The organism is Crateriforma conspicua (assembly GCF_007752935.1).
In the GTDB taxonomy this organism is placed as follows: Bacteria; Planctomycetota; Planctomycetia; order Pirellulales; family Pirellulaceae; genus Crateriforma; species Crateriforma conspicua.
In genome coordinates this window covers 6,973,510-7,182,433 of the sequence record NZ_CP036319.1, presented here as the reverse complement: position 1 = coordinate 7,182,433, position 208,924 = coordinate 6,973,510, and the positions used below count along the sequence as shown (strand labels likewise).

The 208,924-nt window shown below is 57.8% G+C and carries 177 protein-coding genes and 2 tRNA genes; 65 read left to right on the top strand and 114 right to left on the bottom strand.

Translation table 11 applies throughout. From position 1 onward, the window contains the following. Window positions 1-101: 101 nt before the first annotated feature. Entirely contained in the window at window positions 102-1,247 is a 1,146-nt protein-coding gene (locus tag Mal65_RS26260; protein WP_145304497.1) for a cysteine desulfurase family protein, read from the bottom strand. A 46-nt stretch (window positions 1,248-1,293) separates the two neighbouring features. Beyond that, window positions 1,294-1,965 carry a hypothetical protein gene (locus Mal65_RS26255; protein ID WP_196784456.1) on the bottom strand — a complete coding sequence of 224 codons (672 nt, stop codon included), beginning with the start codon at window positions 1,963-1,965 and terminating at the stop codon, window positions 1,294-1,296. A gap of 129 nt (window positions 1,966-2,094) precedes the next feature. Here Mal65_RS26255 and scpB point away from each other — a divergent pair, with 129 nt between their 5' ends. Further along, the gene (gene scpB / locus Mal65_RS26250; protein WP_196784455.1) at window positions 2,095-3,339 is read left to right on the top strand and encodes an SMC-Scp complex subunit ScpB; all 1,245 of its coding nucleotides are present in this window, start codon (window positions 2,095-2,097) and stop codon (window positions 3,337-3,339) included. Between the two features lie 61 nt (window positions 3,340-3,400). On the opposite strand, the gene hemA is transcribed toward scpB, so the two are convergent. The 3 genes from hemA to Mal65_RS26235 all read right to left on the bottom strand — a co-directional run bounded on the left by hemA (window position 3,401) and on the right by Mal65_RS26235 (window position 8,563). Further along, window positions 3,401-4,786, bottom strand: a complete 1,386-nt coding sequence (gene hemA / locus Mal65_RS26245; RefSeq protein ID WP_196784454.1) for a glutamyl-tRNA reductase — start codon at window positions 4,784-4,786, stop codon at window positions 3,401-3,403. Next, the gene (gene ccsA, locus Mal65_RS26240; protein ID WP_145304493.1) at window positions 4,783-5,718 is read right to left on the bottom strand and encodes a cytochrome c biogenesis protein CcsA; all 936 of its coding nucleotides are present in this window, start codon (window positions 5,716-5,718) and stop codon (window positions 4,783-4,785) included. Before ccsA ends, hemA begins: the two co-directional genes overlap by 4 nt. Before the next feature lie 202 nt (window positions 5,719-5,920). Further along, window positions 5,921-8,563 (bottom strand): ComEC/Rec2 family competence protein, encoded by a 2,643-nt coding sequence (locus Mal65_RS26235; RefSeq protein WP_165701555.1) that lies wholly within the window; start codon window positions 8,561-8,563, stop codon window positions 5,921-5,923. A gap of 136 nt (window positions 8,564-8,699) precedes the next feature. Here Mal65_RS26235 and Mal65_RS26230 point away from each other — a divergent pair, with 136 nt between their 5' ends. From Mal65_RS26230 to Mal65_RS26220, 3 genes are all read left to right on the top strand, one after another. Next, window positions 8,700-10,922, top strand: a complete 2,223-nt coding sequence (locus Mal65_RS26230; protein WP_145304489.1) for a prolyl oligopeptidase family serine peptidase — start codon at window positions 8,700-8,702, stop codon at window positions 10,920-10,922. Between the two features lie 58 nt (window positions 10,923-10,980). Next, the gene (locus Mal65_RS26225; RefSeq protein WP_196784453.1) at window positions 10,981-11,859 is read left to right on the top strand and encodes a site-2 protease family protein; all 879 of its coding nucleotides are present in this window, start codon (window positions 10,981-10,983) and stop codon (window positions 11,857-11,859) included. Between the two features lie 480 nt (window positions 11,860-12,339). After that, window positions 12,340-12,555 carry a hypothetical protein gene (locus Mal65_RS26220; RefSeq protein WP_196784452.1) on the top strand — a complete coding sequence of 72 codons (216 nt, stop codon included), beginning with the start codon at window positions 12,340-12,342 and terminating at the stop codon, window positions 12,553-12,555. A gap of 193 nt (window positions 12,556-12,748) precedes the next feature. On the opposite strand, the gene Mal65_RS26215 is transcribed toward Mal65_RS26220, so the two are convergent. The 4 genes from Mal65_RS26215 to Mal65_RS26200 form a co-directional block, all read right to left on the bottom strand. Continuing rightward, window positions 12,749-13,828 (bottom strand): Mrp/NBP35 family ATP-binding protein, encoded by a 1,080-nt coding sequence (locus tag Mal65_RS26215; RefSeq protein WP_145304485.1) that lies wholly within the window; start codon window positions 13,826-13,828, stop codon window positions 12,749-12,751. Between the two features lie 117 nt (window positions 13,829-13,945). After that, window positions 13,946-14,491, bottom strand: coding sequence for a hypothetical protein (locus Mal65_RS26210; RefSeq protein WP_165701554.1), 546 nt, complete (start codon window positions 14,489-14,491; stop codon window positions 13,946-13,948). Further along, window positions 14,491-15,912, bottom strand: coding sequence for a helix-turn-helix domain-containing protein (locus tag Mal65_RS26205; protein WP_145304481.1), 1,422 nt, complete (start codon window positions 15,910-15,912; stop codon window positions 14,491-14,493). Before Mal65_RS26205 ends, Mal65_RS26210 begins: the two co-directional genes overlap by 1 nt. A gap of 138 nt (window positions 15,913-16,050) precedes the next feature. Then, on the bottom strand, window positions 16,051-16,374 hold the full coding sequence (locus Mal65_RS26200) for a calmodulin-binding protein (RefSeq protein WP_145304480.1): 324 nt from the start codon (window positions 16,372-16,374) through the stop codon (window positions 16,051-16,053). A 253-nt stretch (window positions 16,375-16,627) separates the two neighbouring features. Between Mal65_RS26200 and Mal65_RS26195 the strand changes: the two genes are divergently transcribed. The 3 genes from Mal65_RS26195 (at window position 16,628) to Mal65_RS26185 (ending at window position 19,466) form a co-directional block, all read left to right on the top strand. Beyond that, window positions 16,628-17,998 (top strand): hypothetical protein, encoded by a 1,371-nt coding sequence (locus tag Mal65_RS26195; RefSeq protein ID WP_145304477.1) that lies wholly within the window; start codon window positions 16,628-16,630, stop codon window positions 17,996-17,998. A gap of 122 nt (window positions 17,999-18,120) precedes the next feature. Further along, complete coding sequence (locus Mal65_RS26190; RefSeq protein WP_145304476.1) at window positions 18,121-18,795, top strand: DUF3299 domain-containing protein; 675 nt, start codon at window positions 18,121-18,123, stop codon at window positions 18,793-18,795. A 38-nt stretch (window positions 18,796-18,833) separates the two neighbouring features. After that, complete coding sequence (locus Mal65_RS26185; RefSeq protein WP_145304474.1) at window positions 18,834-19,466, top strand: DUF3299 domain-containing protein; 633 nt, start codon at window positions 18,834-18,836, stop codon at window positions 19,464-19,466. A 145-nt stretch (window positions 19,467-19,611) separates the two neighbouring features. Here Mal65_RS26185 and Mal65_RS26180 read toward each other — a convergent pair whose 3' ends face one another. Then, window positions 19,612-20,784, bottom strand: coding sequence for an aldose 1-epimerase family protein (locus tag Mal65_RS26180; protein WP_145304472.1), 1,173 nt, complete (start codon window positions 20,782-20,784; stop codon window positions 19,612-19,614). A gap of 181 nt (window positions 20,785-20,965) precedes the next feature. Here Mal65_RS26180 and Mal65_RS26175 point away from each other — a divergent pair, with 181 nt between their 5' ends. From Mal65_RS26175 to Mal65_RS26165, 3 genes are all read left to right on the top strand, one after another. Continuing rightward, on the top strand, window positions 20,966-22,216 hold the full coding sequence (locus tag Mal65_RS26175) for a hypothetical protein (RefSeq protein WP_145304470.1): 1,251 nt from the start codon (window positions 20,966-20,968) through the stop codon (window positions 22,214-22,216). A gap of 30 nt (window positions 22,217-22,246) precedes the next feature. Further along, on the top strand, window positions 22,247-23,302 hold the full coding sequence (locus tag Mal65_RS26170; RefSeq protein WP_145304469.1) for a sugar phosphate isomerase/epimerase family protein: 1,056 nt from the start codon (window positions 22,247-22,249) through the stop codon (window positions 23,300-23,302). A 158-nt stretch (window positions 23,303-23,460) separates the two neighbouring features. Then, window positions 23,461-24,591: a Gfo/Idh/MocA family protein gene (locus tag Mal65_RS26165; RefSeq protein ID WP_145304467.1), complete on the top strand. Its 1,131-nt coding sequence runs from the start codon at window positions 23,461-23,463 to the stop codon at window positions 24,589-24,591. A gap of 50 nt (window positions 24,592-24,641) precedes the next feature. Here Mal65_RS26165 and Mal65_RS26160 read toward each other — a convergent pair whose 3' ends face one another. Then, window positions 24,642-25,124, bottom strand: a complete 483-nt coding sequence (locus tag Mal65_RS26160; RefSeq protein WP_145304465.1) for a hypothetical protein — start codon at window positions 25,122-25,124, stop codon at window positions 24,642-24,644. Window positions 25,125-25,406: 282 nt separating this feature from the next. On the opposite strand from Mal65_RS26160, the gene Mal65_RS26155 reads away from it, so the two are divergent. Genes Mal65_RS26155 through Mal65_RS26145 form a run of 3 tightly spaced genes read left to right on the top strand, consistent with a single transcriptional unit; the run spans window position 25,407 to window position 29,940 of the window. After that, complete coding sequence (locus tag Mal65_RS26155) at window positions 25,407-26,903, top strand: sulfatase family protein (protein WP_145304463.1); 1,497 nt, start codon at window positions 25,407-25,409, stop codon at window positions 26,901-26,903. Next, window positions 26,900-28,555 carry a sulfatase family protein gene (locus tag Mal65_RS26150; protein ID WP_196784451.1) on the top strand — a complete coding sequence of 552 codons (1,656 nt, stop codon included), beginning with the start codon at window positions 26,900-26,902 and terminating at the stop codon, window positions 28,553-28,555. The genes Mal65_RS26155 and Mal65_RS26150 overlap by 4 nt, the downstream gene beginning before the upstream one ends. Before the next feature lie 8 nt (window positions 28,556-28,563). Continuing rightward, window positions 28,564-29,940: a sulfatase gene (locus Mal65_RS26145; RefSeq protein ID WP_145304459.1), complete on the top strand. Its 1,377-nt coding sequence runs from the start codon at window positions 28,564-28,566 to the stop codon at window positions 29,938-29,940. A 47-nt stretch (window positions 29,941-29,987) separates the two neighbouring features. On the opposite strand, the gene Mal65_RS26140 is transcribed toward Mal65_RS26145, so the two are convergent. Continuing rightward, window positions 29,988-31,430, bottom strand: a complete 1,443-nt coding sequence (locus tag Mal65_RS26140) for a serine hydrolase (protein WP_165701553.1) — start codon at window positions 31,428-31,430, stop codon at window positions 29,988-29,990. Between the two features lie 261 nt (window positions 31,431-31,691). Next, window positions 31,692-32,153 (bottom strand): hypothetical protein, encoded by a 462-nt coding sequence (locus Mal65_RS26135; RefSeq protein ID WP_165701552.1) that lies wholly within the window; start codon window positions 32,151-32,153, stop codon window positions 31,692-31,694. Window positions 32,154-32,417: 264 nt separating this feature from the next. Here Mal65_RS26135 and Mal65_RS26130 point away from each other — a divergent pair, with 264 nt between their 5' ends. Beyond that, window positions 32,418-33,017, top strand: a complete 600-nt coding sequence (locus tag Mal65_RS26130) for a class I SAM-dependent methyltransferase (RefSeq protein ID WP_145304453.1) — start codon at window positions 32,418-32,420, stop codon at window positions 33,015-33,017. A 39-nt stretch (window positions 33,018-33,056) separates the two neighbouring features. Here Mal65_RS26130 and Mal65_RS26125 read toward each other — a convergent pair whose 3' ends face one another. After that, a complete protein-coding gene (locus Mal65_RS26125; protein ID WP_145304452.1) occupies window positions 33,057-33,764 on the bottom strand; it encodes a hypothetical protein in 708 nt (235 codons plus the stop codon). An 814-nt stretch (window positions 33,765-34,578) separates the two neighbouring features. Between Mal65_RS26125 and Mal65_RS26120 the strand changes: the two genes are divergently transcribed. The 5 genes from Mal65_RS26120 (at window position 34,579) to Mal65_RS26100 (ending at window position 37,640) form a co-directional block, all read left to right on the top strand. Then, entirely contained in the window at window positions 34,579-35,043 is a 465-nt protein-coding gene (locus Mal65_RS26120) for a nuclear transport factor 2 family protein (protein WP_145304450.1), read from the top strand. Window positions 35,044-35,242: 199 nt separating this feature from the next. Next, window positions 35,243-35,626: a zinc ribbon domain-containing protein gene (locus Mal65_RS26115; RefSeq protein WP_145304448.1), complete on the top strand. Its 384-nt coding sequence runs from the start codon at window positions 35,243-35,245 to the stop codon at window positions 35,624-35,626. Between the two features lie 90 nt (window positions 35,627-35,716). Further along, window positions 35,717-36,091, top strand: a complete 375-nt coding sequence (locus Mal65_RS26110; protein WP_145304446.1) for a hypothetical protein — start codon at window positions 35,717-35,719, stop codon at window positions 36,089-36,091. A 554-nt stretch (window positions 36,092-36,645) separates the two neighbouring features. Further along, a complete protein-coding gene (locus tag Mal65_RS26105) occupies window positions 36,646-37,026 on the top strand; it encodes a hypothetical protein (RefSeq protein ID WP_145304444.1) in 381 nt (126 codons plus the stop codon). A 152-nt stretch (window positions 37,027-37,178) separates the two neighbouring features. Then, on the top strand, window positions 37,179-37,640 hold the full coding sequence (locus tag Mal65_RS26100; protein ID WP_145304442.1) for an anthrone oxygenase family protein: 462 nt from the start codon (window positions 37,179-37,181) through the stop codon (window positions 37,638-37,640). 106 nt (window positions 37,641-37,746) lie between these two features. Here Mal65_RS26100 and Mal65_RS26095 read toward each other — a convergent pair whose 3' ends face one another. Then, complete coding sequence (locus Mal65_RS26095; RefSeq protein ID WP_145304440.1) at window positions 37,747-37,968, bottom strand: hypothetical protein; 222 nt, start codon at window positions 37,966-37,968, stop codon at window positions 37,747-37,749. A gap of 345 nt (window positions 37,969-38,313) precedes the next feature. Here Mal65_RS26095 and Mal65_RS26090 point away from each other — a divergent pair, with 345 nt between their 5' ends. The 3 genes from Mal65_RS26090 (at window position 38,314) to Mal65_RS26080 (ending at window position 40,252) form a co-directional block, all read left to right on the top strand. Beyond that, window positions 38,314-38,931: a hypothetical protein gene (locus tag Mal65_RS26090; protein ID WP_145304438.1), complete on the top strand. Its 618-nt coding sequence runs from the start codon at window positions 38,314-38,316 to the stop codon at window positions 38,929-38,931. An 87-nt stretch (window positions 38,932-39,018) separates the two neighbouring features. After that, window positions 39,019-39,774, top strand: coding sequence for an endonuclease NucS domain-containing protein (locus Mal65_RS26085; RefSeq protein WP_145304436.1), 756 nt, complete (start codon window positions 39,019-39,021; stop codon window positions 39,772-39,774). Window positions 39,775-39,868: 94 nt separating this feature from the next. Further along, on the top strand, window positions 39,869-40,252 hold the full coding sequence (locus Mal65_RS26080; protein ID WP_145304434.1) for a hypothetical protein: 384 nt from the start codon (window positions 39,869-39,871) through the stop codon (window positions 40,250-40,252). 133 nt (window positions 40,253-40,385) lie between these two features. On the opposite strand, the gene Mal65_RS26075 is transcribed toward Mal65_RS26080, so the two are convergent. Then, window positions 40,386-40,769, bottom strand: a complete 384-nt coding sequence (locus tag Mal65_RS26075) for a hypothetical protein (RefSeq protein ID WP_145304432.1) — start codon at window positions 40,767-40,769, stop codon at window positions 40,386-40,388. Window positions 40,770-41,331: 562 nt separating this feature from the next. Between Mal65_RS26075 and Mal65_RS26070 the strand changes: the two genes are divergently transcribed. The 4 genes from Mal65_RS26070 (at window position 41,332) to Mal65_RS26055 (ending at window position 45,052) form a co-directional block, all read left to right on the top strand. Further along, a complete protein-coding gene (locus Mal65_RS26070; RefSeq protein WP_196784450.1) occupies window positions 41,332-42,408 on the top strand; it encodes an L-dopachrome tautomerase-related protein in 1,077 nt (358 codons plus the stop codon). 342 nt (window positions 42,409-42,750) lie between these two features. Next, complete coding sequence (locus tag Mal65_RS26065; RefSeq protein WP_145304428.1) at window positions 42,751-43,527, top strand: glycine betaine ABC transporter substrate-binding protein; 777 nt, start codon at window positions 42,751-42,753, stop codon at window positions 43,525-43,527. A 372-nt stretch (window positions 43,528-43,899) separates the two neighbouring features. Then, window positions 43,900-44,373, top strand: coding sequence for an Rrf2 family transcriptional regulator (locus Mal65_RS26060; protein ID WP_145304426.1), 474 nt, complete (start codon window positions 43,900-43,902; stop codon window positions 44,371-44,373). Next, window positions 44,357-45,052 carry a class I SAM-dependent methyltransferase gene (locus tag Mal65_RS26055; RefSeq protein WP_145304424.1) on the top strand — a complete coding sequence of 232 codons (696 nt, stop codon included), beginning with the start codon at window positions 44,357-44,359 and terminating at the stop codon, window positions 45,050-45,052. The genes Mal65_RS26060 and Mal65_RS26055 overlap by 17 nt, the downstream gene beginning before the upstream one ends. Before the next feature lie 922 nt (window positions 45,053-45,974). On the opposite strand, the gene Mal65_RS26050 is transcribed toward Mal65_RS26055, so the two are convergent. The 3 genes from Mal65_RS26050 to Mal65_RS26040 all read right to left on the bottom strand — a co-directional run bounded on the left by Mal65_RS26050 (window position 45,975) and on the right by Mal65_RS26040 (window position 49,292). Continuing rightward, complete coding sequence (locus tag Mal65_RS26050) at window positions 45,975-48,494, bottom strand: DEAD/DEAH box helicase (protein ID WP_145304422.1); 2,520 nt, start codon at window positions 48,492-48,494, stop codon at window positions 45,975-45,977. 304 nt (window positions 48,495-48,798) lie between these two features. Then, window positions 48,799-49,071, bottom strand: coding sequence for a WYL domain-containing protein (locus Mal65_RS26045; RefSeq protein ID WP_145304421.1), 273 nt, complete (start codon window positions 49,069-49,071; stop codon window positions 48,799-48,801). Then, window positions 49,071-49,292 carry a hypothetical protein gene (locus tag Mal65_RS26040; RefSeq protein WP_145304419.1) on the bottom strand — a complete coding sequence of 74 codons (222 nt, stop codon included), beginning with the start codon at window positions 49,290-49,292 and terminating at the stop codon, window positions 49,071-49,073. The genes Mal65_RS26045 and Mal65_RS26040 overlap by 1 nt, the downstream gene beginning before the upstream one ends. A gap of 787 nt (window positions 49,293-50,079) precedes the next feature. Between Mal65_RS26040 and Mal65_RS26035 the strand changes: the two genes are divergently transcribed. Both Mal65_RS26035 and Mal65_RS26030 read left to right on the top strand, forming a co-directional pair. Then, window positions 50,080-50,730: a CHRD domain-containing protein gene (locus Mal65_RS26035; RefSeq protein ID WP_145304417.1), complete on the top strand. Its 651-nt coding sequence runs from the start codon at window positions 50,080-50,082 to the stop codon at window positions 50,728-50,730. A 328-nt stretch (window positions 50,731-51,058) separates the two neighbouring features. Then, on the top strand, window positions 51,059-51,919 hold the full coding sequence (locus Mal65_RS26030; protein ID WP_145304415.1) for a hypothetical protein: 861 nt from the start codon (window positions 51,059-51,061) through the stop codon (window positions 51,917-51,919). 502 nt (window positions 51,920-52,421) lie between these two features. Here Mal65_RS26030 and Mal65_RS26025 read toward each other — a convergent pair. The 15 genes from Mal65_RS26025 to Mal65_RS25955 all read right to left on the bottom strand — a co-directional run bounded on the left by Mal65_RS26025 (window position 52,422) and on the right by Mal65_RS25955 (window position 63,992). After that, window positions 52,422-52,883 (bottom strand): hypothetical protein, encoded by a 462-nt coding sequence (locus Mal65_RS26025; protein WP_165701550.1) that lies wholly within the window; start codon window positions 52,881-52,883, stop codon window positions 52,422-52,424. A 4-nt stretch (window positions 52,884-52,887) separates the two neighbouring features. Continuing rightward, a complete protein-coding gene (locus Mal65_RS26020) occupies window positions 52,888-53,652 on the bottom strand; it encodes a hypothetical protein (RefSeq protein WP_145304412.1) in 765 nt (254 codons plus the stop codon). 13 nt (window positions 53,653-53,665) lie between these two features. Next, entirely contained in the window at window positions 53,666-54,445 is a 780-nt protein-coding gene (locus tag Mal65_RS26015; protein WP_145304410.1) for a hypothetical protein, read from the bottom strand. Then, window positions 54,442-56,616 (bottom strand): phage tail tape measure protein, encoded by a 2,175-nt coding sequence (locus Mal65_RS26010; RefSeq protein ID WP_145304408.1) that lies wholly within the window; start codon window positions 56,614-56,616, stop codon window positions 54,442-54,444. The genes Mal65_RS26015 and Mal65_RS26010 overlap by 4 nt, the downstream gene beginning before the upstream one ends. Window positions 56,617-56,620: 4 nt before the next feature. Continuing rightward, window positions 56,621-57,178: a hypothetical protein gene (locus tag Mal65_RS26005; RefSeq protein ID WP_145304407.1), complete on the bottom strand. Its 558-nt coding sequence runs from the start codon at window positions 57,176-57,178 to the stop codon at window positions 56,621-56,623. 11 nt (window positions 57,179-57,189) lie between these two features. Beyond that, window positions 57,190-57,453: a hypothetical protein gene (locus Mal65_RS26000; RefSeq protein ID WP_145304405.1), complete on the bottom strand. Its 264-nt coding sequence runs from the start codon at window positions 57,451-57,453 to the stop codon at window positions 57,190-57,192. Beyond that, the gene (locus Mal65_RS25995) at window positions 57,450-57,971 is read right to left on the bottom strand and encodes a hypothetical protein (protein ID WP_145304404.1); all 522 of its coding nucleotides are present in this window, start codon (window positions 57,969-57,971) and stop codon (window positions 57,450-57,452) included. The genes Mal65_RS26000 and Mal65_RS25995 overlap by 4 nt, the downstream gene beginning before the upstream one ends. Further along, window positions 57,968-58,276, bottom strand: a complete 309-nt coding sequence (locus Mal65_RS25990; RefSeq protein ID WP_145304402.1) for a hypothetical protein — start codon at window positions 58,274-58,276, stop codon at window positions 57,968-57,970. Before Mal65_RS25990 ends, Mal65_RS25995 begins: the two co-directional genes overlap by 4 nt. 20 nt (window positions 58,277-58,296) lie before the next feature. Beyond that, on the bottom strand, window positions 58,297-58,773 hold the full coding sequence (locus tag Mal65_RS25985) for a hypothetical protein (RefSeq protein WP_145304400.1): 477 nt from the start codon (window positions 58,771-58,773) through the stop codon (window positions 58,297-58,299). An 18-nt stretch (window positions 58,774-58,791) separates the two neighbouring features. After that, window positions 58,792-59,235 carry a hypothetical protein gene (locus Mal65_RS25980; RefSeq protein WP_145304398.1) on the bottom strand — a complete coding sequence of 148 codons (444 nt, stop codon included), beginning with the start codon at window positions 59,233-59,235 and terminating at the stop codon, window positions 58,792-58,794. Continuing rightward, window positions 59,228-59,617, bottom strand: a complete 390-nt coding sequence (locus Mal65_RS25975; RefSeq protein ID WP_145304396.1) for a hypothetical protein — start codon at window positions 59,615-59,617, stop codon at window positions 59,228-59,230. Before Mal65_RS25975 ends, Mal65_RS25980 begins: the two co-directional genes overlap by 8 nt. A gap of 6 nt (window positions 59,618-59,623) precedes the next feature. Further along, the gene (locus Mal65_RS25970; RefSeq protein WP_165701549.1) at window positions 59,624-59,956 is read right to left on the bottom strand and encodes a DUF2190 family protein; all 333 of its coding nucleotides are present in this window, start codon (window positions 59,954-59,956) and stop codon (window positions 59,624-59,626) included. A 120-nt stretch (window positions 59,957-60,076) separates the two neighbouring features. Further along, window positions 60,077-62,299, bottom strand: coding sequence for a phage major capsid protein (locus Mal65_RS25965; protein ID WP_145304393.1), 2,223 nt, complete (start codon window positions 62,297-62,299; stop codon window positions 60,077-60,079). Beyond that, on the bottom strand, window positions 62,296-63,774 hold the full coding sequence (locus Mal65_RS25960; RefSeq protein WP_145304391.1) for a phage portal protein: 1,479 nt from the start codon (window positions 63,772-63,774) through the stop codon (window positions 62,296-62,298). Before Mal65_RS25960 ends, Mal65_RS25965 begins: the two co-directional genes overlap by 4 nt. Next, the gene (locus tag Mal65_RS25955; protein ID WP_145304390.1) at window positions 63,771-63,992 is read right to left on the bottom strand and encodes a hypothetical protein; all 222 of its coding nucleotides are present in this window, start codon (window positions 63,990-63,992) and stop codon (window positions 63,771-63,773) included. The genes Mal65_RS25960 and Mal65_RS25955 overlap by 4 nt, the downstream gene beginning before the upstream one ends. A 350-nt stretch (window positions 63,993-64,342) precedes the next feature. On the opposite strand from Mal65_RS25955, the gene Mal65_RS25950 reads away from it, so the two are divergent. The 9 genes from Mal65_RS25950 (at window position 64,343) to Mal65_RS25910 (ending at window position 73,428) form a co-directional block, all read left to right on the top strand. Beyond that, window positions 64,343-64,756 (top strand): hypothetical protein, encoded by a 414-nt coding sequence (locus tag Mal65_RS25950; RefSeq protein ID WP_145304388.1) that lies wholly within the window; start codon window positions 64,343-64,345, stop codon window positions 64,754-64,756. 738 nt (window positions 64,757-65,494) lie between these two features. Continuing rightward, entirely contained in the window at window positions 65,495-65,971 is a 477-nt protein-coding gene (locus Mal65_RS25945; protein WP_145292908.1) for a hypothetical protein, read from the top strand. A gap of 119 nt (window positions 65,972-66,090) precedes the next feature. Then, window positions 66,091-66,708, top strand: coding sequence for an ankyrin repeat domain-containing protein (locus Mal65_RS25940; protein WP_145292906.1), 618 nt, complete (start codon window positions 66,091-66,093; stop codon window positions 66,706-66,708). An 896-nt stretch (window positions 66,709-67,604) separates the two neighbouring features. Next, window positions 67,605-68,096, top strand: coding sequence for a metallopeptidase family protein (locus Mal65_RS25935; protein WP_145304386.1), 492 nt, complete (start codon window positions 67,605-67,607; stop codon window positions 68,094-68,096). Window positions 68,097-68,700: 604 nt separating this feature from the next. After that, the gene (locus Mal65_RS25930; protein WP_145304384.1) at window positions 68,701-69,135 is read left to right on the top strand and encodes a hypothetical protein; all 435 of its coding nucleotides are present in this window, start codon (window positions 68,701-68,703) and stop codon (window positions 69,133-69,135) included. 687 nt (window positions 69,136-69,822) lie between these two features. Further along, on the top strand, window positions 69,823-70,560 hold the full coding sequence (locus Mal65_RS25925; protein ID WP_145304383.1) for a hypothetical protein: 738 nt from the start codon (window positions 69,823-69,825) through the stop codon (window positions 70,558-70,560). A gap of 797 nt (window positions 70,561-71,357) precedes the next feature. Further along, complete coding sequence (locus Mal65_RS25920) at window positions 71,358-71,747, top strand: hypothetical protein (protein WP_145304381.1); 390 nt, start codon at window positions 71,358-71,360, stop codon at window positions 71,745-71,747. A gap of 238 nt (window positions 71,748-71,985) precedes the next feature. Beyond that, complete coding sequence (locus Mal65_RS25915) at window positions 71,986-72,963, top strand: DUF1559 domain-containing protein (protein ID WP_145304379.1); 978 nt, start codon at window positions 71,986-71,988, stop codon at window positions 72,961-72,963. A gap of 123 nt (window positions 72,964-73,086) precedes the next feature. Beyond that, the gene (locus Mal65_RS25910) at window positions 73,087-73,428 is read left to right on the top strand and encodes a hypothetical protein (protein WP_145304377.1); all 342 of its coding nucleotides are present in this window, start codon (window positions 73,087-73,089) and stop codon (window positions 73,426-73,428) included. 133 nt (window positions 73,429-73,561) lie between these two features. Here the strand turns inward: Mal65_RS25910 and Mal65_RS25905 are convergent, their stop codons facing one another. The 8 genes from Mal65_RS25905 to Mal65_RS25870 all read right to left on the bottom strand — a co-directional run bounded on the left by Mal65_RS25905 (window position 73,562) and on the right by Mal65_RS25870 (window position 80,108). Further along, the gene (locus Mal65_RS25905) at window positions 73,562-73,978 is read right to left on the bottom strand and encodes a hypothetical protein (RefSeq protein ID WP_145304375.1); all 417 of its coding nucleotides are present in this window, start codon (window positions 73,976-73,978) and stop codon (window positions 73,562-73,564) included. Between the two features lie 6 nt (window positions 73,979-73,984). Continuing rightward, window positions 73,985-74,215, bottom strand: a complete 231-nt coding sequence (locus tag Mal65_RS25900; RefSeq protein ID WP_145304374.1) for a hypothetical protein — start codon at window positions 74,213-74,215, stop codon at window positions 73,985-73,987. Next, the gene (locus tag Mal65_RS25895) at window positions 74,212-76,320 is read right to left on the bottom strand and encodes a terminase gpA endonuclease subunit (RefSeq protein WP_145304372.1); all 2,109 of its coding nucleotides are present in this window, start codon (window positions 76,318-76,320) and stop codon (window positions 74,212-74,214) included. The genes Mal65_RS25900 and Mal65_RS25895 overlap by 4 nt, the downstream gene beginning before the upstream one ends. Window positions 76,321-76,323: 3 nt before the next feature. Beyond that, window positions 76,324-77,805: a hypothetical protein gene (locus Mal65_RS25890; RefSeq protein ID WP_145304370.1), complete on the bottom strand. Its 1,482-nt coding sequence runs from the start codon at window positions 77,803-77,805 to the stop codon at window positions 76,324-76,326. A gap of 52 nt (window positions 77,806-77,857) precedes the next feature. Beyond that, window positions 77,858-78,121, bottom strand: a complete 264-nt coding sequence (locus Mal65_RS25885; protein ID WP_145304368.1) for a hypothetical protein — start codon at window positions 78,119-78,121, stop codon at window positions 77,858-77,860. A 112-nt stretch (window positions 78,122-78,233) separates the two neighbouring features. Further along, window positions 78,234-79,151, bottom strand: a complete 918-nt coding sequence (locus Mal65_RS25880) for a trypsin-like serine peptidase (RefSeq protein ID WP_145304366.1) — start codon at window positions 79,149-79,151, stop codon at window positions 78,234-78,236. A gap of 61 nt (window positions 79,152-79,212) precedes the next feature. Continuing rightward, on the bottom strand, window positions 79,213-79,809 hold the full coding sequence (locus tag Mal65_RS25875) for a hypothetical protein (RefSeq protein WP_145304364.1): 597 nt from the start codon (window positions 79,807-79,809) through the stop codon (window positions 79,213-79,215). A gap of 62 nt (window positions 79,810-79,871) precedes the next feature. Next, window positions 79,872-80,108 carry a helix-turn-helix domain-containing protein gene (locus Mal65_RS25870; RefSeq protein ID WP_145304362.1) on the bottom strand — a complete coding sequence of 79 codons (237 nt, stop codon included), beginning with the start codon at window positions 80,106-80,108 and terminating at the stop codon, window positions 79,872-79,874. Between the two features lie 153 nt (window positions 80,109-80,261). Between Mal65_RS25870 and Mal65_RS25865 the strand changes: the two genes are divergently transcribed. Further along, a complete protein-coding gene (locus Mal65_RS25865) occupies window positions 80,262-80,858 on the top strand; it encodes a hypothetical protein (protein WP_145304360.1) in 597 nt (198 codons plus the stop codon). On the opposite strand, the gene Mal65_RS25860 is transcribed toward Mal65_RS25865, so the two are convergent. The 4 genes from Mal65_RS25860 to Mal65_RS25845 form a co-directional block, all read right to left on the bottom strand. Beyond that, window positions 80,852-81,250 (bottom strand): hypothetical protein, encoded by a 399-nt coding sequence (locus Mal65_RS25860; protein ID WP_145304358.1) that lies wholly within the window; start codon window positions 81,248-81,250, stop codon window positions 80,852-80,854. The genes Mal65_RS25865 and Mal65_RS25860 overlap by 7 nt on opposite strands. A gap of 508 nt (window positions 81,251-81,758) precedes the next feature. Next, the gene (locus tag Mal65_RS25855) at window positions 81,759-82,877 is read right to left on the bottom strand and encodes an MBL fold metallo-hydrolase (RefSeq protein ID WP_145304356.1); all 1,119 of its coding nucleotides are present in this window, start codon (window positions 82,875-82,877) and stop codon (window positions 81,759-81,761) included. Beyond that, complete coding sequence (locus Mal65_RS25850; protein ID WP_145304354.1) at window positions 82,855-83,436, bottom strand: hypothetical protein; 582 nt, start codon at window positions 83,434-83,436, stop codon at window positions 82,855-82,857. The genes Mal65_RS25855 and Mal65_RS25850 overlap by 23 nt, the downstream gene beginning before the upstream one ends. Continuing rightward, the gene (locus Mal65_RS25845; protein ID WP_145304352.1) at window positions 83,433-84,128 is read right to left on the bottom strand and encodes a hypothetical protein; all 696 of its coding nucleotides are present in this window, start codon (window positions 84,126-84,128) and stop codon (window positions 83,433-83,435) included. Before Mal65_RS25845 ends, Mal65_RS25850 begins: the two co-directional genes overlap by 4 nt. Window positions 84,129-84,905: 777 nt before the next feature. Here Mal65_RS25845 and Mal65_RS25840 point away from each other — a divergent pair. Further along, the gene (locus tag Mal65_RS25840) at window positions 84,906-85,367 is read left to right on the top strand and encodes a hypothetical protein (RefSeq protein ID WP_145304351.1); all 462 of its coding nucleotides are present in this window, start codon (window positions 84,906-84,908) and stop codon (window positions 85,365-85,367) included. Between the two features lie 361 nt (window positions 85,368-85,728). On the opposite strand, the gene Mal65_RS26770 is transcribed toward Mal65_RS25840, so the two are convergent. From Mal65_RS26770 to Mal65_RS26765, 3 genes are all read right to left on the bottom strand, one after another. Further along, entirely contained in the window at window positions 85,729-86,958 is a 1,230-nt protein-coding gene (locus Mal65_RS26770) for a hypothetical protein (protein WP_165701547.1), read from the bottom strand. Window positions 86,959-87,471: 513 nt separating this feature from the next. After that, complete coding sequence (locus tag Mal65_RS25830) at window positions 87,472-88,587, bottom strand: hypothetical protein (RefSeq protein WP_145304347.1); 1,116 nt, start codon at window positions 88,585-88,587, stop codon at window positions 87,472-87,474. Beyond that, window positions 88,584-88,985, bottom strand: a complete 402-nt coding sequence (locus Mal65_RS26765; RefSeq protein ID WP_165701546.1) for a hypothetical protein — start codon at window positions 88,983-88,985, stop codon at window positions 88,584-88,586. Before Mal65_RS26765 ends, Mal65_RS25830 begins: the two co-directional genes overlap by 4 nt. A gap of 6 nt (window positions 88,986-88,991) precedes the next feature. Between Mal65_RS26765 and Mal65_RS26760 the strand changes: the two genes are divergently transcribed. Together Mal65_RS26760 and Mal65_RS25820 are read left to right on the top strand one after the other, a co-directional pair. Then, window positions 88,992-89,375 (top strand): tyrosine-type recombinase/integrase, encoded by a 384-nt coding sequence (locus Mal65_RS26760; protein ID WP_165701545.1) that lies wholly within the window; start codon window positions 88,992-88,994, stop codon window positions 89,373-89,375. A 128-nt stretch (window positions 89,376-89,503) separates the two neighbouring features. After that, window positions 89,504-89,589, top strand: a tRNA-Leu gene (locus Mal65_RS25820). Window positions 89,590-89,659: 70 nt separating this feature from the next. Here Mal65_RS25820 and Mal65_RS25815 read toward each other — a convergent pair. The 15 genes from Mal65_RS25815 to Mal65_RS25750 all read right to left on the bottom strand — a co-directional run bounded on the left by Mal65_RS25815 (window position 89,660) and on the right by Mal65_RS25750 (window position 101,322). Then, window positions 89,660-90,748 carry a tyrosine-type recombinase/integrase gene (locus Mal65_RS25815; RefSeq protein ID WP_165701544.1) on the bottom strand — a complete coding sequence of 363 codons (1,089 nt, stop codon included), beginning with the start codon at window positions 90,746-90,748 and terminating at the stop codon, window positions 89,660-89,662. Between the two features lie 117 nt (window positions 90,749-90,865). Beyond that, a complete protein-coding gene (locus Mal65_RS25810) occupies window positions 90,866-91,168 on the bottom strand; it encodes a hypothetical protein (protein WP_145304342.1) in 303 nt (100 codons plus the stop codon). A gap of 4 nt (window positions 91,169-91,172) precedes the next feature. Further along, window positions 91,173-91,343 carry a hypothetical protein gene (locus Mal65_RS26755; RefSeq protein ID WP_165701543.1) on the bottom strand — a complete coding sequence of 57 codons (171 nt, stop codon included), beginning with the start codon at window positions 91,341-91,343 and terminating at the stop codon, window positions 91,173-91,175. Between the two features lie 916 nt (window positions 91,344-92,259). Beyond that, the gene (locus Mal65_RS25805; RefSeq protein WP_145304340.1) at window positions 92,260-93,012 is read right to left on the bottom strand and encodes a hypothetical protein; all 753 of its coding nucleotides are present in this window, start codon (window positions 93,010-93,012) and stop codon (window positions 92,260-92,262) included. Then, on the bottom strand, window positions 93,009-93,383 hold the full coding sequence (locus tag Mal65_RS25800) for a hypothetical protein (RefSeq protein WP_145304338.1): 375 nt from the start codon (window positions 93,381-93,383) through the stop codon (window positions 93,009-93,011). The genes Mal65_RS25805 and Mal65_RS25800 overlap by 4 nt, the downstream gene beginning before the upstream one ends. Beyond that, the gene (locus Mal65_RS25795; RefSeq protein WP_145304336.1) at window positions 93,343-93,819 is read right to left on the bottom strand and encodes a hypothetical protein; all 477 of its coding nucleotides are present in this window, start codon (window positions 93,817-93,819) and stop codon (window positions 93,343-93,345) included. Before Mal65_RS25795 ends, Mal65_RS25800 begins: the two co-directional genes overlap by 41 nt. A gap of 252 nt (window positions 93,820-94,071) precedes the next feature. Next, a complete protein-coding gene (locus tag Mal65_RS25790) occupies window positions 94,072-94,284 on the bottom strand; it encodes a hypothetical protein (protein WP_145304334.1) in 213 nt (70 codons plus the stop codon). Beyond that, the gene (locus Mal65_RS25785) at window positions 94,281-94,544 is read right to left on the bottom strand and encodes a hypothetical protein (RefSeq protein ID WP_145304333.1); all 264 of its coding nucleotides are present in this window, start codon (window positions 94,542-94,544) and stop codon (window positions 94,281-94,283) included. The genes Mal65_RS25790 and Mal65_RS25785 overlap by 4 nt, the downstream gene beginning before the upstream one ends. Before the next feature lie 189 nt (window positions 94,545-94,733). Then, window positions 94,734-96,203, bottom strand: a complete 1,470-nt coding sequence (locus Mal65_RS25780; RefSeq protein ID WP_145304331.1) for a YfjI family protein — start codon at window positions 96,201-96,203, stop codon at window positions 94,734-94,736. Then, window positions 96,200-97,198, bottom strand: a complete 999-nt coding sequence (locus tag Mal65_RS25775; protein WP_165701542.1) for a bifunctional DNA primase/polymerase — start codon at window positions 97,196-97,198, stop codon at window positions 96,200-96,202. The genes Mal65_RS25780 and Mal65_RS25775 overlap by 4 nt, the downstream gene beginning before the upstream one ends. Before the next feature lie 126 nt (window positions 97,199-97,324). Next, window positions 97,325-97,561: a helix-turn-helix domain-containing protein gene (locus Mal65_RS25770; RefSeq protein WP_145304327.1), complete on the bottom strand. Its 237-nt coding sequence runs from the start codon at window positions 97,559-97,561 to the stop codon at window positions 97,325-97,327. A gap of 678 nt (window positions 97,562-98,239) precedes the next feature. After that, the gene (locus Mal65_RS25765) at window positions 98,240-98,461 is read right to left on the bottom strand and encodes a hypothetical protein (protein ID WP_145304325.1); all 222 of its coding nucleotides are present in this window, start codon (window positions 98,459-98,461) and stop codon (window positions 98,240-98,242) included. Window positions 98,462-98,522: 61 nt separating this feature from the next. Beyond that, complete coding sequence (locus Mal65_RS25760) at window positions 98,523-98,942, bottom strand: hypothetical protein (RefSeq protein ID WP_145304323.1); 420 nt, start codon at window positions 98,940-98,942, stop codon at window positions 98,523-98,525. A 161-nt stretch (window positions 98,943-99,103) separates the two neighbouring features. Beyond that, window positions 99,104-99,784 carry a GNAT family N-acetyltransferase gene (locus tag Mal65_RS25755; RefSeq protein ID WP_145304321.1) on the bottom strand — a complete coding sequence of 227 codons (681 nt, stop codon included), beginning with the start codon at window positions 99,782-99,784 and terminating at the stop codon, window positions 99,104-99,106. A 122-nt stretch (window positions 99,785-99,906) separates the two neighbouring features. Continuing rightward, complete coding sequence (locus tag Mal65_RS25750; RefSeq protein WP_145304319.1) at window positions 99,907-101,322, bottom strand: sulfatase-like hydrolase/transferase; 1,416 nt, start codon at window positions 101,320-101,322, stop codon at window positions 99,907-99,909. Window positions 101,323-101,354: 32 nt separating this feature from the next. Here Mal65_RS25750 and Mal65_RS25745 point away from each other — a divergent pair, with 32 nt between their 5' ends. Further along, a complete protein-coding gene (locus tag Mal65_RS25745) occupies window positions 101,355-102,683 on the top strand; it encodes a hypothetical protein (protein ID WP_145304317.1) in 1,329 nt (442 codons plus the stop codon). Here the strand turns inward: Mal65_RS25745 and Mal65_RS25740 are convergent, their stop codons facing one another. Continuing rightward, window positions 102,684-104,942 (bottom strand): RNA polymerase sigma factor, encoded by a 2,259-nt coding sequence (locus tag Mal65_RS25740; RefSeq protein ID WP_145304315.1) that lies wholly within the window; start codon window positions 104,940-104,942, stop codon window positions 102,684-102,686. It lies immediately after the preceding gene. Window positions 104,943-105,285: 343 nt separating this feature from the next. Between Mal65_RS25740 and Mal65_RS25735 the strand changes: the two genes are divergently transcribed. Together Mal65_RS25735 and Mal65_RS25730 are read left to right on the top strand one after the other, a co-directional pair. After that, complete coding sequence (locus Mal65_RS25735) at window positions 105,286-106,203, top strand: alpha/beta hydrolase (protein WP_145304313.1); 918 nt, start codon at window positions 105,286-105,288, stop codon at window positions 106,201-106,203. A gap of 125 nt (window positions 106,204-106,328) precedes the next feature. After that, window positions 106,329-106,706, top strand: coding sequence for a DUF3127 domain-containing protein (locus Mal65_RS25730; RefSeq protein ID WP_145304311.1), 378 nt, complete (start codon window positions 106,329-106,331; stop codon window positions 106,704-106,706). 7 nt (window positions 106,707-106,713) lie between these two features. Here the strand turns inward: Mal65_RS25730 and Mal65_RS25725 are convergent, their stop codons facing one another. The 3 genes from Mal65_RS25725 to Mal65_RS25715 form a co-directional block, all read right to left on the bottom strand. Next, window positions 106,714-109,440 (bottom strand): hypothetical protein, encoded by a 2,727-nt coding sequence (locus tag Mal65_RS25725; RefSeq protein ID WP_145304310.1) that lies wholly within the window; start codon window positions 109,438-109,440, stop codon window positions 106,714-106,716. 85 nt (window positions 109,441-109,525) lie between these two features. Next, a complete protein-coding gene (locus tag Mal65_RS25720; protein WP_145304308.1) occupies window positions 109,526-110,317 on the bottom strand; it encodes a single-strand selective monofunctional uracil-DNA glycosylase in 792 nt (263 codons plus the stop codon). A 63-nt stretch (window positions 110,318-110,380) separates the two neighbouring features. Beyond that, the gene (locus Mal65_RS25715; RefSeq protein WP_145304306.1) at window positions 110,381-111,262 is read right to left on the bottom strand and encodes a hypothetical protein; all 882 of its coding nucleotides are present in this window, start codon (window positions 111,260-111,262) and stop codon (window positions 110,381-110,383) included. A 129-nt stretch (window positions 111,263-111,391) separates the two neighbouring features. On the opposite strand from Mal65_RS25715, the gene Mal65_RS25710 reads away from it, so the two are divergent. After that, a complete protein-coding gene (locus Mal65_RS25710; RefSeq protein WP_145304304.1) occupies window positions 111,392-112,288 on the top strand; it encodes a hypothetical protein in 897 nt (298 codons plus the stop codon). Continuing rightward, window positions 112,269-112,994: a lecithin retinol acyltransferase family protein gene (locus tag Mal65_RS25705; RefSeq protein WP_145304302.1), complete on the top strand. Its 726-nt coding sequence runs from the start codon at window positions 112,269-112,271 to the stop codon at window positions 112,992-112,994. Before Mal65_RS25710 ends, Mal65_RS25705 begins: the two co-directional genes overlap by 20 nt. A gap of 177 nt (window positions 112,995-113,171) precedes the next feature. On the opposite strand, the gene Mal65_RS25700 is transcribed toward Mal65_RS25705, so the two are convergent. Continuing rightward, a complete protein-coding gene (locus Mal65_RS25700; protein WP_145304300.1) occupies window positions 113,172-115,553 on the bottom strand; it encodes a hypothetical protein in 2,382 nt (793 codons plus the stop codon). A gap of 1,185 nt (window positions 115,554-116,738) precedes the next feature. Between Mal65_RS25700 and Mal65_RS25695 the strand changes: the two genes are divergently transcribed. After that, complete coding sequence (locus Mal65_RS25695) at window positions 116,739-118,559, top strand: response regulator (protein ID WP_145304299.1); 1,821 nt, start codon at window positions 116,739-116,741, stop codon at window positions 118,557-118,559. Window positions 118,560-118,627: 68 nt separating this feature from the next. Here Mal65_RS25695 and Mal65_RS25690 read toward each other — a convergent pair whose 3' ends face one another. From Mal65_RS25690 to Mal65_RS25670, 5 genes are all read right to left on the bottom strand, one after another. Beyond that, entirely contained in the window at window positions 118,628-119,053 is a 426-nt protein-coding gene (locus Mal65_RS25690) for a response regulator (RefSeq protein ID WP_174820196.1), read from the bottom strand. Window positions 119,054-119,078: 25 nt separating this feature from the next. Further along, on the bottom strand, window positions 119,079-120,344 hold the full coding sequence (gene glyA / locus Mal65_RS25685; RefSeq protein ID WP_145304297.1) for a serine hydroxymethyltransferase: 1,266 nt from the start codon (window positions 120,342-120,344) through the stop codon (window positions 119,079-119,081). A 100-nt stretch (window positions 120,345-120,444) separates the two neighbouring features. Then, window positions 120,445-121,089, bottom strand: a complete 645-nt coding sequence (locus Mal65_RS25680) for a hypothetical protein (RefSeq protein ID WP_145304295.1) — start codon at window positions 121,087-121,089, stop codon at window positions 120,445-120,447. Between the two features lie 10 nt (window positions 121,090-121,099). Beyond that, complete coding sequence (locus Mal65_RS25675) at window positions 121,100-122,614, bottom strand: NfeD family protein (protein ID WP_196784449.1); 1,515 nt, start codon at window positions 122,612-122,614, stop codon at window positions 121,100-121,102. Between the two features lie 176 nt (window positions 122,615-122,790). After that, window positions 122,791-124,515 (bottom strand): TrkH family potassium uptake protein, encoded by a 1,725-nt coding sequence (locus Mal65_RS25670; RefSeq protein WP_145305204.1) that lies wholly within the window; start codon window positions 124,513-124,515, stop codon window positions 122,791-122,793. 339 nt (window positions 124,516-124,854) lie between these two features. Here Mal65_RS25670 and Mal65_RS25665 point away from each other — a divergent pair, with 339 nt between their 5' ends. Then, window positions 124,855-125,598 carry an SOS response-associated peptidase gene (locus tag Mal65_RS25665; RefSeq protein ID WP_145304294.1) on the top strand — a complete coding sequence of 248 codons (744 nt, stop codon included), beginning with the start codon at window positions 124,855-124,857 and terminating at the stop codon, window positions 125,596-125,598. A gap of 180 nt (window positions 125,599-125,778) precedes the next feature. Then, a complete protein-coding gene (locus tag Mal65_RS25660) occupies window positions 125,779-126,888 on the top strand; it encodes an NHL repeat-containing protein (RefSeq protein WP_145304292.1) in 1,110 nt (369 codons plus the stop codon). Between the two features lie 137 nt (window positions 126,889-127,025). On the opposite strand, the gene Mal65_RS25655 is transcribed toward Mal65_RS25660, so the two are convergent. The 6 genes from Mal65_RS25655 to thiE form a co-directional block, all read right to left on the bottom strand. Next, window positions 127,026-127,475, bottom strand: a complete 450-nt coding sequence (locus tag Mal65_RS25655) for a hypothetical protein (RefSeq protein ID WP_145304290.1) — start codon at window positions 127,473-127,475, stop codon at window positions 127,026-127,028. A 96-nt stretch (window positions 127,476-127,571) separates the two neighbouring features. Then, window positions 127,572-128,162, bottom strand: coding sequence for a class IV adenylate cyclase (cyaB, locus tag Mal65_RS25650; protein ID WP_165701539.1), 591 nt, complete (start codon window positions 128,160-128,162; stop codon window positions 127,572-127,574). Between the two features lie 12 nt (window positions 128,163-128,174). Beyond that, window positions 128,175-129,092 carry a YjiK family protein gene (locus Mal65_RS25645; RefSeq protein ID WP_165701538.1) on the bottom strand — a complete coding sequence of 306 codons (918 nt, stop codon included), beginning with the start codon at window positions 129,090-129,092 and terminating at the stop codon, window positions 128,175-128,177. Between the two features lie 36 nt (window positions 129,093-129,128). Next, window positions 129,129-130,208: a DMT family transporter gene (locus tag Mal65_RS25640; protein ID WP_145304285.1), complete on the bottom strand. Its 1,080-nt coding sequence runs from the start codon at window positions 130,206-130,208 to the stop codon at window positions 129,129-129,131. A gap of 28 nt (window positions 130,209-130,236) precedes the next feature. Beyond that, a complete protein-coding gene (locus Mal65_RS25635; RefSeq protein WP_145304283.1) occupies window positions 130,237-131,367 on the bottom strand; it encodes a PP2C family protein-serine/threonine phosphatase in 1,131 nt (376 codons plus the stop codon). Between the two features lie 524 nt (window positions 131,368-131,891). Further along, complete coding sequence (gene thiE / locus Mal65_RS25630; RefSeq protein ID WP_145304280.1) at window positions 131,892-132,959, bottom strand: thiamine phosphate synthase; 1,068 nt, start codon at window positions 132,957-132,959, stop codon at window positions 131,892-131,894. A 92-nt stretch (window positions 132,960-133,051) separates the two neighbouring features. Between thiE and Mal65_RS27055 the strand changes: the two genes are divergently transcribed. After that, entirely contained in the window at window positions 133,052-133,402 is a 351-nt protein-coding gene (locus Mal65_RS27055; protein ID WP_196784447.1) for an SGNH/GDSL hydrolase family protein, read from the top strand. Here the strand turns inward: Mal65_RS27055 and Mal65_RS25620 are convergent. The 10 genes from Mal65_RS25620 to Mal65_RS25580 form a co-directional block, all read right to left on the bottom strand. Then, entirely contained in the window at window positions 133,362-134,993 is a 1,632-nt protein-coding gene (locus Mal65_RS25620) for a recombinase family protein (protein ID WP_145304278.1), read from the bottom strand. The two genes, Mal65_RS27055 and Mal65_RS25620, sit on opposite strands and share 41 nt — an antisense overlap. Before the next feature lie 3 nt (window positions 134,994-134,996). Next, window positions 134,997-135,299 (bottom strand): hypothetical protein, encoded by a 303-nt coding sequence (locus tag Mal65_RS25615; protein WP_145304276.1) that lies wholly within the window; start codon window positions 135,297-135,299, stop codon window positions 134,997-134,999. 5 nt (window positions 135,300-135,304) lie between these two features. Next, on the bottom strand, window positions 135,305-135,475 hold the full coding sequence (locus Mal65_RS26750) for a hypothetical protein (protein WP_165701536.1): 171 nt from the start codon (window positions 135,473-135,475) through the stop codon (window positions 135,305-135,307). A gap of 1,429 nt (window positions 135,476-136,904) precedes the next feature. Beyond that, window positions 136,905-138,224 carry a phage major capsid protein gene (locus Mal65_RS25610; RefSeq protein ID WP_145304274.1) on the bottom strand — a complete coding sequence of 440 codons (1,320 nt, stop codon included), beginning with the start codon at window positions 138,222-138,224 and terminating at the stop codon, window positions 136,905-136,907. A 17-nt stretch (window positions 138,225-138,241) separates the two neighbouring features. Next, window positions 138,242-138,466: a helix-turn-helix transcriptional regulator gene (locus Mal65_RS25605; RefSeq protein ID WP_145304272.1), complete on the bottom strand. Its 225-nt coding sequence runs from the start codon at window positions 138,464-138,466 to the stop codon at window positions 138,242-138,244. Further along, the gene (locus tag Mal65_RS25600; protein ID WP_165701535.1) at window positions 138,447-138,824 is read right to left on the bottom strand and encodes a hypothetical protein; all 378 of its coding nucleotides are present in this window, start codon (window positions 138,822-138,824) and stop codon (window positions 138,447-138,449) included. Before Mal65_RS25600 ends, Mal65_RS25605 begins: the two co-directional genes overlap by 20 nt. 428 nt (window positions 138,825-139,252) lie before the next feature. Continuing rightward, window positions 139,253-139,513, bottom strand: a complete 261-nt coding sequence (locus tag Mal65_RS25595) for a hypothetical protein (RefSeq protein WP_145304269.1) — start codon at window positions 139,511-139,513, stop codon at window positions 139,253-139,255. A gap of 286 nt (window positions 139,514-139,799) precedes the next feature. Continuing rightward, the gene (locus tag Mal65_RS25590; RefSeq protein WP_145304267.1) at window positions 139,800-140,591 is read right to left on the bottom strand and encodes a hypothetical protein; all 792 of its coding nucleotides are present in this window, start codon (window positions 140,589-140,591) and stop codon (window positions 139,800-139,802) included. Further along, a complete protein-coding gene (locus tag Mal65_RS25585; RefSeq protein WP_145304265.1) occupies window positions 140,588-141,391 on the bottom strand; it encodes a ParB/RepB/Spo0J family partition protein in 804 nt (267 codons plus the stop codon). The genes Mal65_RS25590 and Mal65_RS25585 overlap by 4 nt, the downstream gene beginning before the upstream one ends. A 372-nt stretch (window positions 141,392-141,763) precedes the next feature. Continuing rightward, on the bottom strand, window positions 141,764-141,985 hold the full coding sequence (locus Mal65_RS25580; RefSeq protein ID WP_145304263.1) for a helix-turn-helix domain-containing protein: 222 nt from the start codon (window positions 141,983-141,985) through the stop codon (window positions 141,764-141,766). A 385-nt stretch (window positions 141,986-142,370) separates the two neighbouring features. Between Mal65_RS25580 and Mal65_RS25575 the strand changes: the two genes are divergently transcribed. Then, window positions 142,371-142,748 carry an SGNH/GDSL hydrolase family protein gene (locus Mal65_RS25575; RefSeq protein WP_145304261.1) on the top strand — a complete coding sequence of 126 codons (378 nt, stop codon included), beginning with the start codon at window positions 142,371-142,373 and terminating at the stop codon, window positions 142,746-142,748. 544 nt (window positions 142,749-143,292) lie between these two features. Here the strand turns inward: Mal65_RS25575 and Mal65_RS25570 are convergent. Continuing rightward, the gene (locus Mal65_RS25570; protein WP_165701534.1) at window positions 143,293-145,320 is read right to left on the bottom strand and encodes a tetratricopeptide repeat-containing sulfotransferase family protein; all 2,028 of its coding nucleotides are present in this window, start codon (window positions 145,318-145,320) and stop codon (window positions 143,293-143,295) included. A gap of 1,008 nt (window positions 145,321-146,328) precedes the next feature. On the opposite strand from Mal65_RS25570, the gene Mal65_RS25565 reads away from it, so the two are divergent. The 3 genes from Mal65_RS25565 (at window position 146,329) to Mal65_RS25555 (ending at window position 164,778) form a co-directional block, all read left to right on the top strand. Further along, window positions 146,329-162,969 (top strand): SpaA isopeptide-forming pilin-related protein, encoded by a 16,641-nt coding sequence (locus tag Mal65_RS25565; protein ID WP_231131251.1) that lies wholly within the window; start codon window positions 146,329-146,331, stop codon window positions 162,967-162,969. Window positions 162,970-163,086: 117 nt separating this feature from the next. Further along, window positions 163,087-163,701 carry a PEP-CTERM sorting domain-containing protein gene (locus Mal65_RS25560; protein WP_145304256.1) on the top strand — a complete coding sequence of 205 codons (615 nt, stop codon included), beginning with the start codon at window positions 163,087-163,089 and terminating at the stop codon, window positions 163,699-163,701. Between the two features lie 261 nt (window positions 163,702-163,962). Continuing rightward, on the top strand, window positions 163,963-164,778 hold the full coding sequence (locus Mal65_RS25555) for a zinc metalloprotease (RefSeq protein WP_165701533.1): 816 nt from the start codon (window positions 163,963-163,965) through the stop codon (window positions 164,776-164,778). Between the two features lie 409 nt (window positions 164,779-165,187). Here the strand turns inward: Mal65_RS25555 and Mal65_RS25550 are convergent, their stop codons facing one another. The 3 genes from Mal65_RS25550 to Mal65_RS25540 all read right to left on the bottom strand — a co-directional run bounded on the left by Mal65_RS25550 (window position 165,188) and on the right by Mal65_RS25540 (window position 169,903). Then, a complete protein-coding gene (locus Mal65_RS25550; RefSeq protein WP_145304252.1) occupies window positions 165,188-165,670 on the bottom strand; it encodes a transposase in 483 nt (160 codons plus the stop codon). Between the two features lie 324 nt (window positions 165,671-165,994). Next, a complete protein-coding gene (locus tag Mal65_RS25545; protein ID WP_145304250.1) occupies window positions 165,995-168,367 on the bottom strand; it encodes a DUF7309 domain-containing protein in 2,373 nt (790 codons plus the stop codon). Between the two features lie 165 nt (window positions 168,368-168,532). Beyond that, entirely contained in the window at window positions 168,533-169,903 is a 1,371-nt protein-coding gene (locus tag Mal65_RS25540; protein WP_145304248.1) for a vanadium-dependent haloperoxidase, read from the bottom strand. Between the two features lie 269 nt (window positions 169,904-170,172). Between Mal65_RS25540 and Mal65_RS25535 the strand changes: the two genes are divergently transcribed. Further along, window positions 170,173-170,245 (top strand) — tRNA-Arg (locus tag Mal65_RS25535). A gap of 26 nt (window positions 170,246-170,271) precedes the next feature. On the opposite strand, the gene Mal65_RS25530 is transcribed toward Mal65_RS25535, so the two are convergent. After that, the gene (locus Mal65_RS25530) at window positions 170,272-171,321 is read right to left on the bottom strand and encodes a sialate O-acetylesterase (RefSeq protein ID WP_196784446.1); all 1,050 of its coding nucleotides are present in this window, start codon (window positions 171,319-171,321) and stop codon (window positions 170,272-170,274) included. A 439-nt stretch (window positions 171,322-171,760) separates the two neighbouring features. On the opposite strand from Mal65_RS25530, the gene Mal65_RS25525 reads away from it, so the two are divergent. Together Mal65_RS25525 and Mal65_RS25520 are read left to right on the top strand one after the other, a co-directional pair. Then, window positions 171,761-173,491, top strand: a complete 1,731-nt coding sequence (locus Mal65_RS25525) for an arylsulfatase (RefSeq protein WP_390621990.1) — start codon at window positions 171,761-171,763, stop codon at window positions 173,489-173,491. Window positions 173,492-173,597: 106 nt separating this feature from the next. Beyond that, entirely contained in the window at window positions 173,598-176,054 is a 2,457-nt protein-coding gene (locus Mal65_RS25520; protein WP_145304244.1) for a glycoside hydrolase family 95 protein, read from the top strand. A 212-nt stretch (window positions 176,055-176,266) separates the two neighbouring features. Here the strand turns inward: Mal65_RS25520 and Mal65_RS25515 are convergent, their stop codons facing one another. The 14 genes from Mal65_RS25515 to Mal65_RS25450 form a co-directional block, all read right to left on the bottom strand. Then, complete coding sequence (locus Mal65_RS25515; RefSeq protein WP_196784445.1) at window positions 176,267-177,415, bottom strand: glycoside hydrolase family 117 protein; 1,149 nt, start codon at window positions 177,413-177,415, stop codon at window positions 176,267-176,269. Window positions 177,416-177,673: 258 nt separating this feature from the next. Beyond that, on the bottom strand, window positions 177,674-178,753 hold the full coding sequence (locus Mal65_RS25510; RefSeq protein WP_145304242.1) for a zinc-dependent alcohol dehydrogenase family protein: 1,080 nt from the start codon (window positions 178,751-178,753) through the stop codon (window positions 177,674-177,676). 56 nt (window positions 178,754-178,809) lie between these two features. Continuing rightward, the gene (locus tag Mal65_RS25505; protein ID WP_145304240.1) at window positions 178,810-179,856 is read right to left on the bottom strand and encodes an aldo/keto reductase; all 1,047 of its coding nucleotides are present in this window, start codon (window positions 179,854-179,856) and stop codon (window positions 178,810-178,812) included. 102 nt (window positions 179,857-179,958) lie between these two features. Further along, the gene (locus Mal65_RS25500) at window positions 179,959-180,447 is read right to left on the bottom strand and encodes a hypothetical protein (protein ID WP_145304238.1); all 489 of its coding nucleotides are present in this window, start codon (window positions 180,445-180,447) and stop codon (window positions 179,959-179,961) included. 122 nt (window positions 180,448-180,569) lie between these two features. After that, complete coding sequence (locus Mal65_RS25495) at window positions 180,570-181,580, bottom strand: aldose epimerase family protein (protein ID WP_145304236.1); 1,011 nt, start codon at window positions 181,578-181,580, stop codon at window positions 180,570-180,572. A gap of 56 nt (window positions 181,581-181,636) precedes the next feature. After that, window positions 181,637-182,746, bottom strand: a complete 1,110-nt coding sequence (locus tag Mal65_RS25490) for a mandelate racemase/muconate lactonizing enzyme family protein (protein ID WP_145304234.1) — start codon at window positions 182,744-182,746, stop codon at window positions 181,637-181,639. A gap of 19 nt (window positions 182,747-182,765) precedes the next feature. Next, window positions 182,766-184,244: an aldehyde dehydrogenase gene (gene aldA / locus Mal65_RS25485; protein ID WP_231131250.1), complete on the bottom strand. Its 1,479-nt coding sequence runs from the start codon at window positions 184,242-184,244 to the stop codon at window positions 182,766-182,768. 126 nt (window positions 184,245-184,370) lie between these two features. After that, window positions 184,371-185,135, bottom strand: a complete 765-nt coding sequence (locus Mal65_RS25480; RefSeq protein ID WP_174820233.1) for an SDR family NAD(P)-dependent oxidoreductase — start codon at window positions 185,133-185,135, stop codon at window positions 184,371-184,373. Window positions 185,136-185,153: 18 nt separating this feature from the next. Further along, a complete protein-coding gene (locus Mal65_RS25475) occupies window positions 185,154-186,170 on the bottom strand; it encodes a zinc-dependent alcohol dehydrogenase (protein WP_145304230.1) in 1,017 nt (338 codons plus the stop codon). 92 nt (window positions 186,171-186,262) lie between these two features. After that, window positions 186,263-187,324, bottom strand: a complete 1,062-nt coding sequence (locus Mal65_RS25470) for an aldose epimerase family protein (RefSeq protein ID WP_145304228.1) — start codon at window positions 187,322-187,324, stop codon at window positions 186,263-186,265. Between the two features lie 197 nt (window positions 187,325-187,521). Next, window positions 187,522-188,631 (bottom strand): L-rhamnose/proton symporter RhaT, encoded by a 1,110-nt coding sequence (locus tag Mal65_RS25465; RefSeq protein ID WP_145304227.1) that lies wholly within the window; start codon window positions 188,629-188,631, stop codon window positions 187,522-187,524. A gap of 69 nt (window positions 188,632-188,700) precedes the next feature. After that, window positions 188,701-189,303 (bottom strand): GntR family transcriptional regulator, encoded by a 603-nt coding sequence (locus Mal65_RS25460; RefSeq protein ID WP_145304225.1) that lies wholly within the window; start codon window positions 189,301-189,303, stop codon window positions 188,701-188,703. A 687-nt stretch (window positions 189,304-189,990) separates the two neighbouring features. Then, window positions 189,991-190,437, bottom strand: a complete 447-nt coding sequence (locus Mal65_RS25455) for a universal stress protein (RefSeq protein ID WP_165701532.1) — start codon at window positions 190,435-190,437, stop codon at window positions 189,991-189,993. Between the two features lie 84 nt (window positions 190,438-190,521). Further along, on the bottom strand, window positions 190,522-191,844 hold the full coding sequence (locus Mal65_RS25450; RefSeq protein ID WP_145304221.1) for a BBP7 family outer membrane beta-barrel protein: 1,323 nt from the start codon (window positions 191,842-191,844) through the stop codon (window positions 190,522-190,524). A gap of 273 nt (window positions 191,845-192,117) precedes the next feature. On the opposite strand from Mal65_RS25450, the gene Mal65_RS25445 reads away from it, so the two are divergent. Both Mal65_RS25445 and Mal65_RS25440 read left to right on the top strand, forming a co-directional pair. Then, entirely contained in the window at window positions 192,118-192,486 is a 369-nt protein-coding gene (locus Mal65_RS25445; protein WP_145304219.1) for a heavy-metal-associated domain-containing protein, read from the top strand. Between the two features lie 19 nt (window positions 192,487-192,505). Further along, window positions 192,506-193,360, top strand: coding sequence for a sirohydrochlorin chelatase (locus Mal65_RS25440; RefSeq protein WP_196784444.1), 855 nt, complete (start codon window positions 192,506-192,508; stop codon window positions 193,358-193,360). 83 nt (window positions 193,361-193,443) lie between these two features. Here the strand turns inward: Mal65_RS25440 and Mal65_RS25435 are convergent, their stop codons facing one another. Beyond that, on the bottom strand, window positions 193,444-196,200 hold the full coding sequence (locus Mal65_RS25435) for a hypothetical protein (RefSeq protein ID WP_145304217.1): 2,757 nt from the start codon (window positions 196,198-196,200) through the stop codon (window positions 193,444-193,446). A gap of 36 nt (window positions 196,201-196,236) precedes the next feature. Here Mal65_RS25435 and argH point away from each other — a divergent pair, with 36 nt between their 5' ends. Beyond that, entirely contained in the window at window positions 196,237-197,628 is a 1,392-nt protein-coding gene (gene argH, locus Mal65_RS25430) for an argininosuccinate lyase (protein WP_145304216.1), read from the top strand. A gap of 54 nt (window positions 197,629-197,682) precedes the next feature. Here the strand turns inward: argH and Mal65_RS25425 are convergent, their stop codons facing one another. Further along, window positions 197,683-199,080: a PQQ-binding-like beta-propeller repeat protein gene (locus Mal65_RS25425; RefSeq protein ID WP_165701531.1), complete on the bottom strand. Its 1,398-nt coding sequence runs from the start codon at window positions 199,078-199,080 to the stop codon at window positions 197,683-197,685. A gap of 156 nt (window positions 199,081-199,236) precedes the next feature. On the opposite strand from Mal65_RS25425, the gene Mal65_RS25420 reads away from it, so the two are divergent. Then, on the top strand, window positions 199,237-199,731 hold the full coding sequence (locus tag Mal65_RS25420) for a SixA phosphatase family protein (RefSeq protein ID WP_165701530.1): 495 nt from the start codon (window positions 199,237-199,239) through the stop codon (window positions 199,729-199,731). A gap of 7 nt (window positions 199,732-199,738) precedes the next feature. Continuing rightward, a complete protein-coding gene (locus tag Mal65_RS25415) occupies window positions 199,739-200,950 on the top strand; it encodes a metallophosphoesterase (protein ID WP_145304212.1) in 1,212 nt (403 codons plus the stop codon). A gap of 25 nt (window positions 200,951-200,975) precedes the next feature. Here Mal65_RS25415 and Mal65_RS25410 read toward each other — a convergent pair whose 3' ends face one another. Both Mal65_RS25410 and Mal65_RS25405 read right to left on the bottom strand, forming a co-directional pair. Continuing rightward, the gene (locus tag Mal65_RS25410) at window positions 200,976-202,631 is read right to left on the bottom strand and encodes a serine/threonine-protein kinase (protein ID WP_145305198.1); all 1,656 of its coding nucleotides are present in this window, start codon (window positions 202,629-202,631) and stop codon (window positions 200,976-200,978) included. A 107-nt stretch (window positions 202,632-202,738) separates the two neighbouring features. Then, window positions 202,739-203,404 (bottom strand): sigma-70 family RNA polymerase sigma factor, encoded by a 666-nt coding sequence (locus Mal65_RS25405; RefSeq protein ID WP_145304210.1) that lies wholly within the window; start codon window positions 203,402-203,404, stop codon window positions 202,739-202,741. A gap of 281 nt (window positions 203,405-203,685) precedes the next feature. Here Mal65_RS25405 and Mal65_RS25400 point away from each other — a divergent pair, with 281 nt between their 5' ends. From Mal65_RS25400 to Mal65_RS25390, 3 genes are all read left to right on the top strand, one after another. Further along, window positions 203,686-203,988, top strand: a complete 303-nt coding sequence (locus tag Mal65_RS25400) for a hypothetical protein (protein ID WP_145304208.1) — start codon at window positions 203,686-203,688, stop codon at window positions 203,986-203,988. Between the two features lie 46 nt (window positions 203,989-204,034). Further along, on the top strand, window positions 204,035-205,627 hold the full coding sequence (locus Mal65_RS25395) for a DUF4332 domain-containing protein (protein WP_145304206.1): 1,593 nt from the start codon (window positions 204,035-204,037) through the stop codon (window positions 205,625-205,627). A gap of 235 nt (window positions 205,628-205,862) precedes the next feature. After that, the gene (locus Mal65_RS25390) at window positions 205,863-207,104 is read left to right on the top strand and encodes a Glu/Leu/Phe/Val family dehydrogenase (protein WP_145304204.1); all 1,242 of its coding nucleotides are present in this window, start codon (window positions 205,863-205,865) and stop codon (window positions 207,102-207,104) included. Window positions 207,105-207,141: 37 nt separating this feature from the next. Here the strand turns inward: Mal65_RS25390 and Mal65_RS25385 are convergent, their stop codons facing one another. Further along, window positions 207,142-208,707, bottom strand: coding sequence for a cryptochrome/photolyase family protein (locus Mal65_RS25385; protein WP_145304202.1), 1,566 nt, complete (start codon window positions 208,705-208,707; stop codon window positions 207,142-207,144). Window positions 208,708-208,924 lie beyond the last annotated feature (217 nt).

Sequence of the window (208,924 nt, the reverse complement as noted above, 5' to 3'; positions counted from 1 at the left end):
AGCGGGAAAGACCGAAAGAGGCGAAAGTCACCGTCTTGACTGCAGTGTTCTATGTGCAAAGGTCGAGAAAATCGAGCCCAAAAATCAAAGTTTTCCACACCCTAAATGCTGCGTAAACGCTGATAGGCACTAGAGATAAGTTCGGCGGCAAGAACCGCATCTTTTTCTGTGGAAAACCTGGACACCCCGAAACGCAACGCGGAATCCACCAGCGATCGGTCCAATCCCATGGCCATCAGCACGTAACTGGGTTGGCTGCTGCCGCTGCTGCACGCGGACCCCGAACTGCACGCGACCCCCATCATGTCCAGCGCCATCAACAGTGATTGGCGATCAACGCCCGGAAAGGCGATGCACGTCGTGGTGGGCAGCCGGGGGGAATCGCCGCCGATGACCGTCGCACCGGTACGACGGCAAATTTCCGATTCCAAACGGTCGCGGATCGCCGCTACGTTGCCGGACATCTTGTCCAGCGATGCCAAACTGTTTTCCAGTGCTTTGGCCATCCCGGCCACCAGGGCGACCGGCTCGGTTCCCGGTCGGCTGGCCAATTGTTGTTCGCCGCCCTGCATCAATGCATCGACGCGGACGCCCGCGTCCAGCCACAAGCCGCCGATTCCCGGAGGCCCGTGAAATTTGTGGGCCGAAAGGGTGACGGCCGCTGCACCGCTGGAATGGACGGTGAAGGGGACTTTGCCAATCGATTGGGTCGCATCGACGTGCAGCGGGACGTTCTTCCAACGACAAATCTTCGCGACTTCATCGATCGGCTGCTGAACCCCGGTTTCGTTATTCGCCGACATCACGCTGACCAGACCCGCCAAGTCCTCGCCCTCACCGATCAGGTCCGCCAGCCGATCGGTACGGACGACGCCATCGGAATCGACGGGCAAGTACCGGACGATTCGACCGGCCTTTTGCATCTTTTGGGCCGCCGACAAAACGCTGGGGTGTTCGATACAGCTGACCACCAGCGGTCGATCCGCATCACCGATGCCCCGCAGCGCGGTATTGTTCGATTCGGTGCCGCCACTGGTGACCACCAATCGGGGACCGCCGGGTCGGGTCAGATCACTGCCCAGCAGGCGACCGACGTGTTCGATCGCATCGTCCAACACGCCGCGGGCACGCTGGCCCGCAGAGTGTTGGCTTGATGCGTTGGCCGGCCCCTGCATCAAAACGTCATGAACCACTTTGGCGGCGTCCGGATCGGTCACCGTCGTTGCATTGTTATCCAGATAAATCACGTCGCATCACTTTGGCCGCGGAGGTGCCAAACACATTGATCGGTGGTCACGGGTTTACTACGGATCGCAGACGGAATTCGGGATCATCTGCTAATGCTTCCTGTAACAATTCATCGGCCAGTGCCGGGTTGTTCGCCGCTTTGGCGTCTTGAATCAGACCATCGTACTGATCCGCGACATAGCGTCGAATCTTTTGATTCAAAGCATCGCCCTGTGCTGATGCCGTGTCCGTATGACGCTGAGCGATCTCGAAAACCCCGGGCATCAGGATATACAGCTCCCGGCGGGCCAACCGTTGAATTTCGGGCCATAGTTGCTTGGCGGCTTCGGGGTGATCGGTCGACCAAGTCTTCCAGTAGGGTTTCCCGTTCCGATCAAGATCCATTTGATCGACCAGCAAGGCGGCATCGGCGCTGGAGGAACCACGGACGAAACGATTCAACCGGATCAAATGCCAAGCGGAAACGTCTTGAACGCCATCGACGGGTGGTTGCGATGCGGGTGACACCTGGATCAATCCGTTTTGTCGCAGGTACGACGCCAATGCGTCCGAACGCACCTTGCGACGGATCGGCGTGATCTGCCATTGCAGGAACGGAATTTCATAAAACTGAAAGCTGCGCTGACGAAAGGTGTCGGGTGAAAGTTCTTCGCCTTCGACGTACCCCAGCAACCGGATTCCGAAAAACAGGCCGGCCGCCGTCAGAATGATCGTCAAAGCAATGATCCAGCCTCGGGTACGGGCCGCCGACCAACGACGCCGTGGACGGCGATTGGTCGGGCGTTCGCTTCCGCTCGGCGTTTCGCTCGTGTGGCTTACCGTGCTCATTTTTCATAAGTTGCAGGGATGAAACGCCGCTTCCCACCCACGATTCGCACCGCTGCGGTGCCACCGTTTTCCGAGACGGTTGGGACAAATCGACCCGGCGGCAATCCGTGGGGCATCCATCATGGTTGGGGATCACGGCCACTGCGTCGACCCTATGACGTGTATCACCGCGGCGAATCGGCCGCCGCCATGGGCATGGGGCACACCACCGCAGCCGCGGACGACGCCGATGACGAAGACCCGCAGCAGCGTCGGATGCGATGTGAAGCCGTTTTGTTGCTGGCCAAGAGCCCGCTTTCGACAAGAAAACTGGCCCAGCTGGCCCAATTGGCCGATGGAACCGAGGCCAGGACACGAATTCGTGAATTGAACGAGATTTACAGCACACATCATCGTGCGATGAGGATCGAAAAACTGGCCGGCGGTTACCGGATGGTGACCCGTGCGGCATTGGCACCTTGGTTGCGACGGCTTAGCCACGTGCCAGGGCCGATCCGGTTATCATCCCCGATGATGGAAACCTTGGCGGTCGTCGCGTATCGCCAACCGGTTTCGCGTGCCGATGCCGAAGCAGTGCGAGGCGTCGCGTGTGGCGAAATCCTACGACAACTGATGGAACGCGATTTGATACGGATCGCCGGACGTAGCGAACAGCTCGGCCGCCCCTATCTTTACGGAACCACCAAACGTTTTTTACAACTCTTTGGCCTGACAGGCGCCGACGACTTGCCAAAAATTCAGTGGCAGGCCGTTCGCGACGATCCGCCCTCGGATCCCAACGATCCAACACCGAACGAATCCCCTTCGCACGAATCAAACTTCGACGAATCATCGACATCAACGAAGGAATCAGTCGTGAGTACCGCCATGGCATCCCCAATCGAATTCACCACCAGCCAGCCGGATCAAGCTGCGGCCGATTCCGATTCGTTCGCCCATGATGATGTGGCCGACGTCACCGCTTCACCCGTCGCCGTCATCGAAGATGAAGAAGACGAGTTGTACGAAGGTGGTTTCGACGACGACGACGATGAAGAAATCGACGACGATGATTTCAGCGATGATTGGGCGGATGAAGAAGACGACGATGACGACGAGGATGAAGATTCATCCGATGACGACGACGAAGAAGATGATCTAGACGACGACTGGGAAGAAGTCGGCGACGATGACGACGAAGACTGGGACGAGGAAGACGAATCAGACGACTGGGAGGATGACGAAGATGAGTCCGCAGAAGATGATGAGGACTGGTCCGAATAAGTACCGTCGCTCCGGCATGAACGACCGCGACACGCAGCCGAATCAACGGCGCGTCGCCGCGTCAATCGTCGCCAAGATTGAACAGGTGCCGCAGCGCTTCTAACAACCCGCGACTGTGGCCTTCGGCGGCATCGTCCCGAAGCGATGCCAGGGGCGGGTGCAACAGTTTGTTGACCACACGATCAAAGGACTTGTCGATCTCCTTGATCGCAGCTTCTTCGATTCCCATTTCCCGAAGCTTGTTGTTCAGACGTACCAATTCATCGTCTTTAATCTCCAACGCTTGATTTCGTAACCGCCGGATCACCGGACCGGTCGCACGATGGTTCAAGTCGTGAAAGAAACGTTCGGTTTCTTCCGCGATGATCTTCTTTGCTTTGGGCCATTCCTTTTCGCGTTCACGTCGGTTTCGCGTGCAGGCCGCTTCCAAGTCATCGATCTGATACAGATACACCCCGGAGTAATCGTCGATCCCCGGATCGAAATCGCGGGGCACCGCCAGGTCCAAAATCAATAAGACTTTGCCTCGGCGCCGCGGATGGATCTGGGCAAAGGTCGCCGCACTGACGATCGGTTCAGCGGCCGATGTGGTGCCGATCAACAAATCGGCGCCGACCAAACGTTGATTCAACTGTTCCCAGTCGTCACTTTCGCATTGAAATTGATCTGCCAATTCGATCGCACGTGGACGGCTGCGGTTCAGCACGCAAATGTCACGGGCACCGGCGTCTTTGAGATAACGCAACGTTTCCCCCGCCATCTCGCCGGCACCGCACAGCACCACACGCTTGTCGGCCAGAGAATCAAAGACCTCGGGAACAACCTCACCCACCGCGACACTGGGCACGCTGACACGTCGTCGGTGGATCGTGGTTTCTTGCTGGACACGTTTGGCCGCGCGATTGGCGGCTTGAAAGACGGCATGTGTCAGCGGTCCGGTTGAACCGAACACGTTGGCTTGTTGATAAGCCTGCTTCACCTGGGACAAAATTTGCGCTTCGCCCAGCACCATACTGTCCAGGCTGGCCGCGACCGTGAACAGGTGCTCGACCGCTTCGGGACCACTGCGATGAATCATCTGATGCAGCACATCGTCGGAATTCAAACGCTGTTGGTTGGCGACAAAATCGGCGAAGGCTCGTCGGTCCAACGTCGACGGGTCGGGGGATGCGGCATACAGCTCCACACGATTACAGGTGCTTAGCAGTACCAATTCACCCCTGGGGAATCGATTCCGAAACGCACCCAAAAACGCATCGATTTGGTCGGCGGGTACGCTGACCTTTTCACGAAATTCCACCGATGCATCGTGGTGGCTGCAGCCGATCATTTGCAGTGCCCCGGCCGAACCATTGGCCTGCTGTGCGACTGGTACGTCCGTTGTCGAATTCGCAGATGTCGAATTCGCAGATGTCGGGGCGGATTTTGGTGTGTCGGATTTTGTCACCGCAGGAAGACCTCCGGCTGATCCAGGATTTCGCCCAAGACGATCGAACCGCTTGGCATCGTCGTGTGGATTCCCACAGCGGGCGGCCCGGGTTTGGACGCCGGTTCGCCGTGGGGTGATCCCAACACGCCGAACATCGCCAAAACCAAAAAGCCGAAACTGGCCAACGTTAGATAGGCCACCTTATGGCCGCGTCGTGCCGGGGCATACAACATTTCCACGATGCTGGCGATCAACAGCCACAGAAACAACGCACCGCTGAACAGAACGCCGCCGTCGGTCCAGCCGACTTGGCCCCATCGATTCAGGTTCATCACAACGCCGGCAAGCACGCCCACGCCGACGGACAGCAAACTGGTCAGCAAACAACCGCGACTCAGACGCTGAAGCGTTTCCAAATCAGGCAAGCGGATCGTCGAACCGGCACGCTTCTGTTTCAAGCGTCGTGACTGGAACAGGTACATCAAACCGCTCAGAAACCCAACGGTCACCGCCGCCGATCCGGCAGCCATCCCGATCGCATGGACCGTCCGCCAGATTTCAAACGCTTCGCTGCGGGTGAACGGAGGCTGGTTTCGCAGCATTGCCGCCAACCCGATCAACAACAAAATTGCCGGCAAGAAGAAAAAGCTGATCACCGTATCGGGACGACGCAGATACATCACAAGAAAACAGACCGCCAATCCGAACGAGGTCAGCAACGACCAGTCCATCCAAGTCGCCAAGCGTGACAATTCATCGCCGCCGTCCGATCCGGTTGCCCGCAGCGTCAGATATGCCAGCTGGGTCAACAGCCCGATGACGGTCACCGCCAAAACGGCAATGCCGCGACCGGGATACCGACCGATCAAACGCGATAATTCCAGCAGCAAAGCCAGCAGATAACAGCTGGCAAAGCAAATCACGGAAATCTCGCTGAGAAAGTCCAACATGGAAACTGAGCAGCAACTTGGGGATGCCGAGGGGTGTTACCGCCAAGTCTAATCGATCCACTTCGATTCGCCTGCCTCACTAGGGTGGCCCGTCCCGATTCGATACGTCCCGATTGGATCCTTTCCGGAAACATTCGCTTGGCCCCCGAACGTTCGCGGCAGACGATTCACAGAACGATTCGCGGGCATTGATCGTTCGTGATCACCACGGGTTCTGGTTCCAACGCCGAATCTGAATCTGGTCGGGCCCCTGGGAAAATAAACGGACGCGGACGGCGGCGTCGCGGCGGGTGATCGCCACATCCGAACCGGTCAATTGCATCGCGTTTTCCACGTCCGGATGCAATGCGCGTCGGCCACCACTGACGACGACCTTCGAAGGTCTGGCCCAGCGAAGCACCATGTCTGAATCGGCTGCCAGGCTGCCGTGGTGGGGGGCCATCATCACGCCTCCGGGCGACGGGCGTGGGCCGTTGACCAAAGTCATCGTTCCCGGAGGTTCCAAATCACCGGGCAACATCATCCACGTCGATCCGGCATTGATCTGCAACACCAAACTGTTCGCGTTGTCCGACCCGGCCAGACGTGTTTTCGGCGGATGCAACGTGACCAGATCGGCACGATCGCGTTGGTGATGATCACCCACCGACCAAGTTTTCACCGGAACACGGTGCCGCCGGATGGCGGCGCGGATCGGAAGCAGCGCGGGTTCGTCCGGTTCGTCCATCATGCCGGGCGGAGTGATGATTTGATCCACGTCGAACCGATTCAACAGCGACGGTAACGCGTTGAAGTGATCCGAGTCCGCGTGCGATAACACGATGCCCGACAGGTGTGTGGTGCCCAGTGACCACAACACGCCATCGATGTCATGGCTTTCGCCAAGGTCGTTTCCCAAGTGCCCACAGTCATACAACCAGACGTCATCTTGGTCGAAACGCATCACCACCGCCGTTCCATGGCCCACGTCGACAAAGATCGATTCCGTCGTGGCGTTATTCATGGGAACCGGCGTCGTGGACAACCACCATGCCATCACAACCCATAATCCCCATGCCGATAGTGCCACCACGAGACTACGCCGCCGCAGTGGATTTGCGGGGGTCGGTTGAATCGGATTGGTCGATCGACCGATGCCGCGTGACAGTAAGGCCACGATCAAGGCGACGTAGAACCCAACGACGCACCAGGTCGGCGGCGAAGGCAACCAGAAATGGCCACCGGGTATTTCCGCCGCCCGCTGGACGATCCAACGCATGACCAAAATGGTTTGGTGACAAATCCATCCGCTCGGAAGACCCAGAGGCATCCACAACTGTTCCAACGCAATCGTGACCAGACCCGATGCAAGGGCAATGAACATCCACGGACCCAACAACACATTGGCCAAGACGCTGATGGGTGAAATGACATGAAACTGGTGCCACACCAATGGCGCGCTGACCAAGGTCACCGCGGCACTGTAGGCAAATGCGTTGCGAAGGCCTGTCCAAATTCGTCTCGCGTGATAGGCGATCGGCGGGCTGGATTTTTCGATCAATCGATCCAGCTGTTCTTCTCGCGATAGTTCTTGGCGAACCGCTTCGCTTTGCAACGGATCGGTGGACCCGCAGATGATCAATGTGGAAACCGCAATGAACGAAAGTTGAACGCCGATGCTTTCGATCAACGTGGGATTCCACAACAACAACAATAGGGCGGCCAACCCCAATGAATTGATCGATACGGCGGGTCGCTGGACCCACAGTGACAGGGCGTAAACCGCCACCAAGATCGATGCCCGAACCACCGGCGGCCGACCACCGGTCACCGCGGTGTAGACCAGACACGTCAACAGAATCAGCACAACGCGACCACGGACGCGGGCGCCGACGAACGTCGCCAACCATCCGGCCATCACCACGACAATCGCCAGGTGCAAACCGCTGACCGACAACAAATGCACGGTACCGGTCACCAGCAACTGATCACGAGTCAGTGGATCCACATTGTCGCGTTGTCCCAAGATCAGCGCCATCGCCAGCGGACCGCTGCTGGCGTCAGTGTGACGCAAAAGTGATTGACGACCCAATCGCGATAGTTCGCCTGCAAAGCGTCCGATCCAATTCCTGGACGCCGCCCACCAAGCCGGTTTGTCATCGGCCGCGGATGTGATGACACCGGCAGCGTCATCCACGTGAATTCGACCATGCAGTCGTCGTTGCCGATAAACGCGTTGCAAGTCGGGCTGTCCAGGATTGCTTGCCGGCTGAAAACGGCTCAATTCACCCAGCAGTGTGACCGCATCGCCGCACCGCAAATCGGACAACGGCTGGTCGACGGTGACCATCGCGCGGCCCCTTGTGCTTCGAAATGCTTTGCCGATGCGAATGGCCGACACGGTCACTTCGAATCGCGTTTGCATCGTCGGTTGATTGCGAAGCCGTCGTTGGTCGGCCAGCGGGTGACGACGAAACGTGGGCGGTCGGTCCACGACGGCTTGAACAATGGCGGGCCGCGAAAAATCACCGATGTGTTGTCGTAATTCCGCCGCGTCATAGCGCGTCGTTTCCAGGTGGTGTCGCATCGCAAAACAGGGGACCACCACCAGCATCGCGGCAAACGTCCGCCCTCGCACCGGACCCCAAAGCGTCCAGACCGCCGATCCGATCACCCACAGGCTCATCACGCCCCAACGGATGCCGACGAACCGATCCAGCAGAATTCCCACGCATGCCAGTACCGCCAATATCACCATCGGTTGGCGGTGCAGCCAGCGTGAACCCCGCTGGGTCAAAGATCGCTCGATCGTCCGCACCCTCGGCAATGTCGTCGTCCGCACCGACCCGTCGACGCCGGAATCCATGACGAGATCATTTGAACTGTGATGTGTTTGGCGACGTCTATCCATTCCCACCCCGATCGGCCAAAACATAGTCTATCGTGGTGGAACATCGGCCGCTTTGCCCCATGCACCATTCTCCTTCAAGCACAGTCGCATCATGAAATTTACTTTCCTGCGGATCGTCGGCGTGGCCTTGATCCCGTCGGCCATTTTGAGCGCGCAGCCTGCTTCGAAACATCTTCCACAATCGTCTGCTTCTGCACAAAGCAACATGACCTTGGAATACCCGGAAACCAAAACGGTCGACGTCGTCGATGATTATCACGGTCGCCAAGTGGCCGATCCTTACCGATGGCTCGAAGATGTCGAAAGTGATGAAACCGCCGCGTGGGTCCAGGCGCAAAACCAGTTAACCCAAAGTTACCTTTCCGAATTGCCGTCCCGGTCCAAGTTTCGTGATTCGTTGGAACGTCTGTGGAATTACGAGCGTTTCGGGTTGCCCCATCCAGTTGCCAACAACAGCGAATCTGATGCGGCAAAACCGCAACAGTATTTCTTTAGCCACAACGACGGCCTCCAGGATCAAAGCATTCTGTACGTTGCCCGGGGACCGGATTCGCCACGTCGTGTGCTGATCGATCCCAATCAACTTTCAAATGATGGGACCGTGGCGCTGTCGTCTTGGGTTCCCAGCAAAGACGGCCGGTTGGTCGCGTATACATTGGCCGATGGCGGCAGTGATTGGCGAACGGTTAAGGTTCGCACGGTGGCCACCGGCGAAGACACCGACGACGTTGTTCGGTGGGTCAAGTTCAGTGGCATTGCGTGGTTGCCCGATGCCAGCGGATTCTTTTACGCCCGCTACGACGAACCCGGCGATGGCGAAGAACTGACGGGCACCAACGAGAATCAACAACTGTTTTTTCATCGACTGGGCACCGACCAAGCAGACGACCAGCTGGTCTATGCACGCCCGGATCATCCGCAATGGGGCTTTTCGCCCGAGGTCACCGACGACGGACGTTTTCTGGTCGTGCAAAACTGGAAAGGGACCGAGCCGAAAACCCAAATCTTCATTCGTCGGTTGAACGGGGATGACCCGCTTCGCGGTGAAGGCGACGATCTGGAATTGCTGATTGGTGGTTTCGAAGCGGATTTTGAATTCGTCGCGTCGGTCGACGATACGCTTTACTTCTTGACCGACGATCAGGCCCCACGACGACGTCTGATCGCCGTTGATGCCAACGACCCGCAACGCGAACAGTGGCGTGAAGTCATCGCCCAACATCCGCGTGACGTGCTTCAAGGCGTCCAACTGTTCGGCGAAACGTTCTATGCGGACTATCTGCAAGACGCTCGATCGCGCGTGGCACGTTACGCCATCGATGGAACGGTCATGGACGATCTGGAATTGCCCGGCGTGGGCAGCGTTGGCGGACTGTCGGGGCAACAGGATGCGACCGAAACGTTCTTCAGCTTCACCAATTACGTGACGCCCAGCTCAATCTATCGGTTGGATCTGACCACCGGACAAACCGAACTTTGGCGATCGCCCGATGTCGATTTTGCGGTGCAGGACTACCTGACCGAACAAGTTTTTGTGACCAGTCGCGATGGCACCCGAGTGCCGATGATCATCACCCGGCATCGCAACAGTCAGCTTGATGGTGAAAACCAAACGTTGTTGTACGGCTATGGCGGCTTCAACATTTCACTGACGCCGTCCTATTCGCCGGCCATCGCCGCGTGGCTGGATGCGGGCGGCATTTACGCCGTGGCCAACTTGCGTGGTGGTGGGGAATATGGACGCCAATGGCACGAAGACGGCATGCGACTGAAGAAGCAGAACGTGTTCGATGATTTCATCGCGTCAGCCGAGTACTTGATCGATCAGGGTTACACCCGCTCGTCCAAGCTGGGGATCCGAGGTGGCAGCAACGGCGGGTTGCTGGTCGGTGCGGTCATGACCCAACGTTCCGATCTGTTCGCGGCTTGTTTGCCGGCGGTCGGTGTGATGGACATGCTGAGGTACCACAAATTCACCATCGGATGGGCGTGGGCGACCGAGTACGGCAGCAGTGATGAAGAAGACCAGATCGACAACCTGTTGTCGTATTCTCCCCTGCACAACTTGAAACCCGGCGTTTGTTATCCGGCGACGCTGATCACGACGGCTGATCGTGATGATCGCGTTGTTCCGGGGCACAGTTTCAAGTTTGCCGCGGCACTGCAAGCGGCCCAGGGTTGCGACCATCCGACACTGATCCGTATCGAAACGCGTGCCGGTCACGGTGCGGGGACGCCGGTCAGCAAGCGAATCGAAGAATACGCCGACCTGTGGTCGTTCTTGGACGCCGCGACCGGTGGAAACGATCGCTAACGGTCGGAAACAGCGATGACCGTCGCGCCGGAGGACGCGCGACCCCACGAATCCGCTGATGCACTACAACAATCAGCGAAAAAGTCTTCTGCCGGCGATGACGCCGACGTCTTTGGGAATCACACCGACAATGCTGCTGCAACAACCTGCCGAATCCCCCTACGACTTGCGATTCCAGCTGTTCGGATTTCCGATCCGCGTGGCGTGGACGTTTTGGATCGGAGCGGTCGTGTTTGGATACGGTTTGGCCGACATGGTCGACCAGTTGTTCCAAGATTCCAGCCCGGGCCGGTTTCCGCTGTTGTTGTTGTGGGCGGTGTGTTTGTTGGTTTCGATCATCATCCACGAACTGGGGCACGCGTTGGCGTTTCGGACGCTGGGCATTGAGTCATCGATCGTTCTGTATCACTTCGGCGGTTTAGCGATCCCACGCAGTGGCCCAGCCACCGGTGGCGGTTTTGAATTCGCTCCGGTGACTCGACTTTCGCCGTCCCAGGACCTGTTCATCGCCGCATCAGGGCCTTTGCTGCAGATCGCGTCGGCGATGGTTTTGGCGGTCGGTTTAAAGGCGGCCGGCTATGGCGTTGCGGCGTTTGGAATCATCCCCGGTTTCAACCGAATCGAATGGCTTCAAGAGGGCCAACCGCTGGCCACGGTGGGGATGTTTTCGATCGCGTTGTTCTACATTTTGCCCAGTGTTTTGTGGGCTCTATTCAACCTTTTGCCCGTCTATCCGTTGGACGGTGGACGCGTCGCGCGTGCGATCATTCAATTGGCCGGCGGTCAGATCGAACAGTCGCTGTGGTTAAGTCTGGTGGTGGCCGTTTTGATGGCAGTTTGGGGTCTGCAAAGCGGCGAGATTTTCATCACGCTGTTGTTCGCTTCGCTGGCCATGGGCAACTACCAGATGTTGCAGCAGTACGGCGGTCGTTTTTAGCGTTGTCCGGCGTGGACGCGACTTGGCGATGCGTCCGTTGGTACCTTCGATTGATGAAACGTTGCGACGATGCGCGACAAGTTGATCGATCAAGGTCAACGTTGACGCATGCGTGGCAAACGAACCATTGATTCGTGTGCAAAACACATCGCATGTCGCGTGTCAATTCATCGACCAACGCCATGCTTGAAACAGAGCATGTTGCGGCATCAAACACGCTGTTTGAACGTCTTCGCGTAGCAAAAAAAGTTTTCTTCGCAACCACTTTTTTGTTGAAAAGATGTTGCGAAATCTGCTGAACTGCGTACAGTTACGCGCAGTTTTTTACGGTTGAGTCGATGGATCGGTACGACGTGGATGTCGTGATGCGTTGGATCAACCACGATTCATGTTCAGTGAGCCGTGGCCGGTGACTTCTGAAACGTACGTTTTGCAAGTCACAATGACTCACTGGCAGTTCCTTTCTCGCGGAGGAAGAACGTGGCCAAAAAGAAAGCAGCGAAGAAACGTGCCGTTAAGAAACGTGCAACGAAGAAGGCAGCCGTCAAGAAGAAGGTAGCCAAGAAACGCGCAACGAAGAAAAAGGTAGCCAAGAAGAAGGCCGCTAAGAAGCGCGCAACGAAGAAGAAGGTAGCCAAGAAGAAGACCGCTAAGAAGCGCGCGACCAAGAAGAAGGCCGCCAAGAAGCGCCGCTAGTGCCTTTTTGATTCGATCGTTTGCTGGTTTTCAGCTCGATCGGCAAGACAGAATCCACATCGCCGCGTCGGCATTTCCGATGCGGCTTTTTTCTTGCGCCTCGCGTGTCTGGATGCTGCGAATGTGCCTGGACGCTGCAAACGCAGTCCAGCGGCGGCCCCAATGCCGCCGCGAATCGTCCCCGTGGTGTCTTCTACAAGGTCGGAAGGCTGGTCGATACGCCCTCGGACGCTGCCTTGGACGCCAAATGCCGCACCAACGCACGTGCCGCCTGTTCGATCGGTGCCGCCGCATCAGGTTGATCGGCAATCACTTCATGCAAACGGCCTTCGTCGCCGGCTTCACGCAAGCGAATGTCGATCGGCAACCCGCCCAAGAACGGCACGTCCATCTGAGCAGCTTTGTCACGTGCACCACCACGGCCGAAAATGTCGTAGGTCTTGCCGTTATCCGGGCACAGAAAGCCGCTCATGTTTTCGACCATGCCGGCAACCGGGATGTTGACCTTGCGAAACATGTTGATGGCTTTGACCGCATCCAACAAAGCGACTTCTTGCGGCGTGCAAACGACGACCGCGCCGCTGATCGGGACCGACTGTGACAACGTCAGCGCGATATCACCGGTACCCGGTGGCATGTCGATGATCAGGTAATCCAGTTCGCCCCATTGGGTGTCACGCAAGAACTGTTGAATGCTGCCGTGCAACATCGGGCCACGCCAGATCACCGCTTGGTCGGGTTCCACCAAGAAGCCCATCGACATGACGGGGAATCCGTCCCGCAATTCGATCGGTCGAATCTTTTTGTCCGCGTCGACCTCCGGACGTCCTTTTAGTCCCAGCAAGTGAGGCACGCTGGGGCCATAGACATCCGCATCCATCAACCCGACACGACTGCCCATTTGGTTCAGCATGACCGCCAAAGATGCGGCGACGGTGCTTTTCCCCACACCGCCCTTGCCGCTGCCGACCAACACGACTTTCTTAACACGCAGACCCAATTGACCAATTCGCGCCGGTGGACGTTCATGGGGAACGATCGTTGCATTGATTGCGGCGCCGGGAAACGCGGCCGTCAATCGGTCGTTGATGCCGTCACGCACCTCGTCACCGATCGCCCACATGCACGACGTGATGCCCAGGCTGTAGCTGATCTTGTTGTCGTCCACCTGAACGTCTTGGATCTGACCCAACGGTCCCATCGCGCGACCGGTTTCGGGGTCAAGCGTTTGATCCAAGATGGCTTGGACGGACGGAAGCGTGATTTCGGACATGGGGTTGTGACCGTGGCAGAAGGGACCGGGACAGTCGAAAGGGCATACGCAAGTATCCGTCGCGCCGCCGAAACATTGACCAGCGGTGGTTCGTCAAAACCACCGACGTGAACAATGTCAGTCTAAGCATCCGTCGACGATCGCCAATCCCGCGGTCAATCGATGTCGCATTCGCCACAGTTCCGCCGCGGTCGCCGCGGTGCCTTCGGCGCCTTGGCTATGCATCAGCAACCGGTCGCGATCGGACAACCCTTCGCCCACCACCCACTGTCGTCGCGCGACGTCACGGGCCGCTCGCAGAAACGCGGCAACAGCCAGCGGCGTGGCGATCCTGTCGTGCCAGATCAAAAGGTCGGGACGATCCACGACAAGGTCATCCAGCCATCGTCGAAAGTCGTCGCCCGGGGACCCGGCGACGTTTGATCCCAGTGCATTGCCACGGATCAACGGTGCCGACAACCGGTCGACGCGGATCGGCTGGGTGGGGCTCGTATTTGCGGACGTCGATGTTGACGCGGATGTGTCCCGAACGGACGTCATGCGATCGATGACAAAGCGGACATTCAGCAGCCATGATTCTTCGTCGGTCACCACGACGATTCGATCCGGTCGTCGGCGACGCCATGGTCGCATCCAATCATCCGTTGAACGTTGCGAAGGCATCATTCACTCGGGGTGGAAAGGTCGTCGTCGCTTTTGGGTGCACCGGTATCACCGTCCGACTGACTTTCCAAACGACGCAGCAAACGTGCACGGCTGATTCCCAGACGCCTGGCGGCTTCACTGCGGTTTCCGTCGGCCGCCGCAACCGCTTCTTCGATCAACCGCCGTTCGATTTGATGAAGGGTCGCGTCCAAGTCGATGTCACCCATCGCATCGGCTTCGGCCGAAGGTGGACGATAGGAACGCACCGCCAATGGCAAGTGTTCGCGGGTCAGCACGGTCTGTGAACCGATGCCCGCAGCAAAACGCACCGCATCGTCCAGTTCACCGATGTCGCCTGGCCAGGGATAGCGGACCAATGCATCTTGACCATCACGGTTGAAGCGTTCGGCAATGATGTTGCCGCCACTTCGTCGGCTTTCCAGCAAAGCTGTTGCAACCATCGGGACGTCGTCGGGTCGATCGGCCAAAGAGGGAACGTCGATCACCAATCCACACAAACGCTGCATCAAAGGCTCAATGACGTCGGCGGATGCCTTGTGCCTTCGATCCAAAATCGCGATCAATCGCAAACGTTGCCCGAACAAATCTTTCCATTGATCCACCCGCTGTTGCACGTCGGGCGGTGTTTCTTCCAAACCTCGAAGCACGACGGTGGCGATCGGTCGGCCCTCTCCGGTCAGGTGACTGATCAACGGGGCCGCAACCGCCTCCAACAACTCCAAATCCATCAGGCCGCCGTCGATGGTTTCCATCGGTTCGATCGCCGGTTGGTTCGCGTCATCGGAACCGGCGGGTGTTGAAAGCTGATGCAATCGCTGCGCCAGGCGTTCGCTTGGAAAACCCGCCGGCGCGGTGATTAGCGTGTCATCGCGAATGCGTCCGGCGATTTCCAATTGGCGTCGCATGCGTCGAATCGCATCACTGTCGCCGGCGATGATCGGGTCGTGGATCCGCCGATCTTCATCCATCCAGATCCGCAGATGGCGTTGCAGTTCAATCGACGCTTGCCACGACGGATGGTGCGTCTGGGACGGGTACTGTGGAAAACGATCCGACGGCCCGATCCAACCAATCGTCAGCGATCGCCCCGGTTCGGTCGGCCAAGAAAGAAAGGCCGCACATTCGACCAGACCGTGTGCCGCGTTCGGACATTCGGGGCCGGACCACGGCACGATCAACAACCCGGTATCGCCACGACCCGGCGGCGGTGTCAGATGAGCCGCACAGCGCGACAGGGGATCGTCGTTGCCGACGGATGTCACGCGCACGCCGATCAATTCGTCGCTGTCACACCGCAAACGATCGCCGACGGCGTCGGTCGCCAGGGCGATCCGGTCATCTTCATCCAGGACCCACATCGCCAAGCCGTGCTGGGTCAACAGCTTGGCGAACGAACGCAGTTGCGTAACGTTTGGCAACGGCTAAGCCCCCGAAAGCGGGATCGACGGACGAAAGGTACGGACTTTTCCCTGCGATGGGATGCATCCCCGCCGGACCGTTCGCCTCGTCTGGCTGCGGGACCAGCGTTTTACACGCCGCAACCCGCTGCCGTCGGCCTAGAACGTGTCCAGGATGAAGTGGTGTCCGCTGTGGAACCGGCGGTTGCTGGGATAAAAGTTGTGCCAGCGTTTGTTGTACACCGGGATCCGCATTTCAGACGGATAACGATGGTACAAGCTGTCGCTGCTTTTGTAGTAGTCTTGCCCGTAAAAGTTTTGCGGGTAATAGACGTACGGATAGTGATAAAAGCGGTTCCAGTCATGCGGTCTGGCGCCGCCACCCCAAGCCTGACCATAGGCACGAGGTTCGGCCGAGGCCGGTTGAATGGTGGCAAAAGCCGCGGCCGCTAAAGCGGCGGCAATGAAAATCTGACGGATCATCCTGTGATTTCCCCCTACGAACGACATGGCGCAGCCGGCAAATGGGATATCCCCTGCAATCCGACGCACCCGTTCTATCGGCACGTCCGTCATGGCGGGTTGAGTCGATTCGGGGAACGCTTTTGCCTTCTCAGCGCGGGGCCGCCCTACGTATGATGGACCACAGCACGCCAGCGATCCCGTCGGAGACGCCGGATTCCGCTACAGCGATGTCCCCATGCTTTTGAATGACGTTTCACCGAAAAAGGCTGTCATGTTCCGCCGAACCCCGCTTGCCATCGTCGCTTCGCTGTTGGCCTGTATCGCGACCCTGACCCCCTGGGGCGGGACATCGGTGGCACTGGGCTGCCCTTTTTGCAACGCGATATCGCAAACGCTTCGCCAAGAAATGCAGGCCATGGACGTCGTGGCCATCGCGACCGTGGTCGACACCGAAACGACGCGTGACACCGAAACCGGCGGTGTCCGGATGCGAATCGAAACGATCCTGAAGGGCGACCAGCATGCGGAAGTCGGCGATGTGATCACCGCGATTTACTTTGGCGAGATTCAAAAGTCCCGGCGGTTCCTGGTCCAGGGAGCCCAGCCACCGGATCTGCAGTGGTCCAGTCTGCCGGTAAACGAACGCGTCGAAAAATATGTCGTCCGCGTCAGCGAATTGGACGCCGAGGATGCCGCATCACGGCTCCGGTTCTTCATCGATTATTTGCAGGATGAAGATTCGATGCTTTCACGCGACGCCTACGACGAATTCGCGATCACCCCCTATGAAGCGGTCCGCGAAATCAAGGACGACATGGACCACGCCCAGTTGATCCAGTGGATCGAAGATCCGGAATTGTCGGCGGATCGAAAACGCTTGTACTTGACCATGCTGGGCGTCTGCGGCAGCGAAGAAGACCTGCCGATGCTGGAACGCATGCTGCGCAGCGAACAAAAAAGCGTCCGAAACGGCCTGGACGCCTTGATCGCCTGTTACCTGACGCTGGCCGGCGAAAAAGGATTGCCGCTGATCAACGAAAAATTCTTGGCCAACAAGCAATGCGGCTACGGCGACACCTATGCGGCGATCATGGCCATCCGATTCCACGGGACCGAAGGCGATGTGATCGCCCGCAGTGCGCTGATCGAATCTTTGCACCTGATTCTGCGGCGTCCGGACTTGGCCGATTTGGTCATTCCCGACTTGGCACGATGGGAAGATTGGTCGCAAATCGATCGCATGAAGCAGTTGTTCTTGGAAGCCGACGAGGAAACCAGCTTCGTCCGTGTCCCGGTCGTCAATTACCTGAAAGCCTGTCCTAAGCCCGAAGCCCGCGAAGCACTGGACGAACTGTCCAAGGTCGACCCCGAAGCGGTTCGCCGGGCCAACATGTTCTTTTCGATTCCCAAGCCTCAGCCCGAGGATTCCGGTGATCAGGATTCGGAATCCCAAAATGCGGAACCTGCCGCCACGTCATCCTGGCGATTTGAACCCACCGACCGGCCGACGCTGAAGGTCCAGACGGCCGAGGTAGCCGCCGACCCATGGGCGAACCTTTGTCGCATCGCCGGCGTAATGGCGGTGAATCTGGGTTCGATCGTGATCGGCCAGTACCTGCTTTTGACCGGCGGAGCCCGCTGAATCGCCCATTGGCGTCCGCACGACGCCGGTCGTGGGAACGGCCATAAAGATCGCGGTCGAAATCCGGTTGTTTGTTTTGTGTTCGATCGTGACGGTTCCAATTTTCGATCATGACTGCTGCCATGTCTGTTGACGCTGGACAACTGTCCGCGACCGATGATTCGGTTGAATTTCCCTATCGCGCGATCAGTCCTTGGGCCATCATGTCGATCGTGTTTGCCTTTTTGGCACTGGTCGGCATCTTGTGGTGGCCCGTTCTGGGAATGGCGGCGCTGGGGCTGGCCGCATCAGTGCTGGCGCTGCGGATGATCGGCCGTTATCCCGATGAATACAGCGGCAAATTGCTGGCGATGATCGGCTTGGCGGTCAATGGATTGATGCTCGCAGGCGTGGGATCGCTGCACGCGTATTGGTACATGACCGAGGTGCCCGACGGTTACACGCGAGTCCATTTTTATGAGCTGCAGCAACCCGAAAGCGAATCGGACATGCCGGCCGATAAGGCTTTTGAGATTGACGGGGAGAAGGTTTTTTTGAAGGGTTACATCCACCCGTCCTCTGGCAGCGGCATGCTTCGTCAATTCATCCTGGTTCCCGACTTGGGCACTTGCTGTTTCGGCGGACAGCCGGTCAGCAGCGACATGATTGAAGTGACCCTGAAGGGCGGACAGACCGTTCGTGCCGGTTTCCTGAAACAGAAACTGGCCGGCGAGTTCCAATTGAACCGAACGCCGCGTGAAATCGCCGACTTTGACAACCAAGTGTTGTATCGAATGAAGGTCGACCAAATCCGCTGAACCTCGTCATCCGTACACCGCGATCCCAGGTTTTTGTTGTGCAGCCGAACATTGTCCCGACCTCGATCGCGTCCCCGGCACGCCACGCTGCGGGCAGTCGTTGGAATTTGCTGGCCGCTTGTTTGACCCTGACGGCCGGATCTTGGATCGCCGCTACGGTGACCGCCGAGGACCAATCCCGCCCCTCACGCGCGGCCATTCGCGGTGCCCAGGTCGACAATGAGGGGCGCGAGCTGGCGGAGGATCGCAAGAGCAGTCAGGCGCGGCTGGCGAAAGGAGATATCAACTTCGACGACTTGAAGTTTGACATCGAAAAGGGTGAAACCTTTGACGAAAAACAATTGACCGACCGTGTCAAATTTTTGAACGGACGAACCGTCGAACTGCGCGGCTATATCTTGCCCAGTACGCTGTTCCGGATGACCAACATCGATCAGTTCGTCTTGGTGCGTGACAACCAAGAATGTTGCTTCGGACCGGGCGCGGCACTTTTTGATTGTGTCATGGTCAAGATGACCGATGGCAACACCACCGACTTTGTCACTCGCCCGGTGACCGTGCGGGGTAAATTCAAGATCGACGCCAAATCCTATCGCTATCCCGGCGGCCGCGGACCCGACGGCGCCAGCCACTTGGCCGTGTTTGAAATCGAAGGCGTCGAAGTCCGCTAGCGGCTCGATGTTCTCTCATCGTTGCCTTCCGCTCGTTGAAAGCATCGTCGCAACATTCAACTTTCGCAAAGCGAATGGCAACGATCAAAACCATCAGCCAGATGGACCGCCCCCAGGCGTCCGTGCTCTCGCTGATTGATTGAAATCAGGCGGACCAGCCCGGTTTTGGTTCTTGGTGCACCGTGGTGTCGATGCCTTCGCGCAAGCGTTCGATCGCGTCGCTGACCTTTTCGATCTTTGCGGCATCGGTCATTGGGATCAGCGAAAGACGGAACGAGACGCATTCACCCGGTTCCAACGTGACGACGCGACCGTGTCCGGTTTCGAACTCGCGGGTGTTGGGCAGGTTGGTTGCTGGTTCCAAACCGGTCACGTAACCATCGTTTTCCGACGCCGTGTTTTTCCAGGTCACGAAGTACGGCAGGGTCTTGGTCGCAAAGTCAACGGCAAGCGCTTTGTCGCGATCGGCCGAACACAGCATCGCGGTGGTGTGCCCGTTGTCGTCGGCTTGCAGCTGGCTGAAATACACCCGTTCGCCGTAACCGGCCGTGGGTGGACCGAATTGGTTCCAATGCTCGATCTCGCCAGCTGATAGATCATCTTTGCCGGCCAATTCGACGATCGGAGCATCCAGCGTCGCGCCTTCGCCCAACACGGGTGGTCCGACATTGATGTGATAAAGCATCTGTGCGGTGGCGGCTTTGTCCAGTTCGTTGGTCACGTCATCCAACAGATCCACTCGTGTCGATCCGGCGTGCATGCGAATGCGGGTTCGCAAGCGAAATCGCTTGAAGAACAGACGGCTTTCCAACATTTCGCCGATCAGGTCCAGACGTCCGGACGCTTCGTCAAACTCGATCGACAATGAATCGGCTGGCAAGTTGGCGATCCGGCCGTGCAGCGGATAAACCAAATGACCCGCATCGTTGTGTTGGGGTGCGCCGTTGCTTTCCAACCCACAACGCGCGACCAGTTCGTCGAAACCTTCCAGCCAACCCAATCCGCTGGGATCGAACACGGGAACGTGTTCGGGATGAACCGGGCCTTCGACCGGGGATCGCCAACCGAAACGAGTCCCACCGACTTCGATTTCCCAAATGCCCATTCCGCGACTGGGCAAGACGCGCACAATTGCCGCACCGGTGTCGATTTCAACGATTTCAACCCCGTCGCTGCGGCCACCGACGAACCGACCCAGGCGTGTCACGATGTCGCCCTGACGCGTGTTGACCGTCATCGACAGCGGCGAATCCGGGTCCCATCGGATGGAATCCGATCGGTTTTCTAGCGAACGCAATGGCTGGGATTCTGTTGTCATCTTGGTCTTTCGGGAATGTGCTGCACCGGTGTGCGTTCTTGTACCCAGAACAGGCAGTGAATAAAACGGTCGTTTCGGGTTGCGCCAAACGCCCCTTCCGCCGAACGCGAACCCTGCATGGCGCCCCCTTGGATCCTGCCCAAAGCGATCGGCAACCGACATTCAATACCAGACCGGAACCATGAGCCAGATCAAGTTAGACGAAGGTTTGATTTCAAGCGACAACGTGGCCGCCATCTTGGACCGTGCCATGGACGCCGGCGATGGATTGCTGCGGCTGACCCCGACCTGGGTGCCACGTTCGTTCCTGCATCCCGGACGACGGATCAGACTGCACCCCAACGACTACTATCGCTTCGGCGCCCAACGCGGTGGGATCGATGAACGATGGTTCGGCAGCACGACCGAAGCGGCAAACGATGGTCGCGTCTGGCACGAAGGGCTCAGCATGTGCCTGTTCGAAGGCCAACAATTCTTGCTGCGGGATGCCGTCGCCGAACAAGGCGATCAACTGATCGGCAAAGACATGTTTGCGGAGTATGACCGTTGGCCCGTGTATTCGAAGTTCTTCGACAACATGGGGCCGATCCCGCACCACATGCACCAAAGCTTCGAAGACGCCAAATTGGTGGGCCAAGAAGGCAAACCCGAAAGCTATTACTTTCCGCCCCAATTGAACAACGTCGACAACAACTTCGCGTACACGTTCATGGGGTTGGAACCCGGCACCCAACCCGAAGACGTCCGTCGCTGTTTGGAACGTTGGGACGACGGTGATAATGGCATCTTGGATCTCAGCCGCGCTTATCGATTGCAACGTGGTACCGGTTGGCTGATCCCGCCGGGTGTTTTGCATGCACCGGGTTCACTGTGCACCTATGAACCGCAGTGGGGCAGCGACGTGTTCGGCATGTACCAATCAATCGTCGAAGGCCGCTACGTCCCCTGGGAATTGTTGGTCAAAGACATGCCGGAGGAAAAACATCGCGACTTGGATTTCATCGTCGGTCAGTTGGATTGGGACAAGAACGTCGACACCCATTTCAAGCAAAGCAACTTCTTAGAACCCGTCCGCGACGAATCACGCAGCGGCGATGGATACGAAGATCTGTGGATCGTCTATGGCACTGTCGACGGACGTCAATTGTTCAGCGCAAAAGAATTGACCATCCAGCCGGGTGCGAAGTGCAAACTGCAAGACCCCGGTGCAAGCAGTTGGATCACCGTCCAAGGACGCGGACGGATGGGCAAATTGGATCTGCAGACCCCCGCGATGATTCGCTTCGGTGAACACACGACCGACGAAGTCTTCATCTCTCACACCGCGGCGACCGCCGGGGTGGAAATCGAAAACACCGGCAGCGAACCGTTGGTCGGTCTGCGATACTTTGGTCCCGACACCCACGAAAACCTTCCCTCCGCCGGCAGCTGAAACGCGAATCGATAGAAAGCGAGCACAACGATGACTGATCATCCCAATCAATTTCCCAAACTGCACAACGCGGCATGGCCGGGGGTCGTGGGCAAAGGCGACGATGACGCCAACCCGGTGATCGAACTGGACGAAATGCTGGATCTGACCGCGGCCGCCCAAGTCGATGGACGTAAATTCGATGGCGTCGACATCTTTTTGTACGATCCACACATCTCGATCGATTCCACTGACGAACAGTTGGAAGACGTCGCCCGCCGCGTCAAAGAACGCGGCCTGGTGATCGGCAGCGTCGTCGCACCGGTTTGGGAACCGACCGGCGGTGGCCCTGCCGGTGGTACCAAGGACGACATCGAAGCCTTTCTGACGCAAGTCCGCAAAGGCTGTAGCGTTGCCAAACGTTTGACCGAGATCGGAATTCGACCCTACGGCGTGGTGCGTTTGGATTCGGCCATGCCCGTGGCCGATTGGATCAAAGATCCGCACGCCAACCAGTCGCGCATCGCCGACACGTTCAAAGCGGCCGCGGACATCGCCGAGGAATACGACCAACGTTTGGCCGCCGAAGGCGAAATCTGTTGGGGCGGCATGCACAGCTGGCGAAAGATGGCCGACCTTTTGGAACGTGTCGGTCACCCCGAACGGTTCGGTTTCCAAGCCGACATGGCACACACGTTGTTGTACCTGTTGGGCTACAACGCACCGGAAGACGCCATCCTGCCGCAAGACTTTGACTGGAACGACAAAGATCGTTTGGATCATGCGTTCAGGGAACTGACCCACATCTTGCGTCCATGGACCATCGACTTTCATGTCGCCCAGAACGACGCGTCGGTCCACGGGACGGGCAGCCATGACAAGACCGGACGTCACTGTTTGCCCGATGACCCCAACGGCAAATTGGACATCGCTCACGACGCCGGATACTGGTTGCGTGACGAACACGGTGATGTGCTGACGACGTGTCGACACATCTGTTGGGACGGATGCATGTTCCCCAATGACGTCATGCACAGTGCCGACACGTGGAATCACATCTTGGCCGCGATGATTAGCGTTCAAGACGCTCACGGCTGGAACGAATAGGTCTCCGACGTCCATGCCGACGGATATCGGATCGATCGATCCGTTTCGTCCCGCCTTCGATCATCACCGGTCGGCACCAACGACCGATCGGTGCATGGTAAAACCTTGCCCAGAAGCTCCCACCCATTTCTCCCCGCTCAGCGAACGCACCTGCACCAATGAAAACCTTGAACATCGGCATGATCGGCTACGGCTTCATGGGCCGAACCCACACCAACGGTTATTGCCAGGCGAATCATTTTTTTGATTTGCAGTACAAGCCGGTCCTGAAAGCCGTTTGTGCACGCAACGAGGAAAAGGCGAAGGCGTTTGCCCAGCAATGGGGATATGAATCGGTGGAAACCGATTGGCGAAAGCTGATCGAGCGTGACGACATCGATGCGATCGACGTTTGCACGCCGAACAATTTGCACAAGGAAATTTCCATCGCCGCCGCCAAAGCGGGCAAGATGATCCTGTGCGAAAAGCCGTTGGCAATGAACACGGCCGAAGGCGAAGAAATGTGCAAGGCCGTCGAAGATGCCGGCGTTCGGAACATGGTCTGGTACAACTATCGGCGTGTTCCCGCCGTGACGTTGGCCAAGCAACTGATCGACCAAGGTCGCTTGGGCAAAATCTTTCATTACCGCGCAAACTTTCTGCAAGACTGGACGATCAACGCGGACGTGCCCCAAGGCGGCGCGGCGACCTGGCGTTTGGATGCCGAAGCGGCCGGCAGCGGCGTGACGGGCGACCTGCTGGCGCACTGTATCGACACCGCCATCTGGCTTAACGGCGGCATCACCGATGTCTCCGCCGTCACGGAAACCTTCGTCAAGGAACGCACCCACGCGGAAACGGGTGAAAAGAAACCCGTCAAGATCGATGACGCATGCAGCTTCTTCTGCCACTTCGACAACGGGTCACTGGGTTTGTTCGAATCGACCCGCTATGCCCGCGGACACAAGGCGCTTTACACGCTGGAAATCAACGGCGAAAAAGCATCGATCCGTTGGGACCTTCACGATCTGCACCGCCTGGAATATTTCGATCACAGCGATGATTCAGTCGTTCGCGGTTGGCGCAGCGTGCACGTGACCGACGGTGATCAGCCCTACATGGGCAATTGGTGGGTTCCGGGTCTACAGATCGGCTACGAACACACCTTCATTCACCAAGTCGCCGACTTCCTGAAGTCGTTGGAGACCGGTGAAGCGATCGGTCCGACCTTCCGCGACGCCCTGGAAACCCAGAAGGTCTGCGACGCAGTCTTGTCCAGCGCCGCCGAACGTGCTTGGAAGAACGTCTAGACGCATTGCCCGTGGCAATCCGGTCGGATCACCGTTCAGACTCGTTCTATCTATTCTTCGGCGTCGACCGTGATTTCTTGCGGGACGTCGACGGGGACGCCACGCACCTTTGCATAGCCGCCGATGGCGACCACGACGGCCGCCAACGTCAGCATGATGGTCAATGTGCGACCACGCTGTTGGCGCAGCTTCTGCAATGCCGCGCTTCGTCCGACCAAAGCCGCGGCCAGAAACATGATCACGAACGCCAGCAACATTTTCGTTCCGATCAGGGCGTGGTAGATCCCGTCGCCCCGATGGTCTTCGATCGCACGAACGTAGTTGTAAAAGCCGCTGATCAAAAACAGCAAAATGCCGGCGTGAACAATGCGTTTCCAACGTTCGGCGACCGCCGCACGCAACGTCTGATGCGACTCATCGGGGATCTGTGACGCGGCGGGCATCAGCACCAACGCGGTGAATGCGCTGCCGCCGATCAAGACGATCGCCGTGCCGACGTGGGTGATGCGCGAGATGACATCCAGGATTTCCACAGCAACTCCGCCGGGTATCGGGTTCGAAAAAGATGGCCATATCGGCCAATGCAAAGATCCAGTGTTGCCTCATCGTAGTGGCTTGCCGAGTGCCGCTGCAGGGGCGATCGACCACACCGATGCCCGGCCCGATCTGGATTACAATCAAGCATCGATCGCACTGTTAACATTAACAATGGCGGTGCCAAAAACCGAGGTGCCGCCGCGACTTGGTGTTCATCCCGCCCTTGGCGACCCCTACCCGTGATAGGGACAGGTACCTTGACCTCCATCCGCTCATCCATGGTCACACGCTTAAACCCGACAACATTACTGCCCGGCATCCTGGGTGGGTTTTCTCTATGGATCAGCTTGGCCGGCAGTTTGGTCGACCCACTGGGCGTTTCGCGCACCGCATCCGCCGAAGATCGAATCAACGTCGTGTGGATCATCGCCGATGACTTGGGACCCGAACTGGGCTGCTACGGGTATCCATCGGTCCAGACGCCGAACATCGATCGGCTTGCCCACGAAGGCCGGCGATACACTCATGCGTTTGCCACCGCACCGGTTTGTTCCTCCTCACGCACCGCCTTTCAAACCGGCCACTACCAAACCACCGTTGGCGGTCATCACCACATCACTCGTGACAAGCAACCGCTGCCCGACGGCATCACGACGGTGACGCAGCAGATGCAAAAGGCCGGTTACTTTGTTTGCAACGGTAGCGGGAAGGCGGACGACAAAAAGTTCGCCAAGTCACACCTGAACTTTCAGTACAAACCTCAAACGTTCTTCGACGGTGTCGATTGGTCGCAACGGACTTCCGGCCAACCGTTCTTTGCACAGGTACAAATCAAGGAACCTCATCGCACATTCGTCCATCGCGATCACGAGTATGCGAATGTACCGATACCGCCTTACTATCCCGATCATCCGATCACCCGCGCCGATTGGGGAAACTACTTGGCCAGCATCGAGGTGCTGGACCGAAAAGTCGGTGCCGTGCTGAAGCGTCTAGATGACGAAGGACTGACGGACAACACGCTGGTGATTTTCACCGGCGACCACGGTCGACCTCACGTGCGCGCCAAACAGTGGTTGTATGAAGGCGGATTGCACGTGCCACTGATTCTGCGATGGCCCGGTCGCATTGCGGCGAAGGAAGTCAGCGACGATTTGGTGTCGTTGCTGGACCTGATGCCGACGACCCTGACCGCCGCGGGCGCTGATGTTCCCGAGCTTCCAGGAATCAATCTTTTGGATCCGGACACCTCGGGCCATGACGTCTTGTTCGCCGCCCGTGACCGATGTGGCGATGCCATCGACCGAATCCGATCGGCGCGAACCAAGAATTTCAAATACATCCGCAATTTCCACCCAGAATTGCCCTACATGCAACACAGCGGATACAAGCGGTTGCAATATCCCGTGGACACTCTGATGCGTGTCTTGCACCAGCGTGGTGAATTTGATTCGCCGTTCATGGCGGATCGTCGACCGGCCGAAGAACTGTACGATTTGCGGACCGACCCGCATGAGCAACACAACCTGGCCGACGATCCACGGTATGCGACCCAGTTGATTCGACTTCGCCAGTCAGTCGACCAATGGATCGTTCGCACCGACGACCAGGGACGATTCGACGAATCCGTCAATGTGGATATGGATGCGTTGATGAAGGAAAAACGCCGGTGGTATGAACAGTCCCTTCGCAAACGCGGTTTAGATCCGGGCCTGTCGGACGAAGAATTTCTGCAATGGTGGGATGAGTACCTGCACGCCGAGCCGTCGAAATGATGCGATCGTCTTTGGTGAATCACTTCGGAATGGTTGGCATCAAGATGCGTTTATCGTCTGGCCAAGTTCGACCGCTCGTGGACATGTTTGTTGCGTTCGTCATCGCGATCGGCGGCTTATTATTGGTCGGCGTCGATCGCGACTGCGCGGCCGGGGATGCAAGGGAATTGCCCAACATCGTCGTTATCTATGGTGACGACATCGGGTACGGCGACTTCGGATGTTATGGCGGAACCGGTGTCGATACGGCAAACATCGACGCCTTGGCCGATGGCGGCATGCGATTCACGTCCGCGTACTGCACGGCGGCGACTTGCACCCCGTCACGGTATTCTTTGTTGACCGGACAGTACGCGTTTCGAAACCAGGCTGCAAAGATCCTTCCGGGCAATGCACCCCTGATCATCGATACCGACCGACCCAATCTTGTCGGCTTCCTGCGATCGGCCGGATACCGCACCGGATTGGTCGGCAAGTGGCACTTGGGGCTGGGACACGCCGACCAGCCGCTGGACTGGAACGGCAAGATTGCACCCGGTCCCGCCGAGGTCGGATTCGACGAATCGTTCAATATGGCCGCCACTGCTGACCGAGTCCCGTCGGTCTACATCCGCGACGGGCGTGTCGTCGATCTCGATCCCAGTGATCCCATTGGTGTGAACTATCAATCCAAGATCGGCAATGAACCGACCGGACGATCGCACCCTGAATTGTTGAAGGTCCAAGCCGATGATCAGCATTCCTGCACGATCGTTAACGGCGTCAGCCGAATCGGGTACATGACCGGTGGAAAAGCGGCCCGCTTTAAAGACGAAGACATGGCCGATACGTACTTGAACGAGGCAATCGGCTTTGTCCGCAGGAACAAAGACCAACCGTTCTTTTTGTACTATGCGCCCAACGAAAACCATGTTCCCCGCGTCATTCACCCACGATTCGCCGGATCATCCGGCCTGGGACCGCGTGGTGACGCTCTGATGGTGTTCGATTGGTGCGTCGGCCGGTTCGTCGAAACACTACGCAGCGAAGGTTTGGAACAAAACACTTTGATCATTCTTTCATCCGACAACGGCCCCGTGTTGTTCGACGGGTATTGGGACGGCGCGATCAACCGATCAGGGGACCACCAGGCCGCCGGTCCCTGGCGTGGCGGAAAGTACAGTCGATGGGAAGGCGGCACGCGGATGCCCTTGATCACCTATTGGCCCGGTACGATATCGCCCGGCGTTTCTGATGCCTTGATCAGCCAAGTCGATTTGTTCCGGTCCATCGCTGCACTGATCAAGATGCCATTTCCCGATGACGCTGCAATGGATGGTCAAGACGTCTCCGCGGCCCTGTTAGGTCATACCGATCAAGGTCGCGACTTCGTCATCCAAGAAGCTTTAACCCAGTTGGCCGTGCGACAAGGTGATTGGAAATACTTGCCGCCGGGAAGCATTACCGAGCGTGGTGGCATCGACCAATGGAAATCAATCACCGTCGATGAACCGGGCTGGTTGTTCAACCTTGCCGATGACCCAGGCGAATTGAAGAATGTTGCCGCGGATCACCCCGATAAGGTTGCACAGTTACGCCGTATCATCGCCGACGTGGCGCCGGAAAAAGTGATCGGTGCCGAAGGGTTGAATAAAAAGCAGCTCGGTTTCTAGCGAGATTCATGATGCATCGACTGTGGTTACTTCTGGGCGTTTTCGCACTTGTTTCAGCCGAGACGTTGGCGGCAGACCGTCCCAACATCGTTCTGTTCTTTGTCGATGATCTTGGCTGGAGCAATCTGGGATATCGCCAGCCGGATCAATTCGACACGCCGAATATCGATTTGCTTGCCCGACAGGGAATCGACTTACAACAAGCCTACGTTGCCAGCCCGACCTGCAGCCCCAGCCGTGCCACGCTGTTGACCGGACAACACCCGGCACGCTTGCAAATGGTTCGCCACATTCCTGGTGGTCCAAAGCATCCGGATTTCGACAAGTTCGGCCGCACCGATGTTGAATTCAACCTGTGGCCCGGTGACCCCGCGCAATTTCCTTGTCGCAATTGGTTGCCGCTGGAACATGTCACTTATGCAGAAGCTTTGCGTGATCTGGGATATTACAACCTGTTTGTCGGCAAATGGCATTTGGGCCACGAACCCTATCATCCCATCCACCAAGGCTTTGATCGTCAGATCGGTACCAGCAACTTTGGTCACCCCAAAGGATACTATCCGCCATACGCGCCCAACGGCGAAGTCTTTCCCGATGCCAAAACACAGTACCTGACCGATCGTATCACCGACGAAACGGTCCAGTTCATTTCGGACTATTCGATCGATCAACCGCTGATGATCTCGCTGTGGTACTACAACGTTCACACGCCCAGTCAGGGGCCGAGCGACTTGGTGCCCAAGTACCAGGGACGCGAAGGTTTGGACGGCAAACGCGCCGAATACGCCGCTCAAATTGCCGCCGTTGATCGTTCGGTCGGACGCGTGCGAAAGGCGTTGGCCGACAAAGGAATCGACGACAATACCCTGATCATCTTCACGTCAGATCAAGGCAGTTTTTTCGAATGGGAACCGTATCGCGGTGGCAAACGCGTCGACACCTTATGCGAAGGCGGTGCTCGGGTTCCGATGATCTTCCACTGGCCCGGCGTTACCGCCCAAGACGCGGTGAATGAAAGCGTCGTTCAAACCACTGATCTGTTTCCGACGCTGGTTGAATTGGCCGGAGGCGACGCGTCGTCGTATGACCACTTGGATGGAGTCTCTTTAATGCCGATTCTGCGAGACAACGTCACGATCCATCGGAACGAACCAATCTTCGGCTATCGCGCGTACGAAGACTTGTATGCATCGGTGCGTGACGGTGACTGGAAACTGCTGGCCTATCGCAGCGGTCAGGTCGCTTTGTACAACGTTGTCAAAGACCGAGGCGAACAACATGACCTTTCCAAAAAGCGTCCTGAGATCACCGAAGAACTGAAACGCGAACTCTGGCGATGGGAAAACAAGGTGGGTGTGGCCCAGTTTTCCGGAATCAGTCCGTGATCGAAAACCACACGAAAACCGACTGCATTCAAGGCTATCGCAGATAGCTAATTGCCGATCCGTTTGGCGTTCTGCGCTGCACCGTTTTGGTGCAAGGTCAATGCATGCGCCGGACCATTTCCGGGACGCAGGTGAAACTCCAACGTCGCCTTGACCGAACGATAGGACCAACGCGTCGGTGAATCCGCAAAGACCTCCTGTGTTGGTTGGTTGGTGATCCCCACCATCATCCGCCCATTGCGATATCGAACGTCAAAGACAAAGTTCGGATTCAGTTGATAACGACCCACCAATCGTTCCGGTTTGACCTTCCCGAGATCCGGCGAATGAGATTCAAACAGATGTCCGGTCATCGCATCACAAGCGGCAAACGCTTGAGATTGTCCTGAATTGGTGCAGACGATCGTCGCAATGTCCGATTCAGGAACCACCCAGATCAACGCAAAGAAATTCGTATTGCTTCCCGCATGATTCCAACCGGGACCCAGCGGCGTCGGAGCACAGATCCAACCACACGCGTATTTCGTTCCCGGTCCTGATTCAACCAACGGTTCGTGCAGATGATCGAATGCTTCCTGCGTTTCCAATACGGGTTCGGGATCGCCCGCCAGATGCCATCGTGCATACTTGGCGTAATCATCAAGAGTGATGTGCAGCGTTCCACATGATGCGTAGACCGTTGGATTCTCTGCACCCCGTATTCTCGGATCAATCGGCGAACCGTCGACCTTGTGCCCCCAAAGCATCGGCGGTTTCATTCGCTTGGCTGTCGCAAGTGATCGAAACTCAGCCGTTTTCATTTCTAACGGGTCGAACACATGCTTCTTCATCAATGCTTCGAACGGTTCTCCTGCACGCGTTTCCAACATCGCAGCGACGACCGCATAACCCAAATTCGAATACACGTATTGTTCGCGATCGCCCGCCGGTGGCTTGGATAAGACGATTCCCAACATTCGGCGTCGCTCCAACGCGGGAGTTCGAGATTCGGCAAAGAAATCGGCCCAGGCTTCCGGTGACAAATCGCTGATGTTGGCCGGCAGTCCGCTTTGGTGCGACAGTAAATCGTCAATGGTGACGGCTTTCAATTTGGGATGAATATGTTGATCAGTCGCCTTGGGCCAAACCTGTCCAATGGTCGTGTTCCATCGGATCTTTTTGGCCTCCACCAAGACCGCGGCCAACGTCGCCGTCATCGACTTGGTGTTCGAACCGATCGCGAATCGATCCGTCGTCTGAACCTGGTCGGTGGTTCCTCGTTTGCGCACTCCCCAGCGTGCGGTTTGCAGCGTCCCTTTTGAATTGACAACGGCCACCGTCATCGCAGGAAGGTCGTGCTTTCGACAGATCTCGCCGATTTTCGATTCTAATTCGGTCTGCGAAGGTTGGGCATCAGCGGTTGGTAATGCCAGCAGCATCATTCCAAGCAGATGGGTTGCAGCAAACGTAAATCGACCGGGGACGACAACGCTGACTTCGATTCTTGGCATGGTAGGGTCTTTCCTGATGGAATGAATAGTTCGGAACGCACTCCCTCGCGTACGCGTTTTGAAGTTGCGTATTTCTGGTAACCCGACACGTGAGTGAGGAAAGAATGAAGTTGACATCGCCTCGCTCGCGCTTCGGTTTACCATAAAACAATGCCTCGGGTATAAGCGCAACTTCAAGACTTACGCGTCGGTTTGCCATTTTTCGTCAAACTCCTGTCCGCCTGCTTAGCGCCCAGGAATCCAAGAGCAACGGATGTTGATTCACCCGTCTTGAAGTTGCAGTCGCCGCAGTGCGACCTCCGCTTTCAGTCGATCTGCTTTTGTAGACAAGACGTCGGTCTGTTGGGTCGTACCGTTTGCAAACCGTGCTTCCAACAGCTTTTCATAAGCCTGCAGATTGTCGACCAACTGTTGGTGAATTTTCAGTCGCTCGGACCGCGTCGTGGCTAGGTCCAATTCGGCTTGCAGCAAATCGTTCTGAACCTGGATCAGTTGGCGATGCTCGGCCCGTCCTACCAGATAGGATTGGTTCACGATTTCGACCAGCGATTTGTATGTATCCCGTCGCTCGGTCAAGAGTTTACGAATGACGGGATCCATGTCATCCATGTTATTCGAATTGGCCTCGTGGTCGCTTGGTTGGTTGTCAGCGTCTGAATGCTGAATCACTAACAGGCCGGCGGTGATGGCAACCAAGATGGACAGGATCATCCGCAAATGCATGGAGGGTTCCTCTGAAAAGATTCGTGTCGGCCTCGTCGATAACGCTAATCTAGCGTATCGTTCGACTCGCCAGCGCTAATCTTGGCATGCGGATACGGTGCATTCCGCCTGGTGGTGCTTCCGCGATCGGGCGTCTGTACTCGCGTTCAGTTTGTCCGGGAGGGCGATGATTCGGGGCCCCCAATTTATCAGAGAACGTAAACCGTTGAAGCCATTGCAGTCGAAAACAACCGATCTTCCTTCTTGCAACTCGTGAGTGCTCCCATGCCATCGCCCGACTGGAATGATCGATTTTCGGATAGCGAGTATGCGTACGGAACGGAACCGAATGGGTTTCTGGTTCGACAGGCGTCCCGCGTGTCGGACCCCGTTCTGTCAATCGCCGAGGGCGAGGGACGCAACGCCGTGTATCTGGCCGGCAAGGGTCACAGTGTTCATGCAGTTGATGGTTCCAAAGTCGGGCTTGCAAAAGCCGTCAAACTGGCCAATCAAAATGGCGTGCAAATTTCAACCGAAGTTGCCGATTTGAGCGACTACGAACCAGCCGAAAGCGCTTTCGGATCCATCATTTCCATCTATGCACACTTGGACGGATCGATACGTCGGCGACTGTATCCGCTGCTGGTCCAAGCCCTCAAGCCCGGAGGCATTTTGATCCTGGAGGCCTATTCGGAGAATCAGATTGGTCGTGGGACGGGAGGGCCGGCCAATGTCGACTTGCTGATGTCCTGCAGCAAGATCGAACAAGAATTTGGAATTCTTGAAACCGTTCTACTGCACGAAACCGAACGTGAAGTCCACGAAGGAAAATTCCACACTGGCACGGCATCGGTCATCCAGTACGTGGGGCGACGTGGGTCTTGAAACCGCTCCAAGAATGGATCTGAACGGACCAATCGAATGTCAGTCGGTCAATCGAAACTTATGAGTCTTGAGCCGTGAATTCAGACGTGGCTTTAGAATTCCAACAAACAACGTCGCCAAAATGCAAAAGGAACTCGGTTCAGGTACAGAAGTAACATTGATCGATGTGATCGAGGCAGTCACTGAATACAATACTTGTTGCGAGAACCCATTTTCACCTGAAAGTACAAGCTCAGCTTTCTCAAAAGAACTCAAATCAAAAGTAGTTGGTAGCGAATCATCTGCGAAAACCGTTCCTTGTTCGTCTTCAAGCGTGATCACCAAATCGACATAATCGATTCCGTCGACAATTAGAGTAGACGGAGTTGTATCTCCAGATGCCCAAAGCACGACGGTGTCATGTCCATTGAAATTGTTTTCTACTCTAATGTCGAAGAAGTCAGTGGTCTCGAAGAAGCCACTTGCGTTATTCGTTCCCTGCAAGAAGTTTTTGCTAATGTCAACTCCATCGTATGATCCTATCGAAGCATCATTATCTGAGTCGACCAATTGAGTGTCGTATTGGCCAATTCCGGAAAGCGTGTCGCCGACGCTGACCTGACCGCCGAGAATGTTTTGGTTATCGACCACCTCGACAACCATCGCGGACACCTCCAGTCTCACAAAGGGAGCAGCATTAGCGGAACTGCAGCCCACCAGTACGGCGAAAACGGCGGTGAAACGAAACCATCGGTGATAGGTGTTCATGTGGGTTCTTGTTGCGTGTCTGGGTCTGAAAATCAGATCTGGTTGCACTTCTTGGGCAGGCTGATGGTGGGCTCTGTATCCTGGCGATCTCGCATTGTACTCGCTCTGGGGGGGGCGCGTACAGCACCAGACGAGTCCGCGTCTCACTTCTGCCCTCGATTTGTTCGATTTGACGACAGCACCTGGTCGACTCGATTCGGCGTTTGGACAGACTCTAGTTGTCATCGTATCTGCTAGCGGTTCAGATCCCTGACTGGCGGCATGAGAGTTGGCTGACCGCATGAATGCTCCCGACCGCGTTTTTGCCATGCGTCGCCGGCGGAACGGCCCTCTCGACGATCAACGCAAAGGGTGCGTGAGCGATCGCGTCGCGAAAGACATCAATGGACTCACCCCCACCAACTTGAAAGTTCGGTTGCATGATGAATCGGTTGGGTGTTGAGGCTGCGATCAATGCATCGGTATTCGTGACCACATGACAAAGGGACGCGAATGCAAAGCCTTGCAAACGCTGTGGACATGCCAGCATCAGGTGAGGGCAGTTCGCTATCAATGTCCCCGGTTATTTGTCCGACAATGGCTTCATCGTGAGATCGAGTTGACGCGAAAACGCTTGCCCGTTCTTCCGTGAGCTTGTGGGGGGGGGAGGTGGCGATCACCATACTGTGGGCGTATTCCAACGCACTGATTCAAATCCTTGCCGTCAACGACCGCGCGTCATCGGACTTCCCATCCAAAATCCAGCAAGTCTGAACGAGAGCATCTGGCCGATGTCAGCCTTTCGCTGTCCCAACGCTCGTCAATCTTCAAGCCAATGAATTTCAAAGAAGAAGCTCCCGAAATTGATCCCCCTTGGACTCAACGGGAAGAGCTGAATGCGGCGTTGCTACGGCGTTGGCTGAAGGCGGGCTGGGAAGCCAACGACAGCTCGTTGGTCGACGAACATTTTCATCCGGAATGTATCATCAGCGGTCTGGCACCGGAGGTGATCGAAGGTCTGGATGAAATGCGGGTCACTCACCGTGCAATGTGCGCCCGACTGCACCACCGCACCGCCACGATTCAATTTCTGTTGATGCGGGGCGACCAGTTTTCGGCCGCCATGGAGTTCGAGGGGCGTCAGCGTGACGCGAATTTGGACGTCGCGATGGAAGTCTGCTGCTTCGGAACGATGCGGAACGGGCTGATTTACAGGGCCCACAACATCATCGACTACACGGGACTGTATGCGAAACTGGGACTGCTAGATCTCGGAAAACTTGCCGAACACTTTGGCTGAATCTCGCGGCATCCGACAGGTCGCATCCTGTGGATGCAATCCCATGTGGTGGAATCGTTTACCATGATTGCGATGGTTGCTGCGATCATGGTCCACTCCCGATAAAGGCCCGGGAAGCTTGATGGAATTCAACGCCGGATCGGGCGACCAACGCTGACAAACACGCAATCACGAATGACCACGCCCAGGATTTGACCCAATGGAGCTGACCGCAACACCCGTGCCCGAAAGCCGCAGGGTCACCAGTACGGCGATTGAATCGCTGCTTGATCTTGCCGCCATTGTCATCCTCTGTTTGGGCGTTGCGGCATCGATCACGGTGTTGGCATGGGTCGGGATCGTGGGTCTCGGCATGGCTTGCTGGTTGATCCTGGGATCATTTTTGAACTGGTTGGTGTTCCGGGCATTGGCCGAAGTCATCCGCCTGTTGAAGCGATCGGTGGATCTGGACTATGCCGGTCGTATTTCCGGGTCGTACGTCGACACAGTGATGACCTGCAGCAACTGCGGCGCGATTCTACGGTCTGATGTTTGTTGTGATTCCTGCGGCGCACGACTGACAAAGGTCGACCCCAAGGATTGATCCGTCATTCACCAAGGAGCGGTCGAAGTGGATATCTTCGTTTCACTGTACAAGCTCTGTGGCTATCCCATGGAATGAGGGTTGCCGGCGATGGATTCGAACCCAACCAACTCGCGATTTCTGGGAATGGTGACCGTCGCCATGGTCGCCGCGTTTCCCTTCCTATGCCAATTTTCAGAAGTGATGTTTGCAGTCGGTAACTCGATCGCCGTGCAAGTGATTCGAACCGGAATCTGCTGGCTTTGTGCATTGATGATTTGGCGTGGTTCGAAGTGGTTCCGGATCGGTACATCGGTGATCGCCCTCTCGTTCGCCCTGGTCATCATGCTGACGCTATTGCTGACGTTTCCCTTCAACACCGATCCCACATCGCAACGAATCATCACGCTAGGCTTCGTGGTCTATCTCGTGACCTGCGGGGTGTTGCTGCTATTGCCATCCACGGCAAAGCCGAAGCAAAGATGACGGAGGAATGTGCATCCATGCCGTAATGGTGGCGGAGCAGTGTCCCGCACCGTGGAGTCGGATCAGCCGATGGGAAGGCGGCGACGCGCGAGTTGACCGGGCCGTTCACCCGGTGAAACGGTCCGAGACCTCCGGAACGATTCGGGATGCCGAATAGAGCACGGCCCGGTGGGGCGACCGCAGTGTGCTGGTGCCATTTGCCGGTTTTAGTGATTAGTGCAGCCCGGTTGGTGGCGAAACACGTGGGCGGCGATGCAATGCGGGTATCAAAACGATGACAGGGTTTGGTTCTGACATAGGGTTACTTCGAGCGGCGTCGTCATGGTCTCCGGTGATTTGGCCATGGCTTCGTCGCTCCGTTTTGGCTTCCGGTCGATCAGTCGTCTGCATGGGCGTGCAGCTGAGTCACCGTGTGGCAGTGTGGTTCCACTGTTCGACCGGAAGCCTTTCATTGCGCTGATGCTCTCGATCCAGCGTTCGTCCCCACGCTAAAAGGGGACGGGGGTCTTTTCTCGTCTCGATCCTATCCGTGGCTTGCGTGCTGCCCGAAGATCATGGCCAAACTTCGATACTCTGTTCGCGATTTGTTGCTCGCATTAACGCTGATCGCGATCTGCCTTGCTGCAGCGACATGGTTTGCGCGAACTTTCGGAACCGTTGCTATTACCGATGCAACTGCGGAGACCGCCAATCGAGCGCTCAAGGGCTTTACGACAATTCCTTCAGACGCAACCAACGTCAATGTTCGATACACGCCCGGCGCATCTGCGACAATCAAGTTCAATTTGCCGCGGACGGAGTTCCTAGGGTGGTGTGAAAGCAACAAATGGAACGTTGTTCCGGACAAAGGTGGCAGTCGTTTCGAGTTTGTGTCTCCTCGCGGTAGCGGGTCGTGGTGTCACGGCAAGGTTTGGTTCGTCCTTTTTTCGGACTGATCATTCAATGTAGCGAATCGGCTTCACGCGAAGGACGACGCAGTGCAGCCGAGCGGCGAAGTCGAGCACTTTTGAATGGACAACCTCGGTTCGCCAGTCGGATAGATTGGTGATTTTACCTTTCGCTTGAAATCAGACTTCGCAGGCATTTCATGGAAATCCTAATTGTTGGTGCAATTACCGGTGCTGGGGTCGTAACCGGTCTTTTGTTTGCATTCTCGAATTTCGTTATGCAAGCTCTGGCAACGATGCCAAACGAACAGGGCATGCGTGCGATGCAGAGAATCAACGAGAAGATTATCAACCCGATCTTCGTCGCGTTCTTTTTGGGGACGCCACTGCTTTGTGCGGTGGTCGGCGTGGATGCACTGATGAACCTTGAGAGCGAAAGATCGGGATTGTTGCTTGGCGGGGCTATTCTTTATTTGGTTGGCCCATTCGCAATCACGGTGCTTTTCAATGTCCCACTGAACAACCGATTGGCAGAGGCTAGCCTTTCGGAGGCTGATGTCGTTTGGCCAGACTACCAGTGGCGTTGGCAACGTTGGAATCATACGCGAACGTACGTCGGCATCGTTTCCATCGTACTGTTAGCTGTCGGGCTCATCGGGTGATATCGAGTTCGTCGCCGACGTTTCAGTGGGGGAGGGCGAGTAGTTTGAGGAAAACCAAATTCTTCTTTGGGGGAGTCAAAACTGTCGACTCCAATCCGTTGTCCGTTCATCCGCAGGCCCCCGGAGCAGCGAAGCGGCCCAGGCCGATCTTTTGCTTCAGGCTCTTACGACCTTCGGCGGCTTTGACGCTGCGGAGATACTTGTCCGCTTCGATCTGTTCCCGCAGCGAGTGCTGCGCGGCGGAGTGACCGTCACCCGAGGCGCTCGCCGGCTGGGCCGCGTTGGATGCGATTTGGTCGGTGATCGTTTCGACGGATGGATCTGCCATGCCGTCAACGATTGGCGTTCCACCCCTCCCGTTCAACGGGAAAAACCGGGCTTCAGAATCGAATCACCGAACTCCGTTATACCGGTGTAATTCCAGTCATTTTGGAGGCGGAAAGAGCGGCCAAAATATGTAGGAGGTTTTCTGGTTCTGAGCCAAGGTGATTGATGTACAAACAATCCCTGCCAGAACCGTTGCCTTACCGTTTCACCAACTGGGGGAGAACGGTTATAATGCCGCTCATCTGAGGGGAAGTCGGCCCGGGGCAAATCTGTTGAAGCCGATCCGAACGGGCATTCTCTCCGAAACCACTGAAGGGTATAGAGTCACCTGAATTGGTCGCCTCCTATGATACGCACTAGTACGTTGCAAATAGCGTTGATTGCTCTTGCTTTCTGTTGCGGCAGCGATAGTTTTTGTCAAGAAATGCAGATTTGGAAGACAAAGAACGGTCACTCAACAAGTGCGCTATTCTGGGAGCTGGACGAAGCCGCAGGCACCGTCACGCTTCTAGTTCCGCGTAGAATCGATCTCGACATTCTTGACCTACAATCAGTATTGCAAGCGCGACGGATGGACTCTGCCTCGAAGGCTGAAAAAGCGAACCGCGCAACCGACCAGACGAACGCGAAAATTGCCACACGCAGGGTCGGCAAGGTAGAGTCGTTCGTCGGAGAAAAACGGTACATTCTAGGAATTGTGGTTTGGGGAGTCGGTGATTTTGCCTTCTTCGACCCAAGCGTTGTATTACCGGATGATCCCGACCGACAAGCTGCGACTAAGCGTAAATATAGAGTGGAAAAGTTGCCCATAAAATCAGAGGTCACCCTTCTCGACCGTGCAAAACACCCAGTAAGTGGATCCTGGGTATACCAAGTTCAACACGCCAAGGGAAAATTTTGGGTTCTTGAAGCTGAGCTCTCAACTACGCCTAAAAGTTTCGCCGAATTCATACGCGGCGAATAACCCCTTAGTGCATCCGAGCAGCGAAGTTGGACAATTTCTCGTCGTCGGTCGATTGGTGACGTTTTTTCATATGAGGCAATGCAATCCGTGGCTATCTACGACAAACCAGTTCGATTGCTTATGCACGATATGGCCAGCGAGTTTGCGCTGCAGCCTGGTGAAGCTTTCACACGCCAACGAGCTCTTGACTGGTTCGCTGAGCACTACCCGAAGATAAAGCAGGGAACGATCACAGCACACCTAATTCGTCTTTCCACAAACGCGCAAAGCCGACTGCACTATAGCGCAAAGCCCGGCGACGACGACCTATTCTTCCAAATCGATAGCGGCCATTACCGCCTTTATTCCACAGAATCCGATCCCGCCCCAATTTGCACTGTCAACGGACGCAAACCAACGCTGCCAACCGGCGAAGACGAATCGGAAATTCAACCGTCCAACGAATTCGCCTACGAAAGAGATTTGCGGAATTATCTGTCAAAAAATCTCTCAATCATTGAGGCGGGCCTCACACTGTACGAAGAAGAAGGAATAAATGGAATCGAATTCCCGGTGGGCGGGCGATATATCGATATTCTCGCAGTAGATCACACGAATAGCTATGTTGTCATCGAACTGAAAGTCTCGCGCGGGTATGACCGCGTTGTGGGGCAATTGATGCGTTACATGGCCTGGATCAAGAAGAACCAGGCCGATAGCGGGCAACGGGTACGCGGCATCATCATTGCGCGGGATATCAGCGAAGACTTGTTGCTTGCTTGCTCATTGCTTGATGACATCCAATTATTCGAATATGAATTGTCTTTGGTATTGTCGGAAGTCGGCAAGGAGCATGGGGAATAGACCAACGGAAATCCTGCATCATTGGTCAAATCTAAGGGACGGGGGGCTTTTCGCGTCTCAACGCCATTCTCGGCCAGCGTGGTACACAAAGATCATGGGCAAGATTCGATATTCACTACGCGATTTGTTTCTCGCGTTGACGCTGATCGCGATCTGCCTTGCTGCCGCGACATGGTTTGCACGAACTTTTGGCACAGTTGCGGTTAGCAATGCGACTGCGGAGACCGCCAACAGGGCGCTCAAGGGGTTTGCGACGATTCCTGAGGACGCAGCAAACGTCTATGTTCGATACACGCCTGGCGCATCTGCGACAATCAAGTTCAATTTGCCGCGGAGCGAGTTCCATTCGTGGTGTGAAAGCAACGAATGGGAGATCGTTCCCGACCAGGATGGCAGGCGGTTTGAATTTGTGACTCCCCGTGGTAGCGGATCTTGGTATCACGACAAGGTTTGGTTTGTCCTGTTTTCTGACCGATGATCGATTGTCGCGATCTTTGTCTGCGAGAAGGACAAGGACAAACGCGGGAAGGAGGTTCTTTTCCTTCCAAATAGCAAAGACATCCGACCGAGCTTTTCGAGTAATCGCTTGCGGTCGCCGTTGACCGGCAGCTCTAGATCCCTGGTGATGGGAACGCGTGGATGCGTAGGGTGCCTTCCCAGATGGTTTGGAAGGTCGTCGCGTTGTGCTTGATGCGTAGCAGGCCCAGGTAGTAATTCGGTGGCCAGGTGGCCGTGGTCGCGGTGTCGGGATCCAGCAGGATGTAATGCGATCCCGGTGTCCCAAGGATGTCGACTTCGTGACTGATCTGGACCAGGTCGTTCAGCCAGCCTTGCAACTGAACCTTCTTGCCGGCCAGGTCCGCACCGGTGCCGGTGATGTTGATCCGCCGGGCTCGGTTGCCGCTGTAGTCGTCGCCGCTGCGGAAGTCCATCGCGAAGCCTTGCAGCGTGGTCCCCGGCGGATGGTTCTCCACAAACTCCAACTCGGCCAGCATTCGTGCGACTGATTCCCTGGCCGATCCTGGAATGATTGGGGTGGCGTTGTGAGGTGCTCTCGTTTACGCGGGCGTCTTCGGAATCCCATCGTGTCGCTGAAGATGACCGGCACAGATTGCCAGGGACGCAGACGCGTTCGTTTTCGCTTCGTTTCGAGACTGGTCGAGAGAGTGGAAACGCATCACAACAACCATTCCGAGCCAGAAAAGGCCTGCAATATTGTCCGGAGTGGTTTTGCACAGCCAGGACGATTCCACTCCACTGGCCTCCGATCAACTCCGGTGTTGCCCCCACCTGGCAAGCTGGCTTTTCATCGTCTTTGTGTTGCGGCTTGAAGGGGGGACCAAATTGATACTAGGTACCCAAAATGTTCGTTCTTGATGTTTTCTGTAGTACCGATAGTATCGGTTTTTCGATTCAAAAAGGCAATTTCTCTTCAAGAACGGACCGCAAAAAGCAATGAGTCGTCGCCTTCCAAAAATCGGAATCCGAACTTACCAGCGGGCCTTTTCGAATTGTTTCGTTGCCGCGCTGCTTTGCTGCGGCTTCGTAACTCCGGCCGTGTCGCAAGAGTCGTCGACCGCCAAGACCGAACTCGAGTTGTACGCGTCTCTCGATCAAGCGGTTGGCAACATCGCTTTCAAGCCGAATGGTCAGCTGGTCTTTAGCCACCATCCGTTCTTCAAACCGGAAATTCGTGTCGCAACGTATGACGCAGACAAGAAGATCGTCTCGCCATTTCCCAACAAGCAATGGAACACACCACGCGAGGAGAACGACTGGTATCTCGATGATGTACTGGGCATTCGCAACGATGATCAGGGAGTTGTTTGGATGCTGGACATGGGGACGCGAAACAACATCACCCCGAAACTGGTCGGTTGGAACACGACGTCGAATGAGCTTCACCGAATCTACTACATCCCCGCACCAGCAAGTCGGCCGACTTCGCAACTGAATGACTTCGTGATCGACCCCAAGCGCGAGCTTGCGGTGATCGCCGACGAAGGGATCGGCCGCGGTGGTGATGGATCGAAAGCCGCTCTCGTTGTCGTCGACTTGAAAACCGGATCCACTCGCCGGTTGCTCGAAGGCCGCTCGATGACGCAGCCCGATAAAGATTCACCGATCATGATCGACGGCGAACCGATGACGGTCGAAAGCGACGGCGAAAAAGTTCCTGTCCTGGTTGGCTGTGACGGGATCACTTTGGATGCGAACAGCGAGTGGCTTTACTTCGCTCCCTTGTGCGGCAAGAAGCTTTATCGGGTGCCGATGAAAGCGATCGCCGACGAGACCTTGTCGCAAGACGAATTGGCGACGGCGGTGGAAACGTACAGTCCCAAGGTCAACAACGGTGGGCTCTCGATCGACACCGCTGGCAATGTCTACTCGACCAATGTGGAAAGCTGCAGCATCGGCGTGGTCTCGGCCAGCGATCGACGATACACGCAGCTCGCATTCGACGATCGCATGCAATGGCCGGACGGCATCAGCTTCAATCACGACGGCTTGATGTACGTGTCTGCCGCTCAGGTGCATCTTGGCGCACCGTTCAATGGTGGCACAGACAAGACATCGAAACCGTTCTTCATCTTCCGATTCAAACCACTGGCGTCCGGTCTGATCGGCCGCTAATTGCAGTTTTTTTGCAGGCGGACAGGAGTTCTACGACAAATGGCAATCCGACGCGTAAGCGATAGACCGCGTTCTTTGCCAATTCGTTCCTCGCTCGCGAGTCGGGTTACCAGAAAGCGCAACTTTAAAACTAGCGCGTCGGGTTGCTGAACTTAATACGATTTGCCCGTCTGCCTAATCAAGAGGTCATGTCTGCCTGTTCAATGTTCGAACCAGGATGAGGTGCATGGAGTTGCATGGCCGCGACGGAAGGAGCCGTCGAAGAGTTCACATTGCACGAGATGACAAAGATTGGTTGATCCAAGACCGGCTATTCAAACAGCAACGAAAAGGGTTAAGAAAATGACGCGGCTTATCACGCTTGGCATCACCGATCTTTCGTTTCATCGAGTCGCGGGATCGTTGACGGCGCATGTTCTGAATGGCATGGGAATCGAGGTCGAACGGATTTACTCGCCACACGAAGCCAACTTTCAAAAGTTGAAAGCAGGTGAGACGCAGATGCTGGCGTCGGCTTGGCTACCGTCGAGCCATGGCGGCTACAAAGCGGAGGTCGAAGAAACCGTTCCGCTTCGAGTTCTCGGCCTGCACTACGAACCGTATGCACTCTGGGGAGTCCCCGACTACGTTCCCGAATCCGCGGTTGCCGAAGTCGCTGACCTGCTCAAGCCCGACGTGTCCGACAAAATGAAGCGTGATATTCAGGGCATCAATCCGGGGGCGGGTATCACTCGGTTCTCCATCGCGATGATGAGCGAATACGGATTGAACGATGCGGGATACCGGTTTCACACGGGCAGTGAAGAAGACTGCTTCACCACGTTTGAGCATGCGGTCGAGAACGGTGAATGGGTCGTCGTCCCGCTATGGAAGCCGCAGTTCCTGCACTTCAAACACAAGATTCGAGAGCTGAGAGAGCCGAAGGGTTTGCTGGGCGTTGTCGACAAAGCGGTTCTGCTTTTGCGCGATGACCAGTCGACTCTTTTCACGGAAGACGAATTGAAAACGCTCGACAGCCTGCGTTGGTCCAACGAAATCATCGCCGAGTTGGACTACCAAATTTGCCGAGAGAATCAACCGCTTGATGAAGTCACGAAGAATTGGCTTGATGCACGGTAGGGATTGCGGATACGCGGGGCCGAAGCGTGGATCACCTATGAAGTCCCCAATCGAACCGTGTTGTTGGCGTGTTTGAAGCCAGTCCATCGTTCAGAGTGGTGGCCGCAGAGCACCAGCGGCAGGACCTTGGAGGCCAGATACACGGCGTTGCGGCCCTGGCCGTCGGGAATCGAAAGCACCGGTCCAACAAGAGGGCGACCTGCTGTTTGAGAATTGCATTCGGTTCGGTGCCGTATGCAAATTTGGATTCGCAATAGCGAGCGTTCTAATCTGGTAGCCACAACGTGTGGCTGTTCGCGTCAACGGCAGAAGCCTCCATGGCTTTCCAAGCCGAACTTGACGACGCCACCTTCATGTAATAACGTAAGTTACATGAAGCGAGATAGCAGGCTATCCGGCGTCCTGCACATTTTGTTGCACATGGCGGAGCTGGACGAACCGGTGACTTCGGACGATTTGTCGAAAATCATCGACACGAATCCTGTCGTGGTGCGTCGTCTGATGGCGGGGCTTCGCGAGCGGCAGTATGTGCAAAGCGCCAAGGGACACGGAGGTGGTTGGACTTTGGCGTGCGAGCTGGCCGAGGTCACTTTGCTGGACATCTACGAGGCGGTGGGCAGCCCGGGGTTGTTGGCAATGGGCAATCGCACGGAAGCACCGGGTTGTTTGGTGGAGCAATCCGTGAACGCCGCACTGGGCAGGACGTTTGACGAAGCCGAACAACTGCTGCTTCGGCGGTTGGGGGAAGTCACGCTCGCCTCGCTGAGCGCCGATTGCCACCAACGCCTCGAAGCGAAAGGCATTTCCCTGAAAGCCAAACGGAACCGACATGGACTCCAAAGCTGAATTTTTGGAAGCGGCTTTTCACGCCCCGGAAGCGGTTGCGAAATATGTGGATTCGCCACCGATTGCCGTTCCGGGGTTCGCGGACATGCAGCGGATGGCGGCATTGTTGTTGACCGAGCGGGTGCAGAGCCACGGCCGTATCCTGGTCGTCGGAGCCGGCGGCGGACTGGAGATGAAGGTGTTCGCCGAAGCGGAACCGAGCTGGGAGTTTGATGGCGTGGATCCTTCCCCGGCAATGTTGCAACTTGCCGAGCAAACGCTGGGGCCGCTTGCCTCGCGAGTCAGACTGCACGAGGGCAAGGTCGATGCTGCGCCGGAGGGGCCGTTTGATGCGGCCACGTGCATTTTGACGATGCATTTTGCAGACTTCGAAGAGCGACGAAAGATGTTGACCGCCATTCGTCAGCGACTCGGGCCACAAGCACCGTTCATCGTGGTGCACCTGAGTTTCCCTCAAGCCGATGGTGCGCGCGAGCGGTGGCTTTCACGGTACGCAGCTTACATGGTTCGTCCCGCCGTGGATGCGGAAAAGGCATCGCAGTTTCGAAAGGCGGTCGATGCTTATCTGACCATTCTCGAACCCCAACAAGACGAAGCGTTGTTGCAAGAGGCGGGCTTCACGAACGTCGAGCTGTTTTACGCCGGGTTCGCTTTCCGAGGCTGGGTGTCATACGCCTAAAGACAGACACGGCCGTTGATGGTTTATCTTTCGTTGCGTGAGCCGACGAAATGCAAAGCCGCAGAGAGCGTAGAGCTGATCCTCGGTAGCAATCAGTGTCTCTGTGTTTCGATTCCCGCGGCATCGATCACCAGGCGGGTTTAAGCCGGGGTCGCGCGTGTCTCGTTCAGCATCTCGACAGTCTGCTGATACGCGCGCGTGTTGCGATCCATGATCTCGCTCTGGTCCGCATGCAAGTACGCCAGGAAATGGGTACCCGCCGGTGTAGTGTTCGCCTTCGGGGACTTCGTTGCGCGGTTTTGTATGCGGAAGCGGGGCGATCTCTTCTGTCGGCAGGTCTGGGTTCACCAAAACTTTTGGGGGACCCTCAGGCAGACAAGCTTCACGAAAACGGTTGCTTTCGAATCGAGCCTGGAGACTTGCGATCCGGGCTCTCTTTGTTTGGTCACTGTCCACCGCAATCGTCGTTGACGATGCTGATGTCGTAGCTCCCTTTCGAAACGTTGCCACGGATCGAATTATTCAGAGTGGCTATCTCGTCGCGAAGACGAAAATTGGTCCGAGTTAGGTGATCACGATAGAGACGCCCTGCAAACAGAACGATCGCGAAGCCGGTACACCCCAACAGCACGGTGCGAAGTGAGACTTGTTTCTTCATTGATCGTTTGCCCGCTGATTTGCAGAAGGAACTTGGCCCGAAGGCGATTGCCGTTGCCGGCCGTCCGCGCAGCGGTGGTCGGTATCGGCGATCGCCGGAGGTCGGACAAGTCTCCGGCGCGAAACAAACACTCTCTCCCCTCCCGGTATCTTCGTGTCGGGTAAGAACAAACCCCCGGTCCGGAAGAACCTAGGGCTTGCGCATCATCGTCGGCCTATGCCAATCCGGCGTCGGCCGGCGGCTGCCTCAATGAACGCTGCCGACCTACTCAGATTTTCTCTTGATTTGCTCAAACGGAACAAAGTAGGTGGAGGCAATTGTTTTTGCGGATAGGTTCGATCGCTCGATCAGTCTGCCACATGCGTTGACAAGGTCTGCTCCCGTATTTTGCAACTCACAAATCTCTGTAAGCAGAATTCGGGTTTCGGTCACCATTTTCGCCAGATTTTCATACGTCAATGCATGAGATGCTTCCGCCGAAGCATTTTTCAGTGCTTCATTTTTGGGGTGCATACTGACTCGGACGCATTCATAATCGGGATAATTTGCCTTGAACCATTCAGCAGCGACAAGCAGTTGGCCGTGCTGCGTTTTCGTCAATTCGTTCTTAGGCTTCTTTCGACTCTTTGCTTCGATGACGAAACCGCATTTGATCGGCAAGAGCCAGAGCACGTCTGGACCTTCACCGTTTGTGTCATGCTGTTCTGCGAAAAGACCGATGAATCTCCCTAGTTCCGCCAGCGCAGCTTCAAACAATGTAGCTGAGGCCTCATCATGCAAATGAGAAACAGTGTCTTCAAAGCTTCTCAGAATCCCTTGGCGAAGTCGATATTCTTCTATGCGTTTAGCGATTGCTACAGCTTGTTCATCTGGTGCTGGAAGACTTTCGTATGGCGGCTTGACTCGCGGTCGAAGCAGGTTCCGGTTGAAGCTAAATGCGTGTTTTTGAAACTCCTCGGCTCTCTGTTTGACACCCCAGTGCGACGCAATCCGTGCCGCAAGCTGTGCCATCCATCCCAAAGATTGCCTGTCGATATCGCCACTCGCATTATCAATTACCTTTTCGATCTTTGAAATGGCTTTTTCGTGGTAACCGTCTTGCCAGAGGTTTACCGCCTTTCTCTCAATTGAAACGAGTGAGAAACGATCCTCATTAATTTCGTTTCCACTTTCAAGTTCAGCCAAGGTCTCCGCGTGGAATTCAGTCCAATCGGGGTCTCGTGCAAAGCTTCGAGCGATTGTCTCGGATAATTCCTCGACCGATTCGACTGCTTCGCTTATCTGAACACCCATCTCAATTTGTGCTCTTGTAGCACTAGTAAGCATCATAAAATTTGCGTTTTTAGCGAGCCAGCCAGCAAGATCAGGGCCGGACATAATAACCACGCAGTGGTCACCCGAACCTCGTGCTCCCCGACCGATACCTTGCTCGATTCGTTGAGCGAGCATTTGAACCAATGAGGCACCTCCTGCCAAAGCCGCAGCACGAAATAGTTCGTAGTTAGAGGTCCCTTTTGGAAGGTTTTGCAAGACGAGTAGCCTGCACGAATCGCCGGGAAGGTCGATTCCGTCGTATCGATTTGCAAAGACAGCGGGGCCGAAGTGGCTTCCGTTCTGTAATTCATCAACGAGTTTTCCGACTTCGGCAGATCCGGTTGCCACAGTGCTATCATCGCTCCAATTTTCGGCGGCTTTATCGGATGAAACGAGAATTACCGAGCCTTTTCTTTGCTTTGAAGTCCATTTCGCCAGTTCTGCGATCGACTCTCGATCACTCTTAAACTTCATGAGGTCTGGAATAAGAATCATTCGTTCACTGACCCCGGCAAGGGATCGCGACGTCAACGGCGACTTTATTTCGTTGGGATCAGCGTCAAAGGTCCGAACGATATCCCCATCGTTGGCGATCGTAGCGGACATGAAAATTCGTCTTGGAGCGTCGCTGAATGTTGGGAATGTCCGTATCAACGGAACAATTGGTGTTACCGTAAACGCGTCACGACTTATCAACCCGTGACAAAGATGAAGTTCGTTCCGAAGCAGGGGCCAGTGAAAAGGGTGCTCTTCGGCGTCTGTCTTTAACTGCTCACGAACACTGCCGATCTGTTCGTCCCAGGCCCAGTAGGGAATTTCCAGAACTGCATACTCTCGACCACCGACAACATCGTCAAAGATGCCAAGGCGATCACAGTCAGAGAAAGACTTGCGAAACAATCCTGTAAGTGATTGATAACGGTCCTTGTCGTTCTTTTTCTTTACCTCCAACGTGAACGCATCTCGGATAACGGAAAATGCAACATGAGCGTCATCAAGAATCACAGCACCTACCTGCTGATAATGACCTCTTTCCCTTAGACGAAACTTACTCTGTCCGTTGAATAATGCGTTGTAAGTCGCAACCATGATCGAATTGGCGTTGACGAAGTTTTCGTCGAGGTCTTGTCCGTTTCGATACGGAACGGCAGCGATCCCCATCAGCTTGGCTTTGTCCAACGTCTGATTGACGAGTTGCACTGTCGGTGCCAAGTAGAGTACGGGTTCACCCAACTCGTCGAGTGACGACTGCGCCATTAGAAGACCGACAAGTGTTTTCCCGCCACCCGTGTGAAGCTTGAGCACCGTGTCTTTTCGGTTTCGATTAGTGAACCACGATTTTAAAACCTCCGCTTGGCTGTTATAGAGATCGTTGATTCCCGGTGGTTTTGGCAGTCTTCTAAATATCTCTAGTGGGTCGGGGGATTTTTCTTTCTTTGAAGCCTTTCTCAGTTTGCCAAAATCGACCATTTGTTGTGCTCCCGTTGCAAGCGATTTGGAACACAAGTGAATTCTCGAATTCTGACCTACTGTGCCCCGGTAGAAGAGTGTATCAGTTTCAGTAGGTGGGCGAAGCCGTCACCCAAATGGACATTGGTTCGTATTGCAGGTTTCGCTCAATTCTTAAATCTAGTGGTGGCTTCGCTGGGGTCGGGTCTTGTGTTGGGGGTTTTGTCGTCCGAGTCGATCGACGCAGGTTACTTTTGCGTTCCAGCACTCCGGTGGCCGACAGCGGCGACATGAATTGGGATCTCAATCGCAGATTGGCGGTCGACTACAGATGTCCAGAGGGCTTTGCACCAGCCAACACCTCATGAGCCGGGACCAGTTCAATCGTCCGGATCGATGCCAAGCGGAATTGGCGGACCTCCTCCCTTTGGAGGCAAAGGGCACGGACGGTTGTGGGTGTGGTCATGCGTATGGGACTGATGATGCGATCCGTCACTTTGCCGTCGGCGTTGATGTATTGGATTCGCGCAGCATAGCGATTAGGATCGCCGGCTTTCATCAGTAACGATCGCATCCGTTTCAATTCTCGCTCGGTCATCACCCCAGCTCCGCCGCCAACTGTGTGGCAAGTTCCCGTTTCCGGTCGTGAACCGGCACGCGTCGGTCTTCGCCGGCCGATCGCATCGTCGGCCGAGGATGTTCGGGACGCTGGGGCGGTGACGTCGGAAAGCCGCCCGTCATCCGGACCCGGCGAAGCAACTGTGCCAGGCCCGCCAAGTCCGTCTCACAGCGTTCGGCTCGGAGAGAGCGGGTCGCCATCGCGGCTTTCGTTGCCTGTCTTGCACAACCGGGCTTTGGGCTCAACACTGGTCGTGCTGCATCGGTCGTTTGAATGGACCGATATTGGGAAAACACCGACGATTGGGATCAGCCACCACCGCGTGGCCCCCGATCGTTCCAGCCCAGCCCGGGTGGTGGAATTGGCAGACACAGGGGATTTAAAATCTCAAATCAGGTGTCTAAAACGCGTGTCTGAGGCGAATTTCTGGTTTTTGTGTGCGCTTACGTGAGCGCCTAAAAACCACCGCTCTGGACCCGGAGCCGGCGTCACAGGTCGCCGTTTCAACTCCGGATTCTTCCAACGTGGTGAATTGAAGTCGGCATGCTAATGGATTGTCGATTGCAAGGATGAGTGTCGCCCAGTCAATGATGTAACTCATTGCAAGTGATATGGTGAGAGTGTCAAAATGACGACACTGTGTCACTATGAAATCGGAACGCTGAGAGCGAAGTGGTCTGGTACTCCGGCAATTGGAACATGGCAACGTCGCTCCGATCTCTTGTCGCTGGTCCGTAGCCGCAAGCTTTGCCAACACACGTGGCGGTATCGATGTTGGATGCACGTGGTGGCCCGATCCGGACACGTGCACGCCGGTGCACTTCTATATCGGCAACCGGTTGCATTCCGAATTTTGTAGGGCGTCTCCCGGTGACTCTGTACGAATCTTTCGCACCCTACGTCTGACGAGGGCCATGTCGGCTGTGCGGGGCGCTACATTGCGGGACCGTTCTATGTTCCCCATTTTTCCTAGACGTGAGACATGACATGGGTATTTCTCTGGTCCGAATCCGCGCCGGCCTGATCGCCATGGGATGCGTCGTCCTTTTGGGCGTATCCGCCGGCAGCAGCTCCGCCGCATTGATTGACTTTCAGTTGGAAGGCAACGCCGGCATCGGTTTGTTGCCTGGAAACGAAGTCGGTGCGAACACGCCGATCATCCCGGGATCGGTGTCGAATGCATCGGGCGGCGAATCGGGTGGCGGTTTCTTTTACGATACCGACACCAACGTTCTGAACTTCGAGTTCACTTTCCAGAACCTCAGTGGAGGCTTGGCGAACGTTGCGTCCGGTATTCACTTGCATGTCGTTTCGGCCGGTAGCGACATCTTCAACTCGACCGGCGGTATCGCGTTCAACCTGAACTCGGGCGCCGATGCAAACGTGACCCTTTCGACGCCGACTATCGCGTTCGGAGCCACCGGCGGAACGCTGGCCGGTACGGTCACCATGCCCGATCAAGCCGCCGAAGACGCACTGCTTGATGGTCGCTACTACGTCAACATCCACAGTGGTTCGTTCGGTGGCGGTGAGCTTCGCGGAAGCGTGACCGCGGTCCCCGAGCCGGCGTCGATGGCATTCTTGGGGGCGATCGCGGTGGGCGGTGTGGCCCGGCGTGTGCGTCGAAACCGGAAGTAGGCTCTGGCACCGACGTGGCAACATTGAACGAATCGAGAAAGCGTCCGTCGTATGGCGGACGCTTTCTTCTTGCGCCGGTGGGTCGAATTTCGTCGGTGGGTCGCCTTTGTGCGGAGCCAGGTCTATTGAATAGGCTGGCGGCTCTGTGCAGTCACAATAGTGGGGTGCTTTTCCCCAATCTTGGGCAGCTGGTTGATGGATCCTCGAACGAGCGAAGAAAACTCGATGAAATCCGTTGGGTGGGACAAGCTTACTCCTTCACAGTGAGCGGTGTTCCGTTAGGGTTGGTCGCTTAAACATTAGCTGACCCCTCTGCAGATGACTTCCGATGTTCAGGCCCAACCGCGTTTTCGTTCTTGTTGCCGCACTGATCGGCATCGTTGCACCGAAGGCCAATGGTGACTCCATCCTGACGATTGGTAATTCGCTGACGTGGGACTCTCTTCCACCCTATCTATCCGGTGACGTCGACTGGCACATTTACTGCGGCAAGTCGCTTTCGTTCATCAACGAGAACCCAGAGGGTCACTGTGTGACGTCCTCGACGCCTTGGCCGGTGGCGTTGGCATCGAAGGACTATGACTTCGTCACCGTTCAGCCCTATCTCGGTTCTACCTTCGATGAGGATCTTGAGATCATTTCAAACTGGATGAGGAAGCAGCCGAACGCGACCTTCGTTGTGCATACCGGGTGGAACACTCACGAGACCCATTTTGAAGCGTACGTCGACGAAACAGAAACGACCGAAACGAGGATCTCGAGAGATTACTTTGACCGACTCATGGATGCACTTCATGAGGCTTTCCCTGACCGCAAGCTTGTTCGCACTCAGTCAGCCGAGGTGCTTTATGAGATTGCACTAGATATTGAGAATGGCAACGCGCCGATCGACAAGCTATCGGATCTGTACCGAGACACGCATCACATGTCGACATCTGGTGGCGGCCACTATTTGATGCACAACCTCCTTCGGAAGGCACTGGGTCAGCCGGCCAAGTTGGGGACGACCATCTTGCCGAGCGACACGCAGCTTTCGCCCGAGTTGACCACGTATCTGAACTCTAAGTTTCTATCTGTTTCCGCAGTGCCAGAGCCAAATATGTTTGTTGGATTCATTGCTGCTGCCGGGGCGGGATGTGGATTCTTTCGACGACGATTCGCCGCAAAGACGTCAACGGCATCACGCTAGTCTTCGATCCGTTGATCGGAAGCTCGATGCGTCTTCCGAGTTTGGTTCGCAGTCCTTTCGTCTCGCGATCGTTCAATCGCAAGGCGCACCCAGTGTTGGGCGATGGGGCGATGCAGGGTGGTGGCGTGGCCGAGGATGAGAAGTGATTCGGCTTGGCGGCAGAGATGATCGACGATGCGATCGAAGCGACGTTCGCAGCCGGCGACACCCCAGCGGTCCATCTTCGCCGCGTAGTCGTCGCAGTCACAGTCGCAGCGATGGAATAGGTCCGGGATGATCTTCAACAGTTCCGTCCCGGGACCCTGGCGATCGGCTGGGGCGAAGCGTGGCGGGTGCGCCGGGCATCCGCGTCCGAGTTGGATCCTTCGAAATACCTTCTGGGGACAGGCCAACAAATCACAGCCGGTCACCGGCCGGTTTCTGCCATCCGTTGATAACCGAAAGTGAACGCATCCTGCCCGGCAGTGGTCGGAGAAGGTTCGTTCGGCTTCTGCCTTGGTGATCACGGCAACAGTTCCACCGTGAAGTCGTACGAAACTTCCGTCGTGTAGGGCGGCGACGTGTGGTTCCACGTGACGGTGTCCGCATGGTTGCCCAGGCCGATGTCGGTTAGTTCAATCAGGTCGCCGGTGTAGGCTTCGCCGATGAACTCCAAGGAGATGACAAACACGCCGGTCGCGGACCAGGTGATATAGACGTTTAGTTCGCAGCTTATCACCCCATCGGATTCATCGATGATTCCGTCGCCGTTGTAGTCGACGTTGGCGATTGTTTTCGCCGGGAACGCGGCGACGATTTCGCAGCGGGTGTCGGAAGCGTCGAATGTCTGCTCGCCGCTGGTGCTGGTCATCGGCGGCGGGTAAACCGTCCGCGTGTACGTCAGACCGTGTAGCGTCACTTTGAAGTGTTGGCCGCGAACGCATCCGCAACAGCCACACGAACCGGAAGGACCGAACCAGTTCACGTCATCAACTCCGGGCCGGGCAGTTGGCGTTCACGGCGTAATACTTGCCGCCGGATTTGATGCAGTAGCCTCCGTCACCGCTGAGGAGGACGTCGAAGAAGATCGAGCGCGGATCGTAAACCGTCGCCGAACCGATAGCGTTGCCGGCGCCGTCGGTGATGTCCGCGGTCCCTTCGGTTGCACTGGGGTCGGAGGTCAATTCGAATTGATAAAACCATTCCGATTCACCGGCACCGGGGACCGATCCCAAGTGCACGATTGCCGGGGGTCGTGGGTCGGCTGCCAGCTCGGGCGACCAGATCACTTGCATGGGTCCGGAGTCGGAAGCATCCGCGGACTCTTGGCCGTCGACCGGGATCAAGAACTCGGCCGATGGTCCGACGTCTTCGCACAATACCGGCGTGATGCCGCTGATCGTGGCTTCGCCGATCTGGTCATCTTGGAGAGGTTCCCACAGCACCACCGGAACGCCTTGGGTGTTGGATGAACTTTGCAGTTCCACCTCCAGCACCGGTTGCCGAGCGGCAGAGTCTTCGTCCTGCGATGGATCGATCGCCATCCCGGTCACTCGCATCACCGACCAGCGTGAGCGCGTGGCACCCGACCGGTTGATGACGCGGACGGGCGTGCGGTTTCGATGCAGCCCCGGCATCATCGGTGGCGACGTGGTGAACCGTCCGGCATCGGCGGCTTCGTTGGTCGCGTGTGTCCGATCCAGGTAACGCCGGCTGATGGTCCGAACGCGATCGCCCTTGTGATACTTTGCCATCGCAGGTCGATCCTCAGTACGGGAACATGTCCGACCAGTCGGCGATCTCGGCCACGTCGTTCACATAGACCCCTTTGACGACCTTGCGGATCCGATGGGTCCCCGTGTCGACTTCTTCACGCCAGTCGGGCCAGATGAATTGATGGGCCTTTTTGTTGATGCCCGTGATGTCGCCGATTTGAAGGTTTTGAATGTGGCGGCCGGCCAGGTAGTGATAGGTGATCTCCGGATCGCCGGCGGATTCTTGGCCACCGCTGGCCCCCAAGAACAACAGGCTTTCGGCGGCACGTCCCAGGAACGGATCTCGGTTGATCGTCCCGGTCAGGTTTTCCAGTTCCCACAGATAGGCATCGGTCACGAACGCCTTGTTCCAGTTCTGCGTGACGCTGAACTTCATTCCCGGGATGACTTTGTCGAAGCCTTCGACCCGTCCGTCCTGGACGTTCAACGCCGCGTCCATTGGTGGAACGCTGCCGTATCGAGTTTCGCTGAAGCCGTGCGTGATCCTGGCCGAATTGCCCGACGTGTCGAAGCTGTATCGCATCGACTGAGTGATGCGGGTGCCGTAGTTGATAAAGACGTCCCAAATTTGATCGCCCGTTTGCTTGGGTTCGATCGTTTGGATTTCCAGTCCGTCATAGCTGGCCGACGCTTCCAGCTTCACCGCGGCGACCACGTCGGACCGCAAATTGGTTCCGGTGACCGTGTAACCCAGCCGCCGCGTGTCGCCATCGCCTTTGGCTGTGTCGACGCCGTCTTCGAAATAGAAGTGTTCGTAAACCTTGATGCTCATGCGATCGTCACCCCGGCACCCAGGTCGGAGACTTGCAGGTTCTCGTCGATGCGTTCGAGTGCGTCAGCCGATTTCTCGGTGGCTTTGGCGATCCGGTTGGTGGCGTTGTCACCGCTGAATCCGATCAACGCCGCGGCGGCCGATGACGTGGTCCCGCCGATCGACGATCCGGATCCGCCGGCGGCCTGGTCGATCGCGTCGGCGGCACCGGCCGAGACGGCGGGCGCGGTGATGTCGGCCGGTTTGGCGGCGGCCGGGTCGAACTTCTTGACCGCATCCTCGAGCGCCTTGCGGTCGGCATCGGCCATTTCGCCGGTCAGTTCATCGGACACATTGCCTTCGCCCTGCGTTTTGGACTGATACTTGGCCGTCAGTCGATCGAGATCCGCTTGGGCTTCCTTGCCAAGTTCGGCGAAGGACTTGTCGGTGCCGATTCCCAGTTGCGCACTGATGCCACTGAGCATCTGAGAGGCCGAAGCCATCGCACCGGTGAAGTCTAAGTTCTTGGCCTTCTCCACCGCACTGGCCAGCTTGATGAACACGCCGACGAAGGTGTTGGCGACCCAGATCGCCACTTTCTTCATCGCCTGGTGCATCTTCACGGCCATGTTGGTCACGGCAATCGTGGCGTGATGGGCACCTTTGAAGAAGACGACGCGGACACCGGCCCAAAGGATCTTGGCGGCGTCTTTGATGTTGCCCGACATCAGCGCGGACGTGATGCCGCCCAGGGTTTGTTTGCCGACCGATAGCAAGCCGCGGAAACCGTCTTTGAGAAGCTGCACGGCATCGCTGCCGACGCCGCTGTAGTAGAGGAAGGCGGAGCCCATTGCCACCACGCCGGCGGTCACCGCGGCAAGCACCCCGGCGATGATCAACAGTGGTGCACCGACGGTGCCCAGGATTCCTGCCACCAGTGAGATCGCCATCGAGACGCCACCGATCGCCATTCCCGCCATCGTTGCCATTCCGCCCAAAGTCACCAACGCCACGCCCAACAGAGTCACGGCGGCGACGGTACCGCCGACGATCATGGCGACCGACTTGTTGCGGTTGATGAAGTCGGTGGCCCAGCGTAGCAAGCTTGTCCCGGTATCCAGCACGCTGACCAAGACCGGTTTCAAGCCTTCGCCCATCGCGATCATGAGTCCTTCGGCCGCACTGCCGGCGGAAGTCAGGGACCCGTGAACGCCGTCCTGCATCGTTTCGGCCATCCGCTGTGCGGCGCCGGCCGAATCGTTCATCACGCCACGCAGTCGATCGACTTCGCCGGACGAATCGGCCAGGATCAGAGCCGACTTGGCGCTGATCTTTCCGAACAGGGCGGTCGCTTTGCTGAGTCGTTCCGGCCCGGTCATGTTGGCGGTCGCCGCGCCGTAGTCTCGCATGACGTCCAACATCGGCCGCATTTCGCCATCGGCATCCTTGATCTGAACGCCCAGTTCTTCGAACGCGTCTGCGTTGGCCGAATTGCTGAGCGACACCAACACGTTTTTCAAGTCCGTGCCGGCCTGTGAGGCTTTGATCCCGCTGTTGCCCAGGATGCCGGCGGCCGCGGAGGTTTCTTCGATCGATTGGCCGGCGGCTTTGGCGATCGGCGCTACGAACTTGAACGTTTCACCCATCATGCCGACCGACGTGTTGGCGGCCGTGGCCGTGGCGGCGATCACGTCACTGACGCGGCCCAGTTCATCGGCCGTCAAACCGAACGCACTGCCGACGTCCGAGGCGATGTCGGCCGCTTCGCCCAGTTCCAATCCTCCAGCGGCGGCCAGTGACAGGACTTGCGGGATCCCGGCCAGGATCTGGTCGGCGTCATAACCGGCTTGGGCCAAGAACCCCATGCCTTCGGCCGCCTGCGAAGCACTGAATGCGGTTGTCGCGCCGAGTTCCTTCGCTTTGCTGCGAAGGGCTTCCAGTGTTTCGCCGGTCGCTCCGGTCTTGGCGGCGACGTTGGCCATCTGGCGATCGAAGCCGGCGAAGACGGTGGTGATGCCGCCCAGCGCGACGGCCCCGGCCGCACCGGCCGCGGTGACTTTGGCCCCCATCGCGGTCACCGAGGAGCCGAAGTTTTTCAACCGGCGTTCGGTCGCTTTGAGGACCTTTTGAGTTTTGTCGCGAGCCCCGATTTCCACATAGGCTTTGCCGGCCCGCACCGATGCACTGCTCATGGAATCAGCCTTTCACCTGGTCCCGCCACAACTCGGGAAGCTTCGGTTGAATCGCATCGAGCATCGGCCCCATGTTGGGACGCTTGCGGACGCGGACCGTCATCGTGCTGACCGAAACGTCGGACTGATACCGGCTGTAGTAACGCTTGATCTTGCGTCGTTGGGAATCGCTGAGCGTGCCGGAACGCTTGGACCGACGGTTGCGATCCTTGCGGACTTGCCGAACCCTGATCTTCGCCGTCCCGCCATACTCCAGCGTCGACGGAACATCGCGTCCCGCCACACCGCCCAGTTTCGCGTAACCGATCAACATCGATTCGCTGGGGCGATGATAGCCGTACAGGATCGTCTTGATCCCTTTGCCGCGGCGGTGTGCTCGCGGTGGCTTGCCGGGCTGGCTGGTCTTGCCGCGGTTCTTCGTGAACTTGATCTGACGCCTGGCGTGCGTCCGGCCGAGTGCCCCGGCGGATCGCAGGGCTTTGAAATTCGCCACGCCGACGGCTTTCGCGACGGCGCCGTGGTCGATGAAGAAGTCTTTGGCGGAAAGGGTGAAGGCGACCACGGGTCATGTCGTCAGCTTGGTTTGCGTTGGGCTTGCCGCCGTTTCATGTGGTTTTGAATGACGGTACGAAGCAGGTCCTTGTTCTTTTGACAGATCTTCAGGCCGCCCGACTCGGTCCGCTTTCGCAACGGATGAAAGTCGAACGGGTGATAAGGCCGGCTGCGTTTCTTGCGGTCACGATGGATGTTGGCTTGCATCGCCAAGTGATGAGACGTGTGGTCCCACCAGTGCATGTCCAAGCCTTCGGTCATCCAGGCCAGTTTGCGGAGGGTCAAAGGCCCGGGGTCGACTCCAAGCTTTCCGGCGATCTGGTACAGGTCTCGCCAATGATCCGTTGCATCTCCTGGTCGGCTTGCCGGTTGGCCCGAGCGATCACCTGGTCCACCATCGCGTCGGTCTGTGGGTCGTTCAGTTTCTCGATCGCGTTGTCGGCGGCCTTGCGTTCGGCGGCCAGGTACTTGCCGATCATCGCCATGACGATCGGCTGACGGTGCAAAGGGAAGAATTGCGGCACCTCCTTCATCGCCGCTTCCATCGCGTATTGCATCGTCGGCCCGTACAGCAGTTCGGCGAAGGCTTCGGGTGTCACGCCGCGTTGGTTCAACTGGGGCATCAGCCAAGCGTGAAGGACCGCAACGAACGTCGGTGGATGATTGGTGATTCGTTCCAACACGGCGCGGTCATCGATCAGCGACAACATGTCGATGTCGGCTTCGTCGCGGATCCGTTCGAACGCCGTCACGGTCGCCTTCAGGTGCCACTCTTGATTCTGTTCGTCTTTGAACACGCTCATGCGGTTTCGGCATCCGTGTGGGAAGGTTCGTTGTCGGGTTGGTCGTTGTTGCAAGAGTCAAGCAGTTCGATCGCTCGGCCCAGTTGGGCGCGACGGATCGAAACGTAGTAGCCGCCCGACTCGGACAGGCCGGTGATCGCGTCGAGCGTTTTCGCTTCGGCTTCGCCGGTGACCGGATCGGACTGTCCGATCAGTTCGACCAGTCGAGCCAACTGCGATCGCCGAATCGTCACGTCGCCGGGGCCGGAGGCGGCACCGCGGCGGAGACTGGCGATCAGCTTGGTATCTTCGGGATTGCGTTTCATGGATCAGTGATCAGGTTCGATCAGGGAGTAGCCGGCACGGTCAGCCATTCCAGGTCGACCAGGCTGCCGTCGGACTTATTGAACTCGGTCAGCCCGATTTCCACTTCGATCGTCGCGCCATCTTCCAGCGGTCGATCAAAGGGGAACTCGAACACTTCGATCGGGAACCGGATGTACTCGGTGCCCTCTTCGGCGATCGGGTCGAACGCGAACGCCATGTCGATCGGCGTGTTGTTCAGGAACGAATCCATCAGCTTGTCGATGAAGGTGTCGCCCTTGCGATACTCGACCGTGAAGCTGCCGGTCGCTTCGATGAGTGCGCCCTTTTGACGTTTGAACTTGGATCCCCGCGACATGAATTCGGCTCGACTCTTGGAGAGTCCCAGCGATTCGTCGCGGATGATGTCGGTCAACGCCCAGACCGGATTCTCATAATCCGCACCGGTGCTGTAGTACGTGTAACAGTCCAGGCCGTGGCGAAGCAGTTGGTCGCTCATGAAGATTGTCCCCGCGGGTTACAAAGCCATCCGAGCCTGAAACTCGGCCGATCGAATGGTCAGGAATTGGGATTCGGTTCGCAGTCGTTCGACGTCGACCAGACGCCGTGTCCGCACGATCATCGGGGTCGCGTCGGCGACCAGGCGAAGCTTCAAGATCTCGCGACCGATCTGGTACGCCAGGCCGTGAAGGTCGCGGTACCGCGGCAAGTCACTCGGCCGGCACCTGGCACGGACCGCGAAGTCGATCGTCGGTCGTTCGACCGTGCTGCCACGAGACCCGGTGTCGCGTCGGCTTTCGTTCGATTCGCTGGCGATCAACACGTGAACGCGATTGTCCAGCTGTTCGACGTCCAGTTCGGGCACCGTCACCTGACGCCAAACGAGATCGTCGCGGCCGAAGTCGATCTTCGGCAGCGTGACGATCAGGTCGTCGGCAATCTCGATGACGGGGTCAAACATGGGCGACTTGAACGGTGTGGATTCGGATGCGGTATCGGTGGTGATCGCTGTACCGCCAAGCCCGCCGGCCGTCCGGCGATCGCAGCTGGTACAGGTACGTTTGGTCGCCGACCACTTCTTCGATCTGGTGATCGTCGGCCGGCGTGAACGGCTCGCCCGACTCGTCGACCAGTTCACTGACTGGCACGATGAAGTCGCGGGTTTGCATCGTGGTGATTTGGCCGTCGCTGTCTTCGGCCTCGTAATCGGTTTGTCCGATCGTCGGATGGATGGGAAAGCGACGGGTGCCGTATCGGTAGAAGAACTGCCGAGTCGTGTCGGATGACGAATCGGCCGTCATCGTTCGGCTGAGCCAATCGGCACCGCGTTGCAAAAGTCCCATGGCCAATCAGACGATGTGCTGCAACAGGCCCTTGGCCGACGGGTTGGCCGCTGCGGCGGCTGCCTTGCCCGCCAGGGTGTTGTCGGTGGAAACGGTCGTGAACAGCTCGGCCGAGTCGTCCCAGTAAATCGACTCGCCATCGGCCCAGGCTTGGGCACTGACTTTGTCGACCTCGTAAACTCCGCCGCCCGATGCCAGGGCACCAAGCTGGCCGCTGGGAATGTCGCTGTGGGCGATCCGGACACAGGAATCCAGTTCGACGACGTCGCCGGCGGTGACATCCGATCCCGGCGTGTGGTCGATCATCAAAGGTCGACCGTGTTTGAAAGTGGCGGACATGGTTGAAAGGTTCCAGGTGAAAGGTTTGCGGGTGACGGGTTGGTGTTCGGTGGTCATCAGGGGCACGGGTGCGGATCCCAGTGACCCGTCACCCTTGCCCAGTTGCCTGCGGCTTCGCCGCTAAGCCTTGCCCTTGCTCATCGCGGCGCCACGGTGGTCGGCATAGCCGGCACCGAAGTCGTTGTAGGCTCGGTAGCCCATGCCCAGGTGCGTGAAGTCCAGGTCGCCCGCTTCGACGATCGGAGCCCGACGGCCGTCCAAGAACACGACCTCGATCGCCGGGATGTCGTTCGGGTCGGCGAACAGGTACCACGCGTCGGTGTTGGCGGTCAGGAACGGCGAAGACAGCGGTTCGAACATGCCCGCATGCGGGTTGCTGGCCAGGACCTTGCCGGTGTTGCCCGACTGGATCTTGGTCTCGTCGTACAGCTGGCGTCCCAGGACCTTGTTCTGCGGCGCGGTCAACAGAATCGACGGCGTCACGCCGATCGGATCGCCGGCCGGATCGGTCTGTGTTTCAAACAGCGTCGACAAGCTGGTCAGCGAATCGATCCCCAGGGCCGACGATGCACCGTCGAGGTAGTTCTTGTTGTCTGCTTTGAAGAACGTTCCGGCACCGGCTTCGATCAGGTTCATGCCGACCTTCTGCAGCACCGTCGCCCCCTTGCGGGCCAACATCCGCGGGATCCGCAAGAACGCACCCAGATCGTCGTTTCGCATGTGGATCCGAGTCAGCATGATGACCTGACCGCGGGTCTTGGCCTGGTTGCTGTACTCGCTTTCGATCAGTCCGCCTTGCTTCAGTTCGCCATCGATGCCGACTTCGGCGAACTCACCCGACGCGGTCAACTGGAACGTCTTGTGTTCCTTGAAGTCGTTGGTCGATCCGTAATAGGCCACCCGCGACAACACATCAGGCACCGCACGATACGCCGCCTGCATCGCCTTGTTGGCGACGTTCGACAGGATGCCGGGCAAACTGTACGTGCTGCTTCCGGTACCGCCGGCCGCTTCCAAGTTCCGTTGGACTTGGAACGCCGTTCGGATCGTGTCGTCGTTGAACCGGCCCGGCGTGACATGGCCGCCGTTGGCCAGGATGAAACGACAGATCAGTTCCTGGAGGCCGATGTCGCGATTGGACCGTTCCTTCGCCGCGTTCATCGTGCGGTCGTCGTAGTCTTCGGCCAGCGATTCATCATCGACACCCGCCGACGCGGCCAAGCTGCACTCCAAGACCTGCGGCGTGGCGTGATTCTGGGGCGAGTGGATCGTCACACCGCTGGGTCGACTCTGACGCATCGCTTCCAACTCCGTTCGGTTGGCGTCCCAGCCTTCGCGGATCGCATGAGCCTGCAGGCTGACTTCGGTTTCCCCGACGGTGATCCGCGGGGTGTCGTATCGGGCACAGATGGTGCGAATCGAATCGACCCGTTCCACTTCGTCGGCTTCACGTCGGCGGCTGGCCTGCAGGTCGGGCAGTGTGGCAACAGCGGCACCGCCATCACCACCAATGGATTGCGTTCCCTGGCCGCCGGCCACGATACCGGTACCGCCCGACGCGGCGACGCTGTCCAGACGCTCGGTGACTTCCGAAGCGTTGCCGTCATCACCACTGCCATCGCCGGCGACCTCGCGATCGTAGGCGGCCCGCAGCTCACTGAGCTTCGTGGCGGTCAATTCGTTGATGTCGTGGCCACGTGCAGCCAACCAAGTTTGAAAATTCATCGCGTTCGATTCCTCGATGGTTGCGGTGACGGTGGCCGACGTACGATCGTCGCCTGCCAGAGAAACAAAAGAGAGTTCGTAAATGGTGCAGGCCCGGACCACATAGCACGGGCCTTTGGCGTTGATGCCGTTGACCTTGGCGACCTTGCCGTCCTCGACCCACTCGATCCGCTCGATCGATGCGCCGATGGACATCCGCCAAGGGAATCCGTTCTTTCCGTTGCCGCGGACTTCGTCGGCGGCCGCGCCGGTGCCACTGATCTTGCCGGCGACTTTGATCTTGCGTTTACCGACCTCGATCCCGCCGGCATCGACATGCCCGACGATCTTCGACGTGTCGTGGTCACGATGGATCGGTCGTGAACCCGCCGCGACTTGGCATCCGGACAGGTCCACGTAAACGTCGCGGTAGAAACCGACCGGACGCATCACACCGCCGGTGTAAGCGGTCCCCTGAAACGTCGGCAGTGATTCACCGTCGCCGTCGCCCGCGGCGGTCAACTCGACCGGTTCACCGACCGCGTGGAAGGTTTTCGGTGGTTGGTTGACTCCCGACGGCACACCGCTGGCCAGCAAAGTGCCGAGCTTGGATCGCTTCCACCAAGTGGATCGTTTCATGCCGCGACTCCTTCCTTCTCTTCGGCCGCCGTCTGTTCTTCGTCGTCGATGTCTTCGTCTTCGATCATCTCGGACGTCGCGCCGCTTTGGCCTGGCAACGGCAGACCCAACGCTTCACGTCGTTCTCGTTGACGCTGCAGCTCTTGATAGTGCGTGTCGGGGTCCTTGCCGGTCTGACGCAAGTACTCTTCGTCGGTCATCAGTCCCATTTCCCACAGGACCTTGGCCGCGTTGGCCGCCTTCAGTTCGTCGGCCGGTTTGGGTTGATCCCAGATCCAACTGTGCGGAACGCCGTCGGGGAACGTGGGCAGCGTCGGCAGATAACCGGGGATCAGCAGGGCTTCGTCCAACCACCACTGAAAGATTCGGTCGGCGACTTCGATCTCCAGGTCGTCGCGTTCGACCCGCAACATGTCGCTGTAACCGGTGAAGTCCAGCTTGCCGCTGGCCAGGTTGTATCCGCCGCTATCGCCCAGAGCCTTGTTCTTGGGCATCAACACGCAACGGGCGATCTCCAGCACGATCGCGTTGCGGAACATCTCAAAGACTTGGACGGGCTGTTCGGCCTTCAACTGGCCCATCTTCCAGCCTTCGGGCAGCGTCATGAACATGCCCATTTCGACCTCGATCTCGTCCAGCGGATCGACCTGTTCGGGTGAATCCAGGTTGGGATGATCGGTGTAGAAGATGCCGGAGAAGTGGGCGGCGTGCTCGGCACATCGCACAACGGCCAGCGTGTAGCGTCGCATCAGGCCGAACAGCGGCAAGGCCGGCGTGATCACGGGAATCCCGCGGCGGACGCCGGGGCGGTCGTGACGGAATAGATGGATCATCTGCTCGGCCGGGACCGGTTCGAAGTCGTCCAGGCTGTAACCGTACGCGTCGCCGGGATGATGTTTCAGCCGTTCATAGCGGACGGGATTGTCGAAGTCGTCGAAGTGGATCCCGTCGTCATGCTTGGGATCGTTCACCGCCAAACTGGGATTGGTGATCTGGTCGGCTTCGGTGACCCGGCAAGCCAGTTGGCAGCGATCGGCGATTCGCGGGTTGGTGGCCGCGTGGATGAACGTCTCGCCGTCGACGAATTGTGACATCTTGGCGGTCCGCAGTTGGCGGGTCATCCGAGCGCGACGCCACCAGTTCCGGAATCGCTGTTCGATTTGCTGCTTGGCTTTGCCGTCTTCGATGTCGATCTGCAATCGCGGGCCGCGGCCGACGATGTCGTTGACCAAGCTACGGATGATGCCGCTGGCAAAGCTGTTGTTGCCGACTTCATAGCGGGATCGACTCCGCAGCGTCTGACGCACCGCGGGGTTGTTGGCTTCGCGTGGCGACAGCAGGTCCGCCATTTCCCAGTGCCGGCGGTTGCCCGGTGTGGTTTGGGCGGCGTCGTACTTGGCCAGCAGGGACCGCCGCGTCTTTTCGTGTCGGCTGGTCAATGGTTTGCCGTCGACTCCGATCAGTTGTCCGTTCATCCGCAGGCCCCCGGCGGAACGAAGCGGCCCAGACCGATCTTTTGCTTCAGGCTCTTACGACCTTCGGCGGCTTTGACGCTGCGGAGATACTTGTCGGCTTCGATCTGTTCCCGCAGCGAATGCTGCGCGGCGGAGTGACCGTCACCCGAGGCGCTCGCCGGTTCGGCCGCGTTGGATGCGATTTGGTCGGTGATCGTTTCGACGGATGGATCTGCCATGCCGTCAACGATTGGCGGCAAGCGTCTCCCATTCAACGGGCAAAACCGGTCTTCCGAGACGATTCGCTGAACTCTGTTACACCGGTGTAATTCCAGTCAATTTGGAGGCGGGAACACACTCCAAAATATGTATGACCTTTGCTCGTTCATGCCGGAAGAAGCAAAGGGGGCAACGCGTATCCAGCTTTTTTGCATTGCGTGGATTGGTCGTTCACCCGGCTCGGGGAGAACGGCTAAAATACCGCTCACCGGAGGAGAGTTCGGCCTGAGGCGAATCCGGAGAAGCCGACGCGGACGGGCATTCTCCCCGAATCCGCAGAAGAATTCAAAGTTCCCCGACTGAAAGATTCATGCACACCCGCTGGTACAAACTCGAATCCGACATGAACCGGCTTCTCCTATCACACTCTTGCGTCACTTGCGCGATTCGATCTGCCCCGGTTCTTTTGCTGTTTTCACTCGCGGGATGCTCACAAACATCGGAAAGCACCTACACTGTTAAGCAGACGGCCGTCAACCTGGGCAACATCATGTACAACGACGGCGAGGATGGGATGTACGACGTTTGGTATGACGGAATCGAATTGACAAACGGCCGTTCAACGATTCTCATCGCAATGGATGGCTCGGAGCCCAATTACGACAAGTTGTCTTCGATGTCGGTTGGCGATCGCGTACAGATCAAGACCGACCTCTCGTTGCTTCGCCCCAACTTGCTTGATGCATACTGGGCAAGCGATGTTGATATCGCAACATTAGATTGATGGAACGAGCTTTTCCACCTTTTGACGGCGCGTGGCAAACGCGGGGAACCATGCCGTGCACCGGAGCGGCGACGGCGCGTTTTCTGATGGTTAGTTTCACTCTCGCCGCCCGGTGACGGCGGACGTTACACGGGGTTGGCTCTGATCGGCATCAGGCTTTGACTTTCGGGTGCGCGGTCGGCCGACTTTGATGGTGAATGAAGATCGAATGGGGTGTCATGATTGGCTTTGTCGCGAAACACATTGGTCGTGCTCAGTCTTTCGCCGCTTCGCAATGTTGACTGAACGCAGAGACGATCACCACGTACCGACGCTTTGGCTCAGCCAATACTTCCATCCGCCAAAGTGTTTGCGTCGGAACGTCGCGATCTTCAAGCCGGTTCGAGCGTTAGTTGCGCGGTCGATTTGGTGAGCGCGTTACGTTTCCTGACCTGTCCTGCATTCAACCGCGGTCTCGGGGCACCCTGCGCCGCCGACCGCTGGATGTCTTCTTTCCGTGTCTGGCCGTCGGCTTCGGCACCCCCGATCCCGCCACGCTTTGTTCGACATCACAATGAAGAAACTCGATGCTTCAAGCCTTGCGACGTTGCCGGCTTGATTCGATGTGTAACAATGCGTTCAACCGAAGCGGGGTTGAGCCGTCTTGGACGCTTCGCTGACCACGTTCCCACGCCCCCGCTCGGTTAACGCGACCGTTCGCCGATGGAACATCATGACTGACATCGACTTTGCACTCTGATGCGACGCCGGACAAAACGAACGCTCTGGATCGTCGTACCCGTTTGCGTGGTTGTCGCACTCACTTGGCTCGCTTTCGCTTTTCGCCGCGGGATTGTTGCGGCATACTGCGAATGGGGCGTCACTTGCATCATTGCTTCCTACGCCGAGGAGCACGGAGGACGACCACCGTCCAAATGGAATGACTTGATTGGATACGAATACCACACGCAATATCTTCCAACGCCGCGCACAATTGATTACGCCTCATCACACGTCTCGGTGGACTTCCAGGCTTTAGCAGACTTTCACTCGGGGCGGACCAACCAACTTCCTGGCGATGTCATACATCCAACTCGTGGATTGACCGCGCACTGGATCAATCCGAAGGATACGCTTGAGCGATATTTCCGTGACGGCGAGGTGCCTCACGGATCGTTTAACCGTGAATATGCCGATACACTGAAACACTACGCCGAAACGTATCCGGTCGACTAGACTGGGGTTGCGGCGAACCATGAATTGCACGGGAGGACGGGAGCTGCGGTTTTCGGTCTGCTTGCGCGTCGTTCGCCCGTCCCCCGTGAATTCCGCCGTTATGCCACTAAAGGTGATCCATGCCTGCCAATTCAACTGAGCTGAAATGGGCTGCCTTCGAGGGCGACCTCAAAAAGACTCGCTCGCTAATTGAAGCTGGGGCTGATCCGAACTCAGCTGGAGAGTGTGGTTCTGGCTCTTTGTTGACATTTCATCCGTCTGTCATCGCTTATTTGCTCAAAAACGGTGCTAAGCCGGACACTCAGACTAACGAAAACGGTGCGTCGGTACTTGCGGGCCTTTGCTACGTCAATCAAATCGAATGCGTCAAACTGCTACTCGAACATGGTGCAAATCCAAATCTCGGTCGCACAAATACGTTAGAGACGCCACTCCACCACGCAATTTCCAACGACGCCAGCACGGAGTTGATTGCCTTGTTGATTCGGCACGGTGCAGATGTAAACGCGAAAACAAAACCCGGGCAATACAGCTACAATTTCTATGGCGATACCCCGACACGCGGCGAAACACCGCTCCATCGTGCCGCTGCCTATGCTCCGGCTGATGTTGTCGCAATGCTGATTGACGCTGGGGCCGATCGCTCGATTGCTGACACAAACGGTAATACGCCGTATCATTGGGCTGGCTGGCACAGACGATCCAAGGAACTCGTCGAACTGCTGGCCCCAAACTAATCGTGGCATAACAATGGGTTGCACACGGAGCCGCGGGTCGCGCGGTTTTTGAAATCAATGCTGTTCGCCGCGGCCCGGTGAACCCGGTCGTTACACGGGGTCGGCTCTGATCGGCATCAGGCTTTGATTTTCGTGTGCGCGGTCGGCCGGCTTCGATGGTGATTGAAGTTAGAATGCGGTGTCATGTTTGACCGTGTCGCTAAACACATTGGTCGTGCTCGGACAATAGCCGCTTTGCAATGTTGACTGAACGCAGAGACGATCACCACGTACCGACGCTTTGAATCGATTGATGCTTCAAGCTTTGACTTTGTTTGCGTCGGAACGTCGCGATCTTCAAGCCGGTTCGAGCGGTGTTTGCGCGGTCGATTCGGTGAATGTGCTACGTTGCCTGATTCGTCATGGATTCAACCGCGGTCTCGGGGCTCCCTACGCCGCCGGCCGCTGGGTGTCTTCTTTACGTGTCTGGCCGCCGGCTCCGGCAACCCCGATCCCGCCACGCTTTGGCCGACTTCGACAGGAAGAAACTCGATGCTTCAAACCGTGCGACGTTGCCGGCTTGATTCGATGTGTAACAATGCGTTCAACCGAAGCGGGGTTGAGCCGTCTTGGACGCTTCGCTGACCACGTTTCCACGCCCCCGCTCGGTTAACGCGACCGTTCTGCCATAGGTTGATACAGTGAATCGACACGCGAAACCGAGTGCCGGTCGATCCAACATGTACTCATCGTCAAAGTACACGAATTGGTCTCGATACGACCCGCAGCAATCCGAGCTTAATTCACTTAGCCGCGTGAGACCCGCATCAACCTACAGGCTAGAAGACGGTAGCGAAATCGCGTTGTTTGTCGTTCCAATTCACAGCAGATTCGTTCGCCCGTATGGCATTGATGACGTGAAACGTATTCTTGCGATCATTCCGCAGGAAATGTTGCTCGGTCTTAATCGAATCGCACTTCTTGGCGGTACGACACGTCAAGAAAAGTCTGCGTGGAACGCGAATTGGTGCTACGGCTGTTACGGATACGGTTCCGTTTCACTATTTGCGTTTCCTGAGCGTCGTCGAGTTTGGGAATCTCCGGATCTCCACAAACCTTCTGAGATTCACGCTTATCAACGGGCCGGTGTCGAGATGGCCCATGAGGGCGGAAAGTGGATCTACAGATTCACGGATGATTCGATACGCCGATTCTACCTCTGGGATGTTCTCGTCCATGAAATCGGTCATCATGTAGATCGATCTCATCCTGATCGTTCGACGAAACGGTCTGAGCGATATGCTGAATGGTTCGCTCGCACGTACGGATTTGAGGCAGAACAAAGCGATGCACGCCGAGTCGCCGACGGCGCGTTTTCAGATGGAGAGTCATCCGCGGCGACCGGGTGATCGCAACCGTTACACGGGGTCCGCTCTGATCGGCATCAGGCTTTGACTTTCGGGTGCGCGGTCGGCCGGCGTTGATGGTGAATTGAGATCGAATGCGGTGTCATGTTTGCCTGTGTCGCTGAACACATTGGCCGTGCTCGGTCTTTCGCCGATTCGCAATGTTGACTGAACGCAGAGACGATCACCACGTACCGACGCTTTGAATCGATTGATGCTTCAAGCTTTGACTTTGTTTGCGTCGGAACGTCGCGATCTTCAAGCCGGTTCAAGCGTTGTTGGCGCGGTCGATTTGGTGAATGTGCTACGTTGCTTGACTCGTCTGGAATTCCGCCGCGGTCTCGGGGCACCCTTCGCCGTCGGCCGCTGGGTGTCTTCTTTACGTGTCTGGCCGCCGGCTCCGGCAACCCCGATCCCGCCACGCTTTGGCCGACTTCGACAGGAAGAAACTCGATGCTTCAAACCGTGCGACGTTGCCGGCTTGATTCGATGTGTAACAATGCGTTCAACCGAAGCGGGGTTGAGCCGCTTTTGGACGCTTCGCTGACCACGTTTCCGCGCCCCCGCTCGGTTAACGCCGCCGTTATGTGAATGGAGAAGATTGAACGTGAATCGAGTCTTTAATTTTGCTGCATGCCTGGTCGCGATTATCTACCTAGGTGTAACAGGTTGCGATACGACATCAACATCGGTTCCGACGGTCGATTCTCCCTGGCAAGATGTTGACGATAGCGACGTGTCGTCATCCCACGTTGCCCTTGACGACGCCGGGTTCGTCTTTAATTGCTCCAATGACCACTTTGGTCACTTTCTTCGTGTCGTATGCGATACCTGCAAGTGTCGAGTATTACTTAAGCCGGACGGTTTGGCTGAGCGTGGCCTTAACATTGAAATCACTACGAGCGACGAGAACGAACTGTTTCCCAGGTTGGCCTCGTCGCTTGGCCTGCAGGCGACCAAGAACGCAGAAGATGTCTGGGTCCTCGTCGATCCGAACGATCAATCCAATTCGGAGCTTCCCATCGGTCCTGGGGAACTCTAGAGATCACATAACCATGCCGTCCACCGGAGCCGGCGAGCTGGCATTTCGGATACGATTGACTTTACTCCGCCGGCCCGGTGACGGCGGCCGTTACACGGGGGCGGCTCTGATCGGCATCAGGCTTTGGTTTTCGTGTGCGCGGTCGGCCGGCTTTGATGGTGAATCAAGATCCGATGCGGTGTCGTGTTTGACAGTGTCGCTGAACACATTGGTCGTGCTCGGACAATAGCCGCTTCGCAATGTTGACTGAATGCATAGACGATCACCACGTACCGACGCTTTGAATCGATTGACGCCTCAAGCAGCCAAAGTGTTTGCGTCGGAACGTCGCGATCTTCAAGCTGGTTCGTGCTTTTGTTGCGCGGTCGATTTGGTGAATGTTTTACGTTGCCTGACTCGTTCTGGATTCCACCGCGGTCTCGGGGCTCCCTTCGCCGCCGGCCGCTGGATGTCTTCTTTTCGTGTCTGGCCGCCGGCTTCGGAAACCCCGATCCCGCCACGCTTTGGTCGACATCACAAAGAAGAAACTCGATGCTTCAAGCCGTGCGACGTTGCCGGCTTGATTCGATGTGTAACAATGCGTTCAACCGAAGCGGGGTTGAGCCGTCTTGGACGCTTCGCTGACCACGTTCCCACGCCCCCGCTCGGTTAACGCCGCCGTTACCCGACTAAAGTTTTTGATCGCAAATGCCGCTTCAGCTATTTAATCACGCTCCTCCCTCGTACGCTCAAGATGAGATCGGCAAACGCGGCGGCTTCAACCACCGGTTCGGAGGCGACGCAATTCAATCCGGGTATCGTTTTCACGATTGCAAACCACTTCATCTCATCTATGAACTCGATCAATCAGACCCGCTTTGCCCTTCGTACCTGACTGGCCAATCGCGTTTGCCTCTATTCTATCCATTCCGCTACGAGCAAGGCTGCAGCTACGAGGTGCGAGGCCAGGATATTCGCATCGTCGGACCATCCTGGCTAACTGACAACTTTCCGCCTTGGGACGCTCCAGAAGCATTTTGCGAGTTGCCGACTCGCCTGTCTTCGATGCCTTACGATCCAAGCGATCCACAAGACGTTATGGCATTTAAGGGCGTGTTCGGTTGGGACTCGCTCGACGAAGCTGGCATCAAAGATGCACTCGCGATTGCGCGCGAAACAACCAGTATTCATCCTTCGACACACGCGCCGGAAGACTCATGGACATACGAGCAAACGATTGAGTCATGCTACGGCGCACCATTTGTTCAGGGGCCACCTGTCGCACAGTGCCAAAACCCAAACTGTACTAAGGAATGGCTGACTACTATTGCTCTGCAAACAGAGCCCGTCAAAACTGAAATGGTCTGGCCAGATCAGTTCGTGATGACGTACTGGCAAATTTGCCCCAAGTGCAAATGCATCGCTGCTGAGAACACATGCACGTGACTGAATCGGGTAACCATGGGTTGCACCGGAGGCCGCGAGCAGACGTATTTGAAATGGAGAGTCGTTCGCGCGGCCCCGCTGAACCCTACCGTTATCCGACCAAGCCACCATCACTACAAATTGAGGAGATTAGTAATGCAACCAAGAAAATCCATTGCACTCTTGATCGGGATCTCACTTGTCTTTGCCGCATTGATCGTCGCTTGCGACAGACTGACAGAGGGCACAGCATTTAACAATAACATCACGTACCTGTTGGTTGCCGCATGGCTTGTCCCGTTTTGCTTCATTCTCGCTAAGTCCCGGCCTGCTAATAATGCACCAGAATCCTGATTGCGATCCCACGCCGATTGTGCCTTGAGTCGCGGGCACGGCTTTTCAACGTTCGGTGTATGACCGCCTATTACGCCGGCTTTCTGCTTCTTACATCACCGATCATCGAAATGGTATTTTGAACGAAGGGCCATTTTGCCATGGACAATTCTCCGTCGCCGCTGAAATCTGGGTTCACAACGTCGGATAACAATCCGTTGCACCAGAGCCGCGGGCCGCGCGGGTTCTGAAATCAACGTCGTTCGCCGCGGCCCGGTGAACGTTGTCGTTCGCCGACACCAGTGGCTCGCCGATTGCAATCTCGTACTATGGACAAATCTAAGGGGACGGAGGTCTTTTCCGGCACGATTTGAAGTCAACGCGTATCTCACCGGCCCGCTGACGCGCGACGTTACCCCCTCTCGGCGGTCGGGGCATCGCGGACGTCAACCGACTGACCCCTTTTCGAACCAGGTAAACTAAAAATGAAGAAGCTAGCCGCATTCACCAGCCTGCTCACGCTACTTGCGGTGTCTGGTGTTGGATTTGTGTATGCCAACCGCAAACCACCTCAGGTGTCTGCCGCGAGTTTAATCGCTGGTGGATCTTTTGGTCGGACGTACGATGTTTCTGCTTCTTCCACGATGATCGACTCTGATGGCGACGCAACAATCATTCACAGCGGGACCAATCGACTACGTTTTGAGGAAACGCGTTTACTGATTGATGGTTACGTCGCTGCTACCTTGACACCTGAAATGCGCAAATTTTCTATTTCGTTCACCGAGGAGACGATCGCCATCGATGTGGATGGTGAGCGACTGGCCGAACGATCGCGTGCCAATCCGCGTCTTGCGGCAATGCAACACGACTAATCAGCAACACCTGCCGGGCCACGATCCCCTGCACACAATTGCACCAACCGAGCGGTTTTGAATCGGATCATCTATTGCGCGTTCTGGGTGACGCGTGCCGACCTGCCATTCACGAGTTTCTATCGAATTAAATAGACAAATCTGGCTTCGATTCGCATCTTTGCAAGAGACACTGCTTGCAAAGAACTCAAACACGGCAACACGGTTATCACCACCGTTCGTTGACGAAGGCGATCGCATGACACGTTCTCGTACCGGGCTGACGCTAACCGAGACACTTGTTTCTCTGGCGGTCGTTGTTGTTCTTGTGTCGGTTCTGGTGCCAGCTGTCCAGAGTGTTCGTGAGTCCGCACGCCGGACTACCTGCCAAAACAACCTTCGGCAAATTGCGTTGGCAGTCCAGAATCATGAGTCCGTGTACGGTGGATTACCGGACCTCTATTTCGGTAAGTTCTTAAGGAAGCCGCGAGCTGCGCGTGACGAGTTTCACTTTCATTCCTGGCGGACAGCAATTCTTCCGCAACTTGAACAGACGGCCCTCTACGAGCAGATTGACATCAGGTTGCCAGCCACGGCCGCAGCTAACCAGCCCAATCTCAACACGGCTGTATCCGATTTCGTCTGTCCGTCCACCAGCACGCCAAACGCCGTCGTCCCAGACATCATGGAATACAACAACGGTGCGATACCAATCAAGACTATTGGCACAGCTGCAAGAAGTGATTACGAGGCAATCGCGGGTGTTAACTTCAAACCTGCGATGGCGGGCAGTGGTGATTTGAGTGGCGTGAAGTTCGGACCATGGGGTGAAACAAGATACAGTTCTGATCGAACCCCCATTTCTTACAACTCTGGGCGATTCGCAGGAATGTCAGATGGCCTTTCCAACACGATTCTGATTGGCGAACGCGCGGGACGCCCGGATTGGTATCGTCGCGGGACGCCCGTCGATCTTTATCCGTATTCAGATCCGAGCACAGGAATGGACCATCATCAAGCCGCATGGGGTATCAGCACGCATTTATGGTGGCTTGTGTTTAATTGCGACCAGGCCATCAATGACGATAACTCGACTGGAATCTTCAGTTTTCACGTTTCTGGAGCAAACGTCGGAATTGCGGACGGTTCAGTTCGCTTTCTGTCGGATAAGATTGACCAGGAAATACTGAACGCACTGGTGACTAGCTCCGCGGGAGACCATGCATCGGTTCAATAAAGTCGACGGAGGCAAAACGGAGAGGACGAAGGTCGTTTCGCGTTTCAATGCCATCCTTGGCCAGCGTGGTACACAAAGAACATGGGCAAGATTCGATATTCACTACGCGACTTGTTCCTCGCGTTGACGCTGATCGCGATCTGCCTTGCTGCCGCGACATGGTTTGCACGGACTTTTGGCACAGTTGCGCTTAACAACGCGACTGCGGAGTCCGCCAACAGGGCGCTCAAGGGGTTTGCGACGATTCCCGAGGACGCAGCAAGCGTCTTTGTTCGATACACGCCTGGCGCATCGGCGACAATCAAGTTCAATCTGCCGCGGAGCGAGTTCCTTTCGTGGTGTGAAAGCAACGAATGGGCGATCGTTCCCGACCAGGATGGCAGGCGGTTTGAATTTGTGACTCCCCGTGGTAGCGGATCGTGGTATCACGACAAGGTTTGGTTTGTCCTGTTTTCTGACCGATGATCAATGGTCGCGAGTTTGTTTTGCAAGAAGGACATGAACAAACGCGGGAAGGAGGTTTTTTTCCTTCCAAACAGCAAAAACATCCGACCGAGCTTTGCCAGTAATCGCTCACGATCGCCGGTGACCGACAGCGTTAGATCCCTGGTGTTGGGAACGCGTGGATGCGTAGGGTGCCTTCCCAGATGGTTTGGAACGTCGTCGCGTCGTGCTTGATGCGTAGCAGGCCAAGGTAATAGTTCGGCGGCCAGGTGGCGGTAGTCGCGGTTTCGGGATCCAGCAGGATGTAATGCGATCCCGGTGTCCCAAGAATGTCGACTTCGTGGCTGATCTGGACCAGGTCGTTCAGCCAGCCTTGCAACTGAACCTTCTTGCCCGACAGGTCCGCACCGGTGCCGGTGATGTTGATCCGCCGGGCTCGGTCGCCGCTGTAGTCGTCGCCGGCGCGGAAGTCCATCGCGAATCCTTGCAGCGTGGTCCCCGGCGGATGGTTCTCCACAAACTCCAGCTCGGCCAGGTTGTCGCCGCCGAAAACGGTTTGAAAGGCGCCCATGATTGGTTACTCCGATGTGATGCGTTCGGTGGTCGTGACTTTGCGGCCGCAGTGACGACATTCACGGCGGCGGACGGTTCGGTTGACGTGCTGGCGGACGTACAACAACACGAAGTGATGACAGCCACAACGCGGACACGCGAACCCCTTCGGTGTCCCCGAGCGTCGCGCGTTCGACGTGCCTTCGTCGTGGTCGGTCGTTTCCGTGTCGATCGTGTCGGGTTCGTGTCGCATCATGCCGGCTTCCGCATCTCACTGAGCCGCATCCGTGACTTCCCACGCCCACGCCGACCGCCGCCGCGACCGGTCATCGAAACGCCGGGCAACTGGCACCCCAGTCGCGATGCCGCCACGCAGTTGCCCACCATGACGTCGAAGAAGTGGTTGTCGACGCCCGGAGCCGGCGGCGCCCATTCGACGCGTTCGCCATAGGGTCCCTCGGTCCGCTGTGGCGTCTCGGCTCGGCAGTGATCGGCGATCATCTGGTGACGGATCGGATCCCGGCCGGGCAGCTCCAGACATCCCGAGGATCCTCGGGCGGTCGCCAGTCGCCGGAACACGAAGACTTTCCACGTGTTGGAATCGAACACCATGTAGCGGATCTTGCGTTTGGATTTCCGCAGACTGGGCATCCGCCAATGATGTCCCACGATTTCGCCCGGCTTCTGCGGTGCGGCGTCGATCCGTTCACGGCTGGCACCGATCCCACGGCCGTGCGAGGGCAACAGGATCCGCGCGTGATCGCTGCGGGCGGCGAAGTCGTAAACCGTATCGGCTTGCTCGCCCCAGTTCGCATCGATCATGCACAGGCCGACGTGCTGGGGCGAACCGTCTTCACGCCGCCAAGCCCGCGCGATCGTGTCGTTGACCAAGTCGGTCAGCCCGCGATGGATCAACGCTTCGGTCTCGCTGGAATCGATCTCGCCGGCGTACTGCTTGGCCAGCGTTCGTTGAGCGGAGGATTTGGAAAAGTAGTCGGTGCGTTGCCGGGGCCAGGTCCCATAATCGACGACCCAACCGGTGAAGGTGGCCGTCCAGCCGACGACGCCCCAGTACAAGACGTCGCCGTGGACGTCGATCATGCCGGTCATGTGCTGGCAATCATCGGGGACCAGGCCGCGGTCATAACCGGACAGCTTGGTGATGATGACCTTGGCTTCGATGTGCCAGTCGAACGCGAAGTCGTCGCCGACCAGTTCCGGGCACCGTGGGTCTTGTTGATACTCCGCGGCGACGCGTTGTGGGCCGAGCTTGACGACCGCGTTCCAGAAGTGCTGGTTCGCACTGAGTTCCTCATCGCTCTTGCGCTGTTGCCAATAGACGACGAAGCCATCGTCCATGGCTTTGCGATGCTTGGCATAGAACTCCGTGCTGCGTTTGCTGCCACGTTCGGCGGCCAGGTCGGCGCGTAACAGTTCGCAGTACTCGTCCCACAGGTGCCGGTTCTTGGGCCACGATTTGACGTACGCGATCCGGTCGCCCTGCCACTGGGGATACAGTTCACGGTTCAGGATCTGATCGGCCATGTCGTTGGGCTCGATCACGGTGCAGGGCATCATGCCGGCGATGTTCTTGCCGGGACCGGCCAGCCCCAACACGGCACCGGTCAGGATGCCGACACGGCTTTGGTTCTGGACTTCCGACTTGGCGGATTCTTCGGTCTGCGGATCGTCGACGATGACCAGGTCGGGGCGGATCTGTTCGCCGGCGGCCGTCTTGGCTTTCAGTCCTCGGATGCGTCCGGTCAGGCCGCGACACAGGATGCGTGATCCGCTGCACTTGCTGCGTTTAACGGTCGGCAGGGTGCATCCGTAGTCGGTCCACTTCATGCGGGTGCGGACGCCGCCACAGGTTTGTCCGTTGCATCGGCTGTGGATGCCCTGAAGCGCACGGATGGGGAAGCAGACTTCGGGGAAGTCGGCCAGCAAGAGGTCGTTGGTTTCCAGTTCGGTCTTGATCGAATCGAGCATCTCTTTGGCCGCATCCTTGTCCGATCCGATCAGCACGATGAAACGTCGATAGCCGTACAGGATCGCCCAGAGACAGGCCGCCTCACAAAGCGTGGTTTTGCCGGATCCCCGCGGCATGGCCAGGGCGAACAGTTCCCCTTTCAAGACGGCCCGCTCCATCTTCTTGATGCAGCGGTGGTGGTCCGGCGACCATTCCAGGTTGAATTGGTTGACGAGGTAGGTGGTGCAGAACCGTTTCAGGCTCTTGGCACACGAGCGACGTCGGGCGGCATCGCCGCGGCGTGGCAGCCGCCCGATCTCGCGGCCTTCTTCGGATTTCTTTCGGCTTCGCTCCGCCGCGGACCTGCGATGCTCGTCATAGTCGGGAGGCACAAATTACGGGATGTCTCCTATCGAAATGTCATCGAAGTCGGCTCCGGTGCCTTGATTGGTCCAGCGGCCAGCCAGCGACCCACGCACGGCATCCTTGGCCGCGGCCGTTTTCAAGCGACGCCCGCCGGCCCCGTCGTCCTCGGTGATCGCCGCGGCTTGATCGGCGGCGGCCTGCAACGCCTGCTGAGTCGCATCGGCGTTGATCGCGGACACAAGCGTCGCGGCCGTGACGTGCTGCTCGGATGCTTGCCTTAACAGTGTGATCATCGCCAACGCATTGGCCGGAATGAAATCGTCCAGATGGTGCGTGCCGTCAGGCAGATAATCCGCCATCGCTTCATATGGCGGCAACAATCGAAACCTGTTGAGCAGCAAATGTTGAGGTTGGGCGTCGACAACTTGTGAGTAGCCTTCCACGTAGTAGGCTTCATCCACTTCGCCGCCAGCCGGGGAAAATCCTTGCACGGTGTGCTGCGGGACAAAGATGTGCCGCGTCGCTGACGGTGCCTTGGCAATCTGTGCGATCACTGCGTCGCGGAAGGTTTCCGGCGTGTTGTAGCCACCGACTGGGTTGGTACCGATCTGATGCACGAAGTGAGTGCACCCCATCGCATCCATCAAACTGTATGCATCGGCGGGAAGGTCTGACCACTGTTGAATGTTCGATCCGCCGACACCGAAGTTGACCAGGCCGACGCCGGGCAATGATGAGCGAATGCCGATGAACGACGAAAAGATAAAGGTCGTCCCTGCGTCCGACGAAAAATCGACGCTGCCACTGAGTCGGAGATTGACCGAGATTGCCGTGTCGGCAGCCAGGACGGTCGATTGCGGGATCGTGCACGTGACACGTTCCCACCCCGGCGTGGCCGCATAGCCGCTGACCGTGGTGCTCGGGGCCGTGATCGCAGTCGTCGCCCCTTGCCTCGCCTGGAAGAAAAACTCTGGCGTTTGCGGCCCGTCGGGATGTCGGTACACGTAGAAATCGACCAGCACGTCGCCGGCGGCCAATGCATCGGCAAGCCAGTCGTAGCCCAAGAGAGCTTTGATCTCGTTGGGCGTCTCGTAGGTCACCACGTTCTGATCGTTCTCTCGCGGTCGGAACGAACCGCTATAGGCGCGATTCGACAAGATGTCGACTTCGGCCGGTGTGGTTCCACCGCTGATGTCGACGTATTGCAGACACGCGACATCAAAGTCGCTCCCACCGCCGCCGCCAATCTTGGCATCAAAGCCCGCGTGATTCGGCGACGCCGGAGCCGAATCGCAGACGCCAGCGATGTCGACCGGATACTGCCAGTAGCTGCCGGGGATGTCCGCAAACAGTGAAGCGATCCCAAAGGATGACCAAGCCCGAACCTCAGTGATCCCTTGCCGGGCTTGCAAGGAATCCCCGATCATCGCGAGCACAAACGGCCCGCTGCCATTGACGATCTCGGATGCGATGCTCCGATTGCCTTCGATCAATTCGGTGGTGACTGCCATTTTCGAATGCCTCTCGCGATCGTTACGGTCTCATGTTCGAATGCCGACGCCCTCACCCCTCATCGCCGGCGGGGTGGTCGCGGCAATGCTGTTCGATCACCAGGCGGGTTTGAGCCAGTGTCTCCCGCGTTTCGTTCAGCATTTCATAGGTCTGCTGAAGCGCACGTGTGTTGCGATCCATGATCTCGCTCTGGTCCTTCACCAACCCCGCCATGAACTCCCGTTCGTCCGCTCGGGCCGATCGCAAGTAGGCCAGGAAGTGAATGACCAGGTACACCACCACTCCAAGTGATGGGACTTGGAGAAGTGCGTTCATGAAGACTTCGGAGTTCATTTCAGCCCCAGGGCAAAGCCGCAGGTGAGGCATCCCAGCAAGAATGCCAGAACAAGCACCACCAGCGGCGTCACATTGATCGAAAGCAGACGCATCACAGACCGAACAACGGGCCGGTGTCGTTCTGGTCGTCGTCGCCGCCCTCGCAGTCGTCACAGGACTGGTACTTGCGAGCGATCTCGGCCAGGTCGGCCGCTTCACGCTGCATCGTCTCGGCCTGCTTCAACACCTTCGCGGCAAACTCGGGGCAGGGTGACGGCTGGCTGTCACCGTCGCCGTCGTCATCATCGTCGTCCCCATCGTCCAGGTGATCCCAGATCGGCAACGTCGTGATGTCGGCTTCGGCGAAGAATCCTTCCTCCAGGTCGGCCGCCCGGTTCTCGTTCAGCTCGACCAAATCGGCCGGCTTGGCGAAACCGATCTCCGCACGGTTGGCGTACTGCAGCCAGATCGATCGACACGTCTGGCCGGCACCGTCGCCGCCCCAGGACCAGGTCAATAAGCCGTACAGAAGGTCGTTGGCAAAGGAATGAACACCGCTGCCGGACTGGCCGCCGATGCTGACCGGCTGCCAACGCCACACGGTGCCGTTGTGGGTGATCCGAGTCGTGCGGAGCCGTTGATAGTACGGGCCGCGGCAACGAGGGTACCCGCCGGTGTAGTGTTCGCCTTCGGGGACTTCGTTGCGCAGTTTGGTATGCGGCAGCGGAACGATCTCTTCGGCTTCCAACACCGCCCAGTCCATCATCACGCGGTTGCTGTAACCGGCCATGATGACGCGTGCGGTGATCGTCCGATCGATCTCGGGAAAGTAGCAACGCATCGTCTTGCCGATGCGGGTGCCGGCGACGTGGGCGTTGGTCAGGATCAGCGATTTGCCGTTTCGCTTTCCGACCAGGGTTCCGGATCCGCACGTGTTGCCGTTGGTCACCTTACAGATCGCTCGGCTGGACGGACCAAAGGGCTCGTCGGAAAAGCCGGTCTCTTGGGGCGCGGTGGCTGTCTGAGTCATGGTTTGAAAAAGGGGGCTGTGTGGTGATGCTTGAGCTGGGATGAAAGAACGCGGGATCGGATCAGCCGCCGAACAGAGAGATCAGCTGCAAGATGATCGGGACGATCCTTTCCAAGAACGAAGCGAAGCCGTCCCAGTCGATCGAAGCTCGCTCGATCACACCGTCGGGCGTCATGGGCAACACGCCTTCGGCCTGGCCACTGAAAGCCATCTGAGTCACACACAGGTCCTCGGCCGCATCACAGAACGCCGGAGAGAACAACGCGACGCGGATCTTCAGTGCGTCGGCAAACGTGATCTCGCCGGAGCGTGCCGCTTGCCGCGTTGCTTGGATCAACGAACGCCGAAAGCTGGACGCCGTTTCGTCGACGGTCAGATCGGGATCCGTTGACACCCGCCGGACTTCGGCGACGGGCGCATCGAAGACAACGGGCGGGGCGATGACCGGCGGGTTGGAGATCACGACCGGTGCGGACGACGTGACCACGGGCGCCGAATAGGCCGGCGTGACGGCTGTCGGGGTGGCACAGTTGGGGCCGGTGCACACCGCGGACTGTCGCGGTTGAAAGATTCGGCGAAGCAGTCCTTGAGCGGACGCGTCGACGGACGTGCAAACAGACAGGGCGACCAGCAGGCCGCAAACGAGCAGAGATCGCATGTTGGATTCCGTTGGAAGATGTTGCGAAGAACGAACAGGTTCAACGCCGGAATCCTAGGAATTCAAATCGCTCGCTGAGGGTTAAATCTCATAAGTTCCGGAGCTTCCGTTTTGTCCGCTTCTTCCAAGTTGTTCAGGAACTGAATTAACGCGGATCGTCGGATGCGACGATTGGCCGACGCGGGCATCTTCACCGCATCCAGTCCGGCATGATCGACCCATTTTCGAATCGTGGTCCGACTGACACCGGCCAGGTTGGCGGCGTCCTGAAACGTCAACAGCACGTATTGATCATCCATCGATCTTCACAAATCCCTTGGCGAAAACGGACGTTCCGGCACTTTCGGAACCTATAAGAATTCCCCTTCGATCGATTCTTACCCTCCCTACCTTTCGCGGCAAGGACCGAATGCTTCGGTTCAGATTCAAAGGAACATTGGAGAGACAAGACAATGCGAAATCTATGGATGGCGTTGGCGATCATTGCCGCATGCGCAACCTCAGTCCACGCGAACAGCAACACTGCACACGCCAAGAAATCGGAGGCGATGGATGACTCCTATTCGGCAGGCAACCGTCAACAGGAGATGATCAGCGCGGCTGATCAAAACCAAAGTCACTTGGGAGGAGTTCGGATCGGCAAAGATTATTGGGTGGATGTTCGAGGTGTGCCAGCGTCCGAGTTTTCAAGCCTGACCGATTCGGAGGGACGAAACCTTCTCAGCACGGCTAGTGCTTGGTCTTCAGACAATCATTCGTATGCCCAGAGCCTAGAGAATCTACAGTCCGATTTGGACGAGGTGGAAAACCTAATTGACCAGGGAAACAACCTGCTCAACCAGTCGCAATACTCAGCGGCGATCGTGAAATACGACAATGCCATCGCGGCTGCCGCCAGCGTCGAAGCCCAAATGGATGCAATCGGTGATGCGAATCCGAATGCACCGCCAAGCAATACGATCCTGGATCGGTTGTCATGGGTCCAAGCGGCAAACACGCAAATTGACACCGTCGCAGCCATCTATCTTGGCGAGTACTACGGCTACTGAAGTTGATTGCTGACGGGAATCGTTGGCAAGAATCGTCGCATCCGCGACAGCGATTCAATCTTTTCGTCCAGTTGCCGGACTTCTTCTTCCGCCAATCCCTTGCGGCCCATCAAAGCGAAGGCTTGTTGGGCCGCATCTTTTTGGGCGTCAATGTCTGCCTCCTTAGCAATCATCTCTAGCGCACTGCTGAATCGAGCGTCACTGAATGACGTGAAACGCTCCAACGATTTCAGCCAGTGATCCGCCTCACGTGCTTTCCGAGAAGCCAACATCCGCTGTTGCTCTAGGTCTTCAATCCGCCGATCAAGTTTGATCGCCGCGGTGTGCGATACCGCGATCAATGCAGCGACAACAAAGGCTGCAATCAGCAGCGAGCGGATCGAAAACTTCATCAGGTGGGACGCCCCTGTTTTTGCGTTCGGATGCAATGCGGTCCCATTTTATCTCCCCCGGCCGGCGACGCGAGTCGGCCAGCTTTGGGGTCGACTGGCGTCGCCGGCCGGACAGCCAACACAGCCGAAGGCGATTGCCGTTGCCGGCCGTCCGCGCAGCGGTGGTCGGTATCGGCGATCGCCGGAGGTCGGACCAAGTCCCCTGCGCGAAACAAACACTCTCTCCCCTCCCGGTATCTTCGTGTGCGGTAAGAACAAGCCCCCGGGAGGGAAGAACCTGAAACTTGGGCGTCATCCTCGGCCTAAGCCAATCCGGCGTCGGCCACCGGAGCACTGCCGAGGCAAGAAGGAAATTGAAAGACGGCCGTCCGCGTCGTAAATCGCCCCGCTCCCCATTTATTCTTCAAAGGCCCATCAAAATCAAACAGTTGCAACGTGCCGATCATATCATTGCCTCATGATTTTAATGCCTTCTGGCGATGAGGTCTGCGACACCTGCTAGCTCGAACTACAGCTGTTTTGCAGAGCCATAAAATTCGATTGTCGGCGTCGACGGTGTTTGCTTAATCGAGAACCGAACACGAACGAATCCGGGTTCACGATGACGTGCGCGACGAACCTTAGTTGCACTCCCGACATCTGAATCAACGCCGCGTCGCCGAGGCGGCCGACTCGAAGGCGGCCAAGTCGTCACGTATAGCTGGTTGGTCAATGACTTAATTCGCTGAATGTCGTACTCGCGTGGAAGAGGATCTGCCAGGCGAGAATAAGGTGTAACTACTGCTAGTGGATTGGGAGCGACCATCGAACTCCAGGCATCGTCGTTGTGGGCATTCACTGACCCATGATGCCCGACCTTTACAAGCTGACTTGTTCGTTTCGTACGGACCTTCGACGAAAGCACCGCTTGCCAGCCAAGTTGCTTACTATCCGAGTTTTCCAAATCAGCTTTTAGGAGAAGATCGAGACCTGGTGTCGAGACTTGGACCGCGACCGACAAATCGTTCGGATCGAAACGGCGAAAACACCGAGTCGTGCTATTCGTCATCAGTTTGGCAACGACATCCGTCTTGCAGCTTGTAATGGCTGCACTCGATGGGCTCAATGCTTGAACGCGGACCGACTCATCGACGCCGCCTAAGTAAAGGATCGTTCCCTCGGAAGCAAAAACACCAGGGGCAACGATTCCTCTTCCCGTCTCCGCGAAATGGTCGAGTATGTCCGCAAACTCACTAGCCGTCGAACTCGCTTCAACGAGCTTGTTGCTTTCGTTGGCTTCATAGACGAGCTGAAAAAACTGTTTTTGCTCCAACGCTGCTGACATCGCAAAAGTTGCCTGAGGACATCGACGAACAATGTCAGCCAATCCATTTACATGATCATCATGCCAATGAGTCGCCAAAATGCTTTGAATCGCTGACGACGGATTGATTTTTAGCTTTTCAAGGTAAGCAATGGCAGCAGGTGTTTTCGAGCGTGGGAAACGGCACGAGTCAATGACGAACCAGTTACCATCTCCCAGGTGCATCAAAATGCACTCACCCACGCCTGGTCCGAAAATCGCAAGCTCGAATTCATCCGCTTTAGGAGGAACAAACGAGATGCTATTGTCCGAGCAAAAGTCCACTTAGATTCTTGACCTTCCGTGTAATTTCATTTCGTTTCGCTTGGCCTAACTTGGGCATGCGGCGCAAACGAAATTCAGTGAAACGTTTAACTTGGCCCGTCTGCCGTCTCAAGTGCCCAAGGCTCCAGTAAAACACAGCCCCTTCGACCAGCAAGGGCAAGTCCCAGGTATTAAACTCACTCAGCAAGACCTCCGCGTATTCGACTGGATTCGACTCATCGGTTAAGTCGTACAAGTCGCAACACACGACATCGTGTTGACGTTCCAGTACGACGCATTCCCATTGCTGGAGCAAAACCTTACGATCGCCATCCAAGGTCACAATTCCAACGTCCTTGCTCACGGGGCGAACAGTTTTAGGAGCTGCCTCCGAATGGGGCGTGGTTGATTTTTCGGTGTCTGGCTCTGCCCCGTTTGTGGAGGCGTTCTCAGGAAGTGTTGACGACTCCAAAAACCACCAGTCACCCTTACGCAATCGCTTCGTCTCGGGCTCCGATATTGATTCACGAACATGTGAATTCGTTTCTAGTGAGCTTCTTTCAATAAGCAGGAGGTTCATGATCCTGTTCCCGCTTGCTCGATACCGTCGCATGCCAAGCTAAAGGCAGTCGACTCCGCATAGTAGCGGAATGATTTCCAATCGTCTTTGAGAGCTCTCATGACTTCGTTGTTTCGATCTGCGATAGAGATACACTGTTCCGTTTCGATATCATAATGCTGGTTGATGCTCACGACGACACCATTCTCCAATCCATTGGCAGGTGCGACACGAATCGAAATCCGATCTGCTGAGCAGTCCTTTCGCTTTCCAAGCATCGCAACACTGAGCATTCCGGGATCCTCAAGTATACTCTGCCACTGGTCCTTCGGTGCCAGACGATCCCCAACCGAATTCCAAGCATCTCGACTCGGAAGCTGGAATCGGCTCTCCAAGTTAAACCCTATTGCCGAGAGCGGCGTGTGCTCAAGAAGCGAAAACGACCCAATGGCCAAGTCTCGCAATTGAGGTACTTGAGCTGCATCTTTGGTCGTCAATCCGAAACGATGCTGTTCGATTTGGAAGTGGATTCCGTGCCAGTTGAACATCGACACTTCGGAACTACTCAAGACATCGTCAGCCTCGTCGATCTCTTGCTCGGCGATCAGTTGATTCTGCGCATACCACAGTGGATGAAAGATCTTCGGGTTGAAATTTCCGAGGATCACCACTGAAAAGACTTGTTGCTCTGGTTCTCGTTGCACCGCTGGCATTAATTATGCTTCCTTGACGTCTCATTTTGGTCTCCGCTTCCGAATCGTCAATCGGGCGAGAACTTTAGCAGATACGAGGTTTTATCGGCTTTTCGCAAGGTGAACGTCATGAATCCAGAAGTGTTTGCGTCATTTCGCACCCCGGATTCGCCAAATGGTGTCGCCGCCGTAGGCGAATGTGCCGAGGCGAATGGCACCGGTGATGGCGAATTCAACGGCTTGTTGGACGGAGGTTGTGACGCGGGCGAGACCAAAGTAGATCGGCGAAAAACAGGGAATTGGTGGTCATTTTGACGCGGATCCGGTAAAGGCGAGGTCAACCTGGAAGTGCTCCGGTGGCCGACACCGGCGAAATGAATTGGAGTCTCGATCGAAGATTGGCGAGCGACTACAGGCGGTCCGCGGGCTTTTCGCCAACCAACACCTCATGCGCCGGGACCAGTTCAATCGTCTGGATCGATGCCAAGCGGAATTGGCGGACCCCCTCCCTTTGGAGGCAGAGGGCACGGACAGTTGTGGGTGTGGCCATGCGTATGGTACTGACAATGCGATCAGTCACCTTGCCGTTGGCGTCTCGGATCCGGTTGGCGTCGCGTTCCCGACTCTGCCCACCGTTTTTGTCGTACCCTACGATGTTTATGTGGCCGCAGTCGCTGGGTAGACGTTTGAGCTCGGCAAACTTTTTCCGCCTTCGCAATTAAGATTGTCGGCGTCTGATCGTTGAACGATTAGCTACTCAGGCCGCATTTCTCCGAGGAGTTGACCCACATGAGACCGTTGACCGTGATCGGCGTGCTGCTGTGTTTGCACGTGTTTCCTGGCAGATCTGCGGATTCAGGTGAGCCGACTCTGGTGGGACTCGTTTCCCATTGGACGTTTCCTGGATCGACTTTCATATCTGCCGAACTTTCGGACGGCGAAATGCTTGGCAGCGATGGAGAGCGGACGCAACCGTCGGTCAAAGGACAGTTCAAGATGGCCACCGATGCATCCGTTAGTGAAGTCGTTGCGTACTATCGGGAGAAACTTGCGAACGACACCAGCGAACGTACGGAAGCAACTTGGCCGATTTCTAAGGGAGGTCGGTCGGTATGGATTGATCAATCTGATGAGCGATCTTTTGAGTTGGCGACTGTCTTGGTGATCACGCGCAATACCTGTACCTCATTGATTGTGACTCGGAGCAGCGACGAAAAAGAGACGAAGATCGATTGGAAACAACACCGCAGGGTCAATTGATCTTGGTCGTTGGTTCACCGTCTTCATTGTCGCGACTCATGGCAGCTCCAACGAAAGGATTGGGAAACAACACATGGTCGGCAATCCACTTTTTGCCTTCTGTCTTTTTGCATCGGTGTTGGCAATTTTGTCGGGCGCCACCAGTATCGCTCTGCAGTCCTTCGGATTCGGACCGATTGGCTATGCCAGCGCAGAATCCGGAATGATCCCCGAGGCGATATTTATCGCTGGGTGACTAATCTCGATGTCAGTCCTTACCGGCTGCTGTGATCGACATCGAGATGATGCCTAACGCAAACGAGCGGCGTTCTGCCAATCAGAACACCGCTCGTCGTGTGATGTACATCGCGACTGAAATGAACTACTTGAGCGCGCTGCCGCGGAGATCTCGGATTTCGTTTAACAAATCACGGATTCGAACCAACGTGGCTTCAAGTTCCCGGGCTTCTTCAAGATTCATGGATGCCGAGCCCGAATCCGGGCTTTCGCCACCATCCGTTGCATGGTCCGGACTTGGCGCGTAGTGGCCGTAGTCTTCCGAGTAGTCTGACGAGTCGTTCCCGAATCCAGACGCGGATGTGGACGAATCAACGGTACGCGAAATCCTAGCGACGGGCGGCGCCTCGGGCGCAGAAAAGACGACCGGGTCTCCGCCGCCCAAAGGACGATCGGTGACCATTTCCGGGAAAGGAATATCAACAGGAAGCCGGACGATGTCACCACCTTCGCCGCGTCGGCCCGCTGATCCGGTTGGTCCCGTTGAACCTGATGGGCCATCGCTTCCGGTGCGACCGCCGCCACAGTTGCGGCTTCCACGGCCCATACCTCCGGCTTCGCCACCAGGCCCACCGGTGCCACCGGTCCCGCCGTTCCCACCAGGACCTCCATCGACGTTCAACGACAACCGCTGTTCGACACGAACGGTGTTCTGAGTCAGCGAAATGATGCCGCCGGATCCACCGACACCGCCTCGGCCACCGCGTCCCCCCTGGCCCCCCGAGCCACCGTCACCTCCGTCGCCGCCACCACAAGCGCAATCAAAAAGGTTGCTTTCGGAATCACCACCACGTGCCCCTCGTCCACCACGGCCACCGGTGCCGCCCAGTCCGCCCTTTCCACCTTTTTGACCCTTCGCGTCGATGTGAAGCAAACCACGACCGGTGATTGTCCCAATATGCAAGTAGATCGCTGGACCCGACGCACCACTATTCCCTTCCGGGCCATCACCACCTTGTCCACCGGAACGACCATTTGAGCCGTTTCGACAGTGTGGACTGTCGCCGTAGTCGGCTGCGTGGGATCCGTCGGAGCCTTGCCCGTTGCTCCCGGTTGCTTCTGATTGGAAGCTCGAGATTCTTGCGTTGCCGATCACTTTAATGGTTGCCGCAACGATGTTTAGGTTGCGTCCATTCAAAAAGTACTGGCTGTTTCTGGCCTCGTCGAAAACGACCACATCGCCCGCACGCGGTTGAATGTTGACATCCTGGTCCGTCGTTCGGAAATAGTTCTCGGCTGGAACTTCCCGAGCCCCAAGTTGACACTGCCCCAAGGCGAAGAACGCCAAAAGTGTGCCCCATGCCCAACGTTTCATTGAAATGCCCTTTGAAAAGAGAAAGCTCAGCGGGTGTTACCTACACTCCGCCACAGGGGGCAAACGTACGGCCGTTGGTAGGGTGCCGCAACAAAATTCTTGGGCGCAAATTTCGCCGGGCCGACACGGGATCGGTGAACAGTCGAAACAGCGAGACGGCGGATGTTCGAATGGCGAATTCAGATGGAGAACGGCCGGCTGTATCAAAAAGGTTGAGTTTTGTGAGTCGAATGTTTAGGTCTTAAGAACAGGATGTTTTCCGACTGTGTGTCATCAACACCTCATGCGCGGGTACGAGTTCAATCGTCCGGATGGATGCCAGACAAAACTGGCGGACCTCCTGCCTGTGGAGGCAGAGGGCACGGACGGTTGTGGGTGTGGTCATGCGTATCGGACTGACAATGCGATCCGTCACTTTGCCGTCGGCGTCGATGTATTGGATTCTCGCGGCGTAGCGATCTGGGTCGCTGGCTTTCATCAGTAACGATCGCATCTGTTTCAACTCACGTTCCGTCATCGCCCCAGCTCCGCCGCCAACTGCGTGGCAAGTTCCCGTTGCCGGTCGTGAACCGGCACGCGTGGGTCTTCGCCGGCTGATCGCATCGTCGGCCGAGGATGTTCGGGACGCTTGGGCGGTGACGTCGGAAAGCCGCCCGTCATCCGGACCCGGCGGAGCAGCTGTGCCAGGCCCGCCAAGTCCGTCTCACAGCGTTCGGCCAGCGTCGTGCGGAAGTACGCCACACGATCACCGGCTCGCATCAGCACCGCCGCACGGGCCGCGTCGGCGATCGCAAACTCGCTGATCAGACCCGCGTCGAACGCCGCCGCCACCTGCCACACCGTTCGCACGTTTCCCGCCGGATGCCGCAGCGCGGCCATCAGCCGCAACGCCGTCGGCTCGGTCGCCTGACGGGTCACGGTCACTGGTGGCTCAGGCGCTGGTGAATCCGGCGGCCGGTCAGGTCCGGGTCGGATCCGCTGGCCCTGACTCCGTGAATGGTCCACGTCCAAGTCCACATCGGCTTTGGAAAGGGACTGGGGACCAGGGGAATGGGGAATAGGGTTTGGACATAAAGAGTGTTTTGGCCGATGCCGGTCAAATGTCCGCCCGATGTCCGTCAAATGTCCGCAGGACGCCGCCTTGATGTCCGGACCACGCCGGTCAAATGTCCGTAAATCGGAATCGTCGATTTCGACCGGTTCGGAAGGCCTGTTTTCGACGACATCGCCGCGCGAGATTGCTTCCGCCTGGGCCGCCTCGGCCACCGTCTGGTGCAGGAAGTCCCAACGCAGCCCCAACAGCCAAACCACCGGCGTCCGCCCACGTCGTCGCACCTTCGGCGGATCCTCGGCCGTCCGCTCGATGATCCCGAACTCCACCAGTTCATCCATCGCCCGGCGGACCTGGCGTTCGCTACAGCCGACCTGGTCATCCGCGGCGATCTCCGCGATCGTCCGCCGCAACGTTCGCAAGCCCGCGACCCGAGCGATCAGCGTCGCGATCCGTTCATGGCTGCTGTCGGCCGTGAAGCCAATCGCACGACAAGCCCGTTCGACCGTCACGCACCGCGCATGGATCTCCGCCGTCCGTTCTTCGGCCGCGGTGATCAGAGGCCGGTCGTCACTCATGCCGCCACCTTCGCCAACAAGTCCACCGCCGCGTTGAAGACACGAAACAAGCGTCCGTCACCGCCGTGGTCCGGATGGTTCCGCACGCGAGCGTCTTTGGCGATCCGCAGCAGATCCGCGTCCGACTTGCCGAACTGTTCGGTCGCCTCGGATACCACGATGCGAGCTTCACCGATCGTCGTCGGTACCGGCCAAGGTGCATCATCATCACCGCGCGGTGCCGGCAACCTGGCCCAGCCGCGATACTGTTCGGCACGACGGGTGACGCCGTAGCGATCGACGGCCCGCAACGCCTGCATTGCCAAAGCGATCGAGCGGACGTTGTGTTGCCACAGATCGCAAGAATCACAGGGGAACGACAGACCGCCGGCCGAGTCGCTTTCGAAAGACAAGATCACGCCGGGGTGACGCGGTTTCGCGTGGGCTCGCTCGGCCCCCACAGCCGAGCCGTCTTCTTCGACTTGCCGAATGAGTACGGCATGGCCGACATGGTCCGGTCCGATCTTGCCGCGGCACGGGAGGCTTGGCTATCCAGACCAGACGCATCCGAAGAAGATGCCGAGAGTGATTTCCTGAAAGACAAGAACGACGCCGACGAGATTTTCGATTTCCATTCGCTTCGGCACACGTGCGGAGCCTGGTTGGCAATGCGAGGGGCACACGTCAAAACTGTGCAGACCATCATGCGTCACAAGACGATCACGTTGACGATGGACACCTACGGCCACCTGTTCCCAGGATCCGAACCCGAAGCGGTCGGACGGCTGGATCACTGGCTTGCCGTGTGAGCGCTTTTGTGAGCGCGCAGCGTGTCAACGGACGGCAACGAGTGGCACATTCGCGACACAAACGAAAAATCAGAAAACACGTAAATTACGGGGCCAAACGGCCAAAAACACCGTGATTTACGCACCCAGCCCGGGTGGTGGAATTGGCAGACACAGGGGATTTAAAATCCCCCGGCCGGTTACGGCCTTGCGGGTTCGAGTCCCGCCCCGGGCATCTGTGGCTATTCTGGGACCATTGGTTTACGTAAAACGTCCGTATTTTAGGGTGTTTCGGGGTTTCGGTGCTAGTGCTTGCTGCTCGGTGCTGTGCCGGTTTCTGTGCCGGTTGGTTTTTCGAGTGTTGCCGTCGGTTCCTGAATCGCTCTCGCGAACACGCTGTCCCGAGCCATCAGGTAGTGCTTCATCGCGACCGGCTTACTGTTTCCGAGCCACGACGACACATCCTTGATCGGGTATCGGTCGACCAGTTCGGTCTCACGGGACGCCCGACAGTTCGTAAAAAGCTTTGGCCATGGTGCGTAGCCCGCACGCTCGATGATCTTCCGAAACGTCGTTCCGAGATTCGTTCCCGGCTGGCGATACTCCGCCCGCTGAATCACAAACTCGGCTCCGTCCGGTGCGGCTTCCCACGCTTGGTCCAGGTGCGTGAACAGTTCGGGGAAGATCGGACAGACACGCACGCCGTTGTGGCTCAGGTGCTCGGTTTTGGTGGCCCTGATCGTCAAACGGCGGTCGGGCAGATTCACATCCTCCCATCGGAGACGGACAAGTTCGCTTGGTGCACGGATCCCGGCATAGCGGACCAGTGCAAGGATGGTCCGCCAGTCCTGGTTGGGTGCGTGGTCGATGCACTGTTCGATAACGTCTTGCTCGACGAAAAACTGGCGGGCTTTGTTCTCGGTCGTGGTGCGTTTCAATCCGTCGAACGGATTTGCTTCAATCAGACCAGCACGCTTGGCCGCATCGAAAAACTGTTTCGCGCGTCCCGTCCGCCGGCGGACCGTATTCTCTGCCAGCGGCTTGGTGGCTTTCTTACTGCCGCGTTGATTGCCTTCGGTTTTCAACCAGTGCCGCCACTCCGTCGCGTGGTGGCTGCTGATGGTCCGAATCTGACGGTCCGCGCCGAAGTAATCGATAAGATTGTCCTTCGCACGTTCTAGCGACCGCTTCGTCGAATCCTTCACATCGTGGGTTTTCATATAACGATTCAGCCACGCCGACAGTGTGGTGTTCAATCGCGGTTTGATGATTCCGCACTTCGCGATCCGCTCATGCAGTTTGCCGTCGATCGACCGCAACCATTCCGCCTGCTGTGGATCCAGATCGACGCCAGCAGCAAAGTTTGCCGCAATGCCTTCGATCTTGGTCTTCACCTTCTCAGCGGTCCGTAGGTGCATCTTCCCGAGCCGGATGGTCCGCCGCTTCTTGTCGGGACAGACAAGAAGGATCGACTTAAAACCGTTTGGCTCTTTTCGTATTGTGGCCATCACTCACCCCCGCGCCGCGTCGACTATGTAGACGCGGACCAAGAGGTTGGGATCCTCTCTGGCGATTTCTGCCACGTCTGATTCATCGAAAACGAAACGTCCGTTTTCGGTCGGGTCGGTCCACTTCCACGCGATCGGCTCCGGCGCGCCGGACTCCAACTTGGTGAACTCGGACAGAATCACGGCTTCGTGGGCGTAGTCACCCCGGCCGTCAATCTCTTGGCGGATCCCGGCCATGTTGACGTGCTCGGTGCTTGCTTCGCCAGTGACTTCGCAAACAAAGATATTCACTGTTTGGTAATTCATCGCCTCACCCCCAATACTCGCGACCGCTGGCGTGATCCTGATACGCCTTGGCCAAGAACAGAACAATAGCCCGGCAATTCCGTACCAAGCTAAACAGACCCACCCACGCCAGTCCGGCCAACATCGACGCGGGCGAAAACACCAACGGATCGGTGGCGGTGAATTGCACAACCATGACGCTAACCTCCACAAGCTGCGTTTGGGATTCCACAAAATGAACGGGCCAAGCCGGTGTGGATGCCGGCGGTTCGGAAACGGGGATCAACCGTCGCCTAGGCCCTCCCGATTAGAACGTGGCCGGACGGTCCGCCGCAAGTCCAGGGGTGGCCGACTCCACAATTGCGGACTCCACCATGGTGGAGTCGCCCGGGGGGCGGCGACTGGCCAGCTTGGACAGTCCGCACCGACTCCGGAATTCCGGAGTCCCGGAAACGTGACTCCCCAATTGTGGATTCCAACAAAGTGCAAACCGCCGTCAGACCGCCGGGAAATGCCGCGTCGATGTCGGCAGGGGTGGAAGCGACCGGTGGGTCCGGTGGTCGTGGCGACTGGTCCGACTCCACCATGGTGGAGTCGACGGACGGCAGTGGAAACGACCGCCGGGATCGGTGGTCGTGGTGACATTGCTGCCAACATTTGAATCCCCAATTGGGGACTCGGAGTGGAAACGTCCGCCGTGCTTCTTCGTCGCCAGCGATTAAGTTGCCAACCTGGCAACTTAAAAATCTGATTCTGCTGGCCGTGGAAACGGAAGCGGAACACGGGCGGTCGTCACCGATGCGAACCGACTTTGAGGCCACCCCCGGCTGTGTCTGCGCGTACCGACCCCCTGATCCCCCACGGGATTGAAAGCGCCGGAATTTTTATGGCGAGCATCGCGATTTTGTTGACCGCATTTCTCACCTGTCCGCAGGAAGGACCCAAAGGCGGGTAGGGGGGTGGTGCATCGCATCGGCTCGCCATTGTCGCACGTTCGGTGAGGACACAAAAAAAGCCGGACCACTGGAAAGCGACTAACAGTGGTCCGGCCAAGCCCAGCCCCGTGGAAAAGGTTAGAAACACGGGGCGGGAGACAATCAGCGGGGGTGGGGTCAGTCGACGTAGACGTCCAGACATTCCGCCTCGGCGGCATCAATCGCATCGTTGTACGCGTCCAGGTTCTCCCCGTGGATTTCTTCGAGTTTTGGAATGCGTGCCACCTGCTCGTCGATGTAGGCCTGCCATGCCGAACGGTCGACCGTAGATCGCTGGCCAAACCCACGACGTTGAATGAACTTCTGGCCGGTGGTGTGTTCGATTGTGCCGATGAAGTCGATGCACTTCTGGCCGTCGTCGACAACCAAGTTCTGGCAAGCTTCGATGCGGTCGCATTCGGTCGCCGCACGCAATGCCGGTTCCCGGTACTTTTTGGTCGCCGCTCGTTTGCGTTGGTTGAACTCCGCGACGCGCCACTTGGGTGCCAGCGACCGCAAGTTATCGACCGCCGCTTCCATTTCTTCGGCTCGTTTCGCCGCAAGCCGGTGGTCTTGTTCAATCTTGGCCAACTCGGATTGTAGGTCGGCGATTTGCTTTTCCAGTTCGGGGGAGCGTTTCTCTCGCACCTTGAACAGTCGGCGGACTTCTTCGTCTTGTTTGTTGCGATCCTGGCGGGTGCCGGCCACCTTGCGTTGCTGGACGATGCGACCGAACCGGCGAATCTCTCTGTCCAGTTCCTTCTCGGTGCACCCGAGAGCATTGCAGCATTCGACACGTTGCTCGAACGTCAATTCGCCGCCGGACGATGCGACCATCTTTAGGATCTCCTCAGCGGCTTCAAGCTTGGACTTCGTTTCGGTTTGGGTCATTGTTTGGCCTCGTGCTTTGCGGTCAGTCGGATTAGTTCGTCGCAGTGTTCGCGAAACGTGTGCGGTGGGACATTCAGTTCCAGTCCGCTGTTAAGTAGTTGCCAATCGCTTCGGTCCAAAAACTGCATCGCACTGGCCAGTCGGACCGTTGTGGCCCTGGACGCTCGGCCACGGTGGACCCAGTAGCCTGACCACAAGTCCGCCGGCGGTCCGTCGGTGTACTGGCTCGCTTTGTTGACGACTTCAACCAAGCAAAACACCGCGACGGCCTCAGCGTGGCTCCCGGCGGCTGTGATGAACTCTCGACCGGTCGGCAGGACGACATAGAACTTATCCACGACGGCCACCGCGTCGGCTGTTGGCTTCGTCAACCGCCAGTTCCCGCAGCTCAGGATAGGCCCGGTTCGCGCGGCTCACGGCTTTGGCTCGTGTCATGCCCTGGCTTACAAGATCGTCGACCAGTGCTTTCCACCGACCGCGTAACGAATGCGTATCGACCAGATTCGGACGGGTGCCGCTGGCGAATGCGATCGGCTTGTTGCCTCGTGCTTTCGCCTTCGCCGCCGGTGCGGTCCGCTCGGCTTCGTCGGCGTCTTGCTGTTCACGCTCGGCGGTCAACGTTTCGATTCGTTTTTCAAGCTCGGCGATGGTTTCCGACAACTGGTCGTTTTCGGCGATCAGGCGTTTTTGTTCATCGGCGGCGATGGCTTTGACGGTCTTGCCGCGTTCGATGGCTTGAACCAGTCGGTCGGATGTCATGCGTGGAAACATTCGCCGAAGCGTCCGCAGGTCTTTTGCTTGACTCATTTTGCATCTACTCCGTGGGGTGTGATGCCAGAATGCTACAGCCACAGTGCGGACATTCGACGGGCGACTTACCCGTTTGGATAACTGGCCTCAAAATATCTCTGCCGCGCTCATCGACCGCGTTCGATGCCTTGCCATGATGCCCGCAGGCATCGCACCGAAAGTACCGCGTCCGCCATCGTCCGACCGTGCGCGTGCTCTGCCGTCGCATCGTGCCTTTGTGGCACTTGGGGCAGGTGTCCAAGGCTCGCATCAGTAGCGTTCCCGCAGTGTGTCCTCAGGACAGACACGGACCCAGACGCGGCCGTGTTCGTCGGTTTCCAGTTGGACAAGCGTGTCCCGCTCGATTCGTTTTCGCGTTCGGCCAAGCCGCATGGTCCCGCCGGCGGGATGCTCGATTGGCAACAGCTCGACGACGTTGGGGTCGATCTTGGTGCGTCCGGGTCGTTTGCGTTTCTTGGTCACTTGGCTTTCCTCCGTGATCGGCGTTTCGGTTTCCTCATCGCCTTGGCAACCGCGTGTGCAAGGCTGTTCGCTTCGGCTTCGTCGGCGGACAGGAACGACGCCAATTGATCGACGCTACTGGTGTCGACCGCCATCAACTTGAACGTCGTCGGCGTTGGCTTGGTCAGCACCACCACTTGGCCGCGTTCCAAGGTTTCGGTCAGGCGACCGCATAGCAGACGTTGGCCACGGTCGCCGATCAGGGACATGGGTGTGGTCATTTCTCGAACTCCGTTTTCCGTTGACGCTCGTGTCTACAGTCAACGTCTACGCTTAAAACACGGCGTTTTAGGCTTATTCGTAGACGCCTCTTTGGCTCCTTCTTCCCGTTGACGCCCGCCGTCTACGAATACCCGCTTTTCACGGCGTTCTAGCCGTAGACGTTTACGTGTAGACGGGCGTCGACAGATTCACGTCATGCGAAAGATCGTCCGCACGGGACCCTTTTGCGGCTTCACCGATTCGCGGGTCGCCAGATTCATGCGGACCAGTTCGATGCACATCTTCTCTGCCTCATCCACGGTCTTGATCCGCCGGACACCTTGGACGATTTGGCGCGGCGTACACTCGCCTCCGTGCTTCCGTTTGATCCACGCGGCCAGATCCCGCAGCTCCCGCTGCTCGTCCGTGTCGTCGATGGTGGCATACAGTCGACCGGCTTCACGCTTGAACCACTCCACAAGCCGGATCGCACGTTGCAGGGCGTCGTCGGTGACTGGCTCGGTGATCGGGTCGCCGTTGTGGATTTGGGTGACAACGTGAATCACCAGGGCCAAGCGTGGGACGTACCCCAGCAGTTTTGACCAAGCCGCCGCGATCGCACCTGACAGATCCACTTGCTCTTGCTGGTGGGCGTCGTGGTAGTCCTTCCATCGCTGCCGGGCGTCCTTGGCCAAACTCAGAAAGTGAGGGGTGTTGTCTTCGTCCTGAAATTGGATCCCGAACAGACCGTCGAACACTTCGTCGACCAACGACAAAACCGCCGCCGATAGTTCGTCATCCCACGACCAGTCGGAGACGCGCTTCGGCGGCTGTGCCAGCAAGAACCGTGCGGCCATGCCTGACTCGCGGTGTGCCTTGCCAAGTGCTCTGGCCAAGACGCCCGGTTGAATGCCGCCGGCGATCGACACCAGGGCAGACTCAACATGGATCGGACATTGCCAATCCGCCTTGCGATCGACGGTCATCGAATCGCCATCAAACATGCTCAGATAATGGGCTTCGTCAGATCCGGCGGCATTCTTGTATTGGTTCAGTCCGCCGAACCATCCCGATAGCTCATCCTTCGCCACCAACAAGCCGCGTGGATTGCAACTAAGGATCGGAGCCAGCGATTCGACCGTCGCGTCGGTGGTCATGCACCGATTCGGGATAGGTTCAATCGGCTTTTCCAGCGCCGCACCCTTAGACTTTTTGCTTGCCTCGTACTCTGCAAGCTCGGCTGTGTACACATCGCGGGCTTGTCGGTTCTCATCAATCATGCGGTTGTGGTGCCGCTTATAAGACCGATTCGCCAGTTTGAACGCTGGCGACTTCTTGGTTCCTGAATCGCCGATAATCATGCACCAGATCGCCGGCGGTGCGTGGTATCCCGACTTCATTGTCAGTCGGCATGTATTACCGATCGCCGCACCCGCACAACTCAATAGCGGTAGTGCAATATAAGATTCATCACATCCGATCGACTTGGCTCCCTCATCGACGAACACGTCGAACGGTTCGGGGAGACACCACGCTGGAAACGCTTGGTATTCGTCGGTGTGCAGGTCCGGTGAATCGGCCTTCAGTTCGTCGACCGCTGCCGCTTCGATGTCTTCTCGTTCAAATTGGGGCGGTACGTCATCAACTCGGATTTGTCCGTTCAGTGCTGGCATTTTCATTTTTGGTTCCTCCCGTAACCTTTTTGGAATAATTCCTTCGCTGCCTTGCTCCGATCGCCACCGTGCGAAAGCTCGGTGAACGCTTCAAACTTTGACAAGTTGCGGTGGCCGCCCGTGGTCGGTGCCAGTGCTCCCGCATTGGTGGAAAACACGACCAACACTTCGCCAGTGGTTTCTCTGTCACGCACAACGGCGGACGTCTTGTATTGATCCGCACCAGGACGGCACCAGTTCCGCCCGTCGTGTGATTCCCACCCGTGCGGCTCCAACACGTCATGCCACGACGCGCGGGCCTCGAAGTCGTCCCACGGGGTGTTGGACTTGGGGATATAAAGTTTTCGCGGCTTCAATTCGCGAACACGCTTGTCCACATACGCTTTCATCGCATCCCGTCGGCGGTCCAGTGATGCCGCCGCCGTCCACATCGTCTTGCGTTCCTCCGGTGTGAACGTTGGTACGTGTGGCAATGGTTCGCCCGCGACTTGGACGTATGGCTGCCCTGATGCGTGGACTTTCAGCGGTGACCCCACGCCAACGATATAGCCGCCTTCGCCTCTCGATTCGACCAACACCTTTTTGTCGGCCGTCATCGCGATCTTCTTATTCCCGCAAATGACTGTGCAGCGGTATAAGACGTGATACCCAAAGCCGCCGGTTTCGACGACACACAAACGCCCGCGAATCTCAGGCGTAAGATTCCGTTTCCATGCGTCGAACGTGTCGTCGGCTTCTTCGTCAAAGTCCAGGACTTCAAGCCCGCCGGAGACGACACCGCAGACGACCGCGATTCCTCGAGGGTGCCGGAACAGGTCGCAGACTTCATCAATCGTCGCGATGCGTTCTTTGAACGGATCCCACGTCGGTATCGCCGGGGCTTTGGATCCGTCCAGTCGAATCGGAAAAACAGAGATACCGTTGGCGATGTAGTCACACGCCAGACCGGCAACGGTTGGGTTTGATGCGGGCTTGGCCCGCTGTATAATGGTCGCAGTCATCGCCGTCGCTCCTGGCTGATGTCTTCCTTGTTGTGAAAATGCCGCTTCGCCTCCCAAGTTCAGCGGCATGAAACGATCAAACGCCCGCTCGAGGTTTTCCCCGGCGGGCGTTTTTCGTTGGCTGAATCAGGCGGTTTTGGCCGCCAAGTCCCGTAGATACTGCCGCAAGTGTTCGACCGGGTAGCTATGCACCCGTCCGATCTTGACCGACTTGATCGGGCCGCGTGGCCACGTCAGGTCTTGCAGTTTGCGTGGGCTGATGTCGAGTAGCTGGGCGGCTTTCCGGCTGTTGACCGTTAGCGGCTCCAAGTCCACGACGCGGACGTTCTCGCCAATCCTGGCGGATTCTGTGACGACAGACATTCGGGGTTCCGTTGAATGCTGCCGATGGGGGCAGATCCCGCTTTCCATCTTGCGACCAGCTTGGCCGTAGTTAAGAATGCGGGTGCTGTTTCTGTGTCCCATCGACATGGTTGCAAAACGGCGGTCACCGAAGTTGCCGCTTCGGTGGCTGCCAAAAATCCATTCCAATCCACGAAGACGCATCGGTTGCCGCCGGTGCGTTTTTCGTTTCTCGGATTGTGCAGATCGGCGGATGGCCGGTCAAACACAACTCAGCGTGCTTGGTGGTTTCACGCCGCTTGGTGCATCTTCATGCATCCATGCGAGGATGGTACCCCATGCTCGCATTGGTCAGGCATGAAACCGCAAAACCGTCCTTCGGTGTTCCGGTGCCGTTTGGTTCCGAATGCTTTTTCAGACCGTGCGTTCCGGCGGTGCGATTCAGATTTTCACGGCGTTTTTGTGCCGCTTTGCGTGCCAGCGGTTCAGAGTAACCTTGAAAAATGCCGTGATTTGCGGCGTGGATCTCGATTCGCTCGAGTCCCGCCCCGGGCATGCTGGGCTTCTTCGTTTTTTCTTTGGTCTTGGCCCGCTCACGGCGCATGGTCCGATTGCGCGGACGGCAAAAAGAAACGGGCCGCCCGATGGATCACCCGGCGGCCCGTTTGGAAATTCAGCTTCTTCGCCGATCCGCCCGGATCAGTCGTCGCAGCACGTGGTGCAGCAGGCGGCTTCGCAGGCACAAGGCCCGCCGTCGTCACAGGCACAACCGGCGGCATCACACCGACAGTTTTGACACGAGCAACTGTCGCCACAGCATTCGCAGGCCGCGTTGGCTTGCGTCGTCGATGCGTTCAGGGCGAAGGGGGCGGTGGCCAGGGCACCGGCCAGAACGGCACCAATCATGAGATTCTTGATCATCCGATAAAAACTCCAAACAGACAGAACAATTTGAAACAAAAACGAAAGTCAGTCGGAGTTCTTATTTCAACCAAACGCTGAGTTGAGATTGCCGCTGGTTGTGGCTGGGAACTGGCCGGTCGACGGTGCGTTCCCGACGGACCGAGAAAGCAGGGTCGGCGGATTCCGAAGCCGGATAAGACAGCAGGGCGACGGCAACCGAGTCGGGCCGGTCGACGTTGGCCGTGACGATGGCGCGAGAATCGACACGGCTGAGACACGCACAGGATGAAGGATCGCTCCCGTCATGGCGGTGGCCGTCCAATTCGCAAAGATCGTCCGCGGCTGATGCGGCCGACGTCGAACCACAGCAGCACGACGGCGACGCCACGGGATGGCTTACCGTGATGGTCTGGTCACAACAGCACGACGCCATCACGGCGGGCGGGAACGCCAGAGCCGCGGCGAGGACGAACGCGATGATGCTGCGAAGTGGGAGCATTACTTTACGTTAGAAGGTCAGCCCGGGCCGGTCAACGGAATTGTTCAAAGGCGGTTCGGCGGACGACGGTTCTATTCGCAAAATGGTCAAAGAGGCGGCCGATCCGACACCGATGGGTTGAAGGTAGCGGGTAGCGGGTAGCGGGGAGTGACGCAGTCCGATTAGACGGCGGTGGACAATTCGGAACGGGGCGCACGGCGTGGGGCGATCGCTTCGGGGAGGATTCGGCAGCGAAACCACGCGACGCCGGAGGGATCGATCCGGCGGCGTTCGATATGCGTGGTCTTGCGCAACACTGCGGCGATCGATGGATTGTCGGCCAGGGCGGTCGCCTGCCAACGGTTGATGCCCACACGCAAAGACGCGGCGGCTAGGGAACGCAACAACAGTGTTCCGGCGCCGCGATTTTGCCACTGATCGACAACGACGATCCCCAAGTCGGCGGTCCGCATTCGATCGGGATCGCGGATCATTCGGGCCACCGCGATGGGCACCATCTGATTCACCGAATCATCGAGGACTTCCAGCGCGAACGCGATTTGCTGAAACCCGTCGGGGTGCGTCAGCTGAAACAACTGGTCGTTGGTAAACGAACGTTTGTCGAAGAAGAATCGGCGGACGCGGCTTTGCGTCGACAGGCTTTGCAACCCCTGCACCAAAGCGTCACGATCGCTGGGCATCAACGATCGCACATGGCCGGGACGTCCGTCGGGCATCCGCACCGGTTGGGGTGACCAGTGGACGTGAATTCGGTCGGTGGTGTGCGGGCGTCCTGGGGTCGGGTTCCTTGTCTGATCCGTCATGTCCGTGCCCCGAATGAATGGCGATTGAAAACGTTCCATTCTTTGAAGATATGCGTCACAGGTTCAAGCAACTGGATGGGTGGTGCGACATTGCGTCGACGCGGCTGGGGCGGCCGCGCGAATCCACATCGGAAGAATGGTACCGCCGATCCAATGGAGTCCTACGGGGCAATCAATTCCTTGGGTGGTGGTTCGGACCGCATCGTGGATGCTTTGACGGATTCATGAAACTCTTTCAACAAGCGATGGTAGGCGCTGTAGCTGGGGAAGATCGTGGGTTGGTTTTGCGAAGACCATGCGCCGAAAGCATGATTCAGCGATTGGGCCGTCGCTGTGTCTTGTTCGAACCGATCATTGGTTTCGCCCAGATCGTCGTCCAAGTTGTACAAGTGGGCTTTGCCGTCGAAGCGTGACAGTTTGATCGCGCCGCGGCGCACCGCCATCTTGCCGGTCTTGGGATCGGTCGCCGATAACCAGAACAGTTCGCGTTGGGAATCGAAGGGGGCTTTGCCGGTCAATCGATCGATCAGGTTGACGCCATCCAGTGTGGCGTCTTGATCAGCACCGGTGACGGCCAACGCCGTGGTGCTGACGTCCAGGGAAATGACGGGCGTGTCGATTACGGTTCCCGGTTGGATCGCCGCCGGGTATCGCATCAAGAATGGGACACGGATGCCGCCTTCGTGAACGTCGCCTTTCTGTCCACGCAGGGGGCCATTGTCCGACGCGTTGGCGTTTTCAGGTCCGCCGTTATCACTGAGAAAAAACACCACCGTGTTTTCGGACAAGTCGTGCCTGTCCAGACGCCGGAGCAAACGACCGATTTGGTCGTCCATCGATGACACCATGGCGGCGTAGGTGCGGCGTTTCTTGGCGGTGATCGACGCGAATTGTTCCAGCTTTTCGTCGGGAGCCTGCAGCGGTGTGTGGGGCGCGTTGTAGGCGACATACATGAAGAACGGATGATCCGCATGATCATCGATGAACTTCAACGCATGGTCGGTCAATTCGGTGGTCAGGTATTGATCCAGACCGGTGCCGACACCGTTTTTATCCAACGGGGCTTGGTAGTTTTCGCGTAGCGGCCGTGTGGTGTCGACGACGAAGTAATCGTGACCGCCGCCCAGGAAGCCGAAGAAGTCATCAAAGCCGCGATTGCGTGGATGGAAGTTTGCGTGGGCGCCCAAGTGCCACTTGCCGACCATCCCGGTGGCGTAGCCTGCATCGTGCAAACGCCGGGCGATCGTGGTCTGGGTTGTGGGCAATCCCAGCACCGCGTTATGGGGATCATAGGCGACGTTCTTGGTATAGCCGAAACGGTGTTGATAACGCCCGGTCATCAGTCCCGCACGCATGGGGCTGCAATAGGGATGAGAAGAATACCCGTTGGTAAAGCGGACGCCTTGGTGGGCGATCGAATCGATGTTGGGCGTGGGAATGTCGGTGCATCCGTGCAGACTGATGTCACCGTAGCCCAGATCATCGGCCAGGATGATCATGATGTTGGGACGATCGTCGGCGGTGGCGGCACCGGCTAGGCAAAGCATGCACGATGCAACGAGAATGACTTTTCGCATGGGATGTCAATGATTCTTTGGGTGTTTCAACGTTGAGCGATCAAGAGGGTGATCGATGGCGGGGCGGCCCGCCGCGGTTGGCGGTGGGATTACGTGGCGTCTGGGCGATCGGGTCGATCGTGTTGCTGGTCGCCACGTGGCGGTTGTGGATTCCCTGGGGATCGCCTGATTATCCGATGGTCGGCTTTGTCCGAATTTCCTGGGCGACCGCCGCATGGATTAGTTTACTGTCCACGATCGGTGTGTTGATCACGTTGGGGTGGATCTTGGTGCGACCGACTGTCCGTGGCGTCGGCACCGACGTGCCCGCGATGGCACCGATGATGACGGCTGATCGACGATGGTGGATCGTCGCCGGTGGGTGGATCGTATTGTTTGTCATCGATCAGCATCGGTTACAGCCGTGGGCCTATCAGGCGGCCTTGTACGCGCTGGTGTTTGCCACGATGGACGTGCGGCGGTCCAAGTCTTGGCTGATTGCGCTGGCGTCCAGCGTGTATCTGTACAGCGCCGCGGGCAAGTTTGATTTCCAGTTCGCGCACACCGTCGGCGCCGACTTGGTGACGAATCTGTGGTCCACCGTGGGCGGTGATCCGGAATCTTTGCTTGAAAGCATTCGGCCTCGCTTGGCGTTGGCATTGCCGGCGGGCGAACTGCTGATCGCGATCGGGTTATGGATGCCCTGGACACGCAGGGCGGCGGGGATTGCCGCGATGGGCATGCACGGCGTGCTGTTGTTGGTGCTGGGGCCGTTGGGGCTGGCGCACAGTCGCGGGGTGGTGTTGTGGAACGTTTTGCTGATCGTTCAAGCGTGGTGTTTGTTTGTCCGTCCGGGATGGTTTGACGGCCGGACGCGCGACGAAGCAAACGATGACGTGGATGATCAGGCGGACGCATCGGGTCACCGACCGACAACGGATGGGTGGGCCGGCGTGGTGGTCCGTTTGGTCTTGGTGGCTGCGTTGTTGATGCCGTTGTCCGAGCGATCGGGATACTGGGACCACTGGCTTTCTTGGTCACTGTATTCGCCACACACCAGTCGACTGGAAGTGCAGTTCCACCAGACGGCCACGACTCGATTGCCGGCGTCGGTGAGTCGTCATTTGGAATCCGATTCCGATGGCGATCGATGGCGGACGTTGGACATGTCCGCATGGTCGCTGGATCGCCGGGGCGTTCCGGTGTATCCCCAGTCGCGGTATCAAATCGCTTTGATCGACCGGTTGTGCCGACAGCACCCGATCGATGACCAGGTGCGTGGCATTGTCAAAAGCGTTTCGGATCGCTGGACCGGCCAGCGACAGCAGACGTATCGGCTGGGGTTGGAAGAGTTGACGGCGTCTGGCCCGCGATCGCGGTGACTAGTTGCCGAACGGTTTGCTTCCGAAGGGATCGTTCTGGCCGGCCGGGCCGCCGAAGGGATCGTTGTTTGCGTGGTTGGGGCCGAACGGATCGTCCGCACCCGAGTCGTTGCCGAACGGGTCGGGTTTGGGCTGGGGACGCCGTGCTCGGGCGCCTTGAGTTGTGTCGGCTGGCGGTGCGTCAGACTGCGATGGATCGGCTTGCGGACGTGGCGTGGGCCGTGTCGCGGCGGTGTCATCGATCATCGGTGAATTGGGCAGGGCGGCTGGTTGGTCACTGCGTCGCAGGCCGGCAAGCATTTGTTCGATGCGGTGGTGGATCGAATCGGGTGCGTTGACGACCAGTCCCGGACGACCGAGTGCACCGGAGCTGGGCAAGGGGACGATCGTGCCGGTGCCGCCCATGGATTCCCAATGTTCAGGTTCGATGGTGGCTTGGATCAGTTCGATCAAGCCGGACGGATCGCCCGGGTTGATCCCCAGGCCTTCCAGGTAATAGATCCGTAGTCTTTCCGGATTTGCATCGACGGTGGTCAGGGTCAGTGTTTCATCGGCGTAGGTGTAAGTCATGTCCAGTGGCTTTAGCATGGCGGAAAGCACCGAACGGGCCGACAGGTCTTTGCCCATGAAGGTCACCGGCATGTCGGACGAGAGCCCGAGTTCCTCCATGGCGCGCAGGTCCAGCACGATCGGGAAGCCGAGTTCACGTGCCAAGTCCATGGCAACTTCTTGCACCGGAGTCTCAATGTATTGGACCGTGATCTTGGAATCCAAGATTTGGTCCAGCCGATCGGCTTGTTCACCCGAAGTATCCAGCCAGCGGTCGGTGGCGATCCCTTGGCGGGTCAGTTGATTCATGTCGGCGGTGATGACCAACCCGTCGTCTTGAATTTCGGCGCGTAGTCCCAGGGGCCGCAGGATGACTCGCAATCCCGTCCGCACGTGGTCTTGGGACGATTCGGGGCGGCGGAGGGCGTGGTCGGGTGAAACGCCGGCGATGCCTAGGCCGTTGTCGTCCAGCAAGACCGGTACGTTGATCTCTTGGCCCAAAAATCGTGGCAGATTTTTTAGGCTGTCCAAACCGTTCCAGTCGATCGATCGATCCAGAGCTTGGCGGATCTGTACGACCAGGGGCGAATCTTCACTGGACAGGTCGACCACGGTCGACGGCGGACGATAGGTCGTGGTGCCGGCAAGTGAACCGGGTTTGCGTCGCTTGATGGACGATTCGTAGCCACCCATCATGCCGCCCATCCCGCCCATGCCATCGTCTTCCTCCTGCATCGCCCCATAGCCTCCTTCCATCCCCATCCCATAGGCATCTTCCATTTCCATTCCCTGATCGGCATCGTCGCCTTGAGCCAGGGCGACGGGGATTTGGTTTGATGGCGGCAATCCTTGGATGCTGGTCGATGTTCCGTCGTGGGCGGGCTGTCCGACACTGAGCGTGGTCAGACCGAGGGCGACGGTGGCGAGAGCCGCGAGAGCGGAGGTTTTGATGAGGGTGGATGTCATGATCGATTGACCGGATTGGAGGAGCGTTTCGAGGGAAGAGAAGTCCGATTCGGACGGCGGGTGGTCCCAATCGGGCGGGTCAACTGGGGGCGAATCGAGGTCCAGTTCGGCGGTCGCCGCGGCGGCGTCGCGTGCCCACGATGTGACGGTGGCCACCGCGACGACCGGCACGACACCGCGATGTCGCAATCGTTTGGCCAACCGTTGTTTGCCACGTTGGATCCATCCGCGGACCGATCCCGTCGTCGTCTGCATTCGGTCGGCGATGGCCGCGATGCTGTGCCGGTCCATCAAATGCAGCACCAGCGCCGTGCGATACCGTGCCGGCAGATCCGACAGTTCTTCGTCCAAAACCAAGGCTTCGTGCCGACGCGTCAGCCGCTGGAACGGGTCATCGGGGCGTGACGGGACGTCGGCATCGTCCAAGGGTCGATCGGAATGAGATTTCATGGTGGCCAAACTGGACCGCTGGGCGACACGATGTAACCATCCCGGCAAGTACTCGGGTTTGCGAATGCTGCCCGCGGACTTTGCTAGATAAAAGAACGTCATCTGCATGGCGTCTTCGGCGTCACAGTGGGACCGGCAGTGACGTAGACAGACTTGATAAACGACGGCCGCGTAACGGTGAAACAACGCATCCATCGCTTGGTGATTCCGATCGCTGACCCACGCGTCCAACAGATCGGCGTCGGTCAGGTCATCGAAGCGCACCGGCGAGGTTCCGGTTTCGATTGTGCTCATCGGAGATGCCAGCGGGTTCACAGCGATGCGACGGACAAGTTGTTCACCGGGTAAGTCTGGGGTGAACGAAGAACGGCGCGCCGAAAAGTCGAAATTCTTGGAAAAGCCGATTCACGCCGAGCGTTGACGGACGGTTCGCTAGCGTGGCGTGGTGGTCCGGGTGAACCAAACGTCAACGGTCGATTGGACAGGGGACGGCGTGAATTCGCAAGTTTTTTGCGGTTCTGGCATACTGGTCATCGACACCCGCCGACATCCGTTCAGGGTGATCGATCGGCCAGACGCCGGATCCGTGCGTCGGGCCGGACGACGGCATCACGACAGGGACCCGAAGAGAAATTTGATGACTCTTGATCCACAAGCCGAAGCGTTCATCGCGTCGATGTCCGCCGTCGAACGTCCCGCCTGGCAAGACGTCGGACCCGAAGCGGCCCGCGAGGCGTTTGCCGGCATGGGCCAGATTTTCGGGATCGGACCGCCGGTGCATCGCGTGGAAAACTTGGTCATCCCCGACAACCTCCGGGTGCGTCTGTATCGGCCGTCGGACCAACCGGATTTGCCGGCGATCTTGTGGTTCCACGGCGGCGGATGGGTCATGGGTGACTTGGACACGCACGATGCGATGTGTCGTCGGTTGACCGTGGCGGCCGATGCGGTCGTGATCAGCGTGGATTACCCGCTGGCCCCGGAACACCGTTTTCCGTCGGCCGCGGAATCCTGTTTTGCCGCCCTGCAATATTTCAGCGACCATGCGTCGGATCATGGTTTGGATGTCACGCGGTTGTTCGTCGGGGGTGACAGTGCCGGTGGCCACTTGGCCGCCAGCGTTTCGGCGGTGGCCAGACGCCGCGGCGGGCCGCTGGTGTGCGGCCAGATTTTGGTCTATCCGGTGGTTTCCCCGAATTTTGACACCAAGTCGTATTTGCGGTGCGCCGAAGGATACGGGCTGACGCGGGCGGACATGCGTTGGTTCTGGGATTGCTATGTCGATGCGATCCAGAACGATGACACATGGCCGATCGATCTGTTGCAGATGGATGTTGCGGGCATGCCGCCGACGTTTTTGATCACCGCACAATACGACGTGTTGTGTGACGAGGGCACGAATTTGGCGTCGGCCATGGAATCGGCCGACGTGGACGTCACCCATTCGCACTTTATGGGAACGCTGCACGGATTCGTTCACTTCGCGGCTTGTTTCGACAATCACCAACAGGCGATTGATGAAATCGGCGAATTCGTCCGCCAGCGGTGCCCCTGATCAAAATGGTGACGGTGCAGGGTGCTTCGATGGCGGGGGATTGGCCATCGTGCGTTGGAAGTTTCGACGCTATAATCCTGCCCCTTTGCTAGAGAAAATCGCCAACGGAACCAGCGAGAGAATTGATGAGTGATTCGACGGTTCGTGGAGTCGTCCACGTGATCGAAGAGACCAAGACGTACGGTCAGAAAGGCTTCCGCAAACGTCTGGTCGTCTTGGAACAAGAAAAGGGTGGATTCACCAATTACATCCCGGTCGAATTCATCAAAGACGGCTGTGACACGGTCGATGAAATGAATTTGGGCGACGAAGTCGAAGTGTCGTATCGGCTGAGCGGTCGCAAATGGCAGCGTGACAGCAACAGTGACGTGAAGTATTTCCTAAGTCTGGAAGCGATGTCGTACAAAGTCCTGTCGGGCTACGGCGGCGTGACCGGCGATGCGGTGGAAGACGCCAATTCGGCGTTCAGCGAAGCGGCCGACGACGAAGACGCGCCATTCTGAGCCGTCGCTAGCGATTGAGTATTTGCCGCAAGCGTTCGGTGTCGATCTTTCCCGGACGCGTGAAGGCTTCAAATGACGCGCGACGGCTGGTCAACCAGCGTCGCTGCAGTCCTTCGGTCTGTGCCAGCGATGCCAACGCTGCTTCGGACGGATCAAGCTGGAACGGTCGGCCCGCAAGGCGATTTCGTTCATTAATGAAAGCGGCCAGTTGGTCGCTGAGGGCCGGATGACCGGGATCGATGTCGATTCGGAGGTCCGGTCGCGATCCGTCCACCAGCCGTTGAAGTTGTTCCTGCGTCACATCGCACCGATTGATGCGGATTCGCTTCAACACTTTCGCATCGATGGCGGCATCGATCAATTCATCGGTCAGCGTCAGTCCGGAAACGTCCAGCATCATGACGACCGCACCGTGCAGCGTGGGGATCAAATCGCCGACGTTGGCGTCGGTGTCACCGACGTGGATGTATTGGAGGTCACCCAGGTTGGACAACAGCCGGCTGGACCGTTTGTCCAGCGAAACGCCGTTGATCGACAGGCTCCGCAGATTGGGCAATCCAGTCGCCCAGCGCAGCGTTCGGTGACCGATTTCAGTGTCACTTAGATCCAAGTGCTGGATCCGTTCGATGCCATGCCAGTGATCAGCGACATCGTCATCGACGTCGGATCCGGGAACGTTCAAAACCGTCAGTTGTCGGAACAGGCCGACCTTTCGCAAGCGGTCCTTGCTGATACCCGAATAGGCCAAAGTCAATTCGTCCAGTCGTCGACAATCCAGCAGTTGATCGAACACATCGTTGGAAAGCGTGGGACCGCCGCCGGCGAACCAGCGTAGTTTCCGAAGACCTTTGAATCGACAATCTTTGGGCCAGACACCACCGACGGCAACGCCCTGCAATGACGGCGCGTTGCGAATGTCCAACTTGCGTGGCGAATCCAGCATCAGCAAGGACGATCGCAGTTTAGGGGCGTCCACGATGGTGACCTGGCGTGGTTTGTCGATGACGGAGGTCATCATCAGTTCCAGTTGGTCGTTGGACACGATGCGAATGTCGGACGAATCGTAAAGATTGACGCCAATGGATTGAGCCTTGGGGAACGTCTTCAGCATCCAAGACAAATCTTTCTTTTCCAGCGGACAGCGATCCAACAGAATCTCGTCCAAGCGTTCGCCCATGGGCGCAAGAGATTGCACCTGAGCAAACGTGATGTCCGATCGAGCAAAGTCCAGCGATCGGATGCCCTGGTTTTGGTTCAGCGGTTGTAGGTCGAGATCCGAAAGCGACATGCCTTCAAAGCACAGTCGCGACGGACCTTCACACCGACCCAAGTCATCGATCATGCGTTGACGTCGTTCTTTGGCGATCGGTTGCGGAGTCAGCATGCCGAAACCGGTGACGATCTGACCGCCAAGTTCCAGAGACTTGATCGACGTCAGGCCTTCGATTTTCAGCGACTGTAGATTCAGTGCGCTACACGAAATGTGTTCCAGTGATGGAACGTCTTTCAGCCTTAAGTTTCGCACCCAAGTCATGTCGGGAATGGAATCATGGACTTTGATGTAAATGAACAGGTCGCCGATTTCTTCACCAAACGCGGCCAGTCGCGGCAGGTTTTCAAAATCCAGGTCATACTTTTGAAAACGATCCAGATCCAATTTGCGAAGGTTGGGGCAGTTGCGAATGACCAATCGCAGCGGCGTGTGATTCCGGACGGTACGATCGCGATCGATTTTGATGCGTCGCAGCGAATCCCAACCGTCGATGACCAGGCTGTCGGTTTGACCGATCGGGGGCCGGGACAGTTCCAGGACCTCAATGCGCTGCGGCAGGGCAAGGAAATTGGAAACCGTTTCCAATCGCAATGGCGTGCGTGAAAAGTTCAGCCGCACCAATTCGTTCAAACGACGCAGGGGCAACAGGTGTTCGTGCCCGACATTGCACTTTTGAAAGTCAAGCTGTTGCAACTGGGGCAACGTTTGCAGGAAGACCATCGATTCGGGGCGCAGGTCGTTTCGTCGCAAACGGATGGCGGACAATTCGTGATGACCGGCCAACTGTCCCAGCAGGCTTTGGTCGTAAGTTTCGCCGCTGATGTCCAACGTCCGTAACGTCGGCAACCGGGTGATTTGTCGAACCAGTGGATCGTCGGGCGCGATGACGTCGACGGCAATGACGCGGCGGAACAGTGGCAAGAACCCGCTGGGAATCCGCTGGGCGATGGTTTCGGGCAAGATGCAGGATCGGTAACAGTCGCCGCCCTTGGCAAAAACCCCTTGGGCCACACGATGGTGTTGGTAACTGGTCCATCCGGTTCGTGCGGCACAGATGCCGATGAATACTAAAATTCCGGCGACCATGATCCGGTCCAAGCGTCGACGCAAGCGACGGGGATCATCCGAACGGATCATCGCGCGGTGTCGATACCAAGTGAATCCGCCCACCAATGCGGCCATTGCCAAGACGACGGCGATGTCGGTCGACAACGCGGCAAGGGACCACCAGCGCGTGCGGGACTTATCGTAGCTTTCGTGTTGGATCAGATAACGGACCGGCCACCCGGCCATGATTCTGGGCCGCGGGGATTGAAGTGGCAGCAAGTCGTTGCTGGTCCCGCGCCGCATCCACTGGGGATCTCGGTCGACGTAGCGATGGGGCAGGTTGACCACGACCAGCGCCGTCACGGTCAAAGCGACAAACAGAAGCGCATTGGCGATCGATTTGCGTTGATTCATCGCGTCTTAGGTTGCCCGTTATGAGATCAGAATTTGAAAAGTCTGACGGCGGCAACGATCGCGATTTCGGAAACGTTGCGCCGGATCAGGTCGTGTGTTCTTTGCCGTCCAGGACGGCCGCCTCGCAAAGTTGACGATGGACGGTGCCCGCCCAGTCTCGGTTGGCCGCCGGTGATGCGGGGCTGGGGTGTAAGATCCGAACCAATGACCAAGGGGTCGCGGAATCGGAACCTTTGGATACGTCTGATTTTGCGAGATCGTCGCGACACCGTTTCACGCAGGCTTCGGCGAACGTGCCGACCGCGACGACGTAACGGGGCCGCAGGATGTCCAAGACCTCGCGCAGGTGCTGGTCACAACATTGCTGCAGCGGTAACCGTTCGCCGACCGGCAGCTTGTCAGGGGTTCGATTACGGCCGCCCGATTCCATGAAGACCAGCGGGCAATAGTTGGTCACAAAGTGTTCGTCAAAGAACCGCTGGGCGGTTTGAAATTGGTCGCGGAAGTATCCCCATAGACGTCGACCGCTGACTTCGCTGCGGGGACAGTCGAAGCCTTCGACGGGACGCTTGGGGTTTTCAAGCGTCGGACGATCGACCGGTTCGTTGATCTTCAAAAAATCTTTGACCAACTGGATCTCTCCGAACGGTACGCCGGTTTGGGCCATGCCCCAGGGTCCCGGGTTCATCCCCAAAAACACCGCATTGACATCACCCTTGGGGGCCATTCGTAAATAGGCTTGGTGCGACTTCCAAGCGTAACGCAAAGGATTGTAGATGTGGGTCACCGGGGGTGCGAAATTCAACCGGTCGACTGCATCACGAAGCCGGTCGGCGGCATCGATCAGGGCGCGGCTGCGGGCGTTGGTCCGTGGCATCGTCAAATCAAAAGGTGGGTGGAAAAGGTGGCCGGGCAAGGTCGACGCTTTGGCATCCAAGGGTTAGACGCCCAGGTATTCTTCGATCGCTTCGAACATGATTTCACTGGACCCCTGGCGACCGGTCCAGATTTGCAAGCAAGCGTTCAACGATCCGACCAACGCCTCGGTCCAGCCGATCAATTCATAGCCACGTTTGCGAAGCGTGTCCGATTCGGGATGGCCTTGCCGGGAAAGGTCAAACACCACAGTGGGTTCGGTCGGTTCGGGCCAGGCATCGGCGTTCAGGCGTGAAACGATCGCGTCGCCGGTGGATGACCAATCCGGAAGGACGATCACACGGCTTTGCGGTAAACGTTGGTTCGACGCGGGGTCATCCAAGTGCCGCTGGTGATGGTGGATGACCCAGATGCTGTTGGCCGCGTCGTCACATTGCCGAAGGGCGACCGCCATGCATTCGCGAAAAAACAGACGCTTGCGATTGGCACCCACCAGTTGGTCCGGTGTGTCGTCGCACCGCCAGAGGCAATCGCATCGCGTCGCGATCGATCGAGTGGCTTGGTCGGTGATCGCACCGATGTCGATTGCATCGCTGGGCGGTTGATCCGTCCCCGCTTTGTCCTCTGGGCCGGAATTGTTGGCGTGCGAATCAGGACCAGGTGGCTGGACGTTCGCAGGTTCGCCACCGTGGTGCGGGTCGTTTTCTTGAATGGAATCCCATCGACCGGCGTGGGGACTCAGGCGGTCGTCCAGCCAGACGCCGGTGAATCCCAGGACACGCAGCCCCGACAATGCTGTGGGCAAATCGTCGGGGGTGACGTCAAATGAATGCAGCCGGCAATCCAAACCGAGTGCCGCGATGGCACGGCTGAGCGCCAACGGGGCGGGGTTGCCGGCAATCGGATGACCGAGCAGGGCGATGACGGGTTCGACGCTTTCATCCATGTCGGCTGAACAGGTGAGTCACGAAAGGCGATGCAAAGAAGTTTCAATCCTAAAACCGATCGGGCCGACCCGCCGGACGATGGTGACGACGGACCGCCACGGCCATCGGCCGGACGGTGGACGGGGTGCATGTTTGCGTTCGTCGCATTGATCGCCACCGCGTCGACGTGGTGGTTGGTTTCCGATGCGTCTTCGACGCGATGGCAATCCGACGGCGACCGCGATCGATACTTGGTCATGGTTAACGGTTTGTATTATGGGGCCTTCAGCGGATTTGTCTGGTGGTCGTCTTGTTGGCGTCGTGGTCTGGCCCGTTGGACGATGGTGGCGGCGGCGGTCGGCGGATGTGCGGGCGTGCTGGCAATGCAAAGCGGTCGGCCTTGGATGATGTACGTCGCGTCGCTGGTCGGGCTGGCCGCCGTCCAAAGTTTCGTGTTTTGGTTCACGCGGGTTCCCACTTGGCGACCACGTGAATCACGTGCGGCGGTCGACGTGCAGTATCGGATCGCCGATTTGGTCGCACTGACCGCCGCGGTTGCGATCATGATCACCACGCTGCGTGCCTTTTATGTTTTGCTGGCCGATGCCGATTTGGGGCGATCGCTGCGAATTCGAATCGGCGTCCCGGCCGACCAATATTGGACTTCGATTCGGCACGTTTTGGCCGGATGGTGCGTTGTCTGGATTTGGTTGCCAATTTTTTCGGTTTTGATCGGAAAGACAGTATTGGCCACCCGTGCGTTCACTTGGATCGGTGGCGGTGCGGCGGCGACGGCCTGGTCGGTGCTGGCGCTGTTCGTCTTGTCATGGTTGCAGGTACAAGTCGGCGGCCGTCCCCCAGAATTGTCCAGCATTTATTGGGGTGACTATGCGACCTTTGCCGTTCTGTACGCGACATCGGTGGCGGCGATCGCGTTGTCCGGGCGACTGGACAACGAAGTCGCGGGTGGAATGATGGGTGCGGCGCCGAATCATCGGCGGATGAAACAAACGGAACAGGAAAACGATGCCGATGAGCAAGGGTGACCATCTTTTTGTTTGGCGGTTCGATTGCGTGGTGCCGTACCAGCATCATGCGATCGACATGGGTGACGGCACGGTGGTGCACTACTGCGGTGATGACCACAGCACGGCTCGGCCCTGGGGCGGTCGGCTGGACCATCGCATCCGACGCACCCCGATGGATCGATTGACCGTCGGCGGCAAGAGCAAGATTCACATCGTCGAATCGGCATCGGATTCCCAGCGTGATCTAATCGTCGGCCGAGCGATGCAGCATTTGGGTGAAGCCGAATACTGTTTGGTGTTCCGCAATTGCGAACACTTTGCCCGTTGGGCATCGACCGGGCGGTGGGAAAGTCGGCAGGTCGATGCGATCGTCGAACGCGGCGGTTCGGTTGCCGCGAAGACAGCGGTGTCGATGGCGAAGCATCTGGTGCGTGGGCGTCTGACCGGACGGCTGCATCCGGCGACGTTGCTGGGGGATGCGGCACAGTGGGCAACCGAAGCGGTGGGCGGCCATCTGGGCTTGCGTGACCAACGTCTGCGGCGTGGTGTCGGCCGTGGATTGAACTTGGCGACCACGGTCGGGGTCAGCGTGGCGGCGGGCCCGGCGGCGGCGTTGGCTGCCGGTGGGATGTGGGCTGTCGGCGAGGTGGGTGCGATGGGCTGTCGACGTTTGATGGCGGATCGGCGTCGTCCGGTGGTCAAAACCGTTGCGGTGAAGCCTTAGCTGGCCCCCCACCGGGTTCGGCCCGGAATCGATCGCCGCCGATTGCCGTTTGCAGGTTGTGGTCAGGGTTCGCCGTCGGCGCAATGAGAAACCCCGCACCAAAGGGAATCTTTGATGCGGGGTTCGTGGTTTTGATCAACGCCGATGCGGGTCGGCGTTGATGATCTTCATCTGCGATCAGTTGCAGTTGGTGCAACCGGCACCGGTCGCCATCGGAGCGGCTTGGATGACAGCACCTTCGGTCATGACCGGGGCACTTTCAACAACCGGAGCGGCCGAACCGCAGCTGCTGCATCCACCCGCGGCGGCACCGGCGTCGTAGCTGCTGCCATAGCTGGCACCGCTGCTGTAGACCGGGACTTGAACCGTGGTCGGAACTTGCTTGCAGACCGAAACTTGGACTTCCTTCATCGTGGTGACGGGGACACACACGCTGTAGGTTTCCGGCACTTCTTCGGTCACATCGTCATAGACGGTGACGTTGTAGGTGCGGGTGCGGGTTTCCGGAACCATGACGGTGTAGGAAACTTCGCGGGTCTTCTGTTGGGTTTCCATCCGAGTCAGGTTAACCGTCCGCGTGCGGGTTTCGGTCGTCATCGTCGTTTGGGGAACCATACGAGTACGGGTTTCGGTACGGGTCTTGGTGACCGGAACTTCACGCGTACGAGTTTCCGTGACCATCTTGGTGACCGGAACCATCTTGGTGCGGGTTTCGGTGCGATAGTTGGTGACGGTGTAATCTTGAGTCCGCTCTTCTTGACGGCACTTTTGCACCGAAACCGTACGCGAGCGTTGCTCGGTGGTCATTTCGGTGTAAGGCACGCTGCGAGTGCGGGTTTCGGTACGGTACTTGGTCACGTTGACCGTACGCGAGCGTTGTTGCGATTCCATCACGGTGTAAGGAACTTCGCGGGTGCGAGTTTCCATACGAGTGCGTTGAACCGGAACTTCGCGGGTGCGGGTTTCGGTCTTGCACAGGGTGACGGTGTAGTCACGCGTACGAGTTTCTTGACGGGTCTTTTGGACTTGGACCGTACGAGTCTTTTGCTCGGTGCGGTACTTGGTCACGTTGACCGTGCGGCTACGGGTTTCGGTACGGCACTTTTGAACCGGAACCATACGGCTCTTGGTTTCGGTGACGTAGTTGGTGACCGTGTAGCTGTAAGGAACTTCGACGGTTTGTTGTTGGTACGTGGTGACCGGAACTTCTTCGGTGACCAAGTTCGGGACGTAGACCTGACGGTAGGTGACCGTCGGGCCGCAGGAAGCACCAGCGGCGACACCGCCACCGACGACTCCACCGCATCCGCCACCACAGCTGCTGGCTGCAGTGCCGCATCCGCCACAGCTGCTGACCGCTGCGCCACATCCGCCGCCGCAGCTGCTTGCAGCTTCGCCGCATCCGCCGCCACAGCCGCTGCCGGCTGCAACACCACCAGCGTAACCGGCACCGGCGTCAGAGACGACGGCTTGGCACTGGTAGCTGCCCATGTCCTTGGTGACGGTCTTGGTCGTTTGAACCGGAACACACTTGGTTTCGGTGCGAACGCCCGTCTTGGTTTCTTGAACCGGGACTTGGACGGTGTAGGTTTGTTCCACTTGTTCAGTGTAAGGAACCTGAACGGTGTAGCTTTGTTCGACTTGCTCGGTGTAGGGAACCGAAACCGAATAGGTTTGTTCAACCGACTCGGTGTAAGGCACGTTGACCATGTAGGTCTGTTGGCGAACTTGCTGGTAAGGGACCTGAACCGTGTAAGACTGGGTGACGGTTTCGGTGTACGGGACGCAAACTTGGTACGTCTGGGTACGCGTCTTGGTCACCGGAACGTTGACCGTGTAGGTCTGTTCCACTTGCTCGGTGTAAGGGACCTGAACCGTGTAGGTTTCTTCACGGGTCTTTTGAACCGGGACTTGGACCGTGTAAGTCTGTTCGACTTGCTCGGTGTACGGCACGTTCACGGTGTACGTACGAGTCTTGGTTTCTTGGTAGGGAACTTGAACGGTGTAGGTTTGCTCGACCTCTTCGGTCTTCGGCACCTGAACCGTGTATTCCTGCGTGGTCATTTCCGTGTAGGGCACGGTGACTTCGTAGGATTGTTCCACTTCCGTGGTGACCGGAACTTGAACCGTGTATTCCTGTTCCTCGGTGTAAGGAACAGCAACCTGAACGTCGTAAGTTTCGGTACGGGTTTGAGTTTGCGGCACGTTGACGGTGTAGTCTTGCGAGCGGGTTTCCACTCGAGCGACCTTCTTCGTAACCGTCTTCATGCGGGTTTGCGTTTGACGCTGGTACGTCGTCGTCGGGACCATACGGGTCTCGGTGACGTACTGCGAACGCATCACGGTTTGCGTTTGGTACGTAACGGTCGGGCCACAAGCGCCGGCCGAGCCGCCACCTGCAACAACAGCACCGTCGACGGCACCGGCAACGGCGACCGAGCCGGTGCAGGCGGAACCGCTGTCGCAGCCGCCACAATCACCGCATCCAGCATCGGCAGTAGCGGCGAACATCAGCGCCGCGGCCGAGCCGAGAATGCTTTTCAGCACAAAGGCTTTCATCAATAGGACCTCCAAAAAGTCTCACAGCCCATGGGGCAACAGAAGAAATACGAGGGGACTTTAACGGCTGCGTATTCTGGGTGGATTCCCCACCCGCGTCGTAACCTTATTCATTGGCATGGGGGTGTCAACGATTTGCCAAGCGAAAATGGGCGATTCAGGGAAGAAATAACGACCTGCGATTCTTCCTGTCATGCCATTCCCGAGGGGACACGCTAATCTGGGGTGCAAGGGTCGCCTGATCAGGCTAATTCTGATCGGACGCCGCCTCGGGATTCCCAAAGTCGGTGTGGCTATCGTGACTCCCGTCACACCTCGCTGCGGTCCCGATCCGGCGGTCACCCGCCGAAAGTCTCGCAACGAGATTCCGGGCGCCGCTGCATCGATACAGCCGTGCTGTCGCAAATTGACGGCACCCGAATGGAAAACAGAAGGGGCCGATTCGATGACGCTGTCGACCCGATAATCTGTCAATCTGGCAAAGCGTAATCGCGTCTAACAAACCGCGGTGAACCGCTAAAGATTTCCCAGTCTGCGGCCGAGGCCCAGTCTGCCGAGAGCCGCAAAACCAGCCTGCCGATGCGACTGGGACAACCCGCGACAGCGGGCCGAGAAAATTCTGAGAAGGCTGCCCGGAGGTGCCGCTATCCCTTAAGGATTTGATGGTTGCCGCCACGGGTCGTTAGGGCGTGGCTTTTTCACGTTGGCTCCATCGCCACGGGTCGCACAGGCAAGTCTTGAGCACCGCCGTGCAAAGACCTGGCGAAATAACTGTTTTATGTCGTGTCGCTTTGGGCTAGTTTTTGTCGAACAAAGAATGGCCGTTCTTCGACTGGAATCAGAATGGGGACGTCTCGCCTAAATCCGCGTCCTTGAAAGTGGACCGAGAATTGCGTCAGTCAATTCGCGGTTCACTGATGGGGTGACTGTTTCATCGACCCGGTTTCGGCCGGAACGGTGGGTTCGGGGTGGCGTTCGCGACGATTTCTGACGCCGATTCCGGTCCCACCGGAGAAGACGGACGACCAGGGGTGAAACGAATCCAGGGGCGCACGATTTCATCGTCAGAAGGCGGTGGATGGGGCCGTCGCGGACGGGTGATGCTGCTACGGACACGAACGTGTCCTGGTTCGCTGCTCCGATGCCTGCCATTCAATTTCCGGTTTTCACGGGTGGGGAAGATCGATGTCTCAATTCGACGGGTCGAATTCAGATCGCGGCGGTCAGCGACCAGAGTCGTCGACGCCCAGGCTGATTTGCATCGGAGATCCCTCGCTGGCTCCGGCAACGCACGACAGCCTGGATGTGGTACCGGTTCGTTCCGCTTCCGAAGCGTTTGACGAACTGGAATGCGGCGATGTGGTGGGCATTTGGATCGCTCGCGACCAGTTGCCCCAGATCGGCGAGGTGCGCGGTATCGCACAATCAGGCGCGATGTTGCGCGATATGCCCGAAGGCGTCGCCCTGTTGGACGCGGACATGCGCGTCTTGTGGGCCAACCGCCGGCTGTTGAAATGGGCCGGGCGGGACGAGCAGACCCCGATGGGGATGAACTTCTATGCCCTGTTGGGCGAACCCGAAATCATGGGACCGGATTTTTGTCCGTTCCACACGGCTCTGGCCATCGCCGATGAAAGCAACAGCACGCTGCACACGGCCGACAACCGCTATTTCCAGGTCCACGCGGCACCGATCCACTATCCGGATGCAACCAAGCAGCTGATCGTCACCGTCGGCGACATCACCGATGAAATCATGCAGCAGCAAAAGCTGGCTGCGATCCACCAGGCCGGGCGTGAATTGGCCGACATTCGGCCCGCCGAAATTTTCATGATGGAAGTCGACGAGCGGATCGAGCTGCTGAAGGACAACATTCGGCACTACTTGAGCGACTTGCTGAATTACGAGTTCATCGAAATTCGGCTGCTGGAACATGCCACCGGCAATCTGATGCCCTTGTTAAGCGTGGGCATCGACCAAGAAGCGGCCGACCGCAAATTGCTGGCTCATCCCCAGGGCAACGGCATCACGGGATACGTGGCGGCCACGGGCGTCAGTTACATCTGTGCCGATGTGGTCAACGATCCGCTGTTCATTCCCGGCGTGCAGGGATCCCGCAGTTCGCTGACGGTCCCGCTGATCTTGCACGACCAAGTGCTGGGCACGCTGAACGTGGAAAGCCCCGAACCCCATGCGTTCGGCGACACGGATCTGCAGTTCTTGGAAATCTTTGCCCGCGACATCGCACTGGCTCTGAACACGCTGGAATTGCTGGTCGCTCAAAAAGCCAACACCGCCCAGCAAAGCTGTGACGCGATTCACAGTGCCGTGGCGATGCCCGTCGACGAAATCTTGAACGACGCGGTCAACCTGATGGAGGACTACATCGGGCACGGCGGCGAAATGGCCGATCGGCTGCGTCGGATTCTGCAAAACACCCGCGACATCAAACGCACGATCCAACAGATCGGTCAAAAGATGACGCCGCTGGAAGCGGTGCCGGCCGGATCGCGTTCGCCACAGGACGAAGTGCTGCGGGGGCAACGCGTGTTGGTCGTCGACGCCGACGAAAAGGTCCGCGAAGACGCCCACCAGTTGCTGGAACGATACGGATGCATCGTCGAAACGGCGTCCAAGGGCGACGAAGCGGTGCTGATGGTTCGCGGTCTGGGATCGGGCGAATCGTACGACGTGGTGATCAGCGATATCCAGTTGCCCGATTACAGCGGTTACCAGCTGATGTTGCGGTTGGGCGAACGGATGGATCGCGTGCCGATGATTTTGATGCAGGGGTTCGGTTACGACCCGGGGCACAGCATCGTCAAGGCGCGGCAAAACGGGCTGCACCCCAAGGGTGTCCTGTACAAGCCGTTCCGACTGGACCAGCTGATCGATGTGGTCCGGACGATCCTGTTGGCCAACCAGCCGGAATTGGCCGAAGGATGCGGCGACGCGGCAACCGACGAAGCAAAGAAGCAGCAGAACGAAACCAGCGGCGCCAGCTGATCCACCCCGCGGCGGTCTTGGACGACCGCGTGGTCTCGCCCACCGATGTCGCGATCTGAGTCAGCCCCCTAGCGGGTTTCCATTTGCTGGATGTACTGGCGAAGACGTTCCAGTTCGTCGTTGACGTCCTTCAGCTTCAACATGTTTTCGACACGTTTCAGCAGTTCGACTTTATTGACCGGCTTGGTCAGAAAGTCGTCCGTCCCCGCGGCGACCGCACGTTCGATGTCGCCCAATTCGTTCAGCGCCGTGACCATCAAGATCATGATGCCGCTGGTGGCCGCATCGTCTTTGATCTTGCGGCACACTTCGAACCCGCTGAGCTTGGGCATCATCACGTCCAGCAGGACCAAATCCGGCCCAAACGCGGCGACCTTGGCCAACGTGTCTTCACCGTCGACCGCGGTTTCCAGGTCACAGTCGACGCCCACCAAGTAGGCTTCCAGCAATTCGCGGTTCGCCGCATTGTCGTCGGCGATCAGAATCCGATTCACTTTTCGTTTTCCCTTCCGGTACGGATCAGCCGACCACTTCGGCCACGGCTGCACGACCGGCGGGGACGGGGAAGCTGTCGCACAGTTCTTTGATTTCGCTGCGGATCGATTGATGGACCGACGCATCATCGCTGTTGCGAAGGGCTTTATCGATCCAGCCGCCGATGCGACGCATTTCGTCCGGTCCCATGCCGCGGGTGGTCAGGGCGGGGGTGCCGATGCGGATCCCCGACGGGTCCATCGGTTTCCGCTCGTCAAACGGGATCATGTTCATGTTGACCGTGATGCCGCATTCGTCCAGCACCGCTTCGGCCTTCTTGCCGCCCAGACCGGCGGTGGTCACGTCGACCAACATCAGGTGGTTGTCCGTTCCGCCGCTGACCAACCGCATGCCGGTGGCGGTCAGGGTTTCGGCCAAGGCCTGAGCGTTTTCGATGATGCGTTTGCCATAAACCTTGAAATCATCCGCCAAAGCTTCGGCAAAGCAGACCGCTTTGCCGGCGACGACGTGCATCAGCGGACCGCCTTGGGTGCCGGGGAACACGTTGCGGTTGACCAGTTTCAGGTGCTCTTCTTTGCACATGATCAGACCGCTGCGGGGGCCACGCAGGGTTTTGTGCGTCGTCGTGGTGACGTAATCGGCAAACGGCACGGGGCTGTTGTGAATGCCGGCGGCGACCAGACCCGCATAGTGGGCCATGTCGACCATCAACTTGGCACCGACATCGTCGGCGATTTGTTTGAATTTGTCGTGTGGGATTTCACGCGGGTACGCGCTGGCACCGGCCACGATCAGCTTGGGCTTGTGTTCCTTGGCCAGCGAGGCGATTTGGTCGAAATCCAAACGGTGGTTTTCGCGATCCACGCCGTAGCTGATGAAGTTGTACAGCCGGCCGCTGATGTTCAGCTTCATGCCGTGGGTCAGGTGCCCGCCCTGGGCCAAATCCAGTCCCAGGACGGTGTCGCCGACATCCAGGCAACTCAGGTACACCGCCGCGTTGGCTTGTGATCCGCTGTGTGGCTGGACGTTGGCCGCTTCGGCCCCGAACAATTCCTTGGCCCGATCGATGGCCAGATTTTCGACGACGTCCACATGCTGGCAACCGCCGTAGTATCGACGTCCGGGGTAGCCTTCGGCGTACTTGTTGGTCAACACGCTGCCGACCGCCTGCATGACCGCGACGCTGGTGTAGTTTTCGCTGGCAATCATTTCCAAGCCGTCCTGTTGGCGGACCGCTTCGGCTTCGATGGCTTCCCAGACTTGCGGATCTTGCTGCTGCAGCAAATTCATAAAGTTTGATCGTGGGACGGAGTTCGGGATACGGATGGAGGACCGCCACGCGGGGCGTCACTACTGGACGAACCGATTGTCGATTGCCGGCCTTAACCCGTCAATGTCGCGAAACCCGGGTTCTTAACCAGACCGTCGCCGCAACGGTGCCCGTGAATCCCGACAGATAGGCGGCCTGGTGAACACCCATCACTCCGACCATCCGGCGGACGACATCATCGTCAAAGCCGACCAACCCGCCCCTCTGATAGCCGCTGACGTCCAGCGATGCCTGCAAGTGGTACATCACCGGGGCGGCGACTACGAACATGACCAGCGGGACGCCCAGCATCCGCAGCACGCCGCCGATCCCGACCCCCGGCGCGTCCCGCCCCAGCGTGGCGGCGGCGGTCAGACAAACGCCGGCGATCAGACCGGGAACCAGTCCGGCGGCGAAGCCCAGATCGGCCGCCCCGGCCCGCAGGCCCCACATCGTCGACGCATCGATCTCCTTCATGATGCGGAAATACTCCGGCGACAGACTGACGGTGACCTGATCCATCAGCACACCGAAAAAGGCTCCGGCGATCCCGCACGCCAGGACGCCCCGGTACACCAACCGCCGGCTTTCATACCGTCCCCCGTGCTCGCCACGCCGGCGGGCACGACGCAGATCCCACCATGCCATCGCTGCGATCGTCGCCAATACGATCAACGCACGGATCGACAGCGGCGGGTCGGAAAGGTTGGCAATGGGAAAGGGCATGTCCACCGGGTCAGCCGTCGATGCTGCGGACGACCACCCGCGCGCCTTGCTTGGCGACGACTTTGACCAACACGTCGGGGTCTACAAAATCGCCCTCGGTGACGACGTCCAAAAAATCGTCGCCGACTTGGACACGTCCGCTGGGCCGTAGCGGCGACACCGATCGACCGACCGTGCCGATCGCGATGCGTTGCCAAGCCGGCGCGGATGATTCGGCCGGTGCGATTCCGCCGGCGGTTGCCGGATCGGGGACCAGTTGCGGTTTCAGCGTCAATCGGCTCAGCCCGGGGATGTCGCTGATGTAGTTGGCCATCACCACCAACGCGATCAAAAAACCAAAGAACGCCCCCAGTACGATCAACACGTCGTTGCCCAGATCGGCCATCTCCGCCGCGTTGGCGGGCCACACGAATCGACGGGACGCCATCACCAGACTGCCCAGTGTCAGCACCAGCCCGCTGATGCCTGCGACGCCGAAACCGGGAATGACGAAGACTTCCGCGGCGATGAACATCAACCCGCACGCGAACAGCGTCACTTCCAGCCAGCCGGCCGTGCCGCCCAGAAATCGACTCCAGAAAAACAGACCGAAACAAAGCAGACTGGCCAACCCGCCGACGCCCAGCCCCGGCGCACTGAGTTCGAACCCCAGCGCGATCAGCCCCAGCAGGATCAACAAGAATGCGACGAAACCGGAATTCAAAACCAGGATCACCGTGTCCATCGACGTCCGCTGCATTTCCGGCACCGGCGTTTTGACGTTCAACACGTCGTACAGCTCGGCACGGCTTTCAACGGTCTGGTCGGCGATGCCCAGTTCGACCGCTCGCGTTCCGTTGGCGACGAAGAACATGTCGGCGCCGGCTTCGCGAACGGGCTTGCCCTTTTGCCATTGCTCGATGTCGGTGCGGCTTTCCCATTCTTGGTCGCTGAAGTAATCGACGGTGCCGTCGTCGCGGTTGGTCGCGCGGTACACGACCATGTCCTTGTGCGTCATCTTTTCGGCCAACGTCGGCGGACGCCCCGTCGCCTTGGCCGTGTCGCGGGCTTTTTGTGCCAACACGCTGCGGCTTTTCGCTTCGGTGTATCGAAACGCGCCGTCGTCGCCCATGACGATTTCACCGGCGTCACCGATTCTCGCTCCCGGATGCATGATGATCTTGTCGGCCGCCAAGGCGAACAACGCCGCACCGCTGATCGCATCCTTTTCGATGTACGCGACCGTTTCCACGTCCTTGGCGTCCAACAGCGTGTCCATCATCTCCAGCGTGACCATCGTCCAGCCGCCGGGGCTTTGGATGTCCAAAATGACCACGTCGACTCCTTGGTCGATCGCGTTCTGGAACTTGCGCTGAAAGATCGCACCGGACAGCGGGTTGATGTCTTCGTGCAAAGGGATCGACACCGCGCGACGCTGGGGCGGGTCGGCTGCATCGGCCACCGCTGTCCAAAACGCACAGACCGCTGCCAGTGCCAGCACCGGCCACCCGGTCCATGGCGAAGTGTCCCGTCGGTTTTGATTCATCGTTGCCTGTCGCATCGTTCCGCCCAGCCGCCAGCAATTGCCCGGCCCGGATCGCGTGAATCCGGTCGGTTCGTTTGTTGTCATTGTACGAACCGGGCACCAAAGCCGGTCAAATCGGGCGCACCGATCGTCGTAAAGTCACCCATCGGCCGATTCCTGTCGTTGACGACCGTGCGTCAAACCCGACGCCAAAACGTCGGAAAGACCAGGACCAGCACACTGAACACTTCCACACGGCCCAGCATCATCAACCAGACGAACAACAATTTTGCACCCTGGCTGAACCCCGCATAGTTTTGCGTCGCCCCGACAACGCCCAGTCCCGGGCCGATGTTGTTCAATGTCGCGGCGACCGCGCTGGCACAGTCCAACAGCTTTTCGTCCAGCGTGCTTTGGGCCGCCAATCCGTCGCCACTGGCCGCCGCGGCGGCACCCCACGTCTCGTTGGGCTCGAACGTGATCAGCAACAACCACGAGAAAACAAAGATCGCCAAGATCAACGAAAAATAGACCACGATGCTGTGCGGCAATCCGGGGTCATCGACCGTCTGGCCGCCCACCCGCAGCGGTCGCACCACCCGCGGCCGATGCGCTTTTTCGATCTCTTGTCGCAGCACTTTGTAAAACAGCACGTGCCGGATGACCTTCATGCCGCCGCCCGTGCTGCCGGCACAACCGCCGACGAACATCAGCAACAACAAAATGCCGCGGCCAAAGTTGTTCCACTGGTCAAAGTCCGCGGTGCCGTATCCGGTCGTCGTCAACACCGACACGACTTGGAACATGCCGTTACGCAATGACGTGGCGACGTTTTCAAATCCCGGGTCGGCCGCCCGCATGCCGAAGAAGATCACCGCCAACGTGACGCCGCCGATGATCAACATGTAAGTGCGAAATTCCACGTCGTGCAACAACCGCCGTGGGCCGCCGATCATTGTCAAATACAGCAACGTAAAATTCGTCCCCGCGATGACCATGAAGACGATCGTCGTGTATTCGATCAGCGGGCTTTGGAATCCGCCCAAACTGGCGTTGTACGTGCTGAAACCGCCCGTCGCCATCGTGCCAAAGGCGTGACACAACCCGTCGAACAACGACATGCCTTCGGCCATGTAAACCACCGTCAACACGGCATTCAGACCGATGTAGATCGCGGCAAAGATCAACGCGGTGTGTTGCATCCGCGGCATGCTGCCTTCCTTGGTCGGTCCCGGCATTTCCGCCCGCATCATCGCTTTACCAGCGGACCCTTGGCCCAGGATCGCGACGAACAAAACGACGATTCCCAGACCGCCCAAGAAGTGAGTCCATGACCGCCAAAACAAAATGCAGTGGGGCACCATGTCGGGGTCTTCCAAATTCGTCAGCACCGTCGCGCCGGTCGTGCTGAACCCCGACTGGGACTCGAACATCGCTTCAATGAAGGTGATCGGATCGTCGTCGGCGATCTGGGTGCGGCTGAGATAAAAGGGCAGGGCACCCAGGACCGTCGCCATCACCCACGACAGCCCGACGATCGCCATCGCTTCCTTTTGATACAGCGGCCCGCCACGATGCTTGCGGCCGCACAACCGCAGGATCCCGCCGACCAGAAAGCAAATGCCCATGCTGCCCAGCAAGGCGTAAACCGCACGCCATTCGACCTGCGACGCGGCCGGCAAATGCGTCCGGTCGGCCAACGCGGGCAACGAGAACGGCAAACTGAAAGTCATCGAGGCGCCGATCAACAAGCTGATCGTGCCCAAGACGCGGAACAATAACTGAAAGTTCAAGGCTTCTCCGGTGGCTGCAGCGACGTCCGAACCATCCCCGCCAGCAATGGTTCTAAGCTCTGCCGCGTTCCCCGCAAACCTGTCCCGCCCGACGGCGAGCCGCCCGCCCTGGCACACCCGTTGCAACATCGGTGACCTTGCCACGGGATGGTTCGACCTGATGAACCGCCGATGTGCGGCTTTCCCCGGTTGCCTTGGTAGGAATCTGGCCGAGATTTCCGCGGCATTCCCGGCGGTGCGGGAGGCCGACGAGCGAGGCGAGTCGGCTGCCCGCATCGCCTTTGCGTTTTGCACCACTTGTTGCACGCCGACCGACGCGTTTTGCAACAATGGCCGCGCGACAGCAGCGAAGTCCACGCGTGATCATCGAAATGCTGGACGGATTGCTCGTCCCGTTGTTCGGATCAGCAATCGGGGCTGGACGCGACGACTTTGCTAACGCCCGGCCCGTTTTCCCGGATTGTTTTTATGTGCGGACGTTTCACGCTTCGGACACCTCCGGCCGCTTGGTGCCAACTGTTTCTGATCGACCCGGACGCAGTCGATCCAGACGGCGAACCCGAAGCATCCAGCCCGGAACCCACCGCGACTGCGTCTTCGGACTCGTGGAAGCCACGCTACAACATCGCCCCCACCCAGATCATCGACGCGGTGGTCCAGGACGAAGCCGGCGGACCACGACGCCATGCCCGGTACCGATGGGGATTGTTGCCGCCCTGGGCCAAAGACCTGTCGATGGCCGCGCGGATGATCAACGCCCGCAGCGAAACGGTGGACGAGAAACCGTCGTTCAAAAAAGCCTTTGCCCAGCGACGCTGTCTGATTCCCGCCGACGGTTACATCGAATGGAAAAAGCAAACCGACGGGAAGCAACCGTTCCTGGCCCACCGGCATGACGACGCGGTCTTTGCCTTTGCCGGTCTGTGTGAACGTAACCGCCAGGCGACCGGTGATCTGATCGAAAGTTGTACGATCCTGACCACGCGTCCCAACGCGGTGACCGGCCGAATTCACGATCGCATGCCTGTCGTGTTGATGCCCGAGGATTACACACGTTGGTTGGACCCGAACTTTCGCGATACCGATGCGTTGAAAGAACTGTTGGTTGCACCGGAGGAAAGCTTCTTTGAATTGACCGCGGTGTCCCGGCGGGTGAACAACGCACGCAACAACGACGCCGCTTGTCTGGAACCGGTCGACGCGGACCCTTGATCGACGGCGCGGGTGGGTGATGGCGACCGGCGGCGCGTTTTTCCACTCTTTCGGTCGACCGCGCACCAATGCGTTATAAACGATCGCACGCGGGGGACGATGGTGACAACGTTAATGCCCCCGCTCGGATCCCGCCCCAACCGACCTTTTCCCCACGCATCGACCGGAGCCCATCCCGCCATGAATCCGATCTGTTCACGACCCGCCGATCGCCGCGGCACCAGCCGTCGCAAGTTCTTGCAAACCGCCGCCGCAACCGCCGTGGCGGCACCGGCAGTTTTCACCGCCAAACGCTCGGCCGCCCAAGACGTCATCGGCGACGGTGAATTCACCTATCGCTGTGACCACCAATGCGTCCAGTTGCCCGATCAATACACCTGGCAAACGACCCACAACGTGGCCGTCGATCCGGATGACAACGTGTATGTGATCCATGAAGGCGATGTTCGCAAACAACAGCATCCGTCGATTTTTGTGTTCGATGCCGACGGAAAATTCATTCATGCATTCGGACAACAATTCCAAGGCGGCGGTCACGGTTTGGACATCCGTGTCGAATCAGGGACGCCGTTTCTGTATGTGACCGGATACCAGATGGTCAAAACGATTGCCAAGATGACGCTGGACGGCGAACTGGTGTGGCAACAATACGCTCCGATGCAAAGCGGCGCTTACCTGCCAGGCGAAGCCAGCGATACGAAGCGTGGATGGGGACGCCAAAACTTTTTGCCCACCAACTTTGCCTTCTTGCCCGACGGTGATTGCTTGCTGGCCGACGGTTACGGAAGTTATTTGATCCACCGCTACACCGCCGACGGTGTTTGGAAGTCATGCTTCGGCGGACAAGGCGAAGGGCAGGGCACTTTCAATTTGCCCCACGGCCTTTGGGTCGACACGCGGGGTGACGAAGCCGAAATTGCGGTCGCCGATCGCGCCCACAATCAAATCCAAACCTTCACGCTCGATGGCCAGTACAAAAAGACCGTGACCGGATTTGGTCTGCCCGCCAACTTGGATACTCACGAAGACTGGATGTTGGTGCCCGAATTGGTCGCCCGTGTTTCGATCATCGACAAGAACCACAACACGGTGGTGACGTTGGGCGATGACCGCGAGCGTATCTTGGCGGACAAAGAAGCCAACAAAGGATTCACGATTCGCACCGATGAATCCAAGTGGCAGCAGAACAAGTTCGTCCACCCGCACGATGCCTGCTTCGATTCGTCAGGCAACATCTATGTGGCCGAATGGGTGAAGACCGGCAGGGTCACAAAGTTGACCCGGGTGTGACGGGCCCAAGGCCCGGCAATAGTATTAGAGGCTTACAGGTTGGCGAGTTTACTGGGAGACGGGTGACGGGTCGGCGAAGCGTCTTCCACCTGCCAACCCGCAACCTGTAACCCGATCAACCTGTAACCCTCAAAAAATTACTCTTTTGTGGGTTCGGCTTTCTTGAACGCCTTTTCAAAGGCCTTGTCGCTGAACACCAACTTCATCTGTTCTTTCTTTTCTGCGTCGGCGACTTTGCCTTGGCAGTTTTCACAGCAGAAAGCCACTTTGGCGCCGGCGACTTTGATCGCCGTGTCGGGGTTGAGGTCGCCACCGGACAACGGGCAAGCCTTTTGAACGTACTGCTTGGTCGACACCAATTGCAGGTTGGCTTTCTCCGCAAACTTCTTCGGCTCCTTGGCGAACTTGCCTTGGCAGTTGCCACAACAGAAGTAGACCTTGCCTTCCTTGTACTCGGCCGACTTATCAGCCTTGGCGGCTTTCGGGGCCACCACGCACTGGACGTCTTGCAAGTCAACATCGGCCGCAATCACGGCGGCACCGGCGATCAACAGGACTGCCATGGCGGCGAACGTTTTCTTCAGCATCGATTCAATTCTCATCTACAGCGGAAAAATGGACGGCCGTACTGTTGCGACCATCGGCCCCACCTGAATGAGTCTAAAGACCAGACAAGAGCAGGGTCAATCTGATTCTGGCAACTGTTGCAGCAATAACGTCAAGTAACTGTGTTGTTCGGCATCGCCCAGCGACAGGCGTCCGGACAGGCGTTCGATCCGCTGCCGGGCCGCTTCGACGTGTGATTCGTCCTGGGCGACCCATTCCAATTCGGCAAAGTCGCCCAAGTTTTCCACACGGTCGACCGCGACGGTGATCGGCGGCAAGGCGTTGCCGGCGGCATCGGTTTCGCCGGCCGACAGCCGAAACGTCCGCCGTGATTTGGTGACCGTGGCGACCCGGCGAAAACTCAGCAGCACCAACATGTCTTCGAATTCGATCGAATCCCGCTGGTCGCGTCCGATCGGCATCTCGATTTCCCGCCGCGCTTTGATCGCGCCCGGCAAACGCTGGCCCTTGTACGTGATCCATGCCCGCCCATCGATCCGGCGGACCCGAAAGGCTTCGCGGCTTTCGGCAAAGTCACGCGATGGATGGTTGTAATACGTGTCTTGGTGATGCTCCGCGTCGCCGGCCGACTCGGCACCCAACTGGATCAATTCTTGGACCAGGGCGTCGGCGTCGGCAATGTGATACTTCTGTTCGACTTCGATCACGGGTGCGATCTCTCAGTGTTGGGGCTGGGTGGAGGGTGCCGCATCGGCGGCGACGGCCATGCGACAGGGCACGCCTTCGCTGCTGACCCAAACGCGACCGTCCGGCGCGACGGCGACGGCTTCGATCTGTTTCAGTTTGACCGTGGGCAATACCGTGACTGGCCAAGAACGGAGGTCGTCACCGCGGGTCGCATCGGATCGGATGTGAAACAAATTGAAATAGCTGCACAACCACCAGTCGCCCGAATCGCGATCGATGTCCATCCCCGTCACCATCGGGATCGCCAGGGTTCCCCCTGACTTGGCCACCACGGTTTCTTTTCCCGATAGCACCCACGCCAACGGGACCGACACCACGACCGCGCGAGGCAAGAACCCTTTGCCGATCAGCCACAGTTTTTTCGATTGCGCATCAACCGCCACCGCTTCGCAATCCATCGGGCCGGCGGGGAAACGCACGCGGACGGATCGAATCTGATTCTCGGCCAAGCGAACATCCTGTTGCACCGGAGTTTCGTCGATGACGTGCAGCACGATGTGTTCACGCGCTCGGCGGTTGTCGCCACAGTCGGCCACGATCAGCTTGGGCACTCCGTCGTCGTCGATCATTGCGGCCATGGCTTCCCAGTCGACCGCCCGGACCGACGGCATGTCGCAGTGGCCGGTCCGCTTGCCCGTGCGGATGTCGAAGGCGAACAATTCGGCGCGACCGCCTGAATCGTTGTGCGTCCAAACGTGATGCTTGGACCGATTCGACCAAGCCAGCCCGCTGCTTTCGGTCAGCGCATCATCCTGCAACACGACCGAGTCGATCGTTGGGGCTTCGTCGGCGTGTCCGGGTCGGTTGACGACAAATGCTAGGACGACGGTGATGGCCGGGGTCAACCAGTCGTCCAGAATTCGGTGGGATGCGGTGTCGCGAAAAGCCACGTTCATCCTCTGTCGTCTTGTGGACCAAGTGACACGTCAACGGCTCGTTCGGTTTCGCCGATGCTTGCGATTCGCCAACACGCACAATCCGGCAAAGGTCAATGCGATACCGGTCACCAGCGACGTGGTCACCGGTTCGCCGAACAGGATCACGCCCGCGATCGCCGCCATGGCCACCTGTGACGCGTTGATCAAATTCACCGCCACGACGGGCAACGCCTTGAGCGCGAATGATAGCGACACGAACGCGGTGAAGTTAAAGATCCCCGCGATCGCCATCGTCTGCCACTGCTGTGCCGTCAGCGCCGACCACTCTTCGCCGCTCACCGTCACCGTCGTGATCGACCACAACGAAATCGTACCGACCATCCCGCTGATCCACATCGTCAGCGGCGCCGATAATCCCCGCGACATCGATTGACGCATCACGGTGCCGAACAAGGCATAGGCGGCACCCGATGCGGCGGCGCACAGGGCACCCATCCAGGTCGGAATCGGCGCGGTCGAATCGCTGGGGATTTGGGACGCATCGGGCGACGACAACACCAACACCGCCGCGATCAAAACCAGGATCGCGATCATCGATCGGGCACGCACCGGTTCGCCCAAGATGACTCGGCCAAGGATCGCGCCGCCGATCAATAGCGTGCCCAACGTGATCGGCACCGACGCCGCCAAGCCGATGCTGCCCAGTGCCCACTGAAACGCGGCGTTGCCGATGAATTGGCCGATCAGAGCGACCAGCATGAACCGCGGGGCCATCGCCAGGCTGGTGTACAGCGTCTTTTGCCGCGCCCACATCCAAGCCAACAGTGGCGTCAAGCAAATCACCGTCGGTGCCGCTTTGACCGCGGACACCAAGAACGGGTTGATATTGACCGACCCCCGCAGTGCGACGTTGGCCCCCGTGTACAACACCGCCGCAAGCAACCCGAACGCGGCACCGCCGATGACGCCGATCGACGGATCGGACGAAACCGGTTGCGGTGATCGATAGGCGACGGCCGCCTTTGCCGGCTCGACACCCGACGACGCGACGTCCCTGTGCAAAACCGTTGCGCCGGTCGCAGCGGTCGATCGTCGCGGAATCAGATGCCTCGCGATGAAAGCAATCATCAATGTCAGTTGCCGATGAATGGTTGCTTCATCCCGGTAAGGTGTCTTCGATGCCGTCGTCGTTGCCGCGAGTGTCTCGGATCACCGGGCCGACATCTCCAGGGAGAAAATCGCCGCCCCGCGGGTTCGCCGAATCCGGTCCGGGTGCGAGCTGTCCGTCGCGCGACACGTCCTGGGCGATCTGGCCCGGCTGGATCAGCGGATCGGTGTCCGACAGTTTGGACGGATCGTTGTCGTTGGTGTTCGTGTCCCCGCTGCCGGCGGATGACTGCATCGCCGATTCGCTGCAACCCAGTTGTGACTGACAAGGCCGCGCCAGCACGACCGTGACGTTGTCTTCGCCGCCCGCGTCGTTGGCTCGGTTGATCAAGTCTTGGCAGATCGCCGGCAAGTCATCCGAACCGGAAACCACACTGGCCAAAGTGGCTTCGTCCAAATAGCGGTACAGCCCGTCGCTGCACAACAGAATCGTGTCGCCCGGTTCCAGCGTCGCCCGGCGGACCTCGGCGATCAAATCACCGTCTTCGTTTTGGCCGCCCAGCACGTTCCACAACACGTTGCTCCACCGACTGGTCGCTTCGTCTTCCGGTTTCAAGCCGCCCGATTCCACCAACTTGCGGGCCAGCGTGTGGTCGGTCGTCAACTGTTGGCACTCCCCACCACGGATCAGGTAACACCGGCTGTCGCCCGCATGCACGACGTACAGCCGCGGCCAGACCACGTGAGCCATGGTCAGGGTGGTCCCCATGCCTTGTTGGTCGGCGTTGACCGCGGATTCGGACAAGATCCGGCGGTGCGTGTTCTTCAGCAACTCCTTCAAGTCATCGATGAAGTCTTCTTCACAGTCGTGATCGATCTGAAAGAACCAGTGGACACTGTTCAGCAACTGGGTGATCAAGTTGTCGATCGCCAGCGAACTGGCCTTCTCGCCCGCCGCATGCCCGCCCATCCCGTCGGCGACCAAGAACAGCAGACCCTGGATGCCGCCGTACAGCCGTGACCGATGGTTCAGCGGCAAACTGGTCGAGGTGACCAGCATCGATTTGTTCAGCTGAGCGATCAGAAACTGATCCTGGTTGACGCGCCGTTTGCGGCCGACATCCGTCATGCCGTAAGCGTGCGTTTTGGCCAGTCGGATGGCGGATTCGTCGGATCTCATGAGTGTTCCGCGTGGACGGTGTCGAACCTGGCAAGGTCGGCGGTGATTCAAGGCCTGCGGCCGGTGGGCAATACCGTCGCGGACGACCGATGGGTGGGAACACATAGGGTCGCCCACGACAACAATCCTATCCAATCAGCCGCCGTTTGCGGACACCGCGACTCCATTGTCGCCTTTCGCGCCCGCAAACACACCGCAACCACTCTCCCCAAAGCCGCCTTTCACTCCCGCAACCGCTCTCCCCAAAGTCGCCTTTCGCTCCGCGAAAGAAGCGTAACCGCCCCTCCCACACTCACTGCCCACACACGCCGAACCGATTTCACTTCCCCAACAGCGTCGCTTTCAACGCTCGCGCCCCCACCACCGGATCGTCGGCATCTCGCAGCGCCCCGGTGACCGCAATCCGGACACAACCCGTATCAATCTCCGACCGGACATTTTCCGCACCAAAGTCGCCTTTCGCTCCGCCGAAAGTAGCGCAACCGCCCCTCCCACACTCACTGCCCACACACGCCGAACCGAGGTCACTTCCCCAACAGCGTCGCTTTCAACACTCGCGTCGCCGCCACCGGATCGTCGGCATCTCGCAGCGCCCCGGTGACCGCAATCCGGACACACCCCGCGTCGAGCACGGACCGGACATTTCCCGCATCGATCCCGCCGATCGCAAACGCGGGAATGTCCAGATCCAATGCGACAATGTCCGACAGAAACGCCGGTCCGACGTACGCGTCGAACGATTTCGTACGCCCGGCAAACACGGGTCCACAGCCGATGTAGTCCGCGCCGCCACGCACCGCTTCGGTCGCCTGGTCCACATCATGCGTGGACACGCCGATCAACACGTCCGGACCCACCACACCGCGGGTCGCACCGATGGGCAATTCGTCTTGGCCCACGTGAACCCCGTCGGCACCCGACGCGGCGGCAATGTCCGCACGATCATTGACCACCCACAGCGCGCCCGCCTCGCCGGCAGCTTTCGCACCGGCCAGCGAACGCCGGAACAACGTCCGGTCGCTGGCCGATCGATCCCGCAACTGAAACACGTCCACCCCCGCATCGGCCAGCGCGGCAACATGCGACGCCAACGCTTCGTCGGACGACATCGCGTCGATCAGAAAATACAGTCGTGCGTCGCGAATACGTTTGCGTCGGCTCGCCCCGCGATCGGCTTGGCCCGATTCGGCGATGACGCCCAGACGTGCCGACCAGTCATAGAACACGTATCGCAACCGTTCGATGTCGGCCGCAAAGTCGACATCGATACATTTGCCGTACTCTTCCAGACAACGCAGACTTTGGCCGGTCCGCCCGGTGGCCGCGTGAACGACCGCCGTGATGCTTTCGCGACTCGCTTCGCTGTCCAGCCCGATCGTCGTGCCCACATCACCGGTGGTGTCACGAGCCGACAACAGACGGACCCTTGACAAACGGCCGGCCGCGATGGCCAAGTCGTGACGCAGCTGCTTGCCCGTCGCACTGTGTGCCGGATGGTCCAGGACGAAACGGGCGTATTCCTCCAGCGTCCGCAAGCCTTCGCCGACGCGGTTCAGAGACGCATCCAGAATGCGATAAACTGATTCACTCATGCTGGCCACTCATTTTCGCACGACGGTCGACGTCGGGTGCTTCGGCCGGTTGGTCCCGCCACGTTCCTTTCCCACCGCAACGATCCACTGCCATGCAACCCATCACGTTTCGCTTCGTCGCTCACGCCATCCTCTTGCTCTTCGGCACTCTCGGTTTGGCCGGACCGGCATGGTCACAATCGCAGATTCAAAAAATCGCACAACCGGACAAGGTCGACGCATCGTTGCCGAACGTCTTGTTGATCGGCGACAGCATCTCGATCGGCTACACCACCGCGGTGCGAAGCCAGTTGTCGGGCGTCGCCAACGTTTACCGGCCGCCGACCAATTGCGGGCCGACGACTCGCGGCGTCGAACAGATCGATCAGTGGTTGGGGGACCGCAAGTGGGACGTGATCCATTTCAACTTCGGACTTCACAAGTTGACGAATCCCCGAATATGAATCGGGCCAGATCCGCCGGCATTCCCGCGATGCGAAAGTGAATCACGCCGCCGGTCAGTCGGCACCGGTGCTTTCGTTTCCCGATCGGCTCACGCACGACGTTGACCGTCACCGATTGAACCATCTGGCCGACCATCTCCCGAACGGGGCGCGGATCGTAATCGCCCGACGCCACGACATCGCTCAGACGCCCCAGCAGCCCCATGGCCGCGTCGATACGCTGTTCGGCCAATTCCACTTGGTTTGCCGCGTCGACGCTGTTAGCGGCGATATGGTCGGACAGGCGGGCCTGTTCGTCTTCAAGCTCCCGGATCCGCTCGGTGACGTGGCGCACCATGTCCGTGTCGACTTCCACGAGGCGGCGTTTTGCTTGTGCAAGCTGGTTTTCGATTTTCCGCATGTGCTGGCGGTCCACCTCGATGACGTCCTGGCGTTGGGCCGTCAGTTCGGTCATCCGCTGGCGTATTGCTTTCATCGTGGCATCGTCCAGGCGGTCGAACACTTCCGATTGGATCGCCTCGATGACGTGCCGCAGAATGTCGGACTCATCGACGATAAACCGCTGGCAAGAATCCGCCGACTTGGTGTAGGCCCGACAGATGTATTGGCGGACGCCACGTTGTGGATTAAACCAGCCATCCATCGGGCCGCCACAACAGCCGCACGAAACCAGTCCTTTTAAGGCAAACTCGCCGTTCATCTTCTTGGGTCCAGTGTTCCGGCGGTTCTTCTTTCGACGCTCCTGAACCGCGTCGAATTGTTGTTGCGTCACCAACGGCGGGTGGCTGTCCTTCACAACGATCCATTGGTCTGCCGGCAGATCGATGCGACGCCCCTTTGGAACCTTGTGGCGATATTTCGACGATGACGTGCGACCGTAGGTCAGGCGGCCCAGGTAGTGTTCATTGGCCAGTAGATCCGACACCGTGGTGGGTGACCACTTTTTTCCGCGACGGGTCCGTATGCCTTTGGACTCCAGCCAATCGCCAAGCTCCCGCAGTGACCACCCGGCCGCGTACTTGTCGAACAGTTGTGGGACCAGCGGTGATGTTTCGGGATCCGGCACCAACTTAGAATCGTCGCCAAGGATGTAGCCGAACGGCGTCAATCCGAATGCCCAGCCGCCTTTGTTGGCTTTGATTTTCAGCGCGCGGGACACGTCCCCGGAAAGCGTATCAAGAAACTGGTGTTTCGCTTCGGCGTCGACCGAATCGGTGACACGTCCGGCGAATGAATCCCAGTCAATGACGCCTTTGTTGACTGTGACCAACTGGACGCCAGCGGATCGCAGTTTGTGCGACCAGAAACCTGACTCGATCGCATCGAAGCGACCAAACCGCTCACGGTTCCAAACCAGGATCGCATCGAACCCGCCGCCGTTCTCCGCGTCGGCTACCATCCGCTTGAATCCGTGACGCTTTCGGGTGTCATCACCGGACACGGCGTCGTCGGCGTACCACTGGACGATCCGGTAACCGGACTCCTGGGCGAACCGCTCAATCTCGTGGCGTTGTTGCTCCGGTGATGTCTCCTGTTCTCTCTTTCCCGTGCTCATCCGGGTGTAACCAACGGCTCTGATACGACTGGCCATCACTCACCCCCGCGACGCGTCGACTATGTAGACGCGGACCAAGAGGTTGGGATCCTCTCTGGCGATTTCTGCCACGTCTGATTCATCGAAAACGAAACGTCCGTTTTCGGTCGGGTCGGTCCACTTCCACGCGATCGGCTCCGGCGTGCCGGGGTCCAACTTGCTGAACTCCGACAGAATCACGGCTTCGTGACTGTAGTCACCCCGGCCGTCAATCTCTTGGTGGATCCCGGCCATGTTGACGTGATCGGTGCTTGCTTCGCCGGTGACTTCGCAAACAAAGATATTCACTGTTTGGTAATTCATCGCACTCAACCCCAATACTCGCGACCGCTGGCGTGATCCTGATACGCCTTGGCCAAGAACAGAACAATAGCCCGGCAATTCCGTACCAAGCTAAACAGACCCACCCACGCCAGTCCGGCCAACATCGACGCGGCCAAAAACACCAACGGATCGGTGGCGGTGAAAATCAGAGTCATCAGACGCTAGCCTCCACAAAAGCAGCGATTGGATTCCACAAAATGAACGGGCCAAGCCGGTGTGGATGCCGGCGGTTCGGAAACGGGGATCAACCGTCGCCTAGGCCCTCCCGATTAGAACGTGGCCGGACGGTCCGCCGCAAGACCAGGGGTGGCCGACTCCGCGATTGTGGAGTCCCCCGCGGGGGAGTCGCCCGGGGGCGACTCCGTGCCGACTGTACCATGGTGCAGTCCAATAGATTGGACTCGCCGGGCGGCGACTGGCCAGCTTGGACAGTCCGCACCGACTCCGGAATTCCGGACTCCCGGAAACGTGACTCCCCAATTGTGGAGTCCAACAAAGTGCAAACCGCCGTCAGGCCGCCGGGAATTGCCGCATCTATGGCGGCAGGGGTGGAAGCGACCGGTGGGTCCGGTGGTCGTGGCGACTTGCTGCCAGATTTCGACCCCCATACATGGGAGTCGGGTGGAAGCGACCGGTGGGTCCGGTGGTCGTGGTGGCTCCGAGTCCACGATCGTGGACTCGACGGACGGCGTGGAAACGACCGATGAGGGTGGTCGGTCGTGGTGACCGACTCCACCATGGTGGACTCGGAATCAAAGCCAAGTGGAAACGACCGCCGGTCGTGGTGACGTCCAAATGTTCTCCGACTGAGCGATCGTGCAGTCGTGGAAGTGACCGGCGGGATTTGCGGCTGGGGTGACCGCTTGTGGTAAATCTGCCACAAGCGCTTTTTTCGAGTGATCGCCACCACCATCAGACTGCCGTTTCGCTTACTACCCTCTCGCAGCCCCTCAGCCGTCCCCTAACGCACTTTCCCGCTTTCGTCGCTCGGATGTCGCGTTAGGTCATCCAGTCGCGGGAGGGTTGAGCTTGTGCGGTCGGTTTTGCGAAGACGACGCAAAGCACCGTCACGGGATGTGCCGGTGGGTGCGGAGGAACCTTGTATATTATCAAAGGTTCCTCTTTCGTCCTTCTTGGTGTATTGGTTGGGCGAAGTACCTCGTTGACAATGTCAACGAAGTATCCCGACCCTCTTTCATTGTTGACATTGGCTCCGTCCGGCTGTCCTTTGGAAACGTTGACAATGTCAACAGTTCCTCTGGCTCCCTGGCCACCCAAAATCTGATTCTGCTGGCTGTAAAAGAGCAGACGGAACACGGGCGGTCGTCACCGATGCGGACCGACTTTTCGACCACCCCCGGGGTGTGGTTCACGTGGGGTGCGGGCCAGTTTTTTGCGGACCAGAACGGCCAGAATTTTGACATTTTTAGCGCGCACCTGGGCAAGCGGTCTCTGGGATGGACACGCGCCAGGATTTCGGCCCCCCCTCCCCCGTACAAATGCCGCCACCCGCGGCGTAGGCGTATGACGCCGCGGGCGACGGACACAGTGACAGACCGCAGACGATGCAGCCTGTGTGGCGTTCTAGCTGCCGGTCGCGTCGTTCAGGATATGGAACGCGGTTTCGTCGTACATCACGTAGTTGCCCCGCCACATGATCCGATACATGACTTGGCCACGCTCGAACGATTCGCCGGCCTCTCGCGAAAACTCAACCGTTGCACCCTGACGCAATCCCAAGGCGAACTTGGTGAAGTCGCCGCAGATGATCTTGCCTTCCGGCATGTGCGTGGTTTCAAGCATCGGCAAATCTTTCATCACCGGCGGGGCGGTCAACCACTGGTTGTGATCGTCTTGACGGATGCCGATTGAGTGATGCTGGTTGGTGTGCATCAGCATCCCGGTCGGCTCGTGATCGTTCAAGCGAACCTCCAAGACGGCGGCGGCGGTATCACTCCAGCCGCCCGGCCAACTGCTTGAAACGTCGGTCGATTCGATATCCTTGAACGATAGCAGACCGTCTAGCTGACTGCGGGCACCAGCTCCATTGATCCCGTAGTAGTCGATGGCCTTCGCCATGCCGCGGGCCAATTCTTTTTGGATGATTTGATCGACGCCGGCACCGTCGTGAATCAACTCCAGCGGTGCGGTGACGATGCAACCGAACGTCCTCGGGTAGATATGAACTTGCCCGAACGTCAGGTCTTTTTCTGCGAACTTCTTGTTCTCGAATTTTACTTCAGGTTCCGGTCGGCTCAGCAGCTTCGGCATCAGGTTGTGGTCGCTTTCAAGGTTCCACACGCTCATGCCCAACTGACCAAGCCGTAGCTTCGGCATCGTCAGGTCAATCACTTGGGCGTTGAAACCCTGGGGCACCGTGTAGCCGCCGCCGCTTCCGCTGGCACCGCTCAGGGCGGCACCGACTTCACGCGAAACGTGGGACACGTCACCGGTAGCGATGGCCACCAGCATTTCACCGAATGCGTTTGGGTTCTCGGTTCGCTGGCATCCCGGCGTGTCGGTCATCTTCATGCCGCGTTGAATGCCGAACATTTGTTCGCCCGCGGCATTGGTCGCACACAAGTAACGATCACCCGTTCCGAATCGTTGGCGGCCCGCGTCAAGCAAACCATTCGACAACCGATCGGCCTTGGCTTTTAGGTCGTTGAACAGCCCCATCAGTTGATCGTGATCCGCTTCGGCTTGGTCGGTCCAGTTGTGGCCATGCTTGGCGTGGTGCTGCTTGGCCATTTCGTGAACCTTTGCGGCCGTCTCTTGCAGCTCTTTGGGTTCCATGCCCGCAGTACGCGAACGAATTTCGGCCACGGTGTCGCTGACCGATGTGTTACGTTTGGATGCTCTGGCGGTTGGGTCTTGGGCCAGATAGCTGAAGTCGTTTTTCATCGTCGTCCCCTTTGGTTTTATTTGGATGATGATTGGTAACTCGGCGAATCAATGCCGCGCGGGCATTGTTCGGCGAACGCTTCCACCTCGGCACGCTTCCACCGATACACTCGGCGTGAAATTCGATACGGCTGGGGGAATTGTTTTGCTGCCGCGCGTCGGCGGATCGTGTTCGGACAAACGCCAAACGCTGCCGCGATCTCTTTGACGGTCATCCATTCATCAGGCTTGGGAATGGGCATAGGTCCGTTCTCCTCGGCGGCTCTTGGTTTGATTCAGAAAGTATTTGGTGCAAGCGTCGATGAAGTCCGCTTCGGCCGCCGACAGCACGCCGTAACTCAGCGACGCAAACGTGACGGCCGCGGTGACGATCTCCGCGTCGCTCATCTGGTCGACCGGTGGCCGCATCATTTGAGATTCTTCCGGCGTTTCGGCTTCGGAGAATCGGCGGCCGAACTCGCAGTGCATCGACTCCGCCAGCCACGCCCAAAGCAAACTTGGGTTCTCCGCGTTCGCACCGCCGAAGACAACTTCCCAACTGACCAACTCTTCCAAGCTCAGCCGGGGCAAGTGAAACATAATCGCGGGCGTGTCGGTCATCGCGTTGGTTCCGTCCATGCCGACATTGTTTCCCGTTGTTCCATTGTTTCAACGAAGTGTGTACCAGCCGCTGGTACACGGATCGGATAGCCTTCGGCGTCCAACCGCACGGGTTCCTTGCCAGTCTCGCCGCAAAGATCGCATTTGAGATATCGCGTTCGTCGGCAGCCTTGAGTCCGCGTCTTGTATGTTCGCATCCGACCGCCGCATTGGCATCGCTCACCGGTTCGCATCGTCCGGCTCCTCGATCGCCGATTCGGGCAACACGCAAAGAAAAAGGCGATTGCCTTCGCGGACAACTTCAATCAGCGTCCCACGTTCAATCCGACGCATCGTCCGACCGATCCTGACGGGTGTTTCGTCGTGTCTTTCGAGCGGCAGGAGTGCCACGACGTTTGGGTCGACCTTCTGTTTGGTTTTGCTCTTGGTCACTTTGCTTTGCTCCGTGATCGTCGTTTGGGTTTGGTCGCCACTGCGACCGCGTGTGCAAGGCTGTTCGCTTCGGCTTCGTCGGCGGACAGGAACGACGCCAGTTGATCGACGCTACTGGTGTCGACCGCAATCAACTTGAACGTGGTCGGCGTTGGCTTGGTCAGCACCACCACTTGGCCGCGTTCCAAGGTTTGGGTCAGTCGGCCGCAAAGCAGACGTTGGCCACGGTCGCCGATCAGGGTCATGGGTGTGGTCACTGGCCTTGGTTCCTTCCAGTTTTTGAGGATTCGAATCAAAAATTCGCGGAGTGTGTGCGCTCATAGAAGGTTTCTATTGGTGGTTTCTATAGAAGGCTTCTATGAAGAGGTTTCTATTAGAAGTGGACACTCGCTTGGACACTTGCTTGGACACACCTATGGACACGGGTACGGACGTTGCTTGGACACCCTATGTAAGTGGACACTCGAATCGGCCGTTTTCACGGCTTGCTATGTAAGTGGACACTCGCTTGGACATTGCTTGGACAACGCTTGGACACTTTCGTTACGCTCCCGACTGACTGTTGCGGATGTGCTCGGCGTGCTCGCGGATCTTCGCAGTTGCCGCACGCTGGTTGCTTCGCTTCGCCTCCTTCTTGGCCAATTCCTCCGCCAGCATGGTCATCAACTCCGGCTTGCTGAGCCGCATCGAATAGTGCATCCGCCGACCATCCGGTGTTGCTCTGGCGAATAGACCGCGATCGTCTAATGACTCAACCGTCCATCGCACCTGACGACGGGACATGCGATTTTCAGGCGGGACGTGCTGGTCATACTCTGCCATCGTGGAACACCCGCACGCCATCGCCGCGATGTAGTCGAACGATAGCCGAGCCTTCTTGTTGGCACCGACACCTGCATAGATCGCAGCCAAAACCGCAAACTGGCGAAACGTCCAGGATTCCTCATCGCGAGCCGACCAAACCAAATCGGTCCGCACCCGAACCTGACGGTCGCCTCCGGGACACGTGTTGATTTCATTGAACACGTCCCTGGTGGCGTTGTAGTTAGGGTCGCCGGAATAGCTCACGCCTAGAATGTCAGCGGCGTATAGGATTTGTCGCTTCCATCGTGATGGCGGCTTGGTTACTGACGGATTGCTTTCACAATAGTTGTCAGCTGCGGCCTCCACGTCTTCTGACGATAGACCATCGGCGGTGAATGCGACGTGCTGGATCGAGTAGTCGATAATTCGACCGATGGTCCGGCGCTTCTCGTGCTCGTCGATTTCGTCTAAACGCTTGTCCGTGCGAAGTGCAGCGATTGGGAATTGGAAAAACTTATCGGTGGTGCTCATCCCTGGCCACCTCCACAATCAGCAAGCCGCGATTCCAACAGCTCTCGCAGTACAGACACCTCGTGGTCGGCCAGTTCGTTCACGAGCATCCGCATCGTCATCATGCGGGATTCCGTTCGCTTGAACGCCGCAACCGTTTCCGCTTCCGGTGTGTCCGTTTGGCTTTGGACAGACCCGTCGTGGTCGTCGCCGCTACCGTTGCCTGCTTCGTCGGCCGGCGGTTCCAGCCACTCCTTGATCGCCTTCTTTCCTTCTTTGACCAGACGCGATTGCTCACGCTTGTTATCACAAGCCTTGCAAAGCTTCTCGGCCATGCTGACGGTGATGTCGCAAGCTTCCACGGCTTCGATCAGTGGTTTGCTGCCGTTGGCCACGACGTGCTTGGCTCGGTCGACGGACTTCGGCGATACGTTCAGCATCACCGCTGCATCATCAATCGATAAAACGTCATTTGACGCTTTTTGGCCTTGCTTCAACGTCGCCAGCTTCGCCGCGATCATTGCTCGCTGCGTTTGCTTCAAGTGACGACGATGCAAGTTGTGCGTCATCACATGCTGATAAGGATCAAACGCATCTGCTTCGTCAGGGTCGGCCAATTCGACCTCCTGCCATCGCATTTGCAGACCAAGCTCTTGGCACGCTTTGTAGCGGTTGCGACCGTCAAGGATCTTGCCTTCGTACAGAAGACCCGGTTCATCGACTCCTTCGCATGACTTGATGTCGGCCTTCAATGCTTCAAAGCTGACCGCATCCATCATCGGAAAGATGTTCGCGATCGGGTGGACTTGTAGGTCGCTCATTTTTGCGCCCTCCCGTCGCCGCGATGCTCGCCTAAGTAGAGACTTAGGCTCACCACCATGAATTGCTCGGCCAATTTCCCCGGTTGATTCGGCGATGGGTTTGGCGTCGGTGGTTCAATCGGTAGAATGTAAAAGCTCACTGCCTGTCCTCCGGCTTTGGGTCTTCCTTGCTACCGGCGTGGCTCCGCCGGTGCAAAAACATGAAACGGCGTCCGGCTCATTCCCGGGGGCCGTTTTTTTGTTGGCTTCCGTCGTCGCAGAGAGCAGTAGACGGGCGACCGCATCCACTTGGGATGCGGTCAGACGGATCTTGTCCGTGGCGGCCTCTGTGCCGCGTGCGCTGGCGTCCATGGTGGTGAATCCCGTGCGGGACTACTCGCCAGCGGTTTCGGTCGACACGTCGAGGAACCTTTGCAGTTCCGCAATGGGGTAGACGTGCTTGGCTCCGACTCGCTTGCTCCGAATCGGCCCATTGGGATGGGTCAATTCCTGCAGCATGCGGACAGACACACAGATCAGTCGGGCGGCCTCTTTGCGATCAACGGCAAATGGGGCCAGTGTGGCGGGACCAGCAGGGGCAGTGGTTTTTGGCATTTTCGGTATCCGCGAATATGCCGATAGTCAGTCCGCTTTCTGGGTTGCGTCGCGGTCGACGCGAGCGCAGAATGCGGTTGTCCTCTGTGCCATCGGCATGGAAAAAAATGGCGGTCACCGGTGGGCCTAATCACCGGTGGCCGTCGTCCAATCCAAACGAAGCGTTTGCTATCAAATAGCATCGACTTTTCGGAAAATCTGTCAAACTTTCGTCGGCCGATTTGCTCCGCCATGTGCGTAATCTGTACCAGACATGCCCGAGGATGGTAGGGCTTTAATGCGGTCCGCTGTAGGGTCACGCATTTTTTGCGTCACGCCGCAACCGAAAACGGGATCATCACGCATTCGCTGATTTGTTCGGTTCGGACTTCACGACCTGAAATTCATGTCGCCCGAAGGCAAGAACCTGGCCGACCCCAACGATCCGCAAAACGCCCGTCAAGTCAGCCCGGCGGATTACGTCGCCAACCTGCGGACGATCATCGGCAAGCTGAAGAAGACCGGCGCCGCCCTGATTTGGCGTGACACCACGCCGGTGCCGCAAGGTGCCCAAGGTCGGATTGCCGACGATTCGGTGTTCTACAACCAGCTGGCTCGCGAAGTCATCAACGAAGTCGGCGGCATCGCGGTCGATCCCATGCACGACTACGCCAGCGAAGACCCGATCGCCGGCCAACAACGACCCGCCAACGTCCACTACACCAACGAAGGCAGCGCCAAGCTGGCCGAGCACGTCGCCGCCGCCATCCGCGAACAACTCTAACCACCCACGCCTTCACCTCACCCTCCCCGTGAGCCGTGACGCGTCAGCGACCGGGCCCCCACGCCTTCACTCTCCCACCCCGTGAGCCGCGACGCGTCAGCGACCGGGCCCTCCACGCTTTCACTCACCCTCCCCGTGAGCCGCGACGCATCAGCGGCCGGGCGCCCCCACGCCCCCACGCCATCACTCACCCTCCCCGTAAGCCGCGACGCGTCAACGACCGGGCCCGTGTGCCTCCACCCACCCCGTGAGCCGTGACGCGTCAGCAACCGGGCGCCCCCACGCTTTCACTCACCCACCCCGTAAGCCGTGACGCGTCAGCGACCGGGCGCCCCCCCACGCCTTCACTTCTCCGTCCCCGTGAGCCGCGACGCGTCAGCAACCGGGCCCCATGACTGCATCCTCCCGCTCCGAGGTCGGGCCAAACCGCCGCAGCCCCAGTTGCTGATCTGTCTGCGGGGCAGGTCAATTCGACTCCGCAAATGATGACTCACATTCAGCAGACGCCACAGCGTCGCTCCGGCCCAATGACGCTGACGTCCGATCAACCAATCGGTTCACCCAACAGATCGGCAAGCTCATCCCGCAAGGGCTGCAACTGCTTCTCATAGTTTTTCCAACGATGGACCGACTTGGTGTAGATCGGTTCGCGGACCTGTTGGTAACTGGCGGTTGCGACGACTCGCTTGGATTCGTGAGATTTCAAACAGTTCGGATCCCACGGCATGCCGATGTAATCGAGCATCTGGCGTACGACCGGTTCCGGATCGGACACCAGCGACTCATAGTCGACTTCAAGCATTTCGACACCCAGGTCATCCCGCCACGCGGACATGGTGTGAACATAGTTTTTGTAATAGACCGCCAGGTCTTCTAAGTCGAACGAAAACTCACTTCCGCCGGTGAAGTTTTGGAAGAAGCACGACAAACAAGTGTCCAGCGGGTGCCGACGCGTATGGATGATCTTCGCATTCGGCAACGCCATTTTGATCAGCGGAACGAACAGAAAGTTATAAGGCATCTTGTCGGTGATCCTTGCCTCACCGGAACTCATCGCCTCAATCTGATTCACATACTGCTGCCCGATTTCCCGCAGCGTTTCCGCAGAAAAATCCGCCGGAATCATCGGCACCTTGGATCCATCCTTTTGGTGGTCGACAATGCGGAAGACAGAGGTCGAATCCTCCGGTTCGCTCTGGCGACCGGTTTCTCGGACCAAGGCCGACAAAAGCTGCAACTCACCCGCGGCAAAAACGTCGGGGTGTGATCCCAGGATTTGTTCGGTGATCGAAGTCCCGCTTCGTGGCATGCCGACAATGAACACCGGCCGATCGCTTGGACAGCCGGCCGCAGGGTCATGTGACTTCCAAGCCTCGCGATACGCGTCGATGGTCAAGTCGCGAACCTGAACACTCGACTCCGGTTGGAACGGGGTGCCAAAGCCCTTGCGTCGTAATTCGTTGCCGACCGAAGCATGCTCAAACGCTTCCTCGTATTGACCCAAGCTGTCTTTGCATTTCGCCATCAAGAATCGGATTCCGATTTGATCCATCGCGTCGGGATTGTTTTCGACCACCTGGTCCAATCGCTCGACGGCTCCCGCCTTATCGCCTTCGGCATCACATAAGATAGCATCGGTCATCATGACGGGGGTCGAGTCGCGATCGGCATCCGCGATGGAATCAAATACTTGGCGGGCTTCATCAAGCTTGCCCTGTCGCTCCAGCATACGAGCGGTGATGGCTAGGAGTCGCGCGTCACTAGTCTCCATGGCCCGCCAGTCAGAAAGTTCTTTCTCTGCTTCTTCGAACTCGGCACTTGAAATCAGCAAATTGACGAGGCGAAATCTGAAATCTTTCTGTGATCTGTTGATGGTTAGGGCATTCCGTAAACAAACAATCGCTTGGCGGACGTCGCCCGCAGCGTGCATGGCCACCGAGAGGTTTCCAAAAGCTTGGGCCGACCGCGGCGACAACTTCAACAACTCTTGGATGTGGCCAAGCGATTCCAAAAAGTCACCATCGGCCAGGCACAGTCCCGCGAGGTTGTTCAACGCATCGGTGTGCTTTGGATCCAGTGCCAAACAACGCTCCCACGCGGCTTTTGCGGATTGGTGATCCGACCGGCGACGATGCAGTTCGCCCAAGTTGTATTGAATCTGCGGAACGTTCGGCTGCAGCTTTGCGGCTTTCTCCAACGCCTCGATCGCGGTATCCAAATCCCCGTCTCGCCCCGCGACCACGCCCATCAGCGACAGCAAACCCGCGTGCTCGGGCTCGCGCGCCAGACCTTCGTCGACACAACGGCGGGCTTCGGGCAATCGGTCCAGTGAAACCAACGCCGTGACGTAGTTTCGGCGAAAGTGGTTGTCGCTCGGACGGATCGTCAACGCATCGCCCATCAATCGAGCCGCCATTTCGTGATTGCCCATCCGCCCGGCGACGATTCCAAGTAAACCAATCGCGTCTGCGTTTGCCGGGTCGACGGAAATCGCTTGCTGGCAGATCTCGTAAGCTTCCCGCAATTTTCCTTGCTTGATCGCTTCATTGGCGGGGCGTAGATCGACATGCATCTTTGACGTTTCCGTTCGTGCGGGGGGGCATTTTGCGGCGATGAACATGGTCCCTGAGGATCGCCGCAAACATCACTATCTAGGGGTATGCGATATCCTAATTCAAGTGCCACCCGTGTGGGACGTTGTGGTGAACACGGCCCCAACGGGCTCGCGTCAGAACGCCGCGTCAATGAACAGGACATGGCGTACTCGTTCACCTCCGTGGGGTGGTTCTTGCAGCGTGGTGAGCCGGCCGAATCAAAGGTAATACACCATTGGTGGGGTTGTCCGTTCCACCTGGGCATCCGCACTGCTTGGGTTTTCCCTCCACGGGGACTCACGCGAAACCGCCAATCCCGACTTTTGCCCGATCTCTCATCGGGTTGCACCGCGGTTTGCATCCGCCCATTCGCACAAGGGGTGGCATCGGGGATTGAAGGAAAAGTCCCGGAAAGGACGTAAATCGCCGTCCGATATGCCGTTCGGCTTGCCATGTTCCGTCCAGGCGTGCTGACCGGCACCGGTGAAGTCTTCCGTGGGATCGGGATCAGCGACCCCGCATCGATTTTGCCCCGCCGGCGACGAAATTTTGCGAAAAAATTTTCGGTGAAGGAAACTCGGTGGATTGAGTGAAATCCCCCAAATATCGGGGTCAAATGGGGTGAGTCCGCCTCGTAATCGCCGTAATCGTCAAATCTTCACTTCGGAAAATGATTGCGAGCCCCCCTGGTGACGACTATAAAGCGGAATGCTGGGATACCCCCCGAACGCTCCTGGTGAACGGCGCGACAGGTGGTCCCCCGCTTGAAACAAGTACTGAAGTTTGACATCCGTGAAGCTCGCGATGCGTCGCAGAGCCCCTGAACATCCGCAATCACTCGTACCAATGAATCGACGAAAGAAATCGGCCGATTCGACCGTGCGACCCCCCCTTTGTTTTCGGGAAGTAACCCAATGATCAACCGATCGATGTTTCGCAGCAGCAAGCGCCGGCAACAAGAATCGAGTGTTAAGCAAGACCGACTGATGGCCAAAGCCAGTCGTTGGGCCTCACGGATGGATGTGTACCGCCAGCGGTGGGCGGAAAAGCGTGCCGCGCGGATCCAACGCTACCGCGAAGCATTCCGGGGCTCGTGGATCTACCGGATCGGCCTGGGCGTGCTGGCGATCTGGAACGCGATCGTCGACGCGGTGCCGTTTGAAATCACGCGACGCAAGGCACCGGTCGCCCCCTACCTGATGATGGGCCTGCCCTTCGCCATCGGGCCGAAACGAAAGCGACGCAAGTCGAAGCGACAGGCCTCCAAGAGCGACACCAAGGCACGCTTAAACGGTTTGGACAAACTGGAAGATCGACGACTGTTGGCTGCCCAAGCAGTTGGTGATTGGGAGCAGATGTTCAATTCATCAAGCAATCCGATTACCGAAACGGTAACGGCCCAAATTGACAAGGTTCCAGCGGGCGGCAATGCGGCGATTGCGATTGCTGCAAACTTCACCGAGACGTCTGGCAATTTCAACGGCATGGACGTGACGATCAAGGTCGACAACGACGGCGACGGGGTGTTTAGCGCGAGCGAAATCTTCACGACTGTGGGTACCAACTCCGCGCATCTGAAGTCGCTTTCAGACCCCGCTGGATCTGCGTTTCCTGGTTCGGGCGAGGGTGAGTTTGAGTCTGCGAGCAACGATGCCGGCAACGACCAAGTTGGTACGGCAGTGTACATTCATCCGATTGGAAGCAGCCCCATCGATCGCAAGGTCGAGGTGACGCTAACCTCAGGCAATTCGACCGACATCATTGCGAGTATTGGTTCCTATTTGGGGGTCAATCAGGGTAACCCGGTTGTCGATTCAGCGACGCTTGGCCAAGACGAATTCTTGATCAATACTCCCGGCGGACTGATGCAGTTCGACTATCCCGGAAGTTCAGTGGATGTTGGCCCCGTCGCCGAAGGACATGCCGTCCTGGATTCGACTCACGCGAGGTACGCCAACGGTACCGCAAGCGCGACGACGGATCCGGCTTTGATGCAAGCCCTTCAGGCAGAAGTGTTGAACGACCAAGATGCGGATGCCAACATCGCTGGAGGTGCAAGTGTTTTGCCGACCACTGCTTCGGCTGGAGGCCCTGGTTTAATGGAGTGGGCGTACAATGCACAGCCAGGTGTTGATGGGGCTGTGTTTAGTGCACACGTTGCAGTCGAGATTGCAGACGCAGCCAACAACGATGTTGAGTACGATTTTGGTGATGCCGGCACCTTTATGGGCACGGACTATGACACCACTTTGGCCGCAGACGGTCCACGGCATGCGGTCGTCGATGCCAATGGTGATGCAATTGTCGGCCCGTATTTCGGGTCGGTTGCACCTGACGATGAAATCGGTGATGGGACCGTCGATAATTCCGCAGCGACCAAAGACGACAACAGCGGTAATGCCGACGAAGACGGCATCGTCAGCTATGGAAATGATGGAGCCACCACGCCGGGTGTTTTCGTCAGTCATTCAATGTCGACGACGGCCGGAACTGTCAATCTCGATATTCAAGGCGTCAGCGCCGCGCAGCCGGGGTATGTCAGTGCCTGGATCGACTGGGATGGGGACGGTAGCTTCACCGCATCAGAGTCGATTGCTAACGGGGTTATGGTGACCACGGCTGGCACTCTGGCGTTGCCGGTGTCGGTCCCAACCACCGCGGATGTTACAGACAAAGGATCGACGATTCTTCGGATTCGCGTCTTCAGCGATCCATGTGATATGGTCGCCCCAGGCCCTAACGGAGAGCGGCCACTCGGCCCCACCGGACATGCGAACGATGGCGAAGTGGAAGATCACCGAATCGACGTGGTGCGCGGTGCGGAAATCAGCGGCGTCAAGCTAGAAGACTTGACGGGCGATGGGCCATCGGCTGATGACACCCCGTTGGACAATGTCCAGATTGTGTTGACGTACGATTCTGGAAATCCTGTTGTTGATGCTTTGGGAAACCCCGTTTCTCCGGTTTTGACGGGGCCTAACGGTGAATTCTCGTTCAGCTTTCTAACGCCCAGCGACTACATTGTTAGCGAAAACCTGTCGGGCGACTTTCTGTACGCCGGAACGCCCGACGGAATGGCTGATGACATGCAGGGTTTGAGCGTTGCCTTTGAATCTCAGGATTCAAACATGCAACTGCCGACCTCCTTCGACGTCACGTTGACCAACACCGGGCTGGGCGGCTTGGTCGAAGACGATATTACATTCCGCAACTACATCGCCGGCAGCGTTCACGGCGTGAAGTTTGAAGACTTGGATGGCGATGGAACCTTTGACTACGCCGACGGCGAACGTGGTTTGGAAGGCGTAGGGTTCCAGATCTACCGATTTGCGGGTACCAACACGACGGTCCCCTTCAGTGGTGCCGACCCGGTGAATACGTTTGATTGGGAATTGGCGGGTACGGAATTTACCAACGTTCATGGCGAATACTGGTTTACCGGATTGCGACCCGGGCAGTATGTGGTTCGTGAGAACTTGGATCTTGAGTCAACCGTCTTGAGTGTCGATCTGGTTCCTGGAGGAGCGGCACCGTTCGAAATTGACGGGACAACGTTCGAATTCAGCACAGGCGGTGGATCGCCGGACGTCTTGATTGACATTTCCGGACTGACCACAACGGACGAAGTCGCGCAAGCGGCTGGTACTGCCATTTCCGAGGCTCTTGGCATTGCAGTTCGCGTCGATGGCTCCAATGTCATCATCGCCGCCGACTTTGCCTTGGTAACGGAGTCGGCAACGGCGCTCAGCATCTCAGCCGGACCTGACTTTAGCGACTATGTACTGTCGACGGGGCAGCAAGTAGGGGCCCCGGGAACGGACTTTGATCCCATTGATGCTTCGAACACGATCTATACGATCAACAGTCGTGACGAACTGCAGTGGGACGATGCAACAACGTTCGAAACCGGTCCTTACGTGGGCGCCGCCTATGATCGGCCATTGGATCTAGATGCCGATGGACAGTTGACTCAAGACGAGATCGACATGGCCATCCTGAAGGGCGCCCTGAAAAATCCCCAGTCAGCTGACTCGTCGCTGATCTTCGGCAACTTCTTGCCTGTGGACATCATGGGTTACAAGTACGAAGACCTTGATAACGACGGGATCACTGGCAACGACACGTACCTCAACGGTGTGACGTTCGAGTTGGTTGACGGTGGCGGTTCGGTGGTTGCCACGGCGGTCAGCGGTGCGGACCCCGATGGCAGTGGTCCCCTGACGGCGGTCGACGGTAAGTTCGTGTTCCCGGGTGTGGTTCCTGGGGACTACACGGTTCGCGAAGCGTCCGCTCAGGACATCAACAACGACAACATCGATGATGTCGGTGAAGACGACATGTCGACGCTTGCCGTCGAAGGTCAGGGCTTGGTGCTGACCGACCGTGAGATCAGCTTCACGGTGATCAGTGGTGGTCTGGACGATGCGACGAAGTCGAAGGACAAGGACTCCAACGACCACGACGCGATGGTCGACCTGACCGGTGGCCCCGGTGCTACTAGCTTCGATCCGTTCCTGAACTACATCACCGGGTCGATCCATGGCTTGAAGTTTGAGGACTTCAACAACGATGGTGCATTCCAGCCGTCGGCGGATCCCGCTGAAGTGGGCGTGGAGGGAGTGAAGTATGAGATCTACCGATTTGTCGGCACCAACACCTACGATCTGAACAGTAACAACGCAAGCGTCACGACCTACGACTGGGAAAAACTGACCGTAACCGCGACGACGGACGAGCACGGTGAGTTCTGGTTCACGGGTCTTGAGCCCGGCCAGTACACGGTTCGCGAAGTCCTGGATGCTCCGTTCGATCAGCAGAGCAGCAATCAGGCCGAAGGAGATCCGAGCAGCCAGTTCGATCCGAACAACTTCGATCCTGCGAACCTTCCTTACCTGGGTGACAACCCGGCAACGCTTGGCAGCAGCCTGCTGACGATCACCAGCGGTGTGGAACTCCAGTGGGACAGTGACGTCACGTACGAAGGCTTCCCGGCTTACGAAGGCGATGCTTACAACCGTCCGATGGACATCGACGGCAACGGGATCATCAGCCCCGCGGAGGCTCAGTCAGCCTCCGATGCTGCCGCGCTGAAGACCGGCAGCGACGCACTTGCATCGCTTCGCTGGGGTAACGTGACGTTGGTGACGTTGACCGGCGAGAAGTACGAAGATTTGGACGGCGACGGTGTCAAGGACAACAACGATCCCGCGTTCGCCGGTATCGAGTTTGAACTGGTCGATTCCAACAATGTCGTCGTCGACACTGTGACGACGAACGCCAGCGGCGTGTTCACGTTTACGGACGTGGATCCCGGAGAGACCTACACGATTCGTGAGAAGGCCAACCAATCGATTGACGCCGGTCCGGATGACGAGTTGGTCAAAGATTCGATGGTTGCCACGGTTACGGTATTCAGTGGCGATAACATCAATGTGACCACGGGTAACGGTGCTGTCGCGGTCAATGCGTTGGATTACGACTACGACGATAGTGGTGATTTTGGTGACAATGCTCGTCCTTGGTTGAACTATGTCTACGGCAGCGTTCACGGTATCAAGTTCGAAGACCTTGACGGTGACGGCATCAAGGATGCGGGTGAACCGGCTCTTGAGGACGTCGAATTCACGCTTCAAGTGAAGGACGGTAGTAACTGGGTGAACGTTGGTGCCGCGGTGACCACGGGTGCCAATGGTAAGTTTGCCTTCACCAATTTGGATCCCGGTCAGTACCGTCTGATCGAGAATCTTCAGACCGGCGATACCCTGCCCAGTGGTGACGAGTGGGTCTCTTCGACGCACACATTCAACAACGCAGGTGCGAGCAGTACGTTCACGATTGAGAGCCGTGAGGAGTATGTCTGGAAGGCCGGTGAAGCGGGCTTGCCGGGCAACTCGCTGAAGCGAGAAGAACTTCTCAACAGTGGCAACAACTCCCTGGTGTACGGCAACTTCTTGCCTGTGGACATCATGGGTTACAAGTACGAAGACCTTGATAACGACGGGATCACTGGCAACGACACGTACCTCAACGGTGTGACGTTCGAGTTGGTTGACGGTGGCGGTTCGGTGGTTGCCACGGCGGTCAGCGGTGCGGACCCCGATGGCAATGGTCCCCTGACGGCGGTCAACGGTAAGTTCGTGTTCCCGGGTGTGGTTCCTGGGGACTACACGGTTCGCGAAGCGTCCGCTCAGGACATCAACAACGACAACATCGATGATGTCGGTGAAGACGACATGTCGACGCTTGCCGTCGAAGGTCAGGGCTTGGTGCTGACCGACCGTGAGATCAGCTTCACGGTGATCAGTGGTGGTCTGGACGATGCGACGAAGTCGAAGGACAAGGACTCCGACGACCACGACGCGATGGTCGACCTGACCGGTGGCCCCGGTGCTGGTAGCTTCGATCCGTTCCTGAACTACATCACCGGGTCGATCCATGGCTTGAAGTTTGAGGACTTCAACAACGATGGTGCATTCCAGCCGTCGGCGGATCCCGCTGAAGTGGGCGTGGAGGGAGTGAAGTATGAGATCTACCGATTTGTCGGCACCAACACCTACGATCTGAACAGTAACAACGCAAGCGTCACGACCTACGACTGGGAAAAACTGACCGTAACCGCGACGACGGACGAGCACGGTGAGTTCTGGTTCACGGGTCTTGAGCCCGGCCAGTACACGGTTCGCGAAGTCCTGGATGCTCCGTTCGATCAGCAGAGCAGCAACCAGGCCGAAGGAGATCCGAGTAGCCAGTTCGATCCGAACAACTTCGATCCTGCGAACCTTCCTTACCTGGGTGACAACCCGGCAACGCTTGGCAGCAGCCTGCTGACGATCACCAGCGGTGTGGAACTCCAGTGGGACAGTGACGTCACGTACGAAGGCTTCCCGGCTTACGAAGGCGATGCTTACAACCGTCCGATGGACATCGACGGCAACGGGATCATCAGCCCCGCGGAGGCTCAGTCAGCCTCCGATGCTGCCGCGCTGAAGACCGGCAGCGACGCACTTGCATCGCTTCGCTGGGGTAACGTGACGTTGGTGACGTTGACCGGCGAGAAGTACGAAGATTTGGACGGCGACGGTGTCAAGGACAACAACGATCCCGCGTTCGCCGGTATCGAGTTTGAACTGGTCGATTCCAACAATGTCGTCGTCGACACTGTGACGACGAACGCCAGCGGCGTGTTCACGTTTACGGACGTGGATCCCGGAGAGACCTACACGATTCGTGAGAAGTCCAACCAATCGATTGACGCCGGTCCGGATGACGAGCTAGTCAAGGATTCGATGGTTGTTCAGGTCACCGTCTTCAGTGGTGACAATATCAATGTGACCACGGGTAACGGTGCTGTCGCGGTCAATGCGTTGGATTACGACTACGACGATAGTGGTGATTTTGGTGACAATGCTCGTCCTTGGTTGAACTATGTCTACGGCAGCGTTCACGGTATCAAGTTCGAAGACCTTGACGGTGACGGCATCAAGGATGCGGGTGAACCGGCTCTTGAGGACGTCGAATTCACGCTTCAAGTGAAGGACGGTAGTAACTGGGTGAACGTTGGTGCCGCGGTGACCACGGGTGCCAATGGTAAGTTTGCCTTCACCAATTTGGATCCCGGTCAGTACCGTCTGATCGAGAATCTTCAGACCGGCGATACCCTGCCCAGTGGTGACGAGTGGGTCTCTTCGACGCACACATTCAACAACGCAGGTGCGAGCAGTACGTTCACGATTGAGAGCCGTGAGGAGTATGTCTGGAAGGCCGGTGAAGCGGGCTTGCCGGGCAACTCGCTGAAGCGAGAAGAACTTCTCAACAGTGGCAACAACTCCCTGGTGTACGGCAACTTCTTGCCTGTGGACATCATGGGTTACAAGTACGAAGACCTTGATAACGACGGGATCACTGGCAACGACACGTACCTCAACGGTGTGACGTTCGAGTTGGTTGACGGTGGCGGTTCGGTGGTTGCCACGGCGGTCAGCGGTGCGGACCCCGATGGCAATGGTCCCCTGACGGCGGTCAACGGTAAGTTCGTGTTCCCGGGCGTGGTTCCCGGGGACTACACGGTTCGCGAAGCGTCCGCTCAGGACATCAACAACGACAACATCGATGATGTCGGTGAAGACGACATGTCGACGCTTGCCGTCGAAGGTCAGGGCTTGGTGCTGACCGACCGTGAGATCAGCTTCACGGTGATCAGTGGTGGTCTGGACGATGCGACGAAGTCGAAGGACAAGGACTCCGACGACCACGACGCGATGGTCGACCTGACCGGTGGCCCCGGTGCTGGTAGCTTCGATCCGTTCCTGAACTACATCACCGGGTCGATCCATGGCTTGAAGTTTGAGGACTTCAACAACGATGGTGCATTCCAGCCGTCGGCGGATCCCGCTGAAGTGGGCGTGGAGGGAGTGAAGTATGAGATCTACCGATTTGTCGGCACCAACACCTACGATCTGAACAGTAACAACGCAAGCGTCACGACCTACGACTGGGAAAAACTGACCGTAACCGCGACGACGGACGAGCACGGTGAGTTCTGGTTCACGGGTCTTGAGCCCGGCCAGTACACGGTTCGCGAAGTCCTGGATGCTCCGTTCGATCAGCAGAGCAGCAACCAGGCCGAAGGAGATCCGAGCAGCCAGTTCGATCCGAACAACTTCGATCCTGCGAACCTTCCTTACCTGGGTGACAACCCGGCAACGCTTGGCAGCAGTCTGCTGACGATCACCAGCGGTTTGGAACTCCAGTGGGACAGTGACGTCACGTACGAAGGCTTCCCGGCTTACGAAGGCGATGCTTACAACCGTCCGATGGACATCGACGGCAACGGGATCATCAGCCCCGCGGAGGCTCAGTCAGCCTCCGATGCTGCCGCGCTGAAGACCGGCAGCGACGCACTTGCATCGCTTCGCTGGGGTAACGTGACGTTGGTGACGTTGACCGGCGAGAAGTACGAAGATTTGGACGGCGACGGTGTCAAGGACAACAACGATCCCGCGTTCGCCGGTATCGAGTTTGAACTGGTCGATTCCAACAATGTCGTCGTCGACACTGTGACGACGAACGCCAGCGGCGTGTTCACGTTTACGGACGTGGATCCCGGAGAGACCTACACGATTCGTGAGAAGTCCAACCAATCGATTGACGCCGGTCCGGATGACGAGTTGGTCAAAGATTCGATGGTTGCCACGGTTACGGTATTCAGTGGCGATAACATCAATGTGACCACGGGTAACGGTGCTGTCGCGGTCAATGCGTTGGATTACGACTACGACGATAGTGGTGATTTTGGTGACAATGCTCGTCCTTGGTTGAACTATGTCTACGGCAGCGTTCACGGTATCAAGTTCGAAGACCTTGACGGTGACGGCATCAAGGATGCGGGTGAACCGGCTCTTGAGGACGTCGAATTCACGCTTCAAGTGAAGGACGGTAGTAACTGGGTGAACGTTGGTGCCGCGGTGACCACGGGTGCCAATGGTAAGTTTGCCTTCACCAATTTGGATCCCGGTCAGTACCGTCTGATCGAGAATCTTCAGACCGGCGATACCCTGCCCAGTGGTGACGAGTGGGTCTCTTCGACGCACACATTCAACAACGCAGGTGCGAGCAGTACGTTCACGATTGAGAGCCGTGAGGAGTATGTCTGGAAGGCCGGTGAAGCGGGCTTGCCGGGCAACTCGCTGAAGCGAGAAGAACTTCTCAACAGTGGCAACAACTCCCTGGTGTACGGCAACTACTTGCCTGTGGACATCATGGGTTACAAGTACGAAGACCTTGATAACGACGGGATCACTGGCAACGACACGTACCTCAACGGTGTGACGTTCGAGTTGGTTGACGGTGGCGGTTCGGTGGTTGCCACGGCGGTCAGCGGTGCGGACCCCGATGGCAATGGTCCCCTGACGGCGGTCAACGGTAAGTTCGTGTTCCCGGGTGTGGTTCCTGGGGACTACACGGTTCGCGAAGCGTCCGCTCAGGACATCAACAACGACAACATCGATGATGTCGGTGAAGACGACATGTCGACGCTTGCCGTCGAAGGTCAGGGCTTGGTGCTGACCGACCGTGAGATCAGCTTCACGGTGATCAGTGGTGGTCTGGACGATGCGACGAAGTCGAAGGACAAGGACTCCGACGACCACGACGCGATGGTCGACCTGACCGGTGGCCCCGGTGCTGGTAGCTTCGATCCGTTCCTGAACTACATCACCGGGTCGATCCATGGCTTGAAGTTTGAGGACTTCAACAACGATGGTGCATTCCAGCCGTCGGCGGATCCCGCTGAAGTGGGCGTGGAGGGAGTGAAGTATGAGATCTACCGATTTGTCGGCACCAACACCTACGATCTGAACAGTAACAACGCAAGCGTCACGACCTACGACTGGGAAAAACTGACCGTAACCGCGACGACGGACGAGCACGGTGAGTTCTGGTTCACGGGTCTTGAGCCCGGCCAGTACACGGTTCGCGAAGTCCTGGATGCTCCGTTCGATCAGCAGAGCAGCAACCAGGCCGAAGGAGATCCGAGTAGCCAGTTCGATCCGAACAACTTCGATCCTGCGAACCTTCCTTACCTGGGTGACAACCCGGCAACGCTTGGCAGCAGCCTGCTGACGATCACCAGCGGTGTGGAACTCCAGTGGGACAGTGACGTCACGTACGAAGGCTTCCCGGCTTACGAAGGCGATGCTTACAACCGTCCGATGGACATCGACGGCAACGGGATCATCAGCCCCGCGGAGGCTCAGTCAGCCTCCGATGCTGCCGCGCTGAAGACCGGCAGCGACGCACTTGCATCGCTTCGCTGGGGTAACGTGACGTTGGTGACGTTGACCGGCGAGAAGTACGAAGATTTGGACGGCGACGGTGTCAAGGACAACAACGATCCCGCGTTCGCCGGTATCGAGTTTGAACTGGTCGATTCCAACAATGTCGTCGTCGACACTGTGACGACGAACGCCAGCGGCGTGTTCACGTTTACGGACGTGGATCCCGGAGAGACCTACACGATTCGTGAGAAGTCCAACCAATCGATTGACGCCGGTCCGGATGACGAGCTAGTCAAGGATTCGATGGTTGTTCAGGTCACCGTCTTCAGTGGTGACAATATCAATGTGACCACGGGTAACGGTGCTGTCGCGGTCAATGCGTTGGATTACGACTACGACGATAGTGGTGATTTTGGTGACAATGCTCGTCCTTGGTTGAACTATGTCTACGGCAGCGTTCACGGTATCAAGTTCGAAGACCTTGACGGTGACGGCATCAAGGATGCGGGTGAACCGGCTCTTGAGGACGTCGAATTCACGCTTCAAGTGAAGGACGGTAGTAACTGGGTGAACGTTGGTGCCGCGGTGACCACGGGTGCCAATGGTAAGTTTGCCTTCACCAATTTGGATCCCGGTCAGTACCGTCTGATCGAGAATCTTCAGACCGGCGATACCCTGCCCAGTGGTGACGAGTGGGTCTCTTCGACGCACACATTCAACAACGCAGGTGCGAGCAGTACGTTCACGATTGAGAGCCGTGAGGAGTATGTCTGGAAGGCCGGTGAAGCGGGCTTGCCGGGCAACTCGCTGAAGCGAGAAGAACTTCTCAACAGTGGCAACAACTCCCTGGTGTACGGCAACTACTTGCCTGTGGACATCATGGGTTACAAGTACGAAGACCTTGATAACGACGGGATCACTGGCAACGACACGTACCTCAACGGTGTGACGTTCGAGTTGGTTGACGGTGGCGGTTCGGTGGTTGCCACGGCGGTCAGCGGTGCGGACCCCGATGGCAATGGTCCCCTGACGGCGGTCAACGGTAAGTTCGTGTTCCCGGGTGTGGTTCCTGGGGACTACACGGTTCGCGAAGCGTCCGCTCAGGACATCAACAACGACAACATCGATGATGTCGGTGAAGACGACATGTCGACGCTTGCCGTCGAAGGTCAGGGCTTGGTGCTGACCGACCGTGAGATCAGCTTCACGGTGATCAGTGGTGGTCTGGACGATGCGACGAAGTCGAAGGACAAGGACTCCAACGACCACGACGCGATGGTCGACCTGACCGGTGGCCCCAGTGCCGGTAGCTTCGATCCGTTCCTGAACTACATCACCGGGTCGATCCATGGCCTGAAGTTTGAGGACTTCAACAACGATGGTGGTTTTGACCCCAACGGTCAAAATGGCAGTCCCGAGGAATCTGGTGTCGAAGGTGTGGTATTTGAGATCTACAAATTCGTCGGCACCAACACCTACGATCTGAACAGCAATAACGGTGACGCCGTTACCTACGACTGGGATTTCGTCAAGACCGCGACGACGGACGAGCACGGTGAGTTCTGGTTCACGGGTCTTGAGCCCGGCCAGTACACGGTTCGCGAAGTCCTGGATGCTCCGTTCGATCAGCAGAGCAGCAATCAGGCCGAAGGAGATCCGAGCAGCCAGTTCGATCCGAACAACTTCGATCCTGCGAACCTTCCTTACCTGGGTGACAACCCGGGAACGCTTGGCAGCAGCCTGCTGACGATCACCAGCGGTTTGGAACTCCAGTGGGACAGTGACGTCACGTACGAAGGCTTCCCGGCTTACGAAGGCGATGCTTACAACCGTCCGATGGACATCGACGGCAACGGGATCATCAGCCCCGCGGAGGCTCAGTCAGCCTCCGATGCTGCCGCGCTGAAGACCGGCAGCGACGCACTTGCATCGCTTCGCTGGGGTAACGTGACGTTGGTGACGTTGACCGGCGAGAAGTACGAAGATTTGGACGGCGACGGTGTCAAGGACAACAACGATCCCGCGTTCGCCGGTATCGAGTTTGAACTGGTCGATTCCAACAATGTCGTCGTCGACACGGTGACGACGAACGCCAGCGGCGTGTTCACGTTTACGGACGTGGATCCCGGAGAGACCTACACGATTCGTGAGAAGGCCGACCAATCGATTGACGCCGGTGCGGATGACGAGCTAGTCAAGGATTCGATGGTTGTTCAGGTCACCGTCTTCAGTGGTGACAATATCAATGTGACCGATGGCACCGGTGCGGCAGTCGTCAATGATCTGGGTTATGACCAGGACGGAGCAACTGGCGGTCTTGATTTTGATGACGATGCCCGTCCGTTCTTGAACTATGTCTACGGCAGCGTTCACGGTATCAAGTTCGAAGACCTTGACGGTGACGGCATCAAGGATGCGGGTGAACCGGCTCTTGAGGACGTCGAATTCACGCTTCAAGTGAAGGACGGTAGTAACTGGGTGAACGTTGGTGCCGCGGTGACCACGGGTGCCAATGGTAAGTTTGCCTTCACCAATTTGGATCCCGGTCAGTACCGTCTGATCGAGAATCTTCAGACCGGCGATACCCTGCCCAGTGGTGACGAGTGGGTCTCTTCGACGCACACATTCAACAACGCAGGTGCGAGCAGTACGTTCACGATTGAGAGCCGTGAGGAGTATGTCTGGAAGGCCGGTGAAGCGGGCTTGCCGGGCAACTCGCTGAAGCGAGAAGAACTTCTCAACAGTGGCAACAACTCCCTGGTGTACGGCAACTACTTGCCTGTGGACATCATGGGTTACAAGTACGAAGACCTTGACAACGACGGGATCACTGGCAACGACACGTACCTCAACGGTGTGACGTTCGAGTTGGTTGACGGTGGCGGTTCGGTGGTTGCCACGGCGGTCAGCGGTGCGGACCCCGATGGCAATGGTCCCCTGACGGCGGTCAACGGTAAGTTCGTGTTCCCGGGCGTGGTTCCCGGGGACTACACGGTTCGCGAAGCGTCCGCTCAGGACATCAACAACGACAACATCGATGATGTCGGTGAAGACGACATGTCGACGCTTGCCGTCGAAGGTCAGGGCTTGGTGCTGACCGACCGTGAGATCAGCTTCACGGTGATCAGTGGTGGTCTGGACGATGCGACGAAGTCGAAGGACAAGGACTCCGACGACCACGACGCGATGGTCGACCTGACCGGTGGCCCCGGTGCTACTAGCTTCGATCCGTTCCTGAACTACATCACCGGATCTGTGCATGGGTACAAATTCCATGACTATGACTTGAGCGGTGACACCACCAATGTGAATAACTTGGTGGAGCCTGCCTTAGAAGATGTTGTTTTCAACCTCTATCGTTGGTTGGGTAGCGAAACCATTGTGTTGAACTACCAGAATTCTTCGGCAACAGCGTTGGTCAACGAGTGGGAGTTCGTTCGAACCGCTACGTCAAACTTCAAGGGTGAGTTCTGGTTTACCGGTTTGGAACCCGGTACATACACGATCCGTGAAGACGAGTCATCTTTGGGTGACATGTTCCAAACGTCAGATCAAGCCGAAGGAAACCCGAACGACTTCATCGGTACATCGACGGGTGGGCAATCATTGATCGGTGAAAGTCCATTGGATTCATCCACCGATGCGATTGTGATTCAAAGTCGTCAGGAGTTTTCCTGGAAAGCAGACGCGATGGTGATGACCGTCGACCATAACGGCAACGGTTTGAACGATCCCAATGAAATCGCCGCAGCAAATGCTGCAGTCGCATTGAAAGCTGAGACCGTTTTGGGTGAAGCTCTTCAATGGGGAAACAATTTCACCAGCGGATCGATCGAGGGATTTAAATTTGAAGATGTCAACGCAGATGGGGTTTATCAAGCACCAGACGGTGGTGGACTGGGAGGCGAGCCAGCTCTTTCCGATGTCAAATTCATCGTTGTGGACCTGAGTGGCAATCCTGTCGTTGGCGTCAATGGCATGCCGGTGATGGGATCCAGTGATGCAAATGGCATCTTTACGCTCTCAGGATTGCGTCCCGGAACTTATAAGGTGATTGAGGACCTGTCCGTTTCCGATAGCAATGGCGATGGAATTGCCGATGCCGATCAAGGGATGGTTCAGTCCACTCCGGATCTGATCATCGACGTTATTGCTGATCAGTCAGCCACGGTGACCAGCACTGGGGACCCGATTCGGTATGGCAACTATGTCGCCGGGAGCATTCACGGCTATAAATTCCTCGACCTCGATGCCGACGGAGTTCAGGATGTCGGTGAAGGACCATTCCAGCTTGCCGCATTTGAGTTGCTGGATTCCGGCGGCAACCCGGTTCTCACTGACGCATTCGGTAATGCGATTGGATCGGGTAATGGTGTGGTTTACACCGATGCACAGGGTGGGTTCGACTTCGAAAACCTGGTGCCAGGATCTTACACCGTGATCGAACGTCTCGATCTGGTGGATCGAAACGACGTGGACGGCAACGGTTTCCCGGAGGGCAATGGAACCCCGGATGACCAGGAAGGATTGCGTGCATCGACACCGATCAGCTTCACGGTGACTATTCAAAGTCGTCAGGAGTACGTGTACGCTGATGGCGTGTCGGGAATTGCCAACACACAGTCGGCTGATCCTGATTCGGATCCGTCGTTGGGCTTTGGTGACGACATTCAGAATGCCTTTGCCGGGGTTGAATTGACAAATGCACGCAATGGCAGCGGAATCACCGTCGGTTTCTCCCCGATCGCTGGTTCATTTGTCTACGCCAACGCGGGTGGAAATACCGGGTTCTCGTCCAACGACGGCCCGATCCTCAATGCCGATTTTGACACGCCAGTCGATGAAGTCAGTATCGATGTCATTGCCAATAGTAATGGTGATGTTGGCCAACTGGTAGCATTTGACACCTTCGGCAACGTCATCTCCTTCGTCCAAACACCACTGATGTCGGTTGGCGAAACGGTGACCCTGAGCCTGTCCAGTTCTGATATCGGGCAGCCGATCGCAAGTGTCCAGGCCGCCGGCTTGGGCAGCGTGGTTCCGATCACGGTGCTGCTGGATAACTTGACCTATGCGGTCAATCCGCTGAAGACCGAAGTCAACGTTGGTGACAGTCTGGTCTTTGGAAATTATTACGCCGGAGGTGTCGAGGGCACGAAGACGCAAGCAGATAGCGATCGTCCGGCTCCGGGGATCTTGCTCGAGTTGCGAGATATGAATGGAGATCTGGTCGCCACTTCGGTGACCGATGCCAATGGTCGTTACGATTTCGGCGATGTTGATCCGGGAATGTATACAGTGATGGAGCCGGTCGGCGGCACGGTCAACGGAAACGTTTTGGAATCGTTTAGCCCCGTGGTCGTGGTTGTGCCACACGCAACTGTTGTGACCGATGCATCTGGAACCGCTTCGCTTTACGAAGGATTGCAAAGTGAATCGACCAAAGCCGCGCTTGCGGTTGAAAACTTGATCAGCGGTAGCATCCACGGTATCCGAACCGGTGCGGATGGTGTGACGCCGCAACCCGGTATCACGGTTCAATTACGTGGTCCGGCAGGTGTGCTGGATACAACCATCACGGGGCCCGATGGCGAGTTCCATTTTGAAGACATTGATCCCCGTGACAGCTTCCCCTCGGGCAGCTTTACGGTCACCACGGCCGACGGTGAGTTCTTCGTATACTCACCGCAGGTCGGTTCTGGTGTGGAAGTCGCTTACGCACCCGGCGAAGGTGATGTTGGCCCCGGTCAGGTCGAAGAAGTGGATCCAGGACTGATCTTCGCGGGTGACATCGACGGATCGGTTCACGGAATCGTGTTCGGAGATGGTGCAGGGGTGGTTGGATTAGACGTCCACTTGGTAGGCGTCAGCGACACAACGACGGTGCAAACAGATTCGAGTGGACGATTCGATTTTGAAGGAATTGATCCAGGTGCCTATACGATCCAGGTAGCGGGACAAACCATCGAGCTTTCCGGTGGGGTTATTTTGAGCGGCGAAGAAGAAGCATTCGGGCCTGGTCAGGCGGGGCCGCTCGAACCAGGGCAGTTCGAAACGACGAATGGAAATCTCATCATCGACTTGGGATCCTCACCAGAAGTGGTTTCTGTGCGTCTTGCATCGGTTGTGCCGCCAAGCGACCCAGCTGATCCACTTGAACCTACGGTTCCTCGATGGGAACCTGGTTTCCTCGAAGCGATTGATGCTGGGGTTGGGCTTGGTTACGAATTGCCGATCGGTTCATCGGGATCGACTAACCCATTATCTTGGGCTAACATCAACCAGGTGATTGTTCAGTTCAGTAAGCACGTCGAAGGCTCCGGCGCAGGGGGGGCACTCACGATTGGTGACTTCGATTTCGCGTCCGACCTTGGAGGTGTGTCTATCGTTAAGGTTGAGTACGATTCGGCAAACTTTATTGCTAAGTTGACTTTGAATTCTGATTTGCCACTTGATCGATATAGTGTCAGGGTGGAAGACGCGATTCAAAGTCAGTCGGGGCTTGCTCTGGATGGCGGCGACTTCGTGTATGACTTCGCAGTATCCCCTGGCAATGCGAGTTTCCTCGCGGACTCCGATTTGCTGGGCAAAGTAGATTTCCTTGATTTAGGCGGATTGGTAGGTTCTCTCGGAACCTCTGCTGGTGATCCAGGATACCTGTTCACCACCGATTTGAATGGGAATGGAGACGTCGACTTTTTGGATTTAGGATTCCTTGTCGGCGAGCTGAACGAGGTACTTCCACCACCGGCCTCGCCATTTGCTGCTAGCGTTGATGCGTTTTTCGGTTCCGAAGATGACGAAGATCTGCTTTCTGAGGAGTTGGAAGAATCAATTTCGACGATTTTTTGAACACTTTTAGACTAGGGAGAAACCTAGTTTCGCTTCTGATTAGTTTCGATTTGGGGGGAGAGTAGCCTCTCTTCACTAGACCACACGACATTCAACTTGTTTTTGGAGATATCGCTGATGAGACTGCTTTCCCGCGTGATTTCGGCTCTCGCCGCTACGGTGGTGGTAGCTGGTTCAACCTTTGGAAACGCTGTATTCACCGTTCAGCCAGAGGTTTTTAATGCTAGTTTGGATGCTGGCTCGTTCGTAATTGGTGTACGCACCACCGACGGACCGGCTGCTGTCGGATCATTTGATCTCGATCTGCGGTTTTCAAATTTTCAGGGTAGTTTGAGCACGTCAAACACGTTGACGATTGATAGCATTGTTGCTGGGGCAGGATTCCAGTTTTTGGCACCACCTTCAACCGGTGTTGTTACTGATCCTAGTTCGATTGTCCTACAGGGTACTGGCGATCTGTTTTCAGGAGGAACCAGTTTAATGGCGACAGACATTACATTTGCAACGGTTAATTTTTCGTATGCAGATCCGATCGCCGTCGGTGATTCGTTTGTAGTTGATTTCGAGCCAGCTGATCAGACAGTTGGAATTACAGGAGCCTTTGAGAACGGTTATGCAGGTATATCTCCTGGAGTTGTGGCCGTTCCGGAACCCGGGACCTTTGCCCTTTGTGGTTTGATCGGTGCTGGGGTTGCCGGTCGTCGATGGCGGAAACGCAAGTCGGTGGCTTGATCGCTGCATCTGCGGTTTACACGACCGCAGTTGATTTGTGCCAATGTAAGTAAAAGACAAATGTGACTCGCGGGTGATCGATGCCCGCGAGTTTTTTTCTGCGCGACGTGTGACCCGATACGTCGCAATGTCTGATGACCTATCCGGATGACTCAAAGGCAAGGTGAGATGTTCGTTGTGAATGGGAAACGTCGTCGCATCCGGCAAAGATTCGTGGCGGCCATTGGGTGTCCAACGACGCGGTTTGCGTTTGGCTGCGCGATGATGCTGTGGGGGACGTTGACCAGTGACACCCACGGCGCTTTGGTCATCAATCCCCAGGTCTCGATCACGCATCGGGTGACCGTTCAGCCGGTGATCGTTTCGAATGATGATGGATCAAATACGGCAACGTTCATGGGGGACGGCCAAGCGTCGGCCATCGAATCGGTCATCGATCAAATCTGGGGACAGGCTGGAATCGACATTGATTTCCTTAGTCCCAACCATTGGAACGATACGTTTGCCAACGTCGGTACGACTCCCTATCCGACCGTCAATGGAACCCCGACGCGACCAACGGGCGACCTCAGCCAGATTCGGTCCGACGGCATCGACGATGGCGTGACCAGTACAAATCCAATGGCGCTGAACATGTTTATTGTGCGGGTCAGCCCGGGACATCCCGAGTCGTCGCCTTTATCCGCCGCCGGGCTGGCTCAATACATCGTTTCGGGGAGTGATTTTCCGTACCCGGCTAGCACCATCTTTATCGGAGAGGATTTGCCCGGCGCTATGAGCGGAGGCCAGCCGCTGGGCAATCAAGTCGCCGCGATGTTGATTTCGCACGAGATCGGACACAATTTGGGACTGGATCACCTGGATGTGGATGGCAATCTGATGCAAACGGCCGCTCCCATTACAGAGGAACGCTTGGTGGATGTGCAAATCAATTTGCAACAGGCCGGCGATGCACGCATGAGTGTCTTCGCCGTGGCGGTTCCGGAACCGTCAGCATTTTTGGGCGGCCTCGCCGTGGTGCTGTTCGGTCGATTCCGACGCAAGGTAAATGGTCAATTCGGTGCCGGATCACAGTGAGCCGCCGGCCGTGAGGCCTCGGGAATGGGTGCTGGGTGGCGTGTTTGGTTTCCCGGCCGCTGACGCGTCACGGCTCACGGTGCGCCGCCGGCCGATGTTTAAGGTTTGGTTTCCCGGCCGCTAACGCGTCACAGCTAACAGTGAGCCGCCGGCCGTGAGGCCTCGGGAGTGGATGGTGGTGCTTCCCGGCCGCTAACGCGGTCACGGCTAACGGTGTGAGCCGCCGGTCGTGAGGCCTCGGGAATTGGGCGCTGGATGGCGGTGGTGGTTTCCGGCCGCTGACGCGATCACGGCTCACGGGGTGGTGTTGGTTTCCCGGCCGCTGACGCGGTCACGGCTTACAGTGAGCCGCCGGCCGTGAGGCCTCGGGAATGGGTGCTGGTTTCCCGGCCGCTGACGCGGTCACGGCTCATTGGTCGCGGCCCTTGCGGTCTTGCGCTTCGGTCAGGTAGCGGACGCACGTTTCGATATCGGCTTCCCTGTCCAAATATTGAACGTCGCCTTTGGTGGTCCAGACCGGGCGGTCAACAAACACGGGGAACGATCGACGCAATCCCCGTGTGGCCTGCGCCTTCATCTGGTCACGCACTAAAGCGGGCCGATACCCGGGTGCACTAACGACGATATGGACGTGATTGGTGCGTGCTTGGATGTTCCAGATCGTCCAGTCGCGAAAGTCGGTCATTCCCGCGATGGAGTCGTTCACCACCTGTCGCATGTCGTCGTTAAGGAGAACGACTGGATGATTAAGTCGTTGCTGGTTCCAACGTTGCAGCCCAGCACTCGATGGTTGCTCTCCGCCGGTGCGGTGACGCCAATGGCGGGCGTCGCCGGGAAGGAAGGTGCCATAGACGGTCCAGGTGATGAACAGGCCGAGCGGGGAATCGTTCATCGGTGAAGTAGGGATGGGGGATGTTCCGGCCGCTGACGCGTCACGGCTTACGGTGAGCCGCCGGCCGTGAGGCCTCGGGAAATGGGTGATGGAGGGTGTCCCGGCCGCTGACGCGATCACGGCTCACGGGGTGGTGGTTAATTCCCGGCCGCTGACGCGATCACGGCTAACGGGGCGGTGGTTGTTTCCCGGCCGCTGACGCGTCACGGCTCACGGGGTGGTGGTGGTTTCCCGGACGCTGACGCGATCACGGCTGACAGTGAGCCGTCGGCCGTGAGGCCTCGGGAATGTCTGGCGAATACGTGTGGGAGGCCGATCGAGCGGTTACAGCCGGCCGTAGTGAAGCCCGAAGGAGGGATCCGGCGTCTGATCGTTCAGATATGCCGGCAACGTGCGGAGGACTCGGGTCAGGTAGAGGAGTTCGTCCGCCGAATCGGGACACTGATAACTGGGGCCTTGCGAATCGGCCGCGATTCGCGTGATCAGTGGGTATGCCTGGGGTGAGGCCAACGACCAGCCGTATCGTTCCAGATTCCATGCATCGACAGGAATGCAGTCTCGGGCTTCGCCATAATTGACCGCCAAACCACGTATCGTGGTGGGGTCCATACTTTCAAACAATGCCCGCGCGGCGGACTCGTCGTCAAAGATATTGATCCCAAATTCTTGACCCATTTGTCCCATCACACTGGCGACTCGATTGCTCGCACCAGGGGTGCTGTCATCATAGACCGTGATCAGCGTATCGCCGGGGACCGAATGCCATGGTTTGGCAAGATAAAATTCGGCCGCGGCATCATAAAGATCGGCAAGTTGGTCATGCGTGATCCCATCGATCTTGACCAAGGGGCGAGACACGGAGCTTTGGGCTAACAGCATGTCCCCGATCATCTCGGTAAACAGCTGTTCCAGACGATCGTCGCCGACCATCATCCAGTCATCGTTTTCGCCAATGCCGGGTGGCGCACAGGAGGGTGCAAACACGATGGAGGCCGGTCGACCAGGTTGGCCCACTTTGGGTTGACGCATGGTTTGCAATAACAAGCCGAACGCTTCGTTGTCACTGGCCGCTGTCATGGACAAATCAAAGCCGACGATGGTTCCGTCGTCATTGTTGATGACGATACCCGTTCGACCACGCTCAGAACCCGATCCATGATGGATGAACAGAGGCGGTGAAAAGATACCGACCAGCCACTGCTGGTCTTCGCCACGCAGAGGCAGATCACTGGATTCCCGCCGCAGATCGTCCAGCGTTAAATTGGAAATTTTGGCATCGTCGTCATTGGTGGCGTTCGGCGGGGCATCGCCATGCTGATTGAAATCGTCCAACATCATCGATGCGACCTGTTGCAACATCCCTTTGATGCTGTATTTCGCGATGACGTTGTGAGCTTCGTGGACACAAGCAATGTCCAGTTTTCCGGAAAGGGTCTTTAAGTTGTTGCAATCGGTTTTCGTGCTGAAGATCAATTCAGCGGGCCGTCCCGGCTGACCCAAAATCGGATCGACAATGCCACGCAGAAGGACTTCACGCAGCAACGCCGGTTTCGGTTTGCTTTGATAGACTTGACAGGACCTTAGCGAACCTTCGTCGTCCACACTGTCATTGATCAGAACTACCACGTAGTGAATGCCCGCATCGTTGCATCGTTTGTCTTTGACCGGGCCGTGCAGCAGTCGCCACGATTGCTGTGACGCGGGAGCCTGTTTGGCTTCGTCGGTCAATTCCGCCAGCATGCGTTTGGATAACGGCGTGTCTGATGTCAATGCATCGGACGAATCGCCGGCATTCGACGGTCCAGCAAACTCTGGAATGACGTCGGCCAATGTTTGACGGACCCAATCAACGGCGCCTTGGGTCATGTTCATCGCGTACTGCAAACACTCCGCCGTCAAATCCGTCACTTCATCGTCGGATTCGTCGTACGACGGATCGATCCACTGAATCGCGACTTCGGGCAACAAGGCATTCGCGGCCTTCAGCAACGCACGACCGCGGCGCGTGTCGCCGGCACGGCGATACTCCAGCAACGCTTGAGCGTACATGACCATGGGGAACGGATCCGGATCAATGTCCTGCAAGATGTCGGAGAGTTCTTGATCGCGATCCAGCCGCAACAGGGCCTCGATCAGCATGACGATCGCGGTGGGTGCGGACTCATAGTCTTCGTTGACCACCGGAAGCAGCACGTCGCAGACGTCATCTAGTTTCATGGCGTCAAACAATCGCTGTGCCATCTCGACACGATAGCCCGGCATCACGGTGGCGACGGTTTCTGCGTCATGATGCCGGGTGGCATCACAGGCATCGCGAAAGTGCCGACATGCTTGTTTGATTTCATCGCAGTACATGCCGGCCATGTAATGCAATTCGACACTGTTCGGCGAAGTTTTGATTTGGTCGGTCAAGAAGGCGTACAGTTCGTCTGCGTCCTCAAGCTCGTCACGAGCTTGAAGCATCGCTTCGGCGACTTGCGGATCGCTCAGCGGCATTTCTGGCTCACTGGAGTCAACCAATGCACCGGTGTCGATTCCGTCGAATACATCGATCAGTTCACGAAGCATTTCGTCATCGCCCTGCTCCGATTCCTGCAGAGCGGTTTCAATCACTTTGCGAAGCTGCGGCGGTGCGTCATCCAGTCCACCAGGAAACTGGCTCATCAATCGATTGAGAAGTGTTTGATGCTTGGGCATTTCGAATCTTCCGTGCGTGAAATGTTTCGATGCCCCATCAACATAGCAAAAGAAAGGCGGTTTCGTCGGAAGCATCTCGACCGCCCGAATTCGCGTTTTGGAAAGTCCGAGCACGATCGCGGCAGAGAGACCCGGCCCGAAAAACGCTGGGATTGCGACGCAAAGCTAGCGTCGTCGACGCCTGGCCGCATGAATGCCGATGACCACCAAAATGGCCAGGCCGCTCGGTTCGGGCACAGCGGCGGCGGTAAACGGCTGGCTGGTGATAAACTGGGCGATGTTGGCTCCCGTGGTTTGGCCAACGGTGTCGTCATAGTTCCAGTGGATGCCCAGGTAGACACGGCTGCGTCCGTTTTCGGCCATCGCATCGGACAGACGATCAAACGTCCGAATCATGCCGGGAAGTTCGTCGCTTTCCAAAGAAAATGTGACTTCGTTGGTGTCGTAGAATTCGGCAATCGTCGTGAACATTGCGCCGCCGAACGTCGCGTGGCCTGAAATGTAGGTCGGGAACGGCGGGGTGAAGTTGGGCCCATTGATCTCCGGTGCACCCAGTGGTGTCCAGTTTGGATCTGCCACGGTATCAGGATTCTCGTCTTGGTCTGCTTCGCGAATTCCCGTCACGGGACGCCACAGATCGTGTTCGAATTTTGCGTTCCAAGCGACGATGCCCGCGTCCGCCATTGCGACGGTTGCTTTGGCAAACAAGTCGGCGTTTTCCGACACGTTATTGATGCGTCCCTCGGCGTTGATTTGCGACTCGGCGATGTTTCGAAGGGCTTGGTTGTACAGTCGCATCGGCGTTCCCATCCCCAGTCGGTCATAGGCCCAGAACTTGCCGATATCCGTTTGCTCTTTCGTCCGTTCGGTGCTGTTTACCGATCCCAGTGATTTGACTTCATTGAAAGCGCTGGCGTACTGTTGGCTTGTGATTGCCGGGGGCGCCGCAGGAAGGAACGGTTGGACCGATGGCAGGCAAAAGGTTTGGACGTCACCCCAGTTCGGTCCCCACGCCTGTTGTGAACTGTTGATCGGGTCGGGCTGCCAATGGCCAACCGTGTTGGTCGGCTGGTATTGCACGTTGGTGTTGAAGCCGTCGTTGGCACGAGCGGCGACGACCGTCTGTCCGATGGCTTGTCCGGCAGCCATTGCGGTGGATCGGTCGGCCATGCTGTGTCCGGCCAAGGCCTGATCCAGTGCGGCGTCCAGCGATCCCTGTTGGCCAGAGTAGATCGATGACAGAACCGTGTGGGCGGCGGTTGCGGCCGTTGCGTTGGCCAACGCCGACTGTGTCGACGGCAGGCTGTTGTAGGAATAGAAGGTTCCGCTGCCCACACCGCTTGCCGCCAACGCATCATGGATGGCAATGTTGACCATCGCCATGGTTCGCGATGCCATCCCAGGATTTTGATACGTCTGGTCAGCGACCAGCACATCGCTCGCGGTGGCGTTCCAGTCCAAAACGACATCGGCGTCCGCGGCGCGCGCGGACATCAACACGATGGTGCAGCCGAACAAAAAAAGGGATCTGTACATCAGGACACCGTGTGTGGGAGCCTGTGGTCGTCGGGTGGTTTAGTGTCCCCTATACCTTAATTGATGTCGTTCGTCTGTGTCTGGGAAAGCGGTGATTTTGAAAGCCACCATGAGTCTCGCGGGTGATCGGATTTCCGATCCAGCGATGGCGTATTGATCGCAGCGATTCGTGTCCACGAGGGAAGCACGCGTCACTACAGGGCCCGGTGGATGTTCGCTAGACTATCGCCCGATCGGTGGGATCGCGGTACTCGCAAGCTCCCGCCGACGCCCGCGTAGCTCAGGGGATAGAGCAGAGCTTTCCTAAAGCTAAGGTCGCAGGTTCGAATCCTGCCGTGGGTGCTGCTGCGTCGAACGTTTTTGTCGGCTCAGTGCTGGTCAGCCAACAGCGTCTTCATCGCTTCGGCATAGCGTTTTCCCAACAGCAATTGGCTCCCGGTATCAAAGTGCGTGCCGGGATCGGACGTGGTGGTGCCTTCGGATGAAACCAGGGCCACACCAGGGTGATTGGCGGCAACGGCTTGCGTTGCCGCACGCACATTGTCTCGCTGGCCATTGTCGAAAACTTCGCCGACGACCACCGGCAAATCGGCGACGCCCACGTCTTCACGTACGCGTTGGATCAAGTGCGTCAGTTGTTGTCGGTAGGTCTCCGTTTTCGACTTTGCGTCCGACTCGCCCTGGTGCCATAGCATTCCGCGAAAATGGAACTGGTCACCACGGTCGATCAACTGTTGCGTCGCGACCAGGATGGTTTCGATGAAGTCGCGATAGCGAGGTCCCTGGCTTTCCACGTTGGATGCGATTCCCGGCTTCCAATCCGCACGCAGACTGGTACCGCCCTTGGATCCTTTGATCAGTGCAATCTGACGATCGGGGTGATCCTGCGTCATGATGCGGGCAAATCCAATCTCTGGCCCGAACGTTGGCGACGGAAGTTCGCCCTTGTACTTCGGCGGAATGCTGAACCCGGGCACCAAGGGCTGCCAACCGTCACTGGATCCGGAAACGTTTCGATAGAAGATGATGACGCGATCGATGGGGGTCTGCTGATCTTCGGCGGGCAATTCGCTCACCAGCCCCCGGCCGTCCATGTTGGACTGTCCGGCCAACAGGTAAACGTCATAGTCAGCCGCCGCGCAGGGCGTTCCAAGATTCACCATGACAACCACGACGGTCACAAGAAAGGCGACAAAGCAAACGGTCCGAAACATGAAATGAAGTCCCATCGCATGGAAAAACGCAGCTGAGTATGCCGGTTGGTCACCATCGTACAAAAGAATCGATCTGGACTTGTTGCATCGATCGCGGAGCAATCTGAACACCGGATTGGTTTGAACATTGGCTGCGACGTTCTGTCCGTAGCGGTCGGCGGATGCTGCAGGTTCCGAGATCACGACGCCGCAAATCATTAGCATGTTGGCGTGATTCCTCCTTCAACGACAATTGTTGCCGGCTACGCTGAAACGCACGGGCATCCGTCGCAACCAAGAACCGTTCCAAGCAAAACAGTGTAACCGTTCGCCCCGCAGCAACGCCAAAGTGACGTTCCTGTAGGGTCGGGAACGGCCCGGCCGAATCGACCGACTTGCCCGACGCACCGCGTGATGAGTACGGCCAGCTTATCGGGTTCGGCTTTACCAACATCGCCGGCGAATCTTGGGTTTTTCGATGATAGCTGCGATTGGATCCGTCACCAAACTTCTGAGTCTTTCGCCTTTCGCGTCTTCTGCACCTTCGGTACCTGTGAACCACCGTCATTCAAGGATGAATCTACGACGAACCCCGCTGTCCAACGTCGTCCGGCCCACGGTCCTGGCCTTGCTGGGCATCGTTTTGACATGCACGGTATCCGCCATGTCACCGAACGTTGTGATCGTCATTTCCGATGACCAAGGTTATGGCGACCTGGGCTGTACGGGCAACCCGATCATCAAGACCCCCAACATCGATCTTTTGGCGTCAGAGAGTTCAGGTTTGAGCGATTACCATGTCGCGCCGACCTGTTCACCGACACGCTGTGCATTGCTAACGGGGCACTGGACGAATCGCACGGGAGTCTGGCACACGATCATGGGGCGATCAATGTTGCGAGAAAACGAGGTCACCGTGGGGCAGATGTTTTCGGACGCGGGATACGAAACCGGCATGTTTGGAAAGTGGCATCTGGGTGACAACTTTCCTTATCGCCCCGAGGACCGTGGTTTTACGGAAGTTTACCGGCATGGGGGTGGCGGTATCGGTCAAACGCCGGATGTTTGGGATAACGCCTACTTTGATGGTTCCTATTTTCATAACGGCAGGATCGCCGCAGCCAAAGGATTCTGCACGGATGTGTTCTTCGACAAGGCAAACGCGTTCATCTCTGATTGTGCGAGGCAGGAAAAGCCGTTCTTCGCCTACATTTCCACCAACGCACCGCACAAGCCGCTGCACTGTCCACCGAAGTACATGGACATGTACCCGGAGCAATCCGATGGCATTGCCGCATTCTATGGGATGATCACCAACATCGATGACAATGTTGGACAGACGCGTCGGTTGCTTGAAGATTTGGGAATCGCTGACGATACGATTTTCATCTTCACGACGGACAACGGAACGGCCAGCGGGGCGAAAATTTTTAACGCCGGTATGAGAGGCGGAAAGGGCAGTCCCTATGAAGGCGGACACCGAGTCCCCTTCTTTGTGCATTGGCCGGCCGGAGGCTTCACCAAACAGCATGACATCGATGAATTGACGCATGCCGTGGACGTGGTCCCGACACTGCTGGAGTTAACGGGTGTCGAAAAGCCAGACGATGTGGTGTTCGATGGTGTTTCGATCGCCAGTTTGCTGGACCCCAAGCAAGACGTCGATTGGCCCAAGCGGTTTGTGATCACCGATTCACAGCGTGTCCGAGATCCGATCAAGTGGCGAAGTTCATCGGTGATGTCACAGAAGTATCGTCTGGTGAATCGCAAAGAGCTTTATGACGTTTCCAGCGATCCGGGACAAAGGAAAAACATTGCAGCAGATCACCCGGAGGTGGTTCGTGAAATGCGAGAGTTCTACGAACAGTGGTGGGCGGAATTGAAACCGACGTTTTCACAGACAACCGAGATCTACCTGGGGCATCCCGATCATCCGGTGGTAAGTCTGACCGCGCACGATTGGATTCAAAAGGCCTATCCCCCGTGGCATCAAGGGGCAATCCGAGAGGCCGACCGTGGCACCGGCAAGGATGAGAAGCTTCGTCACCTTGGCCATTGGGCAGTCAAAGTGGTGCGAGACGGGAACTATCAAATATCTCTTCGGCGTTGGCCTGTGGAGTCAGGAATGGCAATCAATGCGTCGCTCCCGCCCGGACCCAACGTGCCCGGTGCTACGGCCGCGTTTCGGACGACTCCAGGGAACACGATCAACGCGACCGCGGCGGTCCTACGGATCGATGACCGAGACCTGGATCGTCAGGGTGTTTCGGACGACGATCGGGAGATTCGTTTTGAAACCAAGCTGGCCAAAGGATCCCACCGACTTTCACCGGTCTTCGAGATCAACCAAGGAGAAATCGGTGCGTTCTATGTGGTGGTGACGTTCTTGGAGTAGCGTTTTCTATGTCTTCAGTAGGGCCGACGAGTTCTCCGAAAAATCGACGGCTCGGCGAAATGATTTTGTCGAGTGTCTTAATAGCTTCCAACGATGAAATGGTCCAATGATTGCTTTGTTCAATCGATGCTTGTTGGCAACTTGGTTCGTTGCCGGTGTGATCGGTCATGTCGACGCGGTGGTGCCATCCGGCGCAAGGTTAAGCGACGGGCGTGCAGCACTGTTGGAGGAGTCTGCCAGTGAGTTGACGGGACAAGCCGTTGCACCGGATGCGCCCAGCGTGATGTGGTATCGGCAACCGGCGCGAAATTGGAACGAAGCATTGCCAATCGGCAACGGACGTTTGGGCGGTATGGTCTATGGCGGGGTGAACCGCGAGTGGATCCAGCTGAACGAAGATTCGCTTTGGTCCGGTGCCAAGTTTGACCACATGATGCCCAACGGTCCCGAAGTGCTGAAACAGGCACGCGAGTTGATGTTCGCGGATCGGTACGGTGAAGCCGAAAAGCTGATTGCCGACAAGTTCTTGAGCGTGCGTTTGCCATCGGGTACCCACACCTACCAGACACTGGGCGATTTGGAGCTGACGTTCCCGGATGCTGTCAAAGTGGTGAACTATCGGCGGGATCTGGATTTAGACCAAGCGGTGGCCCGGGTTCGCTACGAAGTGGATGGTGTCGGCTATCTGCGGGAAGTTTTCTCAAGTCCCGTGGATCAGTGTATCGTCGTGCGAATCAGCAGCGACAAGCCTGGGAAGGTCAATTTTGATGCTCGATTGCAACGTCAGCATCACGCGGAGGTTGAAAGTTTGGGTGATGCCGAACTGGTCATGTCTGGCCAAGCCCGCAGTACGAACACCCGCCGGCAAGATACGCAAGGGTTTCCAACACATTCGCAAGGTGTGCGGTTCGCCGCTCGAATGAAAATCGTTCCCGAGGGCGGGACCGTCACGGCGATGGATGGAAAGCTGCAAGTGGCAGGTGCTGACGCAGCGGTCATCCTGCTGACCGCAGCGACCAGCTTTCGTGATGAAGATCCTTTGGGAGTCAGCCAGACGCAATTGGCCGAGGCCGCCGGGAAAGCCTTTGATCGTTTGTATCGTGACCACGTGACCGAACATCGCCGACTGTTCAGGCGAGTGTCGCTTCATTTGGGTGACGGTGAAACGGAGAATCAACCAACGGATGTTCGGTTGGCCGCTTTGGAGCAGGGGCACAGCGACCCGCAACTGTATGCACTCTACTTTCAGTTCGGTCGCTATTTGTTGATATCCAGTTCACGCCCGGGTTGCTCGGCGGCAAACTTGCAGGGTCTTTGGGCCGACGGATTCAGCCCGCCTTGGAATGCCGATTATCACATCAATATCAATATCCAGATGAACTACTGGATGGCTCAGTCTTGCAACTTGGCTGAGTGCCATGAACCGTTTTTCGATTTCGTCGAATCGTTGGTGCCTAGCGGTCGAAAAACGGCCAAAACGATGTTTGGTTGCAATGGCTTTGTCGCAGGTCACACGTCCGATTTGTGGGCCAACAGCTCGATTTTTGGCAAGCCGCGGTACGGGATGTGGGTAACCGGACCGGCGTGGTGTTTGCGTCAGTTTTGGGAGCGGTGGTTGTTTTCTGGTGATCGCGAGTTTTTGGAAGAACGTGCGTATCCGTTGATGAAAGAATCGGCAGAATTCTTCGTCGATTTTCTGGTGGAAGATCCGTCGACCGGAAAATTGGTGTCGGGGCCGACGACATCACCAGAGAACAACATTCAAGCCCCCGACGGCAGTCACGGTGCGCTTTCGATGGGACCTGCAATGGATCAACAGATCATTTATGAGCTGTTCACGCATTGCATTTTGGCGTCAGAGGTTTTGGATAAGGATCGCGAATTTCGGGAACAGCTGATTGATCTTCGCGCCCGATTGGCGGATCCGGTCAAGGTCGGAGCGGATGGGCGAGTGCTTGAGTGGCAGGAAGGCTTGGAAGAGGTGGCGAAGGGGCATCGTCATGTATCGCATCTATATGCGCTGCACCCCTCGTGGCAGATTTCGCCTGGGACGACGCCGCAGTGGGCCGCGGCAGCGCGGAAGACGATCGACCACCGATTGGCCCATGGTGGCGGACATACTGGTTGGAGCCGAGCGTGGATCATCAACTTCTACGCTAGGTTGTTGGATGGCGAAAAATGCGATGAGAATCTTCACGCCCTGTTGATCAAGTCGACGCTTCCAAACTTTTTTGATACCCACCCGCCGTTCCAGATCGATGGTAACTTAGGGGCGACCGCCGGGATCGCTGAAATGTTGTTGCAGTCTCATGAGCAGGCAAACGATGGCTTGCCCGTGATCGTCTTGCTTCCCGCATTGCCCATGGCGTGGGGCGAGGGTGCGGTGAAGGGACTGCGTGCCCGAGGCGGTTTTGAGGTCGATATCACCTGGAAGGATGGAAAGCTGGCGGTTGCAAAGCTACATTCCCGCATCGGTCGACCGTGCCAAGTCCGCTACGGGAACAAGACCATCGATCTGCAGACCGAGGTCGATGCCAGCTATGACCTGAAAGACCGATTCTGAACGATCGCGGCATCGGGGCGGCAGAAAGTGTGTGTCCGGAAACGCTACGGCAGGCTTCCGGTAGATGGTGGCTTGCCGCAGTGCATGAGAGTGATTCCCAATCAGGGAAACGGATTTTTCCTGCGAAAAACCAGTTCAACCAATGCTCGATGCGTCGTCCGTGACGCTCAGGCATCGGTGGATTGGCCGGTTGGGACTGCCGACCATTGATGTTACTTGGCGTCTTCGCCTTTGGCCGTGTGGTGCCGCAGGTTGACCCCGCTGAAACGGCGAATGTATTGATAATCGCCGGTGCGATATTGGTGTGTCAGTCCCCATTGCAAGATCGCTGTCGGGGCTGATTCGTTGTCCAGTGACCGATTCAATCCGATCGCGTGAGGGGCATCTTTGATGTGTGACATGATTTCAAAGTTGATGCCGTCGGGCGACCACTGAATCGTGTTTCGTTCCGGGCCATCGGTGGTGATCATTGATGCGATGCCGCCGTTGTATTTCCACACACACACTTCGTGGCCACTGTTGCTGATGGGGTTGTAAGGCGATTTGATGTAGGGGCCTTTGGGGTCATCCGCGATGGCCACGCCGTGGCGAATCATGCGGCCGCCGAAATTGATTTCTTCGCCCATCTGTTCGCCTTTGTAGTACAAATAGAATCTGCCTTTGAAGGGAATGATGCAAGGGTCATGAACTTTGTGGCTGTCGAAATCGCCTTTCTTTTCAACCAAAAAGCGGTTCTGTTCTTCCCCTTTCCAGATTCCATTGTTCGCTGGGCTAAGGATTGGTTCTTCGCTTTTCGTCCATGGTCCGTCCGGCGAATCGGCCCAGGCCAAACCGACTTGGTTCTTCACGCGAATGTTGTACGGTGATTTGACCGTTTGGTAACACAGATAGAACTTGCCATCATGTTTCATGATTTCACAAGTGAACACCGAACGGTCGTCGTAGCTGCCGGGCTTACCACGTTTGACCGCGGGGCCTTGTTCCTTCCACGTCCAACCGTCTTGGGAGGTTGCATACCAGAGATCACATCGGTCCCAGGGAAAGACCTTGTCCTTGTCGATGTCACCGGCGAAGCCCTGGCTGGGGCCCGTGCTGCGTGAATACCAGACGTAGTACTGGCCATTTTCTTTGATGACCGCACTGGGGTCACGCCGCACGATACCTTCTTCGTAGGCCAAGTCGCCTTTCAGATCCTTGACGGTGAATTGGACGTACCAATCGTTGTCCAGATTCTTCCACTGAAGCGCACGTTTGGTTGCCGCACTCAGTTTGTCAGGATTGGTGATCCCAAAGTAGTCGATTTGCTCGGGGGTCGGGGCGGTGCGGGCTTCGCTGTCGGCTGGTTCTTGTGCGTTACTCATCGAAGGACAAACGAAGTTGCCTGCCGACATCAAAATCACCATGGGAAGTGCAACGAAACGGCGAGTGCTTGAGATCAAAGCGGCGGCCGAAGCACGGCGACGTGGGAAATGAAACATGTCGGTATGGGGAATAGCGAAAGGGGGTGGAATGGGGGCAAAAAAAACGGCCGGAGGCAGGGGCTGCTTCCGGCCGAGCATTGTCAATTGTAAACGATCGGGTTCCGTGAATCGAATCTTGCGCTCGCTCACCGATTGATATCAATCAAAGACGATGCAGACCTTTCCTTCTTGGCCCTTGTCGGACAGGTCATAGGCAAGAGAGGCTTCCGAGAGCGGCAGTTTGCGTCCCGCTGTGGATTCGGGGTGGACGCCGCGGGCGGCCAGCAGATTTGCCAAGTCCGCCAAGTGTTTGCGCGACGTGACCCAGGAACCGAACAGTGTGATCTGTTCATGGATCAGATACGGTGACACATCGAATTGAACCGTACCGCCTTCGCCGACAAACCCGCAGCGTCCCCATTGCCGCGTTCCCTGCAGCGCCAGCAGACGGGCGGGAGCGGCACCGGAGCAGTCGATGCTGACTTCCGCACCTTTCCCGCCGGTGACATCTTTGATGGCATCCAGGGCGGCATCGTCGGATCGAAAGACGTGATCGACCAATGGAACGCCGGGCGAAAATTCCAATTCCTTTGCCAGATCCATTCGGCCCTCCGACAGGTCAACGCCAATGATCTCATATGCCCCCAATGCGCGTCCGAGTTGTGCGGCGGCCAACCCGACCGGTCCCAAACCGGTGATCAGCAAGCGGTCTTTTCCGTTGACCTTCATTCGGTCCAGGCATTCCCAGGCGGTTCCGAAACCGCACGCCATGAAGGCACCGTCGACATAGGTCAACGGTTCGGGCAAAAAGATGCAGTCGGCTTCGTCGGCCAACATGTATTCAGCGTGTCCGCCGTCGCGCTGCCAACCATACGCCTTGCGATAGTCGGTGCTGGTACAACTGATTTGATACCCATGCATGCAGTCTTCACAGACGCCGCAACCGGAAATGTGATACAGCACCACACGATCGCCGACTTGTCGTTCACGACATCCCGGGCCGACCTGGACGACTTGACCGCAAGGTTCGTGACCGGCAATCACGCCTTGATAGGCTTCGGGACCTTTGCCGAGGTGTTCGCGATAGATCGCGCGAATGTCGCTGCCGCAAATCGACGATGCCTTGGTTTTCAACAATACCTGGCCGTGGCCCGGTGTTGGGACATCGTATTCACGAAATTCGACGGTGCTGTTTCCCGGCAATACGACGCCGGTCATTTTCGATGGGATTGCGGACATGGGATCTTGGCTGGGTTGTGAGGGTGGGAATCGGGATCGCAACGGGACTTGGATGATCAGGCGGGTGTGATTTCACCGTTGATATCCCACAGGTCTTGCCAGTCCTGGTCATCCTTCCACAGAAAGACTTGCCCTTTGATCAGTCGGCAATTCTTGTCGATTCCCGCAATCGCCTTCATTTCCGCATCGGATAGCGGGTCTTCGGTCACGCATTTCAGGTTCGACAGAATGTTTCGCCGCTTGGTGGACATCGGGATGGGAATCTGTCCCCGTTGGACGGCCCACTTCAAGCAGACGACCGCGGGGTGCACTTGATGATTTTCGGCAATTTTGACGATGACGGGATCTTCAATGTCGACCGTGTCATCGGAGGTTCGGTCTCGTTCCGGTCGGGCCGGTGAACCGATCGGGCTGAAGCCGATTGGAACGATGCCTTGGCTGCGGACAAAATCAAACAGTTCCGGTTGCTGGAAATGAGGGTGAATTTCCATTTCGTTCACCGCGGGTTTGATTTCCGCATCTTCCAGAATGCGTTTCAGTTTGGGGATCGTCACATTGGATGTACCGATGTTTCGGACCAAACCCTTTTCGACGAGGCGTTCCATTTGACGCCAAGTCTTCATGAAGTTCTCGTGGATATACGGTTTCGCGTCGGCGCTACGTGAACTGACATCACAGCCGGGGGCATGGTAGTTCGGAAACGGCCAGTGGACGAAGTACAAGTCCAAATAGTCCAGTTGCAAATCCTTCAGCGTCTTCTCGCATGCGGGGATGACATTCTTTTCATCGTGCATGTCGTTCCATAGCTTGGAATTGATCCAAAGGTCTTCGCGTTGGATACCACCGCGGAGAACGGTTTGCAACGCGGGCCCGATGTAGTCCTCGTTTCCATAGACGGCGGCACAGTCGATGTGTCGATAACCCACGGAAATCGCGGTCACCACCGATTCGGCGACCGCTTCGTGGGCGGCGTGATCCGAGCCAAAGGTTCCCAGACCGATGGCGGGAATACGATCACCGCTTGCCAAAGTGTGTGAAGGCACCAGAGCGGGATCGACCGCGTCGTCGGCAACGGCGAAGGTTGAAAGGTCAGAAGATGACATGAATGCAGCCCTTTATCGCGAAACAGGCGGAGGTGGAGGGGGGGCGCGGTACGTGTCGGTGTACCGCGTGTGATCAGGCAACGTGCTTGCACGTGCCCTCAACTAGGTCGCTGCGGTCATTGTTGAACGCAGCGCGTGTTCGGATGCCTCGTCCCAATAACCACAATCCAACTGCAGGAAGACCGTGGTGTATGGCAAAACCATGTTGGTTTTTAACAATAGGATGTCGAAGGTTTCGCCGGCCGCGTCCAGGTCAGCGATGATGTCCTCGTGAAGCCGCTTGGATACCGGAAAAGCGTTCAGCGAGGTGTCTAAGAAACGACGCAGCGTATCGATGCCCGGTGCAGCGGCTTCGTCCAACAGGTCAATTTCTTTGTCCAAATGCACAATCGGTCGCACGTGAGGCGACTGGTCGATTTGCTGCAAGACGTGGCTTAAAACGTCTTCGTGGGTTTGGCCCGTCGCCAGCGTTTGGATGCCAGGTGAAGTCTGCGACGGATAGGCCGCGTCGGCGACGACGATCCAGTTACGATGCCCCAGAAGCGGAAGTCGTTCGGAAAGGACTGACTTCCAGCAGGTTGATGTGTCCATCGGGTGCTCCAGATTTGATTGGAAGCTGATCGATTGACCGGCAACCCCAACAATCGTTGGGTCACGTTCGATCTTATTCGATCCGATGAATCGCCTACTAGACTTTCAGTTCCTTGAAAGACCTAAAAACCGAAACGAAAGATTGTTTTGGTTTTATATTGGCTATCCGGGTAAAGAATCGTTGACGGAAAGCCAATTTGGTTCGGCGAATCAGGGTAGTGCTGGGTTTCCAAACAGAACCCAGAGTTTTTTGTGTAGGCCGATCCCGATTTGCCTGTCAGCCGTCCATCCAAGAAGTTGCCCGAGTAAAACTGAACGCCCGGTTGGTCGGTCCAGACTTCCAAGGTGCGACCGCTGGTGGGGTGTTTGACGCTTGCCGCCAAGGAAATCGATTGCTGATCCGAGGGATCTTTCGAGATGATGAAGTTGTGGTCGAAGCCTTGGCCGATCTTTAACTGCGGATGCGAAGACAGAATGTCGCGGCCGATGGGTTTGGCTTGCCGAAAGTCGAATGGCGTATCGGCGACATCGGCAAGTTGGCCGGATGGAATCAGCGTCGGATCGACGGGTACGAATTGTTGCGCACTCAGCTTTAGTTCGTGATCCAAAATGTCGCCGCTACCTTCACCACCAAGATTGAAGTACGTGTGCTGCGTCAAATTGACCGGGGTGGCTTGATCCGTGGTGGCTTCGTACAGAACTTCAAAATCGCCCGGTGCGGAAACCTTGTAGGTGACGGTCACGATCAAATTGCCAGGATAGCCTTCGTCGCCGTCGGGTGATTCCAACTGCAAGACCATTTGATTGTCGTCCGATGAAACGACGGTCCATTCTTTTCGGTCAAATCCGACGTCACCGCCGTGCAGATGGTTGGGACCGTTGTTACAGGCCAAACGATAGGTTTGACCGTTCAATTGGAATTCGCCTTTGGCGATACGATTGCCGTACCGCCCAACTACCGCGCCGAAATAGGGATGGTCCACCGCGTCGGTGTAATCCGACAAGTCATTGAATCCAAGCACGACGTCCGCCATCGCGCCCGACGCATCGGGAACGCGAATTGCGGTGATGATTGCGCCCAAGGGAACGACATCCACTTCGATCGATGAACCTTTGCCGATCGTGTATTTCATGGAAAGATCAGGGGGTAGGGGATCAAAATGGATGCCGGGATCAAATCATCAGAAGATCAGCCTTGCGCAGATTTAAACGCGATCTTGTGTTTGGCGATCTTGTCCCAATCGATCACCACGCCGTGTCCAGGGCGATCCGATGCGTAGGCGTAACCGTCTTTGATTTCCAGCGGGTGAACCAAGAAATCGTCGACGCGGAAGGCGTGGATTTCCAACAAAGATGCGTTGGGAATCGCAGCCAAACAGCTGACGTGCATTTCTTGAATGCCGTGGGTCGTCAAGTTGCGGTTATGGGCTTCGGCGATGTGAGCGACCTTCATCAAGGCGGTGATCCCGCCCAGATTGGAAATGTCGGCATCCGGGAACGACACGCCGCCATCGGCGATCATTTGGCGAAACTCGTAGATCGAATGCAGGTTTTCGCCGGTGGCAACGGGAATGCCGCCTTCGACTTGGATGCGACGGTTGCCTTCGACGTCATCGGGGATGGTGGGTTCTTCGATCCAGTAAAGATCGTAGGGTTCAAAAGCGCGAGCGGCGCGGATGGCCTTTTCAACGCTCCACTTCATATTTACATCGACCATCAGCTTTCGGTCGGGACCGAGGAAGTCGCGCATTGCATGGATGCGTTCGCATTCTTGTGCAATGGAATCACGGCCGATCTTGATTTTGATCGCGTTCAGGCCGGCATCCAAGAAGCCTTGCGTTTGCTTCAGCAGTTCGTCGATCGACAGTTCAAAATCGATGCCACCGCCGTACGCTTCGGCCTTATTGTCATGGCCGCCGAGGAAACGCCACAGCGGTTCGTCGGCCAAACGGGCCTTCAAATCCCAAAGTGCCGTGTCCACCGCGGAAAGTGCAAAGACGGCGATGCCGCTGCGTCCGACGTAGTGAAGCGCCCACCACATCTTTTCCCACAGGTGTTCGATCCGACGCGGGTCTTCGCCGATCAACAGTGGAACCAAGTTGTCGTGGATCAGGGTGGCGATCGATGTACCGCCGACTTGCCCGACGCTGTAGGTGTATCCCATACCGGTCGCGCCATCGTCGGTCGTGATTTTGGCAACGATCAGCGAGAATTCTTTCTGGACGCCGTGGATGGCATCGACCATCGCGCGGGACAGCGGGACGTGATAGAGTTCGGTTTCGACTTTTTGAATTTTCACGGGTCAGGTTGCCAATCGGCTAGTTGGAAAAATTGACATACATGGTTTTCTTTTCGAGATAGTTTTCCATCCCGTACTTTCCGTCTTCGCCACCGGTGCCACTGAGTTTGTGACCGTTGTGGAAGCCTTGACGTTGTTCGCCCATGGGACGGTTGACGTAGATTTCGCCGAATTCCAATTCCAACACGGCACGCTGGATCAGACGCATGTCGTGAGTGAATAAGAATGCGGCCAATCCATACTCGCTATCGTTGGCCAATTCCAAGGCTTGCTCATAGCTTTGGATTTTCATGATCGGGCTGACGACACCGAACACTTCGTCACGCATCACTGCCATCGAATTGTCACATTCGGTCAGCACGGTTGGTTCATACCAATGGCCTTTCTGGAAAAAGTCACCGTCGGGACGTTTTCCGCCGATTGCGAGTTTGGCACCGTCGGCGACCGCTTGTTGGACCACTTTTTCCAATTGGTCCGTTTCATACGCGTTGACCTTGGGGCCGATATCGGTGTCGTCTTTCATTGGATCGCCGATCGTCAGTTTTCCGACAGCGGCGACGTATTTTTCCAAAAATTCGTCATAGACTGCTTCGTGGATATAAAAGCGTTCCGGACAGGTACAGACTTGGCCGCTGTTTAAGTGACGCGAGACGACGGCGGCTTCGACGGCCTGATCGACATCGCCATCGGCCAACAAGATGAACGGCGCTTTGCCGCCGAGTTCGAGTCGGACGGCGGTCAGACGGTCGGACGCTTTGCGGAAGATCTGTTGGCCCGTTGCGGTGGACCCCGTCATGGTGACCAAACGCGTGATCTTGTTGGTGACCAGTTCTTCGCCCATGGTCGATCCGCCGCCGGTGACCAGATTCAAAACTCCCTTGGGAATTCCGGCTTGAATGGCCAGTTCGCCCAAGGCCAACACGGCCACCGGGGTGACCGACGGTGGTTTGACAACCATCACGTTCCCGGTGGTCAGAGCGGGGCCGATCTTTCGGCACGCGAGCGCCAGTGGGAAATTCCATGCCGCGATACCAACGGTCACACCATAAGGAACCTTATGGATCATGATGTGTTCGTTGGGCAGGTCCGAGGGCAAGATGTCGCCTTCGATTCGCCGGGCGGCTTGGGCGGGGAAGTTAATGAAGTCGGCCGACACGTCGACTTCCCCCAAGGCCAACTGATAAGTCTTGCCCATTTCGGTGACCAAGATTTTGGCCAAACGCTCGCGATTGTCACGGATCAGCGAAGCAAATCTTGCCAGAATTTCACCACGCTGGACGGCGGGCATGGCGGCCCAGGCGGGGAAGGCGGCTTGCGCGGCTTGCAAGGCCGAGGTTGCGTCTTCGGCGTTTCCATTGGGAACGCTGTAGACGGCATCTTCGTTGGTCGGGTTTTCCACTTGGATGACGTCACCGCTGGTCGAATCAACGAATTCACCGTTGATCAGCATGCGATAGTGGTCAACGCCATCACGAGTTTCGTGCATCGATTGGGACATAACAGCTTTTTGAATCGGAGATGGAACAGGCGTGGATCGGAGGCGGAATCGGTTCGGTCAACCGTCCAAATGTGTGCTTTCCCCGCAGGTCGGTGCGAGGAAAGCGAAACCAGAAACCCAAAATCTTTAGCGCCCCATCCAGCCACCGTCGACCAACAGCACTGCGCCGTGGACGTAGCGTGCGGCGTCGGAAGCCAGGAAGACGGCCGGGCCTTTAAAGTCGTCGGGTTCGCCCCAACGTCCGGCGGGGATTCGCGTCAAGATTTGTTCGCTGCGGACCGCGTCTTCGCGAAGGGCCTGCGTGTTGTCGGTGGCAATGTAGCCCGGCGCGATCGCGTTGACGTTGACACCCTTGCCGGCCCATTCGTTGGCCAGGGCCATGGTCAGTTGTCCGATGCCGCCTTTGCTGGCCGCGTAACCTGGGACCGTGATGCCGCCCTGGAAGGTCAACAGGGATGCGGTGAAGATGATTTTGCCTTCGCCACGTTCGACCATTTCGCGACCGAATTCACGCGACAAAATGAATTGGGCGTTCAAGTTGACTTCGATCACCTTGTCCCAATATTCATCGGGGTGTTCGGCGGCCGGTTTGCGCAAGATGGTGCCCGCGTTATTGATCAGGATGTCGATCTTCGGATGATCGGCCTTGGCCTTTTCGATAAACGCATGGACGGCTTTGCGATCAGAAAAGTCACATTGATAGGCGCTGAATTTGCGTCCCGTCGCTTGAATTTCCTGTTCGACGGCACTGCCGGAAGATTCCAACGAAGCGGAAACGCCGATCACGTCGGCACCGGCTTCGGCCAGTCCCACGGCCATCGCTTTTCCGATGCCACGTTTGCATCCGGTCACCAAAGCGGTTTTTCCGGACAGATCAAAGGTATCCAAAATGGTCATGTCGGTTTCGTCCTAGGCGTTGCATTGAATGAGGTACTTGATGCCGTCGGGGTTGGCATCGATGGCTTCGAAGGTCTGCTGGGTCTTTTCGATCGGCACGACTTCGGTGATCAGTTTGTCCAGGTGCAGTTTGTCCGCGTCGGCCAAGCGGATCGCTTCGTCGAAGTCTTGTTCTTCGTACAGGCGTGCGCCGATCATGCGGATTTCGGACCAGAAGAATTTGAACAGGTTGACCGGCTTGGGTTGCGGGTGAATCGCAACCATGACGATGCGTCCGCGGACGTTTGGCAGTTCCGTCATGACTTCCACGCCGGGGGCCGATCCGGAAACTTCAAAGACACAATCGGCCATGCCGCCATCGGTCAGCTTGCTGACCTCGGCGACCAGATCTTGCTGCATCGGGTTGACCGCTTCCATACCCAGCGACTTGGCCAGGGCCAAGCGTGATTCATTGACTTCGGACAAGATGACTTTGGCGCCTTTGTCCATGGCGACCAACGCGATCAACAGTCCGATCGGACCTCCGCCGATGACGACGCAAGTTTCGCCGGCTTTCACTTCGCCCAGCCGAGCATCGTGACAGGCGACCGCGGCCGGTTCGATCATGGCGCCGTGTTGCATCGACAGCGAATCGGGCAGGGTGTGCAGAGTGTAGGCGGGGACGGTCCAAGACGACTGCATTCCGCCGGGCATGTCGATGCCGATGAACTTCAAGTTCTTGCCGACGTGCGCATGTCCTTTGTCGAAGGATGCCGGTTGGCCAAATTTCAGCGGCCGAACGGCAACACGCTGTCCGACCTGGACATCGGACACGTCAGGGCCGACTTCGGCGACCGTCGCGGACACCTCGTGGCCGATAATCTGAGGCATCTGCACACGCTGGTCCATCGCACCGTGAAAGATGTGAATGTCGGTGCCACAAATTCCACAATAGGCGACTTCCAAGCGGGCTTCGCCGGGGCCGGGGGCAATGCTTTGACTGTCACCGATGTCGATGCTGCGATTGCCGACATACTGGGCGGACTTCATCACAAGTGATCCAAGTAAGGTGTTGATTGGGGAAATGAGGGGACGTCAATGCAGCCGATGGTTTCGAACAGGGACGCATTGACGTGGGAAAGTTAGGCGTTGGATGACCAGCCGAATTTGTAAACGGTGGTTTCATCGTAGGTTTCGCCCGGCTGCAGAACGGACTTCGGAGCCGACGGCAAATTTGGGCCGTTGGGTAGCTTGGATGTTTCCAAGCAGAAGGCACGAAACTGGCCGAACGCGGCACCACTTTCACGCCGCAGTGCGTCGGAGGTGTAGCGGCCCGTGTAGAAAAGTGTGCCCGGTTCGGTGGATTGGACTTCCAAGCGTCGACCGGTCGAAGGTTCGTTCACTGATGCGATCGTTCGCAGCGATCCGTCGTGGGACGGGAACACATAAAAGTGTTCAAAACCCATCGGCAATTCATCGAACGCGTCGCCGATGCGTTTGGGTTGATTGAAGTCGGCGGCGGTTCCCGCCACGTCGGCTTCATCACCGACCGGAACGTTCGTGTCGTCGGGAACCATGTAACGTGGGCTGTCCAATTGCACGACATGATCCAAAACGGTATCGCGGAATCCGTTCAGATTGAAATAGGTGTGATTGGTCAATGACACCGGGGTCGCCTGATCGGTTTCGGCTAGATAGTGGATCCGAAGTTCATTGTCGTTGTTCAACAGATACTGAACTTTGGTATCCAAGCGGCCCGGATAGCTTTCTTCGCCATCGGGACTGATCAACTGCAACGTGACAGAAACTTCATCAGTGCTTTCGGTTGTATCGATGACGTCCCAAAGGCGTTTATCAAAGCCGCGAACGCCACCGTGCAAATGATTGGGGCCGTCGTTGGTCGCCAATTGATAGGTCTTGCCATCCAATTCAAAGCGTCCGTCTTTGATGCGGGCGGCATAGCGTCCGACCAGACAACCAAAATAGGGCGAATTGGTTTTGTATTCTTCGCTGAAGTAACCGTCCAACGTGTCAAAGCCACAGACGATATCGTCGATGTTGCCCGATCCGTCGGGTACGCGAATGGAGGTGACGGTTCCACCATAAGTCATCAGCTTGACCGTCACACCATGATCATTGGCCAGTGTCCAAAGTTCGACGGGTTGGTTTTCGAAGGTACCGAAGGGCGACTTGCTAAGTTGCATCGTTGGACCGCCGTGCGGGGAATGGGGGAGGGGAGAAAGTGAAGGCGACGAGACAGGGGAACGAGAAAACGATTTTGTTGAATGTCGACAGTTCAAACACGGAGGGTTCGATCGAGTCGTTTGAAATTTCCGCCGCGTCCGCTGGGTCACCGAATGACCCCTGACGGACCAAAGGATGTGGGCGACGAATCGTCGAATCAGGAAGTGGATTCGACCGACAACCGTTCACTGGCAACGACTTCGTCGGCGGCCGGTTCTTCGGTCGCGAACTTGTTGCCGAGCGAAATGATCAGGATGCCGATGACCATGCAGGTCAGTCCGGCGTACAGCAAGTTCTTGGCTTTCGACGAAGCCAGTTTCCATTCGCCCGTCACGATCCCGCTGACGATGGCCGTCACGACACAGGCGGTGTTGAAGATGGCATAGCCGACCGTATTACCAACGGCGCCCAACTTGAATGCCGCGTAGGCGAACACGGCGGATGCCGCGTAATGGAAAACGGCCATGACAAAGATCAGCACAAAGTTCTTGGCCAGCGACGGCGCGGCAAAATCACCCCAAGCTTTCTTTTGCGTCAGTTGCCAAGCAAAGTAGCCCGCCATGATCACCCCGCCGCTTAAAAAGATCGGAAACATCACGGCCAGCGCGGTGACCCATTCGGGGTTGCCCTGTGCCTGGCTGGCGGCGTGCAGCGGCGGTCGTCCGACTGCATTGGCGAAACTAAATCCGGTGGCCAGCAGCCCGCCGACGATTGCGATCAGGATGCCGGCGGCCATCGATTTTTTGTCAGCCGATTCGCTGTCGCTGTCTTCGTCTTCGGGTAACTCTGATTTCGCCGCCGCTTCGTCGGCTTCGCGGGTGATGCCCGCTTTGCCGTTGGCAAAGATGCCGGCCAGAACGAACAGCAACCCGACCATGATGGTCAGGAACACTTTGGATTCCGGCAAACCTTCGACCAAGAAAGGCATCAGTGATCCGACCAAGATCACGGTGCCGATGAAGATGGAAAACCCTAGCGAGACACCGATGTGGTGAATCGCTTTGCCCCACATCATCACGCCGATTCCCCACAGGACACTGGTCACAACCATCTTGGGTAAAACGGCTTGGACGTCTTCGGCACCATAGATGTTTCCGACGCCTTTCATGATCAGAAAAGTCGCCAGGATGGGGACGACGAACATCGTCAGCATGAAGAACAGGCCCCAAGTGTTTTCTTCCTTGAAGCCTTTGGTGAATTTGGCGGGCAGGGCATACAGGCCCAGCATCAAGCCTGCAAAGAGAGCCCAAATGATTCCTTCGACCATGGGAGAAGCCTGTCAATCGTGGGGAGGTGGGGCTTCGGCGGCCGTGGGGGGAATTTGCCGCCAAAGGTATCAACGGATGTTGGCTTTGATGGCCGTGATTGCCGCCGCTTTCTTGCGATCCTGAAGTGCATCGAAAATCACGACGTGTTCGTGAAAGACTTTCATGTAGTCCGTCAAACGCGTGTAGGTCAGCAACATGCGCGAGCACAGGTGACGCCAAGCGGGCAAAAGGTCTTCGCCACCGCAGGCGGTCAAAAAGGCTTCATGGAACTGGATATCGCGACGCGCGATGCGGGCGACGTCACCCTGTTCACAGGCCGACTGCAAGTGATCCAAGGCGTCTTTGATCTTTGTGATTTGGGCGTCGGTCAAATCGCCCAGACCCTTTTGAATCACGTGCGTTTCCAATTGCTTGCGAAGCGACGTGATCAATTCGCGGTCCTCGGGATCCGGCGGGTGCCGAACGGTGACGCCGCGGTTGGCCTGGTAGGTCAAAAAACCTTCGTTGGACAATTGCAGAAAGGCATCGCGAATCGGACCGCGGCTGACGCCGAAGCGTTCGGCCAGATCGGTTTCGCGAAGCGTGGTGCCGGCGGGGAACTGGCCCGTGACCAATTGATCGCGAATTTCGTTGGTGACTTGTTCGCGGATGGTGCGTGGAAGCGAGCCCATGATGAAAGCCTCAGCAATGAGTGGCGACAACGGCCAGGTTGTCAACAGTTAACAATATGAAGGGTCCCTCGCGCGGCGTCAAGCGTTTGACGGGGGACGAAGAGTCGCAGGTCGAAGATGTGGTGCGAAAGCATGGGCGTTGCAGCACGTCACCATGGGGCCGGTGGGGCGTGGTGGGAGCCGGTGGGGCGGTGGCGAGCGGTGTGTCGGCCAAACACGCGGCCATTATGACGGATTCGTCGGCCGGCAGGTATGACTTGGGGGCACCACATGGCACTGAAAAGTGGAAGCTCGGAGGAGGCAAATCGCAGCATCCGCCGGCTTTGCCATGGGAACGTTGCGTCGTCGGACGGTTTTCGCACCATCTTCGGGGTCCGCATCATCGCCCCGCCCAGATCGGGTTGCCCAAACGGCACCCCAAGATCGCGCGATGTGTGGAATCCAGATTGTCTACGATCGGCACCCACCAATTCTCGACAATTCCCCACCCGGGTCGGGGAAATCGGAGTCTCTGGGGGATCAAAAGCGACGAAACGCCTCGGAAGCGGCCAAAGAATCAAGCCGCCTGTCCCGCGAAAACCGCCACCCTTTTGAAAGACCGGTGGCGGTGGTCGATCCGCAAACGTGTCGCTGATCGGATCGGCCCTGGGCCCCGCAGCGCGATCAAGCTTGGGCCCTGCAGTCCGATCAGCCTTGGCCGACTTTGACCGACGTGACCGGGCATTTGGCACCGGCGATGACGTGGCTGGTCACGCTGCCGAGCAAGACGGTGGAAACCATCGATCGTCCGACGTTACCGATCACGATCATGTCGATGTCGCGTTCTTCGGCGTAGTTGACGATTTCGTGGCTGGCGGTGCCCAGACGCACTGACAATTGGACGTCAAACGTTTCGCGTTCCTGTGCGGTCAGGTGCTCGATGAACCGCATCGCCATCTTGTCTTCGTGCTCGTCACGAAACTTTTGGCCCGTGCATTCTTGGATCAAGATCGGGTCATCGTCGACATACAGCAGGTGCAACCGTGCGTCGCAGGCAGACGCCAACCGCTTGGCAAAATTCAGCGCGGACACCGAGCATTCGCTGAAGTCCATGGGGACCAGAATTTCGCGGATCGGTGAGAAGGATTCAGACATGGCAGTCACCATCAAAGCAGAAGAATCGCGACGAATCGGGTCGCACGGATCGTCCCGCCACGCCTAGTTCCGCCGTTGTCGAAATTAGAACCGAATTTCGCCACCGATGCTTAGCCCGTGTGCGAAATAGTCCGTCTCGTTGAAGTAGAACTGGGGCCGCAGCGAACCTGTCAGTGGTACGGTTTCTTCGGGGATCAAGTTCGGATTCACGTCGGTATCGATGTGGTCGCCGGCGCGAACGACATTTGGGAAATACAGCACCGTGTATCCCAGGGTGGCATCCAACCAATCGGTCACTCGGAACCCCAGCGTGAATCCCAGTTCGGGGATCATCACGAATTCATCGCGGCTGTGCGTGCCGATGTTGCTGCGCTGGGCCAGCAAGCCGCCGGTGAAGCTTTCGGTGACCCCGAATTCCGTCAAATCACTGGTTCCCGAAATTTGGACCGTTTGTTCGTTGCGGCCCACCGAGACACGCATCAGAGTTTCGCCCCAAACGTTGCGGTAATGGACACGCCGGACGAATCCCAATTGAATCCCGTCAAACTTGTTGCTGGATTCGAACGATTCGTTCAGCGCGATGGTTCCCGGCGTTGCGGTGACCAGAGAATTCAGATTTTCTTCGAAGCGAATCGCATCATTCAGCTTCAAGCACCGATATCCGACGATCCAGTCCATCCGATCGCTGGGGCCGCAAGCGCACAAACCGTCGCACCGGGGACAGATTCCGCCACGGGCGCTGAGCGAAAACGAGCGCAGCTTGCTGTGGGTGGCGATTCGCAGTTGTCCTTCGACCAGATTGGGAAAGGCGATCAGTTGGGCGGTTTCGCGGTCATTGGTGGTGTCAAAAAACGGGCGGGCCAGGATGGTCGTTCCGCTGGCGGACCGCGCGAAGCCGTCGCCTTGTTCGGCCAAGTCAAAGTATTCCCACTGGATTCCCAGGTTGGCCGCCGGAGTCCACCACATGCCGCCTCGCAAACGAAAGCCGCCTTGGGTGTCGTCGTTGATCTTGCGTCCGCCGAACAGAACGGTCGTGTTGGGAAAGCCCAGAATGCCGGCTTCGTTTTGCGGTGTCCCGGTGCTGCTGGTGGTCGCCAGGGCGGGGGTGTGCATGCCTTCGGGACGCCAATACAGGTATTCCGCGCTGAACCACAGCCGATCGGAAAAGCGTCCGGTCAGGTCGTTAGCCATGGGGACCAACATTCCGTCGGTGATCCCGTCGGGAAAGGCACCCATCGGCGATGCGATGTAGTCTGTCGGGACGACCATCGCATAGGGGTCCAGCTGGGCCGTCGTCGTAAAAGCACTCGGCGAATACGCCGGCGCGACCGGGCCGTACCCGGTCTGGGCCGCCAGCATCGAATTCAGGCAGCACCAAATCAGACATGCGGCGGCGGGGCTTCGCATCGGATTGCGGGCTCGGCAAAGGGGCAAAATCGGAAAAAATGCGGCAAACGCGTGTTTCCGCTCAAGTTCAATCTCGGTTCTGCCGAGGAATCGCCGATTCGGGCCGTTCAGGTCAAGAGTGATGCGATTTCGACACCCAAAACCTTGCCTTGCAGGGGAAAAATGGTCATCGTGGAAGAAGGATCGCGGTGGCGTTTTGAAGCCCACGATTTTTTGTGTGACGCCGCCTTTTAACGATCTTGGTTATCTTCCCCAGCTTATCCGGAGTTATTCATGCGTCCCGTTCTGTACGCTGTCGCCGCCGTCGCCGCCCTGGGCATCATGATTGCGGTCGCCAACATGCCGCCGCAACAAGAGGCCACCGAGACGGCCGTGGAAGCCAAGCCGGCCGTGATGACCGATTCGGGCACCCTGACCGTTGCCGTCCCCGGCATGCACTGTGAATTCAATTGCTATCCCAAAGTCAAAAAGGCTTTGGAGTCCGTCGACGGTGTGAAGACGGTCGAATTGGATGCACAAAAAGAGGAAGGCATCTTGGACAACCGCCAGGTCGTCGTCAGCTATGAACCCGGTTTCGACGTCACCGCGGCGATCAGCCGATTGGACGAATCCGGTTACAAAGATTCGTCGGTGGTCCAGTAACGTTTTGCCGCTGAACCCTTTGGATAAGAATTCCGGCGCCGATGAATCGGCCGGTCTGTTGCTGATCGGCCACGGTACCCGTGACCAGCGGGGCACCGAGGAATTTTTTCGGCTGGCCGAATTGGTGCGTCAACGGATGGCACCCCGGCCGGTGGCCGAGGCTTTGCTGGAATTTCAGACGCCGACCATTTCAGACGCATGGCAGTGTCTGGTCGATCAAGGCGTTGACCACGTTCGCGTCGCACCGCTGTTGTTGTTCGCCGCCGGGCACGCCAAGCAAGACATTCCCGAAGCGGTTGCGGCGGCGGCGTCGCAGACCCCAGGTATCACCTGGGACCAGTGCGGACCGATCAGTCGTCAGGCGGATCTGATTCGCTGGGTCGCGCACCGCATCGAACAGTGCGGTATTCGCGCAGGCCGAAACGGCCAGGACCGACCGGTTTCCGGTACCAATGATGTCGGAAATGAAGACCCGCCGAATTCGGAAACTGCGGTGATCATGGTCGGGCGTGGCAGCCATGATTCTTGTGCCCAAGCGGACATGCGGGTGTTGACCGAGGTGGTCGCAAGACGCTTTCCGGATGTGACCTTTGATACCGCTTTCTACGCGATGGCGCAGCCACGATTGCCCGAGGTGATTGATCGCGTCGTTTCGGTGCGGCGTCCCCAACGCATCATTGTCCAGCCACACCTGTTGTTCATGGGGCGGTTGTACGAAGCGATTCAGGGCCAAGTCGATCAGGCAAAGGCACGTCATCGCGACGTGACGTTCGTGGTGGGCGACTATCTGGGGCCGGTCCAGGCGGTGGCCGATGCGCTGGCGGATCGCGCGGGCTTTGGTCAGCGGGATGCGAGGTTCGTCGCGGCGTCGTAGGGGCCCGCTGGTTTCGATCATTGATCGAATGATTCAACGGCTGTTGGGCAACCGTTGGCTGATTCGCCGGTGGTGGTTGCGGGTCATTGGCGGGCCACATCGACCACCGCGTCGACGACCACGCGATCGTCGTACTGAGTCAGCTTCGCGTCGGCGCCACGGAACCATTGCATGATGGGGGCGACGTAGTCGTCGGGCATCGTGTCGGCGGCCGATCGGTTGCTCCAACGAGTGCTGACCCATTGGTGATGCGTGGGGGAATGTTCGTACCGGCCGCCCAGCGGGCACTGTAACGGACCACCCAAGATCAATTCGGCGGACGGTGTCGCTTGCTCCGGTGCAACGCGTAGTTGTCGTGAGAGGAGGTTCAGGAAATTGGCGCCACTTTGGCTGCCGACCGCGGCCCGTTGATACAGCTGGTCGTTGACCCAGTGTTTCAACAAGCTTTCGCTGAGGTCGCCGATGTGGGCGCGGACTTGGGCGCGATCGTCCACTTCGATTGCTCCCATGTGTGGCAAACTGGCTTGCAACAAGTCGGGATAGAAGCTGAGGACGCTGAATCCACCGCCGGTATAGCGATACACGCCGCCGATCAATCGGCTCATCCCGGGGCTGACCGGGACGCCGCGTCCCAGGCCCAAGGGCAGGCGATCGAGCGCGCCAGGTTGTGGCCACGCACCCAGGTAAGCCGGCAGCGATTTCAAGGCCCGGTACGTGGCGATCAGCCCATCAAAATCGTCGGGTTGCGGGGGAATCGAATCCTTGATGCCGACGAACAGATGCGTGGGCGGCCCCAGCAATTCGCTGGCCACGTGGGCTTGCACGGCGACGATGTCATCGGGGGCGAAATCCATCGCGACGTTGGTCGGCGGTCCGAGCTGTTGGGCGATGGTGCCGTATTTTTCGGGGCTCCATGGTGCGATTTCGACGTGCGCGGTCAAGCGTTCGTTACCCGATCCGTCCTCCAGTTTGGTCCGCTGGATGCCGGCCATGATCGGATCAAGCTGCCGGAAGCGTGTCGAATAGTCGTCGGCGATCCGTTCATACCAGCGGGCTTCTTCTGCGGTGACCTTGTCAACCGATGCGTCCGCGATCGGCAGAAAGTAACCACGGGCGCCTCGTTTGGTGTCCATGATGTCGTCGCCGATTTCGAACACGCTGCTGCCGTCGGCCCGTTTCGAAAAACCCGCCGGCAAGTACCCGGCGTCGGTCAACTGGGCAATCGATCGCGCGGGGCTGCCTTCGGCCGCCGCGGCAAGGCGAGCGACGTGCACCAAAGCGATGTCCGATTCGGCATGCATGCGGCGTCGAAGTTCGATCATGTTGTCCGGTGCGACCAGGCCCTGCAGCATCAACGGGGAGAAATAGGCAAAGATCGTGTCGTTACGCGTCAGAGGCATCAATTGGCGGGCGAAGCGGAAAGACGGTGTCTGTGCCAAGGAATCACCCGACTTGCCGACTGCGACAAACCGCCGGGCCAACGTTTCACTGTTGGTGACGAAGATGTACCCGTCGAATTCGACCATGAAGGACCGGATTTGATTGTCCGCGCTGCGCAGCAGGGTCGCTTTCTGGCCGGCGATGTCGACGTCGGTCAGCGTGACCGCGTCGTCCGAAGCGGCCAGTGATGTGCGGTCTTGGTTGATGGATGTTCGCAGCAAGAACGTGTTGACCGGTTCGAACAGCACACCCATCGTCGCGCCATCGCCCAGGAACAGATCGCGGCCGACCAGGGCTTGGTCCTTGATGACCGTCGGCCCCAACATCCGTGACAGTTCGTTGGTCTGTAGGTGCAGCTGCTTTTCCAGTTGCAGCGATCCCAGCTGTTGAATCCCCGACAGAGTGATCATGCGTGATAGGTCGCCGCCGTATTCTTCCGACAGATCGCGGAACCACAGATAGTTCGCGAAAGATCCATAGCGAATGTAGAAACATTCCGGCGGAACACGATCCGCGATCGGTTCGGTGGGCACATCGTCGGTGCCCGGTGGCACGTCGGGTGGCAACCATGCCGGCGGCGCGGGTAAAGTCTGGTCCTCGCCGCCGGTGGTATCACGCATTCCTGCGGCAGCTTCGCGATAAATTCGCTGCGCCACATCGGTGGCACCGCCGATCAATTTCAACGTATCGGTCAACGCTGCTTCGGAATCGTCTTCGGCCAAGTACCAATCGGGAAGCGGCAGATTCAATCGGCCGGCCAGCATGGCCACCAGGTAGTCTTCCACATAAGTCGGATAGTCGGCCGAATCAATTTGTCGCTTGGCCGCGTCGGTGTAGACCGACCACCATTGGTTCAGCATCGCCGCGTGCGTCGCCGGGTCTGGGGTCGGGACGATGTCATAGGTTCCGATCGAGCCACGCGAATCGGCCAGGGTGATCACCAGAGGACCATCGCCTTTGAACAAGAACGTCACGCGCCGGGCGACGGTTTGTTGCAGCGGTTCTTCATCGCTGGCGATTTCACGAATCAGGTTGCCCAGGCGTCCCAACAAACGGCCGCGCCCCTGTGGCGGCAGGGGGCGATCGGACGGCCGCACGGCGGTGTCGACTCGGGTGTCTTCGGCGATCGGGTAAAACACCCGACCGGATGCTTCGTCGACGGTCAGCGGCGGCAACGGTTCGCCGACGACCGGGACCGGCAACGGGATTTCGACGGTGGCCACGCCGAACGGGGACCCCGGGATGGCCGTGGCCAGGATATCGACCGCGACGGCGGTCGGGGCGGATGCCACCAGCATCCAAGCCGTGCAGGTCACAGAAAACAGAATCGATGGCAAACGCATCGCGTGGTCTTTGGGTGTGGGGGCGTCGCGGTCATACTGCTTGGTCGCAGTCCACATTATTCATCCGGCCGAACCTTGGGAACAGTCAATCCAGTGGCAAGTCCATCGCGCAGCGGCGTGTTCGCCGCCGACACCGATCAACGTCTTGAAGCTTATGCCGAAAGCATCAGTTTCGATTCGCGTCTTTACCGTCACGACATTCGCGGCAGCATCGCGCATGCCGAAATGCTGTCGACCGTCGGTCTGATCAGCTCCCAGGAGTTTCAGCAAATTCGGGATGCGTTGACGGAGATTGGTGCGGAGATCGAAGCCGGCAAAATGCCGTTTCGCTTCGAACTGGAAGACATCCACATGCACATCGAACAGGCCTTGATTGAGCGTCTGGGCGATGTCGGACGCAAGCTGCACACCGCCCGTAGTCGCAATGACCAGGTCAGCACCGACACCCGTCTGTGGGTTCGCGACGCGCTGGATCGCGTGGATGCTTTGCTGGCCGATTTACAGCGTGCGTTTCTGTCGCGATGCGACGCGGATTTCGACTGTATCCTGCCCGCCTACACCCACCTGCAGCGTGCTCAACCGGTTTTGGCACCGCATTATTGGTTGGCTTATGTCGAAAAGTTTGCGCGTGATCGCGAGCGCGTCGCGGATTGTCGCCGACGGGTGAACCAGTGCAGCCTGGGCGTCGCCGCGGTGGCCGGCACCACGTTACCGATCGATCGTGATCAGACCGCCGCGGCATTGGGGTTTGATTCGCCGACGGCCAACAGTTTGGACACCAGCAGCGATCGTGATTTTTTGATCGAATCCGCGTTTGTGCTGTCAACCATCGCGTTGCACCTGAGCGGATGGGCGGAGGAGTGGATTTTGTGGAGCACCGTTGAATTTGATTTCATCCGGTTGCCCCAAACGTTCTGTACCGGCAGCAGCATCATGCCGCAAAAGATCAATCCCGACACCCTGGAATTGACCCGTGGCAAGTCCGCCCGGGTGATGGGCAATCTGCAAACGTTGATGCTGTTGGTCAAAAATCTGCCGCTGGCGTACAACCGCGATCTGCAGGAAGACAAGCCACCGTTGTTCGATTCATTTGACACGATCGAAGCGATGTTGGAATTGGCCTCGCCGATGGTCCGCGAAAGCGAGCTGAATCGGGAAAAGATCGCCGACCGATTGGAAAAGGGGTATCTGGACGCGACGACGTTGATGGAATGGATGATCCGCCGTGGGATGCCACAACGGACCGCCCATCATTTGGTCGGTGCCATCGTCGGCGAAGCGATGTCGCGCGACGTTCCGTTGGCTGACCTGCCGATCGAAGTGTTCCAGTCGCATGCACCGGAGATTGATGACAGCGTCTATGACGTGCTGGGCAGCCGAAACGCGGTCGACGCGTTTTGCAGTTATGGCAGCACGGCGCCTGATCAGGTGCGGGCCCAAATCGAGCGTTGGCAAACGGCGATCGCAACGGCGGACGAAGTCTGAGCGGTTCGTCCCACGCGGCTCTTGCGATCGCCTCGGTGGTGACGTCGAAAAGTCTTATTTGGACAAATCAAACGCGGCGATTTCTTTGTCGTTGCGGATGTAGGCCGTTCGGTTGGCGTAGGCGGGATGCGTCCAGACGACATCGTTACCGAACGCTTCGCCGGTGGCATCGACCGCATGGAAGCGGCCGTGTTCGTGGAAACCGGTTTCATCCAGTGTGGCGATCATCAGGTCGCCGGTCTGGCCGAACACCAGGTACCGATCGGACTGTCCCAATCGGGTGACGAATGCGGTGCCGTGTTTGACGCCCACTTTCTTTTGCCGTTCGGTGGCGTCCGGCACGGTGGGCCGGAACGATTGCCAAATGCGACTGCCGTCTTTGGCATCCACCGCGATCAGTGACCCTTGATGGCAATCGCTGCCGTACAGGATTCCGTCGACGAACATGGGGGTCGCGTTGCTGGAATACAACGCTTCGTCTCGTTCGCCTCGCCACAGTTCTTCGGCCGCCGGTTGGTCACTGCTTAAACGCAGCATGACGGATTCGCTGCCGATCCCGCTGGCGTACATCAGATCGGCATCGACCATCGGACGTGCGATCGACATTTCGTACATGGGGGCCAAGTCGACGGTCCAAAACACTTCGCCGCTGGTGGGGTTCAGGGATGTGATCCCGTTGGGATGAAACGCAATCAACTGACGCGTTCCGCCGGCCTCGATCAAGGTGGGCGGACAGTAACCCGCGTTGGTGTCCAAGGCCTTCCAGCGAACGTCGCCCGTGTTTTTGTCAAACGCAACGATGCCTTGGCCGTTGCCGCCGACCATCGTGTACAGCAGGTCGCCGATGATCAGCGGGTGCGATGCGAAGCCCCAGATCGGGACTTCGGCACCGAATTCTTTCTTGAAATTGCGTGCCCAAACCAAGTCGCCGTTGGCGACGTTCAGGCAATGCAGGTCGCCTTCGCTGCCCAAGATATAGACGTGGTCACCGTCCACGGTCGGCGTGCATCGTGGGCCGGCGGGATAGCTGATGCTGTAGGGGCAGTCGTATTGGTGTTTCCACAATTCTTCGCCGGTTTCGGCGTCCAAGGCGATCAAGCGTTCGACACCCTGCAGATTGGCGCGGCTGTTGGGGCTGTTGACCGCTTCGCCGGCAGATCGCTGGTAATCGAAGACGAACACACGCCCGTCGGCCACGGCAGGTCCGGCATAGCCGCCGGCGATCGGATGACGCCACTTGGCTTTCAGGCCGCCGGGCGGGATCGCGTCGATGATCCCTGATTCGCTATAAACACCGTCACGGCCGGCACCCATCCAACCGGGCCAATCGTCGGCTCGGGCCTCGGTGGTCACAGCGGCGATCATCAGAAAAAGGCCCAGCGGCAATCCGGCAATACGGACCGCGGGCGACAACAGATGGGATCGATTGGCGATAGGAATTACGGATTTCATGTTCGACTGGAAGGACGGAAAAGGAATGGACAGTGGCCAAACCGGAACGAAACCGCTGCGAAAGGATGCCAGCGCGGTCTGCTACGGTCGCCCGGGCAGTATAGGGATGTCCGATGCCGGAACCGACCGGTCGGTCGCGTGAAGAACGGATCCGAAATGGACATTCCGCGACTGTTGTTGATGCGTCATGCCAAGAGCGACTGGTCCGATGCGGGGCTGGACGATCATAAAAGGCCGTTGAATCGTCGAGGCCGCCACGATGCACCTCGGATGGCAGATTGGGTCGGACAGTTGGGCGATTTGCCGGACCGGATTCTGTGCAGCACCGCGACGCGGGCTCGGCAAACCGTCGACGCCCTGGTCGACCGGTGGGACCCGTCGGTCGACGTGATCCACACGGATGAACTGTATTTGGCGTCACCGGCGGGCATTTTGGGCGTCATCGCCGATTCGGCCGGCGACGCGGAAACGCTGATGGTGGTGGGGCACAACCCCGGCATGGCAACGTTGGCGTCCCTGCTGGCGGGACGACCGCTGGAGATGCCGACCGCCGCGATCGCGGTCTATTCCCGATCCGCGTCGACGTGGGACCAGATCCGCGACGGCGGTGACGTTCGGTGCATTGGCTGGATGAAGCCGAAAGCGTTGTGAAATTTCGATGAATCCGATGGCTTGTTGGGTGTTGTCCGCCGCGGCGTTGCTGGGGCACTTCGGGTTGCACTTGGCGCTCTACAACCGCTTGAATTCGTTGGGTTGGCCACGCCGCCGGATCAAACGCACCGAAAAGGTGTTGTTCGTCGAAATGTGGCTGACGCTGTTGGCCGTGCTGGTTTTCTTTCCCGATGTCGTCCGCCGAATGTTTGCCGGAACGATGGTCTGGTCAGATCTGCCGTGGCCGTTGGCGGTTTACGGCGGTGTGTGCTTGGCGGCTTGGTTGGTGTTCGGGTTGCCTTGGCTGTTGTGGCGACCGATCTTCCGATGGGAATGGGCCGATGCGCCACGGCGGGTGGAAGTCGTCGATGTGGCCAAAACGTTGGGCCGACCCTTGCCGCGTTCGTTGAAATGTCGCTGGCAATCTCGGTTGCCGATGAATCAGATTTTCGATCTGGCGGTGGAAGAAGTCTTGCTGCCCGTTCCTGGATTGCCGAAGGAATTGGACGGCTATCGAATCGCCCATCTCAGCGACATCCATTTGACCGGCGACGTCGCGCCAGATTACGTCCGGTACGCGGTTGATCGGGCCAGCCAGTGGATGCCCGACATGATGGCTCTGTCCGGCGACATCATCGACAAGCAACCGTGCATCGATTGGCTGTTTGATATCTTCTCCGGTGCAAGGGCCAGTGACGGATGCTATTTCGTGTTGGGCAATCACGACACACGGGTGGTCGATTCGTGGCAGACTCGCGAAGCGATGGACCGCGCCGGATGGACGGATTTGGGCAGCCGTGTCTTGCCGACGGAAGTACGCGGTGTATCGATCGAGTTGATCGGCAACGAGCATCCCTGGTTTGCCCGGCCGGTGATCCCTCCGCCCCCAAGAAAACGTCCAGACGATGCCCAACAAACGCACGCATCGGAACGTCCGTTTCGGCTGGCGATCAGCCACAGCCCGGACCAGGTTTTTTGGGCCCAGCGTCACGGTATTGAACTGGTGCTGGCCGGTCACACGCATGGCGGGCAGGGCAGGTTGCCCCTGGTCGGGCCACTGCTGAGTCCCAGTTTTCACGGCAGCCGATTCGCGTCGGGCGATTTTTGGAAGCCGCCGACCACGATGCATGTGTCCCGTGGGCTGGGCGGCGTGCATCTGTTGCGCGTGAACTGCCGCCCCGAGTTGTCACTGTTGGTGTTGAAGTCGGACGGACCATGACCGCGACACAGTGTTTACGACGACATCAGTGTTTGCGACGACGCCAGTATTTCAGCCCGGGAAAGAAAAAGCATCCGGCCGAAACGACGCCGAAGATCAGATGTGACCAATTCGGCCATGCCGCCATTGCCACCGAAGCGATCAACAACGCGACCGCTTGGCAATAGAACGCGCCGGTCAGCATGCCCGCTTTGATGATGAAGACCATTGCGCTGATCACGCCCAACATCGGCGACAGGGTCAACACGGGTAGCTTCAGCCACCATTCCAGCGGAAACAATAACCCGATCGCGATCATGCTGGATCCCCAGACATGGGCGATCTGGCGTTCGATGAACGTCACCGGTCCCATGCGTTGCCGCATTTTCCAGAACACCGCGGCCCAGGCACCCAAGCCGACGACCCAAACCCCGACATAGGAGAAACGATCGGTCACGCCGACATATTCCATCCACCAGGTCAGCGTGCAGGCGACCATCAGCACCAGTGAGTGCCACATCCACAACAGGCCCCAGTTTTCCAGCACCGCGGCGTGGTGGGTTTCGCGGAACAGTCGGGCCAGCACTTGTGAAAAGCGACCGCTGCTGGCGTTGACATGTTCGTCGGCCAAGAAGGCTTCCAAGTCGTCGGCCAATGCGTCGGCGGATTCGTATCGCAAATCCATCGGCTTTTGCAGACAACGGATGACGATCATTTCCAGATCGCGATTGACACGCGGTCTTAGCGCCCGGGGAGGCAGCGGGTCTTGTTCGATGACTTGCATGACCAGGTCCATCGGCGAATCGGCGACGAACGGGGCGCGACCGGTCAACGCGTAATACAACACGCAACCCAGGCTGTAGATGTCGCTGGCAGGGCCGACGCTGGATGTCCGCCCGCCCGCCTGTTCGGGTGACATGTAGGCGGGGGTTCCCAGCAGCATGCCGCTGCGTGTCAGGTCGACCTTTGCGCCGGTCTGTTTGGCCAGACCAAAGTCGGTGATCATGGCGTTGCCGTCGTTTCCCAGCAAAACGTTGCTGGGTTTCACGTCGCGATGCAGCACGCCTTGGCGGTGAGCATAGGCGACCGCGCGAGCCACATCGGCGACGATCCGAGCCGCTTCACGTTGCGGCATCGGACCCGATTTGATTCGCTGGGCCAGTGTTTTGCCGGCGACGAACTTCATACTGAAAAACGGGCGACCCTCGATGTCGCCGACTTCATAGACCGGAACGATGCCCGGGTGGTCCAAACGCGCCGTCGCAGAGGCTTCGGCCAAGAAACGTTGAAGATCCGCATCGCTGGCCAGCCGGCCACGCAGGATCATCTTCACGGCGACTTCGCGTTCCAGGCTGATTTGTCGCGCGCGAAAGACGACGCCCATGCCGCCACGGCCGATTTCTTCGATCAGCTCGTAATCGCCGACGGTGGTGGGCAACTGTAACGATCGCCATCGCGAAACGCCGCCGCCCGCATCGCTGTCGGACCCATCCACCGCGGCCGGGTTTTGATCATGCGCCGCACCGGCGGTGTCGGTGATCAGCACCGCGCCCCATAGATGTCGCAGTTCGTCGGCGATGTCGGAGTTTTCGCGACAGGCTTGGTCGAAATCAACGATTTCCCCGCGGCACACCTGATCGGTCAGCCGGCCCAGGACATCGGCCAAACGTTGTTCCTGGGTTTCGCTGCGCGGTCGGTTCAGGTCTTCGGTCGCAACCGGGGCGACGGGCGATGGATGCTGACCGGACGATGGCGCGGTGCCAGCGTTGTCGGGCCGATCCTGGGCGGCGTCCCGGTCGGCTTGGCGATTCACGTGTCAGCCTGGTTCAGGTCTTCGGTCGCCTGGTCGTCTTGCAACAACTGCCGCAGACGCCGGACCGCCCGCAGGTAGCGCATGCTGGCCGCCGGCGGGTTCAATTTCAAGACTTCGGCGATTTCCAGATTCGACAAGTGTTCGTAGTGACGCATCAGGATCACTTCGCGGTCGTTTTCATCCAGCCGGTGGATCGCTTTTTCCACCAGTTCGGCGATCTCACGCTGCGTCGCGATCGCCGCCGGTGTCATCTTGGGGTCGCAAAGCTGGACCGCCAGGTCCATCGACGATTCGTCGCCGCCGGTCGGACCGACGGCCAACGGCTGTTCGCGGTCCATGTTGCGTTTGGCGCTGACGCGGTGCCGCCGATAGGTGTCGATGATGTGGTCCCAAGCGATCTGGCGTAGCCACAAATGGAACGCCATCGACGGGTCATTCAAATAGTTTTCCAGCCGTCCGGACGCCTCCACCAAGACTTCTTGGACCACGTCGCTGACGTCGACACGTCGCTGGACTTTTCGGTCCAGCCGCAGTTCGATCAGCCGCCGAATCGGCTTGCGGTGGCGGTCAAGCAGCTGATTGACCGCGCGCGAATCGCCCTCGCGTGCTGCGTCCAACAGCACATCGGTTTTGTCGTCGCTGGGCCAAATCGATTTTGCCATCAAAGGTTCTCCTACTGACAGCATAGCCCCTTGCAAATTGCAGACCCACCAGCGAGGTGATCGCCGACGCGGTGGTGACGATATTTCATCCGTTTTCGTCGACTTCGGGCAATGGCCGGCGCTGTCCACGGCCGCCGGTCCGGTCGGGCGGATCCCCACGAGAAAATTCGGATCCGCCGGGCGGAAATCCGTCTTGCCTTTGCCGTGCGGCAAATGGCACAACCGCTTTACCGCTGTTGTCCCACCGAACTGCCTTCGCTTGACACAAAAGGATGCCTGTTATGGCGATCGGTCCACTACAAAACCTGAACGGATTGAACTGTGGTGATTTGTACTCCGTGTACGCCGCGATCGCGCGAGCCGATCACGGGCATCGTTTGATCGCGATGTTCGGTGATGAAAAACCGCCGCGAGGGCACTGGCCGCTGCGATTGCTGTCGGTCGATGCGTTCACCCGGCGTTGGGATTCGGCGGATTCGGTTCCCGGCGGCCGTGACGCGTTCGTCCGCGGTTTGTCGCGTCGTGCGGCGGTCTATGGGATCGACGTCAACGCGGTGATCGCCCGCAAGCGTACCGCAGCATAGTTTCACGCCGCCGGCAAAAGCCGGGTTTGAAAAGTCGGGTCTTTCGATGAGCCTTCTGTTGACGATTTTGCGCGCCGCCCATTGCCGCAGCACGCACCACTTCTTCGCCCTGGATGCGCTGCCGCTGGTACAGACGGCGGCTGGCAAGCGGTTGGCCGGTTGGTTGCTGAAGCATCACGGTCGCTATTTGACCGGCGCGAAAGATCCCGACACACGGTTTCGCGACTTTCAAAACCATGTGGTTCACGTCGAAGACGGTTATTGGGGCGGCGCACCGCGCGTGGCACACCAGTGGTACGACCGCATGTTCCGGTATGTCAGGGATGGGCGTTATTCCGACGCGGCCCATGCCGCCGGGGTGATCAGCCACTACTTCACCGACCCGATCCAGCCGTTGCACACCGCGCAAACCGCACGTGAAAAAGTGCTGCATCGTCCGATCGAATGGTCGATCACGCTTTCCTACGAAGACATCTATCGACGCTGGCTGCGTGACGAATCACGCGTCGTTTTTCAGCTTTCCGAAGGCCCCCAGTGGCTGGGCGAAGCGATCTTGCACGCGGCCAAGTTTGCACATCGTCGCTACAACACGCTGGTTGATTCTTATCGTCTGGATTTGGGTGCCAAGGATCCGCCGGCCGGTCTGGATGATCCGACCCGGGACGTGCTGGCGGATTTGCTCGGAATTGCCATCACCGGTTGGGCCCGAGCCCTGGAGCGAATGGCGCTGGAAACCGAATTGGCACTGGGGCAACCGATCCCGAAGGCCAACCTGTCGCTTTCGGCCGTGATGGCGGCAATTCAAACACCCGCCAAGTGGTGGATCAAACGCATCGCCGATCGCGACGAACAGGATGCGGTGTCGGCGCTGATCAGTGAATTCACACGCACCGGGCAAGTCCTGGAAAACCTGCCCGCCGAAATCGATATCGTCGACCGGGTGATGCGGATCCGCCGCGACGAACAGATCTGGAAACAGCGTCGAATCGCACAGGCGGAATCGAAACAGACGGCTGTCGCGATCGACGAAACGATCACCACCGAATCCGCCAAGTCATCGGCCGGGCAATCCGCCGCCGCGCCGTCGACCATCCCGTTCCCCGCCAATCGTTCGGAATCAAACGACACCACACGCACCGCCGATTCCGATCAAACCGTTGCCGCCGAACAGGCCGGTCGGCAACCGCGTGAAGCTTCGGAGAATTCCACGCCCAGCTTGCACGCCGGCGACGACCTGGTCGATGCGCCGTCGATCGGTCCGAAAACCGCTCATCGCTTCGCCGAAATCGGCGTCCAAACGGTGGCCCAGTTTCTTGCCAAGTCACCGGAGGAACTGGCTGGTCGCTTGGCAACGCGGTGGATGACTGCCGACACGATCCGAACCTGGCAACACCAGGCGTCGCTGATGTGCGAGATGCCAAAGATGCTGGCTCGTGAAATCCAGCTTTTGGTCGGCGCAGGTTATGTCACGATGCGGGATATCGCCGGTGCGGACGCGTCCGAATTGCATCGGGAAATCGAAGCCTTTGCCGCCACCAGCGCCGGCCGACGCTACTTGCGTGGTGGTTCACCGCCGTCGATTCAGCGGGTGACCCAGTGGACACAGCTTCCACAGAAACCGCGTCGACGCGCCGCATAAACGCCCGACCGGCGTTGTGAACCGCTCGGCACATCGTCGGTTTACAAGGTAGGGTTTGGGTGGGGAAAAGGGCCGGACAGCCATTGAATCACTTGGCGAAATCGATCGTCCGAGGCCCGATGCGTTTTTACCGCTCCGTCGCCGGCGGTCTGGTAACGTCGGATCGCAGGACTGGACGCTTTTCGAATCCGACCCGTCATCCCACGCGCCGCCATCTGTCACAACGGGAATCAATATGCACGCCTCCGAAGCCACCCAGAAGTATTTCCACCAGGCGGCCGACCATTTGGATATGCCTTGTGGTTTGCGCGAAACGCTGTTGTTGCCACGTCGTGAGTTGCAGGTTCAAGTCACGCTGGAACGCGAAGACGGGTGCCTGGCAAACTTCGTCGGCTTTCGAGTTCAACACGACAACAGCCGTGGCCCGATGAAGGGCGGGCTGCGTTATCACCATGAAGTCGACTTGGATGAAACGCGTGCGCTGGCCAGTTTGATGACTTGGAAGACGGCCGTCGTCAATTTGCCTTACGGCGGTGCCAAAGGTGGGATCGATGTGGATCCGTCAACGTTGACGTCGCGTGAATTGGAAAAGCTGACCCGCGTCTTTGTCGACCGCATTCATGATGTCGTCGGTCCGGATACGGACATCCCCGCGCCCGACATGGGCACCAATCACCAAGTGATGTCCTGGTTCCGAAACCAGTGGGAAAAGTACCACGGTTTCAATCCCGCGGTGATCACGGGCAAACCGGTGGAAGAATACGGCGCACGTGGTCGTGAAGAAGCCACCGGCCGCGGTGTGGGAATCTTGACGGTCAAGCTGATGAAACGGCTCGGCCGCAAACCGGAAGACACCAAAGTCGCGATTCAAGGTTTCGGCAATGTGGGTTCGCACGCGGCGAAGTTCTTGCACGACGCGCAATTTCCCATCATTGCGGTCAGCGATATCTCGGGCACCTATTACCAGGAAGATGGGCTGAACGTGCCGGAGTTGATCCGTCATAAATTTCATCATCCCAACGGATTGCTGGAAGGATTCGAGCATGCCAAACACCTGCCCATGGATTCGCTGTTGTCACTGAGTGATGCCACGGTGCTGATCCCCGCGGCGCTCGGCGGCGTGATCACCGACGATAACGTGGATTCGGTTTCGGCACCGATCATCATCGAAGCGGCCAACGGTCCGATCTATCCGGTCGCCGACAAGAAACTGCATGATCGCGGAACGGTCGTCTTGCCCGACATTTTGGCCAACGCCGGTGGCGTGACGGTCAGCTATTTCGAATGGGTTCAGAATCGCCAACACTATCGATGGTCACTTGATCGTGTCCGCCAGGAACTGGATCACACGATGAGCGAGGCGTTTGAAGAAGTCTGGCAAAGGGCGCAACAAATGAAGGTCCCGCTGCGGACCGCCGCGTTCATGATCGGCATTGAACGCGTCCAACGGGCAACCGAACTGGGCGGCGGATGGTGATCGCAGTCGACCGGTGAACCATGACGCCGGTGGTTCGTTACAGATCCATTTCGTCGCGACGAATTTTTTGTGCCCGGTCGCGGATCGCGTTCATTTGCGAGGAGTCTTTCCGCTGCAGATTCTTTAGTTGCATCGTCATCCGTGTGTTGTTCTTGAACTGTTGCTGGTGACGGTCCAAGAAGTCCCAGTACAACGTCGTAAAAGGACAGGCGTCGTCACCGGTCGCTTCGTCGGGATTGTAACGGCATCCCTTGCAGTGGTTCCCCATGCGTTTGATGTATTTGCCGCTGGCGCAGTACGGCTTGGTTGCCATCAATCCACCATCGCCCCACTGCGACATGCCAAGCGCGTTGGGCAAACTGACCCAGTCGACCGCGTCGTTGTACATCGCCATGTGCCACTGGTGAAACTTTGCGGGATGCGTCCCGTACAACTGGGCGAACAGTCCCAGCACCATCAAGCGTTGGATGTGGTGGGCATACCCTGTTTCGATCAGCAAACGCATCGCATCGGCCACGCATGCCATGTCGGTTTTGCCATCCCAAAAGAACGAAGGAACGTCCTGGTCGTCGTCACATTGCAGGGCATTACGATTTTGATAGTCCGGCATGTGGGTCCAGTAGATGCCGCGAACGAATTCACGCCAGCCCAGGATCTGTCGCACAAAACCTTCCACGCTGTTGATCGGTGCGTCACCGCTGTCGAACGCCGCGATGGCTTTGTCGACCACTTCGCGTGGGCTTAGCAGATGTAGATTGATCGCGTGGGATAACCGCGAATGATACAAGTACTTTTGATCCGACCACATCGCGTCCTGGTAATCACCGAAGCGACACAAACGGTGCTTGATGAACTCACGCAGCAGTGTCAACGCTTCGGATCGCGTTACGGGTAGGTCAAAGGAAGATGCATCGACCTTTCCCGGATGATCGTCAAAGCGTTGGTTCACCATGTCGATCACGTCTTGGGTGACGTCATCGGGGCGAAAGTGATGAGTGTGGGGAACATCGCCGGGGCCCGACTTGCCAAACGTTCCTCGGTTTTCCTTGTCGTGGTTCCAGACGCCGGAAACCGGATCACCGCCGTCCATCAACACGTCGTGTTGTTTCCGCATGTGGCGATAGAACGTTTCGAGGACCAGGCTGTTTCGGCCATCGGCCCAGTCGCGAAACTGGTCGATGGTGCAATAGAAATGCCGGTCGTCACGAATCTCCAGTGCAACGCTTTGTTCGTCTGCGACGGTTTTCAATGATTCCAGCACACGATGATCGCCTGGATGAACGACGATCATCTTTTGGACGTCGTGTTCGTTCAGCGTCGTGGTCAGCAGACTGGCAAAATTACTGGTTCTTGCTTTTCGACCATCGGTGGGCAGTGCGTGGTAAAGCACTTGGCGACCCTTTTCGCTCAGTTCGTCACGGAAGTGACGCATCGGCGCAAAGAATCCGACCAGCCGGAATTTGTGGCACCAAACGTGGGTCGCTTCTTCTTGGTTTTCGGCCATCCACACGCGGTCACGCTGGTTGTCGAAATCGTCCAACGCGGCGCTGTCGTGGTTCAGTTGGTCGCCAAGGACGATCACGAGATTGCGGATGTCAGACACGCTGCGCTGCTTTGCCAGTGTTTCGAAAGGGCGGGGACGATCGTGTTCAGCAGGGTCGCAGTTGGCGGACGTGCGATCGTCGATCCGTGGTGATGCCGTGTATTAGTGTCGACCCCAGGCAACTGGCCGGCGTGAACCGGAGGCTTGGTTGTTTCCACGGGGCAGCCATTTATGCTGTCAGCCTCGCGTTTCGGTTGCCAGATGTCAGGTCGGTCCG

Excerpts from the sequence above, each read along its gene's own strand:
- scpB (WP_196784455.1), top strand. The coding sequence starts at position 2,095 with ATGAAACGCCGCTTCCCACCCACGATTCGCACCGCTGCGGTGCCACCG.
- ccsA (WP_145304493.1), bottom strand. The coding sequence starts at position 5,718 with ATGTTGGACTTTCTCAGCGAGATTTCCGTGATTTGCTTTGCCAGCTGT.
- Mal65_RS26235 (WP_165701555.1), bottom strand. The coding sequence starts at position 8,563 with ATGGATTCCGGCGTCGACGGGTCGGTGCGGACGACGACATTGCCGAGG.
- Mal65_RS26230 (WP_145304489.1), top strand. The coding sequence starts at position 8,700 with ATGAAATTTACTTTCCTGCGGATCGTCGGCGTGGCCTTGATCCCGTCG.
- Mal65_RS26225 (WP_196784453.1), top strand. The coding sequence starts at position 10,981 with ATGCACTACAACAATCAGCGAAAAAGTCTTCTGCCGGCGATGACGCCG.
- Mal65_RS26215 (WP_145304485.1), bottom strand. The coding sequence starts at position 13,828 with ATGTCCGAAATCACGCTTCCGTCCGTCCAAGCCATCTTGGATCAAACG.
- Mal65_RS26210 (WP_165701554.1), bottom strand. The coding sequence starts at position 14,491 with ATGCCTTCGCAACGTTCAACGGATGATTGGATGCGACCATGGCGTCGC.
- Mal65_RS26200 (WP_145304480.1), bottom strand. The coding sequence starts at position 16,374 with ATGATCCGTCAGATTTTCATTGCCGCCGCTTTAGCGGCCGCGGCTTTT.
- Mal65_RS26195 (WP_145304477.1), top strand. The coding sequence starts at position 16,628 with ATGTTCCGCCGAACCCCGCTTGCCATCGTCGCTTCGCTGTTGGCCTGT.
- Mal65_RS26190 (WP_145304476.1), top strand. The coding sequence starts at position 18,121 with ATGTCTGTTGACGCTGGACAACTGTCCGCGACCGATGATTCGGTTGAA.
- Mal65_RS26180 (WP_145304472.1), bottom strand. The coding sequence starts at position 20,784 with ATGACAACAGAATCCCAGCCATTGCGTTCGCTAGAAAACCGATCGGAT.
- Mal65_RS26175 (WP_145304470.1), top strand. The coding sequence starts at position 20,966 with ATGAGCCAGATCAAGTTAGACGAAGGTTTGATTTCAAGCGACAACGTG.
- Mal65_RS26170 (WP_145304469.1), top strand. The coding sequence starts at position 22,247 with ATGACTGATCATCCCAATCAATTTCCCAAACTGCACAACGCGGCATGG.
- Mal65_RS26165 (WP_145304467.1), top strand. The coding sequence starts at position 23,461 with ATGAAAACCTTGAACATCGGCATGATCGGCTACGGCTTCATGGGCCGA.
- Mal65_RS26155 (WP_145304463.1), top strand. The coding sequence starts at position 25,407 with ATGGTCACACGCTTAAACCCGACAACATTACTGCCCGGCATCCTGGGT.
- Mal65_RS26150 (WP_196784451.1), top strand. The coding sequence starts at position 26,900 with ATGATGCGATCGTCTTTGGTGAATCACTTCGGAATGGTTGGCATCAAG.
- Mal65_RS26145 (WP_145304459.1), top strand. The coding sequence starts at position 28,564 with ATGATGCATCGACTGTGGTTACTTCTGGGCGTTTTCGCACTTGTTTCA.
- Mal65_RS26140 (WP_165701553.1), bottom strand. The coding sequence starts at position 31,430 with ATGCCAAGAATCGAAGTCAGCGTTGTCGTCCCCGGTCGATTTACGTTT.
- Mal65_RS26135 (WP_165701552.1), bottom strand. The coding sequence starts at position 32,153 with ATGCATTTGCGGATGATCCTGTCCATCTTGGTTGCCATCACCGCCGGC.
- Mal65_RS26130 (WP_145304453.1), top strand. The coding sequence starts at position 32,418 with ATGCCATCGCCCGACTGGAATGATCGATTTTCGGATAGCGAGTATGCG.
- Mal65_RS26125 (WP_145304452.1), bottom strand. The coding sequence starts at position 33,764 with ATGAACACCTATCACCGATGGTTTCGTTTCACCGCCGTTTTCGCCGTA.
- Mal65_RS26120 (WP_145304450.1), top strand. The coding sequence starts at position 34,579 with ATGAATTTCAAAGAAGAAGCTCCCGAAATTGATCCCCCTTGGACTCAA.
- Mal65_RS26115 (WP_145304448.1), top strand. The coding sequence starts at position 35,243 with ATGGAGCTGACCGCAACACCCGTGCCCGAAAGCCGCAGGGTCACCAGT.
- Mal65_RS26110 (WP_145304446.1), top strand. The coding sequence starts at position 35,717 with ATGGATTCGAACCCAACCAACTCGCGATTTCTGGGAATGGTGACCGTC.
- Mal65_RS26105 (WP_145304444.1), top strand. The coding sequence starts at position 36,646 with ATGGCCAAACTTCGATACTCTGTTCGCGATTTGTTGCTCGCATTAACG.
- Mal65_RS26100 (WP_145304442.1), top strand. The coding sequence starts at position 37,179 with ATGGAAATCCTAATTGTTGGTGCAATTACCGGTGCTGGGGTCGTAACC.
- Mal65_RS26095 (WP_145304440.1), bottom strand. The coding sequence starts at position 37,968 with ATGGCAGATCCATCCGTCGAAACGATCACCGACCAAATCGCATCCAAC.
- Mal65_RS26090 (WP_145304438.1), top strand. The coding sequence starts at position 38,314 with ATGATACGCACTAGTACGTTGCAAATAGCGTTGATTGCTCTTGCTTTC.
- Mal65_RS26080 (WP_145304434.1), top strand. The coding sequence starts at position 39,869 with ATGGGCAAGATTCGATATTCACTACGCGATTTGTTTCTCGCGTTGACG.
- Mal65_RS26075 (WP_145304432.1), bottom strand. The coding sequence starts at position 40,769 with ATGCTGGCCGAGTTGGAGTTTGTGGAGAACCATCCGCCGGGGACCACG.
- Mal65_RS26065 (WP_145304428.1), top strand. The coding sequence starts at position 42,751 with ATGACGCGGCTTATCACGCTTGGCATCACCGATCTTTCGTTTCATCGA.
- Mal65_RS26060 (WP_145304426.1), top strand. The coding sequence starts at position 43,900 with ATGAAGCGAGATAGCAGGCTATCCGGCGTCCTGCACATTTTGTTGCAC.
- Mal65_RS26055 (WP_145304424.1), top strand. The coding sequence starts at position 44,357 with ATGGACTCCAAAGCTGAATTTTTGGAAGCGGCTTTTCACGCCCCGGAA.
- Mal65_RS26050 (WP_145304422.1), bottom strand. The coding sequence starts at position 48,494 with ATGGTCGATTTTGGCAAACTGAGAAAGGCTTCAAAGAAAGAAAAATCC.
- Mal65_RS26045 (WP_145304421.1), bottom strand. The coding sequence starts at position 49,071 with ATGACCGAGCGAGAATTGAAACGGATGCGATCGTTACTGATGAAAGCC.
- Mal65_RS26040 (WP_145304419.1), bottom strand. The coding sequence starts at position 49,292 with ATGGCGACCCGCTCTCTCCGAGCCGAACGCTGTGAGACGGACTTGGCG.
- Mal65_RS26035 (WP_145304417.1), top strand. The coding sequence starts at position 50,080 with ATGGGTATTTCTCTGGTCCGAATCCGCGCCGGCCTGATCGCCATGGGA.
- Mal65_RS26030 (WP_145304415.1), top strand. The coding sequence starts at position 51,059 with ATGTTCAGGCCCAACCGCGTTTTCGTTCTTGTTGCCGCACTGATCGGC.
- Mal65_RS26020 (WP_145304412.1), bottom strand. The coding sequence starts at position 53,652 with ATGGCAAAGTATCACAAGGGCGATCGCGTTCGGACCATCAGCCGGCGT.
- Mal65_RS26015 (WP_145304410.1), bottom strand. The coding sequence starts at position 54,445 with ATGAGCATCAAGGTTTACGAACACTTCTATTTCGAAGACGGCGTCGAC.
- Mal65_RS26010 (WP_145304408.1), bottom strand. The coding sequence starts at position 56,616 with ATGAGCAGTGCATCGGTGCGGGCCGGCAAAGCCTATGTGGAAATCGGG.
- Mal65_RS25995 (WP_145304404.1), bottom strand. The coding sequence starts at position 57,971 with ATGAGCGTGTTCAAAGACGAACAGAATCAAGAGTGGCACCTGAAGGCG.
- Mal65_RS25990 (WP_145304402.1), bottom strand. The coding sequence starts at position 58,276 with ATGAAACGCAATCCCGAAGATACCAAGCTGATCGCCAGTCTCCGCCGC.
- Mal65_RS25985 (WP_145304400.1), bottom strand. The coding sequence starts at position 58,773 with ATGAGCGACCAACTGCTTCGCCACGGCCTGGACTGTTACACGTACTAC.
- Mal65_RS25980 (WP_145304398.1), bottom strand. The coding sequence starts at position 59,235 with ATGTTTGACCCCGTCATCGAGATTGCCGACGACCTGATCGTCACGCTG.
- Mal65_RS25975 (WP_145304396.1), bottom strand. The coding sequence starts at position 59,617 with ATGGGACTTTTGCAACGCGGTGCCGATTGGCTCAGCCGAACGATGACG.
- Mal65_RS25970 (WP_165701549.1), bottom strand. The coding sequence starts at position 59,956 with ATGTCCGCCACTTTCAAACACGGTCGACCTTTGATGATCGACCACACG.
- Mal65_RS25965 (WP_145304393.1), bottom strand. The coding sequence starts at position 62,299 with ATGAAACGATCCACTTGGTGGAAGCGATCCAAGCTCGGCACTTTGCTG.
- Mal65_RS25960 (WP_145304391.1), bottom strand. The coding sequence starts at position 63,774 with ATGAACGGACAACTGATCGGAGTCGACGGCAAACCATTGACCAGCCGA.
- Mal65_RS25955 (WP_145304390.1), bottom strand. The coding sequence starts at position 63,992 with ATGGCAGATCCATCCGTCGAAACGATCACCGACCAAATCGCATCCAAC.
- Mal65_RS25950 (WP_145304388.1), top strand. The coding sequence starts at position 64,343 with ATGCACACCCGCTGGTACAAACTCGAATCCGACATGAACCGGCTTCTC.
- Mal65_RS25945 (WP_145292908.1), top strand. The coding sequence starts at position 65,495 with ATGCGACGCCGGACAAAACGAACGCTCTGGATCGTCGTACCCGTTTGC.
- Mal65_RS25940 (WP_145292906.1), top strand. The coding sequence starts at position 66,091 with ATGCCTGCCAATTCAACTGAGCTGAAATGGGCTGCCTTCGAGGGCGAC.
- Mal65_RS25925 (WP_145304383.1), top strand. The coding sequence starts at position 69,823 with ATGCCGCTTCAGCTATTTAATCACGCTCCTCCCTCGTACGCTCAAGAT.
- Mal65_RS25920 (WP_145304381.1), top strand. The coding sequence starts at position 71,358 with ATGAAGAAGCTAGCCGCATTCACCAGCCTGCTCACGCTACTTGCGGTG.
- Mal65_RS25915 (WP_145304379.1), top strand. The coding sequence starts at position 71,986 with ATGACACGTTCTCGTACCGGGCTGACGCTAACCGAGACACTTGTTTCT.
- Mal65_RS25905 (WP_145304375.1), bottom strand. The coding sequence starts at position 73,978 with ATGGGCGCCTTTCAAACCGTTTTCGGCGGCGACAACCTGGCCGAGCTG.
- Mal65_RS25900 (WP_145304374.1), bottom strand. The coding sequence starts at position 74,215 with ATGATGCGACACGAACCCGACACGATCGACACGGAAACGACCGACCAC.
- Mal65_RS25890 (WP_145304370.1), bottom strand. The coding sequence starts at position 77,805 with ATGGCAGTCACCACCGAATTGATCGAAGGCAATCGGAGCATCGCATCC.
- Mal65_RS25885 (WP_145304368.1), bottom strand. The coding sequence starts at position 78,121 with ATGAACGCACTTCTCCAAGTCCCATCACTTGGAGTGGTGGTGTACCTG.
- Mal65_RS25880 (WP_145304366.1), bottom strand. The coding sequence starts at position 79,151 with ATGACTCAGACAGCCACCGCGCCCCAAGAGACCGGCTTTTCCGACGAG.
- Mal65_RS25875 (WP_145304364.1), bottom strand. The coding sequence starts at position 79,809 with ATGCGATCTCTGCTCGTTTGCGGCCTGCTGGTCGCCCTGTCTGTTTGC.
- Mal65_RS25870 (WP_145304362.1), bottom strand. The coding sequence starts at position 80,108 with ATGGATGATCAATACGTGCTGTTGACGTTTCAGGACGCCGCCAACCTG.
- Mal65_RS25865 (WP_145304360.1), top strand. The coding sequence starts at position 80,262 with ATGCGAAATCTATGGATGGCGTTGGCGATCATTGCCGCATGCGCAACC.
- Mal65_RS25860 (WP_145304358.1), bottom strand. The coding sequence starts at position 81,250 with ATGAAGTTTTCGATCCGCTCGCTGCTGATTGCAGCCTTTGTTGTCGCT.
- Mal65_RS25850 (WP_145304354.1), bottom strand. The coding sequence starts at position 83,436 with ATGAACCTCCTGCTTATTGAAAGAAGCTCACTAGAAACGAATTCACAT.
- Mal65_RS25845 (WP_145304352.1), bottom strand. The coding sequence starts at position 84,128 with ATGCCAGCGGTGCAACGAGAACCAGAGCAACAAGTCTTTTCAGTGGTG.
- Mal65_RS26770 (WP_165701547.1), bottom strand. The coding sequence starts at position 86,958 with ATGAAACGTTGGGCATGGGGCACACTTTTGGCGTTCTTCGCCTTGGGG.
- Mal65_RS25830 (WP_145304347.1), bottom strand. The coding sequence starts at position 88,587 with ATGAGTGACGACCGGCCTCTGATCACCGCGGCCGAAGAACGGACGGCG.
- Mal65_RS25810 (WP_145304342.1), bottom strand. The coding sequence starts at position 91,168 with ATGAATTACCAAACAGTGAATATCTTTGTTTGCGAAGTCACTGGCGAA.
- Mal65_RS26755 (WP_165701543.1), bottom strand. The coding sequence starts at position 91,343 with ATGGTTGTGCAATTCACCGCCACCGATCCGTTGGTGTTTTCGCCCGCG.
- Mal65_RS25805 (WP_145304340.1), bottom strand. The coding sequence starts at position 93,012 with ATGACCCAAACCGAAACGAAGTCCAAGCTTGAAGCCGCTGAGGAGATC.
- Mal65_RS25795 (WP_145304336.1), bottom strand. The coding sequence starts at position 93,819 with ATGAGTCAAGCAAAAGACCTGCGGACGCTTCGGCGAATGTTTCCACGC.
- Mal65_RS25785 (WP_145304333.1), bottom strand. The coding sequence starts at position 94,544 with ATGACCACACCCATGTCCCTGATCGGCGACCGTGGCCAACGTCTGCTA.
- Mal65_RS25780 (WP_145304331.1), bottom strand. The coding sequence starts at position 96,203 with ATGAAAATGCCAGCACTGAACGGACAAATCCGAGTTGATGACGTACCG.
- Mal65_RS25775 (WP_165701542.1), bottom strand. The coding sequence starts at position 97,198 with ATGACTGCGACCATTATACAGCGGGCCAAGCCCGCATCAAACCCAACC.
- Mal65_RS25770 (WP_145304327.1), bottom strand. The coding sequence starts at position 97,561 with ATGTCTGTCGTCACAGAATCCGCCAGGATTGGCGAGAACGTCCGCGTC.
- Mal65_RS25765 (WP_145304325.1), bottom strand. The coding sequence starts at position 98,461 with ATGATCAAGAATCTCATGATTGGTGCCGTTCTGGCCGGTGCCCTGGCC.
- Mal65_RS25760 (WP_145304323.1), bottom strand. The coding sequence starts at position 98,942 with ATGCTCCCACTTCGCAGCATCATCGCGTTCGTCCTCGCCGCGGCTCTG.
- Mal65_RS25755 (WP_145304321.1), bottom strand. The coding sequence starts at position 99,784 with ATGGAACGTTTTCAATCGCCATTCATTCGGGGCACGGACATGACGGAT.
- Mal65_RS25750 (WP_145304319.1), bottom strand. The coding sequence starts at position 101,322 with ATGCGAAAAGTCATTCTCGTTGCATCGTGCATGCTTTGCCTAGCCGGT.
- Mal65_RS25740 (WP_145304315.1), bottom strand. The coding sequence starts at position 104,942 with ATGAGCACAATCGAAACCGGAACCTCGCCGGTGCGCTTCGATGACCTG.
- Mal65_RS25735 (WP_145304313.1), top strand. The coding sequence starts at position 105,286 with ATGACTCTTGATCCACAAGCCGAAGCGTTCATCGCGTCGATGTCCGCC.
- Mal65_RS25730 (WP_145304311.1), top strand. The coding sequence starts at position 106,329 with ATGAGTGATTCGACGGTTCGTGGAGTCGTCCACGTGATCGAAGAGACC.
- Mal65_RS25725 (WP_145304310.1), bottom strand. The coding sequence starts at position 109,440 with ATGAATCAACGCAAATCGATCGCCAATGCGCTTCTGTTTGTCGCTTTG.
- Mal65_RS25720 (WP_145304308.1), bottom strand. The coding sequence starts at position 110,317 with ATGCCACGGACCAACGCCCGCAGCCGCGCCCTGATCGATGCCGCCGAC.
- Mal65_RS25715 (WP_145304306.1), bottom strand. The coding sequence starts at position 111,262 with ATGGATGAAAGCGTCGAACCCGTCATCGCCCTGCTCGGTCATCCGATT.
- Mal65_RS25710 (WP_145304304.1), top strand. The coding sequence starts at position 111,392 with ATGTTTGCGTTCGTCGCATTGATCGCCACCGCGTCGACGTGGTGGTTG.
- Mal65_RS25705 (WP_145304302.1), top strand. The coding sequence starts at position 112,269 with ATGCCGATGAGCAAGGGTGACCATCTTTTTGTTTGGCGGTTCGATTGC.
- Mal65_RS25700 (WP_145304300.1), bottom strand. The coding sequence starts at position 115,553 with ATGAAAGCCTTTGTGCTGAAAAGCATTCTCGGCTCGGCCGCGGCGCTG.
- Mal65_RS25695 (WP_145304299.1), top strand. The coding sequence starts at position 116,739 with ATGTCTCAATTCGACGGGTCGAATTCAGATCGCGGCGGTCAGCGACCA.
- glyA (WP_145304297.1), bottom strand. The coding sequence starts at position 120,344 with ATGAATTTGCTGCAGCAGCAAGATCCGCAAGTCTGGGAAGCCATCGAA.
- Mal65_RS25680 (WP_145304295.1), bottom strand. The coding sequence starts at position 121,089 with ATGCCCTTTCCCATTGCCAACCTTTCCGACCCGCCGCTGTCGATCCGT.
- Mal65_RS25675 (WP_196784449.1), bottom strand. The coding sequence starts at position 122,614 with ATGAATCAAAACCGACGGGACACTTCGCCATGGACCGGGTGGCCGGTG.
- Mal65_RS25670 (WP_145305204.1), bottom strand. The coding sequence starts at position 124,515 with ATGTTGCAACGGGTGTGCCAGGGCGGGCGGCTCGCCGTCGGGCGGGAC.
- Mal65_RS25665 (WP_145304294.1), top strand. The coding sequence starts at position 124,855 with ATGTGCGGACGTTTCACGCTTCGGACACCTCCGGCCGCTTGGTGCCAA.
- Mal65_RS25660 (WP_145304292.1), top strand. The coding sequence starts at position 125,779 with ATGAATCCGATCTGTTCACGACCCGCCGATCGCCGCGGCACCAGCCGT.
- Mal65_RS25655 (WP_145304290.1), bottom strand. The coding sequence starts at position 127,475 with ATGCTGAAGAAAACGTTCGCCGCCATGGCAGTCCTGTTGATCGCCGGT.
- Mal65_RS25640 (WP_145304285.1), bottom strand. The coding sequence starts at position 130,208 with ATGATTGCTTTCATCGCGAGGCATCTGATTCCGCGACGATCGACCGCT.
- Mal65_RS25635 (WP_145304283.1), bottom strand. The coding sequence starts at position 131,367 with ATGAGATCCGACGAATCCGCCATCCGACTGGCCAAAACGCACGCTTAC.
- thiE (WP_145304280.1), bottom strand. The coding sequence starts at position 132,959 with ATGAGTGAATCAGTTTATCGCATTCTGGATGCGTCTCTGAACCGCGTC.
- Mal65_RS27055 (WP_196784447.1), top strand. The coding sequence starts at position 133,052 with ATGCAACCCATCACGTTTCGCTTCGTCGCTCACGCCATCCTCTTGCTC.
- Mal65_RS25620 (WP_145304278.1), bottom strand. The coding sequence starts at position 134,993 with ATGGCCAGTCGTATCAGAGCCGTTGGTTACACCCGGATGAGCACGGGA.
- Mal65_RS25615 (WP_145304276.1), bottom strand. The coding sequence starts at position 135,299 with ATGAATTACCAAACAGTGAATATCTTTGTTTGCGAAGTCACCGGCGAA.
- Mal65_RS26750 (WP_165701536.1), bottom strand. The coding sequence starts at position 135,475 with ATGACTCTGATTTTCACCGCCACCGATCCGTTGGTGTTTTTGGCCGCG.
- Mal65_RS25610 (WP_145304274.1), bottom strand. The coding sequence starts at position 138,224 with ATGAAAAACGACTTCAGCTATCTGGCCCAAGACCCAACCGCCAGAGCA.
- Mal65_RS25605 (WP_145304272.1), bottom strand. The coding sequence starts at position 138,466 with ATGCCCATTCCCAAGCCTGATGAATGGATGACCGTCAAAGAGATCGCG.
- Mal65_RS25600 (WP_165701535.1), bottom strand. The coding sequence starts at position 138,824 with ATGACCGACACGCCCGCGATTATGTTTCACTTGCCCCGGCTGAGCTTG.
- Mal65_RS25590 (WP_145304267.1), bottom strand. The coding sequence starts at position 140,591 with ATGAGCACCACCGATAAGTTTTTCCAATTCCCAATCGCTGCACTTCGC.
- Mal65_RS25585 (WP_145304265.1), bottom strand. The coding sequence starts at position 141,391 with ATGAGCGACCTACAAGTCCACCCGATCGCGAACATCTTTCCGATGATG.
- Mal65_RS25580 (WP_145304263.1), bottom strand. The coding sequence starts at position 141,985 with ATGCCAAAAACCACTGCCCCTGCTGGTCCCGCCACACTGGCCCCATTT.
- Mal65_RS25575 (WP_145304261.1), top strand. The coding sequence starts at position 142,371 with ATGTCGCCCGAAGGCAAGAACCTGGCCGACCCCAACGATCCGCAAAAC.
- Mal65_RS25570 (WP_165701534.1), bottom strand. The coding sequence starts at position 145,320 with ATGCATGTCGATCTACGCCCCGCCAATGAAGCGATCAAGCAAGGAAAA.
- Mal65_RS25565 (WP_231131251.1), top strand. The coding sequence starts at position 146,329 with ATGGCCAAAGCCAGTCGTTGGGCCTCACGGATGGATGTGTACCGCCAG.
- Mal65_RS25560 (WP_145304256.1), top strand. The coding sequence starts at position 163,087 with ATGAGACTGCTTTCCCGCGTGATTTCGGCTCTCGCCGCTACGGTGGTG.
- Mal65_RS25555 (WP_165701533.1), top strand. The coding sequence starts at position 163,963 with ATGATGCTGTGGGGGACGTTGACCAGTGACACCCACGGCGCTTTGGTC.
- Mal65_RS25550 (WP_145304252.1), bottom strand. The coding sequence starts at position 165,670 with ATGAACGATTCCCCGCTCGGCCTGTTCATCACCTGGACCGTCTATGGC.
- Mal65_RS25545 (WP_145304250.1), bottom strand. The coding sequence starts at position 168,367 with ATGCCCAAGCATCAAACACTTCTCAATCGATTGATGAGCCAGTTTCCT.
- Mal65_RS25540 (WP_145304248.1), bottom strand. The coding sequence starts at position 169,903 with ATGTACAGATCCCTTTTTTTGTTCGGCTGCACCATCGTGTTGATGTCC.
- Mal65_RS25530 (WP_196784446.1), bottom strand. The coding sequence starts at position 171,321 with ATGCTAATGATTTGCGGCGTCGTGATCTCGGAACCTGCAGCATCCGCC.
- Mal65_RS25525 (WP_390621990.1), top strand. The coding sequence starts at position 171,761 with ATGTCACCGAACGTTGTGATCGTCATTTCCGATGACCAAGGTTATGGC.
- Mal65_RS25520 (WP_145304244.1), top strand. The coding sequence starts at position 173,598 with ATGATTGCTTTGTTCAATCGATGCTTGTTGGCAACTTGGTTCGTTGCC.
- Mal65_RS25515 (WP_196784445.1), bottom strand. The coding sequence starts at position 177,415 with ATGAGTAACGCACAAGAACCAGCCGACAGCGAAGCCCGCACCGCCCCG.
- Mal65_RS25510 (WP_145304242.1), bottom strand. The coding sequence starts at position 178,753 with ATGTCCGCAATCCCATCGAAAATGACCGGCGTCGTATTGCCGGGAAAC.
- Mal65_RS25505 (WP_145304240.1), bottom strand. The coding sequence starts at position 179,856 with ATGTCATCTTCTGACCTTTCAACCTTCGCCGTTGCCGACGACGCGGTC.
- Mal65_RS25500 (WP_145304238.1), bottom strand. The coding sequence starts at position 180,447 with ATGGACACATCAACCTGCTGGAAGTCAGTCCTTTCCGAACGACTTCCG.
- Mal65_RS25495 (WP_145304236.1), bottom strand. The coding sequence starts at position 181,580 with ATGAAATACACGATCGGCAAAGGTTCATCGATCGAAGTGGATGTCGTT.
- aldA (WP_231131250.1), bottom strand. The coding sequence starts at position 184,244 with ATGTCCCAATCGATGCACGAAACTCGTGATGGCGTTGACCACTATCGC.
- Mal65_RS25475 (WP_145304230.1), bottom strand. The coding sequence starts at position 186,170 with ATGAAGTCCGCCCAGTATGTCGGCAATCGCAGCATCGACATCGGTGAC.
- Mal65_RS25470 (WP_145304228.1), bottom strand. The coding sequence starts at position 187,324 with ATGCAACTTAGCAAGTCGCCCTTCGGTACCTTCGAAAACCAACCCGTC.
- Mal65_RS25465 (WP_145304227.1), bottom strand. The coding sequence starts at position 188,631 with ATGGTCGAAGGAATCATTTGGGCTCTCTTTGCAGGCTTGATGCTGGGC.
- Mal65_RS25460 (WP_145304225.1), bottom strand. The coding sequence starts at position 189,303 with ATGGGCTCGCTTCCACGCACCATCCGCGAACAAGTCACCAACGAAATT.
- Mal65_RS25455 (WP_165701532.1), bottom strand. The coding sequence starts at position 190,437 with ATGTCTGAATCCTTCTCACCGATCCGCGAAATTCTGGTCCCCATGGAC.
- Mal65_RS25450 (WP_145304221.1), bottom strand. The coding sequence starts at position 191,844 with ATGCGAAGCCCCGCCGCCGCATGTCTGATTTGGTGCTGCCTGAATTCG.
- Mal65_RS25445 (WP_145304219.1), top strand. The coding sequence starts at position 192,118 with ATGCGTCCCGTTCTGTACGCTGTCGCCGCCGTCGCCGCCCTGGGCATC.
- Mal65_RS25435 (WP_145304217.1), bottom strand. The coding sequence starts at position 196,200 with ATGTGGACTGCGACCAAGCAGTATGACCGCGACGCCCCCACACCCAAA.
- Mal65_RS25425 (WP_165701531.1), bottom strand. The coding sequence starts at position 199,080 with ATGAAATCCGTAATTCCTATCGCCAATCGATCCCATCTGTTGTCGCCC.
- Mal65_RS25420 (WP_165701530.1), top strand. The coding sequence starts at position 199,237 with ATGGACATTCCGCGACTGTTGTTGATGCGTCATGCCAAGAGCGACTGG.
- Mal65_RS25415 (WP_145304212.1), top strand. The coding sequence starts at position 199,739 with ATGAATCCGATGGCTTGTTGGGTGTTGTCCGCCGCGGCGTTGCTGGGG.
- Mal65_RS25405 (WP_145304210.1), bottom strand. The coding sequence starts at position 203,404 with ATGGCAAAATCGATTTGGCCCAGCGACGACAAAACCGATGTGCTGTTG.
- Mal65_RS25400 (WP_145304208.1), top strand. The coding sequence starts at position 203,686 with ATGGCGATCGGTCCACTACAAAACCTGAACGGATTGAACTGTGGTGAT.
- Mal65_RS25395 (WP_145304206.1), top strand. The coding sequence starts at position 204,035 with ATGAGCCTTCTGTTGACGATTTTGCGCGCCGCCCATTGCCGCAGCACG.
- Mal65_RS25390 (WP_145304204.1), top strand. The coding sequence starts at position 205,863 with ATGCACGCCTCCGAAGCCACCCAGAAGTATTTCCACCAGGCGGCCGAC.